The sequence below is a fragment of the Bacillus sp. 01N45 genome, assembly GCF_056399205.1.
Genome location: NZ_JBFTQW010000006.1, coordinates 115,343 through 346,028 on the forward strand (window position 1 = coordinate 115,343; position 230,686 = coordinate 346,028).

215 protein-coding genes, 4 pseudogenes and 1 riboswitch (2 of these 220 cut by a window edge) are annotated in these 230,686 nt (G+C 36.8%); of the genes and pseudogenes, 164 read left to right on the forward strand and 55 right to left on the reverse strand.

Features of this window, described 5'->3' with window-relative positions:
• Together lipL and AC1DMU_RS15790 are read right to left on the reverse strand one after the other, a co-directional pair.
• Positions 1-82, reverse strand: partial view of an octanoyl-[GcvH]:protein N-octanoyltransferase gene (gene lipL / locus AC1DMU_RS15785; protein ID WP_046955490.1) — the beginning only. Its footprint begins 764 nt before the window's first position; the window shows 82 of its 846 coding nt (coding positions 1-82); the start codon lies at positions 80-82; its stop codon lies beyond the left edge, outside the window.
• A gap of 129 nt (positions 83-211) precedes the next feature.
• Positions 212-904, reverse strand: a complete 693-nt coding sequence (locus tag AC1DMU_RS15790; protein ID WP_087981931.1) for an RsfA family transcriptional regulator — start codon at positions 902-904, stop codon at positions 212-214.
• Between the two features lie 284 nt (positions 905-1,188).
• On the opposite strand from AC1DMU_RS15790, the gene AC1DMU_RS15795 reads away from it, so the two are divergent.
• From AC1DMU_RS15795 to AC1DMU_RS15820, 6 genes are all read left to right on the forward strand, one after another.
• Positions 1,189-1,413, forward strand: a complete 225-nt coding sequence (locus AC1DMU_RS15795) for a YuzB family protein (protein ID WP_000526075.1) — start codon at positions 1,189-1,191, stop codon at positions 1,411-1,413.
• A 312-nt stretch (positions 1,414-1,725) separates the two neighbouring features.
• Positions 1,726-2,781, forward strand: coding sequence for a FecCD family ABC transporter permease (locus tag AC1DMU_RS15800; protein WP_000388283.1), 1,056 nt, complete (start codon positions 1,726-1,728; stop codon positions 2,779-2,781).
• Positions 2,778-3,794, forward strand: coding sequence for a FecCD family ABC transporter permease (locus tag AC1DMU_RS15805; RefSeq protein ID WP_088065051.1), 1,017 nt, complete (start codon positions 2,778-2,780; stop codon positions 3,792-3,794). The genes AC1DMU_RS15800 and AC1DMU_RS15805 overlap by 4 nt, the downstream gene beginning before the upstream one ends.
• 15 nt (positions 3,795-3,809) lie before the next feature.
• Positions 3,810-4,622 (forward strand): ABC transporter ATP-binding protein, encoded by an 813-nt coding sequence (locus AC1DMU_RS15810; protein ID WP_000212064.1) that lies wholly within the window; start codon positions 3,810-3,812, stop codon positions 4,620-4,622.
• Between the two features lie 189 nt (positions 4,623-4,811).
• Positions 4,812-5,756: an ABC transporter substrate-binding protein gene (locus tag AC1DMU_RS15815; protein ID WP_088065050.1), complete on the forward strand. Its 945-nt coding sequence runs from the start codon at positions 4,812-4,814 to the stop codon at positions 5,754-5,756.
• Between the two features lie 146 nt (positions 5,757-5,902).
• Positions 5,903-7,207 (forward strand): HD domain-containing protein, encoded by a 1,305-nt coding sequence (locus AC1DMU_RS15820; RefSeq protein WP_000262747.1) that lies wholly within the window; start codon positions 5,903-5,905, stop codon positions 7,205-7,207.
• A 39-nt stretch (positions 7,208-7,246) separates the two neighbouring features.
• On the opposite strand, the gene AC1DMU_RS15825 is transcribed toward AC1DMU_RS15820, so the two are convergent.
• Positions 7,247-7,432 carry a 2-hydroxymuconate tautomerase gene (locus AC1DMU_RS15825; protein WP_001147171.1) on the reverse strand — a complete coding sequence of 62 codons (186 nt, stop codon included), beginning with the start codon at positions 7,430-7,432 and terminating at the stop codon, positions 7,247-7,249.
• 112 nt (positions 7,433-7,544) lie between these two features.
• Here AC1DMU_RS15825 and AC1DMU_RS15830 point away from each other — a divergent pair, with 112 nt between their 5' ends.
• Both AC1DMU_RS15830 and AC1DMU_RS15835 read left to right on the forward strand, forming a co-directional pair.
• The gene (locus AC1DMU_RS15830; protein ID WP_000372469.1) at positions 7,545-8,219 is read left to right on the forward strand and encodes a site-2 protease family protein; all 675 of its coding nucleotides are present in this window, start codon (positions 7,545-7,547) and stop codon (positions 8,217-8,219) included.
• Between the two features lie 25 nt (positions 8,220-8,244).
• Positions 8,245-8,754: a YwhD family protein gene (locus tag AC1DMU_RS15835; protein WP_087983730.1), complete on the forward strand. Its 510-nt coding sequence runs from the start codon at positions 8,245-8,247 to the stop codon at positions 8,752-8,754.
• 34 nt (positions 8,755-8,788) lie between these two features.
• Here AC1DMU_RS15835 and AC1DMU_RS15840 read toward each other — a convergent pair whose 3' ends face one another.
• Together AC1DMU_RS15840 and AC1DMU_RS15845 are read right to left on the reverse strand one after the other, a co-directional pair.
• On the reverse strand, positions 8,789-10,840 hold the full coding sequence (locus AC1DMU_RS15840; protein ID WP_088065049.1) for a transglycosylase domain-containing protein: 2,052 nt from the start codon (positions 10,838-10,840) through the stop codon (positions 8,789-8,791).
• Between the two features lie 102 nt (positions 10,841-10,942).
• A complete protein-coding gene (locus AC1DMU_RS15845; protein ID WP_088065048.1) occupies positions 10,943-11,668 on the reverse strand; it encodes a glycerophosphodiester phosphodiesterase in 726 nt (241 codons plus the stop codon).
• 152 nt (positions 11,669-11,820) lie between these two features.
• Here AC1DMU_RS15845 and AC1DMU_RS15850 point away from each other — a divergent pair, with 152 nt between their 5' ends.
• The 4 genes from AC1DMU_RS15850 to speB all read left to right on the forward strand — a co-directional run bounded on the left by AC1DMU_RS15850 (position 11,821) and on the right by speB (position 15,502).
• Positions 11,821-12,228, forward strand: coding sequence for a MerR family transcriptional regulator (locus AC1DMU_RS15850; protein ID WP_088065047.1), 408 nt, complete (start codon positions 11,821-11,823; stop codon positions 12,226-12,228).
• A 5-nt stretch (positions 12,229-12,233) separates the two neighbouring features.
• On the forward strand, positions 12,234-13,397 hold the full coding sequence (locus tag AC1DMU_RS15855; protein WP_060487953.1) for an MFS transporter: 1,164 nt from the start codon (positions 12,234-12,236) through the stop codon (positions 13,395-13,397).
• A gap of 186 nt (positions 13,398-13,583) precedes the next feature.
• A complete protein-coding gene (gene speE / locus AC1DMU_RS15860; protein WP_000424696.1) occupies positions 13,584-14,411 on the forward strand; it encodes a polyamine aminopropyltransferase in 828 nt (275 codons plus the stop codon).
• 218 nt (positions 14,412-14,629) lie between these two features.
• Positions 14,630-15,502: an agmatinase gene (gene speB, locus AC1DMU_RS15865; RefSeq protein WP_001209823.1), complete on the forward strand. Its 873-nt coding sequence runs from the start codon at positions 14,630-14,632 to the stop codon at positions 15,500-15,502.
• Positions 15,503-15,768: 266 nt separating this feature from the next.
• On the opposite strand, the gene AC1DMU_RS15870 is transcribed toward speB, so the two are convergent.
• Complete coding sequence (locus AC1DMU_RS15870; RefSeq protein WP_000996323.1) at positions 15,769-16,806, reverse strand: PTS sugar transporter subunit IIC; 1,038 nt, start codon at positions 16,804-16,806, stop codon at positions 15,769-15,771.
• A gap of 234 nt (positions 16,807-17,040) precedes the next feature.
• Between AC1DMU_RS15870 and AC1DMU_RS15875 the strand changes: the two genes are divergently transcribed.
• Positions 17,041-17,403, forward strand: coding sequence for a YxeA family protein (locus AC1DMU_RS15875; protein ID WP_000779928.1), 363 nt, complete (start codon positions 17,041-17,043; stop codon positions 17,401-17,403).
• A 25-nt stretch (positions 17,404-17,428) separates the two neighbouring features.
• On the opposite strand, the gene AC1DMU_RS15880 is transcribed toward AC1DMU_RS15875, so the two are convergent.
• Positions 17,429-18,415, reverse strand: coding sequence for a S66 family peptidase (locus AC1DMU_RS15880; RefSeq protein WP_476941530.1), 987 nt, complete (start codon positions 18,413-18,415; stop codon positions 17,429-17,431).
• Between the two features lie 202 nt (positions 18,416-18,617).
• Here AC1DMU_RS15880 and AC1DMU_RS15885 point away from each other — a divergent pair, with 202 nt between their 5' ends.
• The 5 genes from AC1DMU_RS15885 to AC1DMU_RS15905 all read left to right on the forward strand — a co-directional run bounded on the left by AC1DMU_RS15885 (position 18,618) and on the right by AC1DMU_RS15905 (position 22,532).
• Positions 18,618-19,055 (forward strand): YwiB family protein, encoded by a 438-nt coding sequence (locus AC1DMU_RS15885; protein WP_000414868.1) that lies wholly within the window; start codon positions 18,618-18,620, stop codon positions 19,053-19,055.
• Positions 19,055-20,725 (forward strand): arginine--tRNA ligase, encoded by a 1,671-nt coding sequence (argS, locus tag AC1DMU_RS15890; protein ID WP_088065045.1) that lies wholly within the window; start codon positions 19,055-19,057, stop codon positions 20,723-20,725. The genes AC1DMU_RS15885 and argS overlap by 1 nt, the downstream gene beginning before the upstream one ends.
• A 323-nt stretch (positions 20,726-21,048) precedes the next feature.
• A complete protein-coding gene (locus AC1DMU_RS15895) occupies positions 21,049-21,576 on the forward strand; it encodes an RNA polymerase sigma factor (RefSeq protein ID WP_088065044.1) in 528 nt (175 codons plus the stop codon).
• On the forward strand, positions 21,563-21,877 hold the full coding sequence (locus tag AC1DMU_RS15900; RefSeq protein ID WP_087983725.1) for an anti-sigma factor: 315 nt from the start codon (positions 21,563-21,565) through the stop codon (positions 21,875-21,877). The genes AC1DMU_RS15895 and AC1DMU_RS15900 overlap by 14 nt, the downstream gene beginning before the upstream one ends.
• The gene (locus tag AC1DMU_RS15905) at positions 21,861-22,532 is read left to right on the forward strand and encodes an anti-sigma factor (protein ID WP_088065043.1); all 672 of its coding nucleotides are present in this window, start codon (positions 21,861-21,863) and stop codon (positions 22,530-22,532) included. Before AC1DMU_RS15900 ends, AC1DMU_RS15905 begins: the two co-directional genes overlap by 17 nt.
• A gap of 25 nt (positions 22,533-22,557) precedes the next feature.
• On the opposite strand, the gene AC1DMU_RS15910 is transcribed toward AC1DMU_RS15905, so the two are convergent.
• The 4 genes from AC1DMU_RS15910 to map form a co-directional block, all read right to left on the reverse strand.
• On the reverse strand, positions 22,558-22,932 hold the full coding sequence (locus tag AC1DMU_RS15910; RefSeq protein WP_088065042.1) for a hypothetical protein: 375 nt from the start codon (positions 22,930-22,932) through the stop codon (positions 22,558-22,560).
• 147 nt (positions 22,933-23,079) lie between these two features.
• Positions 23,080-24,480, reverse strand: a complete 1,401-nt coding sequence (locus tag AC1DMU_RS15915; RefSeq protein WP_000749138.1) for a M28 family metallopeptidase — start codon at positions 24,478-24,480, stop codon at positions 23,080-23,082.
• A 489-nt stretch (positions 24,481-24,969) separates the two neighbouring features.
• Entirely contained in the window at positions 24,970-33,810 is an 8,841-nt protein-coding gene (locus AC1DMU_RS15920) for a SpaA isopeptide-forming pilin-related protein (protein ID WP_142398696.1), read from the reverse strand.
• Between the two features lie 778 nt (positions 33,811-34,588).
• Positions 34,589-35,383, reverse strand: coding sequence for a type I methionyl aminopeptidase (gene map / locus AC1DMU_RS15925; protein WP_097889515.1), 795 nt, complete (start codon positions 35,381-35,383; stop codon positions 34,589-34,591).
• 157 nt (positions 35,384-35,540) lie between these two features.
• On the opposite strand from map, the gene AC1DMU_RS15930 reads away from it, so the two are divergent.
• The 4 genes from AC1DMU_RS15930 to AC1DMU_RS15945 are packed head-to-tail and all read left to right on the forward strand — an operon-like array spanning position 35,541 to position 38,904.
• Complete coding sequence (locus AC1DMU_RS15930; RefSeq protein WP_088064875.1) at positions 35,541-36,443, forward strand: ABC transporter ATP-binding protein; 903 nt, start codon at positions 35,541-35,543, stop codon at positions 36,441-36,443.
• Complete coding sequence (locus AC1DMU_RS15935) at positions 36,440-37,174, forward strand: ABC transporter permease (protein WP_064470371.1); 735 nt, start codon at positions 36,440-36,442, stop codon at positions 37,172-37,174. The genes AC1DMU_RS15930 and AC1DMU_RS15935 overlap by 4 nt, the downstream gene beginning before the upstream one ends.
• Positions 37,175-38,305 carry a sensor histidine kinase gene (locus AC1DMU_RS15940; protein ID WP_476941531.1) on the forward strand — a complete coding sequence of 377 codons (1,131 nt, stop codon included), beginning with the start codon at positions 37,175-37,177 and terminating at the stop codon, positions 38,303-38,305.
• Complete coding sequence (locus AC1DMU_RS15945) at positions 38,302-38,904, forward strand: response regulator transcription factor (protein WP_000619265.1); 603 nt, start codon at positions 38,302-38,304, stop codon at positions 38,902-38,904. The genes AC1DMU_RS15940 and AC1DMU_RS15945 overlap by 4 nt, the downstream gene beginning before the upstream one ends.
• A 31-nt stretch (positions 38,905-38,935) precedes the next feature.
• Here AC1DMU_RS15945 and AC1DMU_RS15950 read toward each other — a convergent pair.
• A pseudogene (locus tag AC1DMU_RS15950) lies at positions 38,936-39,482 on the reverse strand (M4 family metallopeptidase); the annotation flags it as partial.
• Positions 39,483-39,650: 168 nt separating this feature from the next.
• Between AC1DMU_RS15950 and AC1DMU_RS15955 the strand changes: the two are divergent.
• Together AC1DMU_RS15955 and AC1DMU_RS15960 are read left to right on the forward strand one after the other, a co-directional pair.
• The gene (locus AC1DMU_RS15955; RefSeq protein ID WP_063222538.1) at positions 39,651-40,514 is read left to right on the forward strand and encodes a helix-turn-helix domain-containing protein; all 864 of its coding nucleotides are present in this window, start codon (positions 39,651-39,653) and stop codon (positions 40,512-40,514) included.
• An 83-nt stretch (positions 40,515-40,597) separates the two neighbouring features.
• Positions 40,598-40,735, forward strand: coding sequence for a quorum-sensing peptide PapR (locus AC1DMU_RS15960; protein ID WP_063222537.1), 138 nt, complete (start codon positions 40,598-40,600; stop codon positions 40,733-40,735).
• Between the two features lie 16 nt (positions 40,736-40,751).
• Here the strand turns inward: AC1DMU_RS15960 and AC1DMU_RS15965 are convergent, their stop codons facing one another.
• The 3 genes from AC1DMU_RS15965 to cls all read right to left on the reverse strand — a co-directional run bounded on the left by AC1DMU_RS15965 (position 40,752) and on the right by cls (position 45,738).
• Positions 40,752-43,430 carry a DUF4084 domain-containing protein gene (locus AC1DMU_RS15965; protein ID WP_088064873.1) on the reverse strand — a complete coding sequence of 893 codons (2,679 nt, stop codon included), beginning with the start codon at positions 43,428-43,430 and terminating at the stop codon, positions 40,752-40,754.
• Between the two features lie 128 nt (positions 43,431-43,558).
• Complete coding sequence (gene uvsE, locus AC1DMU_RS15970) at positions 43,559-44,512, reverse strand: UV DNA damage repair endonuclease UvsE (protein WP_142291833.1); 954 nt, start codon at positions 44,510-44,512, stop codon at positions 43,559-43,561.
• A gap of 32 nt (positions 44,513-44,544) precedes the next feature.
• Positions 44,545-45,738 carry a cardiolipin synthase gene (gene cls / locus AC1DMU_RS15975; RefSeq protein ID WP_088064872.1) on the reverse strand — a complete coding sequence of 398 codons (1,194 nt, stop codon included), beginning with the start codon at positions 45,736-45,738 and terminating at the stop codon, positions 44,545-44,547.
• 353 nt (positions 45,739-46,091) lie between these two features.
• Between cls and AC1DMU_RS15980 the strand changes: the two genes are divergently transcribed.
• From AC1DMU_RS15980 to pyrG, 8 genes are all read left to right on the forward strand, one after another.
• Positions 46,092-48,203 carry a (Fe-S)-binding protein gene (locus tag AC1DMU_RS15980; protein WP_001086763.1) on the forward strand — a complete coding sequence of 704 codons (2,112 nt, stop codon included), beginning with the start codon at positions 46,092-46,094 and terminating at the stop codon, positions 48,201-48,203.
• 9 nt (positions 48,204-48,212) lie between these two features.
• Positions 48,213-49,496, forward strand: a complete 1,284-nt coding sequence (locus AC1DMU_RS15985) for an acetyl-CoA C-acetyltransferase (RefSeq protein WP_098230433.1) — start codon at positions 48,213-48,215, stop codon at positions 49,494-49,496.
• A 56-nt stretch (positions 49,497-49,552) separates the two neighbouring features.
• Entirely contained in the window at positions 49,553-50,404 is an 852-nt protein-coding gene (locus tag AC1DMU_RS15990; protein ID WP_000538863.1) for a 3-hydroxybutyryl-CoA dehydrogenase, read from the forward strand.
• 72 nt (positions 50,405-50,476) lie between these two features.
• Complete coding sequence (locus tag AC1DMU_RS15995; protein ID WP_087985984.1) at positions 50,477-51,607, forward strand: acyl-CoA dehydrogenase; 1,131 nt, start codon at positions 50,477-50,479, stop codon at positions 51,605-51,607.
• 21 nt (positions 51,608-51,628) lie between these two features.
• Positions 51,629-52,768 carry an acyl-CoA dehydrogenase AcdA gene (gene acdA / locus AC1DMU_RS16000; RefSeq protein WP_088064870.1) on the forward strand — a complete coding sequence of 380 codons (1,140 nt, stop codon included), beginning with the start codon at positions 51,629-51,631 and terminating at the stop codon, positions 52,766-52,768.
• Between the two features lie 66 nt (positions 52,769-52,834).
• A complete protein-coding gene (locus tag AC1DMU_RS16005) occupies positions 52,835-53,464 on the forward strand; it encodes a TetR/AcrR family transcriptional regulator (protein WP_048542708.1) in 630 nt (209 codons plus the stop codon).
• A gap of 154 nt (positions 53,465-53,618) precedes the next feature.
• Positions 53,619-54,149, forward strand: coding sequence for a DNA-directed RNA polymerase subunit delta (rpoE, locus tag AC1DMU_RS16010; RefSeq protein WP_048542705.1), 531 nt, complete (start codon positions 53,619-53,621; stop codon positions 54,147-54,149).
• A 257-nt stretch (positions 54,150-54,406) separates the two neighbouring features.
• Positions 54,407-56,014, forward strand: a complete 1,608-nt coding sequence (gene pyrG / locus AC1DMU_RS16015; protein ID WP_000170450.1) for a CTP synthase — start codon at positions 54,407-54,409, stop codon at positions 56,012-56,014.
• 31 nt (positions 56,015-56,045) lie between these two features.
• On the opposite strand, the gene AC1DMU_RS16020 is transcribed toward pyrG, so the two are convergent.
• A complete protein-coding gene (locus AC1DMU_RS16020) occupies positions 56,046-56,570 on the reverse strand; it encodes a DUF2529 domain-containing protein (RefSeq protein ID WP_088064869.1) in 525 nt (174 codons plus the stop codon).
• Positions 56,571-56,772: 202 nt separating this feature from the next.
• Between AC1DMU_RS16020 and spo0F the strand changes: the two genes are divergently transcribed.
• The 15 genes from spo0F (at position 56,773) to AC1DMU_RS16095 (ending at position 69,967) form a co-directional block, all read left to right on the forward strand.
• Positions 56,773-57,141 carry a sporulation initiation phosphotransferase Spo0F gene (gene spo0F, locus AC1DMU_RS16025; protein WP_000398593.1) on the forward strand — a complete coding sequence of 123 codons (369 nt, stop codon included), beginning with the start codon at positions 56,773-56,775 and terminating at the stop codon, positions 57,139-57,141.
• 211 nt (positions 57,142-57,352) lie between these two features.
• Positions 57,353-58,210: a class II fructose-bisphosphate aldolase gene (locus AC1DMU_RS16030; protein ID WP_001131858.1), complete on the forward strand. Its 858-nt coding sequence runs from the start codon at positions 57,353-57,355 to the stop codon at positions 58,208-58,210.
• Positions 58,211-58,542: 332 nt separating this feature from the next.
• Positions 58,543-59,832: a UDP-N-acetylglucosamine 1-carboxyvinyltransferase gene (gene murA, locus AC1DMU_RS16035; RefSeq protein WP_000413258.1), complete on the forward strand. Its 1,290-nt coding sequence runs from the start codon at positions 58,543-58,545 to the stop codon at positions 59,830-59,832.
• Between the two features lie 116 nt (positions 59,833-59,948).
• Positions 59,949-60,914: a class II fructose-bisphosphatase gene (glpX, locus tag AC1DMU_RS16040; protein ID WP_000442336.1), complete on the forward strand. Its 966-nt coding sequence runs from the start codon at positions 59,949-59,951 to the stop codon at positions 60,912-60,914.
• A 394-nt stretch (positions 60,915-61,308) separates the two neighbouring features.
• The gene (gene rho / locus AC1DMU_RS16045) at positions 61,309-62,580 is read left to right on the forward strand and encodes a transcription termination factor Rho (RefSeq protein WP_001053898.1); all 1,272 of its coding nucleotides are present in this window, start codon (positions 61,309-61,311) and stop codon (positions 62,578-62,580) included.
• A gap of 443 nt (positions 62,581-63,023) precedes the next feature.
• On the forward strand, positions 63,024-63,269 hold the full coding sequence (locus AC1DMU_RS16050) for a type B 50S ribosomal protein L31 (RefSeq protein ID WP_000643447.1): 246 nt from the start codon (positions 63,024-63,026) through the stop codon (positions 63,267-63,269).
• A gap of 110 nt (positions 63,270-63,379) precedes the next feature.
• On the forward strand, positions 63,380-63,964 hold the full coding sequence (locus AC1DMU_RS16055; RefSeq protein ID WP_088064868.1) for a thymidine kinase: 585 nt from the start codon (positions 63,380-63,382) through the stop codon (positions 63,962-63,964).
• A 314-nt stretch (positions 63,965-64,278) separates the two neighbouring features.
• Entirely contained in the window at positions 64,279-65,346 is a 1,068-nt protein-coding gene (prfA, locus tag AC1DMU_RS16060; protein WP_002096180.1) for a peptide chain release factor 1, read from the forward strand.
• A complete protein-coding gene (gene prmC, locus AC1DMU_RS16065; RefSeq protein ID WP_087985982.1) occupies positions 65,346-66,197 on the forward strand; it encodes a peptide chain release factor N(5)-glutamine methyltransferase in 852 nt (283 codons plus the stop codon). The genes prfA and prmC overlap by 1 nt, the downstream gene beginning before the upstream one ends.
• A gap of 112 nt (positions 66,198-66,309) precedes the next feature.
• Positions 66,310-67,173 (forward strand): stage II sporulation protein R, encoded by an 864-nt coding sequence (gene spoIIR, locus AC1DMU_RS16070; protein ID WP_088064877.1) that lies wholly within the window; start codon positions 66,310-66,312, stop codon positions 67,171-67,173.
• A gap of 49 nt (positions 67,174-67,222) precedes the next feature.
• A complete protein-coding gene (locus AC1DMU_RS16075) occupies positions 67,223-67,681 on the forward strand; it encodes a GNAT family N-acetyltransferase (protein WP_000758432.1) in 459 nt (152 codons plus the stop codon).
• 108 nt (positions 67,682-67,789) lie between these two features.
• Positions 67,790-68,833 carry an L-threonylcarbamoyladenylate synthase gene (locus tag AC1DMU_RS16080; RefSeq protein WP_048560279.1) on the forward strand — a complete coding sequence of 348 codons (1,044 nt, stop codon included), beginning with the start codon at positions 67,790-67,792 and terminating at the stop codon, positions 68,831-68,833.
• A gap of 74 nt (positions 68,834-68,907) precedes the next feature.
• Complete coding sequence (locus tag AC1DMU_RS16085) at positions 68,908-69,456, forward strand: manganese efflux pump MntP (protein WP_048542694.1); 549 nt, start codon at positions 68,908-68,910, stop codon at positions 69,454-69,456.
• A gap of 19 nt (positions 69,457-69,475) precedes the next feature.
• The gene (locus AC1DMU_RS16090; protein WP_255288440.1) at positions 69,476-69,607 is read left to right on the forward strand and encodes a hypothetical protein; all 132 of its coding nucleotides are present in this window, start codon (positions 69,476-69,478) and stop codon (positions 69,605-69,607) included.
• Positions 69,608-69,688: 81 nt separating this feature from the next.
• Entirely contained in the window at positions 69,689-69,967 is a 279-nt protein-coding gene (locus AC1DMU_RS16095) for a DUF3935 domain-containing protein (protein WP_048542692.1), read from the forward strand.
• A 267-nt stretch (positions 69,968-70,234) separates the two neighbouring features.
• On the opposite strand, the gene AC1DMU_RS16100 is transcribed toward AC1DMU_RS16095, so the two are convergent.
• A complete protein-coding gene (locus tag AC1DMU_RS16100; protein ID WP_073517195.1) occupies positions 70,235-70,846 on the reverse strand; it encodes a flavin reductase family protein in 612 nt (203 codons plus the stop codon).
• Between the two features lie 159 nt (positions 70,847-71,005).
• Positions 71,006-71,392, reverse strand: a complete 387-nt coding sequence (locus AC1DMU_RS16105; protein ID WP_087985979.1) for a DoxX family protein — start codon at positions 71,390-71,392, stop codon at positions 71,006-71,008.
• A gap of 387 nt (positions 71,393-71,779) precedes the next feature.
• Between AC1DMU_RS16105 and AC1DMU_RS16110 the strand changes: the two genes are divergently transcribed.
• The 19 genes from AC1DMU_RS16110 to AC1DMU_RS16200 all read left to right on the forward strand — a co-directional run bounded on the left by AC1DMU_RS16110 (position 71,780) and on the right by AC1DMU_RS16200 (position 86,252).
• Positions 71,780-72,277, forward strand: coding sequence for a PTS sugar transporter subunit IIA (locus tag AC1DMU_RS16110; protein ID WP_087985978.1), 498 nt, complete (start codon positions 71,780-71,782; stop codon positions 72,275-72,277).
• Between the two features lie 247 nt (positions 72,278-72,524).
• On the forward strand, positions 72,525-72,965 hold the full coding sequence (locus AC1DMU_RS16115; protein ID WP_088064866.1) for a low molecular weight protein arginine phosphatase: 441 nt from the start codon (positions 72,525-72,527) through the stop codon (positions 72,963-72,965).
• Between the two features lie 96 nt (positions 72,966-73,061).
• Positions 73,062-73,505, forward strand: a complete 444-nt coding sequence (gene rpiB, locus AC1DMU_RS16120) for a ribose 5-phosphate isomerase B (protein WP_000869917.1) — start codon at positions 73,062-73,064, stop codon at positions 73,503-73,505.
• 21 nt (positions 73,506-73,526) lie between these two features.
• On the forward strand, positions 73,527-74,144 hold the full coding sequence (locus AC1DMU_RS16125; RefSeq protein ID WP_095205689.1) for a TIGR01440 family protein: 618 nt from the start codon (positions 73,527-73,529) through the stop codon (positions 74,142-74,144).
• A gap of 253 nt (positions 74,145-74,397) precedes the next feature.
• Positions 74,398-75,639: a serine hydroxymethyltransferase gene (gene glyA / locus AC1DMU_RS16130; protein WP_000349796.1), complete on the forward strand. Its 1,242-nt coding sequence runs from the start codon at positions 74,398-74,400 to the stop codon at positions 75,637-75,639.
• Positions 75,640-75,911: 272 nt separating this feature from the next.
• Positions 75,912-76,541, forward strand: a complete 630-nt coding sequence (gene upp / locus AC1DMU_RS16135; RefSeq protein ID WP_000517539.1) for a uracil phosphoribosyltransferase — start codon at positions 75,912-75,914, stop codon at positions 76,539-76,541.
• A gap of 372 nt (positions 76,542-76,913) precedes the next feature.
• Positions 76,914-77,027 carry a DUF4024 domain-containing protein gene (locus AC1DMU_RS16140; RefSeq protein ID WP_048542683.1) on the forward strand — a complete coding sequence of 38 codons (114 nt, stop codon included), beginning with the start codon at positions 76,914-76,916 and terminating at the stop codon, positions 77,025-77,027.
• A gap of 26 nt (positions 77,028-77,053) precedes the next feature.
• Complete coding sequence (locus AC1DMU_RS16145) at positions 77,054-77,278, forward strand: AtpZ/AtpI family protein (RefSeq protein ID WP_001171220.1); 225 nt, start codon at positions 77,054-77,056, stop codon at positions 77,276-77,278.
• On the forward strand, positions 77,278-77,670 hold the full coding sequence (locus tag AC1DMU_RS16150; protein ID WP_000567600.1) for an ATP synthase subunit I: 393 nt from the start codon (positions 77,278-77,280) through the stop codon (positions 77,668-77,670). Before AC1DMU_RS16145 ends, AC1DMU_RS16150 begins: the two co-directional genes overlap by 1 nt.
• A 7-nt stretch (positions 77,671-77,677) precedes the next feature.
• The gene (gene atpB, locus AC1DMU_RS16155; protein ID WP_048542682.1) at positions 77,678-78,397 is read left to right on the forward strand and encodes a F0F1 ATP synthase subunit A; all 720 of its coding nucleotides are present in this window, start codon (positions 77,678-77,680) and stop codon (positions 78,395-78,397) included.
• 56 nt (positions 78,398-78,453) lie between these two features.
• A complete protein-coding gene (atpE, locus tag AC1DMU_RS16160; RefSeq protein WP_000052064.1) occupies positions 78,454-78,672 on the forward strand; it encodes a F0F1 ATP synthase subunit C in 219 nt (72 codons plus the stop codon).
• A 129-nt stretch (positions 78,673-78,801) separates the two neighbouring features.
• A complete protein-coding gene (atpF, locus tag AC1DMU_RS16165; RefSeq protein WP_001142625.1) occupies positions 78,802-79,308 on the forward strand; it encodes a F0F1 ATP synthase subunit B in 507 nt (168 codons plus the stop codon).
• Complete coding sequence (atpH, locus tag AC1DMU_RS16170; protein WP_000064683.1) at positions 79,305-79,847, forward strand: F0F1 ATP synthase subunit delta; 543 nt, start codon at positions 79,305-79,307, stop codon at positions 79,845-79,847. Before atpF ends, atpH begins: the two co-directional genes overlap by 4 nt.
• A gap of 11 nt (positions 79,848-79,858) precedes the next feature.
• A complete protein-coding gene (atpA, locus tag AC1DMU_RS16175) occupies positions 79,859-81,367 on the forward strand; it encodes a F0F1 ATP synthase subunit alpha (protein WP_476941532.1) in 1,509 nt (502 codons plus the stop codon).
• A gap of 215 nt (positions 81,368-81,582) precedes the next feature.
• Positions 81,583-82,443, forward strand: a complete 861-nt coding sequence (atpG, locus tag AC1DMU_RS16180; protein ID WP_000157696.1) for a F0F1 ATP synthase subunit gamma — start codon at positions 81,583-81,585, stop codon at positions 82,441-82,443.
• Positions 82,444-82,806: 363 nt separating this feature from the next.
• Positions 82,807-84,216 (forward strand): F0F1 ATP synthase subunit beta, encoded by a 1,410-nt coding sequence (gene atpD / locus AC1DMU_RS16185; RefSeq protein ID WP_001032603.1) that lies wholly within the window; start codon positions 82,807-82,809, stop codon positions 84,214-84,216.
• Between the two features lie 20 nt (positions 84,217-84,236).
• Positions 84,237-84,638: a F0F1 ATP synthase subunit epsilon gene (gene atpC, locus AC1DMU_RS16190; protein WP_000847206.1), complete on the forward strand. Its 402-nt coding sequence runs from the start codon at positions 84,237-84,239 to the stop codon at positions 84,636-84,638.
• A 130-nt stretch (positions 84,639-84,768) separates the two neighbouring features.
• Positions 84,769-85,551 (forward strand): DUF975 family protein, encoded by a 783-nt coding sequence (locus tag AC1DMU_RS16195; protein ID WP_088064865.1) that lies wholly within the window; start codon positions 84,769-84,771, stop codon positions 85,549-85,551.
• Positions 85,552-85,598: 47 nt separating this feature from the next.
• The gene (locus AC1DMU_RS16200; RefSeq protein WP_048542679.1) at positions 85,599-86,252 is read left to right on the forward strand and encodes a DUF975 family protein; all 654 of its coding nucleotides are present in this window, start codon (positions 85,599-85,601) and stop codon (positions 86,250-86,252) included.
• Between the two features lie 16 nt (positions 86,253-86,268).
• Here the strand turns inward: AC1DMU_RS16200 and AC1DMU_RS16205 are convergent, their stop codons facing one another.
• Entirely contained in the window at positions 86,269-88,998 is a 2,730-nt protein-coding gene (locus AC1DMU_RS16205; RefSeq protein ID WP_088064864.1) for a putative bifunctional diguanylate cyclase/phosphodiesterase, read from the reverse strand.
• 289 nt (positions 88,999-89,287) lie between these two features.
• On the opposite strand from AC1DMU_RS16205, the gene nuoA reads away from it, so the two are divergent.
• From nuoA to galU, 34 genes and pseudogenes are all read left to right on the forward strand, one after another.
• Complete coding sequence (nuoA, locus tag AC1DMU_RS16210) at positions 89,288-89,656, forward strand: NADH-quinone oxidoreductase subunit NuoA (RefSeq protein WP_000179270.1); 369 nt, start codon at positions 89,288-89,290, stop codon at positions 89,654-89,656.
• Positions 89,647-90,165 (forward strand): NADH-quinone oxidoreductase subunit NuoB, encoded by a 519-nt coding sequence (gene nuoB, locus AC1DMU_RS16215; RefSeq protein ID WP_000236331.1) that lies wholly within the window; start codon positions 89,647-89,649, stop codon positions 90,163-90,165. The genes nuoA and nuoB overlap by 10 nt, the downstream gene beginning before the upstream one ends.
• Positions 90,162-91,319, forward strand: a complete 1,158-nt coding sequence (locus AC1DMU_RS16220; RefSeq protein WP_088064863.1) for an NADH-quinone oxidoreductase subunit C — start codon at positions 90,162-90,164, stop codon at positions 91,317-91,319. Before nuoB ends, AC1DMU_RS16220 begins: the two co-directional genes overlap by 4 nt.
• 3 nt (positions 91,320-91,322) lie before the next feature.
• Positions 91,323-92,423 carry an NADH-quinone oxidoreductase subunit NuoD gene (gene nuoD / locus AC1DMU_RS16225; protein WP_000621434.1) on the forward strand — a complete coding sequence of 367 codons (1,101 nt, stop codon included), beginning with the start codon at positions 91,323-91,325 and terminating at the stop codon, positions 92,421-92,423.
• Positions 92,423-93,424 carry an NADH-quinone oxidoreductase subunit NuoH gene (gene nuoH / locus AC1DMU_RS16230; protein WP_000573437.1) on the forward strand — a complete coding sequence of 334 codons (1,002 nt, stop codon included), beginning with the start codon at positions 92,423-92,425 and terminating at the stop codon, positions 93,422-93,424. Before nuoD ends, nuoH begins: the two co-directional genes overlap by 1 nt.
• A gap of 25 nt (positions 93,425-93,449) precedes the next feature.
• On the forward strand, positions 93,450-93,869 hold the full coding sequence (gene nuoI / locus AC1DMU_RS16235) for an NADH-quinone oxidoreductase subunit NuoI (protein WP_000677191.1): 420 nt from the start codon (positions 93,450-93,452) through the stop codon (positions 93,867-93,869).
• Complete coding sequence (locus AC1DMU_RS16240) at positions 93,866-94,390, forward strand: NADH-quinone oxidoreductase subunit J (protein WP_001012824.1); 525 nt, start codon at positions 93,866-93,868, stop codon at positions 94,388-94,390. The genes nuoI and AC1DMU_RS16240 overlap by 4 nt, the downstream gene beginning before the upstream one ends.
• Positions 94,383-94,697 carry an NADH-quinone oxidoreductase subunit NuoK gene (nuoK, locus tag AC1DMU_RS16245; protein WP_000100078.1) on the forward strand — a complete coding sequence of 105 codons (315 nt, stop codon included), beginning with the start codon at positions 94,383-94,385 and terminating at the stop codon, positions 94,695-94,697. Before AC1DMU_RS16240 ends, nuoK begins: the two co-directional genes overlap by 8 nt.
• Before the next feature lie 29 nt (positions 94,698-94,726).
• Positions 94,727-96,589, forward strand: a complete 1,863-nt coding sequence (nuoL, locus tag AC1DMU_RS16250) for an NADH-quinone oxidoreductase subunit L (protein WP_088064862.1) — start codon at positions 94,727-94,729, stop codon at positions 96,587-96,589.
• On the forward strand, positions 96,586-98,088 hold the full coding sequence (locus AC1DMU_RS16255; RefSeq protein WP_088064861.1) for an NADH-quinone oxidoreductase subunit M: 1,503 nt from the start codon (positions 96,586-96,588) through the stop codon (positions 98,086-98,088). Before nuoL ends, AC1DMU_RS16255 begins: the two co-directional genes overlap by 4 nt.
• A 7-nt stretch (positions 98,089-98,095) precedes the next feature.
• Entirely contained in the window at positions 98,096-99,610 is a 1,515-nt protein-coding gene (gene nuoN, locus AC1DMU_RS16260) for an NADH-quinone oxidoreductase subunit NuoN (RefSeq protein WP_350453585.1), read from the forward strand.
• Between the two features lie 212 nt (positions 99,611-99,822).
• Complete coding sequence (locus AC1DMU_RS16265; RefSeq protein WP_000940744.1) at positions 99,823-100,059, forward strand: DUF1146 family protein; 237 nt, start codon at positions 99,823-99,825, stop codon at positions 100,057-100,059.
• Positions 100,060-100,110: 51 nt separating this feature from the next.
• Positions 100,111-100,815: a YwmB family TATA-box binding protein gene (locus AC1DMU_RS16270; protein WP_370513119.1), complete on the forward strand. Its 705-nt coding sequence runs from the start codon at positions 100,111-100,113 to the stop codon at positions 100,813-100,815.
• A gap of 39 nt (positions 100,816-100,854) precedes the next feature.
• A complete protein-coding gene (murA, locus tag AC1DMU_RS16275; RefSeq protein WP_000411269.1) occupies positions 100,855-102,159 on the forward strand; it encodes a UDP-N-acetylglucosamine 1-carboxyvinyltransferase in 1,305 nt (434 codons plus the stop codon).
• Between the two features lie 208 nt (positions 102,160-102,367).
• On the forward strand, positions 102,368-103,387 hold the full coding sequence (spoIID, locus tag AC1DMU_RS16280) for a stage II sporulation protein D (RefSeq protein ID WP_088064859.1): 1,020 nt from the start codon (positions 102,368-102,370) through the stop codon (positions 103,385-103,387).
• A 107-nt stretch (positions 103,388-103,494) separates the two neighbouring features.
• Positions 103,495-103,915 (forward strand): annotated as a pseudogene (locus AC1DMU_RS16285) (AMP-binding enzyme); the annotation flags it as partial.
• A 116-nt stretch (positions 103,916-104,031) separates the two neighbouring features.
• Complete coding sequence (locus AC1DMU_RS16290; protein ID WP_088064858.1) at positions 104,032-105,039, forward strand: LytTR family transcriptional regulator DNA-binding domain-containing protein; 1,008 nt, start codon at positions 104,032-104,034, stop codon at positions 105,037-105,039.
• Positions 105,040-105,219: 180 nt separating this feature from the next.
• A complete protein-coding gene (locus AC1DMU_RS16295; RefSeq protein WP_000170848.1) occupies positions 105,220-106,062 on the forward strand; it encodes an ABC transporter ATP-binding protein in 843 nt (280 codons plus the stop codon).
• On the forward strand, positions 106,062-106,769 hold the full coding sequence (locus AC1DMU_RS16300; RefSeq protein ID WP_088064857.1) for an ABC transporter permease: 708 nt from the start codon (positions 106,062-106,064) through the stop codon (positions 106,767-106,769). The genes AC1DMU_RS16295 and AC1DMU_RS16300 overlap by 1 nt, the downstream gene beginning before the upstream one ends.
• Positions 106,770-106,930: 161 nt before the next feature.
• On the forward strand, positions 106,931-107,836 hold the full coding sequence (locus AC1DMU_RS16305; RefSeq protein WP_088064856.1) for a stage II sporulation protein SpoIIQ: 906 nt from the start codon (positions 106,931-106,933) through the stop codon (positions 107,834-107,836).
• A 287-nt stretch (positions 107,837-108,123) separates the two neighbouring features.
• Positions 108,124-108,258, forward strand: coding sequence for a hypothetical protein (locus tag AC1DMU_RS16310; protein WP_000008907.1), 135 nt, complete (start codon positions 108,124-108,126; stop codon positions 108,256-108,258).
• 163 nt (positions 108,259-108,421) lie between these two features.
• On the forward strand, positions 108,422-109,270 hold the full coding sequence (locus tag AC1DMU_RS16315; protein WP_088064855.1) for a polysaccharide deacetylase family protein: 849 nt from the start codon (positions 108,422-108,424) through the stop codon (positions 109,268-109,270).
• A gap of 311 nt (positions 109,271-109,581) precedes the next feature.
• Positions 109,582-109,854, forward strand: a complete 273-nt coding sequence (gene spoIIID / locus AC1DMU_RS16320; protein ID WP_000544012.1) for a sporulation transcriptional regulator SpoIIID — start codon at positions 109,582-109,584, stop codon at positions 109,852-109,854.
• Between the two features lie 161 nt (positions 109,855-110,015).
• Positions 110,016-111,017 carry a rod shape-determining protein gene (gene mreB / locus AC1DMU_RS16325; RefSeq protein WP_076541461.1) on the forward strand — a complete coding sequence of 334 codons (1,002 nt, stop codon included), beginning with the start codon at positions 110,016-110,018 and terminating at the stop codon, positions 111,015-111,017.
• 324 nt (positions 111,018-111,341) lie between these two features.
• Positions 111,342-111,737, forward strand: a complete 396-nt coding sequence (gene tagD / locus AC1DMU_RS16330; RefSeq protein WP_088064854.1) for a glycerol-3-phosphate cytidylyltransferase — start codon at positions 111,342-111,344, stop codon at positions 111,735-111,737.
• Positions 111,738-111,742: 5 nt separating this feature from the next.
• The gene (locus tag AC1DMU_RS16335) at positions 111,743-112,906 is read left to right on the forward strand and encodes a CDP-glycerol glycerophosphotransferase family protein (RefSeq protein WP_088064853.1); all 1,164 of its coding nucleotides are present in this window, start codon (positions 111,743-111,745) and stop codon (positions 112,904-112,906) included.
• A gap of 32 nt (positions 112,907-112,938) precedes the next feature.
• Positions 112,939-115,812, forward strand: coding sequence for a CDP-glycerol glycerophosphotransferase family protein (locus tag AC1DMU_RS16340; protein ID WP_088064852.1), 2,874 nt, complete (start codon positions 112,939-112,941; stop codon positions 115,810-115,812).
• A 20-nt stretch (positions 115,813-115,832) separates the two neighbouring features.
• Positions 115,833-117,005, forward strand: a complete 1,173-nt coding sequence (locus tag AC1DMU_RS16345) for a glycosyltransferase family 4 protein (protein WP_088064851.1) — start codon at positions 115,833-115,835, stop codon at positions 117,003-117,005.
• Positions 117,006-117,044: 39 nt separating this feature from the next.
• Positions 117,045-119,138, forward strand: a complete 2,094-nt coding sequence (locus tag AC1DMU_RS16350; RefSeq protein WP_088064850.1) for a DUF6270 domain-containing protein — start codon at positions 117,045-117,047, stop codon at positions 119,136-119,138.
• A 105-nt stretch (positions 119,139-119,243) separates the two neighbouring features.
• A complete protein-coding gene (locus tag AC1DMU_RS16355; RefSeq protein ID WP_088064849.1) occupies positions 119,244-120,251 on the forward strand; it encodes an NAD(P)H-dependent glycerol-3-phosphate dehydrogenase in 1,008 nt (335 codons plus the stop codon).
• Positions 120,252-120,300: 49 nt separating this feature from the next.
• A complete protein-coding gene (locus tag AC1DMU_RS16360; protein ID WP_088064848.1) occupies positions 120,301-121,497 on the forward strand; it encodes a CDP-glycerol glycerophosphotransferase family protein in 1,197 nt (398 codons plus the stop codon).
• Positions 121,498-121,502: 5 nt separating this feature from the next.
• Positions 121,503-122,306 (forward strand): ABC transporter permease, encoded by an 804-nt coding sequence (locus AC1DMU_RS16365; protein WP_088064847.1) that lies wholly within the window; start codon positions 121,503-121,505, stop codon positions 122,304-122,306.
• 15 nt (positions 122,307-122,321) lie between these two features.
• The gene (gene tagH, locus AC1DMU_RS16370; RefSeq protein ID WP_088064846.1) at positions 122,322-123,989 is read left to right on the forward strand and encodes a teichoic acids export ABC transporter ATP-binding subunit TagH; all 1,668 of its coding nucleotides are present in this window, start codon (positions 122,322-122,324) and stop codon (positions 123,987-123,989) included.
• Between the two features lie 55 nt (positions 123,990-124,044).
• Entirely contained in the window at positions 124,045-124,926 is an 882-nt protein-coding gene (gene galU / locus AC1DMU_RS16375; protein ID WP_088064845.1) for a UTP--glucose-1-phosphate uridylyltransferase GalU, read from the forward strand.
• Between the two features lie 58 nt (positions 124,927-124,984).
• On the opposite strand, the gene AC1DMU_RS16380 is transcribed toward galU, so the two are convergent.
• Complete coding sequence (locus AC1DMU_RS16380; RefSeq protein WP_088064844.1) at positions 124,985-125,428, reverse strand: SRPBCC family protein; 444 nt, start codon at positions 125,426-125,428, stop codon at positions 124,985-124,987.
• A gap of 497 nt (positions 125,429-125,925) precedes the next feature.
• Between AC1DMU_RS16380 and fabZ the strand changes: the two genes are divergently transcribed.
• The 8 genes from fabZ (at position 125,926) to pgtP (ending at position 134,081) form a co-directional block, all read left to right on the forward strand.
• Positions 125,926-126,360, forward strand: coding sequence for a 3-hydroxyacyl-ACP dehydratase FabZ (gene fabZ / locus AC1DMU_RS16385; protein ID WP_000884318.1), 435 nt, complete (start codon positions 125,926-125,928; stop codon positions 126,358-126,360).
• A 155-nt stretch (positions 126,361-126,515) separates the two neighbouring features.
• Positions 126,516-127,427: a polyisoprenyl-teichoic acid--peptidoglycan teichoic acid transferase TagU gene (gene tagU, locus AC1DMU_RS16390; protein ID WP_088064843.1), complete on the forward strand. Its 912-nt coding sequence runs from the start codon at positions 126,516-126,518 to the stop codon at positions 127,425-127,427.
• 191 nt (positions 127,428-127,618) lie between these two features.
• Positions 127,619-128,611: a UDP-glucose 4-epimerase GalE gene (gene galE / locus AC1DMU_RS16395; RefSeq protein WP_088064842.1), complete on the forward strand. Its 993-nt coding sequence runs from the start codon at positions 127,619-127,621 to the stop codon at positions 128,609-128,611.
• A gap of 122 nt (positions 128,612-128,733) precedes the next feature.
• Positions 128,734-129,405, forward strand: a complete 672-nt coding sequence (locus AC1DMU_RS16400) for a response regulator transcription factor (RefSeq protein ID WP_064476140.1) — start codon at positions 128,734-128,736, stop codon at positions 129,403-129,405.
• Positions 129,406-129,416: 11 nt separating this feature from the next.
• The gene (locus tag AC1DMU_RS16405) at positions 129,417-130,847 is read left to right on the forward strand and encodes a HAMP domain-containing sensor histidine kinase (protein ID WP_088064841.1); all 1,431 of its coding nucleotides are present in this window, start codon (positions 129,417-129,419) and stop codon (positions 130,845-130,847) included.
• Positions 130,848-130,913: 66 nt separating this feature from the next.
• The gene (locus tag AC1DMU_RS16410) at positions 130,914-131,696 is read left to right on the forward strand and encodes a DUF3919 family protein (protein WP_088064840.1); all 783 of its coding nucleotides are present in this window, start codon (positions 130,914-130,916) and stop codon (positions 131,694-131,696) included.
• Positions 131,693-132,727 (forward strand): ABC transporter substrate-binding protein, encoded by a 1,035-nt coding sequence (locus AC1DMU_RS16415; RefSeq protein WP_215558977.1) that lies wholly within the window; start codon positions 131,693-131,695, stop codon positions 132,725-132,727. The genes AC1DMU_RS16410 and AC1DMU_RS16415 overlap by 4 nt, the downstream gene beginning before the upstream one ends.
• Positions 132,728-132,746: 19 nt before the next feature.
• Positions 132,747-134,081 (forward strand): MFS transporter, encoded by a 1,335-nt coding sequence (gene pgtP / locus AC1DMU_RS16420; RefSeq protein WP_088064838.1) that lies wholly within the window; start codon positions 132,747-132,749, stop codon positions 134,079-134,081.
• Between the two features lie 106 nt (positions 134,082-134,187).
• On the opposite strand, the gene AC1DMU_RS16425 is transcribed toward pgtP, so the two are convergent.
• Both AC1DMU_RS16425 and AC1DMU_RS16430 read right to left on the reverse strand, forming a co-directional pair.
• Positions 134,188-134,700, reverse strand: a complete 513-nt coding sequence (locus AC1DMU_RS16425) for a DUF3278 domain-containing protein (RefSeq protein ID WP_048560327.1) — start codon at positions 134,698-134,700, stop codon at positions 134,188-134,190.
• Complete coding sequence (locus AC1DMU_RS16430) at positions 134,701-134,892, reverse strand: helix-turn-helix transcriptional regulator (RefSeq protein ID WP_088064837.1); 192 nt, start codon at positions 134,890-134,892, stop codon at positions 134,701-134,703. It abuts the gene before it with no gap.
• A 375-nt stretch (positions 134,893-135,267) separates the two neighbouring features.
• On the opposite strand from AC1DMU_RS16430, the gene AC1DMU_RS16435 reads away from it, so the two are divergent.
• The 5 genes from AC1DMU_RS16435 (at position 135,268) to AC1DMU_RS16455 (ending at position 139,855) form a co-directional block, all read left to right on the forward strand.
• Positions 135,268-136,461 (forward strand): efflux RND transporter periplasmic adaptor subunit, encoded by a 1,194-nt coding sequence (locus AC1DMU_RS16435; RefSeq protein ID WP_088064836.1) that lies wholly within the window; start codon positions 135,268-135,270, stop codon positions 136,459-136,461.
• The gene (locus AC1DMU_RS16440; protein WP_000631628.1) at positions 136,458-137,138 is read left to right on the forward strand and encodes an ABC transporter ATP-binding protein; all 681 of its coding nucleotides are present in this window, start codon (positions 136,458-136,460) and stop codon (positions 137,136-137,138) included. The genes AC1DMU_RS16435 and AC1DMU_RS16440 overlap by 4 nt, the downstream gene beginning before the upstream one ends.
• Positions 137,135-138,337 carry an ABC transporter permease gene (locus AC1DMU_RS16445; protein ID WP_061679380.1) on the forward strand — a complete coding sequence of 401 codons (1,203 nt, stop codon included), beginning with the start codon at positions 137,135-137,137 and terminating at the stop codon, positions 138,335-138,337. The genes AC1DMU_RS16440 and AC1DMU_RS16445 overlap by 4 nt, the downstream gene beginning before the upstream one ends.
• Positions 138,338-138,464: 127 nt before the next feature.
• Positions 138,465-139,166: a YknW family membrane protein gene (yknW, locus tag AC1DMU_RS16450; protein WP_088064835.1), complete on the forward strand. Its 702-nt coding sequence runs from the start codon at positions 138,465-138,467 to the stop codon at positions 139,164-139,166.
• A 218-nt stretch (positions 139,167-139,384) separates the two neighbouring features.
• Entirely contained in the window at positions 139,385-139,855 is a 471-nt protein-coding gene (locus AC1DMU_RS16455; RefSeq protein WP_087985940.1) for a sigma-70 family RNA polymerase sigma factor, read from the forward strand.
• Positions 139,856-139,910: 55 nt separating this feature from the next.
• On the opposite strand, the gene AC1DMU_RS16460 is transcribed toward AC1DMU_RS16455, so the two are convergent.
• Entirely contained in the window at positions 139,911-140,417 is a 507-nt protein-coding gene (locus AC1DMU_RS16460; protein WP_048542596.1) for a competence protein ComK, read from the reverse strand.
• A 194-nt stretch (positions 140,418-140,611) separates the two neighbouring features.
• Here AC1DMU_RS16460 and AC1DMU_RS16465 point away from each other — a divergent pair, with 194 nt between their 5' ends.
• The gene (locus AC1DMU_RS16465; RefSeq protein WP_000731403.1) at positions 140,612-141,010 is read left to right on the forward strand and encodes a DUF4359 domain-containing protein; all 399 of its coding nucleotides are present in this window, start codon (positions 140,612-140,614) and stop codon (positions 141,008-141,010) included.
• Positions 141,011-141,029: 19 nt separating this feature from the next.
• Here AC1DMU_RS16465 and AC1DMU_RS16470 read toward each other — a convergent pair whose 3' ends face one another.
• Together AC1DMU_RS16470 and AC1DMU_RS16475 are read right to left on the reverse strand one after the other, a co-directional pair.
• Positions 141,030-141,245, reverse strand: a complete 216-nt coding sequence (locus tag AC1DMU_RS16470; protein WP_001197599.1) for a DUF2922 domain-containing protein — start codon at positions 141,243-141,245, stop codon at positions 141,030-141,032.
• Between the two features lie 107 nt (positions 141,246-141,352).
• Positions 141,353-141,577: a DUF1659 domain-containing protein gene (locus AC1DMU_RS16475; protein ID WP_088064834.1), complete on the reverse strand. Its 225-nt coding sequence runs from the start codon at positions 141,575-141,577 to the stop codon at positions 141,353-141,355.
• 110 nt (positions 141,578-141,687) lie between these two features.
• On the opposite strand from AC1DMU_RS16475, the gene AC1DMU_RS16480 reads away from it, so the two are divergent.
• The gene (locus AC1DMU_RS16480) at positions 141,688-142,173 is read left to right on the forward strand and encodes a VanZ family protein (RefSeq protein ID WP_088064833.1); all 486 of its coding nucleotides are present in this window, start codon (positions 141,688-141,690) and stop codon (positions 142,171-142,173) included.
• 24 nt (positions 142,174-142,197) lie between these two features.
• On the opposite strand, the gene AC1DMU_RS16485 is transcribed toward AC1DMU_RS16480, so the two are convergent.
• Both AC1DMU_RS16485 and AC1DMU_RS16490 read right to left on the reverse strand, forming a co-directional pair.
• On the reverse strand, positions 142,198-144,954 hold the full coding sequence (locus tag AC1DMU_RS16485) for a DEAD/DEAH box helicase (RefSeq protein ID WP_088064832.1): 2,757 nt from the start codon (positions 144,952-144,954) through the stop codon (positions 142,198-142,200).
• Positions 144,938-146,557: an SWIM zinc finger family protein gene (locus tag AC1DMU_RS16490; RefSeq protein WP_088064831.1), complete on the reverse strand. Its 1,620-nt coding sequence runs from the start codon at positions 146,555-146,557 to the stop codon at positions 144,938-144,940. Before AC1DMU_RS16490 ends, AC1DMU_RS16485 begins: the two co-directional genes overlap by 17 nt.
• Positions 146,558-146,715: 158 nt before the next feature.
• On the opposite strand from AC1DMU_RS16490, the gene AC1DMU_RS16495 reads away from it, so the two are divergent.
• From AC1DMU_RS16495 to AC1DMU_RS16505, 3 genes are read left to right on the forward strand one after another with little or no spacing between them, the layout of a single operon-like run.
• Positions 146,716-147,207 carry a zinc ribbon domain-containing protein gene (locus tag AC1DMU_RS16495; protein ID WP_087985935.1) on the forward strand — a complete coding sequence of 164 codons (492 nt, stop codon included), beginning with the start codon at positions 146,716-146,718 and terminating at the stop codon, positions 147,205-147,207.
• A gap of 5 nt (positions 147,208-147,212) precedes the next feature.
• Positions 147,213-148,763, forward strand: coding sequence for a zinc ribbon domain-containing protein (locus tag AC1DMU_RS16500; RefSeq protein WP_088064830.1), 1,551 nt, complete (start codon positions 147,213-147,215; stop codon positions 148,761-148,763).
• Between the two features lie 12 nt (positions 148,764-148,775).
• Positions 148,776-150,158 (forward strand): zinc ribbon domain-containing protein, encoded by a 1,383-nt coding sequence (locus AC1DMU_RS16505; RefSeq protein WP_088064829.1) that lies wholly within the window; start codon positions 148,776-148,778, stop codon positions 150,156-150,158.
• Positions 150,159-150,200: 42 nt separating this feature from the next.
• On the opposite strand, the gene AC1DMU_RS16510 is transcribed toward AC1DMU_RS16505, so the two are convergent.
• Entirely contained in the window at positions 150,201-150,503 is a 303-nt protein-coding gene (locus AC1DMU_RS16510; protein ID WP_046955548.1) for a DUF3910 family protein, read from the reverse strand.
• A gap of 79 nt (positions 150,504-150,582) precedes the next feature.
• The gene (locus AC1DMU_RS16515; RefSeq protein WP_046955549.1) at positions 150,583-151,461 is read right to left on the reverse strand and encodes a cell wall-binding protein EntA; all 879 of its coding nucleotides are present in this window, start codon (positions 151,459-151,461) and stop codon (positions 150,583-150,585) included.
• Between the two features lie 664 nt (positions 151,462-152,125).
• Between AC1DMU_RS16515 and opuD the strand changes: the two genes are divergently transcribed.
• Positions 152,126-153,643: a glycine betaine transporter OpuD gene (gene opuD, locus AC1DMU_RS16520; protein ID WP_088064827.1), complete on the forward strand. Its 1,518-nt coding sequence runs from the start codon at positions 152,126-152,128 to the stop codon at positions 153,641-153,643.
• 282 nt (positions 153,644-153,925) lie between these two features.
• Complete coding sequence (locus AC1DMU_RS16525; RefSeq protein ID WP_000833067.1) at positions 153,926-154,060, forward strand: hypothetical protein; 135 nt, start codon at positions 153,926-153,928, stop codon at positions 154,058-154,060.
• A 193-nt stretch (positions 154,061-154,253) separates the two neighbouring features.
• On the opposite strand, the gene AC1DMU_RS16530 is transcribed toward AC1DMU_RS16525, so the two are convergent.
• From AC1DMU_RS16530 to AC1DMU_RS16555, 6 genes are all read right to left on the reverse strand, one after another.
• Positions 154,254-155,555 carry a glycosyltransferase family 2 protein gene (locus AC1DMU_RS16530; protein WP_088064826.1) on the reverse strand — a complete coding sequence of 434 codons (1,302 nt, stop codon included), beginning with the start codon at positions 155,553-155,555 and terminating at the stop codon, positions 154,254-154,256.
• Positions 155,552-156,307, reverse strand: a complete 756-nt coding sequence (locus tag AC1DMU_RS16535) for a diguanylate cyclase domain-containing protein (RefSeq protein WP_088064825.1) — start codon at positions 156,305-156,307, stop codon at positions 155,552-155,554. Before AC1DMU_RS16535 ends, AC1DMU_RS16530 begins: the two co-directional genes overlap by 4 nt.
• Before the next feature lie 262 nt (positions 156,308-156,569).
• Positions 156,570-157,781 (reverse strand): NupC/NupG family nucleoside CNT transporter, encoded by a 1,212-nt coding sequence (locus AC1DMU_RS16540; protein WP_088064824.1) that lies wholly within the window; start codon positions 157,779-157,781, stop codon positions 156,570-156,572.
• 345 nt (positions 157,782-158,126) lie between these two features.
• A complete protein-coding gene (locus AC1DMU_RS16545) occupies positions 158,127-159,869 on the reverse strand; it encodes a C40 family peptidase (RefSeq protein WP_088064823.1) in 1,743 nt (580 codons plus the stop codon).
• A gap of 209 nt (positions 159,870-160,078) precedes the next feature.
• Positions 160,079-160,963, reverse strand: coding sequence for a D-amino-acid transaminase (locus AC1DMU_RS16550; protein WP_088064822.1), 885 nt, complete (start codon positions 160,961-160,963; stop codon positions 160,079-160,081).
• 510 nt (positions 160,964-161,473) lie between these two features.
• Positions 161,474-163,402 (reverse strand): LTA synthase family protein, encoded by a 1,929-nt coding sequence (locus tag AC1DMU_RS16555; RefSeq protein ID WP_060488013.1) that lies wholly within the window; start codon positions 163,400-163,402, stop codon positions 161,474-161,476.
• 545 nt (positions 163,403-163,947) lie between these two features.
• Here AC1DMU_RS16555 and AC1DMU_RS16560 point away from each other — a divergent pair.
• Both AC1DMU_RS16560 and AC1DMU_RS16565 read left to right on the forward strand, forming a co-directional pair.
• Positions 163,948-164,313 (forward strand): YkvA family protein, encoded by a 366-nt coding sequence (locus AC1DMU_RS16560; protein WP_088064821.1) that lies wholly within the window; start codon positions 163,948-163,950, stop codon positions 164,311-164,313.
• A 50-nt stretch (positions 164,314-164,363) separates the two neighbouring features.
• Positions 164,364-164,855 (forward strand): metal-binding protein, encoded by a 492-nt coding sequence (locus AC1DMU_RS16565; RefSeq protein ID WP_088064820.1) that lies wholly within the window; start codon positions 164,364-164,366, stop codon positions 164,853-164,855.
• Between the two features lie 117 nt (positions 164,856-164,972).
• Here the strand turns inward: AC1DMU_RS16565 and AC1DMU_RS16570 are convergent, their stop codons facing one another.
• Entirely contained in the window at positions 164,973-165,290 is a 318-nt protein-coding gene (locus AC1DMU_RS16570) for a magnetosome magnetite crystal formation protein family (RefSeq protein ID WP_087983179.1), read from the reverse strand.
• Between the two features lie 284 nt (positions 165,291-165,574).
• Between AC1DMU_RS16570 and lldP the strand changes: the two genes are divergently transcribed.
• On the forward strand, positions 165,575-167,230 hold the full coding sequence (gene lldP / locus AC1DMU_RS16575; RefSeq protein ID WP_088064819.1) for an L-lactate permease: 1,656 nt from the start codon (positions 165,575-165,577) through the stop codon (positions 167,228-167,230).
• 71 nt (positions 167,231-167,301) lie between these two features.
• A riboswitch (TPP riboswitch) is annotated at positions 167,302-167,417 on the forward strand.
• A gap of 112 nt (positions 167,418-167,529) precedes the next feature.
• Positions 167,530-169,290 (forward strand): phosphomethylpyrimidine synthase ThiC, encoded by a 1,761-nt coding sequence (gene thiC / locus AC1DMU_RS16580; RefSeq protein ID WP_000814449.1) that lies wholly within the window; start codon positions 167,530-167,532, stop codon positions 169,288-169,290.
• A gap of 101 nt (positions 169,291-169,391) precedes the next feature.
• Here thiC and AC1DMU_RS16585 read toward each other — a convergent pair whose 3' ends face one another.
• The 3 genes from AC1DMU_RS16585 to cydA form a co-directional block, all read right to left on the reverse strand.
• Positions 169,392-170,750, reverse strand: coding sequence for an arsenic transporter (locus AC1DMU_RS16585; protein WP_088064818.1), 1,359 nt, complete (start codon positions 170,748-170,750; stop codon positions 169,392-169,394).
• Between the two features lie 412 nt (positions 170,751-171,162).
• On the reverse strand, positions 171,163-172,188 hold the full coding sequence (locus AC1DMU_RS16590) for a cytochrome d ubiquinol oxidase subunit II (RefSeq protein ID WP_000544164.1): 1,026 nt from the start codon (positions 172,186-172,188) through the stop codon (positions 171,163-171,165).
• Positions 172,181-173,536 carry a cytochrome ubiquinol oxidase subunit I gene (cydA, locus tag AC1DMU_RS16595; RefSeq protein WP_000381970.1) on the reverse strand — a complete coding sequence of 452 codons (1,356 nt, stop codon included), beginning with the start codon at positions 173,534-173,536 and terminating at the stop codon, positions 172,181-172,183. Before cydA ends, AC1DMU_RS16590 begins: the two co-directional genes overlap by 8 nt.
• 254 nt (positions 173,537-173,790) lie before the next feature.
• On the opposite strand from cydA, the gene AC1DMU_RS16600 reads away from it, so the two are divergent.
• Both AC1DMU_RS16600 and AC1DMU_RS16605 read left to right on the forward strand, forming a co-directional pair.
• Positions 173,791-173,940 carry a hypothetical protein gene (locus AC1DMU_RS16600; RefSeq protein WP_000283173.1) on the forward strand — a complete coding sequence of 50 codons (150 nt, stop codon included), beginning with the start codon at positions 173,791-173,793 and terminating at the stop codon, positions 173,938-173,940.
• Positions 173,941-174,031: 91 nt separating this feature from the next.
• Positions 174,032-175,117 (forward strand): transcriptional regulator, encoded by a 1,086-nt coding sequence (locus AC1DMU_RS16605; RefSeq protein WP_142291831.1) that lies wholly within the window; start codon positions 174,032-174,034, stop codon positions 175,115-175,117.
• 55 nt (positions 175,118-175,172) lie between these two features.
• Here AC1DMU_RS16605 and AC1DMU_RS16610 read toward each other — a convergent pair whose 3' ends face one another.
• A complete protein-coding gene (locus AC1DMU_RS16610; protein ID WP_476941533.1) occupies positions 175,173-176,057 on the reverse strand; it encodes a LysR family transcriptional regulator in 885 nt (294 codons plus the stop codon).
• A gap of 135 nt (positions 176,058-176,192) precedes the next feature.
• Between AC1DMU_RS16610 and AC1DMU_RS16615 the strand changes: the two genes are divergently transcribed.
• Positions 176,193-178,193 carry a YhgE/Pip domain-containing protein gene (locus tag AC1DMU_RS16615; protein WP_088064815.1) on the forward strand — a complete coding sequence of 667 codons (2,001 nt, stop codon included), beginning with the start codon at positions 176,193-176,195 and terminating at the stop codon, positions 178,191-178,193.
• Between the two features lie 40 nt (positions 178,194-178,233).
• On the opposite strand, the gene AC1DMU_RS16620 is transcribed toward AC1DMU_RS16615, so the two are convergent.
• The 3 genes from AC1DMU_RS16620 to AC1DMU_RS16630 all read right to left on the reverse strand — a co-directional run bounded on the left by AC1DMU_RS16620 (position 178,234) and on the right by AC1DMU_RS16630 (position 181,180).
• Entirely contained in the window at positions 178,234-178,614 is a 381-nt protein-coding gene (locus AC1DMU_RS16620) for a VOC family protein (protein WP_046960095.1), read from the reverse strand.
• A gap of 42 nt (positions 178,615-178,656) precedes the next feature.
• The gene (locus AC1DMU_RS16625; protein WP_088064814.1) at positions 178,657-179,814 is read right to left on the reverse strand and encodes an acyltransferase; all 1,158 of its coding nucleotides are present in this window, start codon (positions 179,812-179,814) and stop codon (positions 178,657-178,659) included.
• A gap of 148 nt (positions 179,815-179,962) precedes the next feature.
• Complete coding sequence (locus tag AC1DMU_RS16630) at positions 179,963-181,180, reverse strand: dicarboxylate/amino acid:cation symporter (RefSeq protein WP_048542556.1); 1,218 nt, start codon at positions 181,178-181,180, stop codon at positions 179,963-179,965.
• A 223-nt stretch (positions 181,181-181,403) separates the two neighbouring features.
• Here AC1DMU_RS16630 and AC1DMU_RS16635 point away from each other — a divergent pair, with 223 nt between their 5' ends.
• The 3 genes from AC1DMU_RS16635 to AC1DMU_RS16645 are packed head-to-tail and all read left to right on the forward strand — an operon-like array spanning position 181,404 to position 183,349.
• Positions 181,404-181,706 carry a PTS sugar transporter subunit IIB gene (locus tag AC1DMU_RS16635; protein WP_048542554.1) on the forward strand — a complete coding sequence of 101 codons (303 nt, stop codon included), beginning with the start codon at positions 181,404-181,406 and terminating at the stop codon, positions 181,704-181,706.
• Between the two features lie 14 nt (positions 181,707-181,720).
• On the forward strand, positions 181,721-183,022 hold the full coding sequence (gene celB / locus AC1DMU_RS16640; protein ID WP_088064813.1) for a PTS cellobiose transporter subunit IIC: 1,302 nt from the start codon (positions 181,721-181,723) through the stop codon (positions 183,020-183,022).
• 9 nt (positions 183,023-183,031) lie between these two features.
• Entirely contained in the window at positions 183,032-183,349 is a 318-nt protein-coding gene (locus AC1DMU_RS16645) for a PTS sugar transporter subunit IIA (protein WP_087983153.1), read from the forward strand.
• Positions 183,350-183,459: 110 nt separating this feature from the next.
• Here AC1DMU_RS16645 and speD read toward each other — a convergent pair whose 3' ends face one another.
• The gene (gene speD / locus AC1DMU_RS16650; RefSeq protein ID WP_088064812.1) at positions 183,460-183,831 is read right to left on the reverse strand and encodes an adenosylmethionine decarboxylase; all 372 of its coding nucleotides are present in this window, start codon (positions 183,829-183,831) and stop codon (positions 183,460-183,462) included.
• Positions 183,832-183,858: 27 nt separating this feature from the next.
• Positions 183,859-184,950 (reverse strand): polyamine aminopropyltransferase, encoded by a 1,092-nt coding sequence (locus AC1DMU_RS16655; RefSeq protein WP_088064811.1) that lies wholly within the window; start codon positions 184,948-184,950, stop codon positions 183,859-183,861.
• A 400-nt stretch (positions 184,951-185,350) separates the two neighbouring features.
• Between AC1DMU_RS16655 and AC1DMU_RS16660 the strand changes: the two genes are divergently transcribed.
• The 5 genes from AC1DMU_RS16660 to chbG all read left to right on the forward strand — a co-directional run bounded on the left by AC1DMU_RS16660 (position 185,351) and on the right by chbG (position 189,566).
• On the forward strand, positions 185,351-185,653 hold the full coding sequence (locus AC1DMU_RS16660; protein ID WP_001023569.1) for a PTS sugar transporter subunit IIB: 303 nt from the start codon (positions 185,351-185,353) through the stop codon (positions 185,651-185,653).
• Between the two features lie 16 nt (positions 185,654-185,669).
• Entirely contained in the window at positions 185,670-186,977 is a 1,308-nt protein-coding gene (celB, locus tag AC1DMU_RS16665) for a PTS cellobiose transporter subunit IIC (RefSeq protein ID WP_088064810.1), read from the forward strand.
• A gap of 183 nt (positions 186,978-187,160) precedes the next feature.
• Positions 187,161-187,484: a PTS lactose/cellobiose transporter subunit IIA gene (locus tag AC1DMU_RS16670; RefSeq protein ID WP_000989050.1), complete on the forward strand. Its 324-nt coding sequence runs from the start codon at positions 187,161-187,163 to the stop codon at positions 187,482-187,484.
• A 3-nt stretch (positions 187,485-187,487) separates the two neighbouring features.
• Positions 187,488-188,813, forward strand: a complete 1,326-nt coding sequence (celF, locus tag AC1DMU_RS16675) for a 6-phospho-beta-glucosidase (protein ID WP_000145757.1) — start codon at positions 187,488-187,490, stop codon at positions 188,811-188,813.
• A 48-nt stretch (positions 188,814-188,861) separates the two neighbouring features.
• Positions 188,862-189,566 (forward strand): chitin disaccharide deacetylase, encoded by a 705-nt coding sequence (chbG, locus tag AC1DMU_RS16680; protein ID WP_088064809.1) that lies wholly within the window; start codon positions 188,862-188,864, stop codon positions 189,564-189,566.
• Positions 189,567-189,605: 39 nt separating this feature from the next.
• On the opposite strand, the gene AC1DMU_RS16685 is transcribed toward chbG, so the two are convergent.
• Complete coding sequence (locus AC1DMU_RS16685; RefSeq protein ID WP_088064808.1) at positions 189,606-190,787, reverse strand: chromate transporter; 1,182 nt, start codon at positions 190,785-190,787, stop codon at positions 189,606-189,608.
• A 189-nt stretch (positions 190,788-190,976) separates the two neighbouring features.
• Between AC1DMU_RS16685 and exsM the strand changes: the two genes are divergently transcribed.
• On the forward strand, positions 190,977-191,390 hold the full coding sequence (gene exsM, locus AC1DMU_RS16690; RefSeq protein WP_048542536.1) for an exosporium regulatory protein ExsM: 414 nt from the start codon (positions 190,977-190,979) through the stop codon (positions 191,388-191,390).
• Positions 191,391-191,531: 141 nt separating this feature from the next.
• Here exsM and AC1DMU_RS16695 read toward each other — a convergent pair whose 3' ends face one another.
• From AC1DMU_RS16695 to AC1DMU_RS16705, 3 genes are all read right to left on the reverse strand, one after another.
• On the reverse strand, positions 191,532-194,207 hold the full coding sequence (locus AC1DMU_RS16695) for a sigma-54-dependent transcriptional regulator (RefSeq protein ID WP_215558974.1): 2,676 nt from the start codon (positions 194,205-194,207) through the stop codon (positions 191,532-191,534).
• Positions 194,208-194,311: 104 nt separating this feature from the next.
• Complete coding sequence (locus AC1DMU_RS16700) at positions 194,312-195,049, reverse strand: polysaccharide deacetylase family protein (RefSeq protein ID WP_088064806.1); 738 nt, start codon at positions 195,047-195,049, stop codon at positions 194,312-194,314.
• Positions 195,050-195,249: 200 nt separating this feature from the next.
• Positions 195,250-196,323 carry a glycosyltransferase family 4 protein gene (locus AC1DMU_RS16705; protein ID WP_000378314.1) on the reverse strand — a complete coding sequence of 358 codons (1,074 nt, stop codon included), beginning with the start codon at positions 196,321-196,323 and terminating at the stop codon, positions 195,250-195,252.
• Between the two features lie 587 nt (positions 196,324-196,910).
• Here AC1DMU_RS16705 and AC1DMU_RS16710 point away from each other — a divergent pair.
• Both AC1DMU_RS16710 and wecB read left to right on the forward strand, forming a co-directional pair.
• A complete protein-coding gene (locus AC1DMU_RS16710; protein ID WP_142291830.1) occupies positions 196,911-198,281 on the forward strand; it encodes a UDP-glucose dehydrogenase family protein in 1,371 nt (456 codons plus the stop codon).
• A 74-nt stretch (positions 198,282-198,355) separates the two neighbouring features.
• On the forward strand, positions 198,356-199,471 hold the full coding sequence (gene wecB / locus AC1DMU_RS16715; protein ID WP_000140139.1) for a non-hydrolyzing UDP-N-acetylglucosamine 2-epimerase: 1,116 nt from the start codon (positions 198,356-198,358) through the stop codon (positions 199,469-199,471).
• A gap of 39 nt (positions 199,472-199,510) precedes the next feature.
• Here the strand turns inward: wecB and AC1DMU_RS16720 are convergent, their stop codons facing one another.
• On the reverse strand, positions 199,511-200,644 hold the full coding sequence (locus AC1DMU_RS16720; protein WP_088064805.1) for an LCP family protein: 1,134 nt from the start codon (positions 200,642-200,644) through the stop codon (positions 199,511-199,513).
• A gap of 74 nt (positions 200,645-200,718) precedes the next feature.
• The gene (locus AC1DMU_RS16725; RefSeq protein WP_000926678.1) at positions 200,719-201,354 is read right to left on the reverse strand and encodes a YigZ family protein; all 636 of its coding nucleotides are present in this window, start codon (positions 201,352-201,354) and stop codon (positions 200,719-200,721) included.
• 239 nt (positions 201,355-201,593) lie between these two features.
• Between AC1DMU_RS16725 and AC1DMU_RS16730 the strand changes: the two genes are divergently transcribed.
• From AC1DMU_RS16730 to AC1DMU_RS16805, 16 genes and pseudogenes are all read left to right on the forward strand, one after another.
• Positions 201,594-202,436 carry a DegV family protein gene (locus AC1DMU_RS16730; protein ID WP_088064804.1) on the forward strand — a complete coding sequence of 281 codons (843 nt, stop codon included), beginning with the start codon at positions 201,594-201,596 and terminating at the stop codon, positions 202,434-202,436.
• A 172-nt stretch (positions 202,437-202,608) separates the two neighbouring features.
• Positions 202,609-202,923, forward strand: coding sequence for a winged helix-turn-helix transcriptional regulator (locus AC1DMU_RS16735; protein ID WP_000400858.1), 315 nt, complete (start codon positions 202,609-202,611; stop codon positions 202,921-202,923).
• Positions 202,924-203,069: 146 nt separating this feature from the next.
• Positions 203,070-204,504 (forward strand): annotated as a pseudogene (locus AC1DMU_RS16740) (C40 family peptidase).
• 127 nt (positions 204,505-204,631) lie between these two features.
• Positions 204,632-205,981 carry an ATP-dependent helicase ComFA gene (gene comFA / locus AC1DMU_RS16745; protein ID WP_372471096.1) on the forward strand — a complete coding sequence of 450 codons (1,350 nt, stop codon included), beginning with the start codon at positions 204,632-204,634 and terminating at the stop codon, positions 205,979-205,981.
• Complete coding sequence (locus AC1DMU_RS16750; protein WP_215558972.1) at positions 205,981-206,685, forward strand: ComF family protein; 705 nt, start codon at positions 205,981-205,983, stop codon at positions 206,683-206,685. The genes comFA and AC1DMU_RS16750 overlap by 1 nt, the downstream gene beginning before the upstream one ends.
• 126 nt (positions 206,686-206,811) lie before the next feature.
• Positions 206,812-207,009, forward strand: a complete 198-nt coding sequence (gene cspC, locus AC1DMU_RS16755) for a cold shock protein CspC (RefSeq protein ID WP_001990088.1) — start codon at positions 206,812-206,814, stop codon at positions 207,007-207,009.
• Positions 207,010-207,337: 328 nt separating this feature from the next.
• Complete coding sequence (hpf, locus tag AC1DMU_RS16760; RefSeq protein WP_000671189.1) at positions 207,338-207,880, forward strand: ribosome hibernation-promoting factor, HPF/YfiA family; 543 nt, start codon at positions 207,338-207,340, stop codon at positions 207,878-207,880.
• Between the two features lie 275 nt (positions 207,881-208,155).
• Positions 208,156-210,663, forward strand: coding sequence for a preprotein translocase subunit SecA (gene secA, locus AC1DMU_RS16765; protein WP_048542521.1), 2,508 nt, complete (start codon positions 208,156-208,158; stop codon positions 210,661-210,663).
• A 144-nt stretch (positions 210,664-210,807) separates the two neighbouring features.
• A protein-coding gene (gene prfB / locus AC1DMU_RS16770) for a peptide chain release factor 2 (RefSeq protein ID WP_096001656.1) occupies positions 210,808-211,906 on the forward strand; the annotation gives its coding sequence in 2 pieces (ribosomal slippage) (positions 210,808-210,879 and positions 210,881-211,906; 1,098 coding nt in all).
• A 438-nt stretch (positions 211,907-212,344) separates the two neighbouring features.
• Entirely contained in the window at positions 212,345-212,668 is a 324-nt protein-coding gene (cccB, locus tag AC1DMU_RS16775; protein ID WP_000727965.1) for a cytochrome c551, read from the forward strand.
• Positions 212,669-212,987: 319 nt separating this feature from the next.
• Complete coding sequence (gene ftsE / locus AC1DMU_RS16780) at positions 212,988-213,674, forward strand: cell division ATP-binding protein FtsE (protein WP_000594325.1); 687 nt, start codon at positions 212,988-212,990, stop codon at positions 213,672-213,674.
• Positions 213,664-214,557, forward strand: coding sequence for a permease-like cell division protein FtsX (gene ftsX, locus AC1DMU_RS16785; protein ID WP_087983949.1), 894 nt, complete (start codon positions 213,664-213,666; stop codon positions 214,555-214,557). Before ftsE ends, ftsX begins: the two co-directional genes overlap by 11 nt.
• Positions 214,558-214,675: 118 nt before the next feature.
• A complete protein-coding gene (locus tag AC1DMU_RS16790) occupies positions 214,676-216,112 on the forward strand; it encodes a S41 family peptidase (RefSeq protein ID WP_000830301.1) in 1,437 nt (478 codons plus the stop codon).
• A gap of 260 nt (positions 216,113-216,372) precedes the next feature.
• Positions 216,373-217,557: a PDZ domain-containing protein gene (locus tag AC1DMU_RS16795; RefSeq protein ID WP_137035902.1), complete on the forward strand. Its 1,185-nt coding sequence runs from the start codon at positions 216,373-216,375 to the stop codon at positions 217,555-217,557.
• 227 nt (positions 217,558-217,784) lie between these two features.
• Entirely contained in the window at positions 217,785-219,500 is a 1,716-nt protein-coding gene (locus tag AC1DMU_RS16800; RefSeq protein ID WP_088064796.1) for an ABC transporter ATP-binding protein, read from the forward strand.
• A 65-nt stretch (positions 219,501-219,565) separates the two neighbouring features.
• The gene (locus AC1DMU_RS16805) at positions 219,566-219,877 is read left to right on the forward strand and encodes a heavy metal-binding domain-containing protein (protein ID WP_000637523.1); all 312 of its coding nucleotides are present in this window, start codon (positions 219,566-219,568) and stop codon (positions 219,875-219,877) included.
• Between the two features lie 115 nt (positions 219,878-219,992).
• On the opposite strand, the gene abc-f is transcribed toward AC1DMU_RS16805, so the two are convergent.
• The 4 genes from abc-f to AC1DMU_RS16825 form a co-directional block, all read right to left on the reverse strand.
• Entirely contained in the window at positions 219,993-221,627 is a 1,635-nt protein-coding gene (gene abc-f / locus AC1DMU_RS16810; protein WP_476941534.1) for a ribosomal protection-like ABC-F family protein, read from the reverse strand.
• 273 nt (positions 221,628-221,900) lie between these two features.
• Positions 221,901-222,440 (reverse strand): flavodoxin family protein, encoded by a 540-nt coding sequence (locus AC1DMU_RS16815; RefSeq protein WP_088064794.1) that lies wholly within the window; start codon positions 222,438-222,440, stop codon positions 221,901-221,903.
• A gap of 4 nt (positions 222,441-222,444) precedes the next feature.
• Positions 222,445-222,813, reverse strand: coding sequence for a MerR family transcriptional regulator (locus AC1DMU_RS16820; RefSeq protein WP_046955576.1), 369 nt, complete (start codon positions 222,811-222,813; stop codon positions 222,445-222,447).
• 51 nt (positions 222,814-222,864) lie between these two features.
• On the reverse strand, positions 222,865-223,758 hold the full coding sequence (locus AC1DMU_RS16825) for a LysR family transcriptional regulator (RefSeq protein WP_087983943.1): 894 nt from the start codon (positions 223,756-223,758) through the stop codon (positions 222,865-222,867).
• A 151-nt stretch (positions 223,759-223,909) separates the two neighbouring features.
• On the opposite strand from AC1DMU_RS16825, the gene AC1DMU_RS16830 reads away from it, so the two are divergent.
• The 10 genes and pseudogenes from AC1DMU_RS16830 to uvrB all read left to right on the forward strand — a co-directional run.
• Complete coding sequence (locus AC1DMU_RS16830) at positions 223,910-224,932, forward strand: YeiH family protein (protein WP_137011607.1); 1,023 nt, start codon at positions 223,910-223,912, stop codon at positions 224,930-224,932.
• 234 nt (positions 224,933-225,166) lie between these two features.
• Positions 225,167-225,364 (forward strand): helix-turn-helix transcriptional regulator, encoded by a 198-nt coding sequence (locus tag AC1DMU_RS16835; RefSeq protein ID WP_000538359.1) that lies wholly within the window; start codon positions 225,167-225,169, stop codon positions 225,362-225,364.
• A gap of 11 nt (positions 225,365-225,375) precedes the next feature.
• Positions 225,376-225,765: a hypothetical protein gene (locus AC1DMU_RS16840; RefSeq protein WP_087983941.1), complete on the forward strand. Its 390-nt coding sequence runs from the start codon at positions 225,376-225,378 to the stop codon at positions 225,763-225,765.
• Positions 225,766-225,783: 18 nt separating this feature from the next.
• Entirely contained in the window at positions 225,784-226,005 is a 222-nt protein-coding gene (locus AC1DMU_RS16845) for a hypothetical protein (protein ID WP_088064793.1), read from the forward strand.
• Positions 226,006-226,064: 59 nt separating this feature from the next.
• Positions 226,065-226,395, forward strand: a pseudogene (locus AC1DMU_RS16850) (ATPase).
• Between the two features lie 16 nt (positions 226,396-226,411).
• Positions 226,412-226,639, forward strand: a complete 228-nt coding sequence (locus AC1DMU_RS16855; RefSeq protein ID WP_000524128.1) for a hypothetical protein — start codon at positions 226,412-226,414, stop codon at positions 226,637-226,639.
• A gap of 100 nt (positions 226,640-226,739) precedes the next feature.
• The gene (locus AC1DMU_RS16860; RefSeq protein ID WP_141542771.1) at positions 226,740-227,501 is read left to right on the forward strand and encodes a MerR family transcriptional regulator; all 762 of its coding nucleotides are present in this window, start codon (positions 226,740-226,742) and stop codon (positions 227,499-227,501) included.
• Positions 227,498-228,118, forward strand: coding sequence for a hypothetical protein (locus tag AC1DMU_RS16865; protein WP_075309658.1), 621 nt, complete (start codon positions 227,498-227,500; stop codon positions 228,116-228,118). The genes AC1DMU_RS16860 and AC1DMU_RS16865 overlap by 4 nt, the downstream gene beginning before the upstream one ends.
• Before the next feature lie 46 nt (positions 228,119-228,164).
• Complete coding sequence (locus tag AC1DMU_RS16870; RefSeq protein ID WP_088064791.1) at positions 228,165-228,593, forward strand: DUF4362 domain-containing protein; 429 nt, start codon at positions 228,165-228,167, stop codon at positions 228,591-228,593.
• Positions 228,594-228,744: 151 nt separating this feature from the next.
• Positions 228,745-230,686, forward strand: partial view of an excinuclease ABC subunit B gene (gene uvrB / locus AC1DMU_RS16875; protein WP_048542497.1) — the 5' portion only. It continues 35 nt past the right edge of the window; 1,942 of the gene's 1,977 nt are visible here — the first part of the coding sequence; it begins with the start codon at positions 228,745-228,747; the stop codon falls past the right edge of the window.

A 230,686-nucleotide genomic window follows, 5' to 3' on the forward strand; every position in this document is an offset into this window, starting at 1 on the left:
ATGCATGGAATGTTGGTCCCAAACTAGACTGATCTACAATACGCCACTCTGGCTGAGATAAAATGGAACGGGAATTGCTCATATAACTAACCCCTTATCTTTAAAATGACAATCTCTATTATAGCAAAAAATGAAGAAGGGGGTTTTCTCGCATATAAAGGGAAAGTTTAAAGATGAAAGACTAAAAAAGGATGCATTACATGCATCCTTTCTATTCTGCAATTTTTTCTAAATTACCGTTTCGATCCATTCGGAAAGATGTTTGAGAACGTTCTTCGTCATCCATGACTGCCAACTTACGAGCTCGGTTCATAATATTCATAAGTGTTTCGTAATCTTCTTGTACAGTATGAGATTGTTTTTCTAATTTTTCTAGTTTCTTTTCTAGTTCTTCATTTCGAAGGATTTGTGCTCTAATCTCTTGTTTCAATCTCGTATTCTCGTTTTCAAGAGCTGTCACTTTTATATTTGAAGATCCGACTGTTTGTAAAAAATAAATAACATCTTGCATTGTCATAGAGCTTTTTGTAGCAGGAACGGTAGTTTCTTTATATGGAATAGCTTCTTTATATTGTACAATTGATTCCTCTTGTACGAATTCTTCATAATCAGTTATCGAATCTGAAGCTGGCGGTGTATAAAGTAAACGTTTTTTCGCTTGTTCACCGCTTGCAGCGCGCATTTTATCTTTACGATGTTTTTTTGCTAGTTGAAGAGCTTGTTCATAACTATAGCGAACAACAGCATTCCAACGGAAACCACAGGCAGCCGATGTACGATTTAATTGATCACCCACTTCTTCAAATGCATTTAATTGAGTACTTCCTTCTCGAACGTGACGAAGTACAGTTTCAGCAAGTAATAAATCATCCTCATCCGTCCAAGCATCTTGTCTTACTTTCATAGATTCAACTCCCTTTCTTTTTATGAACTTCCTATTTTTATAATGGGCAAAAAAATGAGCTTTTATACAAAGCTTTTAAAAATATGGTAGATTTCGATGAAAGGTATAAATTTTGCCAAGAATGACGTAAGCTTCTGTAGGAGAACATATAAATATGTAGCATTATATGAAGAAAGAGCTTTAAAGGGAAACTTGCAACGAGCTTCAAAGAGCGGTAAAATACCATTTAGTGTTTATTTTTAAATGTRCTTGAGAAAAGTTTAAAATAGAGGAAGTGTTATATAATGGGGAACGAATTTCGTGTGTGTGATGATTGTCAGGCAACGAACGTTAAAACGTTGATTCCAAAGTTAAAAAAAGTAGATTCATGTGCAACGATTGAAGTTGCATGTCAGTCTTACTGTGGTCCTGGTCGTAAAAAATCATTCGCATTTGTAAATAATCGTCCAGTCGCGGCTCCAACAGAAGATGAATTAATTGTAAAAATTGAAGCAAAGTTAAATAAGTAAGAAAAAGAAGAGTGAACAGATTACTCTTCTTTTTTTATGCCCATACGAGGAATGAGTTATTCTACGAAAATACAATTGAGTAGATTAACATTCAATGAAGGAGGGGCATCATCTATTCATTCAAATTTCAATTTATATAAATTTATATTTCAAAATAATGGTTGACAGTCTTTTGAAGCGATAGGTAGAATAGAAAGTGTCTGATTCTGATAATCATTATCAAGAAAAGGTCAATTAACCTAATTTTTTATTACTATTTGAGAATAAATTTCATTTCATTAAATATATGTTGTTGGTTAGGATGGTTGAGGTATGGAAGCGAGCGCAAGGAGTATAGAACAGCAAGATGTGAATGTTAAAGAGATTAAGAGCAGGCCGCTCGTTGCTTCTATTATTTTAGTAGCAGGTACAGTTTTGTTAGCTTTAAGCATGGCAGTTTCTATTTCGTTTGGTGCTGCAGATATTAGTTTAAAGACTGTATGGCAAGCTGTGTTTCAGTTTGACGGTTCTATTACGCATCATAACGTAATTCAAGAACTTCGCATGCCTAGAGCAATAGGGGGCGTAGTTGCAGGTGCCTTTTTAGCAGTATCAGGGGCAATTATGCAAGGTATGACGCGAAATCCACTTGCTTCACCATCGTTAATGGGAATTACAGATGGAGCTGTATTTGGAATTGCAATTATGTATGCATTCTTCCCTAATTCACCCTATTTAATGTTCGTTATCGCATCTTTTATTGGGGCTGCGTTTGGAGCGAGCATTGTATATGGAATTGGGTCTTCTTCACCAGGTGGATTAACACCTGTGAAGTTAGCTTTAGCGGGTGCAGCAATTAGTGCTTTATTAGGGGCCATTTCATCTGGAATTGCGCTATATTTCAACCTTGCCCAAGAGGTGAGTATGTGGAATGCAGGCGGAGTTGCGGGAGTGAAATGGGAAAGTATTAATATGTTAGTACCAATTGGCCTTGTTTGTCTCTTTATTGCAATTATGATGTCGAGGTATATTACAATTTTAAGCTTCGGTGAAGAAATTGCGATTGGACTTGGTCAAAATACGACATTAATTAAATTTATCGGAACAGTACTTGTTCTTGTGTTAACAGGTTCTGCGGTTTCTATGGCAGGATCGGTTGGGTTTGTTGGTCTTGTAATCCCGCACATGACTCGTTTCCTTGTAGGCTCAGACTATAGATGGGTTATTCCATGTTCTGCGGTCTTAGGCGGGCTGTTAATTGAATGTGCAGATATGTTATCTCGCGTTATTAATCCGCCGTTTGAAACGCCAATTGGAGCAATTACAGCGCTAATTGGGGTTCCATTCTTCCTCTACTTAGCACGTAACGAAGGGAGAGGGAAAATGTGAGGACAAGTGTCTTAACAAAAAAGAACGTTTCTGTTTTAACAATCTTAGTAGGATTAATCGTTACTGTATTTTTAGTAAGTTTAAATACAGGGACATTTAAAATACCGCCAATGGACGTATTAAAGTCATTGGTTGGACTCGGGGCTGAAGATCAGTCTGTTATTTTATTTGAATTCCGTATGCCGCGTATGGTCATTGCCATATTAGTTGGATCTGCTTTAGCGATGTCAGGTGCGATTTTGCAAGGGTTATCACGTAATCCACTTGCTGATCCAGGTATTATTGGTATTAACGCTGGAGCGGGGTTAACAGTCGTTATATTCGTTTACTTTTTCTTCGGGAAAGTTGGAACTGGTACATTTTTATCTGTATTTATCCTTCCTTTCTTTGCGTTGGTTGGTGCGATATTAGCAGCGGTTATTATTTATTTACTAGCATGGAAAGACGGCGTTTCATCAACGAGATTAATACTTGTCGGTATCGCTGTTGCAGCCGGGTTTGGTGCTGTTAGTTTAATTTTTTCTATGAAGATGACATCTAACGATTTCCGTTTTGCTACGATTTGGTTAGCAGGAAGTCTATGGGGCACAGATTGGAAATTCGTACTAAGTGTACTTCCATGGATGGTTATTTTCTTGCCACTTGCTATTAGTAAGGCTCACATATTAAACATAATGAACCTAGGCGACTCCACAGCAGTTGGCCTTGGTGTAAATGTAGAAAAAGAAAGACGTAAATTATTGTTTATTGCAGTTTGTTTAGCTGGTGCATCTGTTGCTGTTGCCGGAGGAATTGGTTTTATCGGTTTAATGGCTCCGCATTTAGCTAGACGCCTTGTCGGTGGTAAACATCAAATTATGCTGCCTACCGCTGCACTAATAGGGACGTTTTTACTCTTATTCGCAGACGTAATTTCAAGAAGTGTGTTAACAACTTCAGAAATACCGGTCGGTCTTGTTATTTCTGTAATTGGTGCACCATATTTCATATACTTACTTATGAGGACAAAATAAAGGGAGGCTTTTTGTATGGCAACTTTAGCAGTTGATGCGGTATCTGTTGGCTATAATGAAGGGTTAATTATTGATGGATTAACAGTTGAAATTCCGGAAGGGAAAATTACAACAATTATTGGACCAAATGGTTGTGGGAAGTCCACATTATTAAAAACAGCTTCTCGTATTTTGAAGGCGAAAAAAGGTACTGTTTATCTTGACGGAAAAGCAATCGAGAAACAGCCAACGAAAGAAATCGCAAAGAAAATGGCGATTTTACCACAGACTGCAGAAGTGCCAACTGGCCTTACTGTGTTTGAACTTGTTTCATATGGACGTTTTCCTCATCAAAAAGGATTTGGAACGTTGAAAGAAGAGGATTATCGTTACATTCATTGGGCACTTGAAGTGACGGGAATGACAGAATTCGCAAATCGTCCAGCAGAGGCGTTATCAGGCGGGCAACGTCAACGCGTATGGATTGCGATGGCTCTTGCACAAGGGACAGAATTACTCGTATTAGATGAACCGACAACGTACTTAGATATGGCTCATCAATTAGAAGTATTAAACTTATTGAAAAAGTTAAACGAAGAAGAAGGTAGAACGATTGTTATGGTTATCCATGACTTAAACCATGCTTCTCGTTTCTCAGATCATATGATTGCATTAAAAGCAGGTAAGTTAATGAAGCAAGGAACGCCAGACGAAGTGATGACGAGTGAAACACTTCGCAGTGTATTTGAGATTGAAGCTCAAATCGTTCCGTGTCCAGTAAACTGTAAACCAATTTGTTTAACATATGATTTAGCGATGATTAGTAATCAATTGCGTAAAAAAGCATAAGTAGATCCCCCTCGTAAAGAGGGGGGCTTCTAATGGACGTTGAGCTTCTTATTAGTAAATAGGAAGTTGAACACCCGTTAGAACGGGGCATAAGCAACAATTAATCAATATATATTTATTAATTGTTAATCTTGTTTCTTATAGTTCACTGTAACTTATAAGAGAAATACAGCTAGAAGGAGTGGGAACATGAAGAATTTTAAAATGGCGTTATTAGCAATGGTATTAGTCGTTACTTCTGTACTATTTGCAGCTTGTTCTAACAAAGAAGAGAAGAAAGCAGATGCGAAGGATGCGAAGACTGAAGAGCGCACTGTACAACACGCAAAAGGGGAAATTAAAATTCCTGCAAATCCAAAGAAAATTGCTGATCTTAGTGGTTCAACAGAAGAATTATTAATCTTTGGTATGAAACCAATTATTACTGCTAATACATCTCAAGAAAAGATTGATGCACATATTGAAAAGAAATTAAAAGACGTAAAACCAGTTGGTTCTGCTTGGGGCGATAAAATTAACATCGAAGCAGTAGCTGCTGCAAAACCAGACTTAATTCTTGTAAACAATCGTCAAGAAAAGATTTATGATCAATTATCTAAAATTGCACCAACAGTTATGTTAAAAACTCCATTAGACCAATGGCGTCCGAAATTCGAAGAAGTAGGTCAAATCTTCGGTAAAGAGAAAGAAACGAAAGAATGGTTCAAACAGTATGATGAAAAAGCAAGCAAATTACATGACAAAATCGTTGCGAAAACTGGCGATGCTAAATTTATGAAAATGGCTGCATATCCAAATGCTTTCCGCGTATACGGTGACTACGGTTACGGTAGCGTAATCTTTAATGATTTAAAATTACCAGCAGTTAAAGGTACACCAACGGATAAACCACTAGTACAAGTACAAAAAGAAGCTTTAATCGATTACAACCCGGATTACTTATTCGTATTTACAACTGGTGACGGTTCTCAACGTCTAAAAGAATTCAAAGAAGAATCAATTTGGAAAAACATGAACGCTGTTAAAAACAACCACGTATTTACAATTAAAAACGAAGACGTAAACAAAGGTTACTTCCCTCTAGGTAAAGAAATGATCTTAGATGAAGTTGCTGAATTCGTTTTAGGGAAATAATGTATAAACAGAAATCACTTTTACTTTGGTAAAAGTGATTTTTTCTTTATATAAGGGCAATTAATATAGTCTTTCATTTCTTTCTGTTTCCTATTTCGTTTATAATATATAGTAAGAATGCAGTAAAGAAAGGGGGATGTCGGAAGGTGGTATATTTAAACGACAAACTCAGCGAAACAAAAGTGTTTAAAGACCCGGTACATAAATATGTGCACGTGCGCGATCGTGTTATTTGGGATTTAATCGGAACGAAAGAATTTCAACGCTTGCGCCGTATTAAGCAGCTTGGAACGACATTTTTTACATTTCACGGTGCAGAGCATAGTCGCTTTACTCATTCGTTAGGTGTATATGAAATTATTCGTCGTATGATTGATGATGTGTTTGATGGCAGACCAAACTGGAATGCTGAAGATAGATTGTTATGTTTATGTGCGTCATTACTTCATGATGTCGGTCACGGTCCATTTTCTCACTCGTTTGAAAAAGTATTTTCATTAGATCATGAGAAATTTACGCAAAAGATTATCGTTGGAGATACGGAAATTAATCGCATATTAAGTCGTGTGGATAAAGACTTCCCGCAAAAGGTAGCCGATGTAATCGCCAAAACATCTACGAATAAATTAGCGATTAGCATGATTTCCAGTCAAATTGATGCAGATCGTATGGACTATTTATTAAGAGATGCGTATTTCACTGGCGTAAAGTATGGAAACTTTGATATGGAACGTATACTACGTGTCATGCGTCCATATGGGAATCAAGTAGTCATTAAAAATAGTGGTATGCATGCTGTTGAGCATTATATTATGAGTCGTTATCAAATGTATTGGCAAGTATATTTCCATCCGGTAACGCGCAGTGCCGAAGTTATTTTAACGAAGATTTTACACCGTGCAAAATCATTGCATGAGAAGTATTATACATTTAAAAATCATCCGGTTCATTTCTATTCTTTATTTGAAGAAGAAGTTACAGTAGAGGATTATTTAAAGTTAGACGAGAACGTTATGTATTATTACTTCCAAGTATGGCAAGACGAAGAAGATCCAATTTTAAGTGATTTATGCCGTCGTTTTATGAATCGAAACCTATTTAAATATGTAGAGTTTACAGATAAGCACGGTTTAGATAATTGGATGGAATTAAGTAGCTTATTTAAAAAGATTGGACTTGATCCAGAATACTATTTAGTAGTTGATTCAACGTCAGACTTACCGTATGACTTTTACCGTGCTGGTGAAGAAGAAGAACGTCTGCCAATCTTACTTCTTATGCCAAATGGAGAGCTTAGAGAGCTTTCGCGTGAATCGGATATTGTTGAGGCAATTACTGGTAAGAAGAGAAGGGATCAAAAACTATTCTATCCGCATGATTTAATCTATGAAGATGGAAGAAAAGGAAAATATAAAGAGAGAATCATCGAATTACTAGAAGGAAAAAAATAAGAAGCAGCTAAGAGCTGCTTCTTATGAAAGAACTTGAAATTATTTGTCGCTTAAGCGTTTTCCGCCAACTGCATAATGGTTTTTAGACATTTCTTCGATGAAAACAACGATGTTTTCTTCAGGAGCACCAGTTGTTTCGCTTACTGCTGCTGTTACTTTCTCAGCAAGAGCTTTCTTTTGTTCCTCTGTGCGTCCTTCTAGCATTTTCACTGTTACGTATGGCATATATAATCGCTCCTTTTATGTAAGTTACACTCTTATTATAGCGGATTATGGGGAAGAACAATCGAAAAAACAAATAATTTCTTTTTTTGACATATTGAAGAGGAGATGAATCATGGATCAGTTATTTAGATACCCATTGCAACAAATTCCGTTGGTAGCAATGGCCATTATTATTGCGTTATCAGTGCATGAATTTGCGCATGCATATGTTGCATATAAATTTGGAGACGATACAGCAAAGAAGCAAGGCCGTTTAACATTATCACCGATGGCGCACTTAGATCCTATTGGGATGATCGCTGTATTAATTCTTGGTTTTGGTTGGGCAAGACCTGTTCCTGTTAACCCATATAACTTTAAAAGGCCGCGTCTTGCAGGGATATTAGTTTCAATTGCAGGCCCAATTAGTAACTTAATTTTAAGTGCAATTGGTTTAATTATTTGGTATAGCCTATTAACATTTGGTGTATTAGATTCAATTCCATTTGCAGTAGCAGATACATTGGCTCAATTCTTCCGAATTTTTATTATGCTTAATATCGTATTACTTGTATTTAACTTATTGCCAATTCCGCCACTTGATGGGTATCGAGTTGTGGAAGATCTAGCACCAACAAATATTCGTGCGAAAATGACACAGTATGAAAAGTATGGAGCAATAGCGTTATTAATTCTTGTTATTACACCGCTTAGCAATTATACAATTCAACCTATTTTTAATGTTGTCATTCCATATGTATTTGTATTTTTAGACAGTATCATTGCGCCTATTTTTGGCCTTTTATAATCATTAAGTGAGGAGGAGTTTACATATGACAGAGAAAAAGAAAAAAATCGGTTTTAATATCGTGAAAAATGATTCAACAGATGGACATGGTGGTTTTGGTGTTGGAGCATTAAGTCTAGAAAACATTTCACCTGTATTTGTCGATGTACTAGAGAAAACAGCATTTGTTGATATCGGTGCAATGCATGCACGTAGTACAGTCGAAAAAGGTATTAAGTTTTTAACAAATAAAGATGAAGTTCCAAACGGAAAACCATTTTGGCTTGTGTGGGTAACGATTGAAAGAACGGCGACAGGTGCTTATTATGCAGGTGTAACAGCTTGTGAAATGACAGTTGACCGTGAAATTCGCCGCGGATATAAATCACTTCCAGAGCACGTAAACAAAATGGATAAATCAATGAAGCGTTACATTATGGTTGACCATATGGATGAATCATCTAAAAAAGTACTTGGTACATTCTTGAAAGAACATAATGAAGCGATTTGGAACGAATCTAGTGAAGAATTGCGCCGTGCATTATTAAGTGAATAAAAAATAGCTGACGGATGCCCGTCAGCTATTTTTTTTACCAAGGAAGATATTTTTTCCACCAACTTGTTTTCTTCTTTTCTTCAGTTGTCTTTTCAAATTCCTCTTTGTCATCGACATGATCCATACAATATTCAGTTGGTTCTGTACCTTTTGCGAAATACATTTTAACTGAAATGGGACAATTTTTTGTAGCGATTTTTCCGTTTTCAGGGTTAATGTCGACTGCAACGACGTCACTTGGTTGTTTAAACTCTTTTTGAGGTTGTCCATCTAAGCCTTTTTCCATCGTATCGGTCCATATTTTTTTCGCATATCCTTGTTCTGCTACGTTTGAAATCGATTTAGGTTGATCGTATCCAACCCATACACCCGTTACGATTTGCGGGGTAAATCCAATCATCCAACTATCTGTTTCAGTAGAACCGGATTTTCCGGCATATGTTCTTGATAGTTTAGATAACATCGATTGACCAGTTACAGCAGCATAGCTGCTCAGTTTTTTATTAAACATGCCCGTCATCATTTCTTCCATTACAAACGCTTTGCTTTTATCGAGAACTTGTTTACTCTCCAAATGAGCATCGTATAGCATGTTTCCTTCCTGGTCCATAATGCGGCGAATAAACATCGGTTTTACTTCTTTTCCGCCGTTTGCGAACATGCTATAAGCGTTAACCATTTCAATTGGTTTTACAGGAGATGTACCGAGAGCGAGAGACGGAACATCTTTTAATGCGGTAGTAATACCGAATTGCTTCGCTGTTTTTGTAAGAATGTCTTCGCCTAAAAATAAATTGGTCTTCACGGCATATACGTTATCAGAGACCGCAAGAGCTTGCGCCATTGTTACAAAATCGTCTGCATAATAGTCTTTATAGTTTTTCGGTTTATACTTTGAAACACCGTCACCTAAAGTGAACACAGTGTATTCGCTTTTTAAGCGCGTAGCAGGGGTGAATCCTCGTTCTAATGCCGCGTAATACAGGAATGGCTTAAACGTAGATCCAGGCTGTCGAGCGGCCTGTGTAGCCCTGTTAAATTGACTCGTATTATAATCAGTTCCACCAACAAGGGCAGCTACTTCACCTGTTTTTGGATTCATAGAGACGAGCGCAGTTTGTATGTTTGTTGTGTCAGGTATGTGATCTTTTACAGCTTGCTCTGCAACAGATTGTAATTTAGGGTCTAGTGTTGTATAAATACGCAGGCCACCCTTTTGTAAGGCTTGTTCATCTAATCCGATATCACGAAGAAGAGAAGCTTGTACAGCATCTTGGAAATAAGGTGCAATCTCTGCCACTTTTTTTGTATCTAATGAGGCAAAAGTTAGTGGCTCTTTTTTTGCTGACGTTGCTTGTTTCTTCGTAATGTAACCTTGTTCTACCATTTCGTCTAATATGAGAGATTGTCGTCCTTTCGCACGATCCTCTTTTAAAAAGGGAGAGTAGACACTAGGTCCTTTCGGGATACCTGCGAGCATACTAGCTTCCGCTAATGTTAATTCTTTTGCTGTTTTATCGAAATATAGACGAGACGCAGCTTCGATTCCGTAAGCACCATGCCCGTAATAAATTGTATTTAAATATCCTTCTAAAATATGATTTTTATTATAGTTCACTTCAAGGCGAATTGTGTACATCGCTTCTAATAGTTTACGTTTCCACGTTTTATCATGATCTAAGTATAGGTTACGAGCATACTGTTGTGTAATCGTACTAGCACCTTGGACCTTTGCCATCGCTTTTAAATCGGCAACAATAGCACCAGCAATACGTTTCATATCAAAGCCATGATGTTTGTAAAATCGTTGATCTTCGATAGAAAGTGTCGCCTCTTTTACATAAGGAGAAATTTCATTGAGAGATACATTGTAACGTTTTTGCATTTCATTACTTTGTCCGATAACAGTGTCATCATTAGCGTAAAAGACACTTGTTTGTGGGACAGCAACAGGAGGAGGTCCCATAATTTTTGCAACTATAATAATAACAAAAAAGGAAAAAACAAAAAAAAGAACAGAAGAAAACATTACGGTGAAGAAAAGACGTTTATATTTTTTAAGTTTCGGATTCATAGTTTGATCCATCTTTTTCAGCCCCTCAATACTAATACAAACATTATTGTATTAGTATTGAGGGTTTTCGGTTATTTTAAACAATGAAATTTCGAAAACAAAAAGCTCCTTCAATTAAGAAAGGAGCTCAAAGGCACGTGCTGGCCAATCGGTAATAATGACATCTACGCCATAGTCAATCATAGTTTGTAAATCTTTGTATTCGTTAATCGTATAAGGGCGGAAAACGTACCCTTGATCTTGTGCAAATTGAATAAATTCCTTTGTTAGTAATTGAAAGTTTGGATGTAAACCAGTTGCTTCTCTATTTTTTGCTTCAGCGATAGGATCAGCAAGTGGTGTATCATATAAAATTGCTCTTGGGATTTCAGGAGCTATTTCTGCTAATAATGAAACAGAGTCGTGGTTAAATGATGAGAATATAATTTGATTAGATAGATGGTATTCACGAACGAGAGCAACAGCTTTTTCTTCAATAGTTGGATAGTGGATAACATCTGTTTTTAACTCAATATTGAGCTGTAAATTTGTCGTAGATAACCAAATGAATACTTCACGTAACGTTGGGATTTTTGCTTCATGGAAAGAAGGGTCTTTATGGCTACCAGCATCTAAAGCTTGTAATTCCGCTACCGTTTTTTCAGAAACAAGACCTATGCCATTTGTTGTGCGATCTACTGTTTCATCGTGAATCACGACAAGTTCACCATCTTTTGATAGGTGGACATCAAGCTCAATTCCGTGGGCACCAATGCGTTCTGCTTCTTGGAAGGCAATCATCGTATTTTCTGGATGTGTTCCTTTTACCCCGCGGTGGGCGAAAATAAGTGGTTTATTCATACGGAAATCTCCTTATCGTTTCTTTTCTTTCATTATGAAACTGCTTTTGGAAAAATACAATTGAATAGGATAAACATTTACAAAAGTCTAACAGTTGCACAAAAGTTAACGTTAACGTAAAATGTAATAATTGAGTGAAGGGAGGAATAAACATGTATAAAATTGATGAAGTCACAAAGCAAGTTGGTTTAACAAAACGTACACTTCGTTATTATGAGGAAATTGGTTTAATTCATCCCCCTGAACGTAGTGAGGGGAACATTCGCCTGTATACGGACGAGGACATCGCCAGAATTAAAAGGATTGTAGAAGCGAAAGAAGTGTTAGGGATTACACTTCAAGAAATGCAACATTTTTTATCGTTAAAAGAAAGAATGGAGCAAAGAAGAAATAGTGAGAATCCTCGTGACCGCGAAGTGATTCAAGAAATTAAAGAGATGCTTGAAAAACAAGTGCAAACGCTAGACGAGAAAATGGATCAAATGCAGCGTGTAAAGGCGGAACTCGAAGATAGCCTACATCGTGCAGCGACATTTTTAGAGAGTACAAAAGGAGAATGATCAAAATGGAGAGCAAACAAAAATTAGGGAGATTGATTACAGTGGTGGCTACCTTCCTTGCTTTTTCGGGTATAGGGGTAGTCGACCCAATCTTACCAAGTATTGCTGAGCAAATTGGTGCATCGCATTGGCAAGTAGAGATGTTATTTACAGCATATATTTTAACGATGGCAATTATGATGTTACCAGCTGGAATATTCGCATCAAGATTTGGTGATAAACGAATGATGACGATCGGTCTTGCGATTGTAACTGTATTTGCGTTTATATGCGGTATATCGCAAACGATTGCCCAATTATCTATTTTCCGCGCGGGGTGGGGATTAGGAAATGCGATGTTCTTCGCAACGGCGATGACATTATTGATTGCATTAAGTAAAGAAGTTCATGAAGCAGTAGGACTATATGAAGCAGCTATCGGTTTAGGGATGGCAGGCGGACCGTTATTAGGTGGGATATTAGGTGGACATTCTTGGCGTTACCCATTTTTTGCGACGAGTATTTTAATTTTCTTAGCATTTATTTTAGTTTTCTTTTTTGTAAAAGAACCGGAGCGAAAAGTGAAACGTAAGGCGGCAGGCGTAGGGGAATTACTTAACCTGGTGAAATATAAACCGTTTATGCAAGGTGCGATTTCAGGAATGTTATACTACTACGGATTTTTCGTTGTGCTAGCATACTCACCACTTATTATGCATTTATCTGCTATTCAATTAGGTTTTGTATTTTGCGGATGGGGATTAGCGTTAGCTTACGGTTCTGCAATTTTGGCCCATAAGCTAGAAGGGAAATATGAACCGAAAGCATTGTTGAAAGGTAGTTTACTCGTATTTGCGCTTTTCTTAATCGCACTATTCTTCGTGAAAGTTATGTGGTTACAAATTGTATTAATTGTTCTATCGGGATTAGCATCTGGATTAAATAATGCATTATTTACAAGTTATGTAATGGATATTTCACCTTATGAAAGATCTGTTACATCAGGTGTTTATAACTTCGTTCGTTGGTTAGGTGGCGCAATTGCTCCAATCTTATCAGGAATCATCGGCCACACTGTTTCACCGCAAAGTCCGTTTTTAGTCGGTGGAATTGTTGTGTTAGTCGGTTGTGTAATGATTTTAATTCCGGTTCGAAAGCCGGTAGAAGTAGAGACAAAAGCCCTTTCCTAAGAAAGGGTTTTCTTTCCTATTACAGGGCAATCCCTTTTCGTACATATGTTAGAACCCTCTGACTAAAATATATTTTCGGTATTTTTGTACTTTTAACTATACTTTTTGGATGTTTTGTTTTATTTTTGTTAGGGGACATTAATGATGTCCCTATTATAAATTTGCATTGAAAGGCGTGATTGTACGATGGAACTATGGTTCACTGAAAAACAAACAAAACATTTTGGGATTACGGCGCGTATTAACCGCACATTACATACGGAGCAAACAGAATTCCAAAAACTTGATATGGTTGAAACGGAAGAGTTCGGAAACATGCTTATTTTAGATGGCATGGTTATGACAACAGAAAAAGATGAGTTCGTTTATCATGAAATGGTAGCGCACGTACCTTTATTTACACATCCAAACCCTGAAAACGTATTAGTTGTAGGTGGTGGCGATGGCGGTGTTATTCGTGAAGTGTTAAAACACCCAAGCGTAAAGAAAGCAACTCTTGTTGAAATCGATGGAAAAGTAATTGAGTACTCTAAACAATACTTACCATCAATTGCAGGCGCACTAGATAATGAGCGTGTAGAAGTAAAAGTAGGAGACGGTTTCCTACACATTGCAGAAAGCGAAAATGAATATGACGTAATTATGGTAGATTCTACTGAGCCAGTAGGACCAGCAGTAAATCTATTTACAAAAGGCTTCTACGCTGGAATCTCTAAAGCGTTAAAAGAAGATGGTATTTTCGTTGCACAAACGGACAACCCTTGGTTCACACCAGAACTAATTACAACTGTGTTTAAAGACGTAAAGGAGATTTTCCCAATTACTCGTTTATACACAGCGAACATTCCAACTTACCCAAGTGGTCTTTGGACGTTCACAATTGGATCTAAAAAACATGATCCATTAGAAGTGAGTGAAGAGCGTTTCCACGAAATCGAAACGAAATACTACACAAAAGAATTACACAATGCAGCATTCGCATTACCGAAATTTGTTGGCGATTTAATTAAGTAAGAGCGTTAAATTGAAATAAATAAAGTGTAAGTGACTCATTTAAGGTGTTTGTCTAGAAGGCTTGAACATGCTAGTTACTTACACTGCTACAAATGAAGTAGTCTTCTTGTAAGAAAAAGAAGGCACAGGTAAATCGAGAAAGAGGAGTTATAGGCTCCAAATTTGAGAAATAATGAAAGGTTGGGATACCTTAAGTTCCACACAAGGAGGAAAAGAGTATGCGTTTTGATGAAGCTTATTCAGGTAAAGTATTTATTAAAAGTCATCCAAGTTTTGAAGAGTCAGAGGCAGTTATTTACGGGATGCCAATGGATTGGACAGTAAGCTACCGTCCAGGTTCTCGTTTTGGCCCTGCACGTATTCGTGAAGTGTCAATCGGTCTTGAAGAATATAGCCCATATTTAGATCGTGAACTAGAAGAGGTAAAATATTTTGATGCGGGTGATATTCCATTACCATTTGGAAATCCACAGCGTAGCATAGACATGATTGAAGAGTATGTATCAAAACTTTTAGATGCCGATAAGTTTCCACTAGGTCTCGGCGGTGAGCACTTAGTGTCTTGGCCAATTTTTAAGGCAATGGCAAAAAAATATCCGGATTTAGCAATCATCCATATGGATGCTCATACTGATTTACGTGAATCGTATGAAGGGGAGCCTTTATCCCACTCTACACCTATTCGTAAAGTGTGCGATTTAATTGGTCCGGAAAACGTATATTCTTTCGGTATTCGTTCTGGAATGAAGGAAGAATTCGAATGGGCAAAAGAAGTAGGTATGAACTTATATAAATTTGACGTATTAGAACCGTTAAAAGAAGTATTACCGAAACTTGCAGGACGCCCAGTTTATGTCACAATCGACATTGACGTATTAGACCCAGCTCACGCTCCAGGAACAGGAACGTTAGAAGCTGGAGGTATCACATCTAAAGAATTATTAGATTCCATCGTGGCAATTGCAAATTCAAATATAAATGTAGTTGGAGCAGACTTAGTAGAAGTAGCTCCTGTCTACGACCATAGTGATCAAACACCAGTCGCAGCAAGCAAATTCGTGCGGGAAATGCTGCTCGGTTGGGTGAAATAAAAGCGGAAGTGGCTCGTTTAGAATGTGAGGGGGATGGAGCTTCAGACGTAGAGGCGCTTTTTGCCTCGAAGGAAGAAGCGAAGCCACCGATCATTCTAGCCGCTATAGCTGGATAAAATAAGAGCCTCCTATATGAATAGGGAGCTCTTATTTTGTCGTTATGTGTCGGTAAGTCGATATATTAAAAAAATCGCTGATATAATTTCATTTACCGTTACACGACAAGAAAAAGAGCTACTCTCAAATAATGAGAATAGCTCTTTTTCTTATGCAACTTTTTCTTCCGAAGTAATGCCGCGAATTTCATCAGCAGAACGAATTGGATATTTGCGGAATACGATTGATCCGATGTATCCAACAATAGTGGTAACGATTCCACACAGTACAGCAGCAATTGTTACTTTTACAACGTCATTAAATCCGAATAAGACAAGAAGTCCTGGGATTGGTGATGCTGTTCCTGGTGCATTATTAACGAGCTGGAACAGAGATGTAATAATACCAGCAAGTGCACCGCCAACGAAGTTTGTCGCATAAATTGGAATTGGATTTGCTGAAACAACATCGGCTTGTGTTAAAGGCTCGATTGCTACAGCGATTGTGTCTTTCTTTGAGCAAATTTTTAGTCGCTTAAAGAAAATAAAGTTCATCGGGGCTGAGGCTGCTACGGCAAGACTACCAATTGCCATTGGTAAACCTGTTAATCCAAGCATTGCAGTTAGTGCCATAGAACTTAATGGAGAGGTAGAAATAACTGTTATTAATCCACCCAGCATAATACCCATAATGATAGGACTTTCTGTAGTTGCAACTGAAATCATAGAACCGATTTTACCGAGCGTTGCGTTCACGAGCGGATCCATAAGCATGGCCATTCCGCGTGAGATTGGTGCGGCAATAAATAAAATTGCTAAAAACTCTACACCAGCCGGTAATTTCTTTTCGAGAAATTTCACGACGAAAGCGCAAACGTATCCAGCGAAAAATCCTGGTAAAATACCGAATCCGCTAGTAGCGATACCAATTAAAACAGCATATACGGGTGAAACACCGATTGCTAGTGCGACTAAAATTGCCGCTGCGACACCGCTCATACTACCAGAAGCTTCTCCTACTGATTGTAAAAAGTCATTATGAAACATCTCTCCACCGATATAACGGTGAAATGCTTCAATAAGAAAACTTGCGATTGCTGCATTAGCTAAAGCACCCATTGCTTTCATTCCGTAAGGAGCACGGTAACTAAAAAGTGTAAATAGACAAAGTACAACAAGTAATAGTGCTAAACCTTGCAAGATAGCCATTTGAAAACTGTCTCCTTTGATTTTTGTAATAAAAATTTGTATCATTCAATAATAATATAAAAGTTCATGAAACGGAAAAATTTTTTATTGGGAAATTGCTATAAGTTGAAAAACCCTTACAATAATGTAAGGAAAGTGTAAGACTTTTCAATAGAGTATGGTATGCCTTTTTCCGTATAATACAGGTATAGACATAAGATTAGTGAGAAAGAAGTGCAAACAGGAGGCGCATGTATGAAATTGGTAATTAAAGTTTTAGCTGTATTCGCCATTATTTTAGGTGGAACAGCGTACTATTTAAACACGAAAACAGAAGGTGTGCATGCTTTTGTAGACAACTTCTTTTCAAATAAAGAAATACAAGATTATTATGCGGTTATAAATAAAGGTGAGAAAAAAGACGGTGAATACTTGTATACATTTAAAGGGTATACAGAAGACGGAAAGTTACAAGTTGTGAAAAGAATGATGAACCGTGAATTGCATACGGGGGCGTTTATAAAAATTTATGCAAAAGGTATGCAAGGAAAAGGATGGGCTGAAATCCCAAAAGAATCAATTCCGCAAAAAGCGTTGGAAAAAATAGAAAAACCGTAAAAGGAGCGAATCGTTCGCTCCTTTTTTAGTGCGTTAAAATGGTAATAGCTGAATTCTCTTTATTAGAAATGATTTTTGCACGTCCACCAATTGGGAAAGTGAAAATCGGGGTTGTATGCCCGAAATTTGCGTTTGCAATGATAGGTATATGTGTAAGTTCAGGCTTTGAAGCAATCATTTCTTGAATGTCTTCTATCGTACATTCTGCACCTTTTTGCATCTTTCCTATAACGATGCCTTTTACATGTTCAAAGTCAGGTTGCTGCATAAGAGAATGTAAATAACGATCAAAAGTGTTAAGGGTAGCTTTTCCAGTTAAACTATCCTCCTCAAGAAATAATATTTTCCCCTGTAAGTTTGGCATATATGGTGTACCTTGTAGTAAATTCAATGTGCTCATATTACCACCGATAATCTCTCCAGTTGCTTCGCCTTCATGAATCGAAATATAACCTTCATTTGTAATGAATTCTCGATTTTCCTGATCTATATACCAAGAATCATCGCTCCACGTTTCAGATGGCAGGACTTCAATAGGCTTATTAGAAGTTAAGCATTGTAAAAAGTAATTAGTCGTATATTCGAGACCTTTCTTCATTCCAAATGAAGAGAAATGGGGTTCTGAATATGTAATAAGTCCTGTTTTTGTGTAAATTGCATTATTTAAAGCGGTAATATCAGAATAGCCACAGAAAAATTTCGAGTTTTCTCGAATTAAATCATAATCGAGATGTTTCAATAAACCATTAGAGTTGTATCCGCCAAGTGTTGTCAAAATGGCTTTTACATTAGGGTCTCTAAATGCCTCGTGAAGGTCTTGAACGCGTGAAGAAATAGAAGAGGAAGCAAATTGATCTATCTCATCAGCATATGTTGAGAATGTAACTTGAAAGCCCATGTCAGTTAATCTTTTTACAGCAAGCTTTCTGTTTTCAGTTGAGACAATACTTAAGCTGCAAGATGGTGAAATAACTCTAATTTCATCACCCTTTTTTAATTTTGTCGGTAGCACATAACTCACCTCTTTAAATGAAAGAATATTTAGATTTAAAAAATATTTTATCATATGAAATAAAGTGAAAGTGAATTATTTTTTGAAATGGAGTTTTCCTGATTTTTCAGCAGACAGACAGAGGTTTTTTTTGATATGATAGGAAAAGTGATTTATTATAAGTAGTATTTAATATCTATAACATTTGAAAGGTGTGCAAGACGTGGAGAAACAACTTGCAGGCTTGCCGGTACACGTTCATTTCGTAACAGAAATCCGTGAAGGGGCGAGGAAGGAAACCGTTGCTTTTGAAGCAAATGGTCAATACTATGTAAAAGGTCAAGGTACATATGTAACATTCCAAGAGCCGAACGAACAGGGCGAAGTGAAAACAATTATTAAAATTCAAGATGAACAAGTTCTCATTATGCGTTCAGGTGCTGTTTCAATGCGTCAAACGCATGTGAAAGGTGAATGGACAACTGGTACGTATACGAGTGAACTTGGTACGTTTGCATTGCAAACGAAAACTGATAACGTTCTTTTTAAATGGTCGGATGAAAAGAAAAAAGGACAACTCTTCTTAACGTACGCATTGCTTCTAAGTGAACAAGAAGCTGGAAGATATACAATTACACTTAATTTGAAGGAGGCAAAATAATGAATTCTTTAGAACAAGTAAAAGGATTAATTAAAGAAGAAATTCAAGCTGCTGTATTAAAGGCAGAATTAGCGACAGAAGAACAGATTCCAAACGTTGTATTAGAATCTCCAAAAGATAAAACAAATGGTGACTTCTCTACAAATATGGCAATGCAACTTGCACGCGTTGCGAAAAAAGCACCTCGTATGATTGCAGAAGAATTAGTTGCAAACTTCGATAAAGCAAAAGCTTCTATTGAAAAAATTGAAATCGCAGGACCTGGCTTCATTAACTTCTACATGGATAATAGCTACTTAACAGACTTAATCCCAACAATCGTTAACGCTGGCGAAGCTTACGGTGAAACGAATACTGGTAAAGGTGAAAAAGTACAAATTGAGTTCGTATCTGCGAACCCAACAGGTGATCTTCACTTAGGACATGCACGTGGTGCGGCAGTAGGTGACACTTTATGTAACGTATTAGCAAAAGCAGGATACGATGTATCTCGTGAGTACTACATTAATGACGCTGGTAACCAAATTCATAACTTAGCTCTTTCTGTTGAAGCTCGTTACATGCAAGCTTTAGGCCTAGAGAAAGAAATGCCAGAAGACGGATACCATGGTGCGGACATCATTGGAATCGGTAAGCGTTTAGCTGAAGATTTTGGCGATCGTTATGCAAAAGCTGATGCTGAAGAAAGCTATGAGTTCTATCGTTCATACGGTTTAAAATATGAATTAGCAAAACTTCAAAAAGACTTAGAAAGCTTCCGTGTTAAGTTCGATGTATGGTTCTCAGAAACATCATTATACAAAAACGGAAAAATCGATGCTGCACTTGCAGTATTAAAAGAGCGTGACGAGATCTTTGAAGAAGGCGGTGCAACTTGGTTCCGTTCTATGACTTACGGTGACGACAAAAACCGTGTATTAATTAAAAACGACGGTTCTTACACATACTTAACGCCAGATATCGCTTACCATCGTGATAAATTAGAGCGTGGTTTCGATAAGTTAATCAACATTTGGGGTGCTGACCACCACGGTTACATTCCTCGTATGAAAGCGGCTATTCAAGCACTTGGTTACGATAAAGAAACACTTGAAGTAGAAATCATCCAAATGGTACAACTGTACCAAAATGGTGAAAAAATGAAGATGAGTAAGCGTACAGGTAAAGCAGTTACACTTCGTGAGCTTATGGAAGAAGTAGGCGTGGACGCAATGCGTTACTTCTTCGCAATGCGTAGCGGTGATTCTCATTTAGACTTCGATATGGACTTAGCTGTATCAAAATCTAATGAAAACCCAGTATACTATGCACAGTATGCTCATGCTCGCGTATGCAGTATTCTTCGTCAAGGTGAAGAGTTAGGATTAGCTGCAGGCGGAGACGTGAATTACAAGCTTGTTACTTCGGAGAAAGAAGTAGAGTTACTGAAAAAACTTGGTGAATTCCCAGCTGTAGTTGCGGATGCAGCGCAAAAACGTCTGCCACACCGCATTACAAGCTATGCATTTGAATTAGCAGCAGCATTACACAGCTTCTACAATGCAGAAAAAGTATTAAACCAAGACAACTTAGAATTAAGTAAAGCTCGCTATGAGTTAATGAAAGCAGTACGCACTACACTTCAAAATGCATTAGCAATCGTAGGAGTATCTGCACCAGAAAAAATGTAATAAAGAAAAGCGGAGCCGACTGTTTAGCCCCGAAGGCTAAGGTTCTTTCCCACAGAAGATGCTTTTTATCTTCTTGTGGGGAAGGTTCTTAGACAGAAGGGGCTAGGAGGCAGAGCTGGACAATAAAGAAAAGCAGAAGCGACTCGTTCAGAATAGGAGGAAGGCGCGAAGCCACCGAGTATTCTAACCGATTTTTCGTTTTCAGTAAAAGGCAATCACACGATGTTGTGATTGCCTTTTTGTATGGAGATAATAAAAAAATAAAATTTTATCAAACAAAAGGAGAATTTGCGTCGTCTTATATAAATGACAGGAGGTTTAAGATGGAAGAAAAGGTAGAAGAATTAATTGATATATATAAGCAGCAAATATATTCCTTATGCTATAAATTAGCGAAAACGAAAGAAGATGCAGAAGATATTTTTCAAGAGACTTGGATAAAAGTTTTTTCCTCTAGGCACCAGCTTTCTTGCGTGGAAAATTATAAAAAATGGATTACTACAATTTGTGTTCGTACGTTTTATGACTTTTATCGTAAGAAGAAAAGGTGGAAAGATCGCGTATTGGATTTGTTTCATAAAGAGGATGGTGGAGAAATCGATTTCGCAGATGAAGTGAATATATCAGAAGAATTTATTCAAAAAGTGGAATCGGAAATGATACGTGAAGTTATACAGCTATTGAATGAAAAATATAAAACCGTGCTCGTACTCTACTATTATGAACAATACTCTTATAAAGAAATGAGCGAAATATTAAATATACCGATTGGTACGGTGAAATACCGCCTTAATTATGCGAAGAAGCAAATGCGGGAACATTTGGAGGGGTTTGTTTATGACGGAAGATAAGTTTGATCAGAAGATAAGAAGCAGCTTAGCTGAAGACACCATTCCAAGCGGAGAGCTGATAAATAAAACGAAACAGAGCGTACGAAATGCTCGGAAATTAGAGAAAAGATGGGTTGTTTGTATTCATGCTATTTGGATTATTTTATTAACAGTTGTTATGGAGCAGTTTGTCACTCATTTGAATCATAAAGTCCCTATGTTGATAGCAAGTGTGATTATGATGCATCTATACGTTCCTATATATGTTGTCATACAGTCATTTTTAAAGAAGGAGTATAAATTACATGATAGAGTTCGCTAATCCATTTGTAGTATTTGAGATAGCTGGGATTACAATGCTTTTAACTTTTATAGCACTTTTAGTATGTGTAGCATCATGGGTGTATACAGATGCGAAAACGCTTGGAATAAGTAAGTGGTGGAGTGTTATAGCGATTGTATTACCATTTTTTATTGGAGTTTTGTTATATATGATACGAAGAAGTAACAAGAAAATAGAAGGAGAACATACGATGAAGGCTATGAAAAAACAAAAGATAACATTAGTTGTCATATTTGCAAGTACGATGTTTGTATTACTGAGCGGCTTTGCTTTCGTTCAAACGTTAGATGATATGTGGAGAGCTGGTGATATATATTTAGAAAATGAGAAGCAAGGGGAGAACGGTTACGAGGCAAAATTCTCATCATGGGATATTACTGGGAAAGATATTGAACTTGAGTATGAAAAAGATACAGAAGTAACATTTTCTTATGAGACAGATGCAAAACGTGGGAATTTATGTTTTAGCTTGTATGAAAGGCAAGGAGAAGGTATAAGAGAGTTAAAAGAGATCTGTGAATCGAAAAAAGGTACTTTCAAAGCTACATTAAAGGCAAATGAAAAGTATGTATTTAATATAAGTGGTGTAATGGTGAAAGATGGTTTTGTAAAAGTGAATTGGGAAATAAAATAAAGGGCCTTGAGAAAGGCCCTTTATTTTATTGGATTGTATACGTAACGGAAAAGCTAACAGGACTATAGTAAACGAAAGGTGCGTGAAATTGAACATACATATTTCCATCTGTTTTTGCAGTGAAAATTCGGCCGTAACCATCAGAATAGCGCCCGATAAGGTTATGATTTGAGTCATAAACACTGTAACTAGGAGTTTTACTGTTAGGTTGAATTGTTAGTTCCTGTCCTTTTTGAAGGAAAATAGGTTCTTGTTCAGAACTACTTCCAGTTTGCAAAGAATAAAATTTTGTAAAGCTTTGTTCTTGAGTGGCAGCAGCGACTTTTGTTTCAGGAATAAAAGCGGTAGCGCCAGTAATTCCTGCTAAAGTTAAAGCACTGGCTAAAATAATTTTTTTCATAGTAGAAAAAGCCTCCTTATTAGTTGTAATCATTTTTGTTACAATTAATATTGTATAGGATAATGAGCAGGAGGAAATATGCTTTTATGCATATAAATATTTTCTCAATAAAAGACCACCGATAAAAATCAGTGGTCTTTTAAATGATTAAGCAGCTTTCTGTTCAGTTTGAGCAACAGATTTTTGAAGTGTATTATAAACTCCTGTCCCGATAACTTCTAATGCCATTTTCATACGTTCAGGCGAAATGTTTTCTAACACATTATCTTGAGGCGTATGGTATACCTTCTCAATATGATAGATTAATGGATTCCAACTATCGACACCCATCCAAATAAATAGGGCGGCAGGAATACCAACTTCAGCAAATGGCACGTGATCACTAGAGCCGAATTTCCCTTGCAGTACGAGGTCATTATTTAATTGTTTACCTGCTTGTAAGGCTGCGTCTGTTACAAGGTTTGGAGAACCGTTAGGCGTCATAGCATATAAATTCTTTGCTTTATCGTAATTTGTTGCAACCATGTCTGCGTTAAAGACACCTAAAATTCGATCACGTTCTTTTTGGGATAGACTATTAACGTAATAATCGGAGCCAAGTAAGCCAGTCTCTTCAGAACCAAAAGCAATAAAACGAATTTCTTTATCAGTTTCTACATTTTGAAAAGCACGAGCTAATTCTAATACTAATCCTGTACCAGAAGCATTATCGTTTGCTCCAGGTGCTCCAACGACACTATCATAGTGCGAACTTACAACGACAGCTTTTTCATTACCTGTACTATTTTTTGGTTTCTTTTTAGCGATGACATTAAGTGATGTTAAGTTAGATTCATGTCTCGCTTTTAGAGAAAGAAGAGTGGTCCCTTTTTTAGCGATTTCCTCTTTAAATGCATTTCCTTGTGCATAAGCAAGACCAAAGACAGGGATAGACTGCTTTTTCGTTAGGCGGGGATTGAAGGTTTGTCCATAATTTCCGCGTCCGCCAATTAAACTGTATAAAAGGACACCTTTTGCTCCTTTGCTAACAGCATTTTCAACTTGTTTATTATAGTCTGCAACTGTTGTTCCTCTTTCAAATAGAACAATTTTTCCGTTTACTTCATTTGGGATATCCTCTAATTTTGTTCCACCTTGAACAAAGATAAGAGGAGCTGTAACAGCTTCTGTAGAAATTAGTGCGTTAGGGGCAGCACCGGCTTGCCAATTACGCTTTGTGGATAATGGTGATTCAATAAATCCAACGTATTGATCCGGTACTTGAAATGGTTGATATTCTACTTCATAGCCCATTGATTTAAGCTGCATACCAACGTAGCGAGAAGCCCATTCTTCTGATTTTGTCCCACCAGGGCGAGGACCAATTGTTTCGGATAAGAAACGGATGTGTTCGATAGCGCGGCTTGCATCAACTTGTTTTGTGATAGGTGAAGTCTGTGTGATTTCTGACGTGGAATCAGCTTTGGCTTGTCCAATTGGAGCTAAGCTAACAGCGAGTGATACAGCAAGCAAAGAGCTTACTATTTTTTGTTTCAAAGATTTTTTCATTTTTTCCTCTCCTATTCTTCTATTCTCTCTGACTGACAAAAGAAGACGGATAACGACTTTATTTTACCGTCATCTTCATTATTTTTCAATATTCTGACATTGAGAAATGAAAAACGCTATATGCATATTTGCATATTTTTGATGGAGATATGTATGCTATCATTTTAAATGAAGGTTCGCTTTCTGCTTGGAAAGCTCCTACATTGCATGAATCTAGTGTACCCAAACTTTAGATTATGTAGAGAAAAGAATCCTATAGGATTTCTTTTCTCATGTTTGAATCATGTGATGATAAATATGTTTCCGCATTTCATACTTATTATCAGTGATATATGTAAGGCATCCATATGAAAATACGAGGCTGTTCAAAGGTTTTCTGTACTTTTGGGCAGCCTCACCCCGTTAAAAGGACGATACTCTATGTATCGTCCTTTTTTGGCATAAAAAAACACCTAATCAAATGTTCACTTGATTAGGTGTGAAAAACTATTAATAATATTTTTTTCGTTTTGTAGCTAAAATACTTAACAAACCAGCTAGTAGAAGTACGATGCCTACTGTTTGAGTAGGATCATTTTTGTGACCTGTATTTGGAAGTTCTTTACCCTTATTTCGGTCATCTTGCTGTTTGTTTATTTGTGTGTCAGGGTTTTCTTTTTCTAGTTCTTCAGAAGTTCCTTTACCATGTGTGTCAGGATTTCCTTTTTCTAGTTCTTCAGAAGTTTCTTTCCCCGTTTCCTCTTCTTTATTAGGAGGAGTAATTGGTTTATCATCTCCACCGGATGAAGAATCGATTTTTTTATTTGAAACTGTAATTTGTAGTGGTGCAGCTTGAGCTTTTTCAATTGTAAAGTTTATTGGTGATGCATCTAATTGATAGCCTTTAGGAGCCTTTGTTTCCACTAATTGATAATTACCAGGTTTCAAATCATTTACGATTAATTTACCATGCCCGTCTGTTTGTAAACCTTCTCGTACTACTTTTCCGTCGTGATCTAAAATATTGAAAATGGCACCTTCAAGTGTTCCATGGTGATCAATATCAATTTTAGTTAACTCCATTGAACCTGTTGTTAAACTATTTAAAGCTGTAACAGAAGTAACTTGAGATTGTCCTTTCGTAATTGTGAAAGGAATTGGCTTAGCACTTAAATCGTATCCAATAGGAGCCTTCGTTTCAACGAACTGATAGTCTCCCGGACGTAAATCAGAAACAGAAATTTTGCCATCTTTATCAGTAGTTAAATCAGTGCGAACATCAAGTCCGTTATGATCAACAATTTTAAAGATAGCTCCTTCAAGAGTAGAGTTGTCAACGTCGTCAAGCTTAATTAATTCGACTGAACCTTTAGTTAAGCTGTTAGTAGCAGTAACAGAAGCTTTAGCTGTTTGACTCTTTTCAACAGTAAACTTGATAGGATTTTGATTTAAGTCGTAATGCTTAGGAGCCTTCGTTTCAACGAACTGATAGTCTCCTGGACGTAAATCAGAAACAGAAATTTTGCCGTCTTTATCAGTAGTTAAATCAGTGCGAACATCAAGTCCGTTATGATCAACAATTTTAAAGATAGCTCCTTCAAGAGAAGTACCGTCGACGTCGTCGACTTTAGTTAATTCAACAGCGCCCTTAGTTAAGCTATTTGTAGCAGTAACTTGGAGCTTTTCTTTTTGGCTTTTCTTAATTGTAAACTTAATAGGTGTACTATCTAATTTATAGTGTTCAGGAGCTTTCGTTTCAACAAACTGATAGTCCCCAGGACGTAAATCAGAAACAGAAATTTTTCCATGTACATCTGTTGTAAGCTCAGTACGAATGTCGTTACCATTCAGATCAGTAATTTTAAATACCGCATCTTTAAGAGCAGTACCATCTACATCATCCACTTTAGAAAGTTCCACAGCGCCTTTCGTTAAGCTATTTGTAGCTGTAACGGAGATAGGATCAGCTTGGCTCTTTGTAATTGTGAATGGAATTGGCTCTTTGTTTAAATCGTAGTGTTTCGGAGCCGTTGTCTCGATGAATTGATAATCACCAGGACGTAGGTCAGAAACGCTAATTTTACCTTGTTGATTCGTAACAAGATTTTTGTGAATTACAGTACCATTCATATCCACAATTTTAAATACTGCGCCTTCAAGAGTAGTGCCATCGACGTCGTCCACTTTAGAAAGTTCCACGCCGCCTTTTGTTAAACTATTTTTCATAGTAACGGTAGCAATATCTTTTTGGCTTTTTTCAATTGTAAATATAATTGGTTTTTTGTCTAAATCATAGTGTTCAGGAGCCGTTATTTCAACGAATTGATACGTACCAGGACGTAAGTTTTCGATAACGATTTTACCTTCACTGTTTGTTTTTAAATCTGTTTTAAGTACTTTGCCATCTTGATCTAGTAAATTAAATACCGCATCGGCAAGTTTTGTTTGAGTGTTTAAATCATCAACTTTAAGTAATTCGATACTACCTTGTTTTAAGCTATTTGTAGCAGTTAAAGAAATAGCTTTCTTCTGTCCTTTTTCAATAGTGAATTTGATTGGTGTTTCATCTAAAACGTAATGCTTAGGAGCTTTCGTTTCGATAAATTGGTAATCACCAGGACGTAGGTCGTTAATTTCGATTATTCCTTGTTCATTTGTAACAAGGTCTTTATGAACTACATCACCGTTCATATTAACAATTTTAAATACTGCATCTTTAAGAACAGTGCCATCAACATCATCTACTTTAGAAAGTTTAACTGCACCCTTTATTAAAGCATTTGTAGCAGTGACATGAAGAGTTTCAGTTTGGCTCTTTTTAATTGTAAATACGATAGGTTTTTTATCTAAATCGTAATGTTCAGGAGCAATTGTTTCAACGAATTGATACGTACCAGGACGTAGGTTTTCAACAACAATTTTACCTTCATCATTTGTTTTTAAGCCTTCTTCAACTAGCTCTCCGTCTGCATCTAATAAATTAAATACGGCGTTAGCAAGTTTTGTATTTATATCAATATCGTCAATCTTTGTTAGTTCAACGCTACCGTTTTTCAAAGCATTTTTGCCTGTAACATTGATCTCTTTCGTTTGACTTCTTTCAATTGTAAATGGAATTGTTGTTTCATCTAATACATAGTGCTCAGGAGCTTTTGTTTCAATGAACTGATAGTCTCCAGGGCGTAAATCAGAAACAGAAATTTTTCCGTTTTTATCTGTAACAAGATTCGTATGAACTTCCTTACCGTTCATATCAACAATTTTAAAGATTGCACCTTCAAGCATCGTACGATCGATGTCATCGATTTTTGTTAATGTTACTGCACCTTTCTTTAAACTATTAGTAGCGGTAACAGTAATATTCTCTTTTTGACTTTTTTCGATAGTGAACGGAATAGGGTCTTTGCTTAAGGTATAGTCTTTTGGAGCTTTTACTTCAACAAATTGATAGTCTCCAGGACGTAAATCAGAAACAGAAATTTTTCCGTTTTTATCAGTCGTTAAACCTTTTCGAATTACTTTTTTAGTATCATGAGCGTCAACAATTATAAATTCTGCACCTTCAAGAGTAGTGCCATCAACATCATCAACTTTTGTTAAAGTGACGCCACCTGTAAGTAAACTATTTTTTACAGTAACAGGGAGAGGAAGATCTTTCTTACTACCTTTTTTAATTGTGAACTTAATAGGTGTTTTGTCTAATTTATAATGTTCAGGGGCTTTTGTTTCGATAAATTGATAATCCCCTGGTGCTAAATCAGGAATAACTAATACTCCGTAATCATCTGTTGTTAAATCTTTCATAATTTCTTTGCCAGTTGCGTCTTGTAATGTGAATACAGCGCCGGCAAGAGCTTTCGCGCTCTCCACGTCATCTTCTTTAATTAATTTGACCTTTCCTCTCGTTAAACTATTTTTGAAAGTAATAGGGATGAGCTTTTGTTGGCTCTTTTCAATCGTAAATTCGATTGGTTCTTCATTTACATCGTAATAAGTAGGAGCCTTCGTCTCGATTAGCTTATAATTACCCGGACGTAAGTCTTGTACTACTAATTTACCGTCTTTATCAGTAGTAAGTTCCGTACGAACATCCTCACCTTTGTCATTAACAATTTTAAATACTGCACCTTCAAGGGTTTCCTTAGCATTTACAGAATCAACTTTTGTTAATTCAATACCGCCTTTTATTAAGCTATTAGTAGCTGTAACGTTAATAGCAGTCGCTTGGCTCTCCTTAATTGTAAATTCAATCGGTGTTTTATTTAAGGTATAATGCTCAGGAGCTTTCATTTCGATAAATTTATAGTTACCTGGACGTAAACCAGTAGCAATAATTTTACCTTCCTGATTCGTAACTAATTCTGTACGGACATCTTCATTTTTGTTATTAACAATTTTGAATACGGCGCCTGTAAGTACAGTGCCATCAGTATCATCGAGTTTTGTTAGTTCAACATCGCCTGGTAGTAGACCATTTTCAGCTGTAATAACAATCGGTGTTTTTTGACCTTTCTCAATTGTAAATTCAATTGGTGTTGATCGCAGTTCATAATGTTCAGGAGCTTTCGTTTCAATAAATTTGTATTTGCCTGGACGTAAGTCAGAAGCTTTAACAGTTCCGTTTGTATCGGTAGTTAATTCTGTACGAACGTCTTCGTTCTTATCATTCACGATTTTGAACATAGCTCCAGCAAGAGGAGTCTTTTTATCAAATTCGTCGACTTTTAATAGCTCAACAGCACCTGTTGTTAAACTGTTTTTTGCAGTAATTGAGATAATGCTTGTTTGACTTTTCTCGATTGTAAACGGAATTGGTTCTTTATTTAAGTCATAGTATTTAGGTGGTGTTGTTTCAATAAATTGATAATCACCAGGATCTAAATCTTTAACGGTCAAAGTTCCATCTTTTTCTGTTTTTAAGTTTGTACGGACATCTTCATTTTTGTCGTTAACAATTTTGAATACGGCACCTTCAAGGGTAGTGTCATCAATATCATCCACTTTTGTTAACGTAACGCCACCTTTAATTAAAGAGTTTTTTGCTGTAATAGAAGCGGCTGTAGTTTGGCTTTTTTCTATTTCAAATAGAATAGGCGTTTTGTCTAATTCATAATGCTCAGGAGCTTTTGTTTCGACAAACTGGTATTTACCCGGACGTAAATCTTTTGCTTCTATTTGTCCATGTTCATTTGTTGTTAATTTCTCATATCCAGGAATATTTTTTCCGTTGCGATCCTGAACAGTAAACTCTGCCCCTGCTAAAGTTTTATTATAATTATCCACTTTTGTTAAAAGAGCAGATCCTTTAGTTAAACTATTTGTCGCAGTTTGGTTTACTACTGTTGTTTGATCTTCAGAGATAGTAAACGGAATAAGTTTGCTATCTAATTGATAATGCTCAGGAGCCTTCGTTTCTTGTAAGTAGTAAGTTCCTGGTTTTAGTTTATCTATAATAATTTGTCCGTTATTATTTGTTGTTAATTTTTCATGTTCTGGAATTATTTTTTTGTCTTTATCTAGTAGTGTGAAAACGGCGCCTTGTAGTGTTGCGTTTTTGTTCAGGTCATTAGATTTTGTTAAAACTACTTTCCCGACAAACTTCTTATTTGCAAGTTTATATGTTGTAGTCTCTTGTGTACCAAGTTCAACAATTTTCCCTTGTTTTAAATCCCAGCTAATTACATAGCCTTCAGGAGCTTTTGTTTCTTTTAATAAATATTTATCGCGCTTTAAGTTATTAAACTTAGCGATACCATCTTTGTCTGTTGTTATTTCGCGGATAACGGTTTTTCCTGTACGATCGTATAAAGTAAATTCTGCCCCGGACAATGGTACTTTCTTATTGTCGTTATCTACCTTTATAATTTCAAGGTTTCCGCGCCCTTTAGTAGCAGATCCTCCGCCTGAACCGGAAGACATTCTCACTTCAATCGTTTCAACAGTTTCTGTATTCTTAACTGTTAACTGATTGCCAGCGATTTTTGCTTTATTACTCACTTTTTCTTTATCGTCTGCATTAATAAGTGAGCGATATTCTAAAATATAAGCTCGATCAATTTTCTTCAAGAAAGCAATTTCAAAATGTTGCTTTCCAGTATTATTGTCTGTTGTGATCGTTAACTTATAGTCTGTTCCTTGTTTTAATTCATTTGCTGTATCTTTTGTTAAATTTCCATATGGATCAACAGTTGTAGGATATAAGTGGAATGAATCTGCCACAAGTACCTGATTGTCTGTTGGATCGTCTGTTACAACTGCGTCTGCAATGGTTGATTGACTTTCGTTAATTGCAATACTCCAATTAATATAGTTGTCGTCTTGCACAGCCTTTTTAGTAACAAAGCTGCCACCTTTATTTACTTGAGTGTCACCTTTAAGGGTGTTTACAATTTTAGAGCCATCTTTTAACTCTGCCTCGTTTTTGTAGGTGCCTTGGATAAGTTCACCATCGAGGCTTGTTTTAAAGATAATATAGTAAGGTGAATTAATTGATTGCTTGAAATGAACCTTTAGGGTGTTTTTATTTTTATCTGTAGGTTCTTCAAGTTCATACTCTTTAGGTGATACGGCATCACCAGGTCTTGCATTATCCGGGCTTCCATTTAAAATCATATCGCGTACTTCAATGGATCCTGGTACTAACTTTTGTTTATCTTGTATTACGTCTATAACATATGGATCTTTAATCTCAACATTATTATAATTAAAACCTATTATCCAAGTGATTTCTTTCGTTTGGGCGTTATAAGAACCGTATTTATATCCATTCGCCTTTGTGAAAGCATCAGGATCAAAGTCTGCTTCAACTTTATTTGATTGTGGATTGGACCCTGCATCTATCCAAGATAGGTTACCTGTATTTTTAAATGAAGTTTTACCACTTTCTAATTTTGTATAGTCAAAGTCTGTCGTATATTTTACGACTAATGTCTTTGTCATATTAGACTGATATGTACCTATAAGGGTAATTTTGAAACCTTTATCTGTTACATCTAAAACATAGTCAGTCTTAGCTTGAAGGGTATAATCTCCGTCTTTAATTTCTAGTTTATTATCTTTTAATTGTAATCCACCATGATCAAAGGTATCCGTAATGATGGCATTGTTTAATGGATAGTTGTTATTATTTACCGCAATTGTCCAGGTTGTTGTTTTGTCTTTATAGTTTGTTTCAGCTTTATTATTAGATTTAATAATATTTTGCTGCTGGAAGCCAACCTCATTTTCTTTACTTGAGTCATTATCAGCTGTAACTGTATTTTTTACTTTTCCATCTTTTATGATACTATCAGTTGGCTTTGTTTTATAGGTAATTACATAAGCACTATTAATATCCTCATTAAACTGTAAATCGAATCCATTCTTCTTGTTACTTACAGTGTAATTATTAACAGTGTCGCCTGTTACAAGTCTTCCTTTATCATCGTATGAAGCGTTCTTCACAACGATAGAATTTGCATCTAGTTCATGTGTATCGTCAAAAATATCTTTTAAAAGTGCATCTGTTTTTTTGATATTTTTTTGATCACCGTTGTAAGTAATTGTCCATTCAATCGTTTGCGTCTTTGGATCATACTTACTTGTTTTGTTTAAATGTGTACCACGAGAAACCGTTACAGTAGAGCTTGCATTTTGTTGCTTTTGATTATCACTCGTTATCGTAACGTTATTTTGGAAGCTTTTTACGTTTTCATCAGTAATTTTTGTTGCATATTCAATTTGATATGCTTTATTGATAGAATCTTTAAAAGCAATCTCCAATTTTGAGCCCTCTGATGAACTAACTTTGTAATCTGCTGAATCAGCCTCTTTACCACGTGTTACGTTCCCATTAACATCAACTTCTAAATAATAAACTTTAATAGAATCTTTATTTAAGCTTGTGCCTGGTGGAATGTTATCTTTAAAAACAGCGTTTTTAAGAGTGTCTTTCGTTTTGTTCATCTCTACTGTCCAATTAATTTCATTTGTATTAATTGGTCTATCAGGTAACCCTTTTTTATTCGTAGCTGTTTGTACATTAGGCTTAAAGTCAACTGTAATAGAAACATCCTTATCTTTAATCGGGAAAGGAATTTCTTGTGTTGTTGTACCTTTAATTTCAGCTTTATTAAATTCTGTCTTTAATTGTAGGTTACCAGCAACATCTGGATGCTCTTCAACATAATCGTTGAATGTCATCGTGACTTTTCCATCTTTTGTAACAGTAAAATTACCAATTTGATTGTTTTCACTATCATATAAAGGACTGTTAATTGTATTGTAAATCTTAAAATGTTTAGGAAGATCAAAAATATAGTAATCTCCACTTTTCACATTCATTGATTTTAAAAGTTCCCATGTAAACTCAATATTGGCAGGGGAATCTGTACTTGGACGGTTATCCTCTGTAAATGGTTTTCCGTCTTTATCCGTCAGCTTTACACCGGTTAAAATGTTTGTTGTTATTTGCTTTGGACCTGAATTTGTATTCTCAGCAGGGTCGCTTGCTAGCTTTCGTTCTGGATTGTCAGTAGCAATTTTAGCTGCTGGGTTTTGTTCCGGATTATCGGTAACAGGTTTAGTTGCTGGGTTTTGTTCCGGATTATCAGTAACAGGTTTAGTTGCTGGATCTTGCTCCGGATTGTCAGTAACAGGTTTAGTTGCTGGGTTTTGTTCCGGATTATCAGTAACAGGTTTAGTTGCTGGATCTTGCTCCGGATTGTCAGTAACAGGTTTAGTTGCTGGATCTTGCTCCGGATTGTCAGTAACAGGTTTAGCTACTGGATCTTGCACTGGTTTATTAGTATCCTGTTTGGTGCCAGCTTCTTTAGAGTCTTCTACCTGAACAGGAACTGATATAGGCTGAACCATTGTTCCTAAAGGAAAAGCGATTTGAACTGATTTTTCCCCAGTTTTTAAAGTTGAGTTAAACACGGTATCAACTTTAATTTTTCCTTTAGCGTCTTTCAAATTTTCTACTTGATCATTAAATATTAATTTTAATTTATTATCTTTAGCTGTTATAAAATATTGACCAATATTTTTTTGATCTGTTACTAAATCCCCTTGCAAATCTTTAGGTACTTTTAATGCAAGTGGTATTTGAACCACTGCTGTATCATTTGCGTGTGCAACTTGTTGATCCTTTATTGACCAAGCGTATTCTACTTGAATGGTTGATCCTATCTTTACTAAGTTGTTAGGATTTTTTGCTTCGTCAATAATATGATTCGTTGCATCTTTCATTTCAACAGTGTCAAATAAGGAATCTCCTGTTAAGGTTTCCGCTCTTACTTGATTGTATGGAAAACTAGCAAGTTGCGAAAATAGTACGAATACAATTAAACATACATTGAAAAGTTTTTTCATTTTTCCTCCTCTGAACATTCATTTGTCCATTGGGGACTTATTCCACATGAACAAATGGAATATTAAAAGTATTTGTTATAAGCTATTTATTTTTGGTTATCCCTCCGTTTCTATACGCGTTCTCAGACAAACAGGATTATGTTCAAAGTAATAGTATTTAACGTAAAACAAAATGTATATTTACACAGTTCTGTGGAAATATACACAATTCGACAAAAAATGTCGAAAAAAATACTGATATAAAGAATGATATCAGACCTTTATATGTGAGATAGTTTTCATGTATATCTAGTAAAAAAGAATGGTTATAAAGGTAAGTTTTACGATACATACTAACCAAGGTAGTGTATCCCTTTGTGAAGGCTTATTTTTGCCTTAAAGTTATGTGGAAATAAAAATCTAGATAGGGTTGGTTTTGGTCAGAATGAAGACAATATGTACTTTGAAATTAGTCATTTATTTTGTCTAAAGAGAGTTGTGCGATTAGTGGACCGAAGTTGAAAGATGATAGTTTCTTACATTGTTAGAGAAATATAAGGATTACAGAATATTCGACTAACACGTTACTACGGTCATTTTTGAGACTGTTTAAACAATAAGAAAGAAGGTGTTTTCCTCCTTAGTTACAATATCTTTTTAGTAAAGATAAGCTTAAGTAACCTCCGCTAAAGATTATATACTTAAATGATAAAGAGTTCAACAATAGTTCACATATTTTCCCAAAAATAAAAACGGCTGTTTTATGTGGAATAAATCTACAAAACAGCCGTTTTTGGTATTAGATTTCTGTTAAGATTATCGGCTCGCCGCGTGTTACGACAACTGTATGTTCACATTGTGCAACAAGGCTTTTATCAGGTGTAACGAATGTCCAACCATCATCGCCACGTTCGATAATGTGATCAGCTTTCATAGAAATGAATGGTTCTACAGCGATAACAAGACCGTCTTTTAGAAGCGCATTATCCATTGGGTCAAAGTAGCTTAAAATGTGGTTTGGTGCTTCGTGTAAGCTAAGACCAATACCGTGACCAGTTAAGTTTTGAATTACATTATATCCATTTTTATGTGCAAAGTTTGAAACAGCACGACCAATTTGGTTTTGTTTGGAACCAGCTTTCACCTTTTTCATCGCTGCCCAAAATGCATCAACCGCTGCTTGGCAAAGCTTTTCTTTTGCTTCATCTTCTCCAAGTACAAATGAAATACCTGTATCTGCATAATAGCCATCAAGTGCAGCAGATACGTCGACATTTACTAAGTCGCCTTCTTTTAATACGCGATCTCCTGGAATACCGTGAGCAACTTCTTCGTTTACACTGATGCAAGTTACACCTGGGAAATCATATTCTTTTTCAGGTGCAGAAATAGCACCATGCTCATCTAATACTTTTTTACCGATCAAATCAAGCTCTTTCGTTGTCATACCTGGCTTCGCTTCTTTTTTCATTTCTTCACGTGCAAGTGCAACGATGCGGCCGATTTTTCGTAAGCCTTCTAAATCTTGTTCATTACGAATAATCATGAAAACCACTGTCCTTCCTCGAATGTATATCTTATCCGATTGTATCATGTTTATTTTCGTCCTGCTACTCGCTTGCGGTATGTGGGCTGATTCCTCTCATAAGGAATACATGACAATTGTCATATCGATGTCATGACGCATCATACTGTTTCCTAAGTTTTCCAACACGTACAATGTAAATATAAGAAACAGCGGGGGTGGAGAGATGGAAAAGATTATAGAAGTAAATGGTGTTTCTAAAACATTTAAATATAAAAAGGCAGTAAATAACGTCTCATTTTATGTGAATAAAGGAGAAATTGTAGCACTACTTGGACCGAATGGTGCAGGGAAAACGACGACGATGTCGATGATGCTTGGATTAAAGGATCCGACGGAAGGAACTGTTTCTATATTTGGAAAGAGTCCCAAGCATAGAGATGTTCGTAATAGCCTCGGTGCGATGTTACAAGAAGTAAGTGTCATTGATAGCATTACAGTAGAAGAGGCAATTGAGTTATTCCGTAGTTATTATACGAATCCGGTAGCGAAAGAAACGTTGCTACAGTTATCAAATTTAGAATCGGAGCGAAAGCAAAGATGTGAGAAATTATCAGGTGGGCAAAAAAGAAGATTAAACTTTGCACTCGCACTTGCAGGAAATCCGGATTTGTTATTTTTAGATGAGCCGACAGTTGGAATGGATATTACGTCTCGAAGAACGTTTTGGGAAACAATTCGAAAGTTAGCAAGTGAAGGGAAAACAATTATTTTAACAACGCACTATTTAGAAGAAGCGGATGCATTGGCGAATCGCATTTTATTATTTGCGAATGGAAAGATTATCGCAGATGGTACACCAGATGAGATGAAGGCGACGATTTCGCGAAAAACAATCAAGTTTTATTCGAAGGAAAGTATTCCTGCAAAATTACTAAAAGAATTACCAAACGTAACCGAAGTACAGTCAAACGAAGGGCACTTCACTTTAACAACTGGAGATACAGATGCAACTTTAAAAGCGATTTATCAAAAGAACTTACCTGTAGCAGATGTTTCAGTTGAACGTGGAAGTCTTGATGAAGCATTTGAACAGTTTATCGCAAATCAGGAGGAGGGAATCGCATGAGAGCTTTATGGATGCAATGCAAAATAGAAATTTTACGTACGTTTCGTAATAAATTGTTTATCTTTTTCTCATTACTAATGCCAGTTATGTTTTACTACATTTTCACAAATGTTATTCAAGTGCCACAAAACGGAGATGCTTGGAAAGCGCATTATTTAATCTCAATGGCGACGTTTAGTATTGTAGGGACGGCACTTTTTAGTTTCGGTGTAAGGATTTCTCAGGAAAAGGGGCAAGGGTGGACACATTTGTTAAAAATTACACCACTTCCAGAGGGGGCATATATAACAGCCAAAATCATCGCTCAAACTGTAGTGAATGCTTTTTCAATCTTAGTTATCTTTATCGCAGGAATATTAATTAATCATGTCGAGTTAACAGTAGGGCAATGGATTGGCGCTGGATTATGGTTGTTGTTAGGTGTAACACCATTTTTAGCGTTAGGAACAGTAATAGGTTCTATTAAAAAGGCAGATGCAGCAGCGGGTTTAGCGAATATTTTAAATATGAGTCTAGCTGTAATTGGTGGCCTATGGATGCCAATTGAAGTATTCCCAAAAATATTAAGAACGATTGGTGAATGGACACCAACATATCACTTCGGAAGCGGTGCATGGGATATTGTAGCTGGAAAATCAGTTGGTTGGGAAAATATCGCGGTACTAGGAGGTTATTTCCTTATATTTGTTGTAATATCAATATATATAAGAAAAAGACAGGAAGCGGTATAAATGATAGAGAAGAAGAGGATTGAGATTTTTCCGAAACATATGGGTTTCTTCCCGTATATGTGGTTCGTGTATCTGTTATTTCCAATTTACCATTTAGTGCAGGCGTCAGGGTGGAAGCTTGTAATTGGAAGCGGTATGTTGATAGTTTTTATTATCACATACCGTCAGCTTTATTTTGTGCAGAGGACGTTCGTTTTTTGGGCATGTATTCAAATGGTACTTATCTTTTTATTTGCTTTATTTTACAATCCTTTCATGATATTCTTTGGCTTTTTCACCGCAAGTGCGATGGGATTTGCACCAAATAAGAAAGTATTTCGAGTGCTATTGTGTTTGTTAGTTATAATGCTTGGGGCATTTTTATTTGTAAATATGAATCAACTAACAACTACAAGTTTAGTAAATATCGTTCCAATGTTTATTTTAATGCTCCTTACACCATTCGGAATGCGWAATTTTAATCARAAAAAGATGTTAAGRAATCARTTAGAGGARGCRAACGARCAAATTAAAGAYTTAGTAAAACGTGAAGARCGGCAGCGGATTGCAAGAGATCTTCATGATACGTTAGGGCACACGTTATCACTCATTACTTTAAAAAGCCAGCTCGTGGAGAAGTTAATTGTAAAAAATCCGGAGCGTGCAAGCGCGGAAGCAAAGGAAATTACACAAACATCTCGTACCGCTTTAAAGCAGCTAAGGGAACTAATTTCTGATATGCGTATGATTACAGTAGAAGAAGAGCTTGAGCAAATAAAAGCAATCTTACAAGCTGCTACTATTGAATTAGAAATAAAACAAGAAACGAGTGCAAGTTCGTTATCACCAATTGAACAAAATATTTTAGGAATGTGTTTACGTGAGGCTGTGACGAATGTTGTAAAGCATAGTAAGGCGACGCGTTGCACAGTTTCTGTACTAGAATCACAAGGTGAATTAATTTTGACAGTAGAAGATAATGGAGTTGGTTTAGCAGATCAAAACCATGATGGAAATGGCATTCGTGGTATGAAAGAGCGCATCGCTCTTATTGACGGGTTTGTTGAACTGGGTACGATCAATCCAGGGACACTATTAATAGTAAAAGTACCAGTTGTCATTAGAACAGGAAAAGATGAGGTGAGGGCATGATTCGAATTATTATTGCAGAAGATCAGCGGATGCTTCGTGGTGCATTGGGGGCCCTACTTGATCTAGAAGATGATATTGAAGTAATTGGGCAAGCTGCGAACGGGGAAGAAGCGCTAAAACTAATTGAATCGCTACAACCTGATGTAAGCATTATGGATATTGAAATGCCAATTCAAAGCGGATTAGATGTTGCGGAAACGTTACAGAAAGAAAAATCAGCATGCAAAGTAATGATTTTAACAACATTTGCACGCCCTGGATATTTTGAACGAGCAATGAAAGCTGGCGTGCACGGATATTTATTAAAAGATAGCCCAAGTGAAGATTTAGCTGCAGCGATTCGTAATGTAATGAAAGGAAAGCGAGAGATTTCTCAAGATTTAATGTTCGGCTTATGGCAGGAGCAAAATCCGTTATCAGATCGTGAAAAAGAAGTATTGCTACTTGCGAAAGAAGGAAAGACGGCAAATGAAATTGCGAAGGCGCTCTATCTTTCGCCTGGTACAGTACGTAATTATATTTCTGAAGTATTAACGAAGCTTGATGCGAAAAATAGAATTGAGGCAATTACAATTGCGGAAGAAAAGGGATGGATATGAAAAGAAGTTTACCTATGAGTGGTAAACTTCTTTTTTTCTTATAAACAAGTATTTCAATAGAGAGTTTCGTCGCAGTCGCATCGCTCAGAATTTGAAGTATATCGCGTAATTTAGATTTTACTTCATTTTTCGACAAAAAATTTGTTATAGTAAGATTAGGTTGTTGGTCTAAATTTTGGACAATTTTACCACTAACAGTTGTAATTACTCCATTTTTATCTACTTTTACAATAAAATCTTGGCAATATACTTTGTAATTTTTGTAAGTTTGTGCAAGGTGAACTTCGGTTTGATTTTCTTTTGTTTCTTTATTTGTAGGTTGGGAATCTACATTCATTTCAGTTGTCACTCACTCTTGTTGAGCTTTAGCCTCGTTTATCTCACCCTTTAAATACTTTTTCGCCATATATTTTTATATCATTTTGAGGTTGTGTTAATTTTTAAATCGTTAAACTAGGCTGAGCGATTTCAACTTTTACTTCATTTCTATCTAGTTCTTGGGTGTGAATAGCTTCTGCTGATAAAGGATAAAGAAGACCGAATGTAACGAAAGCACGGGCAAATTTTCTATAATTTATCTATAAAATTACTAGTCTATTATATTATGTGAGATGGATTGTATGAAAAATTTGCCGAATTTTATATATATTATGCATTATTTCATATCAAAAATTGTCGAATTCACATTATTGTAGTGGTATGACAACTCAAAAAATTAGATTGTTATAATGGGATGGTGAGTAAGTATGAACGCAGAAAAATTAGGAAATGAAATAAAGAAAATTAGGGTGATGAGAGGATTAACACAAAAACAGTTGTCTGATAACATATGCCATCAATCGGAAGTGAGCAGAATTGAAGCGGGCGCAGTATACCCAAGTATGGATATATTGCAAGGTATTGCAGCAAAATTACAAGTTCCCATTACTCATTTTTATGAGGTACTCATTTATTCTGATATTGAGAGGAAAAAGCAGTTTAAAGATCGAATTCAAGTATTGAGCAAGAAAAAAAAATATGATGAAATTTATAAAATTGTTTCAAATGAACTTAAGAAAGAAAAATCCCATCCAGAATTTAATCAGTTTCTTCTTTGGTACTATTACTTATCTGCATATGTTTTGAAGAAACTCGATTTTGAATATTGTATTTTAGAGTTAAAAAAAATTGTACATCAATCATATGGAGGGGTAGATGTATTTCAAGATTTATATATTGAAAATTCTATTGCAATCATTTATGCAGAAAACGATCAATTGGACAAAGCAATGACACTATTCCGAGAAATTTTAAAACAGTTAGAATCATTTAACAATAACCAAGTATTTATAGTTAAAGTTCGATATAACTATGCAAAAGCTTTATGTTTGAGTAATCATTTTGAAGATGCACTATATCAATTGAATGAAGCAATTGAGACTTCCTGTCATATAGGAAGTATGGAGTTAATTGGGCATTTATATTACCAAAAGGGTGAGTGTCTGGAGAAATTAGATTATGCATCAAATGAAATTAAAGAAGTTTATGAAAAAGCTTCTTTATTCTTTGATTTATTAGATTTGCATTCATATAAAGCGGCTGTATTAAAGAAAAAGAAATATTTAAATTAAGGTTGGTCCCGATATGCATATTTGCATATTTTACAAGTATATTTTTGTGATATATTTACAAGAAAAAACATAGGGTGATAAATATGAAGAAATTTCTTGTTTGTAGTTTAGTAGCCGTTGCAATGTTGTCTGGTATTGCCTTTGGAGTAAGTCAAGAGCAAGTGCTAATAAATCAGCAAGATCAAGTACAATTAGCTCGTGATATACCGTTTGAACATTAAAAAACAACCGTCTTACTTAGACGGTTGTTTTTTTGTGTAGTAACATCCAAACGTCTTTACTAGAAACAGGCTTGCTAATAAGGAATCCTTGAATGTGGTCACAGTTTTGTTCATATAAAAACTTCCATTGTTCTTCCGTCTCTACACCTTCTGCAATAACTTCTAAATTTAGTTCTTTAGATAGTGTAATGATGGAAGAGATAATCGCTTCCTCTAAAGGACTATTTGTAATTCCGCAAATAAACTCTCGAGCAATTTTTAATGTGTTGATTGGGTATTTTGTTAAATAAGCTAAAGAACTATAACCAGTTCCAAAGTCATCGATTGAAATTTGAATACCGAGATTTTGAAGCTGTTCTAGTTTGGAAATGACAGATTGATTTTGATTAATTGCGATACTTTCTGTGATTTCGATATCTAGTGCTTCTGATTTTAGTTCGGTTTCTTCTAACACTTTTGAAATAGTAGGGATTAAATCTGCATGGTTAAATTGAACAACAGATAAATTCACACCAACTTTTAAGTGAGAAAACCCTTGATTATGCCATCTTTTTGCCTCTAAGCAAGCCGTACGTAAAATCCAATTTCCAAGTTCAATAATAAATCCGGTTTCCTCCGCTAGAGGAATGAATTGGGCAGGAGACACGATGCCGAGTTTTGGGTGCCTCCAACGAATTAATGCTTCAAAACCGATAATTTGTTTTGTTTTCGTGCTTACTTGTGGCTGATATTCAAGGAAAAATTCATTTTGTTGTAATGCTTTTGCAAGTTCGCCTTCTAAGAATTGAATTTCATTTTGGGCGATACTCATTTCTTTTGAGAAGAAAACAAATCTGTTTTTCCCATTTGCTTTCGCGCGATACATAGCCATATCGGCATTTTTCATTAATTCAGTAACATCGGTTCCGTAATCAGGATACATGGCAATACCGATACTCGGTGTAATAGATAGTTCTTCGTCTTTAATGAAGAATGGTTTGTTTAAAATGGTTAAAATTTGTTCAGCTATAAAAGCAGCACTTTTTTCTGAGTACATATCTGGTAATAGAATTGTAAACTCATCTCCGCCTTGGCGAGCAACGATATCCTTTGAACGCAAGCAACTGCGTAACCTTTTTGCTACTTCAATTAATAATAGATCTCCGACGTCGTGACCAAGTCTATCGTTAATTTTTTTGAATCGATCTAAATCAAGGAACATGACGGCAACATCATTTGCGCTAGTTTGAGCTATATTTAAAATGTTCTTTAAATCTTTTTCAAACTTTCGGCGATTTGGTAATCCAGTCAGTGCATCATGAAAGGCTAAATGTTCTACTTGTTTTTGTTTTTCATATAAAGTTGTAATATCACGTGCTATGCCGAACATCCCAACAACTTCTTTGTTTATGAAAGTAGGGATGAGTGTAACGTGAAGGTAATAGTAATAGCCTTCTTTTTCTTTTGTGCGAACTTCTAAAGTTTGTGGTCTACCTTCTTTTGTTATTTGTAAAGCTTTCTTTAGTAGATCATGGTCTTTTGAGTCAATAAAGTGTAGAAGAGAATAGCTTTCTACTTCACAATAGTAGGCAGTAAATAAGCTTTCACAAGCTGTATTAGATTGTTGGAAAATACCATCCATATTTAAAGAGAAAACGGCATCAGGATGATCTTCGAATAATGATTTATAGCGTTGTTCACTCTTTGATAACGCAGATGCACCCTCTTCTACTTTGCCTTCTAGTTGTGTAGTCAACTGTTCATATGTATCGATTAGTGCTTGATTATCTTTCCACATGTAAAGTTGTCGTAGGAATAATAAGATGAGTGATAATACTAGACCGATTAGCATGAACTTATCATCCCAAGGTTGAATAAGAATAAAGGAAAAAGTAATGATTATACTGAAATAGGGTAATATAAAGCGCACATAATCAAATCGATAATACTTTGTTTTCGTTTCATGCTGCATTGGTTTGTCCAAAATGTATAGTATGGAAGATAAACCAATTAATAAAATTGAAGCAGTATGTACTAAATAAGAGACTTCAGAAGAAGTTTTCATCCCCATGTTTAGTTGGAACAGATGTATATACCCGTACACAAGTATGATAGTAAAACCGATAATTAATGAAATTCTGCTAGCAGAATATTGTTCTCGTCTATATAGGCTAATAACGGCGTAAATTACTAATGCTTGTGCAATAAAGTATCCAATTAAAACCCAGTGATCTGTTGTTAACATACGAAAGCTGGAGAGGTCCAAAATAAAAGTTAAGGTAAAATAAATATTCATAATAACAATAAAGATGCTATCGAATGAAAATTGAGCAAGGCCTCTAATAGAGTAATGTTTTATGAATTTGATAGCAAACCCAGAAAAGAGCAAAATATATTGTATGATGAAAAAGGGCAATGCCTTATATGAGAATATGACTTGATCATATATAGAAAGTGAATGAAGGAATAAAGTTATTTCCATAGTTAGTCCGCATATGCAAGTGCAGAGTAATAAAACCCAAAATAATTTATCACTACGCTTCATTTTCTTAATAGCTTTATATAAGCAATAGCAAGAAAAGAGTGCAGCAAAACAAAATAAGAAGAGAATTCCAATTTCTTTTATATTCAAGTCCTTAGGGATAAGAAATATCCAAAGGGAAAATATAATTATATACATCGTGACAAAGTGTACATATTTTTTTTGATTAATCATATTATGGCTCCGTTTCAATAAAGTTGAATCGCAGGTGGAAAATGCTAATTCCAATCATAGCATATACAATAGGTTGTTTTTTACTATAAAAATTACTTTTTTTGAAAAAAATAGCTCAACATTACAATTTACCATTGTAATGTTGAGCTATTTACTCTTTTTATCCCTCTTATAGAGGATAATTCATGTATTAATTGCAGCATTGCTAAATCTTTCTGTTTACTTTCAATCATAATATCGAAATTATGGTTGATTTTTTTTGCAATGTGTAAGAAAGGCTTAATAAACTCTAAATCAATATATTCAGAGTGAGCCCTAAATTCTTTTTTTGATTTAGGGGAGGAAATGTGAACTTTAGGAGGGACATTTGTATGTGACCAAGTTTCAAAAATTGCAGGGAGTAACACTTCTAGCGGTTCCTCGCAAAGGTTTGCCATGTGATGATGATAATCAAATACGAATGGAATCTTTTCTTTTTGGCAAATCGATAAAGTTTCAGCAGTTGTATATGTTTTATCATCATTTTCAAGCGTCATTTGCTCTTTTATATGTGCAGGAAGTTTTTTTATGTTTTCATGGAAACGTCCAACTGCTTGTTCTTTATTTCCATAGGCACCACCTACATGGATGTTAATATAAGAAGAATCTGCAATTCCTATTGCATCTAATACTTTATAATGATAGGCCATATCTGTAATAGCGTTAGTTGTAATATGTGGCTTGTCGCTTGTAAATAGCGTAAATTGATTTGGATGAAAACTTACTCGTAAATTGTGTTCTTTAATTAATGCCCCAATTTTACGCCAAAGCGGTGTAAATGCACCGATATAATCAAACTCGACTTCGGGATGCGCTGCAAGTGGGACGATGGAAGAAGATAAGCGATATAATGGAATTTCATGCGCTATATTGTAATGAAGAATACGTATTGTATGCTCAAGATTTTGCCGTGTAACATCGTATAATTTATCTTCTCGTTCTTGTTTACTAAGCTTTTGAAAGCTTGTAAATGTCATCGTTTTAGCCGGAGAACAGTCCCAGAGTGCCATTGCATGTGAGACATATCCGAAACGCATAATCATAATGAATACATCTCCTTTATCCATTATCTTTCCTATAGAAAGAAAGCAAGTATCGTTCCTACCCATTCTTTTCCCCTATCAATAAGAGAATGCGGGCTAACATCTTTAAAGGAAAGTAATGACGCATTTTCTAGATCTTCATGGAATTTGTTTTTTACTGTTTGTATAAAATGTTTATCATATAAAAGGCAGTTGATTTCATGGTTAATATATAAACTTCTCATATCAAAGTTTGCAGTTCCAATATCACAAATATAATCATCGACTATAATAACTTTAGCGTGAAAAAACCCTTGTTGAAATGCGTAAATATTACACCCAGCTTGTATTAACTTTCGGCAATATGGGAATTTTGCTTCGCGAACAAGGGCGTGATCCGCTTTTTCTGGAACGAGAACCGTGATTTGGACCCCACGTTTTCGCGCTTTTAATAATGCATTCATAATTTTCTTCCCAGGAATGAAATATGGTGTACCGATAAAGAGTTCTTTTTCCGCACTTTCGATTAAATGTAAAAATGTATTTTGCAAATAGGCACCATCAGTAGGGATAAAACGATGTAGAATGATTCCTGGTTGTTGCTTAGGAAAATAAAGAGGTGAATCTAATAAATTTTGGTTCGTATCGTCGAGCCAATCATGTAAAAATTGCTTTTGTAAATCTTGTATTCCTTCTCCTGTAAGGCGTAAATGATAATCGCGCCATAATCCTAATTTTTGATTATGCCCTAAATATTCTTCTCCAATATTAAACCCACCAATATAACCAATTTTCCCGTCAATAACTGTAATTTTTCTATGGTTTCTTTGATTTGCAGAAAAGAACGGAAAAGGAAATTTCACTTTATGACAAAATGAAAAAGAGACGCCGTGTTTTTGTAGGGAACGAATTGCCTCGTTTGATAAATAATGGCTTCCCAATCGATCGAGTAAAAGTCTTACTTCAATTCCTTCCTGTGCCTTATCGATAAGTAACTTTAAAAATTCACGACTGATTTTATCGTTTTTTACAATGAAGAATAAAACGTGCACATGGTGCTTTGCTTGTTGTATATCAGTAAATAAAGCATCATATAAATCTTGCCCGTATGTATAAAGGTGAAAATTACTTTGACGTAAAGGGAAAGTACGAGAGCGCACACGCTTTAAATGAAGAATCCTCCCATATAAAAGGTCAATTGTGATCCAAAGAGTAACGCATATTAACAAGAGAGATAAGAAGAACATAAGTGAATTCCCTCCTTTGCATTCTTTTCGCCTTCATTTTACTGGCTGCCCGGAGAATCCCGATTGGCTTCACCTTATCCCATATTAAGGGGCGGTAAGCCTCCTACTTAAAAATTAGGCTTACTTAAAGGAATCAGGCGAGAGGAAACAACCCCCTACGGATTAAAGTTTCACTTTATAGTTTCACCGAAATAAACAGCTTTATTAAAAAATATGTTGTTGTATAACAAAAAACTGTTGACTGAATGCTCACTCATTATATAATGAAGACAGGGAATAAAATTCAGAAAATTATATGTTTTTGAAGATTCTAAAAAAGAAAGAGGGCTTACAAAGAGAGGGGTAGCATAAAAATGAATAGCTTACTGATCATTAATTGGCTGGCTGCCATTGCTGTTATTGCTTATGCGGGATATTTGTTTGTGTATCTTATACGGACGAGGATGGCCTACATACAGTTAGGAAAAAAGATTGAATTTGACCGTCGTTTTAAAGAGCGTTGGGATCTCCTTAAGGTCAATGTTTTCGGTCAGAAAAAGCTGCTGAAAGATAAGAAGAGCGGCATTATTCACGTTATGTTCTTTTACGGATTTATTCTTGTCCAATTTGGAGCAATTGACTTCGTTTGGAAAGGACTCGCACCAGGATCACATCTTCCACTTGGACCACTATACCCTGCATTTACATTCTTCCAGGAAATTGTCACACTTGTTATTTTAATTGCAGTCTTTTGGGCTTTTCATAGACGTTATGTTGAGAAGCTAGTTCGTTTAAAACGTAATTTCAAATCAGGCCTTGTTCTTATCTTTATTGGTGGCTTAATGATTTCTGTGCTACTTGGTAATGGGATGGGAATTATATGGCACGGCGAGGAGCTTTCATGGAGTGAACCGATCGCTTCTGCAATCGCTTACGTTTTCTCGGGAATAAATGAAACCGCAGCCATTTCTGTGTTCTATTTCTCTTGGTGGGTGCATCTACTAATTTTGTTAACATTTTTAGTGTATGTTCCACAATCAAAACACGCGCATTTAATTGCGGGACCAGTTAACGTTTTCTTCGGACGTCTTTCAAATCCAGGGAAACTTGAAAAGATTGACTTTGAAGATGAAACGCAAGAAACATTTGGTGTTGGTAAAATCGAAGACTTTAGACAAAATCAGCTTATTGATTTATACGCTTGCGTAGAGTGTGGTCGCTGTACAAATATGTGCCCGGCAACAGGGACAGGGAAAATGTTATCGCCGATGGATTTAATTTTAAAACTTCGCGATCATTTAACTGATAAAGGAGCAGCAGTGACATCAAAAGCACCGTGGGTTCCAGTAGTTGCTTTTAATAATACACAAGGAAATCAGTTAGCGATGATGGCAGCTGGGAAAGGGCAACAAGAATCAGCAGCTACAACGCTTGCTTACGATCCGAGTTTAATCGGAGATGTTATTACAGAGGAAGAGATTTGGGCTTGTACAACGTGCCGTAACTGTGAAGATCAGTGTCCGGTTATGAATGAGCATGTTGACAAAATCATTGATTTACGCCGCTATCTCGTTCTAACAGAAGGAAAGATGGACGCGGAAGCGCAGCGTGCGATGACAAATATCGAGCGTCAAGGGAATCCGTGGGGACTGAACCGTAAAGAGCGTGAAACTTGGCGCCAAGGTGATGATGAAGTAACGGTTCCAACTGTAAAAGAAAAATCGAAAGCTGGCGAGGAGTTCGAATATTTATTCTGGGTTGGTTCAATGGGATCATATGATAATCGTAGTCAGAAGATTGCGATATCGTTTGCGAAGTTAATGAACGAAGCAGGCATTTCATTCGCGATACTTGGTAATAAAGAAAAGAATTCTGGAGATACACCGCGACGTCTTGGAAATGAATTTGTCTTCCAAGAGATGGCGACAAAGAATATCGAGGAATTTGAAAAAGCAGGAGTGAAGAAAATCGTTACGATTGATCCTCACGCTTATAACACATTTAAAAATGAGTATCCAGACTTTGGCTTGCAAGCAGAAGTCTATCATCATACAGAATTGTTAGCTCAGTGGGTGAAAGAAGGACGCTTAAAACCTGTTCACGCTATTGAGGAAACAGTTACGTACCATGATTCCTGTTACTTAGGAAGATACAACGAAGTATACGAAGCGCCACGCGATATTTTGAAAGCAATTCCTGGTGTGAATCTTGTAGAAATGGCACGTAACCGTGAAACCGGAATGTGCTGTGGCGCAGGTGGTGGCTTAATGTGGATGGAAGAGACAGCAGGTTCACGTATTAACGTTGCTCGTACAGAACAAGCACTAGCTGTGCAACCATCCATTATCGGTACAGGTTGTCCATATTGCTTAACGATGATTAGCGATGGGACGAAAGCGAAAGAAGTAGAAGAGAAGGTTCAAACTCTTGATGTAACAGAGATTTTAGAACGCTCTGTTATCGGACAGAAGAAAGAAGCGATGTAATCTGCAAGCATGAATACAACTTTAGAGAGAGGTGCAATCATTGCACCTCTTCTCAACGTAAGAACACCGAGCGAGCGCTCGGTGCTAAAAAAAGAGATGGGGGAAATAGATATGAGTAAAACAGTTATTTTAAGTGCTGCAAGAACACCGGTTGGGAAATTTGGAGGATCTTTAAAAGACGTGAAGGCGACAGAACTTGGGGGAATTGCAATTAAAGCAGCGCTTGAGAGAGCAAATGTTTCTGCTAGTGATGTTGAGGAAGTTATATTTGGAACAGTTATTCAAGGGGGACAGGGGCAAATTCCATCGCGCCAAGCTGCGAGGGCTGCTGGAATCCCTTGGGAAGTACAGACGGAAACAGTGAATAAAGTTTGTGCATCAGGGCTTCGTGCGGTTACGTTAGCGGATCAAATTATTCGTACTGGCGATCAATCACTAATTGTAGCTGGCGGTATGGAGTCGATGAGTAACAGTCCTTACATTTTACGAGGTGCAAGATGGGGATACAGAATGGGGAACAACGAAATCATCGATTTAAACGTTGCTGACGGCTTGACATGCGCATTTTCAGGTATACACATGGGTGTTTATGGCGGAGAAGTTGCGAAGGAAGATGGAATCTCTCGCGAAGCGCAAGATGAATGGGCATATCGTAGCCATCAGCGTGCGGTTTCAGCGCATAAAGAAGGACGTTTTGAAGAGGAAATCGTGCCAGTAACGATTCCACAAAGAAAAGGCGATCCTATTGTCGTTGAAAAAGATGAGGCGCCACGCGCGGATACAACGATTGAAAAATTAGCGAAATTAAAACCTGTATTTGATAAGACGTCGGCAGTGACAGCGGGTAATGCTCCTGGACTAAATGATGGCGGTGCTGCGCTCGTATTAATGAGCGAAGACAGAGCAAAGCAAGAAGGAAGAAAGCCATTAGCGACAATTTTGGCACATACAGCAATTGCAGTGGAGTCTAAAGATTTCCCAAGAACGCCAGGTTATGCAATTAACGAATTGTTGAAAAAAACAGGCAAGACAATTGAAGATATCGATTTATTCGAGATTAATGAAGCATTTGCAGCGGTAGCAATTGCAAGTACAGAGATTGCAGGAATTGACCCAGATAAATTGAATGTAAATGGCGGCGCAGTGGCAATGGGACATCCAATTGGAGCAAGTGGAGCGCGTATTATCGTTACACTTATCCACGCACTGAAGCAGCGCGGCGGCGGAATTGGAATTGCTTCTATTTGTAGCGGTGGCGGTCAAGGTGACGCAATTATGATTGAAGTTTGTTAATTTACGTGTAGGTGATTTTTGATTTATTAACAATTTATATTAAGGGGGAAGAAAGAATGGGTGTACAAAAAATAGTTGTAATTGGTGCAGGACAAATGGGTTCGGGAATCGCACAAGTATGTGCAATGGCAGGATATGATGTGAAGGTACAAGATTTAAAACAAGAGCAATTAGACAGAGGATTGGCTATTATTACGAAAAACTTAGCGCGTCAAGTAGAAAAAGGGCGCATGAAGGAAGAAGAAAAGGAAGCGACGTTAAATCGCCTTACAGTAACGCTTGATTTAGATTGTGTGAAGGAAGCGGATCTTGTTATTGAAGCGGCTGTTGAGAAAATGGACATTAAAAAGAAAATTTTCGCGAATCTAGATGAAATCGCTCCAGAACACGCAATTTTAGCGACGAATACGTCCTCTCTACCAATTACTGAAATTGCAGCAGTAACGAAACGCCCAGAAAAAGTAATTGGCATGCATTTTATGAATCCAGTTCCAGTTATGAAACTTGTTGAAATTATTCGTGGTTTAGCTACAGATGATGAGGTGTATGAAACAATTGAAGATATTACGAAAAAAATCGGGAAAGTGCCAGTCGAAGTAAATGATTTCCCAGGATTTGTATCGAACCGTATTTTATTACCGATGATTAACGAAGCGATCTATACGTTATATGAAGGTGTAGCGACGAAAGAAGCGATTGATGAAGTAATGAAACTAGGTATGAATCATCCGATGGGACCACTTACATTAGCTGATTTTATCGGTTTAGATACATGTTTATACATTATGGAAGTGTTGCATGAAGGATTAGGAGATAGTAAATATCGCCCATGTCCATTATTACGCAAGTATGTGAATGCAGGATGGTTAGGACGTAAAACAGGCCGTGGTTTCTACGTTTACGAATAAAGTCCTCCTTTTATTAAAATAGTGGTCTTACCAAATTATTAAAAAGATATATAGCAAACGGAGGCGGAGTACATGAACTTTCATTTTACTGAAGAGCAACAAATGATGAGGAAAATGGTTCGAGATTTTGCGCAGAAGGAAATAGCTCCCTTTGTTCCTAGTATGGAACAAGGGGTGTTCCCGAAAGAGATTTTGCAGAAGATGGGTGAGCTTGGACTAATGGGTATTCCAGCGCCTGCAAAATATGGCGGGGCAGAAATGGATTTTATTTCTTACATTTTAGCAATTGAGGAAATTTCAAAGGTAAGTGCAACGGTTGGTGTAATTTTAGCTGTACATACGTCAGTCGGAATGAACCCGATTTTATATTTTGGAACAGAAGAACAGAAGCAGAAATATGTTTCTAAACTTGCGACTGGTGAATATTTAGGTGCATTTGCATTAACAGAACCAAATGCAGGATCAGATGCAGGGAGTTTGAAATCAAGAGCTGTAAAGAAAGGCGATCACTACATTATTAATGGATCGAAAGTATTTATTACAAATGGCGGTGAAGCAAGTACATACATTGTATTCGCTTCTACAAATCCAGAGGCAGGAAAAAGTGGGATTTCTGCATTTATAGTAGAGAAAGATACACCAGGCTTAGTTATCGGCAAAGATGAGCATAAAATGGGACTTCTTGGTTCTCGCACGGTACAACTTACGTTTGAAGATATGAAAGTGCCGGCCGAGAATTTACTTGGTGAAGAAGGACAAGGATTTAAGGTGGCAATGGCGAATTTAGATGTTGGACGAATTGGAATCGGAGCGCAGGCATTAGGAATCGCGGAAGCGGCGCTTGCATGTGCGATTGATTATGCGAAAGAGCGTGAGCAATTCGGCAAGCCAATTGCGGCGCAGCAAGGAATCGGATTCAAACTTGCAGATATGGCGACTAGTGTAGAAGCAGCGCGATTACTTGTATACAGAGCGGCATCGCTAAGAGCGCAAGGATTACCATGCGGTAAAGAAGCTTCTATTGCGAAATTATTCGCTTCTAAGACGGCTGTTGAAGTTGCGATTGAAGCGGTGCAAGTATTTGGTGGTTACGGTTATACGAAAGACTATCCAGTAGAACGATTTTTCCGTGATGCGAAAATCACGCAAATATATGAAGGAACGAGTGAGATACAGAAACTTGTTATTAGTCGAGCTTTATAAAAGGACAAGGGGGAGACGGGAATGCATTTTAAACTATCAGAAGAACATGAAATGATAAGAAAAATGGTTCGGGATTTTGCTAAGAACGAAGTAGCACCGACGGCAGCTGAGCGTGATGAAGAAGAGAGATTTGATCGTGCACTATTTGATCAAATGGCAGAGCTTGGTTTAACCGGCATTCCGTGGCCTGAAGAATACGGCGGAATTGGAAGCGATTACTTAGCGTATGTAATTGCTATCGAAGAATTATCTCGTGTTTGTGCTTCAACAGGTGTAACGCTGTCTGCACACACTTCACTTGCTGGTTGGCCAATTTTTAAATTTGGAACGGAAGAACAAAAGCAAAAATTTTTACGACCGATGGCAGAAGGAGCGAAAATTGGCGCATACGGTTTAACGGAACCAAGTTCTGGTTCAGATGCTGGCGGAATGAGGACAACTGCGAAACGAGATGGAGACCATTACATTTTAAATGGATCGAAAATCTTTATTACAAATGGCGGTATTGCTGATATTTATGTTGTTTTTGCGTTAACTGATCCCGAATCGAAGCAGCGTGGTACGAGCGCGTTTATTGTGGAAAGTGATACACCAGGATTTTCAGTTGGGAAGAAGGAAAGCAAGTTAGGGATTCGCTCTTCACCAACAACTGAAATTATGTTCGAAGATTGCCGTATTCCTGTAGAGAACCTACTAGGGGAAGAGGGGCAAGGATTTAAAGTTGCGATGCAAACATTAGATGGCGGCCGTAATGGTATTGCCGCGCAAGCAGTCGGTATTGCGCAAGGGGCTTTAGATGCTTCTGTAGAGTATGCAAGAGAGCGTCATCAGTTTGGGAAACCAATTGCGGCGCAGCAAGGAATTGGCTTTAAACTTGCAGATATGGCAACGGATGTGGAGGCGGCGCGTCTTCTAACATATCAAGCGGCTTGGCTTGAATCGGAAGGGCTTCCGTATGGGAAAGAGTCAGCGATGTCAAAAGTATTTGCAGGCGATACAGCGATGAAGGTGACGACTGAAGCGGTACAAGTATTTGGTGGTTACGGTTATACGAAAGATTATCCAGTAGAGCGTTATATGCGCGATGCAAAGATTACACAAATATATGAGGGAACACAAGAGATTCAAAGGCTTGTAATTTCTCGTATGTTAACGAAGTAGGAGCAAAGGCGTAGGTATTTTCCTACGCTTTTTCCTTCCAAAAAATAATAGAGAGAGGTGAAGGGGATGGTTAAACATAATGTACATGCGTCCGTGAAAGATGAAAAATTAGTTGCGTTAAGACGTGAACAAATGATTAAAGGTGCGGTGCAATTGTTTAAGCAAAAAGGGTTCCCACGTACAACAACGAGAGAGATTGCGAAGGCGGCTGGGTTTAGTATTGGAACACTTTATGAGTACATTCGTACAAAAGATGATGTTTTATATTTAGTTTGTGATAGTATTTATGAACATGTAAAAGAAAGATTAGAGGAAGTAGTGTGTACAGAGAAGGGAAGTATAGAAAGCTTAAAGATAGCGATAAAGAATTATTTTAAAGTGATGGATGAATTGCAAGAAGAAGTATTAATTATGTATCAAGAGGTACGTTTTTTACCGAAAGAATCACTCCCATATGTATTAGAAAAAGAGTTTCAAATGGTCGGAATGTTTGAGAATATTTTAGAGCAGTGTACAGAAAATGGGACATTTACATTAAATAAAAAAGAGATACAGCTTCTTGCACATAACATTTTCATACAAGGACAAATGTGGGGATTTAGACGTTGGGCCCTGCAAAAACTGTATACGCTTGAAGAATATACAGAAATGCAAATTAGGTATGTACTGCAAGGAGCGCATATGTTTCCGAAATAAGGAATAGACAAATTATAATTTTATTATCATATTAAAGTTTCCCGTTTTTTTTGTAGCATATTTGTGCGACTTTTGTTTATAATGAATAGTATGGATTTTTTTAAGCAGACCGTTATATATAAGGTTATATTTGAAGAAAGGAAGTGCCGCATAAGTGAATTTTAAGCAATATTCACCAGAAGAGCTAAAAGAATGTTCAATGATTGAAGTTGTACATAGCGTTTTAGGGGATAAAAGACAAGCAACGACATTCAACGAGTTGGTTCGAGAAATCGCTCAAGTGCTGGGACTATCTCAAGAGCAAGTTAATGCGAAACTCGCACAATTTTATACAGATTTAAACATCGATGGACGTTTCATTAATTTAGGAGAAAATCGTTGGGGACTACGTAGCTGGTACCCATATGAGCAAATTGATGAAGAAATCTTACCTCAGCCAAAACCGAAGAAGAAACGTAAAGTTGAAGAGGACGGTTTTGACGACTACATCGAAGAAGATGAAGACTTCGACGATGCAGACGCAAATGAAGAAGAGGTAGAAGATTTGGACAAGGTTCTTGAAGAAGAAGACGGAGACGACGATGATCTTGATGATTTAGATGAAGATGATGACGATGACTTCGCCGAAGAAGAACTTGAGTACGATGAAGCTGAAGCTGAAGAAGAAGAAGAGGAAGAACTGTAGTTCTTGACTTTTCATTATCGTCCATGTAGAATCATTTTTGGGCTCTTTAAAAAAGGACGATAATACTTTTAAAGTGTAAATATAAAAGAAAATTGCTCCCTACTTATTACTTTATGTGATGAGGGGAGCAATTTTCTTTTTTGTTTTTTGTTTAGAAAATAAAAAGAGTCTAACAATAAGATGGATACAGTGTTATCTACATACGTTGCGCTTTGCAACGGTGATTATATAACAGCAAAATAGGAGGGAGCTTTTTCATGACTAAGTATATTTTTGTAACAGGCGGTGTAGTATCGTCTTTAGGAAAAGGTATTACAGCAGCATCTCTTGGAAGACTTTTAAAAAATCGTGGTTTAAACGTAACGATTCAAAAGTTTGATCCATACATTAACGTAGACCCAGGGACTATGAGCCCATACCAACACGGTGAGGTATTCGTAACAGATGATGGTGCAGAAACTGATTTAGACCTTGGTCACTATGAGCGTTTCATTGACATCAACTTAAACAAATACAGCAACGTAACAACAGGTAAAATTTACTCTTCAGTTCTTCAAAAAGAGCGTCGTGGTGAATACCTAGGAGGAACAGTTCAGGTTATTCCTCACATTACTAACGAAATTAAAGAGCGTGTATACCGTTCTGGTCGCGAAACAAACGCGGATGTTGTTATTACAGAAATTGGTGGAACTGTTGGTGACATCGAGTCTCTACCATTCTTAGAAGCAATCCGTCAAATTAAGAGCGACATCGGTCGTGACAATGTAATGTACATTCACTGTACGTTAATCCCGTACTTAAAAGCAGCGGGTGAAATGAAAACAAAACCAACGCAACATAGCGTTAAAGAGCTTCGCAGCTTAGGTATTCAACCAAATATTATCGTTGTTCGTACAGAATTGCCTGTTTCTCAAGATATGAAAGACAAGCTTGCATTATTCTGTGACATTGATACAAAAGCAGTTATCGAAGCACGCGATGCAGATACTTTATATGCGGTTCCATTATCTCTTCAAGAACAAAATATGGACCAAATCGTTTGCGATCACTTAAAATTAGACAATCCAGCTGCAGATATGACAGAGTGGACTGCGCTAGTTAATAAAGTACGTAACCTTTCTAAGAAAACAAAAATTGCTCTTGTTGGTAAATACGTAGAGCTTCAAGATGCATATATTTCTGTTGTAGAAGCACTTCGTCATGCGGGTTATTCATTCGACACAGATGTAGAAGTGAAATGGGTAAACGCTGAGCACGTAACACCAGAGAACGTACAAGAATTAGTTGGTGACACAGATGGTATCCTTGTACCTGGTGGATTCGGCGATCGTGGTGTAGAAGGTAAAATCGTTGCAATTCAATATGCTCGTGAAAACAAAGTTCCATTCTTAGGAATTTGCCTAGGTATGCAACTTGCATCAATCGAATTCGCACGTAACGTATTAGGATTAGAAGGAGCTAACTCTTCTGAAATTAATCCTGACACACCTTATGCAATCATTGACTTATTACCAGAACAAAAAGATGTAGAAGACTTAGGTGGCACACTTCGTCTTGGTCTATACCCATGTAAGCTTGCTGAAGAAACAAATGCTTACAATGCTTACAACGAGCCGGTTGTATATGAGCGTCATCGTCATCGTTATGAGTTCAACAATCAATTCCGTCCGGATATGGAAAAAGCAGGATTTGTATTCTCTGGTACAAGCCCAGACGGTCGTCTAGTTGAAATCATTGAATTAAAAGACCACCCTTGGTTCGTGGCGGCACAGTTCCATCCAGAACTTGTATCTCGTCCAAACCGTCCACAACCATTGTTCCATGACTTCGTAAGTGCTTCTATTACGAATAAAGAGAGCAAGTAATAAAAAAAGCGCCTGAAATAGGGCGCTTTTTTTAATATTCATTTAACATTTCATCGATTGTAAATTTGATCCCATGATATGCAAATAAAGCTATCATTAAACTTGGGAATCCGTAGCGATTGCCTTCATCGTCTGGAATAAGGCCTTTTAACAGCTTAGTATCAATATGTACATCTGTATATTGTTCTAGTGATTCAGTACCTTCTTGAATAGCAGAGATGCCGACAATAGAGTGTCCATCAGCTTGAAGTTTTTTTGCCATTGCTACAACTTCTTCATCTGTTGAAAAACGGCTAATAAGAAGTACACGGTCTGCAGAAGTTACTTCTACTTCTTTACCATTTTCAAATAATCGTTTTGCTTGCTTCATTGGCTCAGTACCGAATAATGCTTCAGCGACAACGCCCTCCATTTCATTTGTACCATGTAAATAAATGAAACCGTCGCCAACTAATGCTTGAGCAAGTAGACGGGCGCTATCTTCTATATTCATTTCTTCTTTTTGAGAAACTCTGGAGAAATAACCACTTAATTGAGTTGAAAAAATTTTTAACATAATGTTACTCCCTTTCGTACGTGTTTACCGGCTTTCATTATAGTTTATTTTTTTAGAAAGGTGAAATCGAAGGGTAGCATAACAAAATAGGAAACGGTAAAATAAGAAAGAATAGGAAGGAATTTGCCAAAGAATAGCGAAAATTAATCGTTAAGATATAAGAAGCTTTAAATCTTGTATTTACACAGAAAGGTTGGGAGTTATGGAAGGTAAAATTTTAATCGTTGATGATCAATATGGCATTCGTGTGCTATTACATGAAGTGTTCCAAAAAGAAGGTTATCAGACATTCCAAGCAGCGAATGGATTTCAAGCTTTAGATATCGTGAAAAAAGATAATCCAGATTTAGTAGTGTTAGATATGAAAATTCCAGGTATGGATGGTATAGAGATTTTAAAACATGTAAAGGAAATTGATGAGAGTATTAAAGTAATTTTAATGACTGCTTACGGAGAGCTTGATATGATCCAAGAAGCGAAAGATTTAGGAGCTTTAATGCACTTTGCTAAACCGTTTGATATTGATGAGATTCGTCAAGCGGTGAGAGAACAGCTTGCTGTAGAGGCGTAAAAAATGAATTTTTTATAAAAAATATGGAAAAAAGCGTTTACATGGACTCTTGAGCAGGTGAATACGGTTGAGTTTTTGAGTACAAGTTGTTATCCTATTGAGTGTAGAAAAAAGTCCGGTATGTAAATATACATATTTTACCTTATTCTGGTCATACTACCAGCGATAAGAACTTATCGGATACAAAAAACGTTTTTTAGGAGGATTCACCATGCCTTTAGTTTCTATGAAAGAAATGCTAAACACAGCACTAGAAGGAAAATACGCAGTTGGTCAATTCAACATGAACAACTTAGAGTGGACTCAAGCTATCTTAGCTGCTGCGGAAGAAGAAAAGTCTCCTGTAATCCTAGGTGTATCTGAGGGTGCAGCTCGTCATATGACTGGTTTCAAAACAGTTGTAGCTATGGTTAAAGCTTTAATCGAAGAAATGAACATCACTGTTCCTGTAGCGATTCACCTTGACCATGGTTCAAGCTTCGAAAAATGTAAAGAAGCAATCGATGCAGGTTTCACATCTGTAATGATCGACGCTTCTCACCACCCATTCGAAGAAAACGTTGAAACTACTAAAAAAGTAGTAGAATACGCACACGCTCGTAACGTATCTGTTGAAGCTGAGCTTGGAACAGTTGGCGGACAAGAAGACGACATCATCGCTGAAGGCGTAATTTACGCTGATCCAGCAGAGTGTAAGCACCTTGTTGAAGCAACAGGTATCGATTGCCTAGCTCCAGCTTTAGGTTCTGTACACGGTCCTTACAAAGGTGAGCCTAACTTAGGATTCGCTGAAATGGAACAAGTTCGTGACTTCACTGGCGTACCTTTAGTATTACACGGTGGTACTGGTATCCCAACTGCTGATATCGTAAAAGCTATTTCTTTAGGTACTTCAAAAATTAACGTAAACACTGAGAACCAAATTGAGTTTACAAAAGCTGTTCGTGAAGCATTAAGCAAAGACCAAGAAGTTTACGATCCTCGTAAATATATTGGACCTGGCCGCGACGCTATTAAAGCAACTGTTGCTGGTAAAATGCGTGAATTCGGTTCTAACGGTAAAGCGTAAGAATAAAATTCCGTTTTGGAAACCGTCTAGTCTTTTAGACGGTTTCCTTTCGTTGTATAATGAAAGCGTGAACAAGTCTAAAGATTTTTATCATTTTGTTTTTGGAATAGAAAATAATGTGCATAGTCCTATTAATAAATGTGATAATGTATCTAAATTGATAAAGTAAATTCGATGAATAGTTAATCTTTATCTATTCGTACTACGGGAGAAATGAAGATAATGGTTTCCTATTTATTGAGTGTTAGGGTGGAAAGAGTGATTGAGATTCTTAAGGGGAGCTTTCTATAAGGATATAGAAAGTAAATACATTCACAAGAAGGGAGCTCAATATGGAAAAATTGCTAATTGAAGGCGGAAGAGCTTTAAATGGAACAATTCGAGTGAGTGGTGCAAAGAACAGCGCCGTTGCACTAATTCCAGCGACAATTTTAGCAGATACTCCAGTAACTATTGGTGGTGTCCCTAATATTTCGGACGTGAAAATGTTAGGAGACTTGCTAGAGGAGATTGGAGGAAGAGTAGCTTATGGACAGGAGGAAGAGATGATAGTTGATCCTTCTAACATGGTTGCAATGCCTTTACCGAATGGAAAAGTGAAAAAATTGCGTGCTTCTTATTATTTAATGGGTGCGATGCTTGGCCGTTTTAAAAAAGCTGTTATTGGGCTTCCAGGTGGATGTCATTTAGGACCGAGGCCTATTGATCAGCATATTAAAGGATTTGAAGCGTTAGGTGCACATGTTACGAATGAACAGGGTGCGATTTATTTAAGAGCAGATGAATTGCGCGGGGCACGCATTTATTTAGATGTTGTTAGTGTAGGAGCTACAATTAATATTATGCTAGCAGCTGTGCGAGCGAAAGGTAGAACTGTTATTGAAAACGCAGCGAAAGAACCAGAGATTATTGATGTAGCTACATTGTTAACAAGCATGGGTGCACGCATTAAAGGTGCGGGCACAGATGTAATCCGAATTGATGGTGTGGATTCACTGCACGGTTGTCACCATACGATCATTCCGGATCGTATTGAAGCGGGTACGTATATGATTTTAGGAGCTGCATCAGGAGGAGAAATAACGGTTGATAATGTGATTCCTCAGCATTTAGAGTCAGTTACAGCGAAGTTAAGAGAAGCTGGTGTCCAAGTTGAAACGAACGATGACCAAATTACAGTGAACGGTAATAGAAGGTTAAAAGTAGTTGATATAAAAACGCTTGTATATCCAGGATTCCCAACAGATTTACAACAACCATTTACAACGCTTTTAACAAAGGCGCACGGAACGGGTGTTGTAACGGATACGATTTACGGCGCACGCTTTAAACACATTGATGAATTACGTCGTATGAATGCACAAATTAAAGTGGAAGGTCGTTCGGCAATTGTAACTGGTCCTGTTTTATTGCAAGGTGCAAAAGTGAAAGCAAGTGATTTGCGAGCTGGAGCGGCTCTTGTTATTGCAGGGTTAATGGCGGATGGAATTACAGAAGTAACCGGACTTGAGCATATTGATCGAGGTTATGAAAATATAGTAGACAAGCTTAAAGGTCTTGGCGCAAATATTTGGCGAGAACAAATGACAAGCCAAGAAATTGAAGAGATGAAGAACGCATAAGTGATACTTCCGCAAGGGGGAAGCGAAGCATCACTACTTGCGGAAGTATACTTTGTAGAGAAACACGGTTCACAAAATACGGCAGAAATATAAAGACTTAAAGGAGAGGGATTATCGTGGAAAGAAGTTTATCTATGGAGTTAGTACGTGTAACAGAGGCTGCAGCATTATCATCAGCGCGTTGGATGGGGCGCGGGAAAAAGGATGAGGCAGACGGTGCAGCAACATCAGCTATGCGTGATGTATTTGATACAATCCCGATGAAAGGTACAGTTGTAATTGGTGAAGGCGAGATGGACGAAGCACCAATGCTGTATATCGGAGAGAAATTAGGTACAGGATATGGACCACGTGTAGACGTTGCGGTTGATCCTTTAGAAGGGACAAACATCGTAGCAGCTGGTGGATGGAATGCTCTTGCTGTTATTGCAATTGCAGATCATGGTAATTTGTTACATGCTCCTGACATGTACATGGATAAAATCGCGGTTGGCCCAGAAGCGGTTGGGGCGGTCGATATTGATGCGCCTATTATCGATAACTTACGTGCGGTTGCGAAAGCGAAAAATAAAGATATTGAAGATGTTGTAGCGACAGTTTTAAACCGTCCACGTCATCAAGCGATTATCGAAGAAATTCGTAAAGCTGGTGCTCGTATTAAATTAATTAACGATGGCGATGTGGCTGGAGCAATTAACACTGCATTTGATCGCACAGGTGTAGATATTTTATTCGGCTCTGGTGGAGCACCTGAGGGTGTATTAGCAGCAGTTGCATTAAAATGTTTAGGTGGAGAAATCCACGGAAAGCTTCTGCCTCAAAATGAAGCTGAATTAGCTCGTTGTAAAAAAATGGGTATTGAAGATATAAATCGTATCCTTCGCATGGAAGACTTAGTAAAAGGTGACGATGCAATCTTTGCGGCAACAGGCGTAACAGACGGAGAACTATTACGCGGCGTTCAATTTAAAGGTAGCGTAGGAACAACACAATCCCTTGTTATGCGTGCAAAATCAGGCACAGTACGCTTCGTAGACGGACGTCATAGCTTGAATAAAAAACCGAACTTGGTTATTAAATAAAAAGTGCAAGCGGCTCGTTCAGAATCGCAGGGCATTGGAACTCTCGACCTTGAAGCGCTTTTTGCTTCGAGCGAGAGAGTGAAATGACTGGAGATTCTAGCCGCTGGAACTGGATTAAATAAAAAGTGCAAGCGGCTCGTTCAGAATCGCAGGGCATTGTAGCTCCTGACCATACTAGCTACTGGAACTAGGTTAAATAAAAGCGAAGACAAATTTTCTTGTCTTCGCTTCTTGTATTTGTGTTTCAACGTATTGATTAAAACTAGATAAAAGGGTTACAATAGTGAATATTACCCTACTTGAACTTATTGCCTTTCATTATTAATTATTTGCCTTCCGTATTTTTTCCCTTTACCCATGTGAAAAGAGAATAACGTTAAAGTGTGGTGTCTGAATGAATTTGTCAATTGCAGCATTAGAAAACATGAAATTAAAAGAGTTATACGAGCTTGCGAAAGAATTTAAGATTTCGTATTATAGCAAATTAACGAAAAAAGAGTTAATCTTCGCTATCCTAAAAGCTCGAGCAGAAAAAGAAGGTTTCTTCTTCATGGAAGGCGTATTAGAAATTATTCAATCAGAAGGATTTGGATTCCTACGTCCTATCAACTATTCTCCAAGCTCAGAAGATATTTATATCTCAGCTTCGCAAATTCGTCGTTTCGATTTACGTAATGGAGACAAGGTTTCTGGTAAAGTACGACCTCCGAAAGAAAATGAACGCTATTTTGGATTATTACAAGTTGAAGCTGTAAACGGAGATGATCCAGAGTCAGCAAAAGAGCGTGTGCATTTCCCTGCATTAACACCATTATACCCAGATCGCCAAATGAAATTGGAAACGGAACCGAAAAAGTTACCGACACGCATCATGGATTTAATCGCACCAGTTGGATTTGGACAACGTGGTTTAATTGTCGCGCCTCCAAAGGCTGGTAAAACAAGTCTATTAAAAGAAATCGCACACAGTGTTACAACAAATCACCCGGAAGCTGAATTAATTGTACTTTTAATTGATGAGCGTCCAGAGGAAGTAACAGACATTGAACGTTCTGTTAAAGGAGATGTTGTAAGTTCTACTTTTGATGAAGTGCCAGAAAACCATATTAAAGTAGCGGAACTTGTGTTAGAACGTGCAATGCGTCTTGTAGAGCACAAAAAAGATGTTATCATTTTAATGGATAGTATTACCCGTTTAGCGCGAGCTTACAACCTTGTTATTCCACCAAGTGGTAGAACATTATCGGGTGGTATCGACCCAGCTGCCTTCCATAGACCGAAGCGTTTCTTTGGAGCTGCACGTAATATTGAAGAAGGCGGTAGCTTAACGATTTTAGCAACAGCGCTTGTTGATACAGGATCTCGTATGGACGATGTAATTTACGAAGAATTTAAAGGAACTGGAAATATGGAACTTCATTTAGATCGTTCATTAGCTGAGCGTCGTATCTTCCCGGCAATTGATATTCGCCGTTCTGGTACACGTAAAGAAGATCTATTAATTCCGAAAGAACATTTAGACAAGCTATGGGGTATTCGTAAAACAATGCGTGATACACCAGACTTTGTCGAAGGTTTCTTACGTAAACTTCGTCAAACAAAGACAAATGAAGAATTTTTACAAAACATTGTTGCAGACTCAAAAAGATATGTAACAACTAAGTAAAGGGAAAAGATTGGGACTCGCTTATTTTGTGGTAAGCGAGTTTTTTATGTTTTTTAAGGGAATATTAGAGAGAGTAATATATGGGAAAAATTTTATTTTTTGAGATGAAAATTATATTTGGGCCGAGAGCTTGAAGTTTCCTGGATTCTGAACGAGCCGCTTGCGCTTTTAATTATATCCAGCTTCAGCAGCTAGAATGGTCGGTGGCTTCACTTCTTCCTATGAGGCAAAAAGCGCCTCTACGTCAGAAGCTCCATCCCCCTCCCATTCTGAACGAGACGGTTGCGCTTTTAAATTTTAAAAAGACAAAAACAGGTAGTTGCAAAATGGAGTTAGCCTTGTTATAATTTCATCATATGTGTTTCATCAATATAGTTGTGTAAGCAGCTGAAGATGAAAAACTCTGTTTCGAAAATGATTCAGGGCGGAAGGAGATGAAAAGAATGAAAGCAGGAATCCATCCAAATTACAATAAAGTTGTATTTATGGACACGAACACAGGCTTCAAATTCTTAAGCGGGTCTACTAAAGGCTCTAGCGAAACTGTTGAGTGGGAAGATGGTAACACTTATCCATTACTAAAAATTGAGATCAGTTCTGATTCTCACCCATTCTACACTGGACGTCAGAAGTTTGCTACTGCAGACGGACGTGTTGACCGCTTCAATAAGAAATACGGTATCAAGTAATAAAGAACATAAAACAGGCAAGTGTATGTATTCGCTTGTCTGTTTTTTTTGCAAAAATATTAAACCTTTACCCTACTTTGGATTAGGAAAGTAGATGAAAGGAGAGCTCAATGTACTTAATGAATCAAAATGGTTGGATTGAAGTGATTTGCGGGAGTATGTTTTCTGGAAAATCAGAAGAGCTCATCCGCCGTATACGCCGTACGCAATTTGCGAAACAACATGCGATTGTATTTAAACCATGTATTGATAATCGTTATAGTGAAGAAGATGTTGTATCACATAATGGATTAAAGGTTAAAGCAGTTCCTGTTTCAGCTTCAAAAGATATATTTAACCATGTAGCAGAAGAAATGGATGTTATTGCAATCGATGAGGTACAATTTTTTGATGAGGACATTGTGGAAGTGGTGCAAGTATTGGCAAATCGTGGCTATCGTGTCATTGTAGCTGGATTAGACCAAGATTTCCGTGGTCTACCATTTGGACAAGTTCCTCAGCTGATGGCGATTGCTGAACATGTAACTAAGTTGCAGGCAGTGTGTTCTGCATGCGGATCTCCTGCAAGTCGTACGCAACGTTTAATCGATGGAGAACCAGCGGCATTTGATGATCCAATTATTTTAGTTGGGGCTTCAGAATCGTATGAACCACGTTGTCGTCATTGTCATGCAGTACCTACAAAACAAAGATAAATGAAACTCGCTATGTAGAGCGGGTTTTTTTCGAAAATAGATGAAGATTGGTGGCCGGCTCTTCGTACAGCTAAGAACTTTAGGCAGTCAGAGCTGAGCAAGCCGCTTGCGCTTTTAAATATTATCTAGCTCCAGCGGCTAGAATCTCCGGCCATTTCACTCTCTCGCTCGAAGCAAAGAGCGCTTCAAGGTCGAGAGTTCCAATGTCCTGCGATTCTGAGCAAGCCGCTTACGCTTTTAAATATAATTTGCGTTTTTTTGATTAAGTACCATATACTATTTGTATTAGATACTAGGATGTAGAGGTGAATGGTGTGTTAGATCGTTTGCAGGCTGTAGAAGATCGTTATGAGAAGTTAAATGAATTGTTAAGTGATCCAGAGGTTATTAGCGATACGAATAAGCTTCGTGAGTATTCAAAGGAACAATCTGATATGCAGGAAACGGTAGAGGTGTACCGTGAGTATAAAGATGTTCGTGAGCAATTAAGAGATGCAAAAGCAATGTTAGAAGATAAGTTAGACGCTGATATGCGTGACATGGTAAAAGAAGAGGTTTCTGAATTAGAAGGGCAAGATAAAGAATTGTCAGAGCGTCTGAAAATTTTACTTGTTCCAAAAGACCCTAATGATGATAAAAACGTTATCGTTGAGGTTCGTGGTGCTGCTGGTGGTGACGAGGCCGCTTTATTTGCTGGTGATTTATATCGTATGTATAGCCGTTATGCTGAGGTACAAGGTTGGAAAACTGAAATTATCGAAGCGAGCTATACAGAGTTAGGTGGATATAAAGAGATTATCTTTATGATTAACGGTAAAGGTGCGTTCGCGAAGCTGAAATTCGAGAATGGTGCTCACCGTGTACAACGTGTTCCTGAAACGGAATCTGGTGGACGTATTCATACATCTACAGCAACTGTAGCTGTATTACCAGAGGCAGAAGAAGTAGAAATTAGTATTCATGAAAAAGATGTTCGTGTTGATACGTTTGCTTCTAGTGGTCCTGGTGGACAAAGTGTTAATACAACGATGTCAGCGGTACGTTTAACGCATTTACCGACTGGTGTAGTTGTATCGTGTCAGGATGAGAAATCACAAATCAAGAATAAAGAAAAAGCGATGAAAGTATTACGCGCACGTGTTTATGATAAGTTTAGACAAGAAGCGCAAGCTGAGTATGATCAAAACCGTAAACAAGCTGTTGGTACGGGTGATCGTTCAGAGCGTATTCGTACGTATAATTTCCCGCAAAACCGCGTTACAGACCATCGAATCGGTTTAACGATTCAAAAGCTAGATCAAATCTTACAAGGTAAGTTAGATGATTTCATCAATGCCTTAGTGATGGAAGATCAGGCTCAAAAGATGGAGGCAGCTGAGTAATGCGTGTCTATGAAGCCCTGAAATGGGCTTCTTCTTTTTTACAGGAAAATGGACGAGATGAAAATGCGGGAGAACTTGTCCTTTGTCATGTATTAAAGACGAACAGAACCGGAATGCTCATGAATATGCGTGAAGAAATAACTGTGGAACAAGAAACGAGTTTTACGGAGTTTATTCACAAGCATGTAGAAGGTATTCCTATTCAATATATGATTGGTTATGAAATGTTTTATGGACGGTCGTTCTTTGTGAATGAAGAAGTATTAATACCCAGACCGGAAACAGAAGAGCTTATAGTGGGAGTGTTAGAAAGAATCGAGCGTCATTTTGGCGATGAGAAACTACATGTGGCGGACATTGGTACAGGTAGTGGAGCGATTTCTATTACGCTTGCTTTAGAAAATAAAAATCTTCATGTGTATACGGTAGATATTGCACAAGAGTCGATTGAAGTTGCAAAAGAAAATGCAAAAACTTTGGGCGCAGAAGTAACGTTCTATCATGGTGATTTATTGTCACCATTTTATAAAACAGGTCAAAAGTTAGATGTTGTTGTTTCAAACCCTCCATATATACCGGAAGAGGATTGGCGTGGCCTTTCTCCTGTGGTGAAAGAGCATGAGCCAAAGAGAGCACTTGTTGGCGGTGAAGACGGATTAGATTTCTATCGCCGTTTTATGGAAGAGTTGCCGAATGTGTTGAAGAAGAAAGCAATTGTGGCATTTGAAATTGGAGTAGGGCAAGGTGAGGATGTAAAAGGGTTGTTACAACAAGCTTTTCCACATGCTCATGTTGAGGTTGTTTTTGATATTAATGGAAAAGATCGTATGGTATTTGCAGAGATGGAGTAAGGTTCACACCTTACTCTATTTTTTTGTGGAAAAATTTATATAGATTTTGAATTTAATAGTTTAGAAAGATGAAAGTCTGTCCACACTGTTTGTAGAAGGGACGGTGGAGGAAATGAAAAAACAAGTTATTGCTTATCTTCTTCTATTATTAATTGGTGCACAGTTGCTTGTGCAGTTTGGATATATGAAAGCTGATGCGAAAGGGCCTTCAGTTATTCCGAAAGAGGCCGTTCGATTACGGATTTTAGCAAATAGTGATTCAGATAAAGATCAGGCTTTAAAGCGCAAAGTGCGTGATGAAGTAAAAGCACAAATTGATGGATGGGTAGCAGATTTAACTTCATTTGAAGAGGCACGTAAAGTCATTCAAAGTCATATTCCAGAAATCGAAAAAACAGTGGCAAATACGTTGAAAAAAGAAGGAAGTAAAGATTCATTTCAAGTGAAATTTAGTAAGAATGTAAAGTTCCCTACAAAGGTATATGGTAATTTTATTTATCCAGCAGGGGAATATGAGGCGGTATTGATTACAATTGGGGAAGGGGAAGGGGCAAACTGGTGGTGTGTATTATTTCCACCGATGTGTTTCTTAGATTTTTCAAGTGGTACAGCTGTAAGGAAAGAAGAACATGTTGTGAAGGCTGAATCTCCTGAAGAGGAGCAAGTAAAACAAATAGATGATGAAGTAGTAAATACAGAAGAGAAAAAAGAGGATGAGGTGAAAGAAAAGAAAGCTGTAAAGCAGGAAGTCGCAAAAAAAGTAACAGCTTCTGAAAAGAAAGTAGTAAAAAATGAAACAAAAGTAGAAGAACAACCTGTAAGTAAAGAAGAAACAAAAACTGTGGAAAAAGTGGAGAAACCTGTGGAACAAAAGCAAGAAAAACAAAATGAGTATGTAAAAGTAGAGGAGGAAGAAGAAAAGCCAGAAGTTAAGTTATTTATTGTAGAAGCTTTTACATCTTTATTCTCTAAATAGTACTATTAGTAGGTCCCTTCTCATATATAACAAAGAGGAGGGATTTACTATGAAGAAAGTATATTTTGCTACGAAAGCAGATGTGGAAAGATTGCATTCTTTTTTCGGACAAGCTAATAAAAAAGATGATAAAATAAATGAGTTGTACGCGCAATTTATGATTTTGGAAGAGGCGGAAGAAATACGGGCTGTCATCGGATATGAACAAAGTGAAGAACACGCACTGATTCGTTCTTGTTTATTCACACCTAATGTGGATAAACAGACTTTCTTATATTTTTTTGAAATGTTTTTGCAGTATATGAACGAAAAAAATATTCGACAATTGTACTTACTAACAAATCATCCACAATCTATAACAATCTTTCAGTTTTTTGACTTTGTTACTATAGAGAAAGAAAACGTACCAGAGGGAATTCGACAGTTAGAACACTTTTGTAAAAATATAAAAGAGCCAAATGCAATAATACTAAATTGTCAGCTATTCACAAAGTTATCCACGGATTAATTAGGTTTATCCACATTTTGTGGATAAACCTTGTTTGTCTTTTGGATAAATCTCATAGTAAACTAAAAATAGACAAGTATTTCAGGGTAGAAAAGGACGTGGGAAAAAATGCATACAAATATGTGGGTTGTGGATAATGTTGTGGAAAGAAAAAAATATTATCCACAGTTACAAGAAGCGGCAAAATTATTAAGGGAAAACGAGGCGATTGCCTTCCCTACAGAAACGGTATATGGACTAGGTGCAAACGCGATGAATGATGAAGCAATCGCGAAAATTTTTGAAGCGAAAGGAAGACCGAGTGATAATCCACTTATTGTCCACATCGGTACAAAATCACAGTTAGATGGGATTGTGAAAGAAATCCCGCCAGTTGCAGAGAAGTTAATGGAGCATTTTTGGCCAGGCCCGTTAACGATTATTTTACCTAGAAAAGAAGGGATTTCAGAGAAGGTGACGGCAGGACTTAATACGGTTGGAGTAAGAATGCCTGATCATCCAGTAGCGCTTGCTCTTATTGAAGAGGCAAATGTGCCTGTTGCAGCACCGAGTGCGAATCGCTCTGGGCGCCCAAGTCCGACACTAGCTTCTCACGTATATGAAGATTTAAATGAGAAAATTGCAGGTATTGTAGATGGTGGTGCGACGGGAGTAGGTGTTGAATCGACTGTAATTGATTGTACGAGCGAGGTTCCAACGATATTACGCCCAGGTGGGATTACGAAAGAACAATTAGAAGCGGTAATCGGTACTGTTTCTTTAGATCCGGCTTTAAAGGATGAGAAGGAAAAACCGAAATCACCTGGAATGAAATATACACATTATGCACCGAAAGCGCCGCTTAGTATTGTTGAGGGCTCACGTGAATTTATTCAGCTTATTGTGGATAAGAAAAAGGAAGAAGGATTTAAAGTAGGTGTATTAACGACGGAAGAATATCAGCATGTATATAGCGCGGATGTTGTATTATCTTGTGGTGTTCGAAGCGATTTAGCTAGCGTTGCGACTAAATTATATGATGTACTTAGAACGTTTGATGCAAGTGAAGTGGATGTTATTTTTAGTGAATCATTCCCGAATGAAGGAATAGGGAATGCCATTATGAATCGCTTAACGAAAGCGGCAGGCCATCAGGTTATTACTGAATCGTAAGGTACGATTAGCAAACCGAATATTTCTCCTCGGATAAGCATATTTTGAAGTAGCACGTCCGAGGAGGGACATGAATGACGTTTGAACAGCTAATACCTTTAATAATTATGGCATTCGCTTTAGGGATGGATGCGTTCTCGGTGAGTCTTGGTATGGGGATGATGACCTTAAAGTTAAGACAAATCCTGTATATCGGTATGACTATAGGGATATTTCATATTATCATGCCATTTATAGGGATGGTATTAGGTCGTTTTTTATCAGAACAGTATGGAGACATTGCACATTTTGCAGGTGCTATTTTATTAATTGGACTAGGATTCTATATTGTGTATTCATCTATTTTGGAGAATGAAGAGACTAGAACGGCCCCTATTGGAATTAGTTTATTCGTATTTGCATTTGGCGTTAGTATAGATAGTTTTTCAGTAGGCCTTAGTCTTGGTATTTACGGGGCGCAGACAATTATTACGATATTACTTTTTGGATTTGTTAGTATGTTATTAGCGTGGATTGGTTTATTAATTGGTAGACATGCAAAAGATATGCTCGGCACATATGGCGAGATAGTAGGTGGTATCATTCTCGTTGGATTTGGATTATATCTCCTTTTTCCTATATAATTTTAAATAGGAGGGAGTTATGAATAAATTATTGGAATGGTATATTCGATTTTTAACTTTTTTCCCTAGGTGGTTAATACGGCTTGTTATTTGGGGTATTATTTTGCAAATTTCAATTTTAGGTTGGATGAAGTTAATTCGCGAATGGTAAGATAGCTCCTTTCTGTGCATAGTTTTATTTATACTATACTGATTGCGCTAAAAAATTATAGATATAGAAAGGATGAGATGAATGACGAGATTGAAGCAAGTTTTTGGTATTATTATTAGTTTTTTTGTTTTTTGGTTTAGTATGCTCGGTGTACAAATGTTTGCTGAGTTTTTAGATATTGAGTCATTGAAGTTTGTTGCGGGAAAAACGGAGGCAGCGCGTGCCTTTTATTCTCCGTATCCGTTTATAATCGTTTTTCTTATTACATTGCTTTCCCTATATTTCTTAGTAATTAAGCTTGGGAAACCGAAAAAAGAGAAAGTATCTACTTTAGAGGAAAAAAAGGAAGAATTACAATGATAAAATCCCTTGCTAAATAGCAGGGGATTTTATGTTTGAGTGATGGAAGTAATTGAGTTACATTCGCTCTCTCGCTCGAAGCAAAAAGCACTTCAAGGTCGAGAGCTCCAATGCCCTGCGATTCTGAACGAGCCGCCTCCGCTTTTAGATATATCCGGTTCCAGCGACTAGCTCTTCGCATCTAACAACCTCCCGCACGAAAGGTAAAAAGCACCTTTTGTGCGAGAGAACCTTAGCCGGTCAGAGCTAAGCGGGCCACTTCCACTTTTAGATAGGCCTTACCAATTCAAATTGTTCTCCTAGTTTTGCGTAGTTGTGTCCTGCTAGACGGCTTACTGGTTTTAGTCCTTCTGCATGAATGCGGCCGTTTTCGTATAGGTGTTCTGCGACGTGGAAACGAACGACGCGTCCGATTAGTAGATCGCAAGCTGGTGAGTCTTCTGTTCCGCCAAGAGGGATTGCGCGTTCTAGTACGCACTCCATTCGAATATTTGCTTCTTTTACACCTGGAACGGAGATAACATCACTTTCAATTGGTGTTAGTTTTGCTAGTTCAATTTCGCTTTCATTTGGCGGGAGGTTAGCCGCTGTTTCGTTAATTGCTTCTACGTAAGATTCATCAGAAATATGTACGACAAACTCACCCTTTTCGATTGCGTTTCGAGAAGTATCTTTCGGTGTTCCTGCTTTTCGTTGTACAGAAACTGAGATAAGTGGTGGATTAGCAGCGACAATATTGAAATAGCTATACGGTGCTCCGTTTAATACGCCGTCTTTTGTTACAGAAGTAACGAATGCGACAGGGCGTGGAATGATACTTCCCGTTAATAATTTGTAATTCTCTTTTTCCGTTTGTTCATTTGGATTAATGGATAACATGCGTAAAATCCCCTTTCTAAATATGACGACTTATTGTTTGTTTACAAGATGTTAGTGGAAAACTCCTGCTGAAAATAATATTTTTATTACATAAAAAGAACTTACTTCATTGTGATCGAAGTAAGTTCCGTCTAAATAATCTCGAATTCAAGATAAAAATTATAATAAAACGTATGCCCCAGGTCCGATTAAAGCTACTCCGACAGCAACAGCGATTAACATTAAATTGTATTCATATCCGTTTTGTGTTACCCAGTAACCATTTTTTCCGTGAACAGTGAAGATTGCCATTAACATTGTTCCAACGATAAATAATGAACCAATTGCAGTGAAAATACCTGATGCGAATAAGAAGCCACCTAATAATTCAGTTGCGCCAGCCATAAATGCCATGAATACACCAGGACGTAAACCGATTGACTCCATCCAGCCGCCTGTTCCTTTTAAACCGTAACCGCCGAACCAACCAAATAGTTTTTGAGCACCATGACCCATGAATGTAATACCTATAATAAGACGAATAATAAGAAGACCGATATCCATCATTTCAAAAACCCTCCTAAAAGTTATTAACTTATCTTATGTAAGTAATAATAAAATAGTTACTTACTTTAGTCAAGTAGGTTTCGAAAAAAGTTTGAAAATAATTTTACAAATTAGCGACAAAAAGCAAAATGTAGTAAAGACCTCTAGACAAGTCGGGTAAAAAAAGAGAAAATATAAGTAGAAGTTAACTTCTTATTGTTATTCAGACAATCAGAATTGACTGGAATTTTGCAAAGAGCTACAATAAGAGTCTATTAGTAATGACGTAATTTATTTCGAAAGCGTTTTTACAGTATAATATTCGAAGTATGAAGTCTTACATGTATCCCGAGTTTTACTAGGGATTGCCCTATAAACTTTTAGGTAAATTATGAGGAGGACTATCCTATGTTTAAAAAATTATTCGGTTTTGGTTCAAAAACAAATGAAGAAACAATCGTAGCTCCATTAACTGGAGCAGTGAAAAATATTGAAGAAGTACCAGATCCAGTATTCGCTGGTCGTATGATGGGTGAAGGTGTTGCAATCGATCCTACTGAAGGTCTAGTTGTATCTCCAGTTGATGGTGAAATCGTACAATTATTCCACACAAAACATGCTGTAGGAATTAAAGCGAAAAACGGTACAGAAATTTTAATCCACGTTGGATTAGAAACTGTAAAAATGGAAGGCGAAGGTTTCGAAGCTCACGTTTCTGAAGGCCAAGCTGTAAAAGCTGGAGATAAATTAATCTCATTCGACTTAGAATTAATCCGTGAAAAAGCGAAAAGTACAATTACTCCAATCGTTATTACAAACACAGATGCAGCTGAGTCTATTAAAACAACTGTAGGCGTAACAGCTACAAAAGGTTCAACAGAAGTAATGAAAGTTACAATGAAATAATTATTGTATAAGAGGAATCCGTTTCATATGAAATGGATTCCTTCTTTTGTTTTGTAGTACGCTTGCTATGTATGTTAAAATACTCTAGGCACTTGGAAATAGGGTTTCACATATATGTGGATAAGGCGCATTTTTCTTAGAAAAAATATAAGAGAAATGCGCCTTTCGTATATTCACATTTCTTTTGTTCTATTCTTATGTACGTTATGATGAAAGATAGGAAAAAGAAGAAAAGGGGTGGGTTTGGATGGAACGAGTGTTATTTGTTTGCACTGGAAATACATGCCGTAGCCCGATGGCTGAGGCGTTACTTCGTCATCATGGAGAAGGGAAGTTTGAAGTGCAATCTGCTGGTGTTTTCGCCTATCCTGGAAGTGATGCGTCGATATATGCAAAGGAAGCTTTAGCTGAAAAGGGAATTACAATCGATCATGCTTCGCAACAGATAAATGAAGCTTTGATTGATTGGGCAGATATTGTAGTAACAATGACGGAAAACCATAAGCAAATTGTACTTGGGCATTATCCGAGTGTTGAAAAGAAAGTGGATACATTATATGGAGTAACTGAGGGGATAAGTAAGGATATTTCAGATCCATTTGGCGGTTCACTTTCTATTTATAAAGAAACGTTAGAAGAGATGGAAAAACTTGTACAAACTTTACTGAAAAAACATTCAGAAGGTTGATGTTTCGTGTATAATACGATATTGGAGATTACTTCGTTCCGTTAAGGTAACGAGTGAGAAATGAAGATAATTGATTGAAACTTTGGAGGGGTAAAAATGAAAGTAGTAGTAGCATCTGATCACGGCGGTATGAATATCCGTAAAGAACTTGTAAGTTTATTAGAAGAGTTAAATATTGAATATATTGATTTAGGTTGTGAATGTGAAGCTGGTTCTGTTGATTACCCTGATTTTGCGTTTCCAGCAGCGGAAATGGTAGCGAATGGCGAGGTAGATCGTGGTATTTTAGTTTGTGGGACAGGCATCGGTATGTCAATTGCAGCAAACAAAGTAAATGGTATTCGTTGTGCATTAGTTCATGATACTTTCAGTGCGAAAGCAACGAGAGAGCATAATGATACGAACATGTTAGCAATGGGCGAGCGTGTAATTGGTGCAGGTCTAGCACGTGACATCGCAAAAATTTGGTTAACAACTGACTATGAAGGTGGTCGTCACGAAAACCGCGTAGGGAAAATTAAAACATACGAAACAAAGTAATAGATTCTAACTAGAAGTAGTATGAAATATAATTTGGTGAACCAACCTGTGAAAGGAAGAGGCGTAATGACAGAAATCGTAAAGGTAAGAGAACAGTTACAAATTTCGCTTGCTGATTTCCAAGAACAAGCTTCATTACAAAGTGGACAAATTTTTGTAGTGGGGTGTAGCACGAGCGAAGTGCTAGGAGAAAGAATTGGGACATCAGGAACGATGGAAGTAGCAGAGGCGATTTTTTCTGAGTTAAAACAATTTCAAGAACAAACAGGTATTGAGTTGGCGTTTCAATGTTGCGAGCATTTAAACCGTGCTTTAGTAGTTGAGAGAGAGTTGGCGATGAAATATCAATTTGAAATTGTAACAGTTACGCCTGTTAGATCAGCAGGTGGTGCATTAGCAACATATGCGTATCACAATTTGAAAGATCCGGTAGTAATTGAGTTTATTAAAGCAGATGCAGGAATGGATATTGGTGATACATTTATTGGTATGCATTTAAAGCATGTAGCTGTTCCGGTTCGTACAGGTGTGAAGGAAATTGGAAGTGCGCATGTAACGATGGCAACGACACGTGGAAAACTAATTGGTGGAGCACGTGCTGTTTATGCGGCGAAGGAAGAGACTATAACTTGCCGTTAGACATGAAAAATTATAAAGTCGCATAATAGCTTTATATCGAAAGATAAAAGGTATGTAGTCTGACTTTATAATAGAAGAAAGAAAAGACCGATTTTCGGTCTTTTTTTTCTTTTATGATATAGAAAGTCATGTTAGAATGTAGTTGAAAACATGAAGGTTCGAAAGAATTACAACCTGAATTTTCGTTTTTTCTGAATAAATGAGAAAAAACTATTGGGAATCGATGTAATTCGTTCAGAAAAGGGGGATTTTGGTGGATCATTTAAAACGTCAAGATGAAAAGGTATTTGCTGCAATTGAGGCAGAACTAGGAAGACAGCGTTCAAAGATTGAGTTAATTGCTTCGGAAAACTTCGTAAGTGAAGCAGTAATGGAGGCGCAAGGTTCTGTTTTAACGAATAAGTATGCTGAGGGATATCCTGGAAAACGTTACTATGGTGGCTGTGAGCACGTAGACGTAGTGGAAGATATCGCACGTGATCGCGCGAAAGAAATTTTTGGTGCAGAGCATGTAAATGTTCAACCACATTCTGGTGCACAAGCGAACATGGCAGTATACTTTACGATTTTAGAGCAAGGCGATACAGTACTTGGTATGAATTTATCTCATGGTGGTCACTTAACACACGGAAGCCCTGTTAACTTCAGTGGAGTACAATATAATTTCGTAGAATATGGCGTGGATGCTGAATCTCACCGTATTAATTACGATGATGTATTAGCAAAAGCGAAAGAACATAAACCAAAATTAATCGTTGCAGGTGCAAGTGCATATCCTCGTGTTATCGATTTCAAACGATTCCGTGAGATTGCAGATGAAGTGGGTGCATACTTTATGGTTGATATGGCACATATCGCTGGTTTAGTAGCTGCTGGTTTACATCCAAACCCAGTACCACACGCGCATTTCGTTACAACGACAACACATAAAACATTACGTGGTCCACGTGGTGGTATGATTTTATGTGAAGAGCAATTTGCAAAACAAATTGATAAATCAATCTTCCCTGGTATTCAAGGTGGTCCACTTATGCACGTAATCGCTGCAAAAGCTGTTGCATTTGGTGAGACACTACAAGATGATTTTAAAACATATGCACAAAATATCATTAATAATGCGAATCGCTTAGCTGAAGGTCTTCAAAAAGAAGGACTTACACTTGTTTCTGGTGGAACAGACAATCATTTAATCCTGATTGATGTTCGTAACTTAGAAATCACAGGTAAAGTAGCAGAGCACGTGTTAGATGAAGTTGGTATTACAGTGAACAAAAATACAATTCCATTTGAAACAGCAAGCCCATTTGTAACAAGCGGTGTACGTATCGGTACGGCAGCTGTAACATCTCGTGGTTTCGGTTTAGAAGAAATGGATGAAATTGCGTCACTTATTGCTTACACATTAAAAAATCATGAAAATGAAGCTGCATTAGAAGAAGCAAGTAAGCGTGTAGAAGCGTTAACGAGCAAATTCCCAATGTACACAGACCTATAATAGATTAAAGAAGACTGCTGAGACGTAATTGTTTTGGCAGTTTTTTTTTTGGACATATATTGTTCTTTAAGTATGTATACAAATGATGAATAAATTTTGGCGATATAATGAAGGATACAGCTCCCATAATTGGTAAAGATACTAGATAGATTCATCGTAAAATCATGATTTTGCCAAATTTGCCCTTGAATATTAGTAGCGTTTTCTTTACAATCGTAAATAGTGTAAAAAAGCGTGCAAACGCATGAATATCATCTAAAGGAGAGATTCACATGGGAAAACTGTATGTATTTGATCACCCGTTAATTCAACATAAGATTACATATATTCGCGATAAGAATACAGGTACGAAAGATTTTCGTGAATTAGTGGACGAAGTAGCAAGTTTAATGGCTTTCGAAATTACTCGCGATCTTCCACTTAAAGACATTGAAATTGAAACACCTGTAAGCAAAGCGACAACAAAAGTGATCGCTGGTAAAAAGCTTGGTTTAATTCCGATTTTACGTGCAGGTTTAGGAATGGTTGATGGAATTCTGAAATTAATTCCAGCAGCAAAAGTAGGACACGTTGGTTTATACCGTGACCCTAAAACATTACAACCGGTAGAATACTATGTGAAACTTCCAACGGATGTAGAAGAACGTGACTTTATCGTACTAGATCCGATGCTAGCAACAGGTGGTTCTGCAGCTGAAGCAATTAACTCTCTGAAAAAGCGCGGTGCAAAACAAATTAAATTAATGTGTATCGTTGCAGCTCCAGAAGGAGTAAAAGTAGTACAAGAAGAACATCCTGATGTTGATATTTATGTAGCAGCATTAGATGAGAAATTAAATGATCACGGATATGTAGTACCAGGTCTTGGTGATGCTGGTGACCGTTTATTCGGAACGAAGTAAGACAACTGACGAGAGGGGATTCCCCTCTCGTTTTTTTGTACTCTGATGAGGTAGGGGAGGGGGGATAAATATACATAGTATATACAACATAAGTTGAATACACACCACATATAATATAGAAGTCTTACGTCTAAAGAGCACTATATTATGGAAGGAAAGCGTTATATCGTAAAAATATAATAGTGACAAACTTGTGAACATTTCCTTCTATTATAATGAGAAAACTGCTAGAAATTGCATATCTCTAACCAGTATTTAGAAGGGGAACGTTTTCATTTTTGGGAGGAAATGACTAATACTCAAATTTTTTGATTTTTTACGATTTCTCGTTGACACTGTTAATACCCTATTGTATGCTAACAACGGGGATAGATGGTAGGGCTTTCAGTGACAAAAATACATCTATTCCGTGACGAAAATGTAAACTTTTTAATTTGTATAGGATTTATGCAAAAAAATGAGTTATTATTAACACATCGTGAATGAGGGTTACATATTGGAGGGATGAATCCTTGCAAAAAAACGATCGCAGCCATATAAAAGCTTATGCTTTAATGTCAGGTATTCTTGCTCAGTTAGTCGGTTCTATTCTTATTGGAATCTTTGGTGGGCAGTGGATTGATAGTAAGGTTGGAACGTTTCCATTGTTTCTTATTATAGGGTTATTACTCGGATTAGGAACAGGGATATACGCAATGATTCGACTCATTCGACATTACTATTCGGGAGAGCAATGATGATAGACGTACATGGACTTGTCCAAAGACAAAAGAAATATATGTACTACTTGCTTGCGCTTCTAGTGCTAGGATGGGGATTCACCTCTTACAAGGATGTATTTCTTGGGCTGATTATCGGAACGATTTTCAGTTTTCTTAGTTTGCGCATCATTGCACGTAGAACAGACAAGCTGTTGGATCGCGTAACAAATGGAGAAAACGTGAAGTTTAAGGCGACAGCGGTAAGTACATATTCGAGATTCGCCACGATTGGATTATTAATTTTATTTGCAGCCAAATATCAAGAGTTAATCGCGATGTGGGGCCTAGGTGTAGGATTGCTGACAGGATACCTTGTCATGATCATAGATTTTCTTTATTTAGAGTATAAGAGCAGGGAAGAGAGGTGAATTACTAGTGGAACACGGTAAATTAGTTAAATTTCTAGGTTTAACGTTCGATTTGTCATCAGTTATGATGGTTACTGTAGCAGCAGTTATAGTTTTCTTAATCGCTGTTATCGGAACTCGCAGTTTAGCCCTTCGCCCAACCGGGATGCAAAACTTCATGGAATGGGTGTTTGACTTCGTGAAAGGGATTATCAATAGTACGATGGACTGGAAAACAGGTGGACGTTTCTTAACGCTTGGCGTTACGCTTATCATGTTTATCATCGTATCGAACTTCCTTGGTTTACCATTCATGTATTCAACAGTTGAGGCTGGCGAACATATTGCATGGTGGAGATCACCAACGTCTGATCCAGCAGTTACATTAACATTAGCCGTGATGGTAGTTACCCTCACCCATTATTATGGAATTAAGATGAAGGGTACGAAAGAATACGTAAAAGGTTATTTCCAACCTATGAAATTCTTATTCCCATTAAAGGTTATTGAGGAGTTTGCTAACACATTAACGTTAGGTCTTCGTTTATTCGGTAACATTTATGCAGGTGAGATCTTATTAGGATTACTTGCTAAGTTAGGCGGGGCATCATTCCTTGGAGCATTAGGTGCGCTTGTACCAATGTTAGCATGGATGGGATTCAGTGTATTCGTTGGATCAATCCAGTCATTTATTTTCGTTATGTTAACGATGGTTTATATGGCTCATAAAGTAAGCCATGACCATTAATATAATTTAAGTAAGAAAAAATTTATTTTTTTATAATACAAAGGAGGACAAATTAAATGAGTTTAGGTGTAATCGCAGCTGCAATTGCAATTGGTTTATCAGCATTAGGTGCAGGTATTGGTAACGGTCTTATCGTATCACGTACAATCGAAGGTGTTGCTCGTCAACCAGAATTAAAAGGCGCGCTTCAAACAATTATGTTCATCGGGGTTGCTTTAGTTGAGGCACTTCCAATCATCGGTGTAGTTATTGCATTCATCGTAATGAACAAATAAGGGAGACTCCCCTTACATAGATGGCGAAGAGTGTTTTTCCGAACTTTCTTCGCCATTGCTTTATGAACGAAACGTATGTCTTTTTTTTTCATATGATCAATTTAGATATTTTGAAGGGAGTGAATCCTTGTGCCAACTTTATTATTAGGGGCTTCCATTCCATTTGGAACGATTGCTTATACATTGTTCATTTTCTTACTTCTATTAGTAATGCTACGCAAATTCGCGTGGGGCCCTTTAATGGGAATTATGAAAGAGCGTGAAGAGCATGTTACTAATGAAATCGACGCTGCAGAAAGAAGTAACGCTGAAGCGAAGAAATTAGTAGAAGAACAACGTGAAATGTTAAAACAATCGCGTGTTGAAGCACAAGAGTTAATCGAAAGAGCGAAAAAACAAGCTGTAGATCAAAAAGATGTTATTGTTGCTGCTGCGAAAGAAGAAGCAGAATCAATTAAAGCATCTGCTGTACAAGAAATTCAACGCGAAAAAGAGCAAGCGATTGCTGCTTTACAAGAACAAGTCGCTTCTTTATCTGTTCAAATTGCTTCTAAAGTAATTGAAAAAGAGTTAAAAGAAGAAGATCAAGTTAAGTTAATTCGCGATTATATTAAAGAAGTAGGAGAAGCGCGATGAGCAATGGGATTGTAGCAAAACGTTATGCTGTCGCTCTTTTTAAAATTGCAAAAGAAAAACACGTATTAGAAATGTTTGAAGAGGAATTACGCCTTGTACAAAACGTTTATGTAAAGAACGGAGAACTACATAGCTTTTTAACGCAACCGAACATTTCAAAAGAGCAGAAGAAAACGTTTCTTGCGAACGTATTCGGATCTGTTTCTGAATCTATTTTAAATACGTTATATATTTTAATTGATAACAAACGCATTGATATCTTACCTGAAATTGCAGATGAATATGTTGTTCTTGCTAATGAAGAACGTAACGTAGCCGACGCAACTGTATATTCTACTCGTCTTCTATCAGAAGAAGAGAAGCTTAACATTGCAGAAGCATTTGCAAAGAGAACGGGAAAAGATGCAATTCGCGTAAAAAATGTTGTAGATGAAGATTTACTAGGCGGCATTAAAGTACGTATTGGAAATCGCATTTACGACGGAAGCTTACAAGGAAAATTAGCACGTATTCAGCGTGAATTAATGAAGAATAGATAGGGGTGAAGCACATGAGCATCAGAGCTGAAGAAATTAGCGCACTGATAAAGCAACAAATCGAGAACTATCAGTCTGAAATCGAAGTTAGTGATGTTGGTACAGTTATCCAAGTTGGTGACGGTATTGCGCGTGCTCATGGTCTTGATAACGTTATGGCTGGTGAACTTGTAGAGTTCTCTAACGGCGTTATGGGACTAGCACAAAACTTAGAGGAAAACAACGTAGGTATCATTATTTTAGGACCTTACACAGAAATTCGTGAAGGTGACGAAGTTCGTCGTACTGGTCGCATCATGCAAGTACCAGTAGGAAAAGAACTAATCGGTCGTGTTGTAAACCCATTAGGTCAACCAGTTGATGGTTTAGGCCCAATCAATACAACAAACACTCGTCCAATCGAAAGTCCAGCACCAGGTGTAATGGATCGTAAATCTGTTCATGAGCCACTTCAAACAGGTATTAAAGCGATCGATGCTCTTGTACCAATTGGCCGTGGTCAACGTGAGTTAATCATTGGTGACCGTCAAACAGGTAAAACAGCAGTTGCACTTGATACAATCATTAACCAAAAAGATGAAGATATGATTTGTATCTATGTAGCTATCGGACAAAAAGAATCAACTGTACGTAACGTAGTAGAAACACTACGTAAGCACGGTGCATTAGATTACACAATCGTTGTAACTGCATCAGCTTCTCAACCAGCTCCATTATTATACTYAGCTGCTTATGCTGGTGTAACAATGGGTGAAGAGTTCATGTACAATGGTAAACACGTATTAGTAGTATATGATGACTTATCAAAACAAGCAGCGGCTTACCGTGAGCTTTCATTACTATTACGTCGTCCTCCAGGTCGTGAAGCATATCCAGGGGATGTATTCTACTTACATTCTCGCTTATTAGAGCGTGCAGCAAAATTAAGTGATGCAAGAGGCGGCGGTTCTTTAACTGCACTACCTTTCATCGAAACACAAGCAGGGGACGTATCAGCTTACATCCCAACAAACGTAATTTCTATTACGGATGGACAAATCTTCTTACAATCTGACCTATTCTTCTCTGGCGTACGTCCAGCAATCGATGCGGGTACTTCTGTATCTCGTGTAGGTGGATCTGCTCAGATTAAAGCAATGAGTAAAGTATCAGGTACACTTCGTCTTGACCTTGCATCTTACCGTGAGTTAGAAGCGTTCGCTCAGTTCGGTTCTGACCTTGATAAAGCAACTCAAGCGAAACTAAACCGTGGTGCTCGTACTGTTGAGGTATTAAAACAAGGATTACACAAACCATTACGTGTAGAGAAACAAGTTATCATTCTTTACGCTTTAACACGTGGATTCCTAGATGATATCCCAGTAGTAGATATCACTCGTTTCGAAGAAGAATTCCATGCTTGGTTAGATTCTAATGCGACTGACTTATTAGAAGAAATCCGCACAACTAAGAAACTTGCGGATGACGACAAATTTGCAGCAGCTATTAATGGATTTAAAAAAGTATTCGTAGCTTCTGAGTAATGAATAAAAGCTCCAGAGGCTCGTTCAAGCCACTGGAGCTAGATAATATATAAAAGGCATCTCAAGTTTTGAGATTGCTGACGGTTATGTAAAGGAAAAGAGTAGGTGCACCTATTCTTTTCCTTCAATCATGAGCAAGAATATCTTGCAACGTAGATTAGGAAGAGAATTCTTACTAATCGTGCCAACTTCCGGAAAAAAGGTGGTGAAAACCTGTGGCATCTTTACGCGATATAAAAGCGAAGATTAACTCGACAAAGAAAACGAGTCAAATTACGAAAGCGATGGAGATGGTATCTGCATCTAAGTTAAACCGTGCAGAGCAAAATGCTAAATCTTTCGTTCCGTATATGGAAAAGATTCAAGAAGTAGTAGCGAGCATTGCGCAAGGAAGTAAAGGAATTAATCATCCGATGCTAAATGCGCGTCCTGTAAAGCGTACAGGGTACATCGTTATTACATCTGATCGCGGACTAGCAGGTGGTTATAACAGTAACGTATTACGTACAGTAAGTAACGTAATTCGTGAACGTCATAATATGGATTCAAACCAATATTCAATTATTGTGCTTGGCCGACTAGGACGTGATTATTTAAAACGTCGCGGCTTTAATATCATTGATGAAGTAGTTGGACTATCTGACCACCCATCATTTACTGATATTAAAGATCTTGCTTCTCGAGCAATTGCGATGTTTGCAGATGGTGCTTATGATGAGCTGTATATTTACTACAACCATTACGTAAGTAAAATTTCACAAGAAGTAACGGAAAATAAAATTTTACCGCTTACTGATGTGGCGTCTGACAAACCGACGACAGCTTATGAATTCGAACCTTCTGAAGAAGAAATTTTAAAAGTACTATTGCCACAATACGCAGAAAGCTTAGTGTACGGTGCATTACTAGACGGTAAAGCAAGTGAACACGCAGCGCGTATGACAGCAATGAAGAGTGCTACAGACAACGCAATGGAAGTTATCGATTCACTTACACTTTCATTCAACCGTGCGCGTCAGGCAGCGATTACGCAAGAAATTACGGAAATCGTTGGTGGAGCAGCAGCGTTAGAGTAGTAATAAAAAGCGTAGGCGGTTCGTTCAGAATGAGAGGGGGATGGAGCTTTTGACGTAGAGGCGATTTGTGCCTCGCAGGAAAAAGCGAAGCCACCGAACATTCTAACCGCCGGAGCTAGATTCAGTAAAAAGTGGAAGCGGCTCGTCCAGAACAAGAGGGCATTGGAGCTCCTGAAGAAGAGGCGTAGTTTGCCTCGCAGGAAGGCGCGAAATGACCGACTGTTCTAGCCGCTGGAACTAGATTCAATAAAAAGCGTAGGCGGCTCTTTCAAAAGAGTCGCGTAAGCTATAAACCAATAAAAAATTAAAAGCTAACTGCTCGTAGCAAGTTGGCTAATTAAAAGAAAGCTAGGAGGGAACCCGATGAATAAAGGGCGCGTTACGCAAATCATGGGTCCGGTTGTAGACGTTAAGTTTGATGGCGGAAAGCTACCAGAAATCTACAACGCCCTTACGGTAAAACAAAGCAACGAAAACGGAACAAGCATTAACTTAACATTTGAAGTTGCACTTCATTTAGGTGATGATACAGTTCGTACAGTTGCAATGTCTTCCACAGACGGACTTGTTCGTGGTACAGAAGTAGAAGATACTGGTAAAGCAATCTCTGTACCAGTTGGTGATGCAACACTTGGTCGCGTATTTAACGTATTAGGTGATGCAATTGACTTAGATGGTGAGGTTCCTGCCGATGTACGTCGTGATCCAATTCACCGCCAAGCACCTGCATTCGAAGAATTATCTACTAAAGTAGAAATTCTTGAAACTGGTATTAAAGTAGTAGACTTACTTGCTCCTTACATTAAGGGTGGTAAGATCGGTCTATTCGGTGGTGCCGGTGTAGGTAAAACTGTATTAATTCAGGAATTAATTAACAACATCGCACAAGAACACGGTGGTATCTCTGTATTCGCTGGTGTAGGTGAGCGTACTCGTGAGGGTAACGATTTATACCACGAAATGAGCGATTCTGGCGTAATTAAGAAAACTGCGATGGTATTCGGACAAATGAATGAGCCACCTGGAGCACGTCAACGTGTTGCATTAACAGGTTTAACAATGGCTGAACATTTCCGTGATGAGCAAGGACAAGACGTACTATTGTTCATCGATAACATCTTCCGTTTCACGCAAGCAGGTTCTGAAGTATCTGCCCTTCTTGGTCGTATGCCATCTGCGGTAGGTTACCAACCGACACTTGCAACAGAAATGGGTCAATTACAAGAGCGTATTACATCTACAAATAAAGGGTCTATCACGTCTATCCAAGCGGTATATGTACCAGCCGATGACTATACGGATCCAGCACCAGCTACAACGTTCGCTCACTTAGATGCAACAACAAACTTAGAGCGTCGTTTAACACAAATGGGTATTTACCCAGCCGTAGATCCATTAGCATCTACATCTCGTGCACTTTCTCCAGAAATCGTAGGAGAAGAGCATTATGAAGTAGCTCGTCAAGTACAGCAAACTTTACAGCGTTATAAAGAGCTTCAAGATATCATTGCTATCTTAGGTATGGATGAGTTATCTGAAGAAGATAAGTTAGTTGTACATCGTGCTCGTCGTATTCAATTCTTCTTATCTCAAAACTTCCACGTAGCTGAGCAGTTTACAGGTCAAAAAGGTTCTTACGTACCTGTAAAAAATACAGTTAGCGGATTTAAAGAAATTCTAGAAGGAAAATATGATGACCTTCCAGAAGATGCATTCCGTCTTGTAGGTGGTATTGAAGAAGTTATTGAAAACGCGAAGAAAATGATGGCGTAAGGCCTTAGGAGGGACGAATTATGAAGACATTTCCAGTCAGTATTGTAACTCCTGATGGACCGGTTTACGAAAAAGAAGTAGAAATGGTAAGCGTAAAAGCAGAGAGTGGGGAAATGGGGATCTTACCAGGTCACATTCCAACTGTTGCACCATTAAAAATTAGTGCAGTTCGTCTGAAACATGGTGGACACACTGATTATGTAGCAGTAAGCGGTGGCTTTATCGAAGTTCGTCCAGATAAAGTAACTGTATTATCATCATCTGCTGAAGAAGCAAACCATATCGATATCCATCGTGCAAATGAAGCGAAGCGTCGCGCTGAGCAACGTATGCAAGATAAACAAGCACATGTTGACTTTAGACGTGCAGAAATGGCATTACAACGTGCTGTGAACCGTTTAAACGTTTCCGATATGAAATAAAAAATCCGTAAAGGCTTTGCCTTTACGGATTTTTTTGTGTAGTTCATGGATAATTTTACAAAAATGGTATAATTATATTGATGCTTGTATAAGTAGAGAATGTACAACAATTTATAAAGGGGATGAATAAATGATCGGTGAAATGAAACGAGAAGCGTTGCACTCTTTAAAGGGAAAATGGGGACTAGGTGTTGGATCAACGATTTTATATTTTATTTTAAGTTATGTTGTTTCAATGGCTGCAATGCTTATACTTTTAATTCCAGGAGTTATTATATTTTTACTATTTGCTGGTTTAACAGGTTCACTTGAAGAGGAAACAATATCAATTGGAGCAGGTATTACATTTGGTATTTTTTATTGCATCATAATAATTTTGAGTAACGCATCGTATGGAATTACATCATACGGTTATACAAATGTATTTTTACAGATGAGTAAACGAGAAGGTGTTAAAGTAGATCACTTATTCGAAGGGTTTCGTGGCTTTAAAAGAATGATGAAAACGATGTGGGCAATGCTTGCGATTTTGTTATATACAGGTACATGGATTCCAATGTTGCTAGTAGCCTTATTCGCATTTTTCGGTGAAGAAGGAAATACGTCGTTTACTATCGCTTTCTTTGTACTATTAGCTATTTCAATCGTTGTTATGATTGTGATGTATTTTTCTTATGCGATGACGTACTATGTAATGATTGAAAATGCAGAGTATAGTGTGTCACGAGCAATGAAAGAAAGTAAACATCTTATGAAGGGACATAAGTTAGATTTATTTCTTTTATGGCTCAGTTTTATAGGATGGGGTATTTTAGCGATTTTAACACTTGGAATAGGTTTTCTTTGGCTTAGCCCGTATATGAGTACAACGACAGCGCATTTTTATCGCTATCTTTCAAAAGATGAATTGTAGTAGGAACATGCTATACTAATAGAGTTATTACGTATAGGAGGAAGAATATGATTAGTGATTTAAAAGGAGAAGCGCTAGATTCATTAGAAGGGAAATGGGGATTAGCTGTCGGGGCAACATTACTGATTTCGATTCTTATTTCAGCTTTTAGTTTTAGTATTGATTTCATTTTCTTTCAATTTTGGGATTGGAAAGAAGTAAATAACTCACTTTCAGTAGACGTTATTACAATATTGATGGTAGGTCCATTAACGCTAGGTGGTTATCATTTAGCACTACATATCATTCGTGAAAAAGAAGCGAGTATTGGGCATATATTCAGATGGTTTACAGAAGGAAGTAAGTTTATAAAGTCATTTTTATTATATATAGTAGTGAACATTTATATTTTCTTATGGTTTTTATTATTTATTATTCCAGGCATTATTAAATCATTTTCTTATGCGATGACGTACTTTATAATAAATGATCATCCTGAGTATTCCATAAATCAAGCTATTACAGAAAGTCGTCGTATGATGAATGGACATAAGATGGAGTATTTCATTTTATGTTTAAGCTTTATTGGTTGGTTTATATTAAGTTGTATTACGTTAGGGATTGGATTCCTATGGCTAATTCCATATTTTTATACGACGTCAGCAGCTTTTTATGAAGAAATTGCAGAGGAGTATTACGAGAAAACAATTCCGACACTATAAAAACACCCAGTATGAGCTATTGGTTCATACTGGGTGTTTTTTGTAGAAATTTTATAAATTGATGACTAGTAAGTGGTTTACTGAAATAGTAACCTTGCATATATTTACAGTTGTTCTTTTGTAGAAACTTAAGTTGTTTTTCTGTTTCAATTCCTTCAGCAACGACAGAGAGGTTTAAAGTATTTGCAAGGGAAAGGATAGTGGAAACGATAGCTCTTTCCTCAGGTCGATGATCGGCTAGTTGTGTAAATTCTCTCGGTACTTTTAACGTATCAATAGGGAAAATTGATAAATAAGCGAGAGAAGAATAGCCGGTACCGAAGTCATCAATGGACGTTTGAATACCATATTCCTTTAATTGTTTTAGTCTTGATAATGTTTCTTTTTCATCAATCATTGCAATTCGTTCTGTTAGCTCAAGTGTTACATGCTTTGGATCGACTTTAATGTCTGTTAGTATTTGTGAAATGTTGTTGATTAAATTCTCTTGCTGAAACTCTTTTGCGGATAAGTTCACACTTATTTTTAAATCTGTGTAGCCGAAAGTATGCCATATTTTTAACTGGCGACAAGATTCTTTTAATACCCAATGACCGAGCGGAACGACTTGTGGCGTCTCTTCTACAATTGGAATGAACTCACATGGCGGAATGTCACCTAGGAGTGGGTGTTTCCAGCGTAGTAATGCTTCAGCACCAATAATCTTTTTCGTCGTAATATCAATTTGTGGTTGATAAACGAGATAAAACTCTTCGTTTACTAAAGCGAGTGGTAAATCTTTTTCAATTCGAGCTTTTCGTTCCATTTTTTTATACAATTCTTTCGTGTATAGGGAGCTACCATTTTTTCCTTTATTTTTTGCTTCGTACATGGCCATATCAGCATGCTGTAAAATGGATAATGGATCTTCACCTGCTTCAGGATATATTGCAATCCCGATGCTCGGTGAGATTTGTAAATGTTGACTTTCAATTTCGAATGGTTCGTTCATGGCTGCTACAATCGTATCAGCTATTTTTTTCACATCAGGTCTTTTTTTATAATTTTCGATAAGGATTGTGAACTCATCCCCGGCTAGCCGGGCGAGCTTCATATTTGGTGTCGATAGTCTTTCTAGTCTTTTTGCTACGGCAATTAATAGAAGGTCTCCTACCCTATGACCGAGGGTATCATTAATAACCTTAAAGCGGTCTAGGTCGAGAAACATAACAGCAAAAGGCCTTTTTGATATTTCGGATCGAGCAATTGCTTGTTCTACATATTGATGAAATGCACGGCGATTTGCAAGCTCTGTTAAAGTATCATGATATGCTAGAAAATTAATCTGTTCTTGTTGTTGTTTGCTTTCCGTAATATCTTTAATCATTAAATAAACACCAGAAATATGATCCTTTAAAAAGATAGGAACTGCTGTAACATGCAAGTAGTAAATATCCCTATTCTTATGATATGCCCGTACTTCTAAAGAAATAGATTTCCCTTTTTTTACTCGATGAAAGGCATTAATGATTTCTTCCAAATCTTCTTCATACGTAAGTGAATAGTATGGTTGCTTTAATAATTCATTCGTTTGATAACCGAGTAAAGTAGTACCAGCGTTGTTCACGTTGAGAAAATTACCGTACAAGTCTAATGTGAAAATTGGATCTGGATGGTGCTCGTATAAAGATTTAAACATCTGTTGGTTATGATATAGTTCATTTTTTTGTTCTACTAAATCTTCTGTACGTAGTTCAATTTGTTTTTCGAGTTCTGAGTTGAATTGCATTTGAGCTAGTAATAATATTTTATTTTGTTTTCGAACTAAACTATGGCGTATGAGAACGAAGGAGAAAGTTATTATAAGCCCGATTACTACAATAGGTGCAAAAACATATTCAACTAGTATAAAAACAATAAGCATTACTACAGAAATATAAGGTAATGACAATCTGATCGATTCCCCAAGTTTAGGTGTTAATAGTACTTGCTCTTGTCTTTCGGGTTCTTTTGTATGCAGAATACAGGCGATTGCTACTAGTACTAAAGTTATTTGATAGAGAGGAGTAACTGTAAACATAGAATACTCGGGTATGAAGTATTTGATATAAGCATAAATCGCATCTGTAGTAGCATATAAAATTAAAGCACTGCCAAGAAGCGCACCAACTTTTTTGGATAATAAGGATAATGGCTTGAATAACAGATTGATTCCTATGAGAAGAAAGAGCAAATCGGCCATTGGATAGGTAAGTTGAACAAATATGTCGATATAGGATGTTGAAGAAACGTGAATGGTGCGTTCAATAAGTAAGTAGTAACTTAAAGTGAATTGTGCTGTAACAATAATACAAATATCACATATCATAAAAAGCTTTTCTAATAAATCGCGGTTATAGATGATTTCATATAGAAACGCAAATGCAAAGGTAATTAAAAAAAGTAAGTAAAAAAAATCGGACGGATCAACGAATGTATAATAGTCCTTTAAAATTAAACGTTGATAGGCAACGACCATATCACCAATGAAATAAGAGAGAGTTCCAACAGATAAAATGGTCCAAAATAAACGAGGTAACCCTTCTTTCCTATTTGAAAAATAAAGTATATAACTACAAGCGATAATATCAATGAATAAGGTACTCATTCCAATTAATATTTGAAAAGGAAATGAGTATTCATATAGAAAAGGCATTGCCACGTAATGAATCGCTATAGATAACAATATAATGCTTATAAGAATACTTACATGTGTTTGTTTTTTCATTTATCTCACCCACGGTATATACATATAAATTCCTCTTTTTATTTTTTATTGTTTCTTGAAACATATATATAATTTCTATACTTATTTTACACAGGTATAGCGAGTTATAAAAATAGATTTTAATAATTCTCGTTTCGGTCCCCAATGTATCGACATAGGAATTTGAAGTTTGCTATAATGATTAAAATAGTTGCATTATTTAGAAAAATTTAAAAATAATAATTACTGCAGCTAGGACATATTGTTTACTAAGTGAACTTGTTCTTAATTCAGGGGGGAGGGTTTCACAATGGCAAGTGTATATGAAAATAGTTATATGATCGTTTTGATTTTCTTGCTATTAGGTATATTGCTGCCGGTAGTGGCTCTTACATTAGGAAAGATGCTGCGTCCAAACAAACCAAGTGCAGCGAAAGCGACGACGTATGAGAGTGGGATTGAGCCTTTTCATGATGCAAATATTCGGTTTCATGCTCGTTATTATATTTTTGCTTTATTGTTTGTCATCTTTGATGTAGAAACTTTATTTTTATATCCATGGGCTGTTGCATATGACAAGCTCGGTTTATTTGCACTGATTGAAATGCTTATCTTTGTTGTAATGTTGCTAGTTGGATTAGCGTATGCTTGGAAAAAGAAGGTGTTACAATGGTTATAAATTTTGAGGAATTACATCCAAATGAGCGGGCGGAATTAGAACGAAATATCTTTTTTTCTACATTGGAGCAGTTAAAAGGATGGGCACGAAGCAATTCTTTATGGCCGATGACATTCGGACTGGCATGCTGTGCAATTGAAATGATGGGAGTAGGTTCATCACATTACGATTTAGATCGATTTGGGTCATTTTTTCGGACATCGCCAAGGCAATCGGACGTTATGATTGTGTCGGGAACAGTAACGAAGAAGATGGCTCCTATTGTTCGGCGTTTATACGATCAAATGCCCGAACCAAAATGGGTTATTGCAATGGGATCTTGTGCGACAGCAGGTGGCCCATATGTAAATTCGTACGCTGTTGTGAAAGGTGTGGATCAAATTGTACCAGTGGATGTGTATATTCCTGGTTGTCCACCCAATCCTGCTGCTTTAATTTATGGAATTAATAAATTGAAAGAAAAAATTCGTTACGAGGCAAAGACGGGAAAGCAGGTGACGAATAAATGAGTGATCCAAATAAAGACCTAGAGGATTTGAAAAGAGAAGCGGCTAGGCATGCGAAAGAAGAGGCGAGAAAGCGTCTCGTTGCGAAACATGATGCGGAAATAAGTAAACTTGAGGAAGAAAATCGAGAAAAAGAGAAAGCGCTACCAAAAAATGATGGTATGACTGTGGAAGAAGTAAAACGACGTGCAGCTGCAGCCGCGAAAGCAAAAGCGGCAGCATTAGCAAAGCAAAAAAGAGAAGGAACAGAAGAAGTAACGGAAGAAGAAAAGGCCAAAGCGAAGGCGAAGGCAGCCGCCGCGGCAAAAGCAAAAGCGGCAGCATTAGCAAAGCAAAAAAGAGAAGGAACAGAAGAAGTAACGGAAGAGGAAAAGGCCAAAGCGAAGGCAGCCGCCGCGGCAAAAGCAAAAGCGGCAGCGTTAGCGAAGCAAAAAAGAGAAGGAACAGAAGAAGTAACGGAAGAGGACAAGGCTAAGGCGAAAGCCAAGGCCGTGGCGGCCGCAAAGGCAAAAGCAGCGGCGTTAGCGAAGCAGAAGGCCTCTCAAGGTAATGAGGATTCGGGAGATGAAAAGGCGAAGGCAAAAGCAGCAGCGAAAGCAAAAGCGGCTGCGGCTGCAAGAGCAAAGACAAAGGGCGCTGAAGGTAAGAAGGAAGAGGAGCTGAAGCCGGAAGAGCCATCCGTGAATCAGCCGTATTTAAATCAGTATGTTGAATTTATTAAGGGGGAAAAAGGAGAGGATGCATTAGTAGATTCCTACATTAATAAACTTTCAAAAGACGTGCCGACTCTTGTTGTGGATCCCGCAAAATATTATGAAGTGATGGAATTACTGCGATTCCATGAAGGACTTGCTTTTGATTATATGTCAGAGCTACATGCGACGGATTTTGTGACACATATGGAAGTATATGTTCATTTATTTTCATATGGAAAGAAACAGTCAGTAGCGGTGAAGGTGAAGTTGGATAGGGAAGCACCAGAAGTAGAGTCGGTTGCAGCGCTTTGGAAAGGAGCGGACTGGCCAGAGCGAGAAGCGTATGATTTGCTCGGCATTGTATTTAAGGGACATCCGAATTTATCACGTATTTTAATGCCTGATGATTGGATAGGGTATCCGCTTAGGAAAGATTATGAACCGTATGATGTGGAGGTGTAGCTTATGATCCGTACGGAAGAAATGCTTTTGAATGTAGGGCCTCAGCATCCGAGTACGCATGGTGTGTTCAGGCTTGTTATTAAGATTGACGGGGAAATTATTAAAGAAGCTACACCAGTTATTGGATATTTGCATCGCGGGACCGAAAAGATTGCCGAGAGCTTACAGTATACGCAAATTATCCCTTATACAGATCGAATGGACTATTTATCGGCCATGACGAATAACTACGTCATTTGCCATGCTGTCGAGACGATGATGGGGCTTGAAATCCCGGAGCGGGCCGAATACTTACGAGTACTTGCAATGGAGCTTGGAAGGATTGCGAGCCACCTCGTTTGGTGGGGGACAAATCTTCTTGATATAGGAGCGGTCAGCCCGTTTTTATACGCGTTTCGTGAACGAGAGATGATTATAAATTTATTAAACGAATTATGCGGTGCCCGTCTTACTTTTAACTATATGAGAGTCGGGGGTGTAAAGTGGGATGCGCCGGACGGTTGGATTGAAAAAGTGGAAGAGTTTGTTCCGTATATGCGAGAGCAATTGGCAGGTTATCATGATCTCGTTAGCGGTAATGAGATTTTCTTAAATCGCGTAAAAGGCGTTGGTATATATAGCGCGGAAGAAGCGATTTCGTATTCTTTAAGCGGAGCGAATTTGCGGTGTACCGGAGTAAACTGGGATCTTCGCAAGGATGAACCGTACTCCATTTATGATCGTTTTGATTTCGATATTCCTGTTGGGAGTGTGGGAGATGCTTGGGATCGTTACGTTTGCCGCATGCAAGAGATTGAGGAGTCATTAAAAATTGTTGAGCAAGCTGTCCAACAGTTCCCGAAAGACGGAGCTGTGCTAGCGAAAGTGCCGAAAATCATTAAGGCGCCTAAAGGGGAAGCGTTCGTCCGTATAGAATCGCCGCGAGGAGAGATTGGTTGCTATATTGCTAGTGATGGAAAGAAAGAGCCGTACCGCTTGAAGTTTCGCAGGCCGTCTTTTTACAATTTGCAAATTTTACCGAAGTTATTGAAAGGTGAAAACATCGCCAATTTAATTACGATTTTAGGTGGAGTTGATATTGTACTTGGGGAGGTTGATGGCTAATGATTGAAACGCTCTTACAATCACCTTCAAGCTGGACGAATTTCTTCATTTTTTTCGGATTAGCGGTGCTTCTATTATTTGCAGTCCTTGGCTTCGTTACATATGGTATTTTGGCAGAACGGAAAGTGATGGGTTTTATGCAAGGGCGGATTGGCCCAAACCAAGTTGGGGGCCGATTCGGCTTACTGCAAACGGTAGCTGATGTTTTAAAACTATTGCTGAAAGAAGATAGTATTCCGAAAGCGGCAGATAAACCGTTGTTTATATTAGCGCCTGTCATTGCATTCGCACCGGCATTTATGGTGCTTGCAGTCATCCCGTTTACTGATAAATTTCAGTTCGCGGATATTGGCGTAGGCTTACTGTATTACATTGCTGTTTCTGGCATTACGACGATTGGTGTCGTAACCGGAGGGTGGGCATCAAATAATAAATATTCCCTTTTAGGAGGGATGCGTGCGGCAGCGCAAATGATTTCTTATGAAATTCCGCTTGTAATGAGTGTAATTGGCGTCGTTTTGTTAGCTGGTAGCCTGAATTTAAATGAAATTGTAGCAGCGCAGGAGAATGTTTGGTACATTTTCGTGCAGCCAATCGGTTTCGTCGTTTTCTTAATCGCAGCGGTAGCAGAGTTAAATAGGACGCCGTTTGATTTACCAGAAGCAGAGTCGGAACTTGTTTCTGGATATCATACGGAATACTCAGGGTTTCGCTGGGCGTTTTTCATGCTTTCAGAGTACGTATATTTCTTCGGAATGGCATCTTTAATTACAGTGCTCTTTTTAGGCGGATGGAATCCAGTTATGTTCCTTGGGTTTATCCCAGGAGCTGTATGGTTTGCTTTGAAATTTAGCAGTGTAGTCTTTCTATTAATTTGGTTCCGCGTTACGTTTCCGCGTATAAGAGGTGACCAGTTAATGGAGTTTGGCTGGAAAGTATTATTGCCAATTGCACTTGCGAATATTTTCTTAACGGCATTGATTAAGGAGTTATTCTTCTAATCTATGAGGGGGGTGCCAGTAAGAGATGAAAGGACTATTTAAAGGATTAAAATATACATTAAGCAATTTGAGTAAGAAGAAGGTGACTTACGATTATCCGAATCAACCGTTGCCGTTGCCAGACCGCTTTCGAGGCATTCAAAAGTTTTATCCAGAAAAGTGTATTGTTTGTAACCAATGCTCCAACATTTGTCCGACAGACTGTATTCAGTTAACAGGAAAAAAACATCCGGATCCTACGAAAAAAGGAAAAATTATCGACACGTATGATATTAATTTTGAAATTTGTATTCTGTGTGATTTATGTACAGAAGTTTGTCCGACAGAGGCGATTGTTATGACAAATAACTTTGAGCTCGCGGAATATTCACGTGATGATTTATTTAAAAATTTGCAGTGGCTTGACGAAAACGACGAAAACGTCAGGAAGGAGAATAAAGCATGAATGGCGAGTTTGTAGCATTCTTCATACTATCCTTGTCTGCAATTATCGGCGGTGTTCTTATGTTGAACTTAACGAAAGTCATGCATATGATGCTAGCTCTCGTTCTGACATTTCTTAGTATCGCAGGTTTGTACTTTCTTTTATCGGCCGAATTTATCGGAGTTGCACAAATTTTACTTTACTCCGGTGCGATTACAATTATTATGATTTTTGGCATTATGTTAACGCAACATAACGCAGAAAATGAATCGCGTCTTACTCTTCGAAAATGGATTATCTTCTTTGCGGTTGTAGCATTTGGGGCAGTTATGTATTTCGCTGTTAACAATATTGATTTTGCAAATGAAAGCACACAAGGAAGTTTACCTCTCCATGAAAAAAACACACTTCAAATCGGTACACTTCTCTATTCGAAATATATTATTCCATTTGAGTTAACCTCAGTCATTTTACTTGTAGCACTTGTTGGCGCGATTATACTTGCGAAGAAGGATGAGAAAGAGGAGGATTCCAATGAGTAGCGTTCCCGCTTCTGCATATTTAACGCTTGCGATTATTTTGTTTTGCATCGGTTTGTTTGGAGCTTTAACGAAGCGAAATACAGTGATTGTATTAGTTTGTATTGAATTAATGCTTAACGCGGCCAATTTAAATTTAGTCGCGTTTAGTAAATTAGGTTTGTTCCCAAATTTAACAGGGCAAATTTTCTCTCTGTTTACGATGGCTGTAGCAGCAGCGGAGGCGGCGGTAGGACTCGCCATTTTAATTGCTTTGTATCGTAATCGTACGACGGTTCATGTAGATGAAATGGATACGCTCAAAGGATAACATTGTGACCGAAAAGGGGGAAGGAAACAATGATCGATTATGCATGGCTCATACCGCTTTTCCCGCTTGTTTCGTTTTTTTTATTACTTATATTCGGGAAGAAAATTAGAGAAGGAAGCAGTGTACTTAGTATTTTCCTCGTCTTTCTCTCCTTTATATTTGCGGTACTTGTATTAGTAGAACGGTTTTCGAAAGTAGGATTGAAGCATAAGTGGGTATGGCTTAGAACGGGAGATATTGATATATCATTTGGCTTTGAAGTGACTGCATTAGGGGCTTTAATGCTGTTTATCGTTACACTTGTGAGTTTACTTGTACATGTGTATTCGAAAGGTTATATGAAAGGTGATGAAAGATTACCAACCTTCTATGCCTATTTAGGGCTCTTCACATTTGCGATGCTCGGGCTCGTTATATCACCGAATTTATTACAGCTTTATATATTTTGGGAGTTAGTCGGCCTTGGTTCATTTTTACTCATCGGTTTTTATTTCTTTAAAGAAGAAGCGAAGGTTGCTGCGAAAAAGGCTTTTATTATGACTCGTATTGGAGATGTCGGTTTATTTATTGGGATGATCTTAATTTTCTGGCATGCAGGTAGTTTTGAATATGACGCAATATTTAGGGCGATTCATACGGGGGATCTTACCCCTACGATGATTACAATAACAGCGATATTAATTTTTATCGGGGCGATGGGGAAGTCAGGTCAGTTCCCGCTTCATACGTGGTTACCAGATGCAATGGAGGGGCCGACGCCTGTTTCGGCACTTATTCATGCAGCGACGATGGTCGCAGCTGGCGTATATTTAGTGGCGACGATGTTTCCACTATTTTCAGCAAGTGCGGTGGCGATGCAGACGGTGGCAATCGTTGGAGCTTTCACTGCGATCTTTGCGGCTTCTATCGGTCTTGTACAAACGGACATAAAGAGAGTGCTTGCTTATTCTACAGTTAGTCAGCTCGGGTATATGATGCTTGCGTTAGGGTCTGCTGGTTATGTAGCTGGTGTTTTCCATTTAACGACACACGCTTTTTTTAAAGCGCTACTATTTTTGGCGGCAGGAAGTGTCATTCATGCAGTGCATACGCAAGACATTAATAAAATGGGCGGTTTACAGAAGAAGATGAAAGTAACGGGTGCACTATTTTTAATCGGTACACTTGCAATTAGCGGGGTTCCGCTCCTTTCAGGTTTCTTTAGTAAAGATGAAATTTTAGCGGCGACTTGGATGAATGGCAATTACGTTTTATTCATATTAGCAGTAATTGCAGCGTTCTTAACAGCATTCTACATGTTCCGGCTCTACTTCCTTGTCTTTACTGGGGAAGTAAAGACAAAGGAAGATGTGCATGAATCGCCCCGCGTTATGACGTATCCGATGATCGTCCTTGGCGTTCTCGCCGTAGTGGCGGGTTATATGAATACACCATGGTTTGGGACATTCCTCGGGGACTGGCTTACGAAAGATGTAGCATTTAAAGTGCGAGAGGCACACGGACCAGTTTGGATTATGATCGTAGCGACTATCGTTTCATTTGCAGGAATCGCTCTCGCATATTTTATATATGGTAAGAAATCTATTTCTAGAGATTGGGCTGGTGGCGATGGAACACCTCTTTATAACCTTTTGAAAGAAAAATATTATGTGGATGAACTATACAATATGACGGTGCTCCCTATTACGAAGGGAATCGCCCATGTGCTTCGCTTATTTGAGGTGTATGTAGTCGAAGGAATTGCCGTTTTAATAGGGAGTCTAATTAAAGGGCTAAGCGGACTCGGTTCTAGACTCCAAAACGGAAATGTACAAGTGTACGGCACTGTAACAGCTGTTTCGCTTGCAGTACTCGTCATTATTTTGCTCTATACGGGAGGGGATTTACGATGAATGATTTGTTATTAACGTTCTTCATTTTTTCCCCGCTTTTAGGAATTCTCTTACTTGTATTAACGCCAAAAAAAGAATCGCGTACTGTCCGAGCGCTTGGTTTATTTGGGACGGCGCTTCCATTTGGAATCGCTATCGTCCTCGCTTGTACATATGCTTCTGGAAAGAGTTTGTCGCTATTCGATGAAAAAGTGAAATGGATTAAATTTGGGGATTTTGCAGCGGTGGATAAAAGATGGTTTTCCATTTATTACGAGCTCGGCATTGATGGTTTATCGCTCGTTATGATGGTGCTGACAGCTCTTCTAGCGATGCTTGCAGCAATTGCGGCATTTACTATTAAAAGAAACTTGAAAGCCTTTTATATGCTGCTACTCATGTTAGAAATAGGGATGCTCGGCGTCTTCGCTGCTCAAAATTTAATGTTGTTCTTTATCTTCTTTGAAATTACGTTGCCTCCAATGTTTTTATTAATTGGAAAGTGGGGGAAATTGTCGAGTGAAAAGGCTGCTTATAGTTATTTAATATATAACGGTATTGGCTCCGCTATTTTACTCATCGTTTTCTCAGTTTTATTTGCAAAAACAGGTACAACAAATATTACAGAGCTTAAAGAAATATTAACGAGTGTAGGTGCTGGGGGAGGAATGGCTGTCTCAAGCAGCTTACAGTTCGGTTTGTTTCTTGCCATAATGATTGCCTTTGCGATTAAACTACCCGTTTTCCCGCTACATCGCTGGATGGTCAATGTGCATGTTGAAGCGCATCCGGCTGTAGTTATGCTTCATGCGGGCGTTTTACTGAAGATTGGGGCATACGGTATGATTCGTTTCGGAAAGGGGCTATTCCCGGAATACTTTCGCGAGTTTGCAATGCTTATTGCGATTTTAGGAGTCATGAATTTATTGTACGGAGCCTTCTTAGCGCTCATCCAAACGGACTTCCGGAAGGTACTTGCTTACTCTAGTATTTCGCATATGGGCATCGTATTAATGGGCCTCGCGGCGTTAAATGCACCAGGTACACAAGGGGCACTATTCCAAGTTGTGTCTCACGGTTTAATTGCAGCCTTACTCTTTTTCTTACTTGGCGTTATAGAACAGCGCTTTGGAACTTCGGACATTACAGCGCTTGGCGGACTCGCAAAAAGTGTCCCGGTACTTAGCGGCTTCTTCTTAGCGGGAGGAATGGCATCGCTTGGATTGCCAGGAATGTCTGGATTTGTTAGCGAGTTTCTTGCTTTTCTCGGTTTATTCCAAGGGGAGCCAGTCATTGCTGCAGTCGGTGTACTTGGCATCATTTTAACCGCTGTATACGTATTGAGAGCGACACTTCAAGTAACATTTGGTAAGAAAGAGTGGGAGGCGAAAGCTGATATACACGGTTGGGAGTATGTGCCTATATTGCTACTTATTTTCTGCATTATTGCAATTGGAGTAATGCCAGAAATACTAGGGGATCCGCTTCAAAATACATTGAAAACATTGGGGGTGAAGTAGGATGGATATGAATACGTTACTTAGCTTATCATGGCATCTCATGGTGCCAGAATTCATTATTCTCGGAGCTGCCATCCTTCTTTCCATATGTGATTTGTTTTTTAAGTTGAATCATAGATATGTAGCGCTTAGTGCAATCGCAGCCGTCATATTAGCAATCGTGTCGTTAATCACGCTATACGATGAACCGACAGGAGATATTCTAAATGGATCGTTTGTGTTAGATGGGTTTTCAAAAGGGTTTAAAACGTTGTTATTAGGCGGAGCGGCCCTCATCTTATGCACCGCCATGAGCGATGATAAGAAGAATCCAATTGAAGATAAGGGAGAATATTATTACTTATTTTTAATGGCACTTCTTGGGGCTATGTTTATGGCTTCTAGTATCGACCTCATTACACTTTTCGTCGGTTTAGAATTGCTTTCACTTTCTTCATATATTTTAGTAGGAATACGAAAAAGGAACCGTGCGTCAAACGAGGCGGCCATGAAATATGTCATTAATGGAGGTATTGGCACGGCAATTACGCTCTTTGGAATGAGTTATTTATACGGTATTACAGGATCAACTAATATCGTGGACATGCAAAAAGTATTCGCAGGGGAGCTTGCTGGTGGTATTCAGTTATTGTTAGCTCTCGCATTGCTACTATTACTCGTTGGACTCTCGTTTAAAATTGCGACAGTGCCGTTTCATATGTGGGCACCAGATGTGTATGAGGGAGCGGCTACGCCTGTTACTGCTTTTCTCGGGACGATTTCTAAAATTGCTGGATTCTTACTCATTATTCGTCTGTTTCTCATGGTTTTTGCAAGTGTATCGGTGCAAGGAGACATGCAATCTTTATACGGACGTATGAGCATATACATTGCAGTACTAGCGAGTATTACGATGATTATTGGAAACGTAGTAGCGTTAAAGCAATATAACGTAAAACGCCTATTTGCCTATTCGGGAATCGCACATGCGGGGTATTTACTTGTTCCGCTTGTCGCATTATCGCCATTTACGATGGATAGCATGTGGTTTTACATGCTTGCGTATATGCTGATGAATATAGGCGCATTTGCGATTATCCACGGCTTAATCTTACAAAGCGACAAAGAAAATATCACCATTTTCACTGGATTATATAAAAGGTCGCCATTTACAGCGATAGTAATGACGATTTTTATTTTATCGTTGGCCGGGATACCAGGAACGGCTGGTTTCATCGGGAAAATTAACATCTTTTTAGGTGCACTGCATGTAGAGCCAGCTCATTACGTACTAGCTTCTATTATGATGGGGACTACAGTCATCTCATTCGTATATTATTTCCGTATTCTACAGCAAATGTTTTTCCGGACGGGAGAAGTGGAAGAGAAAATTCGTTTGCCATTGAATATAAAGGTTGTTATGAGCCTTTGTGCAATCTCGATTGTAATACTAGGGATTATGCCGATGATTGGATACAATTTCTTTTATGAATATTTTCCATTAATGAAGGATTTCTTCTTCTTAGGGAACGTGGTACAATAGTGAAAATAAAAGGTGTGGAGTTGTTACTCTGCGCTTTTTATTTTGTGTGAATTACAATTGAAAATGCATGTAGGTATATGTTTTTTGAGAGCAAATTACGATGTGAAATGTAAGATGTTTATTTGTATTTGAAAAAGTGTGGCTCCTACTTATCATGGTATCGTTTTTATAGTATTTCGTAAGTAGTAGCTGGGTAAAAAGGGGTCGATTTTTTGGCACATCTTTTAGGGCAACAAGCACTGATTGCCATTGTTTCGCATTTATTGTTTATTACCATTACGTGGTGGGCCTTACAAGGTGTTCACATTGAGCGTTTAATGAAGTCTGGAAAGGTGATGCAGACGCGAGTGTTACTCATCCTAATTACAATTGCAATTGGGACATCTGTAAGTAACTTTTTCCTTGATTATTTAGGCTATTCAAAGAGTTTAACGTATTTAGTAAAGTAAGTGTATAGAACCTCATATCTCCGTTAACAATGGGGATAGGAGGGGATGAAATTGAAGCTTAAAGCCATTCTTATTGTTATGATAAGTGTTGTTTTATTTTTGGTTGGATATAGAGAGATGAAACCGATCAGCGATGAACAGAAAATGGAGAGCATGATTGCAACTTTAGAGAAAAATGATGCTAAAGTAGAGAAGTGGTCATGGTTAGCGCGAGAAACAAAAACAATTTCTAATATACATACGTTTCAAAAGTTGTTAAACGATGTGAAGGACAAGGCGAATATTCAAAAGTGGGAATTAGAGCAATCTCCAGATGGATATAAAGCTACATCCTATAAAAAGTTTTCTTCTTATGAAGAACGAGTAGTAGTAACATGGAGTAAGGAAAATACTAAAGAAAACACTTTCATTATTTTTGAAGTAAGCGGGGCGAAATGGGACCCGAAGTACATTCAGAAAACAAATAAAATTTTTAGTGAAAAACCTATAATTTACACTTGTGTTCAAGGTGTACTGAATGATAAGATTGAAGGTGTTTTGCAAAATAAAACCAATCAGTTTTTGAAAGATCTTTCAGCAAGAGCGATCGAACAGATAGAAGAAAGAGCATTTGTGTCAGTCTCCGCATACAATAAAAAGTGGGATGACGCTCTTTCAACAAATAGAGAGAAAATAAATGTGCAAATAGCAATACGTTCTACAGACAACAAAGATACAATTGTGGTTGGCACACCGATCATAACTTCTGAGTATTGAGTGAATAGATACTGAAAAAAGGACACGGAGGGGAATAATTTGGAAAAGATCATCGTCCGTGGCGGAAAGCGGTTAAACGGCACAGTGCGTGTTGAGGGCGCAAAAAATGCTGTATTACCTATAATCGCTGCAGCCCTATTAGCGAGTGATGGAAAGAATGTACTATCTGAAGTACCAGTTTTGTCTGATGTATACACAATTAATGAGGTATTACGTCATTTAAATGCTGAAGTCGTATTTGAAAATAACCAAGTAACAATCGATGCTTCTAAAGAACTAAACATTGAAGCACCATTTGAATATGTACGTAAAATGCGTGCATCTGTTCAAGTAATGGGACCATTACTTGCACGTAACGGCCGTGCTCGTATTGCACTTCCTGGTGGATGTGCAATTGGTTCACGTCCAATTGACCAACATTTAAAAGGCTTCGAAGCAATGGGAGCAAAAGTACAGGTTGGTAATGGTTTTGTTGAGGCATACGTTGAGGGAGAACTAAAAGGAGCTAAAATTTATTTAGACTTCCCAAGCGTGGGCGCGACAGAAAACATTATGTCTGCAGCTACATTAGCAAAAGGGACAACAATCCTTGAAAACGCAGCGAAAGAACCAGAAATCGTTGACTTAGCTAACTTCTTAAATGCGATGGGAGCGAAAGTACGCGGAGCTGGAACTGGAACGATTCGTATCGAAGGCGTTGATAAATTATATGGTGGAAACCACTCTATTATTCCTGACCGTATTGAAGCGGGAACATTCATGGTTGCAGCGGCAATTACTGGTGGAGACATCTTAATTGAGAATGCTGTACCTGAACATTTACGCTCAATTACAGCGAAAATGGAAGAAATGGGTGTTAAAGTTATTGAGGAAAATGAAGGTGTACGTGTTATCGGCCCAGATAAGTTAAAAGCGGTTGATATTAAAACTATGCCTCACCCAGGTTTCCCAACAGACATGCAATCACAAATGATGGCATTATTACTACAAGCTGATGGAACAAGTATGATTACAGAAACGGTATTCGAAAACCGCTTTATGCACGTTGAAGAATTCCGTCGTATGAATGCTGATATTAAAATCGAAGGTCGTTCTGTTATTATGAACGGTCCAAACAGCTTACAAGGTGCTGAAGTAGGCGCAACTGACTTACGTGCTGCTGCTGCATTAATCTTAGCTGGTTTAGTATCTGAAGGTTACACTCGTGTAACTGAGTTAAAGCATCTTGACCGTGGTTATGTAGATTTCCATAAGAAATTAGCTGCATTAGGTGCAACTATTGAACGTGTAAACGAAAAAGTAGAAGAAGTGAAAGAACAAGAAGTTTCTGATCTTCACGCTTAATTGAAATAGTCTCTACGTCTTTTGACGTAGGGACTATTTTTTTGGGTTATTACTGTTATAGTCAATAAATTCTATACTTATGCACGTACCAGTAAAAATATTTAGAAAATTTTCGTTTTAGCTGCTTCCCCCTTAAGTATGTTCTAAAAGGAAGAGTTGTTCCATAAGAATGAATGGAGTAAAGCTTTTGGATATTGGGGGAAATAAGATGAAATTTTCAAAGCCACTTTTTATCACAGTAGCGCTTCTCATAGCGCTCGTTATCATTGTACCTGCTGCTCTTGTTATTCCGTTTGCGAAAGCAAAAGTAGGGGAAGAAGCAGCTTCTAAAACTCCTCCAGCGATAGAAAGTATACCAGCTCCAGGGAAAGTGGATACAGCGGTTCAAGTTGCTGTATATCGTGAGAAACAGAAAAAGGTAGATACATTACCTATGGAGGAGTATGTGACCGGTGTAGTAGCTTCTGAGATGAATGCCAGTTTTGAAATAGAGGCGCTAAAGGCGCAGGCATTAGCAGCGAGAACATTTGTGGTACAGCGTATGCTAAGCGGAGGAAAGAAAAACAATGCGGACGTGACAGATACGGTGAAAGATCAAGTGTACAAAAGTAAAGAAGAATTGAAGAAACAATGGGGTAATAACTACGAAAATAATTTGAAGAAAATCGAAGAAGCTGTTTCGAAAACCGCAGGACAAGTTTTAACGTATGATGGAAAACCAATCTCAGCATCCTTCTTCTCAACGAGTAATGGCCGGACAGAAAATGCAGCTGATTATTGGGGAAATGATTATCCGTACTTAAAGAGCGTAGATAGTCCGTGGGATCAAGCCTCTCCAAAATTTACGAGCGAGCAAACCTTTACAGTAGCTGACTTTCAAAAGCGTCTCGGTGTGAAGGTGTTGGCAGACGGGAAGGTTGGAAATATTAAAGATCTTACGGAAGGAAAGCGAGTAAAAGATGTAGCATTTCAAGGGAAAACATTAACAGGAAAGCAAGTTCGTGAAAAGTTAGATTTACGCTCCTCTGACTTCACATGGAAACAAGAAGGGGATAAAATCGTCGTTACAACGAAGGGATTCGGTCACGGCGTTGGCATGAGCCAATACGGAGCAAATGGTATGGCGGCGGAAGGTAAGAAATATACAGATATCGTTGCTCATTATTATAAGGGTGTCGAAATAAAGTCGATGAATGATTATGAAGGAAAGTTAATGGTGAAGAAGTAGGGGGAAAAGAGACCGTTCCAAGAGCTATGTTGGGACGGTTTTCTTTTGTTAGTAGATAGGTTCCTTGTCGAATCGTTGATATATTAAAAAATCGTCAATGTTCATCGATGACAGAACTCTGTTTAAGGGGCCCATGGATCGCTGGAAGCTATTATAAGGATGAACGTACAGAAGAATCAATGAAAGACGGTTGGCTCTATACAGGAGACATTGTCACGGTTGATTCGGAAGGATGTATTAAGATTGCTGATCGTACGAAAGATTTAATTAAAAGTGGAGGCGAATGGATTTCTTCCGTAGATTTAGAAAATGCTTTAATGTCACATGATAAAGTGTTAGAAGCATCTGTTGTGGCGGTGCTGCATGAAAAACGTCCCGTTTACTTGCGTTTTACTAAAAGAGGGACAAGCAGTAGAAAGAGAAGATCTGTATGCTTTACTAAAAGCAGAATTTCCGAAAACATCTGTAGGGAAATTCTTAAAGAGAGCGCTGCGTGATCAGCTCAAGACGTATGTAGAGCAAAACTAGAGAAGAAGGCTATCCTTTCATTTGGATAGCCTTCTTTTTATGATACTTCATAAAATATCTAAATCTTCCATTAATTGTTTGGTATAATAGGATAAAAAGTATTTGGGGGAGACAGAATGGCGTTATTGGAGTTGAGACAATTAGGGAAGACGAACCAGTTACCGGCAGTTGAACTGAAGGTTGAGAAGGGACAATGCGTTGTTTTGCAATGTAATAACCATACAGCTAAAGTATTGCACCGCATCATTATTGGTGAGGAAGAAGCTTCAACTGGCAACGTGCTATTTGAGGGAGAATCGATTGGAAAGAAAAATTATTCCCGCATCGGTTTTTGTTTTTTGAAAGATGAAGCATATGATCGTTTAAAGGTGAAGGAATACTTTAAGTTTTTAATAGGTCTTTATGAATCGAATATGAGTACGGAAGAAGTTGTACAATATGTCGGCCTTTTAGATAAGTTAAACGTTAAAATAGAAAAACTATCATTTTCAGAGAAACGCCGTCTTCATATCGGGCGAGTTATGGTTCATAATCCGGATTTAGTTATTCTAGAAGAGCCAGAGCAAAATGTAGATACAGAGAGTACGATTATTATTCGAAAAGCGATTATGGCAATGAAGGAGAAAGGAAAGGCGATTTTTATAACGTCATCCTTTCTATCGGACGCCCTTTCGTTAACAGAAGATGTATACATATTAAACAATGATGGTGTGAAGAAAATAGAAATCGAACAAGAAGAAATTGAAGAGGTGGATGAAGAAAAGGTTGTTCAAATGATTCCGCAAATGAAACTTGAAAGAATTCCAGCGAAAGTGAACGATAAAATCATTTTACTTGATCCGATGGAAATTCATTTTATTGAAACGCAAAACGGAGTGACACATATCCATGTGCGCGAAGGTGATTTCGTATGTGCATTAACATTAAGTGAACTAGAAGCGAGATTAACAGGGTTCGGGTTCTTTAGATGTCATCGCTCGTACCTTGTGAATTTACAAAGAGTACGAGAAGTCATTACGTGGACTCGTAACAGTTTCAGCTTAATTTTGGATGATGAAAGAAAAAGTTCAATCCCGCTTTCAAAAGGACGAATGGATGAATTAAAAGGTGTGATTGGGCTATAAAAATTGCTCCAATAAGCTTAAAATACGATTCATTCACCGGTAAAAATACTCCTTTTACCGGTATTTTACTGCGTAACCCTTTTGTTTTTCATATGATTGAGTCAAGAAAAGCGAAACAAACAAACGAAAAGCGCTAAAGCGACTTTCATCTATAAAAGAAAAAACAAAGGGGATGACGAGATGACATTGGCAATTGAAATGAAAGATGTAATGAAAAGTTTCAACGAAAAAACGGCACTTCGAAATGTAAATATTGAAGTGAAGCAAGGAGAAATTTTTGGATTCCTCGGGCCGAGTGGATCTGGAAAAACAACAACAGTAAAGATTTTAACTTCTCAATTGCTGCATAGCGTTGGAACAGTGAGGGTACTAGGTAAAGATATTACCGGACCAAGCAGCATCGACTATAAACGAATTGGTATTTTAACAGACAATAGCGGCTTATACGAAAGACTTAGCATTTATGATAACTTACTATTATTTTGTGACTTATACGATTGCAAAAAAGAGCGGATTGATGAAGTGTTAGCGCAAGTGAACTTATTAGATGATAAGAAAACATTAGTAAAGAAACTATCAAAAGGAATGAAGCAGCGCGTTACACTAGCTAGAGCAATCCTTCATAAACCAGATATTCTCTTCTTAGATGAACCAACATCTGCACTCGATCCAGTTAACGTACAAAACATTCATAAAATCTTAAAAGACTTAAATAAAGAAGGAACGACGATTTTCTTAACGACGCACAACATGGATGAAGCAGAAACGCTTTGTAACCGCATTGCCTTTCTGTGTGGCGGAGAAATTGTAGCGCTTGATACACCGGAGAACCTTCGCTTACAATACGCGAAAGATCAAATACAAGTCGTGTTAAAGGATAAGAAGAAAGAAACGGTACAAAAAGATGAATTAGGTGCAAAACGTATTTCAGAGTGGATGAAAAAAGGAGAACTATTATCCATTCATTCTTATGAGCCAACGTTAGGCGATATCTTTATTGAAGTTACTGGGAGGGGATTATAATGACATTTTCAATGAGACGATTTTCAGCTATTTTTCGGAAAGAGTTACAAGATTTTAAAACGAATTCACAAACTTTAATTATGTTGTTAATGCCACTTGTCTTTTCGGTATTATTTAGTCGCTCAGATAATATGAGAGAAATTGGAGCGAATTCATTAACTGCGATGACGTTAGTTATGGTCGGAGGTTTTGTACAGGCAATGCTCATTGCCGAAGAAAAGGAAAAAAATACGCTTCGTGTTCTTATGCTATCACCAGCATCATCAATTGAAGTATTAATTGGTAAAAGTTCATTAACAGGTCTGATTACAGTTGCAATCTGTTTTATTAATCTACTTATTTTAGGTAAATTAGAAGGTAATTTTGCATTATTATTACTTATCTTTGTTCTCGGAATGCTAATATTTAACCTTATTGGTACTTGTATTGGATTATTAGCTCAAAATGTACCACAAACATCAACAATTGGATTGCCAATATTAATGATATTTCTTTTCGGTGATTTAATTGGAATGTTTGTGAAGAATGAAGTCGTTACAAAAATAATCGATTATTTACCAACTCGTCATATCGGTGTGGCAGTTAGCAGTGTTATAAAAGGGGAGGGTTTTAGTGCAATTACTAGTAATTTATTGAACATAATAATTTGGTTAGTTGCGGTACTTGTTATTACACTCTTCGTGTATAGAAAGAAACAAATGGACTGAAAACTGAGCTGAAATGCTCAGTTTTTTCTTTTTTCTATCATTTCCTCGGAAATTTTACAATTCTTATACATATTTTTACAGATTTTGTCGAAAAGTAATTAGTTATAGGTTGTATAGGATACGTGAATATTGTTCAAAATGATTGCTGAGGTGATGATGGAATGCGAGGAAGAAATAATAAAAAGTCGCAAAAGGTAGTACATTTATTTCAAAAAAGATGGGTGTTTCCAGCACTGTACATTGCTTGTGCAGCGGTAATTTTAATGGTTGCGCTATGGTTCCAGGGGGCTAATCCAAAGAAGACTCCGAACCAAGATCAAGCAACACCGTATACACAATCGGAAGATCCAGCAGTACCAGTAACGAAATCTTCAGAAGTAGTGAAAATGCCAGCTGCCGCTAATGCGGAAGTAGTCGTACAGAAGAAATTCTATGAAGATGCAGCAACTGAGGCGGAACAAGAAAAAGCACTTGTCTTTTATAACAACACATATTCCCCAAATAAAGGAATCGACATTGCTGCGAAGAATGGAAAAGAATTCGATGTAGCTGCTGCTTTAAGTGGTACAGTAACGAAAGCTGAAAAAGATTCACTTCTTGGTTATGTTGTAACAGTTGATAGCGGAAATGGTGTAGCAGTTTCTTATCAAAGCTTAGGCAGTGTGAAAGTAGAAAAAGGTGCACGAGTTGCACAAGGTGAAGTATTAGGAAAATCCGGTCTAAGTGCAATGAATAAAGAAGCAGGTTCTCACGTTCACTTTGAAGTACGTAAAGACAATGTGGCTGTGAACCCTGAGCGCTACTTAAATAAGTCAGTAGCAGAAATTAAAGCTGATGCGGGTGCTGCAAAAGCAACGAATGCTTCTGGTAAAAAGGCTGATGAAAAATCTCAAAAAGAAGAGAAGTCAACAAGCACGAAACCAGAAAGTAAAACAGAAGATAAGTCTCAAAAAGAAGAAAAATCAACAAGCGGTTCGACTAGTGACAAAAAAGAAGAACCGAAGAAAGAAGAAAAATCAACAAATGGTTCTACAGAATCATCTAACAGTTCTTCTTCACAAGAATAAGAAAGTGAAAAAATCAGTTCTCACTAGAGAGCTGATTTTTTTACTTTTACCCCGCATTAACGGGCAGTAAGACCCCTACTTCAAAATTCAGTGAAAGCTAAGAAGTTAGGCCTGGGGTCAACTGCCCGTAAAAGCCCGATTGGTGAAGGCTAAGAATCAGTGGGAAATGGCGCCCACTGATTAAAGTTTCACTTTATATAAAAATACTCAATTTCGAGAAAAAAGTTGCAATAACAAGGAAATATGACGAGATTCTCGAATATATATTACAAACAGGAGGGGATACTGTGTCATTTTTATTTGTTCTGTCGACTGCTATTATTTTATTGTTTGTTTTATTCACTTTATATTATTATATTGCCAGTAAGAAAGAAGTTCCCCACCATCAATTGTTAGAAGAAGAGTTGGAACGAGAAGAATGACACTCCAAGAAAGAGTGTCTTTTTCTTTTGGTACACCTATTGGAATTTTTAGAGCTAGGCCGTATAATAATAATTGTGATTTTTTTACATAGGAAAACGATATTTGAATGCAGTAGGACTCTAAAATACTGTGTTTTTTTGTTGTGGTTGAGGGGGAAGTTTAATGAAAGCTAGAGAAAACAAAAGTTCGAAAAAATTATTTATTTTAATAGCGGTTGTAGTAGCATTAATCGCTGGGATTGGATTTTTTATTTTTAATAAAATGAATGCTGCAGGTAAGCAAGAAAAGGTGCCGGTTTTGCAATATTATTATTTAACAAAAGATAATGATAAAAATCAAAATCCAGTATTAAAAGATAAAACAACTGCGGTATCAGTAGGAATGTTTGAAAAACAAATGAAGTATTTAGCAGATAATCAGTATCATACTCTTACTTTGGAAGAATTTAATCAGTTTATAAAAAATAAAAAGAAACTTCCTAAGAAAAGTGTCTTAATCACATTCGATAACACTTCTAAATCAAATTATGTATATGCGTATCCAATTTTAAAAAAATATAAAATGCATGCTACTTCATTTGCAGTTACATCTAGAATAAGTAATAAGGAAGAAAAATTTAATCCTAAAACCTTTCAAATGTTAAGTATGAATGAAATGGATAAAATGAAAGATGTATTTGAATTTGGAAGTCATACACATACTTTACATAAATTTAAGAATGGATCAGCGGCTATACTTGTTGAGGGAAATCAAATAGTTAAAAATGATATATTAAAAAGTAAAGATGTTTTAAAGTCAAATTATATGTCATATCCATTTGGAAAGTACAATAAAGATACGCTCCAAATATTAAAAGATTTAAAAATGGAGTTAGCATTCACTAGTCTACAAGGATATGCGACACCAGAAAATAATCCCCTAGAAATAAAACGTTGGTTTATTTCAGCGGATACTAAAATGGATAACTTTGAGAAAATAGTCTCAGGTGAATATGAGGTTCCAAATAAGTAAATTTCAAGCCTATTAGAATTATATTTAAATTCTAATAGGCTTTTTTGTTTAAAGAATAGATTTTTTCTTGAAATAAAATTTTTTGTACTTAGTCCTTAAAAATAGTGAACATGTAGCATATATCAGTAGTGCGGGCAATACAATGGTATAAACCAAAGCAAAGAGAGTGTTTGAGGTGAGAAATCGTGAATCATTTCATTATAAATCCAAGAATGTTTAACGCTTACAAACAGCACTCACACTTACTTCTTAGTCGTATGCAGCGAGGCTCATTTCACACTTCTCACATCCAATTTAGGGAGGCGAGTGGTGTGCACGATTACATCAAAGAGAGAACTATCAAGATTGGTAAGTATATCGTGGAGACAAGAAAGACAGTGCGTGTCATTGCAAAGGAATTTGGGGTATCAAAGAGTACAGTCCATAAAGATTTAACGGAACGTCTACCAGAAATTAATCCAGAGCTCGCAAATGAAGTGAAAGAAATTCTTGATTATCATAAGTCTATTCGTCATTTAAGAGGCGGAGAAGCAACAAAACAAAAGTATAGAAAAGAAGATGTAGAAAAGCCGGTCCGTCAATAAATATGCGATCGCAAACATTCCGTTTCAATTCGGTAATATTTTTCAGAAGAATTCTTTTTGCGAATATTACGTTTCTGTTAAATTTATGATAAAATCAGAAATTAGGTGTAAAAGAATTCGGGTGTAACCTGATTTTGAATATCGAGGAGGAAATGACGGGAATGTTTGCGCGAGATATCGGAATTGACCTAGGTACGGCTAATGTATTAATTCATGTTAAAGGCAAAGGTATTGTATTAAATGAGCCATCTGTTGTGGCAATTGATCGTAATAGTGGGAAAGTATTAGCAGTAGGTGAAGAAGCAAGAAGTATGGTGGGACGTACACCTGGTAATATTGTAGCAATTCGTCCGCTTAAAGATGGTGTAATCGCAGATTTCGAAATTACAGAAGCAATGTTAAAGTATTTCATTAACAAATTGGACGTGAAGAGCTTCTTTTCAAAACCTCGCATTTTAATTTGCTGTCCAACAAATATCACATCTGTAGAACAAAAAGCAATTCGTGAGGCTGCTGAACGTTCAGGTGGTAAAACAGTATTTTTAGAAGAAGAACCAAAAGTAGCCGCAGTTGGTGCTGGTATGGAAATCTTCCAACCAAGCGGTAACATGGTTGTTGATATTGGTGGAGGTACAACAGATATCGCTGTACTATCTATGGGTGATATTGTTACCTCTTCCTCTATCAAAATGGCTGGCGATAAGTTTGATATGGAGATCTTAAACTACGTTAAACGTAAGTATAAGCTATTAATTGGAGAACGTACTTCAGAAAATATTAAAATTAAAGTTGGTACAGTATTCCCAGGTGCACGTAGCGAAGAGCTTGAAATTCGCGGACGTGACATGGTAACGGGCTTACCACGTACAATTACAGTATGCTCTGAAGAAATTACAGAAGCACTAAAAGAAGACGCGGCTATCATTGTACAAGCTGCAAAAGGCGTACTAGAGCGCACGCCACCAGAACTATCTGCGGACATTATCGACCGCGGTGTTATTCTAACAGGCGGTGGGGCTTTACTACACGGTATCGACATGCTTCTAGCAGAAGAACTAAAAGTACCAGTATTAATTGCTGAAAACCCAATGCAATGTGTTGCGGTTGGTACAGGTATTATGTTAGAGAATATCGATAAATTACCAAAGCGTGCTTTGAGATAAAAAAATTCAATTGTAAATAAAAAACCAGAAAGAAGCAATTCTTTTCTGGTTTTTTTATATAATAAGATATACTGGAAAGACACTTACAAATAAGCATTGTTAGCGCTTTCTTTATGCATATATTACATAAAATGCATATTAATTGTAATAGTTGGTCAATAAAAAGTATGTTATAATCTCTAGTGTGAATTTCGTGTGAACTTAATGTAAATAATTTGTAAATCTTATTGGTTTACATAGGGCTTTTGTTATTTGAATAATGATGCGGGGAAGGTCCTATTGTTTTTTTATTCTTAGAAAAATTCGCAGGAGGACAATTAAATTATGAAAAAAGTAATTACATATGGAACATTTGACTTATTACACTGGGGACATATCAATCTGCTAAAGAGAGCAAAAGACTTAGGGGATTATCTAATTGTGGCTATATCCTCAGATGAATTTAATAAACTAAAGGGAAAAAAAGCTTATCATAGTTATGAAAATCGCAAAATGATTTTAGAAGCGGTTCGTTACGTAGATGAAGTAATTCCTGAACATGAATGGGAACAAAAAGAAAAAGATGTTCAAGAGCATGACGTTGATTTATTTGTTATGGGCGATGATTGGGAAGGTGAATTTGATTTCTTAAAGCCTCATTGCGAAGTTAAGTATTTACCACGTACAGCAGGTATTTCAACGACAAAGATTAAACAGGAATTATTATTAGTGGCTAGATAATTTTTATGATTAGAGAGATACAAATTGCTATATACCTTACAATATTTAGACTACTATTTAATCTTTTCAGAGTGTTTCCAATTCAAAAAAAAGCGACTTTTATTATGTCATATGGGGAGAATGCACTCTCTATATACGAAGAAATGAGAGAGAAAAAAATTGATTTAGATGTCGTGTTCTTATATAAACCTACTTGTAAATATAAATTAAAAGATTATCCTGAAGTGAAGTCTTATCAATTTGAAACACTAAGTATAGTGAATATGATTGAAGCTGTTTATCATTTGACAACATCTAAATATGTTATTATTGACAATTATTTTGGTTTTTTATCTGCTATTAAGTTTAAAGAAGGAACGGAATGCATTCAACTTTGGCATGCAGCAGGATCTATAAAGAAATTCGGGTTATTAGATCCAAATTTTAATAAAAGAAGTAAACGTGCTCAAAAACGATTTAAAAGGGTTTATAATAACTTTCATAAAATTGTTGTGGGATCTGAATTATTAGCGGATATATATATGAGTGCGTTCTCAGTAGACCATCATCAAATGGTACGGACAGGTATACCGAGAACGGATTTGTTTTTTAATCGAATTCGGCAAGAAGAAATTAAAAAAAAGTTGTTTTTGGAAAATCCAAATTTGATAAATAAAAAAGTAATATTATACGCTCCAACTTTTAGAGATAACGAAATAAATTCTTTTAAATTACAATTGGAAATAGAAGAAATGTATAGAGAATTTCATGAAGAATACGTATTGTTTATTAGATTACATCCAGCAATAAAGGAAGAATTATACTATGAAATTGAGCACTCGCAATTTATATATGATTATTCAATGTATCCAAATATTAATGATTTGTTCTTGGTAACTGATATTCTAATTACTGATTATTCTTCAATCCCATATGAGTTTTGTTTGTTAAAGAAGCCCATGGTTTTCTATCCTTATGATTTAGAGGAATATAAAAAACAAAGAGGAATTATAGGTGAATATGATTCTTTAGTCCCGGGACCAGTTGTATATTCTACAAAGGAGTTAGTTTCAATAATAAATAATAATGAGTTTGATTTATCAAAAGTAGAAGAATTCTCTTTGAAATGGAACCAATATTCAAAAGGGAATTCTAGTGAGAGTTTTATAAGAGAAATATTCAAAATATAATATAAATCTAATTTAGATATAAGAGGTGCGGAATGAATTTTTTAAGGTTTTTATGGCTACCTAAAGAACAAGGCCATTGTGTTTTGCAAGAGATTAAGTATTCTCAACAAAAATTGAACATTGTATTGAGAATAGAAGGAATTACTAGAAATCTAGGGTTGGATAAATATTATTTCATTTTAGTTAATCGAAAATCGAAAGAAGAAATTAAAGTATGTGCCAATATACAAAATAATACAGAGTTATTGGATGCTCAAGTTGAACTGAATGAGTATATTGAAAGTCTTGCAAAAGGAATATGGGATGCCTATCTTCAAATTGAAGTGGGTGGGAAAATAAACAAATTCCGTATTAAGAACGACGTAACTGATGCTATTGAATTTTCCCCTTTTTATATTAAAGAATTAAATAAAATTTTTATAGGTTATTCCACAGTGAAGGGGAATTTATCATTTAAATCTCAAGAGAGTAGTGCATATCTCGATGTTGAGGTAATTAATTTGAAAGAAAATGGGGTTCTGGAACTAAGTGGGTATTTCTTGATGCTACCATGGAACACTAGGGAAGAAACTGAAATAACAAAAAAATTAGTTATGCGTTCAGAAAATAATACTTGGAAGATACCCGTTAATAATGTTAAAAGAACAGATGTAACAGCTTTTTATGGTCAATCAGGTGGAAGCTATGATTGGACGGGATTTAGTGTGCAATTAGACTTCAGAAAAAATACATACGGGTTAGAAAACAATAAATCCACTCAAATTTTTATCGAAATGGAGCATAAAGGAGAGGTTGTTTTACTGCCAGTAATTATTTCACCTAATATGGTGTTTAATAACTGTGCCATTATAAATACATTAGAAGGTATTAAAAAAGTATTATTTAGTACAGATCAAGAAAGTAATCAAGGTTATATATTATTAACTAGAGAAGATTTACAAGCTGAAGTTAATTGTATTTACTCCGAAGATAATCAAATTACAATTGTAGGAGAAGTTATACAGCAACAAATGGTTGAGAAATCTTCTGAAGAACCTACGAGTTTAATTATAAAAAAACGTAATACGGAAGAAAAATATGAATTTGAAATTGAGTTAGATGGGTTTAATTATGCACACACGTTTAATTTAGAGGATCTTGTATCTAAAGGATTATTTGGCAAGGGAATATGGGATATATATTTAAAAATTAATAATCATTTTTATCGCTTAGTGACACGTCTAGATGGAATTGCAAATAAGCAAAAGGTCATTAACATACCACAGCAGCTTTTATCAGATTTAGAGGGACGAGCTATTGTCATAAAGCCCTACTATACTTTACACGATGAAGTTTCCATTTTAGTTCGTGAATATCTTAATGTGAAATCAATTCAGGAAGTGAAAATAGAGAACGACGCATGGATTGTATCAGGGAAATTAAATATTCAGACTCCAAATAAAATGATCCCAGTTCAAACGAATGGAAGTATGACCATTAAAGGGAGTTATGGAAAAAGAAATAAGATTCCGGTTATATGGAATTTGGAGAAAAATGAAAAGACAAAGCAAGAGTTTAAATTTAGGGCCATTTTAGATTTGTCTACTATTCAACAGGGAGAAGAAAGAGATAAGTTATTAACGGATATAAATTTTGATTTAATTGAATGTGAATTTAAGCTTAATGGAGGCATAGCTTTATTTACTATGAACATAGATCCCTCGAAAATTATTTTAACGTTAGAAGATAGATTAAAACAAATCATAAGAATCCGCAAATTTATTAATAAATGGGACAAATCTTTATATCGAATTTTTAATAGAATCTTACCTATTAATCAAAAATATATTATTTTTCAAAGTTTTCATGGGAAAAGTTACTCATGTAATCCGCGAGCAATTTATGAACAAATGTTAATAGAAAAGCGTGATATGAAGGCTATATGGATAGTTAATAATATTATGCAGGAAATACCAGGTAAACCAATTGTGGTTAAACCAGGTTCGGTTAAATATTACTATTATATGGCAAAATCTAAGTATTTTGTTAATAATGGAAATTTCCCAGACTTTTATGAGAAAAGAAAAGGGACTGTTCATTTGCAAACCTGGCATGGAACACCTTTAAAGAAGCTTGGTTTTGATATTGATCCAAATTCACCTTCATATGCCGAGAATACTTCTCCAGCTTTGTTAAGGCGCAATGAGAGGTGGGATTATTTAATAGGGCCTAATAGTTATACATCAAAAATTTTAAAGAGAGCTTTTAATTTCGAAAAGATTATGTTAGATGTTGGTTATCCAAGAAATGATATTTTTTACAATAAAGACATTGATAAAAAATCCGATGAAATTAAAAAGAGATTAAATATTGATCCTAAAAAGAAAATTATTTTATACGCACCAACATGGCGAGATTATGATTTTCATAATGGTAATCAGCATAAGCCTTACGAATTTAAATTTGATCTTAATAAATTTAAGGAAAAATTTGGGGAAGAATACGTATTGTTATTAAGATTACACTATAGAGATGCTACTCGCATTCAAATTAACGGTTTGGAAGAATTCGTTTATAATGTATCCAGTTATAACGATATCCAAGAATTATATCTAATTTCAGATATATTAATTACTGACTATTCTTCAGTAATGTTTGATTTTGCAAATTTAAATAGACCAATTATTTTCTTTACTTATGATTTATTTAGATATGGTTCTCAAATTCGAGGCTTTTATTTTAATTTTCAAGAAGAAGCTCCAGGACCGATTATTTTAAATCAGGAGCGTCTATTTAAGACAATAGAAGATATCAGTAAGGTAGAAGCAAAATATGCGGAACGGTATAAAAAGTTCCAAGATAAATTCTGTCATCTTGAAGATGGGCGCGCTTCTAAAAGAACTATAGAAGCTATGATTGGAAAATAATTTAGACAGGAGATAAGGTTGTGAAGATACGTTTTTTAGTATTTGATATTTATGGAATGGGTGGCACAGTACGTACTGTATTAAATGTAACAAATTATTTGGCACAAAATGGTTATGACGTTGAAATTATTAGTGTTTTTCGTCATCGCAAAATAGCATTTTTTGAAATAGATCCAAGAATTAAAATTATCGTTTTACATGATGTTGCAAATCGAAATAAAAGTGATAAACAATTTCAAACGAGAATAGCGAATAGAATGTTAAAGATGAAAAGTAAGTTAATTCATCCAGATGATGAAGGATATCATTTCTTTTCATTGTTGACGGATATTAAAATGTATAATTATTTAAAAGGTATTGATTCGGGGATTTTAGTGACAACAAGGCCAAGTTTTAATATATTTGCAAGTAAGCATGCAAATAAAGGCATATATCTTATCGGACAAGAACATTTGAATTTCTCAATCTATCCTAAAAGGTTAAAGAAATCTATATTAAAGCACTATATTAATTTAGATTGTTTAGCTACTTTAACAGATGAAGATACAGTTGATTATCAAAAACTTCTTCTAAACGGAAAAGTAGAAGTAAAGAAAATTACAAATTCAATTCCAAAGCTTAGAGGGGGGGTATCTTCTCTAACATCTAAAACAATTGCTGCTGCTGGGCGATTAGTTCCGCAAAAAGGCTTTGATTTATTAATTGAGGCCTTCAAAATTGTAAATAAGCAATATCCTGATTGGAAACTTAAAATCTATGGAACTGGTAGAGAGCGAGCAAATTTAGAAGAATTAATCGAAAAAAATAAATTGTACAATCATGTTATTCTAATGGGAGCTACCCAGCATATAGATGTAGAACTTTCTAAAGCATCATTATATGCCTTGAGTTCAAGGTTTGAGGGATTTGGAATGGTAATTATAGAAGCAATGCAATGTGGAGTACCAGTAGTTAGTTTTGATTGTCCAAAAGGACCAAGTGAAATTATTGATCATGATAAGGATGGTTTTTTGGTAGAAGAAGGAAATGTGGAGCTTCTTGCAAAGGCATTAATGGAGTTAATGAATGACCCTGTGAAGAGGGGCGAATTTGCTAAAAGGGCTATAAAGAATGTGAAAAGGTTTGAAATAGATGAGATAGGTAAAATATGGATGAGAACTATTGATGAAGCTACTCATCAAATTAATCATTAATAAAAGATTTGTTTTGTTATTAGTATAGGAGATGTTAGTGTGAATGTAGTTGTAACGAATATAAATTTTAATAATGGTTGTATATACATTGATGGAAAAGCGGATTTTATTTTGGAGGAGGAAAGTTGCTTTTTCTCTATTAGAAGACGTGAAAGTGAGCATGGTATAGAGTATACGGAAAATCATTTTTTTTCAATAAAAGCTAGCGGAAAGACTTTTAGCTTTAAAAAAAATATCGATCTACTTTTTAAGGAAGCTTCCGTAGAAAATAATTTAATTTGGGACCTATTTTTAATTTGCAATGGGACATATATAAAACTAAAAACAGATAGTTTATTGGATTTTAAAGCTAAATCATATTATTTATTAGATAATAACCTTTTTAAAGCTAAACCGTATATTACGGGATATAAGGGTGTTTCAATCTATGTGATACGGAATGATATTAAGGCACTTATGCAAGATGCCGAATTTAATCAAGGGACTTTAAACGTAAGTTTCTATTTAGAGCAGTTACAGGAAGTAAATTTAGAAGAGAAAATCGTTAGTTTAATATTAAAAAAGAGAGAACAAGAATCCTTATTTGAATACTCTGAAACTAAGGTGCTAGAAACAAACGTAAATCAAGGTATTTTTAAATTTTCAATGAACATTGATCAAATGTTTAAAGATTATAAACTAAGTTCAAATATGATATGGGATGCATTCGTAAAAATTCAAGACTCTAATGGTGTAGAAATGGAGATCCCCTTACTTGATACCATAAGTAATAAGTCGAAATTTAGATATCATACGTTCAAACATAATGATTTGTTTAGAGTTAAGCCATATATTACTGGATTAGATAATTTAGCGCTTTTTATTAGAGAAAAAGAATTTATTATTGAATCATCAGATTTTAAATTTGAAAATAATACGCTTTATGTTGAAGGAGAAATTTCTTCAAAAGAGTATAATGTACTAGATTTTGATGAAAATGGTACATATGTCGTATTTAAAAAGCGTTATACAGCTAATGGAGAGCCACTCTATTTTGATGAAATAGCAAAGGGTTTAAATATTCTTAATGGTAAATTTAAAATGGACGTAAATGTTTCAGAGCTTTTAAAAAAACAAAAAATACGTCAGAAAGATGTTTGGGATATTTTTATTCGCCTAACGACTTTGGATGGTAGGATAATAGATATAGAATTAAAGCCGGAAAAACGATTAGAAAAAAATCTTTATATGTACGAAGTGATGGCAGAAAATAACGAATGGAAATTCAAACCCTATATAAATGCTAAAAAGTCATTTTCTATTTATTTTTTAGATTCGGGGAAAGTGGTAGAAGAGTCATTGAAAATCGCTGTTCTTGGTTCTTGTTTTAGCCGTAACGCATTTAATTCAGGGGAATATTTTAATCCTGGGTATAAAAAAAATTACAATTGTAACTTAACACAATTTCACTCCTCTATTGTAAGTATCATGTCAAACCCTATTCATATTGATATGGAAAGATTAGAAGGTGTCACGGATAAAAATAAAGAATTTATTCGTTGTGATTTTGAGAAAGATTTTTTTGATAAACTAAAAGAAGCTAAACCAGATTACTTAATTGTTGATTTGTATGCAGATGCAGCTAGGGATTTAATTAAATTAAATGATGAGAGTTATATTAGTGCGAGCTTGGTCCTTAGGGAAAGTCCATATTTTAAAGAATTAGGCGAATATGAGCGTATTGGTCATAGCAATAATCAATTATATTTTGAAATATGGAAGGAACATATGGAGAAGTTTGCTCGAAAAGTTAAAGAGATATTACCTGAAGAGCGTATCATTTTGAATACGGGAGGGTTCACGTATAAATATATTGATAGAGATAACAAAGTGAAAAAATTCTCTTGCCCAGAAATAATAAAAAGAAATAATTATTTTTGGGATATACTTAACGGGTGGTTCGTAAATTGTATCCCAAATTGCAAGGTTCTTGATTTAAAGGATACTAATTATATAGGGCATTATAACCATCCATTTGGAAATACCTTTTCGCATTACCAATCAGGTTATTACAAGGAATTTATGAATAGGTTGAATAAATCTATTATGCAAGATTTACAAAACAAAATTCATAATTCATTGGAAAGAGATTAAGCCAAATATATCCCTCTAAGAGTTAATTTTTAGGGGGATATATTTTTATTGCGAATTTAGCCTTTTATATAAAATATAGTGAATAATTAGTAGAGGACGGGAAAAATGGAGGAAATTACAGTTATAGGAGCCGGAAGTTGGGGAACTGCTCTATCTATGGTTCTCACAGATAACGGACATGAAGTACGGATTTTTGGGAATAATAAGAAACAGATTCAAGAGATTAATGAGAAACATACAAATGAAACTTACTTACCAGGAATTCAATTATCCAAAGGAATAAAAGGATATGAGTCTTTAGAAGAGGCGATGGATGGAGTCAATACAGTGTTACTGGTTGTACCAACAAAAGCAATTCGTGATGTTATAGGGAACTTGAAATCTATTGTAAAACAGCCAATAACAGTTATCCATGCGAGTAAGGGAATTGAGCCTGGATCATTTAAACGTATTTCGGAAATGATTGAAGAAGAGATGCCAAAAGAGTTAGTTGAGAGCATCGTTGTTCTTTCTGGGCCAAGTCATGCAGAAGAAGTAAGCCTTCGCCATCCTACGACGGTAACTGCAGCTTCTTACCATCTACAAGCTGCAGAGGAAATACAAAGATTATTTATGAATAATAATTTTCGAGTATATACAAATCGAGATGTGATTGGTGTTGAATTAGGGGGGGCATTGAAAAATATTATCGCTCTGGGAGCTGGTATTTCAGATGGACTTGGCTACGGAGATAATGCAAAGGCAGCCTTAATTTCACGTGGTTTAACGGAGATTACACGTTTGGGATGTGAAATGGGGGCAAACCCGCTTACTTTTGCAGGTTTAACAGGTGTTGGTGATTTGATTGTGACTTGTACGAGTATTCATAGCCGAAATTGGAGAGCAGGAAATTTACTTGGAAAAGGTCATAATTTAGATGAAGTGTTAGAAAATATGGGGATGGTTGTTGAAGGCGTACGTACAGCGGAGGCAGCATATCATTTAGCTAAAAAAGTTAATGTTGAAATGCCAATTACTAATGCGATATATAATGTTCTTTTTAATGGGAAGAACGCAAAAGAAGAAGTAGATATGCTTATGGGGAGAAACGGAAAAGGTGAGATTTTACAATAATATAATTACAGTTATGTGAGATAAATGAATTAGAAGGTGTGCAAAACAGATGGGTTTTATAAGGAAAATAAAAAATCATCGGATAGTTAAAAAGATATGTAAAGCAATCTTTTTATTTTGTAGTTATTTACCGCCAAGAAAAAAAATGATCTTGTTTGAAAGTTATTCTGGAAAACAATATAGTTGTAATCCAAGGGCCATATATGAACATATATTAAAAAATAATATGGATTTTGAAATGGTATGGAGTGTGAATAAAACATATAAGGATAGATTTGAAAAATATGGGATTCCATATGTGAAAAGGTTCTCCATTCGTTGGTTTATCGTGTTGGCACGCTCAAAGTATTGGGTGACAAATAGTAGAATGCCTTTATGGTTACCTAAACCAAAACATACGGTATATATCCAAACTTGGCATGGTACGCCATTAAAGAAATTAGCTGGTGATATGAAAGAGGTACATATGCCAGGTACAACAACTGAAAAATATAAGCATAATTTTCATCAGGAAGCGCAAAATTGGGATTACCTACTTTCGCCCAATAACTATTCTACGGACATCTTTAGAAGAGCATTCCAATTTGAAAAGGAAGTTGTAGAAGTTGGTTATCCACGTAATGATTTTTTATATCAGAGTAATAATTCTTCAGGAGTAGAGCTCTTAAAGAAAAAGAATAACTTACCGATAGATAAAAAAATTATTTTATATGCACCAACATGGAGAGATGATCAATTTTATAGTAAGGGAAAATATAAATTGGATTTACAATTAGATTTGGATCTCTTACAAAGTAAATTAGGAACCGAGTATATTATTTTATTACGTATGCATTATTTAATAGCGGAAAAATTTGATTTAGTTAAATATAAAGGGTTTGTTTATGATTTTTCTAAGCATGTCGATATTAATGAACTATATGTAATATCTGATATGTTAATTACAGATTATTCTTCAGTCTTTTTTGATTATGCAAATTTAAAACGCCCAATTATTTTCTATACGTATGATATTGATTCTTATCGAGATAAATTAAGAGGATTTTACTTTAATTTGGAGGAAGAAGCTCCTGGCCCAATTGTAAAGAATACAAGAGAAGTATTAAGAGAAATAGTAAAGTATGAATCGAATGGATTAGGAGAATTTGCAGAGAAATACGATAGTTTCTATAATAAGTATTGTTATTTAGAAGATGGTGGTGCTTCTAAACGAACTGTAAGGAAAATATTTTTCGGAGAGGCATAGTAAAGATGAAATCAATGGTCATGGTATTGAAAGAACAGATAAGCAGTTTATATTTAATTAAACGCTTATCTATTTATCAAGTGAAAACTACAAATAATAATAATTATTTAGGGCTCTTTTGGGAATTTTTGAATCCAATAATACAGATGAGTATTTATTGGTTTGTTTTCGGCTTTGGTATTAGAGGGGGACAAGGTGTTGATGGGGTCTCCTTCGTTTATTGGTTATCTGCAGGGTTAGTTGTATGGTTTTTTATAAATCCGGCAATGATGCAAGCTTCTAAATCGATTTATACGAGGCTGAACATGGTTTCAAAAATGAATTTCCCCATGAGTGTTATTCCAAGCTTTGTAATCATGTCTAATTTCTATTCGCATGTAATCCTTGTAGGAGTTATAACAATTTTATTTTTAGTAACAGGACAAGGGATTTCTATTCACTATATTCAGCTTATTTATTATATGTTTGCGACGCTGATGCTAGTATTCTCATTGTCTCTAATTACATCCACTTTAGCGACAATAGTAAGGGATACTCAAATGATTGTGCAATCAATTATGAGAATGTTATTATATTTGACTCCTATATTATGGACTCCTGAAAGATTACCAACTATTTTCCAAAAGATTATGAAATTAAATCCTTTTTGTTATATTGTTGATGGATACCGAGCGTCTTTATTAGGGACAAATTGGTTCTTTCAAGATATAAATTATACATTGTATTTTTGGGGATTTGTTTTTATTACTTTTTTAATTGGCTCAACATTACATGTGAAATTTAGAAAGCATTTTGCAGATTATCTATAATGAGGGTTGTAAAAAATGAATGAATCAGTCAGGTTTCATAATGTAACAAAAAAATACAAAATGCACAGTAAAAATTCAGATAAACTTAAGGATATCGTATATCCTGGAGGATTTGGCGAAGATTTCTATGCACTAAGAAATTTAGAGTTTGTAGCTCAAAAAGGTGATGTAATTGGTATTGTCGGGGTGAATGGATCAGGAAAATCGACGATGTCAAATTTAATTGCTGGAATTACACCTCCTACAAAAGGGAAAATTGATATTAAAGGAAAAGTTGCACTTATTGCTATTGCAGCTGGGCTGAACAATCAACTTTCCGGTAGGGAAAATATTGAATTAAAATGTTTGATGATGGGATTAAGTAAAGAAAAAATTGAGAAGTTGACACCGGAAATCATTGAATTTGCCGATATTGGAAAATTTATTGATATGCCAGTCAAGAAGTACTCAAGTGGAATGAAATCTCGTTTAGGTTTTGCTATTTCAGTAAGTATTAATCCAGACGTCCTTGTAATTGATGAGGCACTTTCAGTAGGTGATCAAACATTTGCTGATAAATGTTTGACACGTATGAATGAGTTTAAAGAACAAGGGAAAACTATCTTTTTTGTAAGTCACTCTTTGGGACAAGTAAAAAAGTTCTGTACAAAGGCTTTATGGTTAGAATATGGAGAAATTAAAGATTATGGTCCAATTCAAGAAATTATGCCGAAATATGAGAACTTCTTAAAAGAGTACAAGGCTATGAGTAAAGAAGAACAGCAGAAGTTTAAAAAGGAATCAATGGAGAAACAGGCAGGTAAAACTTTAATAAAAAATGAAGCTGCGAAAAGTGAGAATGAAGCTCAAGCTGTAGATTATGTATCATTATTAAGAAAACAAAGCTCGCATCATATAAAAAAGAAAAAGAGTCGAAAGTTCTTAAGCGTTTTTATATTATTGATGATGCTTGGTGGGATAATTTACTGGCAAAAGGATAATATTTTACATTCCCTACAGGCGAAAGAACAGAAAAAAGAGCCAATAGATAAGGAGGAGGTTCCTAAAAAGGAAAAGAACCCGCTTGCAACTTTAGACGTCCGTTATGTAAATTCTGCAAAAGGTCGTGTTAGAAGTAAGCCGAATTTAGATGGACAGGTAGTAGGGACGATATTATTTGGAACGCCGTTTATTGTAAAAGAACAACAAAAAGAGATAGAATCAGATATTAATTGGTTAAAACTCACATTAGAAAACGGGGAAGAGGGATGGATTAGTGAATCCATAGTTAAATCAATCCCGTATAATCAAGCGATATCTTATAACAAGTTTTTAGGGGAATTAAAACAAATAGAGGGAATTACCCCAAATTTAGAAGAGTACCTTGCTTTTTTAGGAAAGACTAAAGAAGAAATAATCAATACACTAGGTAATTCACAAAATGAGGAACAGTTAGCAGCTGGAACATTAGTTCAATATAAAGATGTTGATATAGTATATAACAAACAATTGATTGTTCAGAAGATAAATATTAAAAATATGAAAATATCAAAAGAAAATTTATTTGAAACATTAGGTGAAGCGCAATTAAAAGCTGAAGACGATTCACTATTGATTTATCGATCAAATAAATTTGATTTTAACTTTTCTTTAATGGGTTCTACAATTAATACAATATCAATCTTAGATATTTCAAAGTATTAAATTTTATTACTATAATTAAATGTGTAATATTTAGATGTTTTTAGGAGGATTATCATTGAAAACAGTAAAAAAAGCTATTATCCCAGCAGCTGGACTAGGAACTCGTTTTCTACCAGCAACTAAAGCAATGCCAAAGGAAATGTTACCAATTGTTGATAAGCCAACAATTCAATACATTGTAGAAGAAGCGATTCAATCTGGAATTGAAGATATTATTATCGTAACTGGAAAAGGGAAGCGTGCTATTGAGGATCACTTTGATCATTCTTTTGAGTTGGAACAGAGCTTACTAGAAAAGGGTAAGCATGAAATCCTTAAGAAGGTGCAAGAGTCTTCCAAAATTAATATCCACTATATTCGTCAAAAAGAACCGAAAGGCTTAGGTCATGCTGTATGGTGTGCTCGTAAGTTTATTGGTAATGAGCCATTCGCTGTTTTACTGGGGGATGATATTGTACAAGCTGAAACGCCATGTTTACGCCAATTAATGGATCAATATGAGGCAACACAATCATCGGTAATCGGCGTTCAAACTGTTCCGGAAACGGAAACACATCGCTATGGTATTATTGATCCGCTAGTACAAAATGGTCGTAGTTATCAAGTTAGTAAGTTTGTAGAAAAGCCAGCTAAAGGAACAGCGCCATCTAATTTAGCGATTATGGGACGCTATGTACTAACACCTGAGATCTTCATGTTCCTAGAGAACCAACAAACAGGAGCAGGTGGAGAGATTCAGTTGACGGATGCTATTCAGCGTTTAAATGAGATACAAAGAGTATTTGCTTATGATTTCGAAGGAAAGCGATACGACGTTGGAGAGAAGCTTGGATTTATTCAGACAACAATTGAAATGGCATTACAGCATGATGAGTTAAAGAATGAATTATTAAGCTATATGGAGAAATTATTTAAAACAGAAATGGTTAATAATTAACTTTTACAAAAAAAACATCCCGGAAATTTATTGTAAAATAAATTTCTGAGATGGTTTTTTATAACTGTTTCATTAATTTATCTGCCACTTTTTTAGAAAGGTGCTTTGTCATTTTAGGGACAAATGGTTTTATTGCGCCGTTAAAAACAAAGGCCCCCTTACCAGTTGTTCGCAATTCTAACTGACTTGTTACTTTTGTAGTAGAAGGAGAGGTTGATTCAGCAAGAAAAAAGCCGCTACCAACTAATTTTTTTGTTGGAGAAGTCATCGTAAAGCTAATTTTATCAGGCATTTGCCATTCAATAATTTCAACATTGAGACTAACGTCGCGTTTAATAAATCCTAAATCACCGTGCAAACGCCAAGTTGAATGTTTGTCATCAATAATTTTATGTTTAACATAGCCTGCGACTAGTGGAGCCCAATTGTTTATATCACTAATAAATTTCCAAATTTGATTTGGTGAAGCATTTAACTCTATAGTATGTATACCTTTTGCCATTTTTGCATTCCTTTCTAAAAGGTATTTGAATAATTAGGGTAAAATCCTATATTCATTCTATTATAATATTAGTGTGTAAATTCTATTACAAGAGTTTTTGTTTTTATTTTAATAATTTTTCATTAAAATTTATATTTCTAAATATCACATTTAAGAGAATGTAAGGAAAATAGAGAAATCCTGAGTAATATTAGGGAATTAATACGAAAAAGGTCGAAAATTAGGTTTTAATTTCTTATTTTTGTCATATATAATAAATCTTGAATACGACATTAAGGCTTAATATATTTGATATAATTTGCCTTTCCCTAACTTGGGTATACACTCTTTTCAACCTCCGTGTCAGTGATAATACATATTGAAAAGAGTGTATACATTTTTTTATTTAAAAGAGAAATCTTGAAATCCTTTTTTATAATGACAAATGAGATTTAAAATGGGATAATGATAGTATAACTTCTGGTGGTATGACCAATCTTGTTTAAGGAGAGAAGTGTATGCTAGATATTCAACAAATTAAAGAAATAATTCCTCATCGCTATCCATTTCTACTAGTGGATAAAGTTTTAGAAGTAGAAGAAGGAAAGCGTGCTATTGGGATAAAGAATGTTACAGCTAATGAAGAATTTTTTAATGGACATTTTCCAGATTATCCTGTAATGCCAGGTGTTTTAATTGTAGAGGCTTTAGCACAAGTTGGCGCTGTTGCTATGTTGAAGAAAGAAGAGAACCGTGGTCGCTTAGCATTCTTCGCAGGCATCGATAATTGCCGTTTTAAACGACAAGTCCGTCCAGGTGACCAACTTCGTTTAGAAGTTGAAATGACACGTGTACGTGGAGCGATTGGAAAAGGAAAAGCAATTGCTACTGTAGATGGTGAAATTGCTTGTGAGACAGAAATCACGTTTGCGCTTGGTGACAAGAAAGAATAAATATATTAAGATATGTGATAGACAAATAACAATATATAATTGTTGTTTGTCTATTTTTTGTGGATTGCTATATTATTTGGTTGTATTAAGTTTTTTTTTTGTATAATAGGATTTATATGTATTGTAAGTTAGGCTTAGGAAAGAAGGTTACAATAATGAAAAAGAAAATTTTATTTTGGGTACTCGGTATTCTTGGAGTACTAATCATAGGTGGAGGAATTTATGCCTATAATGTATATTCTTCTGTATCTAATACATTAAAGGAAGTTCATCAACCTTTAAAACGTGATCAGAACAACAGTAACGTTGGAGAAAAAGTTAGCAAGAGTGAACCAGTGTCAATTTTACTACTAGGGGCAGACGAGCGCGGTAATGATAAAGGGCGTTCAGACTCTTTAATGGTAATTACATTAAATCCTAAAAATAACTCTATGAAAACAGTAAGTATTCCTCGTGATACTTATACAGAAATTGTTGGAAAAGGTAAAAGCGATAAAATCAATCATGCTTATGCATTCGGCGGAGTAGATATGTCTGTAGCGACCGTAGAAAACTTCTTGAATGTTCCTATTAATTATTATATTGAAGTGAACATGGAAGGCTTTAAAGATATCGTTGATGCAGTCGGTGGGGTAGATGTAAATAATGATTTGGAATTCTCTCTAGAAGGGAAGCACTTCCAAAAAGGGAATATTCATTTAACAGGTGACCAAGCTCTAGCATACACACGTATGCGTAAAGAAGACCCACGCGGCGACTTTGGACGTCAAATGCGTCAGCGTCAAGTAATGCAGGCTGTTATTAAGAAGGGTGCAAGCTTCTCTTCTTTAACAGGTTATGGAGATGTATTAGCAGCAATTCAAAAGAATGTGAAGACAAACTTAACGCAAGATCAAATGTTTGATATGCAAAAGAACTATAAAGATTGCTTGAAAAATAGTGAGGATATCCAAATCCCGGGTGACGGTCACAAGGCTGCTAATGGTATTTGGTACTACTATGTTCCAGATGCAGCAAAACAAGATTTATCGAATAAATTAAGAACGCATCTTGAAGTGACTAAGTAATAAGCAATGGCCCAACTTCTTTAGACAGAATTCGGTTTCCCAAGTGCTAAAGGACATGAAGTCTGGGCACAATATGTAACGGATTATTTCGTTGCTAAGTAATAAAGGTACACAAAAGGTATACGAGCAATCGTATACCTTTTATAATAAGTAAGTGAATAAGAAATCCTAATATATGTAGGAGGAAGACGATGAATTCAATTCTAATCTGCGGCGGAGCTGGTTATATCGGTTCTCACGCTGTGAAAAAATTAGTAGACGAAGGTTTATCTGTAGTAGTAGTAGATAACTTACAAACTGGTCATGAGGATGCAATTACGGAAGGTGCGAAATTTTATAATGGCGACCTTCGTGATAAAGCATTTTTAAGAGATGTTTTTAAACAAGAGAATATTGAGGCGGTTATGCATTTCGCAGCTGATTCTTTAGTTGGAGTTAGTATGGAGAAGCCTCTTCAATATTATAATAACAATGTGTATGGTGCACTTTGCTTATTAGAGGTAATGGATGAGTTTAAGGTAGATAAGTTTATTTTCTCTTCTACTGCGGCGACGTATGGTGAGGTAGATGTAGACCTTATTACTGAGGAAACGATGACAAATCCAACGAATACGTATGGAGAAACGAAGTTAGCAATCGAGAAGATGCTTCATTGGTATAGCCAAGCTTCTAATTTACGTTATAAGATTTTCAGATACTTTAACGTGGCTGGTGCAACTCCAAATGGTATTATTGGGGAAGATCACCGCCCAGAGACGCATTTAATTCCTCTTGTGCTGCAAGTGGCGTTAGGTCAACGTGAGAAGATTATGATGTTTGGTGATGATTATAATACACCAGATGGTACTTGTATCCGTGATTATATTCATGTTGAAGATTTAGTGGCAGCTCACTTCTTAGGACTTAAAGACCTACAGAACGGCGGAGAGAGTGATTTCTATAACTTAGGAAATGGTAATGGTTTCAGTGTAAAAGAAATCGTTGATGCAGTTCGTGAAGTTACAAATCATGAAATTCCAGCTGAAGTAGCGCCACGTCGTGCGGGAGATCCAGCACGTTTAGTTGCTTCTTCTCAGAAAGCGAAAGAGAAGCTAGGATGGGATCCTCAGTATGTAAATGTGAAGACAATCATTGAGCATGCTTGGAATTGGCATCAGAAGCAACCTAATGGGTATTCTAAATAAAATATAATAAGTGAAAGAGAGGGTATTGTCGTTCAACATATGTTCGACAATACCCTCTCTTTTTTTATAGGATTTTTGCTATACTAAACTGCACTATAAGACAGGATGGAAGGAGGAGAATAATGAAAATACTTGTAGTTGATGATGAATCGAGTATTCGTAATTTGATTCGGATGCAGTTGGAGATGGAAGGATATGAAGTGCTCACGGCGGCTGATGGAAGAGAAGCTTTAGAGAAATGGAATGAAGGACCGGATGTATTAATTTTGGATGTTATGCTACCAGATACAGATGGGTATGAGTTGCTTCGCTTGTTCCGTGAGAAGAATAGGGATATTCCAGTGCTCATGTTAACTGCAAAGAGTCAGATGAATGATAAATTGCTTGGTCTGCAGCTTGGTGCGGATGATTATGTGACGAAGCCATTTAATTATGCGGAGCTTATTCTTCGGGTCAAGAATATGACGCGGCGTGTGAAGAAGGCAGAGGTAACGGTAAGTCATGAAGTAATTGGGGCAGGAGAGATAACGATTTGTCCTAAGGAAAGAAAAGTGCATGTTAGTGGACAAGAAATTCAGTTAACGTACCGAGAGTTTAATTTATGTCAGTTGTTTGTTTCCAATCCGCAGCGTGTATTTATGAGAGATGAGTTACTTGAGAAAGTATGGGGGTTTGAGTATATCGGAAATACGAGAGCGGTTGATATTATGGTGCAAAGACTGCGGAAGAAGTTAGGGAATAGCGGGGAATATATTAAGACAATTTATGGCGTTGGCTATAAACTAGATTGTTAAGTGGTGATGGTATGTCTTTAAAAAGGAATATGGTGTTTGGAATAGTGGGACTGTTAATCCCGATTTTTGTTCTTTTGTACGCAGTTGTTTATATTACGTTAGAAAAGAATATGTATCATAACGCGGCAAATTCTTTAGAGAAGTTAAGTGTAGAAGCACAAATTTATACGATGAATTATTTAGAGAAGGAAGCAGAGGTCGAGACGCTCGGCCCAAATTCACTTTTAATTGCTTCGTATTTAGCAAAGCGCATGGATGTACGTGTACAGATGATTGGGAAGAATGGAGATGTTGTTGCGGATACGCAAAAGGGAGCACTTCTTCACCGGAATATTGATATTGAGAGCTCTTTGAAGGGGAAGAAATCGTATGTTTTTGAAGAGGGAGACCCAGCTCCAATTCTTTTGTTTTCAAGCCCAGTTTATTATGGAAACGATGTCATCGGAAGTGTTCGTTTTATAAATGAGTTAACGGGTGAGAAGGAAGTTTTAACAAATGTTGGCTGGACGTTCTTAATGACGTCTCTTTGTCTAGTAGCTGCAGGTATTTTCTTTGCAATTCGTTTGGCGAAGTCTCTTCATAAGCCGATTGATCAGTTAAGACAAATGGCAAAGCGGCTTGCGAATGGTGATTATAAAAGTAAGATTGAGCTAAATGAATATGTGGAAATTGCTCAGCTTTCAGCATCTTTTAATGCGATGGCCGATGGAATTGAGCTGCATATTAAGCAATTGAAAGAGGAGAAAGAGAAGCAGAAAGATTTCTTAGACCGCATTACGCATGAGCTAAAAACACCGTTAACGGCGATTATTGGCTATGTGGATTTAATTCCGAAGTTAAAGGCGAAGGAAGATGTAAAGGAAAGCCTGCGATATGTGGCTGTAGAGAGTGAGCGTTTATTATCACTTGTAGAGGAATTGCTTAAGTCTTCAAAGTACGGGAAGAGTACGTTTGAAGTGTCACCTACAGTTGTGAATGTAAAGGAATTAGCAGAAGAAGCAGTTTCAATTGTGAAACCTCGTCTGCAGAAATTTGAGATTGAAGTGATAAATGAGTTAACAGATGTACATGTTGTTGCGGATTTCGATAAGACGAAACAGATTTTCTTAAACGTGCTGGATAATGCGATAAAATATAGCGATGCTACGCAAATTCGTATGAATGTAATTGTAAATGAACGTGAGGCAAAGATTTTTGTTCATGATGATGGCATTGGTATAGATGAAGGTGTGCTTGCAGAGTGGAATGAAGTACCAGAAGGGAAGGTACTGCCTTCTAGTTACGGGAATGGTTACGGTTTGTATATTTGTCAGGAGATTATGAATAAGCAGGGCGGAAGTATGCGAATTGAGAGTAGTGAAGAGATTGGTACTACAATATTTATTACATTTTTGCTTCCGAGACGGATGGAAGACATAAAAAACTTGAAAGCGGTTAAATGATACATTTATGAAACAATTATGCGGTATTTTCGAAACAACGTTTTTTTATCTTGGAGGTAGGCAGAAATGAAAAGGCTATCATTTCAAATTCTTATGTTTGTTCTTTGTATAATTGTTTCTCTTATTTTGTTTTATGTGATGGAGAAGCAAATATATAATCGAATCACAATAGTGAATGACAAACAAACTGTTTTACAAAGAGTGAATGAATCCCTGCCTACCGAAATGAAGGTTAGGCATGAAAAGTGGGGAGAAATTGTTATAACGGATGAAGTTCGTTTGCATACGATTGTTTCATTCTTTGACCGAATTCAAATAGAACCGAGAGAAGCTAAGAATCAAGAACAAGTATTTACTGGAGAAGTAACGTACTTGAATGGACATAAACGTACTTTTGCAGTAGGTGACTTGTTCCAGTACGGGGCTGATATGTACGGAAAGAATGGTACGGACCCAATGATTTCAGCATTTCAAACGTATTTGTTAAGCCTGTATTACACACCAGAACGTATTAGTGATTTTTTTGCGTCAGCGCAGGATGTCATAGTACGCCAAGGTGATGTAGAACGTGCGATGAATCTTACGCACATACTTGATTCGATTCGGTACGCAAAGCAAATTACAGATTACGGAGAAATACAGAAATTATTACAATCACAGAATGAACCGATTGCTTATATTACCGCTTATAAAACAGGGAAGCGTATAAAGAATGAGCGGGAAGACATTCTTACTATTTCTGTATATCCATCTTACTTTGTTGTGCAATATCTCGGCGATAATAACGGGAATGTTATGTATATGAAAAGCTCCCTCGCAAATGTATTTGTAAAGGAGAATGTGTCATGAGAAAGATAGCCTTTTTCTTCTTTTTGCTAGTAATTGGAGGAGCGATGTCTAGTTGCTCTCGAGATACAACCTCTATTAAATATAATAAAAATGGTCTCCCTATTTTGGATGATCGTCATCTTGTTGCGTATGTAGCAGCTCGTGAGGAAGTTGGTGAAGCTTTGCTGTCATCATTTTGTAAACCACGCGGCTGTACGTATGAATTTATTCGTCTTTCGACAGAAGAGCTTCTTCGGAGGGTAGAAGAGGAAGCTGGAAATCCGAAAGCGGATATTATTATTGGCGGTACGGTAGACGCGCATCAAATGATGAAGCAAAAAAATCTATCTATTCCTGTTACGAATCAGCATGCGAACCGTATTTCAAAAACTGTTAAAGATAAAGACGGTTATTGGTACGGTTATGAAGTGGAGAAGCTGGCAATTGCAATCAATAAAGAGCGGTGGAATGAAGAAATAGCATCGCTCGGACTTCCTTATCCATCAAGGTGGCAAGATTTATTAAATCCAGTATATAAGGGAAAGATTGTAATGCCAGATCCAAATGTCTCAGGAACAGCATATACGTTTTTTCAATCACTTATTGATACTTTAGGTGAAGTGGAAGCGAAGGAATATGTGAAGAACCTTGCAGGACAAGTTGGTGAAGTAACGGTGAATGGTTACATACCAGTGGAACTTGTTGCGAGCGGTGAGTATATGATAGGCATCAATTTCATGGGAGATCAGAGAATGCTTCAAAAACGAGGCTTTCCAATTGTAAGTATTGTACCTGAGCAAACAGGGTTATCTGTTAATGCGATTTCGAAACTAAAACGTGCACCGAATGGTATTATTGCGGATTTATTTATTGATTATTGTTTATCAGAAGAAGCGGGTCACATTTTAGAAAAGGTTTCGTTTGGCGTACCAACGATGTTTGCGAAGAACGAGAAAGAAATAGAAGGACAGCCGGTTAGAAGAACAAACCAAAATATATCAAATAGCGGAATAATCGAGATATGGAATAGACAGCGTCTCTCTCAGAAGTGAGAAAAGGAGACGGAAATATATGTTTAAATGGCTCAAGCCAGCACCTGCAATTGAAAGATTGCCAGCGGATATGATTGATCGAGTATACAAATTATTACGTATTCGTGTATTGATGGGAATTTCAGTTGGGTATGCTGCTTATTATTTAGTTCGTAGTAACTTTACGTTATCAAGTACGTATTTAGTACAAGAATATGGATTTAGTACAGCTGAAATTGGACTACTAGGTTCAATCATGGCAATTGTTTATGGATTTAGTAAGTTCTTTATGGGGAATTTGTCAGATAAAGCTTTCGCCCAGCGCTTTATCGCAGTCGGTTTATTCTTATCAGGGCTTGTAAATATTTGTTTCGGTTTTGCATCGTCATTTGGAATGATTGTTACATTACTTGTTCTAAACGGCATTGTACAAGGTATGGGAGCACCACCTTGTAGTATCGTTATGACGAAATGGTTCTCGAAGAAAGAACGTGGTACGAAAACAGGTATTTGGAATATTTCACATAACGTTGGCGGAATGCTTGTGCCACCACTTGTCGGAATTGGTGTAGCTATTTTTGGTGAAAACCATTGGCAAGGCGGCGTGTTTATTTTCCCAGCGATTATCGCAATGGTAATCTCAGTTCTTGTTTGGATTAATGCGAAGGATACACCAGAATCAGAAGGTCTTCCTCCAATTGATGAGTATCGTAATGACTATGAAAATCTTGAAAAAGCAGATAATGCTAACAAGATGTCACCAAAAGAAATTTTAATGAAATATGTAGTGAAAAATAAATTTGTATGGTTCTTATGTATTGCAAATGCATTTGTTTATTTAATTCGTTTCGGTGTTATTAACTGGGTTCCACTTTATTTAACGACAGTTAAAGGCTTCTCAAAAAATGAAGCACACGCGGCGTACGCAATCTTTGAAGGTATGGCAATTCCAAGTTCATTAATCGTTGGTCTTTTAAGTGATAAATTATTTAAAGGAAAACGTATGCCATTATGCATCATTAGTATGGTCGGAGTTGTTATTGGTACGTTTGTATATTGGCAAGCAACTAGCATACTTGTTGTAAGTATTGCAGTTTCTATCATCGGTTGTTTAATTTATGTACCACAGTTCTTAATCGGTTTAAGTGCGATGGAATTAGTACCGAAATTTGCAGTAGGTACGACAGTTGGTATGTGTGGTCTGTTCGGTTATGTAGGCGGAAGTCTTGTAGCAAACGCAGCAATCGGTGTTATTGTTGATCGTTCTGGCTGGGACGGTTGCTTCATCTTACTATTAACAGGTGCAATTTTATCAACAATCTTCTTGTTCATCGTTCAACATGGACATGAGGGGAAAAAAACTAAAGTAGCGTAATATTTTGTTTGAAAAGCTATCCAATTGTTATATTGGATAGCTTTTATATTAGCAAAAACAAAAAGTATGTAAAATTGCAGTTTTATGTGTAAGTGATTTTTGTTAATTAGTATAATTTTTTTAGGTTTAATAAACCAATCATGTACATAGTTACACCGAAAAATATACCGCCGCAACTCCAAAGCCCAACATCAAATAAAGAAATAGAGATTTCTTCTGAACCTACATAGGGAAGGATATAATTCATAAAAACAAACATTTGAAAGCCCCAAAGTACACCTGCTTTTAAGCCCGCTTTTCTTAATTTTTTCTTATGTTGCAAATACTCTTCTTTTGTTGCACATTCAGTCTCATTTAAACCTTTTTTCTTAAGCTTAAATGTTAAATAATTAGCATAAATCATATTAGATAGAAAAACTAATATAGTTCCTATAGATATTGTGTGGTTCATAGTATCAACAAGTAACATAATAAGCATTACCAACATATTTAACCACCATAAACCAATTCCAGCTACAGATAATTCTTTATTGATTTCTTGTTTTTGATATTCATCTCTTTCACTCATTGTTCCAACAAAATTATTATAAACTCTTTCTTTCCATTCAATTTTCATCATTTAATCTCCCTCCCAAAATAGACTGTTTAAATCTGTTTGTAGTGCTTTTGCTAATTCGATACATAAGGCTAAAGAGGGGTTATATTTATTATTTTCAATTAAGTTTATTGTCTGTCTCGCTACATTAACTTTTTTAGCTAATTCTAGCTGCGATAGACCTTCAGATTTTCGATATTGTTTAACGTTATTCAAATATAAACCTCCTATTAATAATTGTAGACCTCGTGCATCAGAAATGTCATATATATGTGACATTTTATAATTTGATAAATGAAATGTCAAATATATATGACAAAAATGATAATGGTGCAATTAGGAAAATAATTTTAATAATTTATCTTGGTAAGGAGTTGATTAATAAAGGATGGCTTTTCTTATATTAATATAATCTTTCCTTAAATCTATCTTAAAAGACAAGATGTCATATTTCTAATCATTGGAATTTTTGTTACAATATAAATGGATGTGTAAAACTTTGTAAAAAGAATGTAATAATATGTAATCTGTTTTCAGAAAGTTTTATACAATTATTATATTAAACTATTAAGTTATAAAAGGAGAGAGAATATGGTACCAAATACGGTTCGTACTCCAAACAAGAAGAAGAAATGGATTATCATCGGGGTTATTGCACTAATTGTTATTGTAGCAGCAGTTAATATTTTTATTATGCAAGGTAAGAAGAAGGGGGCATCAACATCTGCTGATGCTGTGAGCTTTGAGAAGGTAACGGAGCGAAAGCTTAATAATACGAAGTTAATTTCTGGTCAGGTGAAACCAGGGAATATTGAAAGTTTCTATGCGGATCCGACTAAAGGAAAAGTGAAAGATATTGCAGTGAAAGAAGGACAAGAGGTAGAGAAAGGTACGAAGTTATTCTCTTATGATAATGAAGAGATTAACTTGCAAATGAAGCAAGCTGAGCTTGATCAGAAGATGGCAGATATGCGTTATGATCAAGGAAAGAAGAAAATTGATTCGTTGAAGAAAGAAATTAAGAAGGCAAAGGATAGCGGAGCTGGGAAAGAAGTAACAGATCCGATGGATGAGCAAGTAAGTGAGTTAGAGATGGCGCAAAAGACAACTGATCTAGAGAAAGAAAAAGGGAAGTTGCAAAAAGAAGAGTTAAGTAAAAAGCAGAAAGAGCTTACGATTTATAGTAATTTTACTGGTGTCGTTCAAAAGTTAGATAAAGATGCGGCGCAAAGTTCATCTCAAGCGTTAGGTGGTCAAGGGAAAGCATTTTTACAAGTGGCGTCTAAAGATCCATTCCAAGTTCAAGGGACGTTAACTGAGCTTCAGAAGTCACAAATTCAACCAGATCAAACATTTACTGTCACTGCGAAAGCAAATAGTAAGAAGAAGTGGACAGGTAAAATTACAGAGGTAAGTGAATTCCCAACGAGTGCAGAGATGGCTCAAGCTGGTGGTATGGGTGAAGCGACTCAAAATATGTCCCAATATACATATAAAGCAAGTCTTGATAGTCAAGATGGTTTATCTCCAGGTTATCACGTTTCTCTGCAAGTAAGTTTAGAGAATAAGACGATGATTGCTGTTCCAACTAAGAGCATTGTAGAAAAAGGCGATGATGCATTTGTTTATGTTGAGGAGAAAGGGAAGCTTCGTAAACAAAATGTGAAAAAAGGTTCTACTGATGGAGATTGGACAGAGATTGTTGAAGGCGCAAAAGTGGGGCAAAAGGTGGTTAAAAATCCTTCCGACGACGTGTATGACGGAATGGAAGTGAAAGAGAAATGATTACGTTAAATAATATTGCTAAAACGTATTATCAAGGAAAATTGGCAGTGCCGATTTTGCACGGTATTAGTTTAACGATTCAAAGCGGTGAGTTCGTTTCGATTATGGGACCGTCTGGTTCTGGTAAATCAACGCTTATGAATATTATCGGTTGTTTAGATCGTCCAACAGAAGGCGAATATATGCTGAATGATGTGAATATCTTAACAGCAGACGAGTCAAAGCTTGCTTTAATTCGTAATGAATATATTGGATTTGTGTTTCAGCACTTTAATTTGCTTCCGCGTCTTTCGGCAGTCGAAAATGTTGAACTTCCGCTCGTATACGGTGGTGTGAAGAAAGCAGAGCGTCGTCAAAGGGCTCTGGAAGCGCTTGGTAAAGTCGGTTTGTCAGATAGGGTTCATCATTTGCCGAATGAATTATCAGGTGGACAGAAGCAGCGTGTAGCGATTGCAAGGTCGATTGCGAATAATCCAACGTTCATTATGGCTGATGAGCCTACTGGTGCGCTTGATACGAAGTCTGGTGAGCAAGTTATGGATATTTTCACAAAGCTTAATGCAGAAGGTACAACGATTGTTATGGTTACGCATGAAGAGGAAGTAGCAGCGTATTCTTCCCGCCGCATTGTACTGCGAGACGGGAAAATTACAGAAGATAGAAGGTGTGCGGTATGAGTTTACTAGATAGTATAAAAATTGCCCTATCTTCTATTTTAGCTCATAAACTGCGTTCAGCTCTTACGATGCTCGGTATTATTATCGGTGTTGGTTCTATTATTACTGTCGTTGCAATTGGGCAAGGCGGGGAAGCGATGCTGAAGTCGAAATTCGCAGGTTCTGGTGGTAATAACCTTATGCCAATTCAATTTAAACCAGATATGAATGATGAGTTTGCTATAGGCGGATTTGAAATACCAAAGTTAACAGAAGAGGATATTATGGAAGTAAAACAAGTGAAAGATGTTTCACATGTTATTACGACAAATTCGACAACAGAGATATTGGATGTAAATGATAAAAAAGCGAATCTGAATGTTATTGGTCTTGATAATGAATATTTTGCGGTTAATAAAGTAAAGGTCGTAAAGGGACGTACTTTAGGTGAATCAGATATTTCTCATGCAAATAACGTTGTGATGATTAGTACAAAAACAGAAGAGACGTTATTTAAGGACGTAAACCCAGTTGGACAAATTATTGAGATGAAGGGGCAGCCAATGCAAATTATTGGTGTGTATACATCTGATAATGAGTTTATGGGATTTGAAATGGAAGAAGCGTTAATCCCCCTTACATTATGGCCTGTTTTATTCGGAACAGATGATATTCAAAATATCGCAATTCAAGCTAAAAATGTAGACGATTTAGAAGCAGCTGGGAAACAAGCTGTTGATGTGTTAAATAGTCGTAAGCCAAGTGAAATTCCAGGTAAATATGAACTGGTGAATTTAAAAGAATTACAAGAAAATGTTTCTAAAGTCACTAGCATCATGACGATGATCATTGGCGGTATTGCGGGTATTTCATTAGTCGTTGGTGGTATTGGTGTTATGAATATTATGCTCGTATCTGTAACGGAGCGTACGCGCGAAATTGGGATACGTAAAGCGCTTGGGGCAACGCGTAGTAAAATTTTATTACAATTTTTAATTGAAGCAGTCATGTTAACGCTTCTAGGTGGTTTGATTGGAATTGGCCTTGGATATGGCGGAGCATATATCGTTTCCACATTTGCGAAATGGCCACCACTCGTTTCATGGGAAGTTGTCGTTGGAGGCGTACTATTCTCTATGACACTTGGTATTATTTTCGGATTAATTCCAGCGAATAAAGCTGCGAAGTTAGATCCAATTGAAGCATTACGTTATGAATAAGTTAGTAGTGTAGTAGAGAGGGGCTCTCTACTACACATTACCGTTCTAGTGGGCGGTTCGTAGCCTCTATGTTGAGGAAGTGAACCGCCCGTTAGAACGGGTTATATAAATAGAAGGAGGCGTTATAATGGAAGCGAATTTGAATACGCAAAAAGCTGGCGGAGAGAAGCCATCATTGTTTGGAATGATGACTTCTCCTGGCTTACAGTTTGAGAGAATGAAGACGACTGAGAAAGTTTGGGGCATGTTCTTCATAGTGGCACTATTACAAGGACTTGTAGGTGGTTTAAATTCGTATATTACGTATACATCACCTGAGATGATTGAAATGCAAAAGAAATTAGGTGGTGCACTTGCAGAACAGGGCTCGCTTGTATCAAATGTAGTTTCTAGTACGATATGGGGAACAGTAGGTGTTATGATCGCAACATTCGTTGTTGCAGCTATTTATAAAGTGTTTATGATGTTTTACGGGAATGATACTTCTTATAAAAAAATAGTAATGATTATTGTATACGCGGATATTATTGTTATTATTGGTGGTCTCATTAATGGTATTATAGCTTTAATTTTAGGTGCTGCACCAACTGCGTATACAAGTTTAGGTCCGTTATTTGAGAAAGGCTCACTTGTATACGGAATCGGTAATTCAATCGAAGTGTTCTCTTTATGGAATTTAGTTTTAATTTGGTTAGGATTACAAGTTACAGCAGGATTAAGTAAAGTGAAAGCAGCTATTCCAATTATCATTTTATTCATTATTAAGGCAGTATTCTTAGCTGCGATTGTTGTATTGATGGCAAAGTTTTTACCTGGTTTACCGGTATAATATGATTGGACTAAAAGGTGACTCTCCCAAGAGTCACCTTTTTTATTTTTACCCTTATTTCAAATACGACCAGCAGAATTTCAAATTCTACTTCGTGTAATTTCAAATTTCGGCGGTAGTATTTGAAATTACTCACAGTGAAATCGCTTCTTTATTTTTATATTGTGGAGGTACCGGCGGAATAACAAAGAGGTATACCTTTTAGAAACAGGTACTGTGTGAAGCCAGCGACTTTTACAGAGACAGTTGTTTTGTATGAAGGAATGATTGTAAATCAAATAAAGAAGCTAGGTATTTATCAAGATCATGAAGAGTATTATCAATGTGGTTTAATTGGTCTTTGGCATGCTTATGAAAGATTTGATGCAGAGAAAGGAAGTTTTCCTGCATATGCAGTTGTAACGGTGCGTGGTTATATATTGGAAAGGTTGAAGAAAGAGTCTGCCTTGCAAGAAAGGAATGTTTACGTAGGTGAATATGAGGAGATTTTTACGTTTGAAGATGCTGAAATAAGAGCAAAGGATTTTATGAGTGTATTAGATGAGAAGGAGAAGTATATTATTTTCGAACGTTTTTTTGTAGGGAAGACGATGGGGGAAATCGCTAGCGAGATGGAAATGACTTATTATCAAGTGAGGTGGGTGTATCGGCAAGCACTTGAGAAAATGCGAAATAGCTTAAGAGGATAAATAGGATTATAAGAATGGAAGGCAATGGATATTGCTTTCCATTCTACTTATTCTGTTAAGGTAGTAAATGTAATAAGAGGTTTTTAAATTGTAGTGAATCTTGCATGTTCATACGTGATAATACGTATCCAGCTTTTAATAATTGTTGTTTTAACTTATGGGGACTGATATGTATTGTTGTAGTAGTGCCATTTGAAAAATGAATGTTAGCTTTTTTACTCTTTTTGAAAAATTCTATGTCATCTATATGGTTATAAAATAGCCATATACAGTTTGGAGAAGAGGGAGATTCTGTCGGGAAAGCACAAATATATTCTCGATGATTAATTGGAATTGGGACATTTTGTTTAAATTTAAAGTTTGTTTGGACTGCATTACGTCTGCCTTGATAAGTAGAGTGAACATTGGTTAGACAAGATTGCTTGATGAGTTGGAGAGCAGTTTGACAGGAGTAAAGATGGTTCCCGCTACTGTCGATAATTTTGGTGCGATAATAAGGGTGCTTGTAAGGTTCCAGCATCATTGTAGAATTAGAAATAATAATATCATTTTCTTCATTCATAAATTTGATTCCTCCCTTATAAATAATAGTAATACCAAATATAATTATATACGAATTAAGTAAATTAATTATTAATATTCTGTTTCATATTGTAAATTTTGACTATTCGTTTACAATCAATAGATGTTAGTCTTTCTAATTTGCATCGCTTGTACATATATATGAAAATAGAAAAGAGTAGGCGGTGAGATAGTATGAAGAAAAAGTATATTATTATGGCTCTAGTTGTTGTTCTTCTAGTATATTTAGCAAATAGTAATCCGAGTAAAGGTGAATATACGGATTGGGCAGCGAAGCAGTTTATGAAACGTAATGATGTAAGTAAGAAGCTAGACGAAGTTCAAAAGGAAAATGAAGAAGGTCTCCTTGGCGATTTAGCATCGGCTGGTAAGAAGTTGGCGAAAAAATATGTTGAGCCACAAGTTGGATTATTAATCGAGAATTATACAAAGCGAAATGATTATATTTTCTTCTCAACATATACGACCGAGTTTGATATAGGCGGAGAACATTATAAATATGTATGCGTCGGTTTTTCAAAAATCTTTATTCCGATTGAAATGCCGAAGAAAAAAGACGAATCTGCAAAATGATGCAGATTCGTCTTTTTGTTTATAAGTTAATTGGAACTTCAGATACATTCTTTTCTACGAGACGGGCTCCTTTTTTTCGGGTATTTTCATTAATTGATGAAAATACAGATGAGGCAAGGATGGTATCCATTACTTGATTTACGACTTGTGCATCGACGGGTGTGATAGGTTTCTCGATAGAAAAAACAACTGTTTTTCCATCTTCTTTCGCAAAAATTAATTCTAGTACTTGCATATGTTATTTCCTCCTTTTTATTTATCCCGCTATATTGCGGGCAGGGTGATTGGTGTTGGTTCATACTTAGCGGGGGATGAACACCCCCCACTAAGTAAATTTTAACCTTATAGGGTAGAAAGATCTGATGTGCTAACAAGCTGTATAGCGTGAAGCGGCGATACTTGTAAAGAAGCAAGAGCACGTGCTACGTTTTGTACTTGCTCTAAGTTTGCGTTTGTTTTAACACGCTTAAATTGTTTTTGCTTAAAAGCTGTTTTTCCGTTCTTATCTAATCCACTGTTTAAGACAAGACGTAAAGTTAAGTCCGTTACGATTGTTCCGACTGCCATGTTTATCACCCCCTTTCACTTTATAAATAGGGTGCAAATGTCATGTTTTGGCGTGAAATTTATTCTTTTTTTTGGTACGCTTAAAAGACTAAGAGAGGGGCTTCGGAAGAGTGAAACGTAAATGGTTATTTTGGATTCCTGTTTTACTATGGATGGGGTTGATTTTCTATTCCTCGGCACAACCATATAAAAAGCAGGATATGCGCTCGGATATTGAACAATATGTAAATGTTGAGTTTGTGAAAGAGCATTTCTCGTGGGTATCTATCGATTATGGCGGTGGTACACCTGTTAGCATTGCAAATAAAGGTGTAGGCGGATTTATTGAGTTTTTCCTTCGTAAAGGTGCGCATTTTATGGTGTTCTTTATGCTCGGTTCATTGACGTATTACGCTTTTCATCGATTAGGTTATTCGAGAAAAAGGTGTTTTATATACGCTCTTCTTTTCGTTGCGGGATATGCAACATTTGATGAAATTCATCAATGGACTACGGGAGATCGTACACCGATGTGGCAAGATTCATTACTGGATACATGCGGCGGATTAACAGGAATTATAATAAGCAATTGGTTTTGGAATAGAAAAAGGAGCTAATCTTTTGAGATTAGCTCCTTTTGTTTATACACCAAGTAATTCTTTTAGTTCATCTGTAGATAGTTCGGTCATCCAACTATCGGTTGTAATGACAGCGTTGTTTAATGATTGTTTTCTTTCTAACATTTCATCAATTTTCTCTTCGAGTGTCCCCGTTGTAATCAGTTTATGAACGTGAACGAAGCGTTTTTGACCAATACGATATGCGCGGTCTGTTGCTTGGTTTTCTACAGCTGGATTCCACCAACGGTCGTAGTGAATGACATGGTTGGCAGCGGTTAAGTTTAAGCCAGTTCCACCTGCTTTTAACGATAAGATGAAAATGTCATACGTTCCGTTTTGGAACTGCTCGATCATTTTGTCACGTTCTTTCTTTGGTACACTACCGTTTAAGAAGAGGACGCGCTGACCGAAATGTTCTTCTAACACATTTTTTAGCATGTTCCCCATACCGATGTATTGTGTGAAGATTAAACAACTTTCATTTTGATCTTTTATATTTTCAATTAGCTCCATTAGCGTGCTCGTTTTCATGGAACGTTCGATGATGTCTTTTGGTTCTGTTTCTTTTAAATAAAGAGCAGGGTGATTACAAATTTGTTTAAGTTTGTTCAGCATGAGTAATATAAATCCGCGTCTTTCAATCCCACTTAATCCTTCTACATTTTGCAATGTATCTTGAACAAGTTGCTCATATAAGGAAGCTTGTTCACCAGTAAGTGGACAGTACGCTTTCTGTTCTTGTTTATCTGGTAAGTTTAATGCGACTGTTTGATCTTTTTTCGTACGACGCAGTAAAAATGGTGAGATAAATCGTTGAACTTGTTGGATTTTTCCTTCGTCACGATCTTTTTCAATCGGTGAGACGAAGCGGCGCTGGAATTGTCCTAAGCTGCCAAGATATCCATGATTAATGAAGTCAAAAATAGACCAAAGCTCGGAAAGTCGGTTTTCCATCGGTGTACCGGTTAAAGCGATTTTGTGAGTTGCTTGCAAGTTTCGTACCGCTTTCGACTGCTTCGTATGTGGGTTTTTAATATTTTGTGCTTCATCCAAAATAACAGCATCCCAGCATAACGTACTAAGTTCTTCTTCATCAAGCTGAGCTAATGCATAAGATGTTAATACAACATCTGCTGATTGAAGGAAGTCTTTAAATGATTCACCTTTCGCTCGGTTACTTCCATAATGTAACTGAACACGTAAATTTGGTGCGAAACGCTCAAATTCTTTTTGCCAATTTCCAAGAACAGATGTCGGTGCTACGATTAAAGCAGGGCCTGTTTGGAGATTGTTCTCTTTTATATATAGTAAGTAAGTGATCGTTTGAATACTTTTTCCAAGTCCCATGTCGTCAGCTAATAATGCTCCGAATCCAAGCGTTCTTAAATATAATAACCACTCAATGCCATGTTGTTGATACGGACGGAGTGTTGCGTTTAGTGCAGAAGGGACATCTACTTTTGGAATATCTCCAATGTGCAGTAGTTTTTGGAATAGTTCTTCATAATATCCATCTAGCTCGATTTCAATATCGGTAAATGGACTATCTTCTTCTACAATTTCTGTTTCAGCAGTGTTTGATAAATGTTGCTGAAGGACATCTTTCATTTCGAGTCCATATTTATCGGCACGGTTCATAAGCTTTCGTACTTCTTCAATAAAGGCTGGGTCCAGTCTCATCCATTGACCATTTATATTGAATAATCGTTTGTTTTGTTCAACGAGTTCGAAAAATTCGTTTTCTGATAAATCAATGCCGTTCGTTGAAATTCGCCAGTCAAAATTAACGAGTGTATTCATGCCAAAGAAAGATTGCGTTTGCGTGGCATTTTGCTTCAACTGCACACGTAATTTTGGTTTTGTCGCTTTTAAATTTTGCCACCAGGATGGCAGTAAAATCGTAATACCTGCAGCGAGTAATTCGTTACTTGCTTCTGTTAAGAAGTTCCACGCTTCTGTTTCAAAGAGCTCACTTCGGAATGCATCGCCTTCTTTTAACCACGGCACGAGCTTACTGAATCCTTCTTGTGTTTCAAGAATACGTTCTTCATAATCGTGCCATCGTTTTGGTAAAGAATCGATACTTTCATATACATATATTCGATGTGCCCCGCGCTTTGGTGTAACAATTGTCTCAAGCTTCCACATTTCAAATTCTTCTTGCGGCTCTTGTAGCCGTAGTCCAATTGTAAAGGGAAGGTCATCTTCAATGTAACCAATTTTTCGAAGCCAATCTTCTTCATGTAGTGCTGCATCCAATTGTCTTTTCGTAAAGTCGTAATGTTCATAAAGTCTCTTGGCATCTTCCCATCCGTCGTTTGAACGGTTATCTTGTAATATGCCTTCATTTACCGCCGCCGAGAAAAGAGATGCCAATGTGTCATCTTCAATTGGGGTATTTTGCACTTTCCAAGATGGTTGTTTGGGCCAACGCTCCATATCAGGTACGAAGCTACCGCTTGTGAAGGCATCCCATAATTCGTTCGCATCTTTCGTAAGTGCTGTAATAGGGCCATTCATTTGAATATGGGCAAAGGAGTTCATCGGTTTATTAGCGATGTATTCAAATGCTTGTGCGTTTGTTAGCATAACACCTTGTTTTCCTTCAAAGGTCGCTTCCTTTAGAAACGTGCCGTAGAAGGAAGTGGAGTGCCATGTAAATGCATTTCGTTTCCAACTTGTTACGGATAATGGAGTACCGCTGTCATTTTCTCCCCAAAGGAACCAACCTTGACTAACGTGCTGGAGCCTAATTGTTACTTCAGTTTGATTGATCATCGATTAATTTTCCTTTCCGTAATTCCTCTTGTAGTGCACGCAGACGTGAATGTAAGTTTGCGATGTGAATAATGAAAGCATCCCATTCATCAGTACGCTTTAATCGTTTATATAATGTACGTAATTTCTTTAAGTAACGAACTGCACGTCTATATGATTTGCGGTTTCGCTCTTCAATGGCCTCGGTAGCAGCAAGGTGATAAAGAGGAAGGGCTGCTTCTGGTGCTTCCTTTTCAATATCTTTCAGTGGCTCTTTCAAAAGTTCAATTGCTTCAAACCCATGTAAGAGCTGAAGTTCTGCCCATGTACGATATTGCTTTTTCGCGAGTACGTATTGCTCATAGTTTGCGAAACTATATGGTAATAGCTCTTGCAAAATCATTTCGAGTCCGGCTTGTTCATTTGTATGGGTTGCATACGTTTCATACATGATGACAAATAAGCGAACGATATCTTTTATGAAAATCGTATTTTCGTGCTCATGTATCGTTTTCTTCACTTGTTTATACGTAAAGGAAAGCCAGTTTTTCGCACGATCCCACTGCATTGTATTTAATAGCTCTTCTAACCAATAGAAGTACAGACTTACAACAGAAGCAGGCTGTTTCTTTAGTAAGTCCATAGCTAATAGGTCTTCGTCATTTAAAAAGAGTAGATGAGAAGATGCTAATGCTTTGGAAAGTGGATTGATTTTCGTATCGATTCGCTTTTCTTCTTCTTTCAGTTTCTCTTTATTGTGTAAGAGTTCACTCCATATGTGACGATAAATAAAAAATCTTTCTTGCGTATAGGCGTCGGTGGAGAAGAATACTTCGTGAACGAGACGAGCTGTTTCTTGCAAAATTGCTTCAGACTCTGAAGGAATCGCTTCTGATTGTAAGTCCCGAACGATGGATTCCACTTTGTCTACAAATAAGCGAACGACGTTAACAGGCTGGTGATAAGAATACGTTTTATTTGCTTCGAAGTCCTGAATTTCTTCTAATAATTTTTGAAAGCAATAAAGCGCTGCATGTAGCCTGAACAACTCATGTATCGCAACGATACGCGGAGCTTTCCGCTCGAGTTTCGTATAGAAGTCTGTAAAAATACTCATAAGAAAATACATTTGTTTATAAGTAAGCCGAGCTTGTTCTTTTTTAAATGATTCATATTCGTTGTCAAAATACGATTGCCAACTTTTATAATCCGTTTCTTCAAACGCTGATGATTGCAATACTTGTCTTGCAGTTCGAATAGGAGGAAGGGAAGGTTTCGTATTATTTTTAAATAAAGTTAATACATCTCCTACTTGCCCGAAACTAGATGCTGCAGATAGTAAAACAGCGAGCATATGCTCACATTGCGTTGGTGCAAAGCAATCGCAATAGCTTTCAGCGACGTTACGAATCGGGATATGGACGCTATATACGCTGCCTGCAGCATCTACAGTTCCTGATAGCGTATAACCATCAAAGTCAACGTTGTAGACAACACCACTACGATATAGGTGCCGAGCTGTAGCGACATGTTCCTGATCAGCTGTTTGCTGTGGATCTAGTCCTTGAACGAACTCATTCGCAATCATCATAATTTCATCTTTCGTAATTGAGTGTTGCAGCATAATATTCCTCCGTACACATATTTCTTTCCTTTACCATTATAAACAAAAAATGCTCAAAACAGAAAAAATGAAATTTGGATTACATAAATTGAAAATCATGGTAATATATATAGTGTTAATTTTGTATATTACTATATATGTATAGGAGGAGAAATGGTTTGTCAGATTTACAGACGAAGTTAGGCAGTGGAATGAATAAGTTACAAGAAGGAATTGAGCAAGGGAAGATGAAGTTACAAGTTGCGCAAGAAATCGCTCAACTGAAAAAAGAAATGCAAGTGCAAATGCAGAAAAAGGCAGAGGTTCTATTAGAGATTGGACAACGAGTCTACGTTCAATTAAGAGGAAACGGAGTAGATGAAGCTAGCCTACAAGAAATGATTGCTCCAGTTCAAGAATTTGATGTAGCTATTTATCAAGCAAGAAAACGCATTGTTGAACTGCAAAAGCAACAAGGCGAGAAAGCTACATGTGAATGTGGTGGACCTTTATCAATAAATGATAAGTTTTGTGGTTCGTGTGGAAAGCCTAATCCAATGTTAGCGATAGAACATGAAGGTGAAACGACAAATTGTATTTCATGTAATGAACATATCGATCAAAACTCTACTTACTGTCCAGTTTGTGGGATTAAGCAAAGTGGGGAGTGAATTAGATGTATTGTCGCACATGTGGAAATCAACATGGTGAAGAGGTAAACTATTGCCCTAACGAAGGAAGTATGGAGATTGCAGGAGCTATAGAGGCAGTAACGTTAGAACAAGATACTGCAAAATACTGCAAAGGTTGTGGCAGTGAAAATGCTCAGCAAAATTTATATTGCCAAAAGTGTGGGCATTCTTTATTTATTGTGAAGAAAAAGGAACAATCTATCAAATTGCCTACAATGGACGGTACGCCTGAAGTTAAATTTACAGCAGATAAAGCTGTTTTAAAAACAGGTTTTATTGGTGGGGCTGTTGCAAGTATTCTCATGTTAATTGCTGGTTGGATTGGTAGTGTATTATTTGCTTCTATATTAAGTGAGATGTTTAGTAAATTTGCGAAAGAATTAGAAATGTTGCCAAGCTTTTATTCGAGTGCAACTTCTACGATGTTAAGTTATCATTTACTTGGTTTTACAGCTAGCGACGATAGCGGATTGATATTTTCTTTATCATGGCATACTCCATTTACATTACTATTAATCATTCCATTTATGATTTTCGCTGGTACAGGAATTTGGTTAGGAAAGCAGCGTGTTGCAAAAACGATTAAGGATCAAATCTTTATAGCAGCAACAGTTGGTATTATTTATGGTGTCTTTTTATTCATTATAAGTTTTATAGCATCACAATCTTTCGCAATTCCATTTTCAGAAGCAGGTAAGATTACGGTTGGCTATTCAGCGATTAAGAGTTTACTGAGTGGTTTTGTGTGTGGGACATTATTTACCTTAATAGGATTTATTGCTCATACAAGCAAAAATAATATGGCAGCAGCATTTCAAGAGTTAATGCCATATGGAGCGTCTGTTTATTACGGTATTTCAGCCATGATAAAAGGACTTTTAGTAACAGCAGTAGTAGTTTGTATTATGGCGTTAGTAAATAAGGAAGACAGTATTGAACCATTAAAAGAAATAACAACTTTAAAATCTGAAAGTACATTATTAGCATTAGAGTTAACACCTCAATTATGGAGTATGGCTCATTTTGCTCCGTTAGAAGTATCAAGTCCAGCACTTAGTAAGGAGTTTACTGGAATTGGTAAGAAATCAAAATCATCTGAGAGCACATTATCGTTTTCATTTATATCAGGCATCTCTGTAAATGGCGTAGTGGTTAGAGATATAATGATTTCAAAAGGAGCAAGTCAGGAAAGCCTTGCTGAATTTGATGAAGTGAATAACGTATTCCATTACGGTTTATTACTGCTTATTATTCCATTGTTCCTTATGTTTAGAGCGGGAAGAAAGTTAGCTGAATTATCGACTGCCAATATGTATATTGCATTAGCAGTATGCAGTGGTTCTTACACAATTATGATGATTGTAATGAATATGATTTCTAAGTTCCAAATTGATGTTTCAGGGACTGTAACAAGTTTGTTTGGAACAAGTGGAACGGTATTATCTATGCAAAATTCATTTGTATATTTAACTTTGTGTAGTTTTATTGTGACATATGTAGCAGCATTTGTTGGAATGAAGTTAGCTAAAAAATAGGAGGAGAGCACGTTGAAGTTTTGTGGAACATGTAAAAAGAACGTTGCAGACCATTTGAACTTTTGTCCTGAGTGTGGGAGTAAAGTAGAAGTAATCGTCGATAACACTGCCGCTACATATACAGAAGTACAAAGCGAGACACAACCAGTGAAAAGTAAGAAAAATTTATTTTTAATTATTGGTTTCGCCATTATTATTATTATTTTATTATTTGGGGCATATAAATTTGGAGCATATAAGTTTTCAAAAGAAAAGCAAATAAATGTAATGATTGAAGCATTCCAAAAGAAAGATATTAATGCAATTGATGAGTTTGTGAAAGCAAATGATTCAAGCTTAAAGATTAAGACAGAGGATATTAAAGCGTACATGCGTTACTTAAAAGAGAACCCTTCTTACAATAAACAATTATTGTCTTATTTACAGAAAGAGACAGTAGATCAAAAGTTAACAAAGGATAAAAATTCGTTTAAAGATGGGGAAATTGTAGCAGAGGGAAAAGAGTGGTTCTTATATCCAAAGTATAAGTTTAGCATGAAATCTTATTATATGAGTGTTAGTACAACTGCAAAGAATGCAGAAATATATGTGAATGATAAAAAAGAAACAGAACTTTCTAGTGATAAAACTTCGAAAGAGTTAGGTCCATACTTCCCAGGTACGTATGTTGTCAAGGCAACAGCGAAGACAGAACTTACTGAATTAGAAACAGAGAAAGAAGTAGATTTAGCAGATGAACAGAGCGAGAAAGTGAATGTAGATTTATCGCTTGAAGGAAAGTATGTAAGCATTTCTTCTGATGAAAATGATGCAACCGTATTTGTAAATGGTAAAAAACGTGGGAAATTAAGTTATGGTAATTATAAACTGGGTCCTGTATCCACAGATGAAACAGTAGAAGTACATTTAGAGAAAACTACTGATTTTGGTGTAATAAAATCTGAAAGTGTTAAAATTGGAGACCAAAGCACGTATTACTTAAAATTCCCGAAAGAAACTTCAAGCTCAGCAGTTGGTGATTTTGTACGAAATCACATTTATAATAACGTACGTGCGATTTCATTAAATGATTTTAGTCTAATTGAAAATAATTATGATAAGAGCGGGAAATCGTATAAGGAAGACCGTGATTATATACAATATCTACACAAAAAGGGAATTACTGAAGATTTATTAACAATGGAAATTCGTAATGTAGAGCATCAAAGTGATACGAAATATAAAGTAACGACATATGAAGAGTACCATATTCGTTATGGTGATGGATCTGTGAAGTTCAAAAGTTTTAATAATGAACATATCGTTACTGTTAATGGAAATGGAAAGATATTGTACCATTCTCTTGGAGCGAATAATACGCTTAAGTCAGAGGAAGTATCTGGTCCGAACCGTTAATAAAAAAGACTATCTCATATAATTGAGATAGTCTTTTTTCGATTAGGAGCGCGTTTCCTTTAATATCGCTTGCACATATGGATCATGTAATATTTGTTCTATAATTGGTAACATGTTTTGTTCGAATGGAATATCGATAGGAAATGGTTTTTGTGAGCCGGGTTTGATTCCATATTGGACAATTTTGTAGTGTGTATTTTCTTCAAAGCTGAGCACAATTAATTTATATCGATTGTCATCGCCAGCGAGTGAAAAGTCAATGGAAGTAGCGTCGTATGTTACTTCATCTTTATATATATACGGTTTTGGTGTACCGATCCAGTCTACTTTTGCTTGTACATTCATGAACATAACCTCCTTATAGTTATTATAAAAAAATAAAAGCCAGCTCTCAACAAAGAGAACCGGCTTTAGCAGTCATTGGTTATTTTAAAATTTTCACTTTAACAGTTTTGCGTCCCCATTTTTGAGCAGCGCTATCTGATCCAAGTAGAATGTCGATACGGTTACCTTTAATTGCACCGCCAGTATCTCCAGCGATAGCTTCTCCGTAACCTTCAACCCATACTTTAGATCCTAATGGAATTACTTTCGGGTCAACAGCGATCATTTTCATGTTTGGGTTCGCTGTTAAGTCATGACCCATTGCAGTTAATACACGGCCACCGTATGTGCCACCGTTTTCGCTCGGATGAGCTGTATATGCTGTAGCTACAACTGTTAACTCACGACCACCAGAAGGTGTGCTAGTTTCAGCAGCTTTCACAGCAGGCTTAGCAGCTGGTTTTGCTTGTGCTGCAGGTGCTTGCGCTTTAGCTGGTGCTACAGTTTTAGCAGGAGCAGGTTGTTCTTGTTTTTCAATAACAGGTGCTGTACCTGTTAAGAAAGGAACGTGAACATAAGCTGTTTTCCCGTTATATTCAAATTGTAACCACTCATTTTGTACTTGGTTCGTTGTTTCGATCATATCGTCTTTCTTCAACGTTCCAAGAATTTCTGAGTTTGTGTTCGCTTCAGCACGTACGTTTAATACGTTAGCTGTTACGTAGTAGATGCTTTTTGTAAACTCTGTACTTACGAATGCGTCTTTACCATCTAAAGTGATTTTTGACCATCCGTTCTCTGTATTTTGAACATCTATTTTATTCCCGTTTAGTAATTTACCGACAACTTTTGATTCCGTAGTAGGGTTTTCGCGTACATTTAGTACGTCTGTTGTTACAACAGTTTCTGCATTAGCAGATGATGTGAAAATCCCAAGACCAAAAACTGCTGCTGTTGCTATTCCAATTAATTTTTTCATGATAGCCTCCATTGCGTTTGTTTTCGTGTCCTCATTATAGCAACAGATTTTTTCGGATTTCAGGAAAACACACAATTACAAACCATTCGTAATCAGTCGTTAACATCCTGTAATATAGCAAAAAATATAAGAAAGCGTTTTTCATTCTATATGATTAGTAGGTTTCTACTTATATTCAAAATATTTAATACAACATATTGTTTTCGGCGTAAATAAAAATGTTACAGGAGTATTACATAATGTTTACTAAACGATTACATTCCTTGAGTATTTTACCGTTTTATGGGTAATATAGTTATATAAACATAAACATTTCGTTTGTGAAACTATAAACACGTGCTATATACTAGCAAAAAAACCGCATAATTGTTACAAACAGAAAGGGTTGCAAGGAAGAAAAATGCCCTTTTTTACATCTGTAACACATCCTTTTTTGGGAAAACACATTCCCATCCGCATTTTTCTCACACAATTTGACAGCAGTATTTCGATCTTATAGCTCTCGCAGAGTAAAAAGATTATACGGAAGGTAAGGCTGTCCATAAGAATTCGAATTGGTGAAGGTGAAAGTAAGAAAATCACCGTGAAATTATAGTTTTCTATCCGATTTTACATATCGGAATTTATGTTATTTACAAAAGTGAAACCTACGAAGGGGGATTTGATGAGGAAACTGACAAAAACATTCATCGTATCATTAACATTATGTATTGCATTTACAATTTGGGGGATTATTCCCGAATCTATTATTGGAAAAGGTAGCCTAGGAAATGTAACGACTGCGATTCAAACGGTATTGGTTAGTAAGTTTGGATGGTTCTATATTATTTCTGTTTCTATTATTTTAGGTGTGTCTATCTTTTTAATTGTTTCGAAATACGGTTCTATTCGTTTAGGTAAAGATGATGATGAACCTGATTATAGTTATATGACATGGTTTGCTATGCTATTTAGCGCTGGTATGGGTATCGGTTTAGTTTTCTGGGGCGTTGCTGAACCATTAAACCATTTGTACGCACCTCCGTTTGGAGAAGGTACAACTGAGGAAAGTGCGCGCCTTGCATTACGTTTTTCATTTTTCCATTGGGGATTACATCCGTGGGGACTATATGCATTTGTAGCGCTGTGTATTGCTTACTTTACTTTTAGAAAAGGAAAAGCAAGTACAATTAGTGCGACAGTAGGTCCGTTATTCAAAGACGGGGAACATGGACGTATTGCTCATTCATTTGATGTGTTAGCTGTTTTCGCAACTGTGTTTGGTGTCGCAACATCATTAGGTCTTGGTGCGAAACAAATTGCTGGTGGTGTTAGTTATTTAACATCTATCCCGAATTCATTGCCGACACAGTTAGTTATTATTGCAATCGTAACCGTGTTATTTATGTTATCTGCGCAAACAGGTCTTGATAAAGGAATTAAATATTTAAGTAATGCGAATATTATTTTGGCGTTTGCACTTATGATTATTGTATTATTTGCAGGTCCAACAAACTTTATTATGAATTACTTCACTTCAACAATCGGTTCTTATATTCAGGAATTGCCAAGCATGAGCTTCCGCTTAAGTCCATTAGATGAAGGCGGAAACCAATGGATTCAGTCGTGGACAATTTTCTATTGGGCATGGTGGATTGCATGGTCACCATTCGTAGGTACATTTATTGCTCGTGTTTCACGAGGACGTACGATTCGTGAGTTCGTTATCGGTGTGTTACTCGTACCGACTGTAATCGGTGCGCTTTGGTTCTCTGTTTTCGGCGGGACTGGTATTCATATGGAACTGTTTGGTGATGCACATATCTTTGAAAAAATTAAAGAGATGGGAACAGAAGTAGGGTTATTCGCTATGTTTGATCAGATGGGAAGCTTTGGATCGGCTTTATCTGTTCTAGCTATTCTTCTTATTTCTACATTCTTTATTACATCTGCAGATTCTGCGACATTCGTTTTAGGAATGTTAACGACACATGGTAGTTTAAATCCACCAAACCGCATTAAAATGATCTGGGGTATCGTTCTAGCAGCGTTAGCTTCTATCTTATTATATGTAGGGGGATTAGAAGCCTTACAAACGGCAGCTATCATTGCAGCATTCCCATTCGTCTTCGTTATTTTCTTTATGATGGCAGCATTGTTTAAAGAGTTACAAAAAGAAGGGCGTATGAAGCGTCATAAATAATAGAAGGAAAAAGAGCTGATTTTGTATCAGCTCTTTTTTATATAGAAGGAATTCTAATTGCAAGTCAGGGAAATAAAATACTTTACTATGTGAGTAGTATGCCTTTTATACGAAGAAAAATCGATACATTTCGACAATGTTCGATATCTTGCGGATTCTATTTGTATTTTTGACAAAAAATTGTCGGAAATGTGTTGTCACGTTTATGTATATGTGCTATATTATTTCCTGTAAGCGATTTCAAATAGTTTTAAAGCGCATTCAAGGGGGACATCTAGAATAATGAAACGTTACGAAAGAAAGTGGAAGCATATTTGTTTGAAACGTGTGGCACATCGTAGTGTCCAAGAAAGCACGGAACCTAAGACTGAAACGCGCAAAGAACAGCAAGAGAAGCAATTGGTTCTACAAAAATAGCAATCACTTTTTCGTATATAAATGAAGGTCAATCGTTCGTTGGGGGATGGACGTGAAATTACTTTCAGCTAAGGGGTATTGTCTGATATATATAATTTATACGGCAATAAATCAGCACAGAGCATACGGCGCTCTGTGCTGATTTTTATTTACAAAATAAAAATCAGTGGGAGTTCTCCCACTGATTAAAGTTTTACTTTTCTTTTTTGAATCGAACTGTTTTATCCCAGCCAATGACTTGTTTCTTGCTCTTTGCACGTAAGTATAAAATTAAGCTGCGAATGAATAAGTACGTAAAGAGCTGTGCGTACGTAAAGTACATGATAACACTAATAAAAATATTAGTTGGTGTAAAGGTTCGTTCCACACTCTGGGCACTAAATAATTGAGAAATATATGTAATATATGCGACATACCACATAAATAGTAGCGGAATGCTATATTGAATTTGGAATATCCCGAGTAAGCCAATTACAAACCAAACGTTCGAGATGATTAAGAATAGCCAAAATACAACATACACTAAAACTTGTTGTAAGGAATGGACGAGAAGTTTTCCTTTAAAGAAACTTAAGGAAGAAAACATTTTTTCTAAAATGTACAAGTTCCCTTGGAGCCAACGTGTACGCTGCTTAATAAGGATTTTTAAATGCTCAGGTTCTTGTTCCCATGTAATTGATTCTGGAACGATCGGTAAGAGATAGCCTTTTTGTGTAATTCGTAATGTTAATTCAGCGTCTTCTGCAATTGCATACGGGTCATAGCCGCCAAGTTCTTCTAATGCAGAGCGACGAAGAAGCATATTTGTTCCTGTTAGTGAACCTGTTTGGAATAGTAACCAGCGTCCTGATTGCATAAGGAGCTGGAAGATTTGAAATTCTAATGAAATCATTCGTGTTAGCCAGTTTCTGTTTTCATTTACAGTACGAACGTGACCAACAGCTCCAACAGCATCCTCGGTTGTTTCAGCGTGTTCTACAAGCATTCGCAGTGCATGTGGTTCAGGCTGGTTATCTGCATCATACACACAGAAGTATTCACCATCTGAAATACTAAGACCGTAGTTTAATACACGCGATTTCCCTTTTGGTTCACCCGCTGGAACACGAATGTGACGAATATGAGCATAAGCTTTGTCAAAATCGTCACCAATTTCAGGTGTCTCATCTTGAGAGTTATCGTTTAATAAATAAACAGTTAGTTTACCTGGATATTCAATCTTTGCCATCGCCTCTAAAGTATCTTTAATAACGACCCCTTCATTGTGGGCTGGTATTAAAATGTCGACGCTTGGATAATGTTCTAGCGTACGATCTTTTCGTTTACTATTTCGGTGAACTAAACCTGCGAGTGTTAAGAAAGAATAGTAAACAAGTAAGGCAGAGAATAGAAAGGCTGTAAAGATAAGTATATACTTAATCGAAAATGTGATACTAATCCAAAAAACGAGTACGCAAAACAGAAGGAATAAAAGCAGTATAACGAGTGTCATCATAATAACGTCTTTCCTTTGTTCCCAATTTGCTCGCGTGAAATTTGTATATCTTGGATCGCTTCAGCAGCAAGCCATTGCTCCATTTTTGGCTTTAGACGGCTCATTACAATGTCAGCACCGGCTTCATTTGTGTTTTGTAATAAAATAACTAGCTTATTATTATCGTATTCAGCAGCAAGATCAAAGTCATCTCTTATCGTTTCAACTAATAATGAAGCTACACGGTTCATAACACTTTCCTTCGTATATTTACTAAAGGAATTGAAATCAAAGTAAATAATAATACCTGTTTCGTTACGACGATTCATTGCAGTGATTAATAATGCTTGTCGTCTTTCGAATTCTTGTCTTGTTAATAATTTTGATTCTCCAATGTATTGTTCTAACGTTCTCACACGTTTGGTTAATTCTTGATTTTCATGAATAACCTTCTTTAATAAATGAGTTGAGATATATACGATGAAGAAGTTTGCTGCCATTAGGAAGTGAGTAATAATGTATTCCCATTGTTCCGATGTACTCCATAAGTAAAGCCATGCTTGGTAGAACAGATAGAATACCGAAGTAATGGTTCCTAATATAAAAAGAACAAATGCGGTTTTATCAGTCAATAATAGAAATAGTACATTAACAATTACATATATAATTGTAAAAATGAGAGCATGCTCATATTGCGTTACATGTACAGTTGTAAAATAAAATAAAATTTGTAAAATCCACATAGAGAGGACTTTATAGAAGTTATTTTTCACAAAACTTTCCTCCTTAAAGGTAATTCATGCAAGGATACTTGTAGTATGCACAATTATTAAGAAATAGACCGGATGACTAGATTCTTTTGGAGAGAGCAACAACAAGTAGTATCTCTCTTTTGCAAGAAAAAATAAACAGACTTACTAATTATTGTATCATAATGTTCTTATATTTAAGCATAAAGTATTTAATATATATCGAAAAAATATACAACATATAATAAAAAGCCCCCTCTTTAGAAAGAGGAGACTTTGCATCATTTTATAGGAACATCATACCTGCAACTGCTGCATTTAAGAAGTTTGCTAATGTACCAGCGATAACTGCTTTAATCCCTAACTGTGCAATTTGTTTACGGCGAGTAGGAGCTAATGTTCCTGTTACACCTAATTGAATTGCGATAGAAGAGAAGTTTGCGAATCCACAGATTGCGAATGTTAAAATTAAGTTTGTTTTTGCAGAGAACTCTGCCATGTGTGGTCCTAAGTTTGCGTATGCAACGAATTCGTTGATTGCAAGTTTTTGACCGATAAAGCTTGCTGCTTGTATAGCTTCACCAGGAGAAACCCCGATTAAGATTGCAAATGGTGATAGTAAGTAACCGAAGATTAAATCAAGGCTAAGTTTAATATGGAACAGAGAGCCAATTAATCCTAACAGACCATTTAATAAAGCGATTAATGCGATGAAAGCCATTAACATTGCTGCTACGTTAATAACAAGTTGCATACCTTCAGATGCACCACGTGCTGCTGCGTCAATAACATTTGCATCTTCACGTTCTGTAGAAAGTTCAACGTTATTATCTACTTTTTCTGTTTCTGGCATAATTAGTTTCGCAATTAATAAACTTGATGGAGCTGCCATAATTGCTGCTGCTAATAAGTGTTCTAACGGAATACCCATTGCTGCATAGCCGACAAGAACTGATCCGGCAACAGCTGTCATACCGCTTACCATAATAGTGAAGAATTCACTATTTGTTAAACGTGCTAAGTAAGGTTTGATTAAGATTGGAGCTTCAGTTTGTCCTAAAAATACAGTTGTTACTGAGTTTAAACTTTCTGCTTTAGAAGTTCCAAGAAGTTTACTTAATGCGCCACCAACGACACTAACAAATCTCTGCATAATACCGAAATGATATAAGATTGCAACTAATGAACTAATAAATACGATTGGAAGTAGTGCTTGAATGAAGAAAACAAATCCCCAAGGGCCTTTTGCGTTGACTAAATCCCCAGCAACGAACTTAATTCCCTCGTAAGAAAAATTAATTAATCCTTGAACGCCATCTGCAGCGTATTTTAAACCTGCTTTTCCGGCATCCCATCGTAATACGATAAATGAAAATGACATTTGTAATGCTAGCGCGATTAAAATTGTGCGCCAATTAATAGCTTTGCGGTTGGAAGATAGTAAGAAAGCAATTGCTAATACTCCAATCACGCCGCCAATTCCCCATAAAAGATTCATGCAGTGTATGCTCCTTCCTCATAGTAAAAAAGTGTATAAACCAGTTGTCTATACGTTTACGAATATAACATCTTAAGTAACTTATCATAATGGACATCGGAGGTCAAACGTCTAACGAAAAGTTTAAATAAAAAGAAAATTCTTTAAAAAAACACATATAAAATGATTAGACATGAAATAGGTTATGTTTTTTATGTAAAAATATACATTATGATAACGTTATGGAGTGTTTTTGTAGAATATAGTGTATGAAATAGGGAAATAGATACATTATTTTTTCGGGGATATAGGTGACATATATTAAAAAGAGCCTTCTAGTAATCTAGAAGGCTCTAAAAATATAACTTAAGGTGCTTTTGTGTATCCTAAGAAATGGCTCTTCCAATAAGAGTTACTTAATGAAGCGATTGCTACACCTTTATCTCCGGCTTGGATAAATGATCCGCCCCCAAGGTAAATACCCATATGAGAAGGACCTGCTTTATAAGTATCTTTGAAATAAATTAAGTCACCTGGTTGTGGATTTGAAGTTTGTGGTAGGCTACCCCAATATCCTGCAACACTTTGACGACTAATGTTATGACCAAATTTCTTAAATACGTGGTAGATGTAACCACTGCAGTCAACACCAGTAGCAGAAGTACCACCCCAAACGTATGGTACGCCTTGCATTCCTTTTGCATATGCAAGTATGGAAGAACTATCACCACTATTATTGCCTGTATTATTGTTGTTATTGTTTTGATTGTTATTTTGGTTGTTGTTAGGCTTATTATCTACCGCGCCACCAACTGGTGTTTTAGAAAGGTAACGTGTTCCGATGTAACCAGTTTGACCGTTGTAGTTAATTTTGCTCCATCCAGAGTTTTCAGAGATTACTTGAACCTTCTGTCCTTGTGGAAGTGCCCCTATGATTCTATAATTTGTACCTTCGCCGCTACGTACGTTTAGTGCAGAAGCATTAATGTAGTAGTCACCAATTGCACCTTGATCAGGTTGTTTTGGTTGTTCAGGAGTAGCAGAGCCACCTTTAACGAATTTTACAAACTCGCTACTAACGAAGCCTGTTTTTCCTTGATAGTTTACTTTAAACCAACCGTTTTCAGATCCAACTACGTTTAATGTAGTACCATTTAACACGCCACCAATTACACTATGGTAAGCAGCAGGGCCTGTACGAACGCGTAGAGATGTTGCGTTAACAACGTAAGTACCGCCAGTTTGAACAGTTACATTATTGTTTTGTTCTTGTTTGTTATCTTGGTTGTTTCCTTGTGTAACGTTGTCGTTAGAACCGCCTTTTGTTACGTAGTCTTTGCTTACGTAAGCAGTTTGTCCTGCATAATTGATTTTGAACCAATCTTGAACTTCTCCAACAACTTGCACAACTTGTCCTTTTGTAACAGAAGCTACAGTTGTATGAGAAGTGCTAGGACCTGTACGAACACGTAGGGAAGATACATTTACTGTATAGTTTCCGCTTGCTGGTTTTACAGATTCTTGGTTGTTATTATTTGTATTGTTGTTTGAAGAACCTGCATTAGAAGAAACGCCAGATACGAATTCGCCACTTACATAACCTACTTGTCCATTATGGTTGATTTTCACCCAACCATTTTCTTGGCCGACAACGTTTAACGTTTGTCCTGCATATACACGCCCAGAAACAGAACTAGAAGTGTTAGGAGCTGTACGCACACGTAATACATCGGCAGTAACTTTATTGTTCCCACCTGTTGTACTTACATTAGAATTGCTTGCTCCATTTTTTGATACAAATTCGCCACTAACAAATCCTGTTTTTCCATTAATGTTAATTTTGAACCAACCATTTTCTTCGCCAATCACATTTAATGATTGACCGTTATAAACACGCGAGATGATGTCGTGAGAAGTACTTGATCCTGCACGAACATGTAATACGCTAGTGTTTACCGTATAAGATGAGCTGTTTGATGCGGAAGCTTGGACAGTTTGTGTAGCAGCTTTTTGTGTATTTTGTTCAGGGGCAGCTTGAACACTATCAAGTGTAGGTGCTGCTCCTCCTGCTACAGACACTGCCGCAAGACCGGCAAGGTATTTTTTCATAATTTGTCGATTCCTTTCTGTCTGTAATATAGTGAAGAAATATTTACCAACTGTTAAAAATTCTAAAGAGCATGTCGATTACTGTCAAGACTTATGCGGGAATCTGAATATGACAAAAAGATTACAAGAAAAAATCAAGGCATAAATTACACCTTGATTTCCATTTAAATACATATATTGAATGTAGAAAGGTTAGAAATTATTCGCGTTTAAGAAGATGACATATTGGATTGTAACAAGCTTTGAGAAAAGGATCTTTGCAACATTTTTGTGATAGGGCCAACTTGACCATCTTGGATGGCAGTTCCATCAAGGTGAGTCATCGGCAAAATTTCAATCGTCGTTCCTGTAAAGAAACATTCATCCGCTTGATAAACATCGCGAATGCTAAACAGTTCTTCTTTTACTGGAATGCGAAGGGTTTTCGCTAAAGAAAGGACATACTGACGAATGATGCCATTTAAAATAAGGTGATTGGCTGGATGTGTGTAGAGAGTTCCGTTTTTTATGAGAAAGAAATTAGAACAGCTTCCCTCAGTTACAGTACCATTTCGTACGAAAAGAGCCTCTTTACAACCTTTACGTTCAGCTTTCGTAGCGGCTAATACATTGGGTAATAAATTTAATGATTTGATATCACAGCGTAGCCAGCGGGTATCTGGTTCTGATATAGCACGTACACCATATTCAATCCATAACGCGGGTCTTTCTTTCTTCGTAATATAGGCATAGATTGTCGGCGGGACGTCATATGAGAATGTGTGGGTACGAGCTTGTACACCACGAGATACTTGTAAATAAATCGTTCCATCTTCGTAGAAATTATTATTTTCAATTAGTTTGTAAAGTAGGATAATAAGTTCTGCTTTTGAGAAAGGGAGTGATAATTCTATTTCTTCCATGGAGCGATATAATCTTGTGATATGCGGATCTAATAAGTGAAAGTTCCCTTTATATAGGCGAATAACTTCGTAGACACCATCTCCAAACTGCAAGCCTCTTTCTTCAAGTTCTATGTACGCGCGATGTTTTGTTGTATCAATAACTGCATCATTCCATAGTACAAATTTTTCGTATGCCAATTTCTGTCCCATCCTTTCGTAAGTGCATAAGTAAAGTGAAGCTTTCATTCATTTGGAATAAAAACCACTATAGTAATTTTTATGTGAGTACTTCTTTACATATGACGTATATGTATTTGTAAATGGTAGAGAAGTAGTAGGGATTTACAGCATTTTGTATATACAAATTCGAAAATGAGAAATAAGAATCCTGCTTTTGAATAAAAAAAAGCAACATTCTTATGGAATGCTGCACAAGGAGGGTAGCTATCTTTCATAGGGACATCGTCTTATTGAATGTTTTGTGTATGGAAACAAAACATATTGAAAGACAATTATAAGAAAGTAGAAATAAACGATTCATATATTTCTTTAAGGGATCTTATTACAGATGAGAGATAAGAAATATATAGAACCTTGCTTACATATTTTATTATAGAGATGTTTCGTTAATCCTATGTGAATATTTGGTAAAGGTTATGTAATGTTAAAGTTAATGAATATAAGTGATTGTATGGAGAAATATAAAAAAAGAGGCTGAGATTACTCAGCGCTCTTCTTTTCTTCTTTAATAGCTGTCTTTACTTCACCGGTTTTGGTCTTATTACTTTCAGAGAAGCGAAGTAAGTCACCTTCAATGATTTTGTCAGACATGTTCAATTCATTTTGGGCACGATCAATGAGTGGTTGAGATTCTTCTTTTGGTAATTGTACAACTTCGCTAGTAGTACGGTCGTAGAATGTACTGTTCGTGTACATGTACTTATCTGTAACGAAGCTACCGTCACGAAGAACAACGAATCCCTTATTATCAGGTGAGAATACATCATGACCGAATTGAACTTGATTCGTAGAATCTACACCAAGTAAGTTTAGAATTGTTGGTTTAATGTCAATTTCACCAGTTGGTTTTGAAATTGTTTTACCTTCTTTTTGACCTGGAACGTGAATAAACATCGGTGTTTTTTGTAAGTTCATATGGTCAAATGCAGTGATTTCTTCTTTTCCTAAGAACTGTGCCATTGCACGGTTATGGTTTTCAGAAATACCGTAGTGATCACCGTAGAATACGATAACTGAGTTGTCGTAAATGCCTTCTGCTTTTAGACGCTCAATAAAGTGTTTCATTGCTTCGTCTAAATAGCGAGCAGTTACCATGTAACGGTCAAATACGCCATCACCAGAATTGTATTCATCGATTAATTTCGTGCTGTCATCATAAGTGAATGGGTAATGGTTTGTTAAAGTAAGGAAGCGAGTATAGAACGGTTGCTTCACTTCTTTTAACATATCGATAGATTGATCGAAGTATTCGATATCTTTTAATCCCCAATTTAATTTCGTTTCTGGCGTAATCTTGTAGTCAAGCTCGTTGTAGTAACGATCATAACCAAGTGCCGGATACATAATGTTACGGTTCCAGAATGTTGCGTTGTTCGCGTGGAATACTGATGTATGGTATCCTTGCTCACGTAAAATTTCTGGAGTTGCTGTATATTCGTTATTACCGTGTGTGAAGAATACAGCACCACGATCTAATGGATACATTGAAGTATCTACTAAGAATTCAGCATCAGATGTTTTTCCTTGCCCAGTTTGGTGGAAGAAGTTATCAAAGTAATAACTTTCTTTCGTAAATTGGTTTAAGAATGGTGTAACTTCTTGTCCGTTAACTGTTGCACCAATTAAGAATGTTTGTAATGACTCAAGAGAGACAACAATTACGTTTTTCCCTTTTGCCGTACCAAACATATTTGGATCTGGTTTGCTTTGCGTTGTTTTTACGTAGTTCTCTGTTTCCTGTAATTTACTACCGTCAGCAAAAGCTTTTTGTGAACTTGATTTTGCTTGTAAGCCAAGATCATACACTTGGTGTACATATAAACCTAAGTTTTTAACAAGCATAACGCGGTCGAATGAACGTGTTAATAGTTCGGGACGCTCAGCTTCTGCAAGTCCTAAGTTTGCGAAGAAAATAGCAACTGTTGACACGAAGTATAGGGAACGCATTGGGCGTGCTACACGTTCTGTCGGTGCAAAATTCTTCATCTTCTTCAATAAAATGAAGAATACAATAATATCAGCAAATGCAAGGATAATTTTGTAGTTAAACAATTCTTTCACACTAGAACCTAAACTTCCAAAGTTAGATGTTTGTCCTAGTACTGGTAAAGTAACGAAGTCATTGTAGAATCCGTAGAACATTACGTTACCAACAAGAACGATTGTTAAAACAAAATTAATTCCAAGTGCTATATAGTTACGTTTTTTCCCTTTTGCAAATAATGCAAGACCAACAAGCAGTAATGATGCTGCTAATGGGCTAAGGAATAAAATGAATTCTTGCATGAAAGATTCAAGTTTTAAATCAAAGCTTGTGCGTGTAATAAGGTACGTCTTCAGCCATAAAGCTAAAGCTACGAATACAGTGAAACGCACATTTTGAAATTGTGATTTCAAGGTTTCTTTCATTCATTTCCACCCTTTCTCTATCAGGCTTGGTCGATTTTGGAGCGAAAAATGCTAAAATAAAAAATACATAGTTTTCTTGGCCATAATTAGAGGTTCTATATTCACCCATATACGACTATAACTATGCATACCCTTTTGGTTTCTTGTGCTGCTCATAAGCATAACGTCATTTCTGTATTATACAACAAAATTCATTTCTGAGAAACACTATAACATTTTACATTTTTTGTATGAGATTTGTCACTACCAGAGAAAACTTTAACATTCGTTTATATGTCCGTCAACTAGAAAATATAACAAAGGTAGAGCAGAATGTTCAGTGAAAGTGAAAATTTTTTTGTTGAGAAATAAGAAATGACAATGGGTGAGTGGTTATCTAGAAACCTATTATATGAAGGGAAGTATGTAAAAATTAACGAACACTTGTTCTTTTTTAGTTTGTTTGTTACAATGAAAGTTCATTGATAGATTATGTGTAATTTTGATGAACTTTTACTGATAACATATTGTAGCTTATTTCTTTAAAAAAATAGGGAGGCTTTTACATGGAACAAAAATTTTCAGTTGAAGCGTTTTGGAAGAAAGTAAAACATGTTGCAAAGCAAGCAGGGCAGTCGGTCATTTATGCAAGTTTATTATTGTTTTACGTTTTGCAAAGACCTGATGTTCCAAAGCGAGTGAAAATTATTGTGATTGGAGCACTTGCTTATTTTATTGCACCAATTGATGCCATCCCAGATTTCATTGCTGGAGTTGGTTATACAGATGATTTAGGGGCGTTAATGGCTGCTCTATTACAAGCGTCGTTATACGTCAATGAAGAGGTGAAAGATAAGGCACGAGTGAAGTTGGCAGAATGGTTTGGTTCGGATATAGACACATCCTTTATCGATCAGAAATTAGATCAGTAGGTGAGAACTGTCATATGGTGACAGGGCGAACGTAAGCGAGGAAGTGCATTATGCCATCAGGAAGAACGCATACGAAAATAAACTTAATATCCCTTCCGGTTGTTTTGTTTATGCTCTTTTCGTATGGATTAACAGACTTGGATTTTTTATTAACTTTTGCAATTGGCTTTTTAGTAGGTACTTCATTTTTAACGCCGGATTTAGATACATATAGTAATGCGTATAATAAATGGGGGTTCCTACGTATATTTTGGTATCCGTATAAGAAGGTCATGCCGCATCGATCCTTCTTTACACATACAATTATACTTGGTGATGTGATTCGTATTGCATACATGTTAATTGTGTTTTCTCCGTTTTTATTCCTATTAAATGTAATCGCGCTTGATGGGAATTTAATAGAAATTGCGAAGGAACATGAGGTTGAAATTGTAACGTTCGTAATGGGAATTATTGTAGCAAGTACGCTTCACATTATAGCGGATAAAGTGAATACGCGCCGCAAAAAAATGATGAGAAAAAAGAAGAAACGCAGAAGATAAAAAAACCGTCCCAAAAAGTATTTTGGGACGGTTTTTTCTTATTAAAAGATTGTCGTATCGCCGATAAAATTTCATTTATTATGATGCGTACTGTTTTAATCAAACGTTTGTTTAAACTTAAGCTTTCAGCACTTTAATACCTTTTACGATGTTCCAAATGAAGTAGTATAAGCTAATAATGCCACAAATACATAAGACAATCATTGCTCCAATTCCAAGTGTTACGTCTGGTTGATTCGATCCGATACCCATAATTCCTAGAATAATAAATCCAATAAATGACGCGATGCTTGGAATGATGTGTGTCCATAGAGCGCGTTTTGCGTGCGGTTTCGTTTCAGAATCGCCCACAATCCACACAATGATAGGGAATAAGATAGGGGCAAATAATACACTAAAGTATGATAAAGCTGCTAATATTTTGTTTCCGTTCATATATATCACCTCATAAATAATATCCGTTTTTATACCTTTATTATGCAGGAAATGTAGCGAGCTTCCTATCGATGAACATTACAAGAACGTGACGTTTTTGTAAGATTCTTATGATAAATAATAAAATTTTCAAAAAAATCTTTTTTAATGAAAATTGTTGTGATAAAATTAATGAAAACGTTTTCTTTGACGTTTTTTTATTTTAGGTTTAAAGGTATGATGACCTGATAGTCTATTGATGAGGTTATTCTATTTAAAAGGGGATTCTTTAGGGGGAGAGAACAATGAACACATGGACACAAGTTTATGATCCGTTCGGAAACATTTGGATTTCGGCAGCGGTCGCACTTATTCCGATTATCTTTTTTTTCTTAGCTTTAGCAGTTTTCCGCATGAAGGGGTATGTGGCAGGATTAATTACAGTCGTACTTACAATTTTAGTTGCGTTATTCGCTTATAAGATGCCGTTCACGATGGCGATGGCAGCGACGGGATATGGTTTCTTATACGGACTATGGCCAATTGCTTGGATTATCATTATGTCGGTATTTTTATATAAAATATCTGTGAAAACAGGTCAATTCGATGTGATTCGTGCATCTGTATTATCCATTACGAATGACCATCGTTTACTCGTTATTTTAATCGGTTTTTCATTTGGAGCATTTTTGGAAGGGGCAGCAGGATTTGGTGCACCAGTAGCGATTACCGCAGCGCTTCTTGCAGGTCTTGGGTTAAATCCTTTATATGCAGCGGGTCTGTGTTTAATCGCAAATACGGCACCAGTAGCGTTCGGAGCGATGGGAATTCCGATTACAGTTGCTGGACAAGTAACAGGTATTGATCCGCATAAAATTGGACAAATGGCTGGGCATCAATTACCGTTCTTATCATTATTTGTTCCGTTCTTTATCGTATTTTTAATGGATGGATTTAAAGGAGTAAGACAAACATGGCCGGCTCTATTTGTAGCAGGTAGCTCATTTGCAATTACGCAGTTCATTACAGCGACGTTCTTAGGGCCAGAACTTCCGGATATTACGTCAGCACTTGTAAGTTTAGTGAGTCTATCGCTATTCTTAAAAGTTTGGCAGCCGAAAGAAATCTATCAGTCTAAAGAAGCAAATAGTGAGGTAGCAGCAACGGCGATATCTATGCCGAAACTAACGGTAGGAAAAGTAGTAAAAGCATGGTCTCCATTCATTATTTTAACTGTGATGGTAGTCATTTGGAGCCAAAGTTTCTTTAAAGCGTTATTTGCTCCAGGCGGTGCTTTGGAAAGCCTTGTGTTTAAGTTTGAAGTTCCAGGCTTACACAATTTAGTAATGAAAGCAGAGCCAATTGTAAATAAACCGACGCCTTATGAAGCAATCTTGAAATTAGATATTTTATCAGCGACGGGAACAGCAATTTTAATTGCTTGTATCATTTCTATCTTTATTTTGAAAATGAGTGCAAAAGATGCAGTAGTAACATTTAAAGAAACGATAAATGAGCTTAAGATGCCAATTCTATCTATCGGATTCGTATTAGGATTCGCGTTTATCGCAAACTATTCTGGTCTATCTTCTACATTAGCATTAGCACTTGCAGGAACTGGCGGACTATTCCCGTTCTTCTCACCATTCCTAGGCTGGATCGGTGTATTTTTAACAGGATCCGATACGTCAGCGAATGCACTGTTCTCGAATTTACAAGCGATTACAGCGCAGCAAGTCGGTGTATCTGAAGTACTTCTCGTTGCAGCAAATACAACGGGCGGTGTAACAGGAAAAATGATTTCTCCGCAATCGATTGCAATTGCTTGTGCGGCAGTTGGACTTGCTGGAAAAGAATCAGATTTATTCCGCTTTACAGTGAAGCATAGTTTATTCTTCGTAATTATTGTTGGTATTATGACGTATGTACAGGCATATTATTTAACGTGGATGATTCCATAAACAACAAAAGAAATAAACTTTGCATTTTTCAGATTATCGTGTATGATGGGAAAGTATTGAAAATTAAATCAGTGATAAACTAGGGGTGCCTAACGTATGCGTAGGCTGAGAGAGAAGCGTGTGAACTTCTTAACCCTTTGGACCTGATCTGGCTCGTACCAGCGTAGGGAAGTTAACGGCTTTACATAATGATGTCTTTATGAGCCAGGTCCTTATTTTTTTATGGACCTGGCTCTTTTTATTTTGGCATACGCTGGCCATATCTTGTCCTTGTCACGTACAGGGGGGCAACAAAGGTTATGAAACAGTCTGTTTCAGCTGAGCAAATTGAATTGAAATCGAGTTTACCAGGAAGTAAGAAAGTGTATGTGGATGGACCACGCGCGGGTATGAAAGTGCCGATGCGCGAGATTGAACAAAGCGAAACGAACGGTATTCCGAATCCGCCAATTCGTGTATATGATACGAGCGGTCCTTATACAGATCCTGCGTATAAAGTGGAACTGGAAAAGGGATTGCAGGCGCCGCGCCACTCTTGGATCCTGGAGCGCGGAGATGTAGAAGCATACGAAGGGCGCGAAGTAAAACCAGAGGATGACGGTGTGAAAGTGGCTTTGAAACATACGCCTGTTTTCCCGCAAATGGATCGTCAGCCGCTTAGAGCAAAGCAAGGTGGAAATGTTACGCAAATGCATTATGCACGTAAGGGTATCATTACGTCTGAGATGGAATATGTTGCGATTCGTGAAGGAGTAGAGCCTGAGTTTGTTCGTAAGGAAATCGCGGAAGGTCGTGCCATTTTACCAGCGAATATTAACCATCCGGAAGCAGAACCGATGATTATCGGCCGTAACTTTCACGTGAAGGTCAATGCAAATATCGGAAACTCTGCTGTATCTTCTTCAATTGCAGAAGAAGTAGAGAAGATGACGTGGGCAACGCGTTGGGGTGCGGATACGATTATGGATTTATCTACAGGTAAAAATATTCATACGACGCGTGAGTGGATTATTCGTAACGCGCCTGTACCAGTTGGAACTGTACCGATTTATCAAGCGCTGGAAAAAGTAAATGGAATTGCAGAAGATTTAACGTGGGAAGTGTATCGTGATACGTTAATTGAGCAGGCGGAGCAAGGTGTGGATTACTTTACGATTCACGCGGGCGTATTACTTCGTTACATTCCGATTACTGCAAAGCGTACGACAGGTATCGTTTCACGTGGTGGTTCAATTATGGCACAGTGGTGTTTATTCCATCATAAAGAAAACTTCTTATACACTCATTTTGAAGAGATATGTGAAATTATGAAGCAGTACGACGTTTCGTTCTCTCTTGGAGATGGATTACGTCCAGGTTCGATTGCAGATGCAAATGACGAAGCACAGTTTTCTGAGCTTGAAACACTTGGTGAATTAACGAAGATTGCTTGGAAACATGATGTGCAAGTGATGATTGAAGGACCTGGGCATGTACCGATGCATTTAATTAAAGAGAATATGGAGAAAGAGCTTGATATTTGTCAGGGCGCGCCGTTCTATACACTTGGGCCGTTAACGACAGATATTGCACCAGGTTATGACCATATTACATCGGCAATTGGAGCGGCGATGATTGGCTGGTTTGGCACGGCGATGCTTTGTTATGTAACACCGAAAGAACATTTAGGTTTACCGAATAAAGATGATGTTCGCACGGGGGTTATTACGTACAAAATTGCTGCACATGCAGCTGATCTTGCGAAAGGGCACAAAACGGCTCATCAGCGTGATGATGCACTTTCAAAAGCTCGCTTTGAATTCCGTTGGCGCGATCAATTTAATTTATCTTTAGACCCTGAACGTGCGATGGAATATCACGATGAAACATTGCCAGCAGAAGGCGCGAAAACGGCTCATTTCTGTTCAATGTGTGGACCGAAGTTTTGTAGTATGAGAATTTCACATGATATTCGTGAATATGCGAAAGACAATGATTTAGAAACGACAGAAGCAATTGAAAAAGGGATGAAAGAGAAAGCGAAAGAATTTAAAGACACTGGTAGTCATTTATACCAATAACACGTTACACCTCTTTACTTGATTGATCACACTGTAGTACCTAACTTAAATATAGAAGAAGCCCCCTTTGCTAAGACGGTAGCAAAGGGGGCTTCTATTTTCTATAAGGCGAAGAATAATTGTACCCAGTAGTATAAGAGGAATAATGTGACGGCTGTTGTGAGTGGGATTACGATGAGAGATACGCTTAAATAATCTTTCCATTTCACTTTAATTTTATTTTGTCTTAGGATATACATCCAAATGAGGGAAGCTAGCGTACCGATTGGTAATAATAGTGAACCGATGTCACTACCAATGATATTTGCGAGATAGATAGTTTTTAATGTGACTGGATCTAGGCCCATTTCTGTTAATGTAATGGTACCAATCATAAGTGCAGGGTGATTATTAAAGACGTTAGAGAGGATAGATACAAGTCCGCCCATTGCAAAGCTAGCATAGAGTAGATGTTGACTTACAACTGGTTCAAGCCAATTTACAAGCGCCGTTGTTAATCCTGCGTTGTGAAGCCCGTAAATAATTACATACATAGAGAAAGCGAAAATTAAAATGTGCCACGGTGTCTTTTTCAAAATATCGACTGGGTTTGTTCGTAAGTAGTACCATCTCCAGATGAGAAGAACGAGTGAACCGAGTACAGCAACAATTTCGATTGGAATCGATAAGAAGGATGCAACGAATAGAAGACAGCGCATAAGAAAGACGAAACCTAATACTTTTAACATAAATTTTGTACGTTTTTGTTTCGTATTAACAGATTTTGTTCCTTTAAGTGGATGGAAGTTTTTTGTGAAGAAAATCTCTTCAATGTCATAAGAAGAAACAGGTAATTTTTTAGGAAGCTTTTTCTTTAACACTGTATACATGAGCCATGACATAAATAATAAACCTAGTGTTGCAGGTACAAACATCATAGCAGTATGCATGTAAAGAGTCATATTAACGATATTTAATGCGATTAAGTTTACGATATTACTTACACCAATTGGTGCACTAGATGCAGTAGCGATTAAAGCACCACTTAATAAATAAGGAATTTGTTGATGTGGTTTTAATTGAAGGTTTTTTAGAAGAAGAATTAAAATTGGAGTTGTAATTAAAATACTACCGTCGTTATTAAATAAAAGAGTCATAAGAAAACATAATAATTGAATATACCAGTATAGACGGCGACCAGATCCTTTTGCTAAATTTGCAAGTTTCGCTGCGGACCAGTGGAAGAAGCCGAAGCTTTCTAATATAACCGCCATAACGATGGTCGCTAATATTGTTATAGAGGCACCGCCAATTTTACTAATAATATCTATGACGTCTGGTCTTGATACAAGTCCAGTAATCAAGATAATGCCAGCGCCAATTGCTGCCGGCCAAGCCTCATTTAAGCCACGGGGTCGCCAAAAGATAACAATCATCGTTAAGAAGAATACAATAATAGTAATCCATATTTCAATGCTCATATTTTACCTACCTTTCTACTTTTCCTTAAACCAATGTAGCTTGTCTCAAGGTTTGTATTAGTAGTATATTCAACAAAAAATAGGAAGAACTAGACATATAATGGAATAAAGTGAATATGTGTTTTTCAAGCGAAAGGACAAGTGTCACGAATAGTGAAATAACTATTATGAGAGGAGTCTATAAATTAGAGGGGCAGTAAGATAGTAAATGAAATTTACATGGGCGATTATGGAGATATATTGGCGCAACTTAAAATATATCAGCGATTATGGAGATATATCGGCGCAACTTAAAATATATCAGCGCAACTCAAAATATATCAGCGATTTTTAAAATATATCGACTTATCGACAAAACATGACAAAAGGAGCCCATCCAAAATGCCTTTTGGAACAGACTCCCCCGAATATATTATTTTTCCTTCAAAAAAGTTCGATCCTTCAAGAATAAATTCCAGAAGAAAATAAATCCTGGTAGTAAAATTGCGATTCCAATTGCGTATAGGATAAGCAATGCATAGAATGTTTCTGTCGTTGTAAAACTTGTAAATACAGTTACATCAGGATAAATAATATAAGGTAAATGTGCGACACCGTAAGCGTAACTTGCAAATGCATATTGAGCGACGACCGCTAAAACGGCGATGCGAGGGTATCCTAGTGTGCCGTACTTCTTGTTTGTCCACCAAAGAGAAGAGTATCCGATAACGAATAAAACGATAGAAACTGTAAACCATGGGAATTGCTTTATTAGTCCTTGCATAAGCCAGTGTGTTTCCGGATCCATTACAACGAGGGCGATAATCGCCGTAACGAGTGTTGCAGGGCCAAGGATGATGGCGTTTCTTCTATAAATTCTATACGAATCTTCTGAACCTTGCTCTCTCGCAAAATCAGCAAGAAAGAGAGAGGAGAGAAATAGTTCCGAAGTTAGCCCAAAGAGCATATAGCAGTAGATAACCGGGCTAGAAAGAAGTTTTCCATACAGGAGTACTTCTTTTCCTTCAGAGATTGTAATATAAGCCCCCTCTGTAACGGGTAAAACAGTAATTAATAAGGCTGGAATTAAGAGCCCAGTAATACCTGAAATCACCCGAAGGAGGAATTGATACTTTGGCAGAGAGTAAGCAAATACCATGAATGTACTGCGAATTGCAATGAGTATTAAAATTAACATAACTGGCACGAACATCACTGTCGCAAGGGTGAAAGCAGCTTTCGGAAAGAAACCGAGAAAAGCGACAACGACAAAAACGAGAAATGTATTTGTTACTTCCCAAGTTGGTGATAAGTATCGATTGGCAAGTTTGGCAGCGAGCGTTGGATGTTTTGCGTATACCATGCCCCAAAAACCTGCTCCAAAATCGATGGACCCTAATATACTGTATACGAAAATAAGAGCCCATAAGATGATGATTGCAATACTTTCCTCATGCACGAGAATCGCCTCCTTCGTGATGTAAATCATTTGTAAGCGGATGTTTCTTAAAGAATGTCCGTAGTACAAAAACTGTTAAAATGCCGAGTCCAATATATAAAATGATGAATAGAATAAATAAAGGACCGACAAAATCAGCGCGTGTAGAAGCGTCGACTGTCCGTTGCATACCATAAATGGTCCACGGTTGACGACCACTACAGCTGAAAATCCACCCGAATTCAATACCGAGCATCATAATTGGTCCACATGCTGCAGCTCCCCAAAGAAGCCACTTCGGTAATTCTGCACCTTTTTTTCGGTAAACAAAGTACCAATATAAGAGGGCGATTGCTGCAACTGCAAAAGTAAAGGCAGCGGTGCCGACCATTAAGTTGAATAGTGTATGTGTGTAAAATGGTGGCCATGTTTCTTGTGGGAATTCCTTTAGTCCTTTTACGACGGTGCTAGGGTCGAGTCCCACTAGTAGGCTAAGCATGTTCGGAATTTCTAGTGCATAGTTTAGTTCAAGTGTGTTAGGGTCTACAACTCCGCCAATTGATAACGGTGCATGTGATGTCGTTTCAAATAAAGCTTCGGCAGATGCAAGTTTTTCAGGAGAATGCTTATGTAAGGCAATCGCCGATTCGTGTCCCGAAAGCCACATCGTAGCACCTGTAATAAATGTCACGACGAGTCCTAACAGTAGTCCCTTTTTATGATAAGCAATTTCACGTTTACTTAAGTTCTTCTTTAATAATTTAAATCCAGCGATAGAGGCAATGACGGCAGCTCCAGTTGTATAGGCTGTAATCACAACGTGGAATGCGCTTGTACCAAAACTCGGATTAAAGAAAGCTTTCCATGGATCAACGTTAAAAACTGATCCATCTGGCCCCATTGAAAAGCCTGCGGGTGTATTCATCCATGTATTTGCTGATGTAATAAGCACGGCAGATGCCGTGGCACCAATCATGACGAAGAATAGCGAGATTAATCTCATGAATGGAGGTAGTTTGTCAGCTGCATATACATAAATAGACATGAACAACGCCTCTAAAAAGAAGGCGAAAATCTCAATTTGAAAGGGAACAGAAATAACCTGCCCAACAATTTTGGCAAAACCAGGCCAAAGAAGTGAGATTTGCACACCAACAATTGTTCCAGTTGGAATTGCTACACCGAGAAGGATGGCAAAAGCCTTCGTCCATCTTTTCGCCATAATGGCGTAATCGGAATCTTTCTTCCAGTGATAGAGTATTTCACTTATAAAAATCATTAATGAAAGTCCGACACCAAGTGTTGCAAAGATAATGTGGAATGCTAATGAAGAACCAAAAAATGCTCTTGCTAATGTTACCGTATCCATATGTAAACTCCTCTTCTTTTTGCCATTATTTTCTGATTGAATTGGAAGATTTATTCAGAAAAACTACCAAAAATATATATGTATTTAAAAAGTGGATATGGTAATATAATGTTTGAATATTCTAAATAGAAAGAAGTTAATGTTTAATAATATTTTGTTTGTTTTTTAGTAAGGAATATTTTATAATCTTTTATGCGAACATAAGTTCTGTTTTTCGAGGTGAAGAAGTTTATGTGAAATGGAGAGGATGTTTTATGTATCCTGAAGTCATTAAAAAGATGGCATTTTCAAAAGAGCATAGAGATTTATTATTGAAGCTGTATAATAAAGAGATTACGCGTCGTGAATATGATCGACTTGTGGCATCGCTATATAGACCTTCTAAAGAGGCTTGTGAGGGATAGAGGCAAGGGAGACAATCTAATAGATTGTCTTTTTTAATTTTACGTATGTTCTGGTAAAATTAAGGCTAGCCTTATTAGGGAGGTGAAAAGATTGCGGAAACGTTTATATATAGGGATTGGAGTTATTCTCTTAATCGCTTTAGGTGGCATTGTATTTTGGTCAGCTATACAAGGAAACCGTACAGAACATTTTATTTTAAGACATATGGTGAATGAAAATGGGACGCTTGCCACATATCGTTTAGCGGATACAAAGGCAGGTACGGGTGAAGCGAAAGGCCGTGAAGCTTTATCGGAATCAGCAGGACTATGGCTACAATATACATTGGATAAAAACGATCAAGCGTTATTCGATGAACAAGTTAAGGTTATTCAAAATAGCTTTGTACATAAGGAGCATATTGTTATATGGAAAATCTCTGAAAAGGGAGAAATGCAGTCAGCTACAAATGCACTTATAGATGATCTTCGTATTATAGAACAATTATATCGTGCTTATGAAATGTACAAGGAAGAGCGTTATAAAAACTTGGCAGATCAATTGAGTGACGCTGTAATTCGTTATAATAAGAAAGATAATTATTACGTTGATTATTATGATGCAGATGCAGGGAAACAAAATAATTTTGCAACGACATCATACTTAAATCCACACGCATTCTCGTATATGAAAAAGTACGGCAAAGTTTCTGCACAGCAATATCAGGAAGTCGTTCAATTTTTAGCGGATTATCCAAGGCATGGCTGGGCATTCCCAAAAGAGTATAAAGAAGATGGTACATTTACGTACGATAAAGAAGTAAATCTTATTGACCAATCATATGTTGCATATCATCGAAGTTTAGGTGGCCTTTCATCAGCTGCTTATTTGGAATTTATCAAGAAGAAGTTCCAGGAGGATGGAAAGCTATACGGTCGTTACAATTTAGAAACGGGAAAACAAACTGTGAATTATGAATCACCAGCCGCATACGGACTAACGATCTTGTACGTACTACAAACAGGTGATACAAAGTTTGCAAAGGAATTATATGATCATATGGCCACATTCCGAAATGACAATATATTTAGTAGATATTACGGTGGATACGTAACAGGTGAAAATAATAATACGCATATTTTCGATAACGTATTGCCGCTTTTAGCGGAAATGGAATTGGAGAAGAGTAAGAAATAGAAGGTGCTATCCTCTGAAGGTGGCACCTTTTATTTTTTACTAAGTCGATATAATTTTACGTTCTAATATTGGAGAAGTAGTCAATTACGAATCTACGGAATTGCTGAGCGGTTTTTGATAAGTAGCGTTTCTTCGACCAACTCAATCCGATAGTCCGCTCGCAATTGGGTTCAATAATACGTAACTTATTTAATGCTAAAGTAGAGTTTTTTAATAAAGTTAAACTTGGGACAAAGGCGATGCCGAGACCTTGCTTAATAAGGTCGCTAATCACGGTTGGTTCATCTACTTCAAAAGCGATATGTGGAGTGAAGCCAGCTTCTTTACAAAATTCATCCGTTAAGTGCCGAAATCCGTAACCAGTGTTCATACTAATAAATGGTTCGTCTTTTACTTCATGCAGATGGATACTTTCGCGTCCTGATAAACGATGACCTGAAGGGACAACTAAGAAAACTTCTTCTGTAATAAGCGGTTCCCACATAATTTCCTCGCCTTCAATTGGCACAGAAGAAATGCAAAAGTCAATTTCTATATTATCTAGTTGTCGCTTCATAGAAGGAGTAGATGCGAGAAATTGTTGGAATCGAACGTTAGGATGTTCTAGTAAAAAAGAACCGAGTAGTTCTGGTAATATTCTCGGAATAGAAACGGCCAGTGTAATAGAGCCTTGTTGTAATTCAGCTAAATCTTTAATTTCTCGTTCGCCTTCACTTAATTCATGAAAAATGCGCTCTACGCGTTTTAAAAATACTTTTCCAAAAGAGTTTAATGTAATCTGTCGACCTTGGCGATCAAATAATAGGACGCCTAAGTCCTTTTCTAATCTAGCGATTGTTTTGCTAAGCGAAGGCTGTGCGATATGCAGTTCTTCAGCGGCTTTTGTCATATGTTCTAATCGTGCGACTGTCTGAAAGTATTTTAGTTGAAGAAGTTCCATTTTGACTCTCCTTTCTATAGACCAAAAGGAATGAATTGATAATTAAAGATGTATTATACAGTATGAAAATGGGCGTGTATAGTAAATCTGTTAAACCATTGTAATGGTGTTAAATTAGGAGAAGGAGTATGTTTCATGAAGGGAATTCAACTTATATTTAAAGATTGGAAAGCGATGTGGCATCATAAACATGGACGTATTGCTTTAATTTTTTTATTAATCGTTCCTTTAATTTATTCAGGATTCTTTTTAGCTGGATATTGGGATCCATATGGACGATTAGATAAATTACCTGTTGCAATTGTAAATTTAGATAAAGGTGCTGCGATGGATGAAAAAACAATTCATGCAGGAGAAGATTTTGTCAAAAATTTAAAAGAGAATAAGGAACTAGCTTTTCATTTCGTATCAGAAAAAAATGCTGATGAAGGGTTAAAAGAAGATAAGTATTATATGGTCGTTACGATTCCAGAGGATTTCTCTAAAAAGGTAAGTACACTTATGGATGAGAAACCAGAGCCAGCGCAGCTTCAGTACAAAGTAAATCCGGGTAAAAACTTTGTAGCAGCTCAAATTGGAACGACAGCTGTTGAAAATATGAAAACAAAAATTTCAAATAGTATTACGAAATCTTATACAGAAGGTGTCTTTTCAAAGTTTCAAGATTTGGCACAAGGATTGAGTGATGCAAGTAATGGTGCTGAGAAGCTGCATGAAGGAACGACAGATGCAAAAAATGGGGCGAATCAGCTTGCAGATGGTATTCATCGTTTAAGTGACGGGGCATCAAAAGTGAAAGAGGGAAGTGAAAAGCTTGCTTCTAGCCAATCTGCCTTAAGTGGCGGCGCAAATGAGCTGAGTCAAGGGGCAACCTCACTTCATAGTGGTATGGAGTTATTAGCTCAAGGTGAAAAAACTTTACAATCAGGGGTTAGTGAATTAAGTGCTGGTACAAATGAATGGGTGAACGGAAGTGAGAAACTTGCTGAAGGGCAAGTGAAAGCGGACAATGCAGCAAATAGTGTAAAACAACAATTAGAAGAGTACGTGAAAAGTCATCCAGAAGTGCAGCAAGATCCTGCTTTTCAAAAGATCATTGCTACTTCTAACGGATTAGCTAAAGCAGTAAACACTTTAAATAATAGCCAACAACAATTGACACAAGGTGCGAAGAAGCTTGCTGATGGTCAGAATAAGATTGAAGAAGGTATGAATACATTCGGAGTTAAGTTAAGCGAGGCTACTGCTGGCACGAAAAAGATAGCAGATGGTGCTGCGAATGTAGCTAATGGATTTACGAAGTGGGGAAATGGATTTACAACATTACAAGAAGGTGTAAATCACCTTGCGATTGGCGGAACAGAGCTGAATCATGGTGCTAATAAGTTAGCGGACGGACTTGTTAAACTTGACGATGGTGCGAAAGAACTTTCTACGAAATTAGGAGAGGGCGCAGAGAGGATAGCGGATGTTCGCAATGATGATGCCCGTAATACGATGTTCTCAGAGCCGGTTCAGTTAGTGAAGTCGACAGTTTCTGATGTGCCTAACTACGGTTCAGGCATTGCACCATACTTTTTATCACTGGCATTTTATGTTGGCGGAATTATGGCATCGAATATTTTACCTCTTGGCCGTAGACAAAATATGAAGGTAAGCGGAACAGTACATTTTATTAATAAACTAGGATTGGTATATGTAATTGGACTTATTCAAGCATTACTTGTGGATGTGGCTGTGCTAGGAGTTATGAAATTAGAAGTTGCAAGTGTGCCACTCTTTGTTTTATCAAGTATCGTTATTTCCTTTACGTTCATGACGTTTATTCTTATGTTAGTAACGGTATTTGGTCTTGTTGGAAAGTTCTTAGCGGTAACGCTTCTAGTCTTGCAATTAGCGACGAGCGGGGGGACTTTCCCAGGAGAATTAAATATAGCTGTTCTTAGCAAAATTGGACAGTTTCTCCCAATGTCCCATTCTCTTAGAGGATTACAAGATGTTATCTCTTTAGGAGATTGGTCACAATTACAAATACAAATTTTAATATTGTTATGCTATCTCGTTGTTGCTGGCGGAATTGCTTGGATTACGAGTCATATACAACATAGGGAAACGAATGCAGAACAAGTTTCTTAAAATGAAAGAAGCTATCCGTTTTTTTAGGATAGCTTCTTTTTTATTTACGCTCCATTACCGCAAAGTAATTGTTTTCATTATCAGCAAAGTTGAATGCTCTACCTGTAGGTAAATCTACAACTTGTCCAACTGTAACGTTTTTCTCAGAAAGATCTTTATACAGTTGATCTAAGTTATTAGAGAAGAACATAAGTGAAGGTGTATTTAAGTTTAATTCAGGTTGCATCTTCGCAATTAACGCTTTATCGTGAAGGACGATGCTTGTGCCTCCTTCTTTCGTTGGTGCAATTTCAATCCAGCGAAAGCCTTGTCCGTTATTTTCTTCCGCAATAATTTGGAATCCTACTGTCTCAGTCCAAAATTGTACTGCTTCATCTTGATTATTTACATATAACATAATTTGTCCAATTTGATTAATCATAGGTGTGTCCTACTTTCTTTTCTTGTATGGAATTCTATTATATCAAAGATATGGTTTGAATACTTTTTCGTGATTTTTCCGAAGTACAATCTTAGCCCATTTCATATTTGTCGTAGGGGAAGGCCCTGTAATCCATGTATGAAATGGTAGTGTACTGCAAATGACCATTGCTGAAATCGAGATTGTGGCCGTTATTGTAAATAATAATAAGCTATATAATATTGTGTTTTCTTGCAGTGTGAATAAAGAAAGAAATTTTGTACATAGTTGCAAGAAGAAAAAATGAGCTAAATAAGCACCATACGTGTAACTCCCAATAAATCGTAATGCTTTATATAAGAAACCTCGTCGTTGTACGATTGTAATAGATAGCACGTAAAGTATAATAATTTCGCATACGATATATAAAAACATAGACGGTTTTAAATAAGTCGAAACGGTTAAATGAATAGAGTTTGCTCCGTAAAAACTAAATAACTCATAATTGATGAATAGAAATAAGACGAAAAATAACATTGTTATAAGCGGGATATGTTTCATGACAAATTTACGCCACGCTTTTAGTGCGACAGCAGCGATTCCTCCCATGACGAAATAGAATGAGTAGAAGAAGAAGGAACGATCTGTATAATGTAAAATGGTTGAGCTAGTCAATTTCTCTCCATTAAAAATGTAGTGGGAAGAATACCACATTAAGAGGAAATATAGACAAGCAAAGATGGTCATATATTTATATATGTCTTTTTTATTTTCTGTTCGTTTTTGAAACCAATAAAATAGTGTGCATAGCAAAGGGAACAATAAGTGAATTTGGAACATCATAATAACGTACCAAAGATGGGGCGCGGCTGTTCCGAGTAATAAACTTTTGATTCCGCTTTGTAGTGTAATCATATCGTTTGTTGTTAATAAGTAAAGAATAGACCAGAAGAAATAAGGAATGAGTAAATGTGCGGCTTTTTCATAAATATATTCTGTGTAGGCCAGTTGCTTCGTATATTGCCGAATTAAGTGAAAGCCGACGATAAATATGAATGCAGGTGCTGAGAATTTTGCAAGGTTAAATAGCATGCCCATAATGAGGGATTGCTCAAGTAAAACATTTCCTTGATTCATTGTATATAATAAGGAACTTTGCAAAACGACAGCAAGGAATGCAATGCTTTGCAAAACTTTAAATTCTGGTGTGCTTTGAGTCATTAGATCCATCTCCTTTTCCATACATGATTATAGTACGGAGAATGGATAATGAGTGTGGAATATTTGTGAAGATTATAACAAATTTGTGGCGGAATGGATTAGCAACAAAAAAAGAGGATGCTCGGTTGGAGCATCCTCTTTCTATTCATTAAGCAAATTTATTTTTGATCCAGTTCTTACCTTCTACAAGGCGAGCTGTCATTACGGCACAAGCGTTATCTCCTGTTACGTTTAACACTGTTGCAGGAGGGTCAATGATTGTACTAATTGCTGCGATAATTGGCAATGCTTCTGGCGGGAAGCCGTATAGAGAAACGATTAACATTTCACCAATCATACCACCACCTGGAATAGCGCCCATTACTGTTCCTACTAATAGAGAAACAACAAGTGCAATTGCTAATGTTTTCGGTCCTTCGAATTCCATGTTGAAAATACCGAATAAGAAAGCAATTTTTAATACACCACCTAAAACAGATCCATCTTTATGAAGTGTAGATCCAAGAAGGACAACTGTTTCACGAACGTCAGAAGAGATACCCATTTTCTTCGTTGCTTCCAAGTTCGCTGGAATACTAGCAGCACTACTACAAGTTGCTAGTGATGTAACTGTAGGAGAGACCATGTTCTTCCAAAATATTTGTACACCTTGTTTGCGACCCGCAAGGTATGCATAGAACGTGAAGAATACAAAGAAGTAAATTAGAGACGCTGGATAGTATACCATTGCTGCTCGGAAGTAAGTTCCAAGAAGTTGTGGTCCGAATTCACCAACTAATGCCGCGAAGTAAGCAGCAAGTCCGATTGGAGCGTAGTACATAATGAAAGATACAACTTTCATTGAAATTTCTGCACCAGCTTGTAAGAATGTAGCGAATGGCTTTCCTTTTTCACCAACTGCTGAAGTTGCAACCCCCATTAAAATAGAGAAGAAAATAAGAGCTAACATATTTTCACGAGATAGTAACTTCGAGAAATCAGATACTGTTATAATACCAACAATTTGATCCGCAACACTAACAGCTTTTTCAGCTTTGTCAGGTTGTGTTAGTTCTAATACAACACCTTGTGCTGGCGGGAATACTTTCACGACAATAATCATAAAAATAGCAGCTAAAATACTTGTAAATAAGAAAGTTCCAGCCATACTAGACATAATTTTACCGAAACGTTTTAATCCATCCATATTAGCAATAGATGACGCGATGCTAAAGAACACTAAAGGTACAACAATCGTAAACATTAAGTTTAAGAAAATGTCACCAAGCGGCTTTAAAGCAACTGCATCGGCACCCATGAAATAACCAATGAAACCACCAATTAGGATAGAAGATAATAAAATAAGTGGAAAGCGATATGCCTTCATAAATATATCCTCCTATCAATTAAAAAAATCATACTGAATTATTATAGCGAGTTAGAGTCCTCTTTACTAGGAGAATAATGATAGATGGAATAGCGTGAAAACCGAGAAATTTTTGTTTTTAAGCTCGGCATACAGCAGGAAATCTAGACATATATATTTGTAACCTAGTGGTGGCAAAGGATGCACCGTAACTTAGGTTTGGAAAAAGGGGGAGGGAAAAGGGATGAATATTTTACTTTGCTGTGCAGCGGGAATGTCTTCCAGTTTGATTGTTACAAAAATGGAGAAAGCAGCAGAGGCAAAAGGGATAGAGGTAAAGATTTGGGCTGTATCAGGTTCTGAAGTAAATAGTCACATAGATGAAGCTGACGTACTTTTACTAGGACCGCAAGTACGTTATTTATTACCGAAGATGAAAGAATTATGTAAGGAGAAGGGAATACCTGTTGATGTCATTCAATCCGTCCATTACGGGCTTTGTAATGGAGAAGCTATCTTGCAAGCAGCTTTGTTAATGAAACCATGAGGAGTGTGGGATAGATGATACGGTTTTTAGAGAAATATGTGATGCCAGTAGCGGGGAAGGTTGCAGAACAGAGGCATTTGCTAGCGATTCGTGATGGACTTGTATTGACGATGCCTTTCTTAATTATAGGATCATTTTTCCTCATCATTAGTGCTTTACCAATACCAGGTTATAATGATTTTATGGCAGGTTTGTTTGGGGGGAATTGGCAGAGGGCTTTAGGGTATCCAGTTAGTGCAACTTTTAATATAATGGCTTTAATAGCTGTTTTTGGAATCGCTTACAGACTTGGAGAATATTATAAAGTGGACGCTTTAGCATCCGGGGCATTGTCGCTTGTGACGTTTTTACTTGCGACGCCATTTCAAGTTGCATATATTATACCAAGTACAAAAGAGAGTGTACTTGTAGAAGGTGCTATCCCAGCTGCATTAATGGGAAGCCAAGGGTTATTTGTAGCAATGATTATTGCACTTATATCTACTGAACTTTATCGGTTTATTGTACAAAAAAAGATAATTATAAAGATGCCAGAGACAGTTCCGCCAGCTGTGACACGTTCATTTGCCGCACTTGTTCCAGGATTTATTGTTGTAACGGTTATTTGGATTTTACGCTTAATTATAGAAAATACTTCTTTTGGCAGTATCCATAATATTGTGGGGCAAATTTTACAGGAACCACTTAGTGTACTTGGTGCTAGTCTTTGGGGCGCAATAATAGCTGTTATTCTCGTTCATGTTCTTTGGTCATGTGGAATTCATGGAGCTACTATTGTTGGTGGTGTAATGAGTCCGGTTTGGTTGTCGTTAATGGATCAAAACCGAGTTGCTTACCAAGCAGGGCAAGATATACCAAATACGATTACTGCACAGTTTTTTGATTTATGGATTTATATGGGCGGATCTGGTGCGACACTTGCTTTAGTTATTGGAATGTTATTGTTTGCACGAAGTCAGCAATTAAAAAGTTTAGGTAGATTGTCAATTGCACCTGGTATATTTAATATTAATGAGATGGTAACTTTTGGTATGCCGATTGTCATGAACCCAATTTTATTAATTCCATTTATATTAGTTCCGGTTGTGTTAACGATTGTTTCTTACTTTGCGATGGAATGGGGGTTAGTTGCCCGTCCGAGCGGAGCTGCTGTACCTTGGACGACACCTATTCTGTTTAGTGGATATTTAGGATCAGGTGGAAAAATTTCAGGTGTTATTTTGCAACTCGTTAACTTTGCACTGGCATTCTTCATTTATTTACCGTTCTTAAAAATATGGGATAAACAAAAGTTGGCGGAAGAAAAGGGGGAGTAAAGAACTAAAATGGATACGATAGAAACGAAGGCTTTTCACTTAATTTTGCATGGAGGAAATGCGAGAAGTTGTTCAATGGAAGCAATTGATTGCGCAAAGCGTGGAGAATTTACAGAAGCAGAAGCTAAATTACAAGAAGCGTTAGAGGAATTAAAAGAAGCGCACCGTGTACAAACGGAGCTTATACAGAAAGAAGCTGGTGGTGAAAAGACTGAAGTTACCCTTCTGATGGTGCACGCGCAAGATCATTTAATGAATGCAATAACGGTGAAGGAATTAGCGAGTGAATTTGTAGAATTATATAGGAAGATGTCGATGTCTGAATGAACCTTGCGTATGCAAGGTTTTTTTATGTATGTGTCTGTACCATCAGTGGAGTGTTCGTTCCACTGATGGTATTTATAATCCTCCTTTTTACAAATGAGTAAGAGTGATATTTAATCGGTAGTAACAATCTCCCCTATACCACGGATTAGCTTTTTTATATGCATCTCATTTGGTTTTAATATACTTACGATATAATCAATCGCTATTTGCGGTTCAACAGTCGTACCACACGTATAACAGTCAATGGCTGCAAAGTTTTTTTCTGGATAAGTGTGAATAGAAAGGTGGCTTTCAGATAGTAAAACTAAAACAGTAACGCCATGCGGATCGAATTCTTTTGTACTTACGTTTAAAACATGGGCACCAGAGCGATCAGCAGCGGTAACTAAATGATATTCTAAAAAGTGAACATCATCTAATAAAGAAAAGTCCACTCCCCATAAATCTATTATTATATGCTTACCGAAAGTAGAGTATTCCATAAAGTAGCACTCCTCACTATAATATCGTCAAAACTCCATTTCTTTTTTGTAACATTGATGTAGGATAAGGTTTGATTCTGAGTTTAAAAGAGCGAGATTACGTTGTTCTAAATGTTCTTCTTGAAATTGAAACAAAGGAGCAAGAAGAGAAGGTAATGTTCGAGGAGTTGGCACAACATATAATTGTTCAATTTGATCGAGTACATAGGCAGAGTTAGCAGCAATATGAAATCCCCAGTCAGTTCCGAAAGAAGGAACGATTGTATGATAACTTTTCACAGTCAATCCAGCATGTTCGATTGTGTTACCGATGCTCCAATATACAAGAGGTGCATCAGCAGGTGAATTAGATTGGCAGACGAATGCTCCATCTTCTGTTAAAAATGTAGCTATCCGAGCAAAAAGTTCACTTGTATATAAAGTACTTAAAACTTCTGTTGCTGGATCAGGAAAATCAATAATAATTACATCGTATAGAGAGGAAGAAGAATTTAGAAATTCTTTTGCATCGCATACGTGTACATTTACACGACTATCAAAAAATGCACTTTGATTTAAAGAAACTACTTCCGGAACATTACGTGCCATATTAATCATTGCCTCGTCTAAATCAACAAGATCTACATGTAGCACAGTTTCATATTTTAAAACTTCTCGTAAAGCAAGACCATCGCCACCACCTAATATAAGAACACGTTTTGGATCAATTACCTTTGACATAATTGGATGAACAAGTGCTTCATGATAAATTTGCTCATCGACGGAACTAAATTGTAATTGCTTGTCCAAATATAAACGGACGTCACTTACTTGTAACAAAGTAATATTTTGATAATTACTTTGTTCTGCAAATAAATTTGTATGCTCACCGGCTTGTATTTCTTTAAGAGAAATTTCATCCCATATATCTAAGCTGTGTGAATTTGTGGGTACTATGATTACATTTTCCGATTGTTCTTGTTTGTTCTGCTTATCCTGTTTATCTTGCTTGTCCTGTTTATTTTCCATTTCCTGTTGTTCTAGTTCAAATTTATCAGAGTCTAATTCAGAGCGCTTGTCTTTTTTATAGCTTGTTATTCTATAAATCTTTATTTTGTTCTGTTTTCTATGTTTTGGCATAGGAATCCCCTTTCGAATTGTGTTATTTTATTCTATTCTATGTAATTTAGTAGAGTTGGCTTGGACAATAGATAGAAGAGTGTATTGAAGAGAGGTTTATTTTTACTAGATTTTCACGCGCAAAAAATTTTTTTAGTGTATTTTTTGTTTTAAATACAACTAGACAACTAAACACTAATCTATTTTCATACAGTTATGTGTTAAAAGCGTGTTGTTTTATAACACACTGTGTGTTTTTTAGGTGACACACTAATTGGAAGCGTTAACACACAAAGAAAACAGTCGAAAAAGTGCTGGTTTTAGTGGTTTTAAAAAGTTGGCACGCTAATTGCATTAATAAATAGCGTAAAGAAAAATAAATAAACATAAATTTTTTATACTACACAAGGGGGATTTTCAAATGAATATTTTATTATGTTGCTCAGCAGGGATGTCTACAAGTTTACTAGTTACAAAAATGGAAGCGGCTGCAAAAGCTCGCGGTCTAGAAGGAAAGATCTGGGCTGTATCTGGGGATGCAGTAAAAACAAATATCGATCAAGCAGATGTATTATTACTAGGACCACAAGTTCGTTACATGCTTTCTTCAATGAAAACGCTTGCTGATGAGAGAAACGTTGGAATCGACGTTATCAATCCAATGCACTACGGCATGATGAATGGAGAAGCAGTTTTAGATCACGCGTTAACACTTAAAAAATAATTAGGGGGGAAGCGAAATGCAAAAGTTTATTGCATTCATGGAGAAATATATTGTTCCTGTCGCTGGTAAAATCGGATCGCAACGTCACTTAGCTGCGATCCGTGACGGATTTATTGCAGTTATGCCACTTATCTTAGTTGGTGCATTGGCATCACTAATTAATGGTTTTCCGTCTGAAGCTTTCCAAGAGTTTATGAAAGGTTTGTTTGGTGAAACGTGGAAACAAGTTGGCGGTGGAATGTGGACTGGTTCTTTCGCAATTCTAGCACTAATCATAGCATTTACAACAAGTTATAACTTAGCAAAATCTTACGGCGTTGATGGTTTGTCAGCAGGTATTATTTCATTTGGTGCGTTAATTATTCTTACGCCAACAACACCGAAAGAAGGCGGATTGAACTTAGCTTGGACAGGTGCACAAGGGTTATTCGTAGCAATTATTGTGGCGCTCCTTGTTACTGAAGTATTCCGTTTCTTTGTACAAAGAAACATTACATTTAAAATGCCTGATGGAGTACCACCAGCAGTTTTAAGATCGTTCGCAGCTATAGTTCCAGCATTTGTTATCTTAACAGTAGTTGCAGGTATTCAATTAGCAGTGAAATTAGCTGGTACAAGTGTTCATGAATTTATCTTTAATACGATTCAATCACCACTGCAAAGTTTAGCAGGGACATTACCAAGTGCAATTATCATTGTAATCCTTGTTCATCTTCTTTGGTTCTTCGGTTTACATGGTCCAAATATCGTTGGTGGTATTATTGAGCCATTATACTTACCGGCATTAGAGGAAAACATGAAGTTATTCAAAGGTGGTACATCTGCATTTGATGTTCCAAACATTGTTACAAAACCATTCTTTGATACTTTCGTATATCTTGGTGGTTCTGGTGCAACATTAGCGTTCTTAGTAGTTGTGTTAATTGTAGCGAAAAGTGCACAATTACGCAGTGTATCTCGTTTATCAATTGGTCCTGGTGCATTTAACATTAACGAACCAGTAATCTTTGGTACACCAATTATTTTAAATCCAATTTTATTCTTACCGTTTATCATAACACCAATTGTATTAGTAATTACTTCTTATACAGCTATATCTATTGGCTGGGTACCAAAAACAGTTGGGATGATTCCATGGGCAACACCACCAATTATTAGTGGTTATCTTGTAACAGGTGGACATCTTTCAGGTGCACTCCTACAGTTATTCAACTTTGTAATTGCGATGGTAATCTATTATCCATTTGTTGTATTATGCGATCGTTCTGTTGTTCGTACTGAAAAAGCAGCAGCACAAGGAAATAACAACTCTGTACCTATGTAACATAAAGGTTGTTCTCGCAGATAAGATTGTCTGTGAGAAYAACTACCTTTATATCATGTTCAAAAAGATGAAATCCATCTACAAGAACACCAAACTATCATTCATAAAATAATAATGTAATAGAAATGTTCAAACTGAAGGGGTATTTCAATCGGTTGAACCATAATAGAGAGGGCGGTAATTATGATGACTACAGCAGAACAAATTCCATTCCAATTAATTTTAAATAGTGGTAATGCACGAAGCTTTGCAATGGAGGCACTTCAATTTGCCAAACAGGGGAAAATGGCAGAGGCTGATGAAGCGATGGTGAAGGCGAAAGAAGCGATTAATGAAGCGCATCATTTCCAAACAGAGCTCATACAATCAGAAGCAAGAGGAGAAAAAACAGAGATTAGTGTTCTTTTAATTCATGCACAAGATCATTTAATGAATGCGATTACAGTAAAAGAATTAGCAGCAGAATTTATTGATCTTTATAAAAAGTTAGAAGCGAAAGGGGAATAAAGCATGACTGGAATTAAAATTGCTACAATCGGCGGTGGATCTAGTTATACACCAGAGTTAATTGAAGGGTTTATTAAACGTTATGATGAGCTTCCTGTTCGTGAAATTTGGTTAGTAGATATTGAGGCAGGAAAAGAAAAATTAGAAATCGTTGGTAACTTAGCGAAGCGTATGGTGAAAAAATCTGGTTTACCAATCGAGGTACATTTAACACTTGATCGCCGTGAAGCATTAAAAGATGCTGACTTCGTAACAACGCAGCTTCGCGTAGGTTTATTAGAAGCTCGTGCAAAAGATGAAGCAATCCCATTAAAATATGATGTAATTGGTCAGGAAACGAATGGTCCTGGTGGTTTATTCAAAGCGCTGAGAACGATTCCTGTTATTTTAGATATTTGTAAGGATATGGAGGAGCTTTGTCCGAATGCATGGTTAATTAACTTCGCGAACCCAGCTGGTATGGTAACAGAAGCTGTCCTTCGTTATACAAATATTCAAAGAGTAGTTGGTCTATGTAACGTTCCAATCGGAATCCGCATGGGTCTTGCAAGATTACTTGAAGTAGATGCAAGTCGTGTACACGTTGATTTTGCAGGTTTAAATCATATGGTATACGGACTAGACGTATATTTAGATGGCGTAAGTGTAATGGATCGTGTGTTAGAGCTTGTAACAGATCCAGAAAAGCAAATTACGATGGAAAATATTGCAGCACTTAACTGGGAGCCAGACTTTATTCGCGGTCTTCGTGCAATTCCATGTCCATACCATCGTTATTACTACAAAACACGTGAAATGTTAGAAGAAGAGAAAGAAGCTTCGGTTGAAAAAGGTACACGTGCAGAAGTAGTAAAACAATTAGAAGATGATTTATTCGAGTTATATAAAGACCCGAACTTAGATATTAAACCACCACAATTAGAAAAACGTGGCGGCGCTTATTATAGTGACGCAGCATGTAGCTTAATTACGTCTATTTACAATAATAAAGGTGATATCCAGCCTGTTAATACACGAAACAATGGAACAATTGCAAGCTTACCGCATGATTCTGCTGTTGAAGTGAACTGTATTATTACGAAAGAGGGTCCAAAACCAATTGCGGTCGGAGATCTTCCCGTACCAGTTCGCGGTTTAGTACAACAAATTAAATCATTTGAGCGCACAACAATTGAAGCTGCTGTTACAGGAGATTATCATAAAGCGCTGCTTGCTATGACAATTAATCCACTTGTACCATCAGATAAAGTTGCAAAACAAATTTTAGATGAAATGTTGGAAGCACATAAAGAATATCTTCCGCAGTTCTTTAAAAAGGTAGAGAAATAAAGCGGCGCTATTTAGCCCGCTTTTTTTATTCTATTAGGAGGTATTACGATGATTAAGTTAATTGTAAACGCAGATGATTTTGGTCTTACAGAAGGTACAAATTACGGCATTATTGATGGACATATAAATGGACTTGTAAATTCAACGACGATGATGATGAATATGCCAGGAACAGAGCATGCGGTACGCTTAGCAAAAGAATATAACCTACTCGGAGTAGGCGTACATCTCGTATTAACGGCAGGGAAACCTCTTCTTGGAGACGTACCATCACTTGTAAATAGCGATGGATTGTTTCATAAACAAAGCGTCGTATGGGAAGGGAAGCTAAATGCAGAAGAAGTTGAGAGAGAATGGACTGCTCAAATTGAGAAATTCCTATCTTACGGATTAAAACCAACTCATTTAGATAGTCATCATCACGTGCATGGATTACCGATCTTGCACGATGTTCTTGAGAGATTAGCGGCTACATATAATGTTCCAATTCGTCGTTGTGAGGAAGAGCGAGCAGTACGCCCGTTTTCTGACGTGTTTTACAGTGACTTTTACGCGGATGGTGTGACGGAAGATTACTTTGTGAAGTTAAAAGAAAGAGTACAAGGTGAACAAACGGTAGAAATTATGGTTCATCCAGCGTATATTGATCCAGAGCTTGTGAAGCGTTCTTCTTACGTAATGGATCGTGTGAAAGAATTGCGTATTTTAACAGAGAGCGAGTTGCCTGAAGGAATAGAACTTGTGAAGTTTTAATAGAAAAACGACGGCTACATAATGCCGTCGTTTTTTTATTTACAAAATCGATAGGATATATCCGCCAAAGGCTCCGAGTATAACGATAACCCAAGGTGGTGTTTTCCAAAAAGCGAGCAAGCAAAATAGAAGAGATGCAAAAACAAAATCTACAGCGTTCATAATTGTGCTCGTCCAAATAGGATCATAAAAAGCTGCTAATAAAATACCGACAACAGCTGCATTGATTCCAAGTAGTGCGCCTTGTATGTAAGATATTTTTCTCACACTGTCCCAAAATGGTAAAACACCAATAACGAGCAAGAAAGCAGGAAGAAAGATTGCAATTGTTGCGAGTATTGCCCCAAGCGTCCCGTTTAACACAGCTCCTATATAAGAAGCGAATGTAAATAGTGGACCTGGTACGGCTTGTGTTAATCCGTATCCAGCTAGGAACTGTTCTTTCGTCATCATTCCGTTTTGTACGAACTCACCTTCAAGAAGGGGTAGCACGACGTGTCCGCCTCCAAATACAAGTGCGCCAGAGCGATAGAAACTATCAAATAAAGCGATGTAATATGAGAACGGTCTTAATATTGGTAGCAACAGTAATAGTCCGAAGAATAAGATGAGACAAGAAACTGCTATCGTTTTTGAAATAGGTACTTTTATATTTTGAGATTGACTAATTGGTTGGTTGCGATATAAAAACCAGCCGATAAAGCCAGATACTATAATGAGAATGACTTGTGTCCAGCTACTTGGCCATAATAAGGCGATTGCGGCAGTTACAATAGCAATCGTCGCACGATTTCGGTCTGGCGTTAATTTTTGCGCCATTCCCCATATGGCATGAGCAACAATTGCGACTGCTACAAGTTTTAGTCCATGAATCCAGCCAGCACTCCCAAGGTCGAATTGATTAAGGAATGAGGCGAAGAAAACTAAAACAAGCACAGATGGTAAAGTGAATCCAATCCATGAAATAATAGCTCCTAATAATCCACCTCTTAATAATCCAACCCCCATACCGACTTGACTGCTAGCAGGACCAGGAAGGAATTGACATAGTGCTACTAAATCTCCATAGCTTCGTTCATCCATCCATTTTCTTTTTTGTATGTATTCGTGGTGGAAATAGCCAAGATGGGCGACAGGACCACCAAATGAAGTAAGTCCTAATTTAAATGAGACGAGAAAAATCTCTAATAATGTGTGAAAAGTATATTTGTTATTTTTCAAAACTACCTCCTATAATGCTTTCCTACGTGCATTATACAAGAGATAGTAAAGAAAAAGGAACGATTCTAATGTAAAGATTATGTGAATCTTTTCTTCGTAATTAAAACTTGAAAAAGTCATAAATGATTATGTATAAACCATAAAGTAGTAGAAGTAGTGCTGGGAAATTTATATAAGGAGAATGCCTGTATGACAACACATTTCTTTGCGAGGTTAACAGGGAAGAGGGAACTACCTCCTGTAAATACAGAAGCTTATGGTGTAACAGAGTTTATATTTAGTGATGATTTAAAGAAATTACAATATCGGATCATATTGAAAAACATCGAAAAAGTTACATCATGCCAAATTCATTTAGGAAAAGCGGATCAAATAGGTCCAGTGGTTTTAAATTTGTTTGGTCCAATAAAGCAAGGTATTAGTGTAAATGAAGGAGTCGTGACCGGTGTAGTCAATGTGGAAGATTTTGAAGGGCCTTTACAGGGGAGAGCGTTTGATAGCCTACTTCAAGAAATCATTCAGGCAAATGTATATGTAAATGTTTATACGAAGTCGAATAAGAAGGGCGAAATCAGGGGGAGAATCAGAAAAGTAAAGAAGTAGAAAAAAGGCTGTCCATATTTTGGAACAGCCTTTTTTCCTATAAGGTACAAATTTTAGTGGTTATTGTCGGTAAATCGATATATTGTGAAAATCGCTAATATAATTCGCGTTACGGTCGATATATTTAAAAAACTGCTTCGATTAATTTTTTACAGGCTGATTTTTAATGAAGAAGTCCATGATATAAAACACTTCATCATCAGGTATTTGTATTTCAAATGTATTTTCAATTGGTTGTAATGCTTTTTTCACTTTCATATACATCCAGTACTCATCTTGTCTTCGTTTCTCTTTATCTGGATGAGGGAGGAGGCTTTCTCCTTTTTGAAGACGGTCTACCATACAGCTCATATGCAGAATCACACCCATTAAGCTGTCAGGAGTTAGCTGTAAGGAAATTAATTCTTGAATTGTATTTAATGCGTAACGAATTGTTTTAATAAGTAATGCTCCGTCGTTCCGCTGCATTTGTTGTTCCAGAATATCAGCCATTTTTGCATATGTTTCTTCATACGTAATTAATTCTTGAATTGGCTGAATCGCTGTGTAGTTTACAATGTCTTGGAAATGGTATGTTAAGCATGGCACCTGCACATCGAAATTTGTGACGATACAAATGATATTCCGCTCTTTTTTTATGTTCTCAATCATTTTCGTTAAATCTTTTTCATGGACGATACTAATCGGAATAATTTCAATTAAGTCTTTGTCAAATCGCAAATAGTTCTCTAACATTTTTTGAATAGCTAAAGCACTGCCTTCCCCAGTTAAACAAGCTGTTAAAATAACAGACTTCATTGGTGATAGTGGCTTTTTCTTTTCTTCTTGTACGTTTAAGTAAAACGGTGTTAAGTTCTTCACTGTTTCATATAATGCATCTAACGAGTAGCCAAGTTGAGCTTTTCGAGCTGCTTCTAGTGCATGTGGAGTGCTTGTCATGGAAAGAACACGTACCGGAATTTTGAACTCAGTTTCTAATATATCACCAATATAAGCGAGAGAGCCCATATCGACGAGTAAGAGAAGTCCATTTACATTTTGGAGTGTTTTCATATACACTTTCACACGCTCTAAGAAATCTTTCGGCGATTCATGTAACGGCATATCGATACCGGTTACTTCCTCGATGCCGAGCAGTTCGTTTGCGACGTTTGCCATTTCTGTTGCGATGCCGTTGCCGTGCGCTAATATTAATACTTTTACTTCTGTTTGTGAGGCAGGAATTGGATCAACAACGAAGAACATTGTTAAAAAGCCTGCTTCATCAATAGGCATTGTTATTTGTAATTCGTCCTCCAGTAGTTGAATGCATTGCATAGCTACGGAAAAAGCGTCCTTATATTTCGTACGAATTTGATTTAATTGTGGGTGATGAATTTGTTTCCCAGCTTGCAAACGTTGTAGAGTTGTCTGTACATGTAAGCTTAAAGCGAGAAATACTTTTTCATCAAACGTCTTAGATAAATGCTTTTCAGCAAGTTCCGCAATTCTTTCACATACGGAAACGATATTACGATCCACAATTTTAAAAACATTTTCATGACTTGTTTTTTTAGAAATTTGGTTAAAATATTGTACGAAAAAGCTTTGAATATCATTTTCTATTAGTAATTCTAATTCGTCTTCTTCAATACCGCGAGCTTGAAGTTCTTCGTATTTATAATCAATATAATCGTAAATAGAAGAACGTTTTTCATTCTCTATTTTATGATTACTCCAACCTTCATCACCTGTAAATATAAATGTTTCATTTGGTATTTGGTATAGATGACGGCTCTTTCTTTCAATGAATAGCCCTTCTTTCATATACCAAGGTAAATCTGTACTTGAAACGTAGACAGAATCACGTTTCTTTGTCACAAGGTCAGAATAGGCTTTCGCACAGGCAATTTGTACATCCGTTTTTAATTGCCCGATGTTATTGGGGCAATTGTAAAAGACGAAAGCGCGCATTGCATTCGGACTAACGTGAATTTCTTTTCGCAGACGGATTGCTTCATTTGTGAAAAATAGTTGCAGTAAAGCAAATCGTTCTTTATGTGTACGCTCACGAAGTGGTGGCAGCGTAACAGTCATTGGTATACGTCTTGTAAATGTTTTTAATAAAAATGAATTTGGTTCTTCTGTTGTTGCAGTAATGATTAATACTTGTGCTTTACGCTCGTTTTCTGTTTCTCCAAGGCGGCGGTATACCCCGCGGTCAATAAAGGTGAAAAGCATTTCTTGTCCCTCTGGAGGAAGGCGATGTACTTCATCTAAGAAAAGGATCCCTTCATGTGCTTTTTCAATTAACCCTTTTTGATCACTTGCCCCTGTATAAGCTCCTTTTTTAATCCCAAATAACTGCCCCAGTAGTAGCTGTGGATTATTTGCGTAATCGGCACAGTTAAAGACGATAAATGGTGCATTTTTAGGAAGCTGTTCAACTTCAATTGCATATTCGTGCATTAAAGAAGCGAACATAGATTTTCCGACCCCTGTTTCTCCTAGCAGTAAAGTATGCATACCGTTTGGAGGATAGAGAATAGAAGCTTTCGCTTTTTCGATTGCGATTTTAAGGCTTGTATTTTCAATTGCAAATGTATCTAATGAATTCATTTTCTTTGAATGCGTTTCCAACGAAGCGTTCGTTTCTATATAAAAACGAACAGGACGCGTATTTGTTTTTAATAAACGTTTATCTTTTACAAGTTTGTTTAAGTCGCTACTTACATTGGCACGATCTAGTTGCAACAGGGTAGCGAGTTCTGATGCGGTTACACCTTCTATATAATTGCCTTCTTGTATTGCGTTAAAAATGAGATCTATTCGTTTCATTTCTATTCACCTCGAAACTTCATCACTATTTAAAATTTTACACAAAAATGGGAAGGGTGGGAAGAGAAAAATAAAACAGCTTTAGCAAATAGGCACTAAAGCTGTTACAATCTTGTGTCTTTCCAAAAGTTCACTTCGAGGTGAGAAGATGGATTATAGGGAAGAAGTTTGTATCCTTGTGACTGTAAGTAATCAATTACTTTAGGCAGTATTTGTACGGTTACACTCGAATCATGCATTAAAATCACTTCGACTTGTTCATCGCTCTGATTACGTACTCTTTCTAGTATGGCAGAAGGATTGTCATAGCTTTTCCAGTCATATGTATCGATTGTCCAATCCCACATTTTATACTGGGCGGATACAAGTGCATCACGGTAATTCTTTTTTAAGTAAGGCATGCTACCATACGGGACACGAACGAGATGTGAATTTAATTTTGTAACTTGCTGAACAATATTTTGTGTTTGTTCCATTTCTGTAATTAAAGCGGATGGATCACCAGTGTAAAGGCGTTTTACATCGTGTGACATACTGTGAAGTCCGATATAATGCCCCTCTTGAATTAATCGTTGCATTGTTTTTTTATAATGTGGTACTTTTCCACCAATAACAAAGAAAGTTGCTTTTCCGTTCTTTTCCTTTAAGATGTTTAAAATTTGCGTAGTATATTTGTTTGGTCCGTCATCAAATGTTAAGTACGCGATTTTTTTTGTAGGAGAGGTAGTTTCAGTATTTGGATGATGTTCAGCAGGGGTCATTGTAGTTGCTCCTGCATGAGATGACGCGTACATAGTAATTGTTAAAAATAAAATAACGTATTGAAATACTCGCTTGATCATAACATTCACCCTCAGTTTGACAATCAAGATGTAAAAAAGAAAATATAATCCTTTTCTTATTATGTATATCTTTCTCCAATAGTGGGGCTCTCAAACAATCTATATTTTGGAAATATAAAATGATGAATAAAAAATAGCATCCTCTTATAAGAAAGAGGATGCTATTTGAATATTTCATAATTGTAAAGGCTATACTACAATTAGTCTTCACGTTTTTTCACTTTTTTATAAAAGGAAATAAGTGGTTTGTAACGTTCATGTACAAGCCCAATTACTTCAGCAATGATTTCTGTAAAGAAGATTAAAACGAAAAGAAGAATAATGGATAACCATAATGTCGCACTAGAGAAAATGATTGCATTTACACTAAAGAAAATACCGAATGCGTATATAATTAGTACCGTTTTACGATGAGAGAAGCCCATTGCAAGTAAACGGTGATGTAAATGCGATTTATCTGGTGCTGAAATAGGTTTTTTATTTACGATACGACGGATAATTGCAAATGTCGTATCAAATACAGGTACGCCTAAAATGATAACTGGAACGATAAAGCTGAATAACGTTACACTTTTGTATAATCCAAGTAACGATATAACAGAAATACAGTATCCTAAAAATAGCGCGCCTGTATCTCCCATGAAAATTTTTGCTGGATGGAAGTTGTAGAATAAAAATCCAATTGTACTTGCTAATGTAATTAATGCTAGTGGTAAGATAATAGCGGCTCCAGTGCCCCATGGGCTAGTGAAGGCCATATATGCTAGCGTTGCAAGTACGATAGATGAAATACCAGCAGATAACCCATCTAAGCCATCAATTAAGTTGATTGCATTTGTAATACCTACAATCCAAAATACTGTAATTGGATAAGCAAGCCATCCAAGTTCAGTATCCCCGAGGATTGGGATATATAATACTTGCACTAATAATCCACTTTTTACAATCATCATGGCAACTAGTAGTTGCCCACCGAATTTTACCTTCGCAGATAACTCGTACATATCATCTAAAATACCGATGATTACAATGATAATCGCACCTAGCGTTATCGATAACATTCTTTGTTCGTATAAGCCGCCGACAACAAATCCTACAGCTACACCAATAAATATCGCTAACCCGCCAAGACGAGGCATAATCTTTTGATGCACTTTACGAGCGTTTGGCTTATCTGTTGCTCCTATTTTAAAAGCTAACTTAATAACTAAAGGAGTAACGACGAGTACAGTGATGAAAGATGCCAAGATGGCATAAATCACTTGTGAGTCCATTAATACCCCACCCTTTTATAGTCTAACGTAATTTTTTTAAATATATTTATCTGAAAATTATGATGTTTATTTACAGGCTCATAACATATGGTATCACAAAAAGATTAGAATTCAATCTTTTTTTCTTTGTGTGGTAAATGGAAGCGGATAGAATATATGACAATTGTATACAGAATGTTGAATCGTTTGAGAAGGTTAATTGTATTGGACTTTAGAATATGACATTTTCTCTTTTTTCGATAATGAATATTTTTATTTCAGTATTATAAGTGTTACACCTAGAAATGAGTAAGTTCCGTGTTAAAATGTGGGAATTTATCCGCATGAACGGGCAGTAAGGTTCGCACCTCAAAATTCAGTTGGAGAAAAGAAGTTAGGTGGGGATCTTAATTCCTGTAAAAGCCTGATTGGTTTAACTAATAATTAGCCGGGGATGGATGACCCTTACTGAATAAAGTTTCATTTTATATTCTTACATGTAATTTTACAAAAACTTAAAAAAGAATGGAAAAAGTAATTCATATAATAAAGAAGTAAAAGAGTTTTCTCATTTTTAATGTGAGAGGGGGAAGCACAGGGAGAATTCTATGTATTCGTATATTTTCTATTGTATATTCCTGTGCGAAAAGGAAATGAAAATTACGATAATAGGTACCGGATACGTTGGATTAATTACAGGAGTAGGATTGGCAATGTTAGGCCATTCAGTCACATGTTTTGATATAAATGATGAGAAAATTGAACGGATAAAGCAAGGAGATCTGCCTATTTATGAAGCGGGTTTATATGAATTAATAAATGATGCATGTGAGAATGATTGTTTAACTTTTACAACAAGTAGAGTAAAAGCATTTTACGATGCAGAATTTATATTTATTGCAGTTGGAACGCCATCTTTATTAGATGGGACAGCGGATTTAACATATATTCGAAGTGCTTGTGACGATATTGGAACATATGCGACGAATGACATTATTGTCGTTACGAAAAGTACGGTTCCTGTAGGTACAAATGATGTTATGAGGGGATGGATTGAGGAGAAATTACTAAATAGATATGAATTACATATCGTATCGAATCCGGAATTTTTACGGGAAGGTTCAGGGATTTACGATTTTTTTCAGGGAGATCGTATTGTAATTGGAGCAGATAATGAGGAAGCGGCACGAAAAGTGGAGAATTTGTATAGTGAATTACGCTTAAAAACGTATGTTACAAATATAAAAAGTGCAGAGATGATTAAATATGCATCCAATGCTTTTTTAGCGACAAAAATTAGTTTTATCAATGAAATTTCAAATATATGTGAGAAGGTAGGGGCCAATGTATTAGACGTTGCAAAAGGGATGGGAATGGATAAGAGAATTGGAGCGTCTTTTTTAAATGCGGGCATTGGTTATGGGGGTTCGTGTTTTCCGAAAGATACGAAAGCCCTTGTGCAAATTGCAGGGAATGTGGCGCATGATTTTCGCTTGTTAAAAGCAGTCATTGAAGTGAATAATAAACAACAGTTGTTATTGATTGAGAAAGCGAAGAAAGTATTAAATATGAACAAGAAGCGGATTGCGGTGCTGGGAGCGGCATTTAAACCGAATACTGATGATATAAGAGACGCACCGTCCCTTATTATGATACAAGAATTAATTCATATAGGTGCGGATGTAGTTCTATATGACCCAAAAGCGATTCCAAATATGAAAAATATCTTTGGAGAGACTATACAATATAGCGAATGTATAGATGAATCGATTAGAGGAGCGAGTGCGGCTTTTATCATGACAGAATGGGAGGCTATCCGAGCTTATCCGTTAGAAAGGTACGCACAACTTATGAGAGAACCTATTTTATTAGATGGAAGAAATTGTTATACTGTTGAGGATGTCAAGAAGCAAGAGATAGATTATTATTCGGTTGGAAGAGAAAGTATTTGTAAGAGGGAATTTTCCGTTATTCGTTAAAAAGGCATGTATTCATGTATATTCTTATATGTCATAATAGAAGTTGTAACTAGTGAAAGAAAAGAGGCAATGAAATGACTGAACGTTTAAAAGTAATGACAATTTTCGGGACACGTCCAGAAGCAATTAAAATGGCACCTCTTGTGTTAGAGTTGCAAAAACATCCAGAAAAAATTGAGTCGATTGTGACTGTAACAGCGCAACATCGTCAAATGTTAGACCAAGTATTAAGTATCTTTGGAATTACGCCAGATTTCGATTTGAATATTATGAAAGACCGCCAAACTTTAATTGATATTACAACGCGTGGTTTAGAAGGTTTGGATAAAGTAATGAAAGAAGCAAAACCGGATATTGTACTTGTACATGGTGATACAACGACAACATTTATTGCGAGTTTAGCTGCTTTCTACAATCAAATTCCAGTAGGGCATGTTGAAGCAGGACTTCGTACATGGGATAAATATTCTCCATACCCAGAAGAGATGAATCGCCAATTAACAGGCGTCATGGCAGATCTTCATTTCTCACCTACAACAAAATCAGCAACGAACTTACAGAAAGAAAATAAAGATGAGTCACGCATTTTCATAACAGGGAATACAGCGATTGACGCACTAAAAACGACTGTAAAAGAAACATATAGTCATCCTGTACTAGAGAAACTTGGAAACGATCGTCTTGTACTTATGACAGCTCACCGCCGTGAAAACTTAGGAGAGCCAATGCGTAATATGTTCCGTGCAATTAAACGTCTTGTTGATAAGCATGAAGACGTACAAGTTGTGTATCCGGTTCATATGAACCCAGTTGTTCGTGAGACAGCGAATGATATTTTAGGCGATCATAGCCGAATTCATTTAATTGAGCCGCTAGATGTAATTGATTTCCACAATGTTGCAGCTCGTTCATACTTAATGTTAACTGATTCTGGTGGTGTACAAGAGGAAGCGCCGTCACTTGGTGTACCGGTTCTTGTTCTTCGTGATACAACAGAGCGCCCAGAAGGTATTGAAGCAGGTACATTGAAATTAGCAGGAACAGACGAAGAGACAATCTTTGGTCTTGCTGATGAGTTGTTATCAGATAAAGAAGCTCATGATAAGATGTCAAAAGCATCTAATCCTTACGGTGATGGCCGTGCATCAGAGCGCATTGTAGAAGCAATTTTACAACACTTTAATAAGTAAATAAAAAGAGCCAAATCATATGCGATTTGGCTCTTTTTGTTATTGCTGATTTCTCATAATCCACTCTGCATGAGCATTCGTAGAAGGAGGTGGTTCAGTTGGTGTTTTGTTCTGATTCTGATTCGTTTCTTTCTTTGCCTTTTCGTCAGAGTTAGAATTTGAAGAATGGTTTGATTCGGTTTTTGTAGTTGGATTTTCTTGAGTGTTTGCTGTTTCTCCTAATTCTTTTTTAATTTCGTTACGTACTGTCTCTACACCGATTGGATCTGGAAGGAAGTAATAAATACCACCTATTTTTTTGTCTTCTCCTTCAAGTTTGAACGTTTGCATTGTAGAAGGATCAAATCCAGATAGTTTATTATAAAGAGCCAGTCCGTCTGAAATAGGAATGTCAGTTTTTATATATTTTCCAACGACTGCTGTTAAATCTTTAATTTTAAATACGGTAGAGGCTGAATTTAGTTTTTGAGCAACAGCGGCTAGTAATTGTCTTTGTCTAGTGGCCCGACCATAATCGCCGTTTGGATCCTGCTTTCGCATACGTACGTATGCGAGTGCTTCTTCCCCATTTAAGTCTTGTTGTCCTTGCTTAAATTCGATTTTTTTGTAGTAATCCACGTCTGAACGCTCCCAAAAATCGAATGGGACATCAACAGTAACACCGCCAACAGCATCAACAATTCCTTTAAAGCCTTGGAAATCAATTTTAATATAATGGTCTACAGGAACTTTTAGAAAACCTTCGACAGTTTTGATTGCCATTTCTTCTCCGCCGTAAGCGTGCGCAGCGTTAATTTTGTCCTCTTTGTTCTTACCAACAATTGGAACGCGACTATCACGAGGGATACTCATAAGCGAAATCTTTTTAGTTTTAGGATTGACGGTCGCAAACATTAATGAATCTGTACGACCGTTTTGACCGTCCGTTGCATAATCTTCTATACCCATAATGAGGAGTGTAAAAGGCTCCTTTGTAATTTCTACATCTTCGGTTCTCAAGTCCGATTTTTGACGAGTAAAACCACTATACATCCCCATGAGAGAAGAGTAGGAATTTAATATATAAAGTCCTACACCACCAAATAAAAATACGAAAATAAGGAAGTAGAAAAACTTTCTTCTTCGTTTCTTTTTTATTCTGCTATTTTGGAGATGATAATAACGTTCTTCCATATATAATCTCCTTAGTTCATTTGTAGGAAAGTAATTCACTACATTAATCTTTAAAGGTGAGGATGTAGTTATTCTTAGATAACATCTTGTTCTAAGTACAACATATCTCCTTCTGTAATTGTACATTTCCCATTTGTTAACTCAATCATCCAATCTGTGAATGCTTGTTTTCCGTCTTCTTCTACATACGTATCAAATGTGACATTTTCGAGATAATGTATATCTTTAATGGCATATTTCGAATTACGTAATTCATTTTCAATTTTGCCAAGTAATGTGTAATCAATTTCGGTCTGCATAACACGCATTAGTTTTCGCTGAACAACACCGACATGATTAATGCCTTCGCTTGTACATTTTCCATATGCGCGAATTAATCCACCTGCGCCAAGTTTGATGCCACCAAAATAGCGTGTAACGACAACGACGGTATCTTTTAAACCGCGTTTTTTTAGTACCTCTAACATAGGTACGCCAGCTGTACCGCTAGGTTCTCCGTCATCATTTGCTTTTTGGATTTGATCTTGTTCGCCAATCAAATACGCAGAACAATTATGTGTGGCATTCCAATTTTGTTTTTTTATTTTTTGTATAAATTCTTGAGCTTCTGCTTCGGTTGTAGCTCTGCTAACATAACAAATAAATCTTGATTTTTGAATGACAATTTCGTGCTCACCGTAGTCTTTGATTGTTAAATATTGTAATAACACTCGTATACGCCCCTATCTACCAAAATGACTAGTACTTTACATTTTAAAAGCGAGCGTTTTTATATTCAAACATTTTTTATAAATAAGTTGAAATTTTTGGTGAGTATTTCAACTTTTTGTTGTAATTTGTCGAGATGGTAAGTATTATTTCAAATCGGCATTTTTATGTATGGATGCACCATTTTTAGTTTTCGTGTAAACTTAGGGAATAAAAACTTTTTTATAAGGCAGGTACGCAAATGAAAACAGCTATTGTTACTGATAGTACAGCATATATACCGAAGCATATTCGTGATGAACTCAATATATATATGATTCCATTAAACGTTGTGTTTGGAACGGAATCTTATCAAGAAGAAGCTGAAATTTCAGTAGATGATTTCTATGTAAAAGTACGTGAGCAAGAAGAACTTCCGAAAACTTCTCAGCCAGCAATCGGAAAGTTTGTTGAGTTATTTGAAGAACTATCTAAGGATTATGATGCGGTTATTAGCATTCATCTTTCAAGTGGGATTAGTGGTACATATCAAACGGCAACGACAGCCGGGCAAATGGTAGAGGGTATTGATGTATTTACGTACGACTCTGAAATTAGTTGTGAAGTACAAGGATTTTATGTACGTGAAGGGGCAAAATTAGCAAGCGAAGGAAAAGATCCGAAAGAGATCGTTGCCCGTTTTGATGAAATGAAGAAAACGATGGACGCTTATTTTGTAGTGGATGATTTACATCATTTACAACGTGGAGGACGATTAAATAGTGCACAAGCTTTCATTGGTAGTTTGTTACAAGTGAAGCCAGTTTTATATTTTAGAGATAAAATCATTATTCCATTTGAAAAGATTCGTACACGTAAAAAAGCGTTAAAACGAATTGTTGAAATTTTTGATGAGCAAGCAAGTCAAGGTGTACCTATGGAAGCAGTTATCATTCATGCACAACGTGAAGAGGAAGCGAATGAATGGAAGGCAGAATTAGAAGCAAAATATCCCCATGTTACAATCCGCACAGGTTATTTCGGTGCTGTAATTGGTACGCATTTAGGTGAAGGTGCACTAGGTCTTGGATGGTATACGAAGTAATAAGATATAAAAAGCTCTCTTTTTGAAGAGGGTTTTTTTACGGATATTTTACGTGTAGTTGACAAGTTAATATTTGGAAATGGTAAAATGTACGTAAAATAAAATAATGAGGAAAGTTTTATAACTTACTTTTTACAAGAAACTATATTATAATAGAAGAGAGGTGAAACATATGGAGCATAATTCTTGTTTATGTCCAAAGTTTGAGTCAGCTTTTACTTTGCTTAGTAAAAAATGGACTGGCTTAATTATTAAATCTTTGCTTGAAGAGTCAAAACGTTTTAGAGAAATCGCAGATATTATACCGAATATGAGCGATCGTATGTTATCAGAGCGTTTAAAGGAATTGGAAAGTGAAGGCATTGTAGTTCGTAATGTTTATCCGGAAGTACCAGTTCGAATCGAGTACGGCTTAACTGAAAAAGGGAAAGCATTAGAAAGTGTTATGGATGAAGTCCAAAATTGGGCTGAGAAATGGATGAAATAACGTTTTGATTTCATTCGTATTAGTGTATTTAACAAAACGTAAGGGAAACCTTGCGTTTTTTCTTTGCTTATAAAAAGCTTTTAAAATTCTACACATATATACAAAAATATGCATATTTTGCGATAGAGTTACATATAATATTACATTTGTTTTACAATAGCGTAACATTAGCAAAAAAAATCCCGAATTATGGTATAAATTTTATAGGTTATATACGGAAAAAAGACAAAAGAAAGCGGTGTAAAAAATAAAATGAAAAAGCTAAAAATGGCATCTTGCGCATTAGTTGCAGGGTTAATGTTTTCAGGACTAACACCAAATGTATTTGCAGAAGATAAAATTTCTGACGTGAAATCACAAATTAATACACAAAATGACACTTTACATAAACAACAACAAGAACGTGATGTATTACAAAAACAAATGAATGACTTAAACAAAACAATTCAAGGTTTGGATAAATCTGTTCAAGAGAATGCTTCAAAACTTGATGAAACAATGAAAAAAGTTGCGGATACTGAGCAATTAATCGAAAATAAAAATAAAGATATTGCAGAACTACAAACGAAAATTGCAAAACGTGAAGAGTTATTAAGAAAACGTTTAGTTGCACTTCAAGAACAACCAAATACGAACGTTGTAACAGAAGTTCTTGTAAACTCTAAAAACGTTGCAGATTTAGTTGATCGTTTAACTTCTGTTTCTAAAATTCTTGAGTCTGACGAAGATATCATGAAAACACAACAAGAAGATCAAGCGAACGTGAAAAAAGATGTTGAAACGGTAAAAACAAAGCAAAAAGAATTAAAAGAAGCACAAGCTCAAATTGAAACTGCTAAGAAAGAACTTGACGCTGAAAAAGCGAAAAAAGCAACTGCAGTAAATGATTTAAGCGGTAAAATGGATACAGTTGTAACTTCAATGACAAGTACGGAAAGTCAATTGAAAGATCTTGAAAAACAAGCACTACAATTACAACGTATTGCTGAACAAGAAGCACAAGAAAAAGCTGCACAAGAAGCTGCTGCTCAAAAACAAGCAGAACAAGCTGCTAAAGATGCACAAGCGCCTACAGCACAAGCACCAGCAGAGCAAGCTGCACCTGCAGTACCAGCAAACAATGGTGGACAAGCTCAAAAAGAGGAACCTAAAAAAGAAGAACCTAAAAAAGAAGAGCCTAAAAAAGAAGCACCTAAGCAAGAAAAAAAACAAGCAGAGCCAGCACCAGCTTCAAATGCGGGTGGCGTAATTGGTAAAGCACAAGGTTACTTAGGCTTACCATATGTTTGGGGAAGTGCATCTCCATCAAACGGTGGTTTTGACTGTAGTGGATTCATTTCTTACATCTTCGGCGTAGGTCGTCAAGACGTTGCAGGTTACTGGAACTCAGTTTCTAAAGTAAGTAGCCCACAACCTGGAGATTTAGTATTCTTCCAAGGTACTTATAAACCAGGTCCATCTCACATCGGTATTTACGTTGGGAATGGCCAAATGATTCATGCTGGTGATAAAGGGATTGCTTACGCTAGCTTAAGCAGTAGCTACAACCAAAAACATTTCTTAGGATACGGTAGATTCTAGGATTTATAAACGAATAAAACATGTGTATAAAGTCGATAGCTTACTATTTTATAAGTAGGTTATCGGCTTTTTTGATTTTTTACGAGATTATGAGAAGGGTTTATAGTAGTGATGGAGGTGGTTGCTGATGTTAACAGGGAAACAGTTACTATTAGAGGAACTCTCTTCAGATTTACGGGATACATTACAAGATTTGAAAAAGAAGAGAGAGGTCGTATGTGTACAAGGTGTAAAAAAGAAAGCTTCTAAATATATGTGTCAGCGCTGCGGAAATATAGAGCAGCGATTATTTGCGTCATTTTTATGTAAAAGGTGCAGTAAAGTATGTACGTATTGCCGGAAGTGTATAACGATGGGAAGAGTTAGTGAATGTGCTGTACTCGTTCGTGGGATCGCTGAAAGAAAAGGAGAAAAAGGTATAAATTCGTTACAGTGGAACGGGACCTTGTCTACTGGTCAGGATTTGGCAGCGCAAGGTGTTATAGAAGCTATTAAGAAGAAAGACTCTTTTTTTATTTGGGCTGTGTGCGGGGCTGGAAAAACTGAAATGCTATTTTACGGTATGGAAGAGGCATTGCGAAAAGGAGAAAGGGTTTGTATCGCAACGCCAAGAACAGACGTTGTACTAGAATTAGCGCCGAGATTACAAAAAGTGTTTCCAAATGTAAATGTAGCGTCCTTATACGGAGGAAGTGAAGATAGGGACAAAGATGCAGCGTTAGTCGTTGCAACGACTCATCAATTGTTACGTTACTATAGAGCGTTTCATGTCATGATTGTAGATGAGATCGATGCCTTCCCGTATCATGCGGATCAAATGTTGCAGTATGCAGTGCAACAAGCGATGAAAGAGAAAGCAGCGCGTATTTATTTAACTGCAACTCCAGATGAAAAGTGGAAGCGTAATTTCAGAAGCGGGAAACAAAAAGGTATCATTGTCTCTGGACGATACCATCGTCATCCGTTACCAGTTCCTCTATTTTGCTGGTGCGGAAATTGGAAGAAAAGCCTCCATCAGAAAAAAATCCCTCGATTTTTACTACAATGGTTAGAAATGTACGTAAGCAAAAAGTATCCCATTTTTTTATTTGTTCCTCATGTGCGATATATAGAAGAATTGAGCCTGATATTGAAAACGTTGGATCCTAGAATCGATGGTGTACATGCAGAAGATGCGATGAGAAAAGAAAAAGTAGCAGCTTTCAGAAAGGGAGAAATTCCGTTATTAGTTACAACGACAATTTTAGAGAGAGGAGTAACTGTGAAGAATTTACAAGTTGCGGTGTTAGGGGCGGAAGAAGAAATCTTTTCAGAAAGTGCGCTTGTACAAATTGCAGGCCGAGCAGGTCGTAGTTTTGAAGAACCTTATGGCGAGGTCGTTTATTTTCATTGCGGTAAGACAGAGGCGATGGTACGCGCGAAAAGGCATATTCAAAGTATGAACAAAAAGGCGAAAGAACAAGGATTAATCGATTAATGCATTGTCTACTTTGCGATGAGTATATGTTGGAAACAGTTAGTTGGTACACCTTCTTTGTAAAGTCTCACAAAAAATATATATGTGATAGGTGTGAGCGGAAACTTTCCTATATTATAGGAGAGATTTGCATGGAGTGTGGGCGACCTTTAGAGGACTTGACTTCCGAATATAAAGAAAATGATATTTGTGTGGATTGCATAAGGTGGATAAAAGAGGAGAAGTATCGTCCTTTTAAAAATCGTTCTTTGCACGTGTACGATGATGAGATGAAAGAAATATTAGCACAGTTTAAGTTTCGGGGAGATGCGGAGTTAGTTCATATTTTTTATCGATCCTTTCGGGAGCTGTTTCAAAAGCATTTTACGAGCATTTCAAGTGTTATTGCTGTTCCGCTTAGTAGGGAACGGGAATATGAACGTGGTTTTAATCAGGCAGAGTTATTAGCAGCATGTTTACCTGTCAAAATTTCTTATCCCTCATTAAGAAGAAGGGAAACAGAAAAGCAAAGTAAGAAGACACGTAAAGAAAGGCTTTCGGGAAGTAATCCTTTTTATTTTCAGGGAGAAGATATGTTTCATGATCAACATATTTTACTCGTTGATGATGTATATACGACAGGAATTACAGTTAGACAAATTGGAAGTCTTTTATACAATAGAGGAGCAAGGGAAGTTTCTAGTTTGACGCTTTGTAGAAGTTGATCTGTAACTGTCGAAAGGGATAATAAAAAGACGATAAGTCTTCTTTGACTTCGTAAGTTGTCATTCGTTATAGTCAAAGTATGGGGCGAATGCCCTGATTTTTAGAGTGAAGGGAATGGAATGAACATGCAAGGAAGAGTGAAATGGTTCAATGCAGAAAAGGGATTTGGGTTTATTGAGCGTGAAGATGGTGATGATGTGTTTGTTCATTTTTCTGCTATTCAACAAGATGGATATAAGTCATTAGAAGAAGGGCAACAAGTTGAGTTTGACATTGTAGATGGAGCACGTGGACCACAAGCAGCTAATGTTGTAAAACTGTAGGAATATTGTTTTTGGGAAGAGAGAGCTGCGTTTGTGGCAACGTTATATATATGGTAGAACCTCTTGTTTTTTGCAAGGGGTTTTTGTTATGAATCAAGTTGTCAAAAAGTTGTTTCTTTTCTGTAACGAATTGTCCACAGTTATATTCGTTATTCACGATGTTAATAGGATAAAATAAAGATAGAAACGATGCATCTTTTCATTTCAACAAATCAACAAAAAACGATAAAAAAATCGCAATTCCACTAATTTTTTTAAAAAAGTTAGAAGGAGTTTTTAAGCCAATGTCGAAATTATAGTACATAGGCTTGAAAGGAGGAATTCATCTATGAAATTCAACATTCGTGGTGAAAATATTGAAGTAACTCCAGCATTAAAGGAATATGTAGAGAAAAAACTAAGTAAGTTAGAGCGTTATTTTGATACATTCCCAGAGATTAAAGTTAATTTAAAAGTATACTCTGACAAGCAACGTGTCGAGGTAACAATTCCATTTACTGATTTATTACTTCGTGCAGAAGAAACTAATAGCGATATGTACGCTGCTATCGATTTAGTAGTTGATAAACTTGAGCGACAAATTCGTAAACATAAAACAAAGGTAAATCGTAAGTTACGTGAGAAAGGTTCTATGAAAACGAACTTTATCCTTCCAGAAGCAGTAGCTGTTCTGGATGCGGTAGAAGAGGATGAATTAGAACTTGTACGTACAAAACGATTTGATTTAAAACCGATGGACGTTGAGGAAGCGATCCTACAAATGGATATGCTAGGACATAATTTCTTCGTCTTCACAAATGCTGATACAAATGAAACTAATGTTGTATACGGCCGTAAAGATGGGAAATATGGTTTAATCGAAACTAAATAATAATTCAAAAGCGCAGCCGAAATGGCTGCGCTTTTTTTGCTGAAAATAGATTTTTTTTTAAAGTTTTCTTAATTTAGAACGAGACATTCGGCCGATTGTTGTCATAGTTATAAGACAAGTGTTACAATTATCATTAGGTATATACATTTTAGTTTTTTTAATTAGGAGAAAAATTGGCATAACATACATTTGATTTTTATAACGACTGATTGTAATAGAAAAAGAAAAAACAATCGGAAGTTTTATTTTAATAAAAAAAGAGGAGCGTATTTCCTATGATCGGTATTTTAAAAAAGGTATTTGATGTAAATCAACGCCAAATTAAACGTATGCAGAAGACAGTTGAGCAAATTGATGCATTAGAATCATCTATTAAGCCACTAACAGATGAACAATTAAAAGGAAAGACGCTTGAATTTAAAGAACGTCTAACAAAAGGTGAGACAGTAGATGATCTACTTCCTGAAGCTTTTGCAGTTGTTCGCGAAGCTGCGACTCGTGTTCTTGGAATGCGTCCGTATGGCGTGCAGTTAATGGGTGGTATTGCCTTACATGAAGGGAATATCTCTGAGATGAAAACGGGTGAAGGTAAAACATTAACATCTACATTACCTGTATATTTAAATGCTTTAACAGGAAAAGGTGTTCACGTTGTTACAGTCAATGAATACTTAGCACAACGTGATGCGAGCGAAATGGGACAACTTCATGAGTTCCTAGGCTTAACAGTAGGAATTAACTTAAACAGCATGTCACGCGAAGAGAAACAAGAGGCTTATGCTGCTGATATTACGTATAGCACAAATAATGAGCTTGGATTCGATTACTTACGTGACAACATGGTTTTATATAGAGAACAGTGCGTTCAGCGTCCACTTCATTTTGCTATTATCGATGAAGTCGATTCTATTTTAGTCGATGAAGCACGTACGCCGCTTATTATTTCGGGACAAGCTCAAAAATCAACAGAGCTATACATGTTTGCAAATGCATTCGTTCGTACATTAGAAAATGAAAAAGAGTATTCATTTGATGTGAAAACGAAAAATGTAATGTTAACTGAAGATGGTATTACGAAAGCAGAGAAAGCTTTCCATATTGAAAACTTATTCGATTTAAAACATGTCGCACTTCTTCACCATATTAATCAGGCGCTTCGTGCACACGTTGTTATGCATCTTGATACAGATTATGTTGTACAAGAAGGCGAAATCGTAATTGTAGACCAATTCACTGGTCGTCTTATGAAAGGTCGTCGTTATAGCGAAGGTTTGCACCAAGCTATTGAAGCAAAAGAAGGCGTAGAAATTCAAAATGAAAGTATGACACTCGCAACAATTACGTTCCAGAACTATTTCCGTATGTATGAAAAGTTATCTGGTATGACTGGTACAGCGAAAACGGAAGAAGAAGAATTCCGTAGTATTTACAATATGAATGTTATCGTAATTCCAACGAATAAAGATATTATTCGTGATGACCGTGCTGATTTAATCTTCAAATCAATGGAAGGCAAATTCAATGCAGTTGTTGAGGATATTGTAAATCGTCATAAACAAGGGCAACCTATTCTTGTCGGTACAGTTGCAATTGAAACGTCAGAGCTTATTTCAAAAATGTTAACACGTAAAGGTGTACGCCATAACATTTTAAACGCGAAAAACCATGCGCGTGAAGCAGATATCATTGCAGAAGCTGGTATGAAAGGTGCTGTAACGATTGCGACGAATATGGCTGGTCGTGGTACGGATATTAAGCTTGGAGACGATATTAAAAACGTTGGTCTAGCAGTTATCGGTACAGAGCGTCACGAAAGCCGTCGTATTGATAATCAGTTACGTGGTCGTGCTGGTCGTCAAGGGGACCCTGGTGTAACGCAGTTCTACTTGTCTATGGAAGATGAACTAATGCGCCGATTCGGTTCTGACAATATGAAAGCGATGATGGATCGTCTTGGTATGGATGATTCACAGCCGATTGAAAGTAAAATGGTTTCTCGTGCGGTAGAATCTGCACAAAAACGTGTAGAAGGAAATAACTATGATGCACGTAAGCAGTTACTGCAGTACGATGATGTACTTCGTCAGCAACGTGAAGTTATTTACAAACAGCGTCAAGAAGTAATGGATTCTGAGAATTTACGCAGTATTATTGAAGGTATGATGAAATCTACAGTAGAACGTGCTGTTGCGCTTCATACACAAGAGGAAATTGAAGAAGATTGGAACATTAAAGGTCTTGTTGACTACTTAAATGCCAACCTTCTGCAAGAAGGCGATATAAAAGAAGAAGAGTTACGTCGTCTTGCTCCAGAGGAAATGAGCGAGCCAATTATCGCGAAATTAATAGAGCGTTACAACGACAAAGAAAAGCTTCTGCCAGAAGAGCAAATGCGTGAGTTCGAAAAAGTTGTTGTATTCCGTGTAGTAGATACGAAATGGACAGAGCATATTGATGCGATGGATCACCTTCGTGAAGGTATTCATTTACGTGCTTACGGTCAAATTGATCCACTTCGTGAGTATCAAATGGAAGGATTCGCAATGTTCGAGTCAATGATTGCTTCTATTGAAGAGGAAATTTCTCGTTACATTATGAAAGCTGAAATTGAACAAAACTTAGAGCGTCAAGAAGTTGTTCAAGGTGAAGCTGTTCATCCATCTAGCGATGGCGAAGAAGCGAAGAAAAAACCAGTTGTAAAAGGTGACCAAGTAGGCCGCAACGATTTATGTAAATGTGGTAGCGGTAAAAAATATAAAAACTGCTGTGGTATCGGGAAGTAATACAGGGCGGTAGCCCAGATTGCTTTGCAAAATTTTACATCAAAAATGTATAATTAAGAAAGTTTAAACTCTCTCCGTCATAAGTGGAGAGAGTTTCCCTTGTTCTCATAAGAAAGTAACAGCAATTACATAGAGGTGAAGGAAATGGAATTAGTAGAAATTAGACAAGAATTAGAGAAAATGGCTAAGAGATTAGCGGCTTTTAGGGGGTCTCTTTGACCTTCCTACTAAGGAGAAACAAATTGCAGAGTTAGAAGAGACAATGATGGGTGCAGGATTTTGGGATGACCAACAAGGCGCACAAGCTGTAATTAACGAAGCTAATGCACTGAAAGAGATGGTTGGAAAGTTCCGTCAGTTAGATGAGACCTTCGAAAATTTAGAAATCACGCATGAGCTTTTAAAAGAAGAGTATGATGAAGATTTACATGAGGAGCTTGAATCAGAAGTGAAAGGCTTAATTCAAGAAATGAATGAGTATGAGCTTCAGCTACTACTAAGCGATCCTTATGATAAAAATAACGCTATTTTAGAATTACACCCAGGTGCTGGTGGAACAGAGTCACAAGACTGGGGTTCTATGTTATTACGTATGTACACACGTTGGGCTGAAAAACGTGGGTTTAAAGTAGAAACGGTTGACTACTTACCAGGTGATGAAGCTGGTATTAAGAGTGTTACTTTATTAATTAAAGGTCATAACGCTTACGGTTATTTAAAGGCAGAGAAAGGTGTACATCGTCTTGTACGTATCTCGCCATTCGATTCTTCAGGCCGTCGTCATACATCGTTCGTATCTTGTGAAGTCGTACCTGAGTTCAATGATGAAGTTGAAATCGAAATACGTTCAGAAGACTTAAAAGTTGATACGTACCGTGCAAGTGGTGCAGGTGGACAGCATATTAATACGACAGACTCAGCAGTTCGTATTACACATACACCAACAAACACAGTTGTAACATGTCAGTCAGAGCGTTCACAAATTAAAAACCGTGAGCACGCGATGAAAATGTTAAAAGCGAAATTATACCAAAAGAAATTAGAAGAGCAACAAGCGGAGTTAGATGAAATTCGCGGTGAACAAAAAGAAATCGGATGGGGTAGCCAAATTCGTTCTTACGTATTCCACCCGTATTCTCTTGTGAAAGACCACCGTACAAATACAGAGGTTGGTAACGTGCAAGCAGTTATGGATGGAGAAATTGATCCATTTATTGATGCTTACTTACGTTCTCGCATCTAATAAGCGAAAAAAAGCCAACAAAGTTGTCGGCGTATGCTGAGGATAATCGAGGATATAAAGAATTTGATTTTATTTCTATAGATGAAGTAAAGAGGAAGAGAAGTTGGAAACGACAACTTCTCTTTTTGATGAGATTATATGTAGCATACAATGTTGTATATTGTATTGTAAAAAGTAGAGAATAGTAAAACAGAGCGGCAATAGAGTAAGACTTGAACAGAACTTTTCTGATTTTCTGTTCAACAAGAATTCTTTATAGAAGTTTTTATGTTGTTCACAGAATTGAAACAACTTATGAAAGCTTTATATTATCAGGGTTTTTACTGTATTTTTGAAAAATATGAAATATACCTTAGTTTTTCTATATAAAGATAATGCTTATAATGAAAATGAGTGTGTTAGGAATGAAAAGAATATCAACAATGGGGAGCGATAGAAGTGAAAAAGAAATTGTTGGCTATTGCGTTAGGAACATCAGTCGTTTTTGCTTTAGGAGCATGTGGAAATAAAGAAGAGAGTAAGCCTTCGAAACAATCTGCAAGCACAGATAGCGCAGAGCAAATTTACCAAAAAAGTTGTATAGGCTGTCACGCGAAAGATTTATCGGGAGCAACTGGACCGGATTTACGAAAAGTGGGACAGAAATATGATGCAGCAGAGATTGAAAAGATTATTGAAAAAGGTCGCGGTTCCATGTCACCAGGAATTATTCAAGGTGAGGATGCGAAAAAAGTAGCTGAGTGGTTAGCTGAACATAAATAAAAAGGGTGAACTGGACGGGTTGGTTATATAATCTTATCCCAAAATGATTTTGGGTAAGAACTATGACGACTCGTTTCCTTTTTTTTTGATGTAACATAACTGTAACAAAAATGTATCCGAACTGGAAACCGTTTGATGTTACAATGAGGTTTGTAGAATTTTGCTGAAATATATTACATAGAGTAGCGCTGCTAATAAAAAGCATGAATGGAAGCTACCTTCAACAAGAGTGGTTAAGCGAGAATAAAAGGTTATCTTTTATTTTCAGATGTACAGAAAAGTATTTCGAAAAAAATCATTAAGTATTGGGTGATAAATAATGATAAAAATGACGAATGTTTATAAGGAGTACCCGAATGGTATGAAAGCCATTGCTGGTCTCACAGTTAACATTAAACAAGGTGAGTTTGTATACGTAGTTGGACCGAGTGGAGCCGGGAAATCTACATTTATTAAAATGATGTATCGTGAAGAGAAGCCATCTACAGGATCAATTAATGTAAATGGACTTGTTATTGAAACATTAGCAGAAAGAGATGTTCCATATTTCCGTCGTCAATTAGGCGTAATTTTCCAAGATTTTAAATTACTACCTAAGTTAACGGTATATGAGAATGTTGCGTTTGCTTTAGAAGTAATTGAAGAAGAAAAAGAAGCCATTCGTGAGCGTGTAACAGAAGTTTTAGGTCTTGTAGGTCTTGAGGATCGTGCAGACGCACTACCAAGTGAACTTTCGGGCGGAGAGCAGCAACGTGTTGCGATTGCGAGAGCAATTGTTAATAGACCGAAGGTTGTAATTGCCGATGAGCCAACAGGTAACTTAGATATTGAAACAGCTCTTGATATTATGAAGATTTTTACGCGTATTAACGAGCGTGGTACAACGATTGTTATGGCGACACATAACTCAGATATCGTAAATACAATTCGTCATCGTGTAATCGCGATTGAAGGCGGAAAAATTGTTCGAGATGAGATTGAGGGAGGATACGGATATGAAGGCTAAGACCCTTAGTCGACATTTGCGAGAAGGTGTAAAGAATCTATCACGTAACGGATGGATGACATTTGCTTCTGTTAGTGCAGTAACAGTTACATTATTACTTGTAGGTGTCTTTTTAACAGCGATAATGAATATGAACCATTTTGCGACGAAAGTAGAGCAAGATGTAGAAATTCGTGTACACATTGATCCAGCAGCAAAAGAAGCTGATCAAAAGAAATTAGAAGATGATATGAGTAAGATTGCAAAAGTAGAATCTATTAAATATTCTTCTAAAGAAGAAGAGCTAAAACGCTTAATTAAAAGCTTAGGTGATAGCGGAAAAACGTTTGAGTTATTTGAACAAGATAACCCACTTAAAAACGTATTCATTGTAAAAGCAAAAGAACCAACAGATACAGCGACAATCGCGAAAAAGATTGAGAAAATGCAGTTTGTAAGTAATGTTCAATACGGTAAAGGTCAAGTTGAAAAATTATTTGATACTGTAAAAACAGGACGTAATATCGGGATTGCGTTAATTGCAGGTCTTTTATTCACAGCGATGTTCTTAATCTCTAATACAATTAAAATTACAATTTATGCTCGTAGTACAGAAATCGAAATTATGAAACTGGTAGGTGCAACAAACTGGTTTATTCGTTGGCCGTTCTTATTAGAGGGATTATTCCTAGGAGTATTAGGATCAATTATTCCAATTGGCTTAATTCTAGCTACGTATAATTCACTACAAAGTGTGTTTAACGAAAAACTTGGCGGAACAATTTTCGAACTTCTACCATACAGTCCTTTCGTATTCCAATTAGCTGGTTTACTAGTGTTAATCGGGGCTTTAATCGGTATGTGGGGAAGTGTAATGTCAATTCGTCGCTTCTTAAAAGTATAAAAAGTTGCAAACATAATTCGTACAAGCTTATCATATAGTAGAAATAGGTAAAGGCATCACACACTGTGTGATGCCTTTTGCTACACCACCTGTGTGTTTTGGAAAGGGGAATTCCGCATTGAAACGTAGAGTTGCAATTATTGGAATGGTTGTTGCATTTTTAATTGGTGCTGGCGGAATGTTTGCAGGTATGTCTTTATTTGGGGTTAACCCAGCAGAAGTAACGCAAACAATTTCGAGTGGAAACGCTAGCACCTCACAAGGGAATTTGGCAAAAATTAATGAGGCGTATGCACTAATTGATTCACGTTATGTGGAAGACGTGAAGGATGACAAGTTAGTCGAAGGTGCAATACAAGGCATGTTGTCTACGCTGAAGGACCCTTATTCCACGTATATGGATAAAGAAACGGCTAAACAGTTTAGTGAATCACTTGATCCTGAGCTAGAGGGGATCGGGGCTGAGGTGAACAAAACGGACGGTAAGCTCATTATCGTATCTCCAATTAAAGGCTCACCGGCAGAAAAGATTGGAATTAAACCGAATGACCAAATTTTATCTGTAGATGGAAATAGTGTGAAAGATTTATCACGTGAAGAAGCAGTATTAAAGATTCGTGGTAAAAAAGGAACGACTGTCGCGATTGAAATTAAGCGTGCAGGAGTAGCTGATCCGATTGTATTTAAAATTAAGCGTGAAAAAATTCCAATCTTCACGGTGTTTAGTTCTGTGAAACAAGAGAGCGGAAAAGATATCGGTTATATGCAAATCACTTCTTTTGCTGAAAATACAGCGAAAGAATTTAAGGATCAGTTAAAAGAGTTAGAGAAGAAAAACATAAAAGGCTTAGTTATTGACGTGCGTGGTAATCCTGGTGGCTACTTAAATAGTGTAGAAGAGATACTAGGGGAAATTATGACGGATAAAAAGCCGATGCTACAAGTAGAGCAACGAAATGGTGAGAAAAAGAAATTCTCTACGGAACTGAAAGAGAAAAAGCCATATCCAATTTCAGTATTAATTGATAACGGAAGTGCTTCTGCTTCAGAGATTTTAGCGGGTGCGCTAAAAGAGGGAGAAGGATACGATTTAATTGGTGAAAAAACGTTTGGTAAAGGTACTGTTCAGCAAGCCGTTCCATTTAAAGATGGCAGCAACATTAAATTAACGATGTTTAAATGGTTAACACCGGATGGAAACTGGATTCATAAAAAAGGAATCGCGCCAACAGTAGAAGTGAAGCAACCAGATTATTATCATGCGACACCAATTCAAATTGAAAAGACACTTTCATACAATTCAAATGATGTGCAAGTAAAACACGCGCAAGAAATGCTTAAGAGTTTAGGATATGTACCAGGGCGTGAAGATGGATACTTTAGTAAAGAGACAGAATCAGCGCTGAAAGCATTCCAAAATGCGAATGAGATGGAAGCGACGGGACAGCTTGATAAAAAGACAGCTGAGGCGATTCAAACTAAAATTATTGAAAAAATCCGTTCTGGAGAAAATGATCTACAATTACAGTCCGCATTAAAATTAATAGTGAAATAAAGTGAAACTTTAATCAGTGGGGGTTTTCTTCATCCCCACTAATTATTAGTTGAACCAATCGGACTTTTATGGGCAGTGGATCCCCCACCTAAATTCTTTGCTTTCGCTGAATTTTGAGGTGGGGGTCTTACTGCCCATTAAAGCGAAATAAAAAGAAATACAGGCAGTTTGCTGCCTGTATTTTTTTGTGTTAAACAAACGTTTGTCCAGTTATGATAATATAAAAAGAAAGAATGATATAAATGGTGGTGAATGAGTTCGTGGAGGCATGGATTTTTGAAATAATGCGGGCAGTTGGACGTTTTTTCTTACACCCTGCTGTCTATGTATTTTTAATAAGTAGTATCTTCGTTGGATACTTACGTATGTTACGAGAACGAAAGGATTTTTCCTTTAAAGTTTATGATATTTGGTTTGAACTGCGAACATCTCTATTTGCGGGAGTTGGATACGGATTAATCGTATCTATTCTTACAATTGGACTTGGCCTTGTCGTTTCCAAAGCGAGCTTATGGGTCATCTTACTTTGGACGTTATTATTTGGATTAACTGCTATGTATCGATATTTATCAGCAGCTTATACATTTAGTATCGCAATTGTATGCGTTCTAGTATCTTCTAAGCTACCAGTTTCCTTCTTACAGCTTGGAGAAGGGGAAGAGAGTACGATTGTATCTCTTGCTATTTTACTAGGTGTCATGCTCGTTGTAGAGGGCTTGTTGATTTCTAAAAATGCAGTAGGATATTCTACGCCGAAGATTAGGAAGGGTAAGCGTGGGCTAAAGATTGGTTTACACGAATCAAAGCGTTTATGGATCGTTCCTATTTTTATTCTTGTACCAGGTGATGCAGTAACGCAGTTTATTTCATGGTGGCCTGTCGTTTCAATCGGTTCACATACCTATTCTCTATTCCTCGTTCCATTTTTAATTGGATTTATGAGAAAGATTAGAAGTTATGAGCCAACGGAAGCTTTATTATTTACAGGAAGGCGTGTCTACGGATTAGCAGGAATTGTACTTGTTTTAGGAATCGCAAGTTATTGGTGGCACGTACTTGCCATTATCGCAATGGGAGTCGCAATGCTTGGGCGTTTCACAATTTCCATGCAAGAAAAAATTGCCGATGAGACGAGACCGGCGTATTTCGCTGCACGTAATGATGGACTTGTTGTATTAGATACAATCCCGAATACAATTGGGGCGGAGCTGAATTTACTGCCTGGAGAAGTGATTACGAAAGTAAATGGAGTCATTCCAAGAAGCGCTGAGGAATTTTATGATGCGCTTCAAACGAAGACGACAGGAGCATTTTGTAAATTAGAAGTATTAGATACAAATGGAGAGCTTCGCCTTGCCCAAACGGCATTATACGCCGGAGGACATCACGAATTAGGAATTGTGTTTGTTCAGCAGGAGCATGAGTGGGATTCGGAAGCGATGTAATAGAGGAAAGGGTATCACCTTGTGGTGATACCCTTTTTGGTTGTGGGGGCGGGATTAGTAGTAAATGAAATTTATATCGGTGATTATTCAAATATATCGAATTTATGGAAAAAACGACAACCATCGCAAACATTCTTTTTAGTTTCATAGACGGATAACTTGAATAATTATTTGATAATGGTTATCATTTAGTGAGTCTTTTTAATTTTGGAAAATGGAGGTAAGATATGCTACGTAAATTTTTTTCTTACTATAAACCGTATAAAGGTTTATTTATACTCGACTTTTCTTGCGCAGTTGTCGCAGGGTTACTAGAACTTGGCTTCCCGCTTATCGTAAATCAATTTATTGATAAGTTATTGCCAGGACAAAACTGGACGCTTATTTTATGGGCTTGTTTCGGTTTACTTGCAGTGTATATATTAAATGCAGGCTTACAATATGTCGTTACATATTGGGGACATATGCTTGGTGTTAACATTGAAACGGATATGAGACAGAAATTATTTGATCACATTCAAAAGCTATCATTCAGATTTTTTGACAATAATAAAACAGGTCATTTAATTTCACGTCTTACAAACGACTTAATGGAAATTGGGGAAATTGCTCACCATGGGCCAGAAGATTTATTTATCGCTGTTATGACTTTAGTTGGGGCATTCTCATTTATGATGATGATCAACTGGAAGTTAGCGTTATTAACGTTCTTCGTTATTCCATTCCTATTGTGGTTGGCACTTTACTTCAATAAAAAAATGACAGGTACGTTTAGACGTTTATTCTCAGACGTTGCTGATTTCAATGCATGTATTGAGAACAACGTTGGCGGTATCCGTGTTGTACAAGCATTCGGAAATGAAAAGTTTGAGAAAGAGCAATTTGCTGTAAACAATGCTCGTTTCCGTACAACGAAATTAATGGCGTATAAAATTATGGCGTTAAATTCATCGATTAGTTATATGCTCATGCGTCTCGTAACGCTCTTCGTCTTAATATGCGGTACATGGTTTGTTCTGCAAGGTGAATTAACGTACGGTGGATTTATCGGATTCGTTCTATTAACGAATATTTTCTTCCGCCCAATTGAAAAAATTAATGCGGTAATCGAAAGCTATCCGAAAGGGATCGCTGGTTTTAAGAGATATGTAGAGCTTCTTGAAACAGAGCCAGATATTGTAGACTCTAAAGATGCGATGGAAGTTAAACATGTACATGGTGATATTCAATATAGCAACATTACATTCGGATATGAAAATAAAGAACCGATTTTAAATGATATTAATTTGAAAATACATGCAGGTGAAACAGTTGCTTTCGTAGGACCATCAGGAGCTGGAAAAACGACGTTATGTAGTCTATTACCACGTTTTTATGAACAATCGTCTGGATCGATTCAAATTGATGGTATTGATACGAAAGATATGACGTTATCTTCACTTCGTAAGCAAATTGGAATTGTGCAGCAAGATGTGTTCTTATTCTCAGGAACAATTCGTGAAAATATCGCTTACGGAAACTTAAAGGCGTCAGAAGCTGAAATTTGGCAGGCAGTAAAACGTGCGCAGTTAGAAGACTTAATTTACTCACAACCAGACGGTTTAGATACCGTTATCGGTGAGCGTGGGGTGAAACTTTCTGGTGGACAGAAGCAGCGTCTAGCGATTGCTCGTATGTTCTTGAAAAACCCGCCAATTTTAATATTAGATGAAGCGACTTCCGCATTAGATACAGAGACGGAACTGGCGATTCAAAAATCACTTGCTGAACTATCTGTGGGCCGTACAACATTAGTTATTGCTCACAGACTTGCAACGATTAAAAATGCAGATCGTATCGTCGTTGTAAATAAAGATGGTATTGCAGAACAAGGTTCACATGATGAATTAATTGAACAAGGCGGAGGATACAGCAGGTTATACGAAGCACAGTTCAGTTCGTAAATATAATTTCTGCTGAATTAGTGCACCATAAGTAAGTGAAAATCTTATATGGGAGGCTATGAAGCATGATTGTAACAACAACGTCTACAATTCAAGGAAAAGAAATTATTGAGTATATCGATATCGTCAATGGAGAAGCGATTATGGGCGCGAATATCGTTCGTGACCTTTTCGCCTCTGTCCGTGACGTTGTCGGCGGTCGTGCGGGCGCTTATGAAAGTAAATTAAAAGAAGCGCGCGACATTGCAATGGAAGAGATGAAAACTTTCGCAAGACAAAAAAATGCGAATGCAATTGTTGGTATCGACGTGGATTACGAAGTAGTTCGCGAAGGAATGCTAATGGTTGCAGTGAGCGGAACTGCTGTCCGTATTTAAAGTGAAAAAGCCGTGCTGATGCACGGCTTTTTCACTTTTATTAATGCTATTCTATGTCGAAGTTCCAATATTTCTTGGGAAATGCGGAAGGCCCTGTCGATATATAGGGAAGACATTAGAGCGCTTCTTTACATTTCTGGATTTGAACTAATAATGTTTCGTATTCTTGTTCGAGAGATGGGATATCATCGTGATGATTTGGCATGGAAATTCGGCCGATAATTTCTGTTAATTTTGTTTGTAATCGTAATAATTCTTGTTCAGTTACGTTTACAGAATCCCCGGTGGTTCTTTTTGTGTATTGCTCGTAATTACCGTGGAATATTCTTGGTTCACTCTCATCTACTTGTAGAATATGGTCTGCAACAGAGCGAATAAAGGCACGGTCATGGCTAATGAAAAGTATTGTGCCAGGATATTCTTGTAACATGATTTCTAATTCTTCTTGCGTCGCTAAGTCTAAATAGTTTGTCGGTTCATCGAGCAGAAGCATATTATAGTTTCCTAAAAATACTTTTGCGAGTGCGACCTTCATTCGTTCGCCGCCACTTAAGACATGTACAGGTTTATGAACATCTTCACGGCGGAATAAAAGCCGTGCGAGTATTGTTCGAACGAATGCTTCTGTATAGTTGGTTTCTTCTAGAACGTTCTCTAAAATGGTTTTATCTGTTTTTAAAATTGATAGTGTTTGTTCAAAGTATCCAATTTTACAACTTTTCGAAAGCTGAATGCCACGCTCGTTTGCGAGAAGCATGTTGAACAAAGTTGTTTTGCCGCTTCCGTTTGCACCTAAAATAGCAAGTTTTGCACCAGGGGCAATGGTTCCATTCATATTTTTAAATAGTGTGCGGTCGCCTATTTTCTTTGTTGCTTTATTGAACTGTACTGCCACTTTACTATGAATGGGTGTATGGTATTGCACGTCAAACTGAGTCTGAGAAAGTTCCTTTGGCTTTTCTTTCTTTTCTAGTTTTTCGAGACGTGTTTCTAATGCTTTCGCTGCTTTGCTAACCTGTTCTTGGCTATGAGCCCCGCTTAACTTATAAAGTTTAGATTCAGATGAACTGAATCGAGTTGGGATTTTTGTCATATTAGAAGCACGTTGCTTTTTTTGTGAAATTGATTGCTCTAAACGATTTTTTTCTTGTATATATTGATCATATTCTGCTTGTTTTTGTGTTCGTTCACGTTCTTTTTGCTTTCGATAGTTGGAATAGTTTCCTTTATACTCTTGAATCGTCCCGTCTTCAATTTCAATAATTTTTGTACATATATTATCTAGAAATTCACGATCATGCGATATTAAAACAAGTGACCCTTTATAAGATAAAAGTGCCTTTTCTAATTGCTCTGTACCAACCATATCTAAGTGGCTTGTTGGTTCATCAGCAAATAAAATTCCTGCATCTTGTTCGAGAGCATGAGCAATCTTTAGCCGCATTCGTTCACCACCGCTCATTGCATCTGTAACGTTTGAAATACTCCATTTTCCTTTTGCGAGAGCAGAAGTGGTTTCCGGTAGTTCCTCGCTAAGTTGAGGAATGATGCTGATAGAACTATGATGAGTTACTATGCCTTTGTCAGCTTCTATTTCTTTACTTAATATTTGTAATAACGTAGATTTACCAGCTCCGTTGACTCCGACAATTCCTATGCGATCCTGTGCTTGAATTTCCAGTGACGGTAACGTAAATAGTGTGCGATCACCAAAGCTCTTTTCAATATTGCGTGCGAATAAAATAGTCATAAAAAAACCTCCCTAGTTTCACTAGAGAGGATAAACGTCGCCCTTGCATGTAAAAAATCGTACATAAATAAACGATTTTTTTACATGATCGTTTCGAAAGAAAGTATCGACAAATGGACAGACTAATCCCCTGCTAGTTTTCATCATTTTTTGTTCACTATTTGTGATGGATGAAATAAATAAGAGAATTAGAACTTCATTGGTCAAAGTACCTTCCTTTCATAATGTTACTTTTATTGTATGCGCATACAAAATGGTTTGTCAAACTTATTTCTATTTACTATTTTTGAACTTATTATTATACAATTGTACTTTTGCTAGAGCCTCAGCATCATTTTTGATTTCATCCAATCCATTCGCATCCCCAATAACATACCCTTCAAATGATGAACCAACAAAATCAAAGATATATTGGAACTGAGCAATAAGCGGTAATGCTTTCAGCTTTGGATTGTCTCCGCCAACGATGACAACGTACATTTTTTTACCTTTCATTTTTTCTTTGAAATGAAGAGATGTATCACGCAAGCTTTGTGACCAGCGATCGACGAAGTTTTTCATATGACCGCTCATTCCATACCAGTATAGCGGTGTAGCAAAGATAATTGTGTCGTGCTCTAACATACGCTCGATTAACTGCTCGTAGTCATCATTTACAGGTTGGAATCCTTCTGCATCATGGCGCTGATCTATGATTGGGTGGACGATATGATCACGCAAGTAAATTTGTTCTGTTTCAATTCCATCAATCACCATATGTGTTAAAGCTTCTGTATTTCCGTTTTGTCTTGAACTGCCATGTATAACAAACATGTAATCATCCCTTTTCTTTTGTTTGCTTTAGGAGTGAAACGTGTTTTTGCAAATTCGTTTGAATGCTAGAAAGTAATGAGATTTGCTTCGTTACTTCATTAAGTTTATCTTCATAAAGCGTAAGGATACTGCTGCAAGGATTTTCGTACAGGTGCGGCTCTATTTCGAGGCAGCGCAGCATCCTTGCCGTCTCTTCTAAATTTAAGCCAATTTGTAAGTACATTTGAATAAGCTCCACTTTTTCGATGGCACTTTCATCAAAGTCACGGTAGCCATTTGCGAGGCGCTTAGAAGGGAGTAATCCCTTTTCTTCATAATGTCTTAGTGATCTTTCGCTAACCCCGGTTTCTTTTGATAACTCTCCAATTCGCAATGTGTTTCACCCCTTGTACATGTATTGTAAACCTTCACACTAATGTGAAGGTCAATGCTGTTTTTTCGCAAAAGAGTCTACATAATTTAAAAACACCTGAATAGCTTTAGACGGGATGAAGTATTTGCCGCGCACGATGGAGAATGGACGGATGAGTTGTTCATTTGGAACTTCGACGTGGAATAGCTCTTTTGCCAGTAACTCTTTCCGTACAGTCCAATCAGAAAGTATAGCGATGCCAAGCCCGGCACTAACTGCTTCTTTCACGCTTTGGATACTACTGAATGTAAAGAAGCGCTTCAATTTTAAATGGTGTTGATGAATAAAGCGGTCACTATAAGCGCGTGTTCCAGAACCACTTTCTCTTAATACCCATACTTGATCTTGGAGTGTGCTTTCATTTATTTCATTTGTGCGGAGCAGTGGATGATTTGGCGGGACGACGAGCTTCATTTCATCTTGCATAAACGTTTCAACGTCCACGTCGGCGTATACGACTTGCCCTTCGACTAAGCCGATATCGATTTGATTAGAGCGAAGGCTTTGCAAAACGTCTTCTGTATTTGAGATAAAGGTATGAACTTCAACGTGTGGATTTTCATTCGCATAGTTAGCCAGTATTTTTGGAAGTAAGTATTCGCCAATTGTGAAACTAGCACCGATGCGAAGAGTTCCTGTTACAACGTTATGTAGCTCGTTAATTTCTTGCTTAGCATCTTCATAAAGAGAGAGCATTTGTTTTGCGTGTATATATAATATGTTTCCAGCTTCCGTCACTTGAACGTGCTTCGGAGAGCGCTGAATAAGTGTAGTGCCAAATTCGTTTTCTAAGTTGCGTATATGCATACTTACGCCAGGCTGTGAAAGGTTTAATAATTCTGCTGCACGGGAGAAATGCTTCTGTTCAACGACAGTAACAAATATTTTTAAAATGTCTACGTTCATGTAATGGGCTCCTTTCTTTTTCTATCATCTTATCATAAGTATTTCTGATGATAGAGATTCAATATTGATATTAAACTTATTATAGAAACTCTCTTATAATATAAGTAGAAAGAACATGCATGTTCCAATACGATTATTGGAGTGGTACAAAGTGGAACAAACACTTGTTATACAAAAGAAGAAGGGCTTTGGATTTTCGCAAGGTATTGGGATTACGTTATTAATCGCAATTGCCGCGAAATATTTAGCAGAGCTTCCATTTTTAAATATTATGGGACAATTAGTAATTGCTATTCTAATTGGGATGGTTTGGCGCGCAGTCATTGGAGTTCCACAAGAAGCGATAGCTGGAACGAACTTTGCGAGTAAGAAGTTGCTGCGCTTTGGGATTATCTTACTTGGAATGCGGTTAAATCTTGTTGATATTGCGAAGGCAGGGCCGAAAGTATTGGTCATCGCTGCCGCTGTTATTACATTTACGATTTTCGTTGTATATGGGCTAACGAAAGTATTTAAGGTAGAAAAGAAACTCGGAATTTTAACAGCGTGCGGAACAGCAATTTGCGGCGCGGCTGCGGTCGTGGCAATTGCACCGCAAGTGAAAGCGAAGGATGAAGAAACGGCAGTTGGGGCAGCAATTATTGCAATTTTAGGTACAATATTTACACTTATTTATACGCTATTATACCCAGTGCTTGGCTTCTCACCGTACGGTTACGGTGTATTCTCAGGTGCGACGCTGCACGAAATCGCTCATGTCATCGCAGCTGCGGCGCCAGGAGGAAGTACGGCTGTAGACATCGCAGTTATCGTGAAATTAACGCGCGTTGCAATGCTTGTGCCAGTAGCGATTTTAATTGGATTATGGTTTGGTAAGAGTGAAGGTAGCGAGGAAAAAAAATCGTGGCGTGACCTTCCAATTCCGTGGTTCATCTTCGGATTTTTAGCGATGAGTGCAGTGCATTCGCTCGGGGTTATACCAGAAGTTGTTGCCGGATACATCGTTGTTCTTGCTTACATGCTTATTGCAATGGCGATGGCGGGGCTTGGTTTAAATGTAGAGTTTAAAACGTTCCGTAAGTTAGGAAGTAAGGCATTCGTGGCGGGGCTGATCGGCTCGGTTTTCCTTTCGATTCTTGGATACGTTCTTGTATATGCATTAGGATTTATGTAGTAGGACGAAGAAGCTGTTCCAAAAGATATTTTTGGACAGCTTTTTTTATGTTTATAGTGCTACGGGTGTCGATATATTAAAAAAATAGCTGATATAAATTTAATTACGCTTGTACTTTGTTAGAGAAGGTGATCAGTGAAACGTTTTTCTAAAATTTGTAAAGATATCTTCACTTATAACTGGAAAATATTTATAATTAAAGTAAAGATATCTTTACTTTCGAAGGTGGAGCCTATGGGTGTGAAAAATAAAATAAAAGAGTTAAGAAAGCAACATCATATAACGCAAGTTGAAATGGCAAAGGCGATGCAGGTGACGCGGCAGACGATTGTGGCGATTGAAAACCATCATTATAACCCGAGTCTAGAGTTATCCCTAAAAATCGCCAAATATTTTGGGGTGAAGGTGGAGGAAATATTTACGCTAGAGTAAGGGGAGAAAAAATGAACGATACTAAAAAGTTATTTATCGGTGCGACTTTTGGATTGTTTTTGGGAGACATTGTAGTTCATAGTATGAATCCGGCTATACCAATTTTACCGCTCGTAGTGAGTAACGTTTTAGCAATTGTATTTTTGATGGTGTATTCGTATTACAAAAAGCGTAAGTACAAAAAAGAAGAACTTCCAGATATAGATGAGCGAGTAAATGAAAATATAAAAAAATATGTAAATGTCTCATTTGTATTCGCGTTTCTATTGCTTATTGTTTATATTGTTGCGAGTAAAGCAATAGGCAGAGCTGTTATACCAGTGCAAGAAATATTTATGATATGTAGTTCCTTATTTGCGGGTAGTCTCATCATAGGAGTCATGATAGGGAAACGAGCATAGCGATAGGAGGAATGAAAAATGCAAGATGAGTTTGAGAGATTTCAGTCAGATAAAGCGTTTAAATATGTAGGGTTATTTTTTACGATTAGTTTAGCGATATGGAGTTTATATAATTTAATTGTTGACGGAAATGCTGGTATGCCATTTGTTTTATTTGTAATAGGGCAGTGGGTGTATTTTCTTGTGAACTATTGGCCGAAGTGGAAATATAGAAATCAAAAAGAGGCTGATCATGTATGAGTAAGTAAGATATTATACGGTTCATAGGAAGTTTGTTTTTAGCGGGTCTTGTTTTAAATATGAGTTTAATGATTTTAAGTATTTCGTGGGGAACAATCTTCATATCGAATGTAGCACTAGTCATTTTATATAAGTATTGCGGAATATAGAGAACAGAAGCGTTTGAAAGAAGAGGGAGTACCGTCGATTGATGAGCGAGTTGTGAATAAGATGAAGTCATATTTTACGATTAGTATTACAAGCTTCTTGTTCTTGTTCATTATGTATCTTTGTTTAAATAAGTATTTAGATAGGCAAGCAGTACATGTAAATGAGTTGTTATATATTGCTATTTTTGGCTTATTAATAAGTAGGGCATCGACGAGTGTGTTAGCAACAAGGAATAGATAGAAAAAGGGGAACTGGGATGGGATTACCGGTATTATGTGTCGCTACGGCTATTTTTGCTTTGTTTTGGGGAATGCAGAACTTCTCTCGTTATCCAGTGCCAAGCATTTGTATTATGATTGGCACTGTAGGTTTATCATATTATTTATTAGTTTCAGCTCATTATCATAAAACAGCAACGAGTGTTGTTGTTGGAGCACTTATTTTATTTTGTGGGCGCGCTATACAAAAGGGATTATTTCCGTAAAAGCTGTTTATACAAAGAGTATAAACAGCTTTTTGTATTTTTTTTACAAAAGTCTTGAAAGTTACGTAACGTCATCTTTTATAATGAAGGGGAAGAGGTGATGGTAGTGATTTCAATACAACAATTGACGAGAGAAACAGGGGTAACGGTACGTACATTACGTTATTATGATCAAATAGATTTATTAAAGCCGAGCGGGAAAACAGAAGGTGGGCATCGTTTATATAGTGAAGCTGACGTAATACGGTTGCAGCAAATTTTATTTTTAAAGGAAATGGGCTTTTCATTAAAAGAGGCTGCGAATATGTTAGTAAAAGGTGACCTTAACTTAAAGGGTTCTCTTGAAAAACAACTTCGGTTTGTACAGGAAGAACAAAAGAAATTTAATCGAATGGAGCGTGTTTTACAAGCTGTTGTTTATTCGGTAGATGTGGAAGGGGAACTTGATTGGAAAGTTATGTTTGAACTGATTCAGCTTTCGAAACAGTCGTCTCGTATACGTGAAATATTTCAAAATGAAGTATTTTCAAAGGAAGAACAAAAATTGCTTCATAACTTGCCAAATATGAGTGAAGAAGATCCGAATGTTTTAGAATGGGTAGATTTATTAAAGCAATTACGTACTTTTATGAAAGACGGCAAAGAAGCAGCGAGTGATGAGGTACAAGGGGCAACGAAGAGATTAATGCAGAAATGTTTAGAAATGGCCAATGGTGACGAAGCGTTTTTAGATAAGTTATGGGAAGTTAGAAAATCGAAGGAAGATTCACAGAAAATGAGCATGTATCCAATTGAAGAAGAACTTTTATTATATATGGAAGAAGCTTTTCGTATATATGATGAAAAGGAGATGGATAAATGAGTATACTTGCAGAATATCGTTGGTATTTTTTAATTGGGGCAGAGATTGTATTTTGGTTATCGGCTATCGGCTTCTTTTTACTTCGTTACGGATTCCGTTTGAAGAAGGCGAGCTTTATTATGGGGATTGTACTCCTCGTAAATGAAGTGTTTATTTTAACCTTAGGGGTAGTGGACTATTATCAAACAGGGAAGTTCTCTAACTTTCAAATCATTACGGTAATTATTTTATTGTATGCAGTTTTCTACGGGAAAAAGGATTTGAAGAAGCTTGATATGTTTGCGCAAAAGCTAGTTGCGAAATGGCGGAATGAACCAGCGCCAATTATGGAAGAGCACGTAGAATTAACAGGTATGGCCTATGCGAAACAGGAAATAAAAAATTGGTTATTACATCTTGTTTTATTCGTTGTTGTGCATATTTTCTTTTTCTTTCTGTACGGTTTTGTCCCGTTTGAACAATGGCATAATTGGTTAGAAACGGGGATTGTTTTAAATGAAAAAGCAAGTCGTGTTAGCCAAGTTTGGGCGATTATACTTTTAGTGGATACAGTTATTTCATTTTCATATGTTCTTTTCCCGAAGAAGGAAAAAGAAAAAGAGAAGCTACTTTCATAGAGGAAAGTAGCTTTTTCTAGTATACCAATAGTTTGTATAGGAGAGGATAACAATAGGAAAAACAGGTTTTATATGCTTATTTCTCTTTAGTTTAGTAGCATGCTCACAACCTAACATTGACATTGATAAGAAGAATGATGTCATTGTAAAGAGAGCAGGAATTTCCAATCTAGATAAATTTGAAAAGTTCGTTTTGAATGTTGACCAAGGGAAAGTTGATAAAATAAGAATTGTGCAGTATACCCATGAAGGTGATCCGATTTTTCAAACGGTAGAGCATAGTGAGAACGATATACTTTATGTGTTAGATAATAGAAAAGACCAATTTGCTGGTGAGCATAAAGGATTACATAAAGGTAGTTGCAAAAGTATTGTTAAAGAGCAGGGAGAATTAGAAATCACTTATAGGTTAATAGATTGTACGAGTAAAAATGGGCGCAATGGATATGATTTATTATATGTACCTAAAAAATAGAGTTAGTAGAGGAAGGAAGTTTTTACTCCTTCCTTTTTCTATGTATATATTGTCGAAAATTTTACCGAATATCTGTTCGTTTTCTTGGTTTTTTTATGAGCATTCGTGGTAAAATGGGAATACAGATTTTTTACGAGGAGGTCGGTTTTGTTTGGAACATCAATTTGAAATTATCTCAGCTTATTCCCCGCAAGGTGATCAGCCGGTAGCTATAGAAAAGCTTGTAGAGGGAATTAATAGTGGGAAGAAAAAGCAAGTGTTGCTTGGAGCAACAGGAACGGGTAAGACATTTACGATTTCAAATGTCATTAAAGAAGTGCAGAAGCCAACACTTGTTATGGCTCATAATAAAACGTTAGCAGGACAGTTATATAGTGAGCTGAAAGATTTTTTTCCGAATAATGCAGTTGAATATTTTGTTAGTTATTACGATTATTATCAGCCAGAAGCGTATGTACCGCAAACAGATACGTTTATTGAAAAAGATGCGCAGATTAATGATGAAATCGATAAATTGCGTCACTCAGCAACGTCCGCATTATTTGAACGGGACGATGTAATTATCGTTGCGAGTGTTTCGTGTATATATGGTTTAGGTTCTCCAGAAGAATACCGCGAGTTAGTTGTTTCACTTAGAGTTGGTATGGAAAAGGACCGCAATCAATTGCTTCGTGAACTCGTTGATGTGCAGTATGGACGTAATGACATTGATTTCAAGCGTGGTACATTCCGTGTGCGCGGAGATGTAGTTGAAATCTTCCCTGCATCACTTGATGAGCATTGTATTCGAATTGAATTTTTCGGCGATGAAATCGATCGTATTCGCGAAGTAAATGCGTTAACAGGTGAAGTATTAGCAGAACGTGATCATGTAGCAATCTTCCCAGCATCTCACTTCGTTACACGTGAAGAAAAGATGAAGGTCGCTATTGAAAATATCGAAAAAGAATTAGAAGAACGTTTAAAGGAATTAAATGATAATGGCAAGTTGTTAGAAGCGCAGCGTATAGAACAGCGTACACGTTATGATTTAGAAATGATGCGCGAGATGGGCTTTTGTTCAGGGATTGAAAACTATTCCCGTCATTTAACACTTCGTCCAGCGGGTGCAACGCCGTATACGTTATTAGACTATTTCCCGAAAGACTTCTTAATCGTTATGGATGAGTCACACGTATCAGTACCGCAAGTAAGAGCGATGTATAACGGGGACCAAGCACGTAAACAAGTGCTTGTAGATCATGGATTCCGTCTGCCATCAGCTTTAGATAATAGACCGCTTACGTTTGATGAGTTTGAAGGGAAAACGAATCAAGTTATTTACGTTTCAGCAACGCCAGGACCGTACGAGTTAGAGCAGGCACCGGAAGTAATAGAACAAATTATTCGTCCAACAGGGCTTTTAGATCCACCAATTGATATACGACCAATTGAAGGGCAAATTGATGATTTATTAGGAGAAATTCAAGATCGCATTGCAAAAAATGAACGTGTATTAATTACGACTTTAACGAAGAAGATGTCAGAGGATTTAACAGACTACTTAAAAGATGTAGGAATTAAAGTGAACTATCTTCACTCTGAAATTAAAACGTTAGAACGTATTGAAATTATCCGTGATCTTCGCCTTGGTAAGTTTGACGTACTTGTCGGTATTAACTTATTACGAGAAGGATTAGATATTCCAGAAGTATCACTTGTAGCTATTTTAGATGCTGATAAGGAAGGATTCTTGCGTTCAGAGCGTTCATTAATTCAAACAATCGGTCGTGCAGCACGTAATGAAAACGGCCGCGTTATTATGTATGCAGATCGTATAACAAGATCAATGGGAATTGCAATTGAAGAAACGCAGCGTCGTCGTACTATACAAGAAGCTTACAATAAAGAGCATGGTATTACGCCGAAAACGATTCAAAAAGGCGTGCGTGATGTTATCCGTGCAACGACAGCTGCTGAAGAGCCGGAAATGTATGAAGCGGCACCAGCTAAGAAGATGACGAAAAAAGAGCGTGAAAAGACAATTGCGAAGATGGAAGCAGAGATGAAAGAAGCAGCAAAAGCGTTAGATTTCGAGCGTGCAGCTGAATTAA

Coding starts and splice junctions, on each gene's coding strand:
- AC1DMU_RS15790 (WP_087981931.1), bottom strand. CDS start 904: ATGAAAGTAAGACAAGATGCTTGGACGGATGAGGATGATTTATTACTT.
- AC1DMU_RS15795 (WP_000526075.1), top strand. CDS start 1,189: ATGGGGAACGAATTTCGTGTGTGTGATGATTGTCAGGCAACGAACGTT.
- AC1DMU_RS15800 (WP_000388283.1), top strand. CDS start 1,726: ATGGAAGCGAGCGCAAGGAGTATAGAACAGCAAGATGTGAATGTTAAA.
- AC1DMU_RS15810 (WP_000212064.1), top strand. CDS start 3,810: ATGGCAACTTTAGCAGTTGATGCGGTATCTGTTGGCTATAATGAAGGG.
- AC1DMU_RS15815 (WP_088065050.1), top strand. CDS start 4,812: ATGAAGAATTTTAAAATGGCGTTATTAGCAATGGTATTAGTCGTTACT.
- AC1DMU_RS15825 (WP_001147171.1), bottom strand. CDS start 7,432: ATGCCATACGTAACAGTGAAAATGCTAGAAGGACGCACAGAGGAACAA.
- AC1DMU_RS15830 (WP_000372469.1), top strand. CDS start 7,545: ATGGATCAGTTATTTAGATACCCATTGCAACAAATTCCGTTGGTAGCA.
- AC1DMU_RS15835 (WP_087983730.1), top strand. CDS start 8,245: ATGACAGAGAAAAAGAAAAAAATCGGTTTTAATATCGTGAAAAATGAT.
- AC1DMU_RS15840 (WP_088065049.1), bottom strand. CDS start 10,840: ATGGATCAAACTATGAATCCGAAACTTAAAAAATATAAACGTCTTTTC.
- AC1DMU_RS15845 (WP_088065048.1), bottom strand. CDS start 11,668: ATGAATAAACCACTTATTTTCGCCCACCGCGGGGTAAAAGGAACACAT.
- AC1DMU_RS15850 (WP_088065047.1), top strand. CDS start 11,821: ATGTATAAAATTGATGAAGTCACAAAGCAAGTTGGTTTAACAAAACGT.
- AC1DMU_RS15855 (WP_060487953.1), top strand. CDS start 12,234: ATGGAGAGCAAACAAAAATTAGGGAGATTGATTACAGTGGTGGCTACC.
- speE (WP_000424696.1), top strand. CDS start 13,584: ATGGAACTATGGTTCACTGAAAAACAAACAAAACATTTTGGGATTACG.
- speB (WP_001209823.1), top strand. CDS start 14,630: ATGCGTTTTGATGAAGCTTATTCAGGTAAAGTATTTATTAAAAGTCAT.
- AC1DMU_RS15870 (WP_000996323.1), bottom strand. CDS start 16,806: ATGGCTATCTTGCAAGGTTTAGCACTATTACTTGTTGTACTTTGTCTA.
- AC1DMU_RS15875 (WP_000779928.1), top strand. CDS start 17,041: ATGAAATTGGTAATTAAAGTTTTAGCTGTATTCGCCATTATTTTAGGT.
- argS (WP_088065045.1), top strand. CDS start 19,055: ATGAATTCTTTAGAACAAGTAAAAGGATTAATTAAAGAAGAAATTCAA.
- AC1DMU_RS15895 (WP_088065044.1), top strand. CDS start 21,049: ATGGAAGAAAAGGTAGAAGAATTAATTGATATATATAAGCAGCAAATA.
- AC1DMU_RS15900 (WP_087983725.1), top strand. CDS start 21,563: ATGACGGAAGATAAGTTTGATCAGAAGATAAGAAGCAGCTTAGCTGAA.
- AC1DMU_RS15905 (WP_088065043.1), top strand. CDS start 21,861: ATGATAGAGTTCGCTAATCCATTTGTAGTATTTGAGATAGCTGGGATT.
- AC1DMU_RS15910 (WP_088065042.1), bottom strand. CDS start 22,932: ATGAAAAAAATTATTTTAGCCAGTGCTTTAACTTTAGCAGGAATTACT.
- AC1DMU_RS15915 (WP_000749138.1), bottom strand. CDS start 24,480: ATGAAAAAATCTTTGAAACAAAAAATAGTAAGCTCTTTGCTTGCTGTA.
- AC1DMU_RS15920 (WP_142398696.1), bottom strand. CDS start 33,810: ATGAAAAAACTTTTCAATGTATGTTTAATTGTATTCGTACTATTTTCG.
- map (WP_097889515.1), bottom strand. CDS start 35,383: ATGATACAATCGGATAAGATATACATTCGAGGAAGGACAGTGGTTTTC.
- AC1DMU_RS15930 (WP_088064875.1), top strand. CDS start 35,541: ATGGAAAAGATTATAGAAGTAAATGGTGTTTCTAAAACATTTAAATAT.
- AC1DMU_RS15935 (WP_064470371.1), top strand. CDS start 36,440: ATGAGAGCTTTATGGATGCAATGCAAAATAGAAATTTTACGTACGTTT.
- AC1DMU_RS15945 (WP_000619265.1), top strand. CDS start 38,302: ATGATTCGAATTATTATTGCAGAAGATCAGCGGATGCTTCGTGGTGCA.
- AC1DMU_RS15955 (WP_063222538.1), top strand. CDS start 39,651: ATGAACGCAGAAAAATTAGGAAATGAAATAAAGAAAATTAGGGTGATG.
- AC1DMU_RS15960 (WP_063222537.1), top strand. CDS start 40,598: ATGAAGAAATTTCTTGTTTGTAGTTTAGTAGCCGTTGCAATGTTGTCT.
- AC1DMU_RS15965 (WP_088064873.1), bottom strand. CDS start 43,430: ATGATTAATCAAAAAAAATATGTACACTTTGTCACGATGTATATAATT.
- uvsE (WP_142291833.1), bottom strand. CDS start 44,512: ATGATTATGCGTTTCGGATATGTCTCACATGCAATGGCACTCTGGGAC.
- cls (WP_088064872.1), bottom strand. CDS start 45,738: ATGTTCTTCTTATCTCTCTTGTTAATATGCGTTACTCTTTGGATCACA.
- AC1DMU_RS15980 (WP_001086763.1), top strand. CDS start 46,092: ATGAATAGCTTACTGATCATTAATTGGCTGGCTGCCATTGCTGTTATT.
- AC1DMU_RS15985 (WP_098230433.1), top strand. CDS start 48,213: ATGAATACAACTTTAGAGAGAGGTGCAATCATTGCACCTCTTCTCAAC.
- AC1DMU_RS15990 (WP_000538863.1), top strand. CDS start 49,553: ATGGGTGTACAAAAAATAGTTGTAATTGGTGCAGGACAAATGGGTTCG.
- AC1DMU_RS15995 (WP_087985984.1), top strand. CDS start 50,477: ATGAACTTTCATTTTACTGAAGAGCAACAAATGATGAGGAAAATGGTT.
- acdA (WP_088064870.1), top strand. CDS start 51,629: ATGCATTTTAAACTATCAGAAGAACATGAAATGATAAGAAAAATGGTT.
- AC1DMU_RS16005 (WP_048542708.1), top strand. CDS start 52,835: ATGGTTAAACATAATGTACATGCGTCCGTGAAAGATGAAAAATTAGTT.
- pyrG (WP_000170450.1), top strand. CDS start 54,407: ATGACTAAGTATATTTTTGTAACAGGCGGTGTAGTATCGTCTTTAGGA.
- AC1DMU_RS16020 (WP_088064869.1), bottom strand. CDS start 56,570: ATGTTAAAAATTTTTTCAACTCAATTAAGTGGTTATTTCTCCAGAGTT.
- spo0F (WP_000398593.1), top strand. CDS start 56,773: ATGGAAGGTAAAATTTTAATCGTTGATGATCAATATGGCATTCGTGTG.
- AC1DMU_RS16030 (WP_001131858.1), top strand. CDS start 57,353: ATGCCTTTAGTTTCTATGAAAGAAATGCTAAACACAGCACTAGAAGGA.
- murA (WP_000413258.1), top strand. CDS start 58,543: ATGGAAAAATTGCTAATTGAAGGCGGAAGAGCTTTAAATGGAACAATT.
- rho (WP_001053898.1), top strand. CDS start 61,309: ATGAATTTGTCAATTGCAGCATTAGAAAACATGAAATTAAAAGAGTTA.
- AC1DMU_RS16050 (WP_000643447.1), top strand. CDS start 63,024: ATGAAAGCAGGAATCCATCCAAATTACAATAAAGTTGTATTTATGGAC.
- AC1DMU_RS16055 (WP_088064868.1), top strand. CDS start 63,380: ATGTACTTAATGAATCAAAATGGTTGGATTGAAGTGATTTGCGGGAGT.
- prmC (WP_087985982.1), top strand. CDS start 65,346: ATGCGTGTCTATGAAGCCCTGAAATGGGCTTCTTCTTTTTTACAGGAA.
- spoIIR (WP_088064877.1), top strand. CDS start 66,310: ATGAAAAAACAAGTTATTGCTTATCTTCTTCTATTATTAATTGGTGCA.
- AC1DMU_RS16075 (WP_000758432.1), top strand. CDS start 67,223: ATGAAGAAAGTATATTTTGCTACGAAAGCAGATGTGGAAAGATTGCAT.
- AC1DMU_RS16080 (WP_048560279.1), top strand. CDS start 67,790: ATGCATACAAATATGTGGGTTGTGGATAATGTTGTGGAAAGAAAAAAA.
- AC1DMU_RS16085 (WP_048542694.1), top strand. CDS start 68,908: ATGACGTTTGAACAGCTAATACCTTTAATAATTATGGCATTCGCTTTA.
- AC1DMU_RS16090 (WP_255288440.1), top strand. CDS start 69,476: ATGAATAAATTATTGGAATGGTATATTCGATTTTTAACTTTTTTCCCT.
- AC1DMU_RS16095 (WP_048542692.1), top strand. CDS start 69,689: ATGACGAGATTGAAGCAAGTTTTTGGTATTATTATTAGTTTTTTTGTT.
- AC1DMU_RS16100 (WP_073517195.1), bottom strand. CDS start 70,846: ATGTTATCCATTAATCCAAATGAACAAACGGAAAAAGAGAATTACAAA.
- AC1DMU_RS16105 (WP_087985979.1), bottom strand. CDS start 71,392: ATGATGGATATCGGTCTTCTTATTATTCGTCTTATTATAGGTATTACA.
- AC1DMU_RS16110 (WP_087985978.1), top strand. CDS start 71,780: ATGTTTAAAAAATTATTCGGTTTTGGTTCAAAAACAAATGAAGAAACA.
- AC1DMU_RS16115 (WP_088064866.1), top strand. CDS start 72,525: ATGGAACGAGTGTTATTTGTTTGCACTGGAAATACATGCCGTAGCCCG.
- rpiB (WP_000869917.1), top strand. CDS start 73,062: ATGAAAGTAGTAGTAGCATCTGATCACGGCGGTATGAATATCCGTAAA.
- AC1DMU_RS16125 (WP_095205689.1), top strand. CDS start 73,527: ATGAAATATAATTTGGTGAACCAACCTGTGAAAGGAAGAGGCGTAATG.
- upp (WP_000517539.1), top strand. CDS start 75,912: ATGGGAAAACTGTATGTATTTGATCACCCGTTAATTCAACATAAGATT.
- AC1DMU_RS16140 (WP_048542683.1), top strand. CDS start 76,914: ATGGTAGGGCTTTCAGTGACAAAAATACATCTATTCCGTGACGAAAAT.
- AC1DMU_RS16150 (WP_000567600.1), top strand. CDS start 77,278: ATGATAGACGTACATGGACTTGTCCAAAGACAAAAGAAATATATGTAC.
- atpE (WP_000052064.1), top strand. CDS start 78,454: ATGAGTTTAGGTGTAATCGCAGCTGCAATTGCAATTGGTTTATCAGCA.
- atpH (WP_000064683.1), top strand. CDS start 79,305: ATGAGCAATGGGATTGTAGCAAAACGTTATGCTGTCGCTCTTTTTAAA.
- atpD (WP_001032603.1), top strand. CDS start 82,807: ATGAATAAAGGGCGCGTTACGCAAATCATGGGTCCGGTTGTAGACGTT.
- atpC (WP_000847206.1), top strand. CDS start 84,237: ATGAAGACATTTCCAGTCAGTATTGTAACTCCTGATGGACCGGTTTAC.
- AC1DMU_RS16195 (WP_088064865.1), top strand. CDS start 84,769: ATGATCGGTGAAATGAAACGAGAAGCGTTGCACTCTTTAAAGGGAAAA.
- AC1DMU_RS16200 (WP_048542679.1), top strand. CDS start 85,599: ATGATTAGTGATTTAAAAGGAGAAGCGCTAGATTCATTAGAAGGGAAA.
- AC1DMU_RS16205 (WP_088064864.1), bottom strand. CDS start 88,998: ATGAAAAAACAAACACATGTAAGTATTCTTATAAGCATTATATTGTTA.
- nuoA (WP_000179270.1), top strand. CDS start 89,288: ATGGCAAGTGTATATGAAAATAGTTATATGATCGTTTTGATTTTCTTG.
- nuoB (WP_000236331.1), top strand. CDS start 89,647: ATGGTTATAAATTTTGAGGAATTACATCCAAATGAGCGGGCGGAATTA.
- AC1DMU_RS16220 (WP_088064863.1), top strand. CDS start 90,162: ATGAGTGATCCAAATAAAGACCTAGAGGATTTGAAAAGAGAAGCGGCT.
- nuoD (WP_000621434.1), top strand. CDS start 91,323: ATGATCCGTACGGAAGAAATGCTTTTGAATGTAGGGCCTCAGCATCCG.
- nuoH (WP_000573437.1), top strand. CDS start 92,423: ATGATTGAAACGCTCTTACAATCACCTTCAAGCTGGACGAATTTCTTC.
- nuoI (WP_000677191.1), top strand. CDS start 93,450: ATGAAAGGACTATTTAAAGGATTAAAATATACATTAAGCAATTTGAGT.
- AC1DMU_RS16240 (WP_001012824.1), top strand. CDS start 93,866: ATGAATGGCGAGTTTGTAGCATTCTTCATACTATCCTTGTCTGCAATT.
- nuoK (WP_000100078.1), top strand. CDS start 94,383: ATGAGTAGCGTTCCCGCTTCTGCATATTTAACGCTTGCGATTATTTTG.
- nuoL (WP_088064862.1), top strand. CDS start 94,727: ATGATCGATTATGCATGGCTCATACCGCTTTTCCCGCTTGTTTCGTTT.
- AC1DMU_RS16255 (WP_088064861.1), top strand. CDS start 96,586: ATGAATGATTTGTTATTAACGTTCTTCATTTTTTCCCCGCTTTTAGGA.
- nuoN (WP_350453585.1), top strand. CDS start 98,096: ATGAATACGTTACTTAGCTTATCATGGCATCTCATGGTGCCAGAATTC.
- spoIID (WP_088064859.1), top strand. CDS start 102,368: ATGAAATTTTCAAAGCCACTTTTTATCACAGTAGCGCTTCTCATAGCG.
- AC1DMU_RS16290 (WP_088064858.1), top strand. CDS start 104,032: ATGGCGTTATTGGAGTTGAGACAATTAGGGAAGACGAACCAGTTACCG.
- AC1DMU_RS16295 (WP_000170848.1), top strand. CDS start 105,220: ATGACATTGGCAATTGAAATGAAAGATGTAATGAAAAGTTTCAACGAA.
- AC1DMU_RS16300 (WP_088064857.1), top strand. CDS start 106,062: ATGACATTTTCAATGAGACGATTTTCAGCTATTTTTCGGAAAGAGTTA.
- AC1DMU_RS16305 (WP_088064856.1), top strand. CDS start 106,931: ATGCGAGGAAGAAATAATAAAAAGTCGCAAAAGGTAGTACATTTATTT.
- AC1DMU_RS16315 (WP_088064855.1), top strand. CDS start 108,422: ATGAAAGCTAGAGAAAACAAAAGTTCGAAAAAATTATTTATTTTAATA.
- mreB (WP_076541461.1), top strand. CDS start 110,016: ATGTTTGCGCGAGATATCGGAATTGACCTAGGTACGGCTAATGTATTA.
- tagD (WP_088064854.1), top strand. CDS start 111,342: ATGAAAAAAGTAATTACATATGGAACATTTGACTTATTACACTGGGGA.
- AC1DMU_RS16335 (WP_088064853.1), top strand. CDS start 111,743: ATGATTAGAGAGATACAAATTGCTATATACCTTACAATATTTAGACTA.
- AC1DMU_RS16340 (WP_088064852.1), top strand. CDS start 112,939: ATGAATTTTTTAAGGTTTTTATGGCTACCTAAAGAACAAGGCCATTGT.
- AC1DMU_RS16355 (WP_088064849.1), top strand. CDS start 119,244: ATGGAGGAAATTACAGTTATAGGAGCCGGAAGTTGGGGAACTGCTCTA.
- AC1DMU_RS16360 (WP_088064848.1), top strand. CDS start 120,301: ATGGGTTTTATAAGGAAAATAAAAAATCATCGGATAGTTAAAAAGATA.
- AC1DMU_RS16365 (WP_088064847.1), top strand. CDS start 121,503: ATGAAATCAATGGTCATGGTATTGAAAGAACAGATAAGCAGTTTATAT.
- tagH (WP_088064846.1), top strand. CDS start 122,322: ATGAATGAATCAGTCAGGTTTCATAATGTAACAAAAAAATACAAAATG.
- AC1DMU_RS16380 (WP_088064844.1), bottom strand. CDS start 125,428: ATGGCAAAAGGTATACATACTATAGAGTTAAATGCTTCACCAAATCAA.
- fabZ (WP_000884318.1), top strand. CDS start 125,926: ATGCTAGATATTCAACAAATTAAAGAAATAATTCCTCATCGCTATCCA.
- tagU (WP_088064843.1), top strand. CDS start 126,516: ATGAAAAAGAAAATTTTATTTTGGGTACTCGGTATTCTTGGAGTACTA.
- galE (WP_088064842.1), top strand. CDS start 127,619: ATGAATTCAATTCTAATCTGCGGCGGAGCTGGTTATATCGGTTCTCAC.
- AC1DMU_RS16400 (WP_064476140.1), top strand. CDS start 128,734: ATGAAAATACTTGTAGTTGATGATGAATCGAGTATTCGTAATTTGATT.
- AC1DMU_RS16405 (WP_088064841.1), top strand. CDS start 129,417: ATGTCTTTAAAAAGGAATATGGTGTTTGGAATAGTGGGACTGTTAATC.
- AC1DMU_RS16410 (WP_088064840.1), top strand. CDS start 130,914: ATGAAAAGGCTATCATTTCAAATTCTTATGTTTGTTCTTTGTATAATT.
- AC1DMU_RS16415 (WP_215558977.1), top strand. CDS start 131,693: ATGAGAAAGATAGCCTTTTTCTTCTTTTTGCTAGTAATTGGAGGAGCG.
- pgtP (WP_088064838.1), top strand. CDS start 132,747: ATGTTTAAATGGCTCAAGCCAGCACCTGCAATTGAAAGATTGCCAGCG.
- AC1DMU_RS16425 (WP_048560327.1), bottom strand. CDS start 134,700: ATGATGAAAATTGAATGGAAAGAAAGAGTTTATAATAATTTTGTTGGA.
- AC1DMU_RS16435 (WP_088064836.1), top strand. CDS start 135,268: ATGGTACCAAATACGGTTCGTACTCCAAACAAGAAGAAGAAATGGATT.
- AC1DMU_RS16440 (WP_000631628.1), top strand. CDS start 136,458: ATGATTACGTTAAATAATATTGCTAAAACGTATTATCAAGGAAAATTG.
- AC1DMU_RS16445 (WP_061679380.1), top strand. CDS start 137,135: ATGAGTTTACTAGATAGTATAAAAATTGCCCTATCTTCTATTTTAGCT.
- yknW (WP_088064835.1), top strand. CDS start 138,465: ATGGAAGCGAATTTGAATACGCAAAAAGCTGGCGGAGAGAAGCCATCA.
- AC1DMU_RS16460 (WP_048542596.1), bottom strand. CDS start 140,417: ATGAATGAAGAAAATGATATTATTATTTCTAATTCTACAATGATGCTG.
- AC1DMU_RS16465 (WP_000731403.1), top strand. CDS start 140,612: ATGAAGAAAAAGTATATTATTATGGCTCTAGTTGTTGTTCTTCTAGTA.
- AC1DMU_RS16470 (WP_001197599.1), bottom strand. CDS start 141,245: ATGCAAGTACTAGAATTAATTTTTGCGAAAGAAGATGGAAAAACAGTT.
- AC1DMU_RS16475 (WP_088064834.1), bottom strand. CDS start 141,577: ATGGCAGTCGGAACAATCGTAACGGACTTAACTTTACGTCTTGTCTTA.
- AC1DMU_RS16485 (WP_088064832.1), bottom strand. CDS start 144,954: ATGATCAATCAAACTGAAGTAACAATTAGGCTCCAGCACGTTAGTCAA.
- AC1DMU_RS16490 (WP_088064831.1), bottom strand. CDS start 146,557: ATGCTGCAACACTCAATTACGAAAGATGAAATTATGATGATTGCGAAT.
- AC1DMU_RS16500 (WP_088064830.1), top strand. CDS start 147,213: ATGTATTGTCGCACATGTGGAAATCAACATGGTGAAGAGGTAAACTAT.
- AC1DMU_RS16510 (WP_046955548.1), bottom strand. CDS start 150,503: ATGAATGTACAAGCAAAAGTAGACTGGATCGGTACACCAAAACCGTAT.
- AC1DMU_RS16515 (WP_046955549.1), bottom strand. CDS start 151,461: ATGAAAAAATTAATTGGAATAGCAACAGCAGCAGTTTTTGGTCTTGGG.
- opuD (WP_088064827.1), top strand. CDS start 152,126: ATGAGGAAACTGACAAAAACATTCATCGTATCATTAACATTATGTATT.
- AC1DMU_RS16525 (WP_000833067.1), top strand. CDS start 153,926: ATGAAACGTTACGAAAGAAAGTGGAAGCATATTTGTTTGAAACGTGTG.
- AC1DMU_RS16530 (WP_088064826.1), bottom strand. CDS start 155,555: ATGATGACACTCGTTATACTGCTTTTATTCCTTCTGTTTTGCGTACTC.
- AC1DMU_RS16540 (WP_088064824.1), bottom strand. CDS start 157,781: ATGAATCTTTTATGGGGAATTGGCGGCGTGATTGGAGTATTAGCAATT.
- AC1DMU_RS16545 (WP_088064823.1), bottom strand. CDS start 159,869: ATGAAAAAATACCTTGCCGGTCTTGCGGCAGTGTCTGTAGCAGGAGGA.
- AC1DMU_RS16550 (WP_088064822.1), bottom strand. CDS start 160,963: ATGGGACAGAAATTGGCATACGAAAAATTTGTACTATGGAATGATGCA.
- AC1DMU_RS16555 (WP_060488013.1), bottom strand. CDS start 163,402: ATGAAAGAAACCTTGAAATCACAATTTCAAAATGTGCGTTTCACTGTA.
- AC1DMU_RS16560 (WP_088064821.1), top strand. CDS start 163,948: ATGGAACAAAAATTTTCAGTTGAAGCGTTTTGGAAGAAAGTAAAACAT.
- AC1DMU_RS16565 (WP_088064820.1), top strand. CDS start 164,364: ATGCCATCAGGAAGAACGCATACGAAAATAAACTTAATATCCCTTCCG.
- AC1DMU_RS16570 (WP_087983179.1), bottom strand. CDS start 165,290: ATGAACGGAAACAAAATATTAGCAGCTTTATCATACTTTAGTGTATTA.
- lldP (WP_088064819.1), top strand. CDS start 165,575: ATGAACACATGGACACAAGTTTATGATCCGTTCGGAAACATTTGGATT.
- thiC (WP_000814449.1), top strand. CDS start 167,530: ATGAAACAGTCTGTTTCAGCTGAGCAAATTGAATTGAAATCGAGTTTA.
- AC1DMU_RS16585 (WP_088064818.1), bottom strand. CDS start 170,750: ATGAGCATTGAAATATGGATTACTATTATTGTATTCTTCTTAACGATG.
- cydA (WP_000381970.1), bottom strand. CDS start 173,536: ATGGATACGGTAACATTAGCAAGAGCATTTTTTGGTTCTTCATTAGCA.
- AC1DMU_RS16600 (WP_000283173.1), top strand. CDS start 173,791: ATGTATCCTGAAGTCATTAAAAAGATGGCATTTTCAAAAGAGCATAGA.
- AC1DMU_RS16610 (WP_476941533.1), bottom strand. CDS start 176,057: ATGGAACTTCTTCAACTAAAATACTTTCAGACAGTCGCACGATTAGAA.
- AC1DMU_RS16615 (WP_088064815.1), top strand. CDS start 176,193: ATGAAGGGAATTCAACTTATATTTAAAGATTGGAAAGCGATGTGGCAT.
- AC1DMU_RS16620 (WP_046960095.1), bottom strand. CDS start 178,614: ATGATTAATCAAATTGGACAAATTATGTTATATGTAAATAATCAAGAT.
- AC1DMU_RS16625 (WP_088064814.1), bottom strand. CDS start 179,814: ATGACTCAAAGCACACCAGAATTTAAAGTTTTGCAAAGCATTGCATTC.
- AC1DMU_RS16630 (WP_048542556.1), bottom strand. CDS start 181,180: ATGAAGGCATATCGCTTTCCACTTATTTTATTATCTTCTATCCTAATT.
- AC1DMU_RS16635 (WP_048542554.1), top strand. CDS start 181,404: ATGAATATTTTACTTTGCTGTGCAGCGGGAATGTCTTCCAGTTTGATT.
- celB (WP_088064813.1), top strand. CDS start 181,721: ATGATACGGTTTTTAGAGAAATATGTGATGCCAGTAGCGGGGAAGGTT.
- AC1DMU_RS16645 (WP_087983153.1), top strand. CDS start 183,032: ATGGATACGATAGAAACGAAGGCTTTTCACTTAATTTTGCATGGAGGA.
- speD (WP_088064812.1), bottom strand. CDS start 183,831: ATGGAATACTCTACTTTCGGTAAGCATATAATAATAGATTTATGGGGA.
- AC1DMU_RS16655 (WP_088064811.1), bottom strand. CDS start 184,950: ATGCCAAAACATAGAAAACAGAACAAAATAAAGATTTATAGAATAACA.
- AC1DMU_RS16660 (WP_001023569.1), top strand. CDS start 185,351: ATGAATATTTTATTATGTTGCTCAGCAGGGATGTCTACAAGTTTACTA.
- celB (WP_088064810.1), top strand. CDS start 185,670: ATGCAAAAGTTTATTGCATTCATGGAGAAATATATTGTTCCTGTCGCT.
- AC1DMU_RS16670 (WP_000989050.1), top strand. CDS start 187,161: ATGATGACTACAGCAGAACAAATTCCATTCCAATTAATTTTAAATAGT.
- celF (WP_000145757.1), top strand. CDS start 187,488: ATGACTGGAATTAAAATTGCTACAATCGGCGGTGGATCTAGTTATACA.
- chbG (WP_088064809.1), top strand. CDS start 188,862: ATGATTAAGTTAATTGTAAACGCAGATGATTTTGGTCTTACAGAAGGT.
- exsM (WP_048542536.1), top strand. CDS start 190,977: ATGACAACACATTTCTTTGCGAGGTTAACAGGGAAGAGGGAACTACCT.
- AC1DMU_RS16695 (WP_215558974.1), bottom strand. CDS start 194,207: ATGAAACGAATAGATCTCATTTTTAACGCAATACAAGAAGGCAATTAT.
- AC1DMU_RS16700 (WP_088064806.1), bottom strand. CDS start 195,049: ATGATCAAGCGAGTATTTCAATACGTTATTTTATTTTTAACAATTACT.
- AC1DMU_RS16705 (WP_000378314.1), bottom strand. CDS start 196,323: ATGGACTCACAAGTGATTTATGCCATCTTGGCATCTTTCATCACTGTA.
- AC1DMU_RS16710 (WP_142291830.1), top strand. CDS start 196,911: ATGTATTCGTATATTTTCTATTGTATATTCCTGTGCGAAAAGGAAATG.
- wecB (WP_000140139.1), top strand. CDS start 198,356: ATGACTGAACGTTTAAAAGTAATGACAATTTTCGGGACACGTCCAGAA.
- AC1DMU_RS16720 (WP_088064805.1), bottom strand. CDS start 200,644: ATGGAAGAACGTTATTATCATCTCCAAAATAGCAGAATAAAAAAGAAA.
- AC1DMU_RS16730 (WP_088064804.1), top strand. CDS start 201,594: ATGAAAACAGCTATTGTTACTGATAGTACAGCATATATACCGAAGCAT.
- AC1DMU_RS16735 (WP_000400858.1), top strand. CDS start 202,609: ATGGAGCATAATTCTTGTTTATGTCCAAAGTTTGAGTCAGCTTTTACT.
- comFA (WP_372471096.1), top strand. CDS start 204,632: ATGTTAACAGGGAAACAGTTACTATTAGAGGAACTCTCTTCAGATTTA.
- AC1DMU_RS16750 (WP_215558972.1), top strand. CDS start 205,981: ATGCATTGTCTACTTTGCGATGAGTATATGTTGGAAACAGTTAGTTGG.
- cspC (WP_001990088.1), top strand. CDS start 206,812: ATGCAAGGAAGAGTGAAATGGTTCAATGCAGAAAAGGGATTTGGGTTT.
- hpf (WP_000671189.1), top strand. CDS start 207,338: ATGAAATTCAACATTCGTGGTGAAAATATTGAAGTAACTCCAGCATTA.
- secA (WP_048542521.1), top strand. CDS start 208,156: ATGATCGGTATTTTAAAAAAGGTATTTGATGTAAATCAACGCCAAATT.
- ftsE (WP_000594325.1), top strand. CDS start 212,988: ATGATAAAAATGACGAATGTTTATAAGGAGTACCCGAATGGTATGAAA.
- ftsX (WP_087983949.1), top strand. CDS start 213,664: ATGAAGGCTAAGACCCTTAGTCGACATTTGCGAGAAGGTGTAAAGAAT.
- AC1DMU_RS16800 (WP_088064796.1), top strand. CDS start 217,785: ATGCTACGTAAATTTTTTTCTTACTATAAACCGTATAAAGGTTTATTT.
- AC1DMU_RS16805 (WP_000637523.1), top strand. CDS start 219,566: ATGATTGTAACAACAACGTCTACAATTCAAGGAAAAGAAATTATTGAG.
- abc-f (WP_476941534.1), bottom strand. CDS start 221,627: ATGACTATTTTATTCGCACGCAATATTGAAAAGAGCTTTGGTGATCGC.
- AC1DMU_RS16815 (WP_088064794.1), bottom strand. CDS start 222,440: ATGTTTGTTATACATGGCAGTTCAAGACAAAACGGAAATACAGAAGCT.
- AC1DMU_RS16825 (WP_087983943.1), bottom strand. CDS start 223,758: ATGAACGTAGACATTTTAAAAATATTTGTTACTGTCGTTGAACAGAAG.
- AC1DMU_RS16835 (WP_000538359.1), top strand. CDS start 225,167: ATGGGTGTGAAAAATAAAATAAAAGAGTTAAGAAAGCAACATCATATA.
- AC1DMU_RS16840 (WP_087983941.1), top strand. CDS start 225,376: ATGAACGATACTAAAAAGTTATTTATCGGTGCGACTTTTGGATTGTTT.
- AC1DMU_RS16845 (WP_088064793.1), top strand. CDS start 225,784: ATGCAAGATGAGTTTGAGAGATTTCAGTCAGATAAAGCGTTTAAATAT.
- AC1DMU_RS16855 (WP_000524128.1), top strand. CDS start 226,412: ATGGGATTACCGGTATTATGTGTCGCTACGGCTATTTTTGCTTTGTTT.
- AC1DMU_RS16860 (WP_141542771.1), top strand. CDS start 226,740: ATGGTAGTGATTTCAATACAACAATTGACGAGAGAAACAGGGGTAACG.
- AC1DMU_RS16865 (WP_075309658.1), top strand. CDS start 227,498: ATGAGTATACTTGCAGAATATCGTTGGTATTTTTTAATTGGGGCAGAG.